We start from the raw sequence: 225,482 nt of genomic DNA, 5'->3' as shown, positions 1-225,482 counted from the left end.
TTCACCCTGGCGCTTCGGCGACGCCTGGCCAAGTCCGCGGGCCTGACCCTCACCGCGCTCAAAGACGCGCTCGTGATCTCCTTCGCCAAAGTCGCCGAATACCAGCGGCGCGGAGTCGTCCACTTCCACGCCGTCGTGCGCCTCGACGGACCCGACGGGCCTGCCTCGACCCCTCCCGGCTGGGCCACCTTCAACGCCCTGGACGACGCCGTCGACCACGCCGCGAGCGCTGTTCAGGTCTCCTCGCCCGAGGCAGAAGGACTGCTATCCCGCTCGTTCCGGTGGGGCCGTCAGCTCGACGTCCGCCCGATCAACGCATCGGGCGAACTCACCGACCGGGCCGTTGCGGGCTATGTCGCCAAGTACGCCACCAAGGCCGCCGAATGCGTGGGCACCTTGGATCGCCGCATCACCAGTGCCGACGACCTCAACGCCCTACCCGTGCGGGAGCACGCACGGCGGCTGATCGCCGAGTGCCTGCGCCTGGACGGTTTCGAGGAGTTGGCGGACCTGCGGTTGGGCCAGTGGGCTCACATGCTCGGCTTCCGCGGCCACTTCTCCACCAAAAGCCGCCGCTACTCCACCACCCTCGGCGCCCTCCGAACCGCCCGCGCCGAACACCAGCAGCGGCAGGCCGAAGAGCTCACCACCGGACGGCTGCCCCTCTTCGAAGAGGACACCGTCCTCGTCATCTCCCACTGGAGCTACGCCGGACAAGGCCACACCCCAGGAGAGCTTTTCCTGTCGGCCGCGCTCACCGGCCAGACGCTCCCGCAATCCCTGCACCCGACTGGAAGGAGCACAACGTGAACCGCACCTCGGAACTCGTCCTCTACCGGGTTTCTGACGTCACGGCGCGGCTGCGGCTGAGCCGGACCGTCGTCTACGAACTCCTGCGCTCGGGACGGCTGCGCTCCGTCAAACAGGGACGAACCCGCCTCATCCCCGAAAGCGCCATCCGCGAGTACATCGCCCTCCTGGAAAAGGAAGCTGCCTGATGAGCAAACGTCGCGCACGTGGTGACGGCGGTCTGCACTGGGACGAATCCCGGCAACGATGGATAGCCACGGTCACCACCGGCTACACCCCCGCCGGAAAGCGCATCGTCCGCAAAGCCAGCGGTAGGACCAAGACAGAAGCCAAGCAGAAGCTCAAAGAGACGCTTCGGGACCACGAAGACGGCCTGGTCATCGCACCGACCAATTACACGGTCGCCGACGCCGTCAATGACTGGCTCCGATACGGCCTCGTCGGCCGGAGCAGCCAGACCGTGGAGACCTGCACTCTCCACGCCAGAACCCACGTCATCCCCGGCCTCGGCGCGCGCAAGCTCCGAGACCTCTCTGCCGAAGACGTCGAACGCTGGCTGGAGCGAAAAGCGGAGACCTACAGCACCCGCACCCTCCAAGCGTTCTATTCCGTCCTCAACCGGGCGGTGAAGCGGGCCATGGCACGCGACAAGGTGAAGCGGAACGTCGTGGCCCTCTGCACGGTGCCGGAAGGACGCTCGGGCCGTCCCTCGAAAGCGCTGACCTTCGAGCAGGCCGCGGCCGTCCTGGACGCCTCCGAGCACACGCCCATGTACGCCTACCTCGTCCTGTCCATCCTGATCGGCGCCAGAACCGAAGAACTCCGCGCGCTCACCTGGTCCCACGTCGACCTCGACGGAAGGCCAGCAGCGGCAGGCCTCCCCGAACAGCCTCCCTCGATCCAGGTGTGGCGCTCAGTACGGGAAGGCGGCGACACCAAGACCAGGAAGTCACGTCGAACCCTCGCCCTCCCCGACCGCTGCGTCCAGGCCCTCAAGGCCCACCGCACCCGCCAGGAGGTCACCAAGAAAGCCGCGGGCAACGAGTGGCAGCACCTCGATCTCGTCTTCTGCACCCGCACCGGAACCGAACTCGACTCCCACAACGTCCGCCGCTCCTGCCGGAAGGTCTTCGACAAAGCCGGCCTCGTCGGCTCCGAGTGGACGCCCCGTGAGATGCGGCACAGCTTCGTCTCTCTGCTCTCCGACGGCGGCATGCCCCTGGAGCAGATCGCCCGCCTCTGCGGCCACGCCGGAACGACGGTCACCGAAGCCGTCTACCGCCACCAGATCCGCCCAGTGATCCTCGAGGGCGCCGAGACCATGGACCGCCTGTTCGCCCGAGCCCCGTAGTCACTCAGTCAGTCACCCAGCACACCAAAAAGGCCACTTCCGAAGATCGGAAGTGGCCTTTGACCTGGGTGGAGATGAGGGGATTCGAACCCCTGACCCCTTCGATGCGAACGAAGTGCGCTACCGGACTGCGCTACATCCCCGAGGAACGGGTCAACCTTAGCAAACTTTGGGGGGTGTTCGTGCAGGGCGGTGGGTCAGTCGCCGACGGCTCGGGGGGTGTCGTCTTCGGTGGCGTACTGGTCGAAGACTTCCTGGGGTGGGGTGAAGGTGATGATCTCGGCGGTGGGGAGGGGCTCTTCTTCGAGGGTGAGGGGGGCGGGGGTGGTTTCGCGGGTGGCGCGGCGGGCTTCGAGGGCCTCGAGGCGGCGGGCCTGGTCGATCTTGCTGGCGGTGCGGAGGAGTGCCAGGTGGCCGAGGAGGAGGGCGGTGGGGGGGAGGGGGATCCACCAGGGGGAGGCGGTGAGGGCCGCGGTGATGATCGCCGTCAGGGTCAAGAGGGTGAGGGCGGCGGTGCGGCGGCGGCGGCGGGCGATGATCGCGGCGCGGCGGATGGAGGGGGCGGGGCGGTGCGAGGACAAAGGAGGGGGGAAGCCTGCGCGGGGAGGGCCGAAGTCCTCGGTTTCGGGGGTGTGGTCGACGGTGGCGGCGTCGTCGAAATCGTACTCGTCGGACTCCGACTCGGGGATGGAGCGGCGGGGGATGAGACGGGTGAGACCGGTGGAGGCCGGGGTTTCGGGCTCGCGGCGGAGCCACATGGGGACGAGGACGACCGCCCAGACAGCGACTATCGCCAGGTACAGGAGGGTGCTGCTCATCTACGTCCCTCCCGCGTCGGCCTGTGGTGAGCACGTTCGGGAGCCGGACGGCTCCGGGACGAATACATGCTCACGTCCGAGCACGGTAGGACGCACTGTCTTCGCTTGACGAGCATACGGGGCGGTGTGTCGTGAGATCTCTGTAGCTATGACCCGTTGTTGGGCGAAGTTTTCTTGATCATTAAACGGGTCGGGGGGTTAGGTGTCAGTGGCGGGCGCTACGGGCGCGCCAGCGGGCGCGGAGGCCGTCGGGGACGTCCTCGGCGGTGAGGGCGTAGCAGATGTGGTCGCGCCAGGCGCCGTCGATGTGCAGGTGGCGGCGGCGCGTGCCCTCGTCCCGGAAGCCGAGTTTCTCCACGACGCGGCGGGAGGCGGCGTTCTCGGGGCGGATGGACGCCTCGACGCGGTGGAGGCCCACGTTGAAGAAGCAGTGGTCGACGGCCAGCGCCACCGCGGTGGGGATCACACCCCGGCCGGCGTAGTCGCGGTCGATCCAGTAGCCGAGCTGGGCGTTGCGCGCCGAGCCCCAGACGATGGCGCCGATGGTCAGCTGCCCGGCGAACCGGCCGTCATAAGTGACGACCCACGGCAGCGCCAGACCGCTGCGGGCCTCCTTCCGCATGGCGTGGACCATGCTCAGGTACGGGCCCAGGCCGGTTCGGAACAGCGGTGTCTCGGGGTTCGTCGGTTCCCACGGGCGCAGCCATTCGGCGTTGCGGACGCGGACGTCACGCCAGGTGGCGGCGTCCCGCATCCGGATGGGGCGAAGACCGACCGGCCCCTCGTTCAGAGTGACCGGCCACCCTCTCATGCGTTCCACGCCTCCATGATTGCCTGCCGGAGCCGTCACACGCCATCCGGGACCCGCGGGTGGTCTCCGCCGCGTATCTGCGAGACGGCGTGTTCCAGGATCGGCCCGAGGACGGACATTCCGTCCCGCACTCCCCCGGTGGACCCGGGAAGGTTGACGATCAGGGTGTCTCCTGCGAGCCCGGCGAGCCCCCGGGAGAGGATCGCCGTCTTCACCGTCCCGATCCGGCGGATGGCCTCGGCGATGCCCGGGACCTCGCGGTCCATCACCTGGCGTGTCATCTCTGGCGTCCTGTCGGTCGGGGTGAGGCCCGTCCCCCCGGACGTCACGACGACGTCGTAGCCGTCCGTCACGGCTTCCTTCAGGAGGTCCAGGACGGCTTCGCCGTCGGGGACGACGCGCGGCCCGTCCACCTGGCAGCCCCATTCGCGCAGCAGTTCGGCCAGCACCGGCCCCGAACGGTCCTCGTAGACGCCGCTCGCGGCCCTGGTAGAGACGGTCACCGCCAGGGCGCGCATGCTCATGTGTCCTCCCCGGGACGGGTCCAGTTTCCGGTCTTGCCCCCGGTCTTCTCCACTACCCGCACATCGGTGATGACAGCCGCGGGATCGACGGCTTTGACCATGTCGATCAGCGCCAGTGCGGCAACGGTGACCGAAGTGAGGGCTTCCATCTCGATTCCGGTGCGGTCGGCTGTCTTGGTGGTGGCGGTGATCTCGACTCCGTCGTCGACGATCGAGAGGTCCACCTTGACCCCGTGCAGGGCGATCGGGTGGCACATCGGCACGAGGTCGGGTGTCTTCTTGGCGCCCATGATCCCCGCGATCCGCGCGACGGACAGCGCGTCGCCCTTGGGCACCGCCCCGTCGCGCAGGGCCGTCACGCACTCGCCGCTGAGACGGACGAATCCGCGTGCGGTGGCGGTGCGGGCGGTGACTTCTTTCGCGGACACGTCGACCATCCGTGCCGCGCCGGACTCATCCAGGTGCGAGAACTTCACGAGGGCAGCCTAAGGACCGTGACGGACGCGCCTTGCGGCACCTCCGTCACGTCCGGCGGGACGACGATCAGACCGTTCGCCTCGGCGAGCGCGGCCATCTGGTGGGAGCCCTGCGCCGAAGCGGGACGCACCGTGTAGGAGCCGTCCGCGAACGTCAGTTCGGCGCGCAGGTAGTGCTCGAGTCCTTCCGGCGACGTCAAGGCGGTCTCGCAGCGCGCCGTCACACCGGGCAGGCCCTCGGGTTCGAGCCCTTGCAGGTATCGCAGGGCCGGCCGTACGAACACCTGGAAGGAGACGTACGCGCTCACCGGGTTGCCGGGAAGGGTGAAGATCGGGCAGCGCCCGTCCAGGAGGCCGAAGCCCTGGGGTTTGCCCGGCCGCATCGCGACCTTGTGGAAGTCGACTTCCCCGCCGCCGGAGAACGCCGCCTTCACCACGTCGTAGACGCCCATGGACACGCCACCGGTGGTGATGATGGCGTCAGCGCGGGCCAGTTCCTCCTGGAGGGCCTTCCGAACGAGTTTCGGGTCGTCGCCAAGGAAGGACTGCCGGAGCGGCTCACCGCCCGCCTCACGGACGGCGGCGGCCAGCATGAAGCTGTTGGAGTCCCAGATCTGCCCGTACTCCAGCGCCTCGCCGGGATCCTTCAGCTCGTCGCCGGTGGAGAGCACGACGACCCGGGGCCGGGGCCGCACCGGCAGATGTGAGCACCCGACCGCGGCGGCCATGCCGAGCTGGGCGGCGCCCAGCCGGGTACCGGAGGAGAGGACGACGGCGCCGGCGCGCACGTCCTCCCCCGCCCCGCGGATGTAGTTGCCCGCCGGGGCGCCCCGGTCGATCCGGACGGTCCGCGCTCCCCCGTCCGTCCACTCGACGGGGATCACGGTGTCGGCTCCGGGGGGCAGCGGCGCCCCGGTCATGATCCGGGCGGCGTGGCCGGGCTCGATCCCGGCCCGTCCGGGGGCCCCCGCCGGGACATCGCCCACGACGGGCAGCACGGCCGGCAGGGTCTCCAGGTCGGCGGCGCGGACGGCGTAGCCGTCCATCGCCGAGTTGTCGAACGGCGGAAGGTCCACGGGTGCGGTGACCGGCTCGGCGAGCACCGTTCCGGCCGCCTCCAGAAGGGGCAGCCGCACCGGGTTCAGCGGGGTGAGCCGGGAGAGGATCTCGGAGAGATGCTCGGAGACGGTTCTCATGCACCCATGTATTTCACGAACCGTTCTTTTCCACGAACTCCTTCAGCCAGTCGCGGAACTCGGCGCCCAGGTCCTCGCGCTCGCTGGCGAACTGCACGACGGTGCGCAGGTAGTCCAGCTTGTCGCCGGTGTCGAAACGCTGGCCGCGGAACAGCACGCCCCGCACTCCGCCGCCGTGCTCGGCCGGCATCGTCGCCAGGGTGCGCAGCGCGTCGGTCAGCTGGATCTCGTTCCCGCGGCCAGGCGGGGTCTTCTCCAGCACCTCGAAGACGGCCGGGTCGAGCACGTAGCGGCCGATGATGATCCAGTTGCTGGGCGCGTCCTCGACGGCCGGCTTCTCGATCAGGTCGGTGACCTCGACGACGTCGGCCTCTGTGGACGGGCTGATGGCGGCGCAACCGAACTTGGAGATCTGGTCGGGCTCGACCTCCATGAGCGCGATGACGCTGCCGCCGTACTGCTGGCGCACCTCGATCATGCGCTTGAGCAGCAGGTCGCGCGAGCCGATCAGGTCGTCGCCGAGCAGGACCGCGAAGGGCTCGTCGCCGACGTGCTGGGCCGCGCAGCTCACGGCGTGGCCGAGTCCCTTGGGCTCGCCCTGGCGGACGTAGTGGATCTGCGCGAGTTCGGCCGACTCCTGGATCGAAGCGAGACGGGCGTCGTCGCCCTTGTTGCGCAGTGCTTCCTCGAGCTCGTAAGCGCGGTCGAAGTGGTCCTCGATGGAGCGCTTCGATCGCCCCGTGATCATCAGGACGTCGGAGAGACCGGCGGAGACGGCCTCCTCCACGACATACTGGATCGCGGGCTTGTCGACGATCGGCAGCATTTCCTTGGGCGTCGCCTTGGTGGCGGGCAGGAAGCGCGTCCCGAGCCCAGCCGCGGGAACTACTGCCTTGGTTACGGGTGAGATGTCGGCCATAGGAAAAACCCTAGTCAACTCCGAGGAGTCTCGGGTGCAGGAAGACGTTAAGCCCTCGTTGCGAACCCATATACGGCAAGCAAGGCGAGGGATGACAGATGCGGAGCTATCCGGAGCAAGTTCCGCGATACGGGATGTTCTACTGAGCCTCCCGGAGCTTGAGATGGCATCGTCAATCGCAGCATACGTCTCAAGAGGTAACGAACCCGGCACACGGAGTCTGCTGTTCGCCCTCTGGAAGCGCGGCTCTTATGTGCTTCTACCCAGATTGTTGCCGGATTGCGACCTCGATTGGGCTTCCTACGAGGGACCCGATTCCCTCACCGAATCCCCCCGGGGCCTGCTGGAACCCACCGAGCCGTCCCGCGGCGTCGAGGCGATCAGGGCGGCCGACGTCGTCCTCGTGCCCGCGCTGGCCGTCGACAGGCGGGGCTACCGGCTCGGACAGGGCGGCGGCTCCTACGACCGGGCGCTGGCCCGGGTCGGCCCCGCCATCCTCACCATCGGCGTGGTCTACGACGACGAGTTCGTACCGGAACTGCCCGCCGAACCCCACGACCTGCCCGTCCGGGCGGTGGTCACCCCCTCGGGGTTCCACAGGCTGCCCGCGGCGGGTTCATAGACTCATACCGTGTGGAAGATCGCGGCGCTGATGCCGCTGCCTCCGGAAGTCATCGAGCTGGTGTTCGCCCCGCTGAAAGGCCGCGCGGACGTCATCCTGCCCGCCACCCGCGACCGGGCCGGACAGCACGCCGCGCTGGCCGAGGCCGACCTCGCGGTCGGCGACTTCACCGGCGAGCTGCCCATGGACGCGGCGGCCGTCGCCGCCGCCCCCCGGCTCGCCTTCCTCCAGCAGCCGCAGGTCGGCGTCGACACCTGCGACCTGGACGCGCTGACGGCCGCCGGCGTCGTCGTCGCCAACACCGCGGGCGCCAACACCCGGTCCGTCGCCGAATGGGCGGTCGGCGCCGCCTTCGCCCTGTGCAGGAGGCTCGCCTGGGTCGACCGGCGCATGCGGGAGGGCGGCTGGCCCCAGCTCGACATCGGCGGACGCGAACTGCACGCCCAGCGCGTCGGGATCCTCGGATACGGAGCGATCGGGGCGCAGGCCGCCGGGCTTTTCCACGCCCTCGGCTGCCGGGTCTCCTACTGGAGCCGGACGCCCAAGGACGGCGCCGTCGGCGAGTACCTCGCGCTGGACGACCTGCTGTCCACCAGCGACGTCCTGGTGGTGACCGTCGCACTCACCCCGGAGACGGAGGGGCTGGTCGGACCCGAGCGGCTCGCGCTGCTCCCGCCGAACGCGCTTCTGGTCAACGTGGCGCGCGGCGGGATCGTCCCGGACGAGGCGGTGCTGGCCGCGCTGGACTCGGGCCGCCTCGCCGGGGCCGCCCTGGACGTCTTCGAAGGGGAGCCGCTGCCGCCCGGCCACCCCCTGCGCTCGCACGAGCAGGTGCTGCTGTCCCCGCACACCGCGGGCGCCAGCGCGCAGGCCCAGATGAACGTGATCGGGCAGGTGATGGCGAACCTCACAGCGGTGCTCGACGGAAGGCCGGTCGAGCACGTCGTCAACGGTCTGCCGCCGCTGGTCCACCGAAGGTGAGGAAGCCCGAGGACACCGGGTGGTCACGGCCGAACCGATCCGTTCGGGATAATCGTCCCCGGAGGTGATCGATTGCAACTGGAAGCGTGGCTTGCGCTCAGTGCGGCGATGGTCCTGGTGGCGATCGTGGCGGTCCGGCTGTCCTACCGGCTCGGGCTGCCGAGCCTCCTCGCCTATCTCGGCCTCGGCCTGCTGCTGGGAGAGGCCGGCTTCGGCATCCAGTTCGACAACGCGGAACTCGCCAAGACCCTCGGCTGGCTCGCCCTGATGATCATCCTGATCGAGGGCGGCCTGAGCACCAACTGGCGGCACGTCAAAGGCAGCGTCCCGGTCGCGCTCTCCCTGGCCGTCGTCGGCACGTCCCTCAGCATCGCGATCGTCGGCGGGGCCGCCCACTACCTCCTGGGCACCGACTGGCAGCTCGCCCTGCTGCTCGGCGCGATCCTCGCGCCCACCGACTCCGCGGCGATCTTCTCCGTCCTGCGGCGGCTGCCCCTGCCCAACCGGCTCGCCGGGATGCTGGAAGCCGAATCCGGATTCAACGACGCGCCCGTCGTCATCCTCGTGCTGGCCCTCAGCGGAAGCCACCACACCAGCGGCAACCTGGAGCTGTTCGGCACCATCGCCTACGAGCTGGCCGTCGGCGCCGTCGTCGGCCTGGCCATCAGCTGGGGCGGCGCCTGGGTGCTGCGGCAGGTGGCGCTCCCGGCGTCCGGCCTGTACCCGCTGGCGGTGATGTCCCTGGCCGTCGGCGCCTACGGCGGCGCGATCCTGCTGCACGCGTCCGGGTTCATGGCCTGCTACCTGGCCGGCCTGGTGCTGGGCAACGCCCGTCTGCCGCACCGGCCCGCCACCCTCGGGTTCGCCGAGGGCATCGCCTGGCTGTCGCAGATCGGGCTGTTCATCATGCTCGGGCTGCTGGCCGACCCCGCCGACCTGCCGGGGCAGCTCGTCTACGGGCTGGTCGCCGGGCTCATCCTGTCGTTCGTGGCCCGGCCGCTCTCCGTGCTCATCGCCACCACCGGGTTCGGGGTGAGCATGCGGGAACGGGCCTTCCTGTCCTGGGCCGGGCTGCGCGGCGCGGTGCCGATCATCCTGGCCACCGTGCCGATGACCGAGAACCTGCCCGGCTCCGACCAGCTGTTCGCCGCCGTCTTCGTGCTCGTGGTCATCTTCACCGTGATCCAGGGGCCGACACTGCCGTGGTTCGCGCAGAAACTGAAGATCACCGAGGAGGGCGGGGCGACCGAGCTGGGTGTGGAGGCCGCGCCGCTGGAGGAGCTCAAGGCCGACCTGCTGCAGATCAAGATCCCGGAGAACTCGCGGCTGGCCGGAGTGGAGATCTTCGAGCTGCGGCTGCCGTCCGGCGCCCAGATCACCCTGGTGCTCCGCGAGATCGTCGGGGCCGGGAAACTCGTGGAGAAGAAGAGCTTCGTGCCGTCGCCCACGACCGTCCTGCAGTCCGGGGACGAGTTGCTGGTGGTCACCACCGCGGCCGACCGCGAGACGGCCGAGCGGCGACTGCGGGCCGTGAGCAGGCAGGGCAAGCTGGCGGGCTGGTTCGGAGAGGTCGGGGACTAGACGTACTATTGGCAGTCGGCTATGCCGAGTGCCAATAGTGTTGAGAAGGAGGGGCCAGTGCCCACGTACCAGTATGCGTGCACCGCCTGTGGTGAGGGCCTGGAAGTCGTTCAGAAGTTCAGCGACGACGCGCTGACCGAATGCCCTGCCTGCGGCGGAGCGCTGCGCAAGGTCTTCTCCGCGGTGGGCATCGTCTTCAAGGGCTCCGGGTTCTACCGCAACGACAGCCGGGGCTCCGGCAAGTCGACCACTCCGGTGACCACCTCGTCCTCGGAGAAGAAGTCCGACAGCTCCGGGTCCAGCGCGTCGGAGTCGTCCTCTTCCTCGACTTCCTCGTCCTCGACCGCTTCGAGCTCTTCGTCCTCTTCGACCCCCTCGACGAGCACCTCCACCGCCGCGGCCTCCTGACGGGCCTCGCGGGCTCCGGCCGGTCATCCACAGGCCGGAGCGCGGAGTCGTGGCCCGGCGGTTAACGTCGGGCCATGAGAACACAGCTCCTCCGCCACCGCCGCCCCTTGGCCGTCCTCTGCGCCCTCGTGGCGGTGTCACTGGTCCGCCTGCCGCAGACGTCTCCGTCCGGTGGCCACGTTCTGGTGGCCGCCCGCGACCTGACCGGCGGCACCCGCCTAGCGCCCCAGGACGTCCAGGCGGTTCGGCTGCACCCGCCGCCCTCCGGCGCCATCTCCCGTCTTCCGGACGGCGCCGTGCTCGCGGCCCCGGTGCGCCGGGGCGAACCGCTGACCGACCTCCGGCTCCTGGGCCCCGCCCTCCTGGACGCCCACGCCCCTGGTCTGGTGGCGGCTCCCGTCCGGGTCCCGGACGCCGCGCTGGCCACCCTGGTCCGTCCCGGTGACAGGGTGGACGTCCTCGCCGTCCCCGACGCGTCCCTCCCGGCGTCCGGGCCCCCCGCCCCCTTGGCCACCGCGGTTCCCGTCCTGGCCGTTCCCCCGCCCGACGGCTCCTCCGGCGCCCTCTTACTCCTGGCCGTCACCCGGCCCGAGGCCGCGGCCCTGGCCGGAGCGCCCCACCTGACCCTCAGCCTCCACCCGCCGGCTTCCTCCTGAGACTTCGAGAACCCCGCCGCGGCAGGAGCGCTACTCGCGCTCGGACTCGGTGCCGAACTCCCAGTGCCAGGGTTCGAAGGGGCTGACATAGGCCCAGGAGGGGTGGAACCAGCCGTACCTGGTGGAGTTGGCGCGAAGCCAGTTGAACTGGACGGTGCCCTGGCTCTGGATGCCGCCGCACAGGTCGAGGGCCTGGCCCAGGCCGTGGTTACTGCGGCCGGGAATGGCGGCGAAGCCGGGCCGCTGGTAGTAGATGCGTCTCTGCTCGGCCAGGTCGCGGTAGGCGTCGCGGACGCACATGTCCTTGCCGAAGTTCTTCTTGTAGGCGGCGTTGAGCTTGTAGAAGGCCAGGGCGGCGTCCGCGCGGAGCATGAAGCCGCTCTGCGGCAGCTTGCACAGGTACTTGCTGGGGATCAGTCCGTTGGGGAACTGGGCCGCCTCCTCGGCCAGCGCGGTGTCGCAGGTGAGGGTGAGCCTGGTGTCGCGGTCCAAGTCGAGGTTCTTCAGCATCTTTTTCAGCTGGTTGGTCAGCTGGTTGATGCGGTTGAAGAGCACCTTCTTCTGCTTGGCGATCTTCGCCTGGTCGATCGCCGTGCTGGACTGCAGGTCCTGGGCCTGATTCGCCAGGGTCTCCCGCCGCTCCCGCAGCTCCTTGGCGGTCTTGAGCAGCCCGTTGTCGTTGTTGGCGAGGAACGTCACGTCGGCCGAGCCGCGCAGCGCCTCCTGGGGCCCTGCCATACCGAACAGCGACAGGGTTCCCGACGCCGTCGGCGCCTGGTAGGCGGAGTTCGCCAGCTCCGCCAGCGGGCCGCGCATCTTCTCGAACTCGGCGTCGGCCATCGCCAGCTGTTCCAGTGTCTCCCGCAGCCGCTTCTTCGACTGCCTGAGCTTGGTCTGCTGGTCCTTCCAGGACTTGTCGAGCTCCTGCAGCTCGTCCCGGGCCTCACCGGCCTTCTTGCGCAGCTGCTCGACCTCTTCGACCCCAGGCGCCAGGGCCGCGACCTCCGGAGGGACACCCGTCACCACGAGCGACACCGTCATCAGGAGCACCGCGGCCAGCTTCGCTGACCGGGGGGTCGGCACGTGCGGTCCTCCGAGGCGTACAGGAACAGGGCAGCGCTCGAACGGTACTACACCTGACTCAATGTCCCATCCCGCTTATCACTCTCAACCACCAAAGAACACCCGAAGCAACACCAAAAACGATCATTCAACTACACAAGGCCACAGATCATCGGCCATCCGGCTGCCACGCGACCCCCAAGGAGCCACCAAGCCCCCGGCGTTCGGAGCCGGACAGAGGCGTTCGTCCTTCGCGATCGCCGCACCGGTGAAGCCCCGCGCCACCTGACCGCCGCCCACCTGACCGCCGCCCGCCTGACCGCCGCCCGAAATCAGCGGCCCGGAGTCCGGAGCCCGGCGAAATGACTCTGTTTTCTGAAGTGAGCGTGGCGCGCAGAGCGGGTCCGGCCTCGCGGAAACCCCGCCTGCGCCGCCGAACAATTTTGACAAGCGTCCCTGACATTGGATCAGGTGATCCGATCAAGCTGTCCTGCCATTCGTACACAGCCGATGACAGGTCTCTTCGCGGTGGCGGAGAGGGCGCCGACGGCGTCGGCGGAGGGCCGGACCGCGTGGTGCGGAAGGTTCGGACGGCACCGCGGCGAGCGTGCGGACGACGGGACGAAGAGGACCCCGGCGGCGGAGGGCGCCATCTGGAAGGCGTCAACGCGCCGGAAGCGGTAATCTAACGGGGTCGCGGAGCCGAAGCACCGGGACGGCGTCGCGGAGCGTTCGCGGGATGGTCACCGCGGAGGGGACGCGACGGATCCGGTTCCAGTAGGCTTTCGGCGGTGAGGCCCCGTAGCTCAGGGGATAGAGCAACGGTTTCCTAAACCGTGTGTCGGAGGTTCGAATCCTCTCGGGGCCGCAGATGGAAGGCCGGTCGTGGATCCACGACCGGCCTTCTTCGCGTCCGGGGCCGTCCGGGACCGTCCGGGGGTCAGGGGATCAGACGGACCAGATCCGCGATGAGCTCGGCGGAGCGTTCGGGGGTGCGGGCGGCCACGCAGAGGTACTCCATCGCCTGGAGGTGGACGTCCACCTCTTCACGCTTCTCATGGTGGGTGGAGCCGGCCAGGGACTGGACGTAGACGATGTCGCCCAGTTCGGGCTGGGGGAAGCGCAGGAGGCTGAAGCCGCCGGACTGGGCGGGGTGCTCCCCCGCCGAGAAGGGCAGGACCTGGAGGGTCACGCCTTTCAGGGTGAGCAGGTGCTGCAGTTGGCGGCGGTGGATCCCCGGGTCGCCGACGGTGCGGTGCAGGACCGCCTCGTCCAGGACCGCCCACAGGCGGGGGCCGCCGGGCCGGAAGAAGGCGCGCTGGCGGCGCAGGGTGATCGCGACGCGGCGGTCGAGCTCCTCGGGGGTGGCCCGGGGGTGGGCCGACGCCAGGAGCGCCCGGGCGTACTCCTCGGTCTGCAGCAGTTCGGGGACGAACTGGACGCAGTAGGAGCGCAGCCGGGACGCCGCCTCCTCCAGACCCAGGTAGGTGGCGAGCCAGGCCGGGAGCAGGTCGTTGTAGGCCTGCCACCAGCCGGGACGGTTGGCCGCGGCCGCCAGCTTCATGATCTCGGTGACCTGGACGTCGTCGGTGACGCCGTACAGGGCCAGGAGGTCCTTGATGTCACGGGATTTGGAGCCGACGCGGCCCAGCTCCAGACGGCTGATCTTGGATTCGGAGCCCCGGATGGCGTAGCCGGCCTCGGCGCGCGAGATGCCCCGGGCCTCTCTCAGCCTGCGCAACTGGGAGCCCAGTTGCATCCGGCCGGTCATCGAGCCGGAACTCATCGGTATCAGCGTCCTCCCACCATTGCACGTGCAGCTGCACGAGCCAGGTAAGCGTAGCGAACGGAGTGTGATCGAGTCCACGGAACCCATATTCGTCCGCCATTCGTTATCAAGAGGAAGCCCTGCACTGACTGCAGCGGTTTGACTGCTAAGTCACCCACTTCAGGGTTTTACCACCAGTTTGTAGGAAACAACTGGATCCCATGCTGAACTGGATTTGACTCCTGCCCCGAACGGCCGGAAGACGGTGAGGAGGAGGCCGATGACCACCCTGGAGAAGGCGAAGACCTCTGAGCGCTACGAGCGCGAGGTCCTGCCGTTGGCCGACCCGCTCTACGCCAGCGCCGTCCGGATGACGCGCAACAGCGCCGACGCCGAGGATCTCGTCCAGGAGACCCTGACCAAGGCGTACGTGAACTTCCACCAGTTCCAGGAGGGCACGAACCTCAAGGCCTGGCTGCACCGCATCCTCACCAACAACTTCATCAACGCCTACCGCAAGAGGCAGCGCGAGCCGCAGCGCACCGGCTCCGACGAGCTGGAGGAGTGGCAGCTGGCGCAGACCGAGTCGGCCGTCGCCGGCCTGCGGTCGGCCGAGCACGAAGCCCTGGACCACATCCCCGACGACGACGTCGTGGCCGCCCTGCGCGCCCTTCCCGAGGACTTCCGCAACGCCGTCTACCTCGCGGACGTCGAGGGCTACGCCTACAAGGAGATCGCCGAGATGATGGGCACCCCCATCGGCACGGTGATGTCCCGTCTGCACCGCGGGCGCAAGCAGCTGCGCGAGGCGCTCGCCGGCCACCGGCCGCGGGTTCCGGCGGCCCGCGCGGCATGACCTGTTCCTGGACGAGCCCACCATCACGAAAGTGACAGGTGGGCCTCTTCGTAAGATTTTAAGACCTGCCCCTTTATGACCGTTTTACCCATAGGATCCTCCTCACGATCTCGTGAGAAGAGAGGCTCCGGCCTGCCATCGCCGGGGCCTCTCTCCACGTTCCGAGGAGGAACACATGCGCCGTCGCGCCCTGGTCATGGCCACGGTGACGATGCTCTCCCTGGCGGCCCTCACCCCCGCCTCGGCGGCCCTTCCCAGCGAGTCGGCCCAGCAGGACCCGACCCAGCGGATCGCCGCGCAGAACATCAAGTGGAAGCAGTGCTTCCAGAAGAGCCCCGACCCGGCCTATCCGGAGTACGCGCGCCTGGAGTGCGCCAAGATCAAGGCTCCGCTGGACTGGAAGAAGCCGAACGGCAAGAAGATCACCCTGGCGATCAGCCGCCTCAAGGCGCGCCAGCAGGCCAAGGGCGTGGTGTTCACCAACCCCGGCGGCCCCGGTGGCGGAGGAGTGCTCCTCCCGCTGACCTTCATCAACGCCGAGCGCAACCAGCTGCTCGACACCATGGACATCATCGGCATCGACGTCCGCGGCACCGGCTACAGCACCCAGGCCTCCTGCAAGGACGTCTACGGCCCGTACCTGGAGGTCCGCAACCGCAGCGCGGCCAACACCAAGCGCCTGCTCGCCCTGGGCAAGAAGTACGCCAAGGCCTGCCAGAGCGGCAACAACAAGCTCCCCTCCAAGTACGTGACGACCGCACAGACCGTCTACGACCTGGAATGGATCCGCCGCAACCTCAAGACCTCCAACGGCAAGAAGGTCAAGAAGATCCACTGGATCGGCTACTCCGCCGGAACCTGGCTCGGCGCCTACTACGCCCGCAAGTGGCCCAAGTCCACCGGACGCTTCGTCCTCGACTCCGTCGTCAACTTCGCCTCCACCTGGCGGGTCTCCGACGACGCCCAGCCGAAGGCCTTCCAGAAGCGGTTCGGGCAGTTCGCCCGCTGGGCCGCCGGGTACAACGCCGTCTTCGGGCTCGGGGCCTCGCAGCAGGCCGTCATCGGCCGGTACGAGCGGATCCGCGCCGCCATCGCCAAGAAGGGCCGGATCGAGCTCACCTACGACAACGGCACCGTCGAGTACTTCTACCCCGGCACGCTCGACAGCTACATCGCCTCGTCGCTCTACTCCAAGACGAGCTTCCCGGGCCTGGCTCAGGACCTGAACTTCCTGAGCGCGCTCACCCTCGACGCGCAGGCCCGCGCCCGGGCCAAGCGCCTCTCGCGGGCCCAGGACCCCGCCGCGGGAGAGACCCCGACCTACATCAACATCACCTGCAACGACACCGCGTTCGGCCGCAGCCCGGCCAAGCACGCCGCCTTCACCAAGAAGAACGGCGCCCGCTACCCGCTGGCCGGTTACGCCCAGATCACCAACCCCTGCGTGCACTGGAAGCGGGCCTCCGGCCAGCTCAAGCTGCCCCGTCCCGCCGGAGGCGGCCTGCCCAAGCTGCTCCTGGTCCAGTCCGTGGGCGACCCGGCCACCGCCTACGGCGAGGCCGTCAACGCGCGCAAGGCGTACAAGAACTCGCGTCTGATCACCGTCAGGAACGAGGGCGACCACGCCATCTACGCCTCCGGCAACCCCTGCGTGGACAAGGTCGTCGAGCGCTACCTGATCAACGGCGTCTTCCCCAAGCGGGACGGCTCCTGCCAGGGAACGCCGCTTCCCGTCATCATCGCGGCCGAAGGACGCGCCCCCCGGCAGCAGGCCAACCCCCTGGAACTGCTGCAGGAGCTCGACCAGCTGGTCGGCAGGAACTGACCGTTCCTCATTCCGAGAGGGCCCTTCGGGGCCCTCTCTTCCTTTTCCCGAAGGACGTGTACATGCGCCGTCGCGCCTTGGCCATGGCAACGGTGACGATGCTCCCCCTCGCCGCTTTCACCCCCGCCTCTGCAGCTCTTCCCGGCGAACAGGACCGACGGGGTCCGACGCAGCGGATCGCCGCCCAGAGCATCGGATGGAAGCCATGCCATAAGAGGCACCGGGACACGAATCGCCCTCAGTACCGGCGGCTGGAGTGTGCCACGCTCAAGGCCCCGCTTGACTGGAAGAAGCCCAGCGGCAAGAAGATCACCCTGGCGATCAGCCGCCTCAAGGCGCGCAAACAGGTCAAGGGCGTGCTGTTCACCAACCCCGGCGGCCCCGGTGCGGCAGGCTGGACGCTTCCCCTCATCTTCATCGACACGGACCGCGCCCGGCTGCTCGACCACATGGACATCATCGGCATCGACATCCGGGGCACCGGCTACAGCACTCAGGCGTCCTGCAAGGACGCCTATGGCGGAACCTACGACTCGCGCGACCGCAGCCGATCCAACATCCGTGCGATGCTCTTCTGGGCGCAGGAACAGGCGAAAGGCTGCCAGAAATACGGCGGTAAGAAGCTCCCCTCCAAGTACGTGACGACCGCACAGACCGTCTACGACCTGGAATGGATCCGCCGCAACCTCAAAGCCTCCGACGGCAGGAAGGTCAAGAAGGTCCACTGGGTCGGCTACTCCGGAGGCACCTGGATCGGCGCCTACTACGCCCGCAAGTGGCCCAAATCCACCGGACGCTTCGTCCTCGACGGCGTCGTCGACTTCAGTGGTTCCTGGCAGTCCTTCTTCGACACCCAACCCAAGGCATTCCAGGCTCGGTTCGAGGCGTTCGCCCGCTGGGCCGCCCAGTACGACGACGCGTACGGGCTGGGCGGGTCCCAGAAGGCGGTCCTCGCGACCTACGAGAGGGTCCGCGCGGTCGCCGCCAAGAAGTACGGGATCGAGGTCACACGCCCCGACGGCAGAATCGAGAGCTTCAGCGCCGACCAGATCGACTACACCATCATCTCGGCGCTGTACTCGAAGTACCTCTTCGCCGACCTGGCGCTCACCTTGAAGGACCTCGTCTCCGCCGCGACCGGCGACGCCTCCCGGAAACCGCTGGCGGGGAGAGCTGCCCAAAACCCCTACGCGGGGGAAACCCCTACTTTCTACAACCTCACCTGCAACGACACCCCGAACACGCGGAACCCCAGGGAACTCGTCAAGTTCTCCGGACAGTCGGGCAAGAAGTACCCCCTGGCGGGTTACAGCCGGCTCATGGACCCCTGCGCGTACTGGAAGAAGGTCCCCGGCGGACTCAAGCTGTCCCGTCCCGTCGGCGGCGGGCTGCCCCGGGTGCTCATGGTCCACTCGATGGGCGACCCCGCCACGCCCTATATCGGCGCTGTCAAGGCACACAAGGCGTATCAGAACTCCCGCCTGGTCACCGTCGCCGACGAGGGCGACCACGGCATCTACGCGGGCGACAATCCCTGCGTCAACGACATCGTCGAGAACTACCTGATCGACGGCGTGTACCCCCGGCGGGACGTGACCTGTCAGGGAACCGCGGCCTCCGTTCCGCGGGTGGCCGACCGTGCCGCCGACCGGCCGGTCAACCCGCTCCTGCGCGCCTGGGAGCTCTCCGCGTCGGGGCGCGGCTGACCAGTGAAAGACAACCGTGAATCAACGCAAACCAACGCGAACCCACCGGGGATCACTCTCATCTCATAGCTGAACCCTCCCCCGCCGCTTCACCAGGAAGGGGCTCCGGCCACCCGCCGGGAGCCTTCCCGCCTTTCAGGAGGAACACATGCGGCGTCCTGCCCTGGCCCTGGCCTCGGTGACGATGCTCTCCCTCGCGGCGTTCGTCCCAGGGGCGTCGGCTCTCCCCTCGCAAGAGCCGCCCCTGCGGATCGCCGCTCAGGACATCAAGTGGAAGCGGTGCTTCAAGACCAGCCCCGACCCGGCCTTCCCCGAGTACACACGCCTGGAGTGCGCCAAGATCAAGGCTCCGCTCGACTGGAAGAAGCCGAACGGCAAGAAGATCACCCTGGCGATCAGCCGCCTCAAGGCGCGCAAGAAGCCCCAGGGCGTGATCTTCACCAATCCCGGCGGGCCCGGCGGCGCCGGGCGGACGCTGCCGCTGTCGCTCATCAGCGCCGGCCGTGACCGCGTGCTCGACACCATGGACGTCATCGGCGTCGACGTGCGCGGCACCGGAGGCGGCACCAAGGCCCGCTGCAAGACGGACCCGCCGGTGCCGACCAACACGCGGGACCTCAGCGCCGGGAACGCCAAGGCCATGCTCACCTGGTCCAAGAGGATGGCGGACTCCTGCCGGAACGGCGGCGGCCCGCTCCCCGCCGAGTACGTGACGACCGCGCAGACCGTCCACGACCTGGAATGGATCCGCCGCAACCTCGAGACCTCCGACGGCAAGAAGGTCAAGAAGATCCACTGGATCGGCTACTCCAACGGGACCTGGCTCGGCGCGCACTACGCCAAGAGATGGCCCAAGTCCACCGGACGCTTCGTCCTGGACTCCGCGGTCGACTACACCGGCACCTGGCAGAAGTGGACCGACTCCCAGCCCAAGGGCTTCTGGGACCGGTTCCGCCAGTTCGCCCGCTGGGCCGCCGGGAACAACGGGCAGTTCGGCCTGGGCGCATCCGAGAAGGCCGTGCTCAACACCTATGAGGAGATCCGGGCGGTCATCGCCAAGGAGGGCTACGTCAAGCTCACCTACGACGACGGCAGCACCCAGGACCTCTACCCCATAGATTTCGACCAGATCATCTGGCAGTCGCTCTACAGCAAGTACTCCTTCATCGAGACGGCCGGCCTCATGAGCGCCCTGACCGCTCTGACGGACGGCGGCCAGGCCCGGGCGCGCACGCTTCCCAAGGCGCTGAACGCACGGCCCGCAGCCGCCATCTACGGGGAGGGGGCTGTGTTCTACGACGTCACCTGCGGCGACATGAAGTACTCCCGCACGCCGAAGCAGCAGTCCTCCGCCGCCGCGAAGCTCGGCAAGAAGTACCCGCTGATCGGCTACGACCTGGCCCTGAACCCGTGCCCGTACTGGAAGCAGGCCTCCGGGCGGCTCAAGCTCGCCCGGCCCGCCGGCAACGACCTGCCCGGGATGCTCCTGGTCCAGTCCGTGTACGACCCGGCCACCCCCTACGGGCCCGCTCTCAAGGTCCACAAGCGTTACGCGAACTCCCGCATGGTCACCGTCAGGAACGAGGGAGACCACGCCCTCTACGCCGGTGACAACCCCTGCGTGGACACCATCGTCGAGCAGTGGCTGGTCGACGGGGTCCTCCCCAAGGCCGACCGCACCTGCCAGGGCACTCCGATCCCCGACCCGGCCGTCGCCGCCCGCACCGCCGGTGACGGACCCGTGAACCCCGTCCTGCTCGCCCGTGAGCTCGCCGAGCGGCTGCCCGGCTGATCCGCTTCCCGAGACGAGAAAGGGGGCCCGCGCGACGGGCCCCCTTTCTCAACGGATAAGGATCAGTAGGACTTGCCGAAGATCACGCGCTTGCCGTAGTCCGAGGGCTCACCGCACCGCACGCAGACGCCGGAGTCGGCCTCGCCCGCCGCCGGGATGCAGCGCGGGGTGGCCGCCGTCTCGGCCTTGATCTCGTCCTCGCAGGCCGTGCGGCCGCAGTGCAGGGCCAGAGCCCACCCCTGGGCCACCTGGGCCGTGAAGTCCTCCCAGGAGTCCACGGGACGGGTGTGGGAGTCGCGGAACTCCTCGGCGCGGCGCAGCAGGAACGCCTGGAAGTCGTCCAGGATGCCGGGGACGCGGGCGGCGACCTCGCCGAACGGGATCGTCTCCTTGCCCTGGCCCTCCTCGGTCGGCAGGCGCCGGGCGAGGGTGACGACGCCGTTGTCGATGTCGCGCATGCCCAGCTCCAGCCGGATCGGGACGCCGCGCATCTCCCAGTCGTTGAACTTGAAGCCCGGAGAGAGCTGGGGCCGCTTGTCGTCGACGTGGACGCGCACGCCCGCCGCCTTCAGCTCGGCGGCGACCTCGTGCGCCTTGGCCGCGGTGGTCTCGGCCTGCTCCTTGCGGCCGAGGGGGACGATCACGACCTGGTAGGGGGCCAGCCTCGGCGGCAGCACCAGGCCCTTGTCGTCGCCGTGCGTCATGATCACGCCGCCGATCATGCGGGTGCTCATGCCCCAGGACGTGGTGTGCGCCAGGACGAGCTCCCCGTCGGCGTCCTGGTAGTCGATCTCGAACGCCTTGGCGAAGTTGGTGCCGAGGTAGTGCGACGTACCGGCCTGCAGGGCGCGGCCGTCCCGCATCATGCCCTCGATCGTGTACGTGCGCACCGCGCCCGCGAACCGCTCGCCCGGGGTCTTCTCGCCCGGGACGACGGGCATGGCCGCGAGGTCCCGTGCGACCTTCTCGTAGGCGTCCAGCGCCCAGAGGGTCTCGCGCATGGCGTCTTCCTCGTCGACGTGCGCGGTGTGGCCCTCCTGCCAGAGGAACTCGGTGGTGCGCAGGAACATGCGCGGACGCATCTCCCAGCGCACGACGTTGGCCCACTGGTTGAGCAGCAGCGGAAGGTCGCGGTGTGAGTCGATCCACTTGGCCATGTACTCGCCGATGACCGTCTCGGAGGTCGGCCGGACGACCAGCGGCTCCTCGAGCTCCTTGCCGCCGGCGTGGGTGACCACGGCCAGCTCCGGCGAGAAGCCCTCGACGTGCTCGGCCTCGCGCTTGAGGTAGGACTCCGGGATGAACATCGGGAAGCAGGCGTTCTCGTGCCCGGCCTCCTTGATCCTGGCGTCCAGGTCGGCCTGGATCAGCTCCCAGACCCGGTACCCGTAGGGCCGGATCACCATGGTGCCGCGCACCGGCCCGCGGTCGACGAGCTGCGCCTTGATGACGACCTCGTTGTACCAGGCGGAGAAATCTTCAGACTGAGGAGTTACACCTTCTCGACTCACGCGCCAAAGGCTACCGTCCGAGAGGATGCCGAGGCGGCCCAGCGGGCATGACCGTTCCGGTGAGTGGTTTCATGTGCCCGGGCGGTTCGGGTTTCCCGCCCCTTCCCCGATAAACCTACCTACACAGTAGGATATGAACCGGGGGCGAGCTTCAGAAGAGAGATCGATTAGGAACGGATCACATGTCGACGAATGTCCCATGCGCGGCTGTACCTGCAATAGGCTCAGCGCCATGAGTCACCCGGAACGGCCCGGAAGCGGCCCGGCCGGCAGTCTCACCGTACCCCCCGCACCCCAAGGGAAGTCCGGCGAGTCACTGGCTGCCTTCGCCGCTCGTCACGGCCTGACCCAGAGTTCCGCCCGACCCGCGCTCGGGCAGTACATCAGAAAAGTCTGGGACCGTCGGCATTTCATCTGGACGTTCGCCTCCTCCAAGCGGGCGGCGATGTACACCTCGTCCAAGCTGGGCCAGATCTGGCAGGTCCTCACCCCGCTGCTCAACGCGGGCGTCTACTTCGTGATCTTCGGGCTGCTGCTGGAGCTGCACAAGGGCATCCACGACTACGTGCCCTGGCTGATCACCGGGGTCTTCGTCTTCACCTTCACCCAGCGCTCGCTCACCACGAGCGCCAAGGCGGTCGGCGGGCACCTGCCGCTGGTGAGGGCGCTGCACTTCCCCCGGGCCACCCTGCCGCTGGCCTACACCGCGGTGGAGCTGCAGCAGCTGCTGATCTCCCTGGTCGTACTGGTGTTCCTGGTACTGGCATGCGGGGTCGCCCCCGCCGCCACCTGGCTGCTCCTGGTGCCGGTGATCGTGCTCCAGTTGCTGTTCAACGTCGGGCTGAGCATGATCGTGGCCCGGCTCGGCGCGTTCACCCGGGACATCACCCAGCTCCTGCCGTTCGTGCTGCGCACCTGGCTCTACGTCTCCGGCGTGATCTTCCCGGTCGCCAGCCTGGCCAACCGGTCCGAGACCGTGCGGGACAACCCGTGGATCCTGGGCCTGCTGGAGGCCAACCCGGGCTTCGTCTACGTCGAGCTCGCGCGGCAGGCCATGATCCCCTCGTACGTGGCGCAGAAGAACCCCCAGGTCGCGATGAACGATCCCGGACTGCTCTGGCTGTACGCCGTCGCCTGGGCGCTCATTCTCTGCGTCGGCGGCTTCTACTGGTTCTACCGGGCAGAGGAGAGGTACGGACGTGGCTGAGATCCAGGAGCAGGCCCGTCCCGTGGCGCCGCCCCCCGTCGTCATCGACTACACCCGCCAGCCCATCGTGGTCGTCGACGACCTCCACATCATCTACAAGGTGTACGGGGCGGCCAGGGAGAAGGGCTCGGGCGCGACCGCGCTGGCCCGCGTCCTGCGCCGCAAGGACCGGCCGCAGACCACCACGGTCCACGCGGTCAAGGGCGTGTCGTTCGTCGCCTACAAGGGTGACGCCATCGGTGTCATCGGCACCAACGGCTCGGGCAAGTCCACCCTGCTGAAGGCGATCGCCGGCCTGCTGCCCCCGGCCTCCGGCAGTGTCTACACCGACGGGCAGCCCTCCCTGCTGGGCGTCGGCGCCGCGCTGATGAAGGACCTCACCGGCGAGCGCAACATCATCCTCGGGTGCCTGGCCATGGGCATGAGCCCCGAGGAGGTCAAGGCCAAGTACCAGAGCATCGTGCAGTTCGCGGGCCTGCGGAAGGGCTTCATCAAGTACCCGATGAGCACCTACTCCTCGGGCATGGGGGCCCGGCTGCGCTTCGCGATCGCCTCGGCCCGCACCCACGACGTGCTGCTCATCGACGAGGCCCTGGCCACCGGCGACGCCAAGTTCCGGCGCCGCAGCAAGGCCAAGATCGAACAGCTGCGCAGGGACGCCGGCGCGGTCTTCCTCGTCGCCCACCAGCTCGACGTGGTCGAGGAGACCTGCAACCGGGTCCTGTGGCTGGACGACGGCAGGCTCGTCATGGACGGCGACCCGAAGGAAGTGATCGCCGCGTACAACGAGGCGATCAACAAGTGAGTCATTAGAGTGGCCTCCATCACCGGTCGGTCGATGGAGGCCTTTTCTATGCCCGCACCTCTTCCGTACGACTTCCTTCCGCAGGTCCCCTCGTTCACCCTGACCAGCGAGGACGTGACCGACGGCGGCACGCTCTCGCAGGCCCAGGTGTTCGACGGCTGGGGCCACGCCGGACGGAACGTCTCACCACACCTGGCCTGGTCGGGATTCCCGCCCGAGACCCAGAGCTTCGCCGTCACCGTCTACGACCCCGACGCGCCCACCGGCAGCGGATTCTGGCACTGGCTGCTGTGGGACGTCCCGGCGCACGTGACGGAGCTCCCGTCGGGGATCGGCGCCGACGACCCGATCGGCGTCCAGGGCCGCAACGACTACGGCGACAACGCCTTCGGCGGGGCCGGCCCGCCGCCCGGCCCGCCCCACCGCTACGTGTTCGCCGTCCACGCCCTGGACGTCCCGTCTCTCGGAGTGACGCCCGACGCCCCCGCCGCGCAGGTCGGATTCAACATCACCGCCCACACCCTGGCCCGCGCCTACCTGGTCGCCTCCTACGGCGTCTGAGCACGACCCGGCCGGAGTTCACGGGCGCCCGTCCTGACCCGATGCGGTCAGCTGTCCACCCCAGGGCGCGCGCCCGTGAACCTTCCTCTTCCGACCCGGCTGCAAGGTGACGAAACAGGTCACCACACCATGCACCGCGCCGCTATCAATCCGCTATCGGCCGCCGTCCCGGCCCTGCCAAGGCGGGGCGGGACGCGGGTCAAAAACCGGGAAACCCGCCTGGTGTCGCGTGTGGTCGACATCACCACAGGTGACGTTCAGTGCGTGAAGAACAAGAAGATCCTCATCGCCTCCATCGCCGCCGCGATCGTCGCCGGCCTGGGCGTCGCCGTCGCCGTGATCCTGACGCGCGGCGACGCGGTGCGGTACGGGACCCAGACCGCGATGCTCAAGGCCCTTCCCGCCGCGGCCAAGGCCGAGCTGGATGCGCGCGGCAAGCGGCTGGCGCAGCCGCTGGTCTGCCAGAGTATGCCGGAGGCCACCCGGGACAAGCTGCTGGTGCGCTGTACCGGAACCACCGTCGACAAGCAGCCCGTCCAGGTGTTCGGGGCCACGCTGCCCACGCTCAAGACCGAGTACTACACGATCCTGGTGGCCGGTGAGCCCCTGGTGAAGAACGCCGGTTGCCTCGGGACAGACTGCAAGGACGGTTAGCCGTCGGAAGAAGGAGGCCCGTTGCTGCCGGTGGTGCTGGACTGCATGGGGGGCGACCACGCGCCACGGGAGGCGGTGGCGGGCGCGGTCAGCGCGGTCCGCGACCACGACGTCCCGCTCATCCTGGTCGGACCGGCCCGGCGGCTGCGGACCCTGCTCGCCGAGCACGACGCGGCGGGGAAGATCCCCATCGTGCACACCGACCAGGCGCTGGAGATGGGCGAGGGGGCGCTGGCGTCCTGGCGCAAGCCCCGCTCCACGGTGGCGATCGCGTGCGAGCTGATCAAGCACGGCAAGGCCGGGGCGATGGTCTCGGCGGGATCGACCGCGGGCGTGGTCGCCACCTCGGCGGTGCGGTTGAAGGGCCAGCACGGCATCATGCGCCCGGCGATCGCCGTCACCCTGCCGACCCTGCCGCTGCCGACGGTCCTGCTCGACGCCGGCGCCACCGCCGACGCCAAACCCGAGATGCTGCTGCAGTTCGCGATGCTCGGCACCGCCTACGCCCAGATCCTGCTGGGCGTCCCCCGCCCCCGGGTGGGGCTGCTGAGCATCGGCTCGGAGCCCGGCAAGGGCAACAAGCTGGTGAAGAAGGCGCACGAGCTGCTCACCGCGTCCTCGCTGGAGTTCGTCGGCAACCTCGAGGGCCACGACCTGCTGCGCGGCCGGGCCGAGGTGATCGTCACCGACGGGTTCACGGGCAATGTCGCCCTGAAGACGATCGAGGGCACCCTGCGGGTCGCCGCCGCCGAGCTGCGCCAGGCGCTGACGGCCAGCCGCACCGCCAAGCTCGGCGCGGCCCTGCAGCGCAGGGAGCTGGGCGCGCTGGCGGAGCGCTTCGACAGCGAGACCTACGGGGGCGGGGTGCTGCTGGGGCTGAACGGCGCCGTGGTCATCGCGCACGGCGCGTCCCGGGCGCGGGGGGTCTCCGCGGCCTGCAAGCTCGCCTACGACCTGTCCAAGGGCAAGCTGGTCGACCGGGTGAAGGAGCAGCTGGGCGCCTCGTCCAAACCGTCGATCTTCGCCCGCAGGCCCCATGTGGAGCCTCCGGGGGGCGGCACCGCCGGCTGAGCCGCGCAGGAGGCGTACGGGCGTGCCGGGCGCCGCGGAGGAGCCGGGGTGTGGATAACGAGTCGAGCAGCGTCTGGGCGCCCGATAACCTTGGTTCATGTCCGATCCACAACTCGTGCTCGCCGCTCGGGTCCAGGCCGCGATCGTCGCCGCTTTCGGCGCCGAGTTCGCCGCCACCGACCCGGTGATCCGGCCGTCCCAGTTCGCCGACCTGCAGGCCAACGTGGCCCTGCCCCTGTCGAAGAAACTGGGCCGACGACCGCGGGACGTGGCCGAGGAACTGGTGGCCGAACTGGACGTCGAGGGCATCTGCGCCAAGGTCGAGGTGTCCGGGCCCGGCTTCCTCAACCTCACCCTGTCGGACGAGTGGATCGCCAGGCAGGCCTCCTGCCTGCTGTCCGGCGAGGTCCGGGTGGGCGGGCCGGTCACCGACCGGCCGCTGACCATCCCGGTCGACTACTCGGCGCCCAACGTCGCCAAGGAGATGCACGTCGGCCACCTGCGCACCACCGTGGTGGGCGACGCCTTCGCCCGCACCGCGGAGTTCCGCGGCCACGACGTGATCCGGCAGAACCACATCGGCGACTGGGGCACCCCCTTCGGCATGCTCATCGAGCACCTGCTGGAGATCGGCGAGGAGGAGGCCCAGCGGGAGCTGACCGACGACCCGAACGCCTTCTACCAGGCGGCCCGGGCCAAGTTCGAGGCCAGTGAGAAGGGCGAGGGGCACGGCGACTTCGCCACCCGGGCCCGCAGGCGGGTGGTCTCGCTGCAGTCCGGCGACGCCGAGACGCTGGCCATCTGGCGGCGCCTGGTCGACCTGTCCAAGCTGTACTTCAACAAGATCTACAGCGAGCTGGGCGTGACGCTCACCGACGCCGACCTGGCCGGTGAGAGCAAGTACAACGACATGCTCGCCGACGTCTGCGACGAACTCCAGGAAAAGGGCCTGGCGGTGATCGACGACGGCGCGCTGTGCGTCTTCCTCGAGGGCTACACCGGCCGCGAGGGCAAGCCGCTGCCCCTGATCATCCGCAAGAGCGACGGCGGCTACGGCTACGCCACCACCGACCTGGCCGCGCTGCGGTACAGGGCGCTGACCCTGCGCGCCGACCGGGTGGTCTACGTGGTCGGCATCCCGCAGTCGCTGCACTTCAAGATGATCTACGAGACCGCGCGGAAGGCCGGCTGGCTGGAGCACACCGAGCCGTTCCACGCGGGCATCGGCAACGTGCTGGGCACCGACGGCAGGATCCTGCGCACCCGCTCCGGCAAGCCGATCAGGCTGGCCTCGCTGATCGACGAGGCCGTCGAGCGGGCCGAGAAGATCATCGAGGACCGCGGCTACGACGCCGGGACCAGGGCCGAGATCGCGCGGGCCGTGGGCGTCGGCGCGATCAAGTACGCCGACCTGTCCGTGGCCCGCGACAGCGAGTACGTCTTCGATCTCGACCGCATGGTCGCGCTCAACGGGAACACCGGCCCGTACCTGCAGTACGCCGCGGCCCGGATCAGGTCGATCTTCCGGATGGCCGGCGCCGACCCCGGGGCGGCCGCCGGTCCGATCCGCATCACCCATCCGGCGGAGCGCGCCCTGGTGCTGAAGCTGCTGAGCTTCGGCGCCGCGATCGACGCGCTGATCGAGGACGTGACCCCGCACAAGCTGGCCTCCTACCTCTACGAGGTGGCCGACGCCCTCACCGGGTTCTACGAGAACTGCCCGGTGGTCAAGGGCCCGGACGGACCGGTGCCCGAGGAGGTCCGCGCTCCCCGGCTGGCGATCTGCGCGCTGGCGCTGAACACACTGGTCACCGGGCTGGGCCTGCTGGGCATCGGCGTTCCCGAACGGATGTGAGCCGCCCCGCCCCGCGGCGCCGCCGGTCCACCTCACGGTGACCGTCCGGCGACGGACCGTTCCCCGATCACCGGTGAGATCCGGGGGACAGGCCTTAGAATCACCTGGACCCCCCAGACGCTGCAGGCGACCTGGGGGGTGTGGTGTTCGAAGGCTGGTCCATCAGGACCCGGCTGACCGTGATCGCCACCTCGGTCATGTTCGTCCTGTGCCTGGGCACCTCGGTCCTGGCCCTGGTCGCGATCCGCAGCCAGGCGATCGACTACCAGGTCGAACGCACCACCACCGCGGCGCTGAAGATCGTGCGCGACGTCAAGCGCGACACCCTGCCCCAGCAGATCCCGCAGACCGGCGAGCTCGCCTGGTTGGACGGCGTCCAGGTGATCGACGCGCGGGGCCGGACCGTCGCCGGGACGCAGAACCTGGGCTCCACCTCCCGGATCTCCACGCTGACCCCGCCCGAGGACAACACCCGGGCCGCGCAGATCGACTGCTCGCTGCCGGTGTTCCCCGCCTGCGAGATCATCGTCGTGTTCCGGGTCTACGAGCCGGAAGGCGACTGGTTCGTCTACGCCTTCGCCCCCGACATCCCCTGGTACGTCGACGCACGGTTCCTGTCCCTGCTGCTCCTGGCCTGCATGCTGCTCATCGGCCTCACCTCGGTCGGCACCGCCCGTACCGTCTCCCGCGCCCTCAAACCCGTCAACGACATCCGCAGGGAGGCCATGCGGATCGCTCTGAAGACCGCCGGCGACGACTCCAGGCGCCGTATCGCGCTGCCCCGGCACGGCGACGAGCTGCGAGCCCTGGCCATCTCGGCCAACGAGGCGCTCGACCGGTTGGACGAGTCCCTGCGCAAGGAGCGGGAGTTCACCTCCAACGCCTCACACGACCTGCGTTCCCCGATCACCGCGATGCGCGCCGAGCTGGACGCGGCCATGATGTACCCGGACGAGACCGACTGGCCCGTCACCGCGGAGAAGCTGTCGGGCAGCCTGGACCGGCTCCAGGCCCTGGTGGACGACCTGCTCGAACTCGCCCGGCTGGACGCGGGCCAGGTGCCGCGGAGCAAGCGGCTGGATCTGGCCGAGCTGGTGCGGGCGGAGATCCTGCGGCGGCCGGAGGATTCCCGGATCACGGTCGAGGCCGAGCCCGCCGAGGTGTTCTGCCATCCCCTGCACCTGAGCCGGCTGTTCAACAACCTGCTCGACAACGCGGAACGGCACGCCGAGAAGGTCATCGACGTGCGGGTCGGAGCCGAGGGGGACCGGGCCGTCCTGGAGGTCTACAACGACGGCGACACCATTCCGCCCCGCATGCGGGAGGCGGTCTTCGACCGGTTCACCCGGCTGGACGCCTCCCGCAGCAAGGACACCGGCGGCACCGGGCTGGGGCTGGCGATCGTCCGGGAGATCGCCAACGCCCACCGGGGCGACGTCCGGGTGGGCGACAGCGAGACGGGCGCCAGGTTCATCGTCCGCCTCCCCCTCGCCCGTTGAGCCTCTTCGCGGGTTTGCGCACGTAGACGGGGGTGCCGACCTTGGCGTACCGGTAGACCTTCTTCGCCAGGTGCATGGGGATGCGGACGCAGCCGTGGGAGGCTCTGCGGCTGGGGACGCTCGGCGAGCCGTGCAGGGCGACGCCCCCGCGGAAGAAGGCCGGGTAGTACATGGCGCCCAGCCGTCCGGTGTGCCAGCCCTTGATCCTTCGGGTGACCCGGAAGTTCCCCACCGGGGTGCGGGCGAAGCCGCACAGCCCGTGGTCGCAGTAGAAGGTGTTGGCGCCGGTGGAGACGTGGGTGACCAGCACCGGCCGGTGGCGCTTCCACACGACGAGCAGCTGGCGGCGGAGGTCGATCTCGACCCTGCGGCCCGGCGCCCTGCGGACCAGCGGCCGGATCCGGACCGGGGCGAACAACGCGTTCCGGGTCCGCTCGCCCACGGTCGTGGCGGGCCTGAGCCCGTTGACCTTCTGGAACGTCCAGACCGCCGCCCTGGTCTCGTCGCCGTAGTAGCCGTTGACGGGCCCGGGCGAGTACCCCCACCGCCTCAGGTGCTCCTGCAGGATCTGGACGTCCTGGTTGTAGTCCTTGTAGCGGACGGTGCGGGTGAGGGCGGGCAGCAGTTCGTCCTTCGCCGCGGCGGAGACTGGTGGATTCGCCCTGGCGGGGCCGGGCAGGAGGGTCAGCAGTACGGTCACCGGAGCGGCGGCGGCGAAGGTGAGGCGCATGGTTGCGCACGGTAGTCCTCCGCACGCCGGACGGCCCGCCGTGACCTGCGGGATCGGCGAACGATTACCCGGCCCAGGGGCATTGATCGACATGGCCGGGCCCCTTCCCCCTGGAATCGGGGAAGGGGCCCGGGCCTCGGCGGGTCAAAGCCGGCTGAACAGGCCGGCCAGCCCCGACTTGTGCTCCGACTCCTCGCCGCCGCGGGACGAGCCGGTCTCGGATCGCTGTTCTTCCTCCCTTGGCTGTTCGAGGGCGGCGGGCTCGGTGCCCCGCTCGGCGGGCCTGCGCACCGTAGGGGTCGCGGCGGTGGGCTCGGCCGCGGCCGTCTTCCTGGTGGTGCGGGTCGTACCCGTCGTCTTGCGGGCGGCCGGCTTGGCCGCCGCCCGGCCGGTGGTGCCCGTCGCCCGGGCGCTCGTGGCACGGGTGCCCGTCGCCCGAGTGCCCGTCGCCCGGGTGCCCGCGGCACGGGTGCCGGTCGCCCGGGTGGTCCCGGTGCTCTTGGCCCGGGTGGTCGTGGTGGTCCTGCCGGCTGCCGGCTTGCGGGCGGCGCTGGTGCGTCCGCTCGCGGTGGTCCTGGCCGTGGTGCCGGTGGCCCGGCGGGTGGCGGGCTTGCGGGCCGTGGTCCCGGTGGACGTGCGGCTCGCCGCGGTGCGCCGGGTGGCCGGCTTGGCCTCGGCCGCCGGCTGCTTCACCGTCTTGAGCGCCTTGGCCGCGTCCGACATCGCCTTGGCCGCGGTCGCCATCGACTTGGTCGCGTTCTTCATCGCGGTCATCGCCGCGTTCATGGACTTGGCGGAGGTCCCCGCCTTGGTGGCGGCCGCGGTCATCTTGGTGGTGGCGGTCGTCATCTTGGTCGCCGCCGAGTTGACCTTGGTCGCCGCCGCCGCCGGAGTGGTGCCCTTCGCCGCGGTCCGAGTGGTCGTGGCACGTGTGGTCGTGCCGGTGGCCCCCGTGGTGCGTTTGGTCGCGCCGGTCCGCGACGCCGTCGTCCGGGCGGCGGTGCGGGACGCGGGCTTGGTCGTGGTGGTCTTGCGCGCGGCCGGACGGGTCTTCGACGCCGCCGTCCGCGAGGTGACCCGGGACGCGGTCGTGGCCGCGGCGCTGGTCCGCTTGGCGGGCTTCCGCTTGGCGGACGAACCCTTCGCGGTGGTCGTGGACTTCCTGCCGGTCGTCTTCTTGGCGGCCGGTGTGCGGGTCGTCGCGGTACTACGGCGAGTGGCCGCACGCGTTGTCGTTTTGGTAGGCACTGATCCATCCCCCCGTAGTGATCAGCTACGGGGGGAGATATTCCACACTTACCTTCTTGCTACACCCATCTTGACGATAACCCTTTACGCACTGTTACACACCGATGGGGTGCCACACGGTTTTCGTCTCCAGCAGTGCCGTCATCCGAACCGTTCCCGGGTCCGCGGACCAGTCGGTTCCCAGGCCGCGCAGCACACGCTTCAGATTCCCCGCAGCCGCTTCCTCACAGGCGTTCGCGAGTTCCTCGGACGCGCCCGCGAGGTCGATCGCGTTGACGTCCATATGGCCCGCCAGCCACGGTGCGAGTTCCACACGCGGCCCGGTGAGGACATTGACGACTCCTGACGGCAGATCGGAGGTCGCCAGCACTTCGGCGAAGGTGATGGCCACCAGTGGGGAGTCGGCGACGACCACCGCGGTGTTGCCGGTGACGATGGCCGGGGCCAGCACCGACACCAGTCCGAGCAGAGGCGTCCCGGACGGCGCGAGCACTCCCACCACCCCGGTCGGCTCGGGTGTCGAGACGTTGAGGAACGGTCCGGCGACGGGATTGACCGAACCTGCCACCTGGGCGATTTTGTCGGCCCATCCGGCGTACCAGACCCACCGGTCGACCGCCGCGTCCACTTCGGTTTCCGCGTCCTCCCGGGAAAGGCCTGTGTCGCGCAGTTCCTCGACGAACTGCCGCCTTCTTCCCTCCAGCATTTCCGCGATCCGGTAGAGGATCTGACCGCGGTTGTAAGGAGTCCTGCCGGACCAGCCGCCGAACGCCTTACGCGCGGCGACGACGGCGTCCCGCACATCCTTGCGGGACGCGTGGGAGGCGTTGGCGAGGAATTCGCCCCTGCTGTCGTTCACGACGTAGGACCTGCCGGACTCCGAACGCGGGAAGGCCCCGCCGATGAAAAGCTTGTAGGTCTTGCGCACCCGGAGCCGCGCCGGGGCCTCGGCGGCGTCCTTCTTCTTAGCGGACAAGGTAGGCCTCCAGACCCTGACGGCCGCCCTCGCGGCCGAAACCCGACTCCTTGTAGCCGCCGAACGGCGAAGCCGGATCGAACTGGTTGAACGTGTTGGCCCACACCACGCCCGCGCGCAGCCTCTGGGCCATGGACAGGATGCGGGAGCCCTTCTCCGTCCACACTCCCGCGGACAGCCCGTAGGGCGTGTTGTTCGCCTTCTCGACGGCCTCGGCGGGGGTGCGGAACGTGAGCACCGACACCACCGGGCCGAAGATCTCCTCCCGGGCGATGCGGTGGCTCTGCGCCACCTCGGTGAAGATCGTGGGCGCGAACCAGAAGCCGCGCTCGGGCAGTTCGCACTCCAGCGACCAGCGTTCGGCGCCCTCGGCCTCGCCCGAGGCGACCAGTTCGCCGATGGTGGCCAGCTGGACGGCGGAGTTGATAGCCCCGACGTCGGTGTTCTTGTCCAGCGGGTCGCCGACCCGCAGCGTCGCCATCCGCTCCTTCAGCCGGGTCATCAGCTCCTCGGCGACCGACTCCTGCACCAGCAGCCGCGAGCCCGCGCAGCACACCTGCCCCTGGTTGAAGAAAATGGAGTTGACGACGCCCTCGACCGCCTGGTCCAGCGGGGCGTCGTCGAAGACGATGTTGGCGCCCTTGCCGCCCAGTTCCAGGCCGAGGCGTTTGCCGGTGCCCGCGACGGCGCGGGCGATGCGCTTTCCGACCTCGGTGGAGCCGGTGAAGGCGATCTTGTCGATGCCCGGGTGCTCCACCAGCAGCCGCCCGGTCTCCGGGCCGCCGGTCACGATGTTGACCACGCCGGGGGGCAGTTCGGCCTGGCGGCAGATGTCGGCGAACGCCAGCGCGGTCAGCGGGGTGGTCTCGGCGGGCTTGAGCACCACGGTATTGCCGCAGGCCAGTGCCGGGGCGATCTTCCAGGCCAGCATGAGCAGCGGGAAGTTCCACGGGATGATCTGGCCGGCGACGCCGATCGGGGTGGTGCCGTACCCGGCGTACTCCAGCTTGTCGGCCCAGCCCGCGTAGTGGAAGAAGTGCGCGGCGACCTGGGGCAGGTCGAAGTCACGGGTCTCCCGGATGGGCTTGCCGTTGTCGACGGACTCCAGGACTGCCAGCTCCCGTGAGCGCTCCTGGATGATCCTGGCGATCCGGTAGAGGTACTTGGCGCGCTCGCGGCCCGGCATCGGGCCCCAGACCTTCTCGAACGCCGTGCGGGCGGCGTCCACGGCCAGGTCGACCTCCTCGGCCCCGGCCTCGGAGACCTCGGCGAGCACCTCCTCGGTGGCCGGGTCGATCGTCGGGAACGTCTGCTTGGCGGAGACGAACTCCCCGTCGATGAACAGGCCGTAGGACTCCTCGATCCGGACGACGCTCCGGGACTCGGGTGCCGGTGCGTACTCGAACAGCTCGTCGCTCATCATCATCCAGTCAGTCCAGCGTGAAGTAGTCGGGGCCGGAGTAGACGCCGGTGGCGAGCTTCTCCCGCTGCATGAGCAGGTCGTTGAGCAGGCTGGAGGCGCCGATGCGGAACCAGTGCGGGTCCAGCCAGTCCGGACCCGCGACCTCGTTCACCTGGACCAGCAGCTTGATCGCGTCCTTGGTGGTACGTATGCCGCCCGCCGGCTTCACCCCGACCATGCGTCCGTGCCGCTCCCGGAAGTCCCGGACGGCCTGCAGCATGAGCAGGACGACCGGCGCGGTGGCGGCGGGCTGGATCTTGCCGGTGGAGGTCTTGATGAAGTCGGCTCCGGCCAGCATCGCCAGCCAGGACGCCCGGCGCACGTTGTCGTAGGTGGCCAGCTCGCCGGTCTCCAGGATCACCTTGAGGTGGGCGGAGCCGCAGGCCTGCTTGACCGCGACGATCTCGTCGTGGACCTTGGCGTAGTCCCCGGCCAGGAACGCCCCCCGGTCGATGACCATGTCGATCTCGCTCGCCCCGTCGGCGACGGCCTGGCGGGTGTCCTCCAGCTTGACCGCGAGCGGGGCGCGTCCGGACGGGAAGGCCGTCGCCACCGAGGCCACGCCGACGCCGGAGCCGCGCAGCTCGTCCACCGCCACCTTGACCAGGTCGGGGTAGACGCAGACCGCGGCGACCGCGGGCGCGCCGGGCGCGGTCCGCACCGCTTTGGTGCACATCGCCCGGACCTTGCCGGGGGTGTCGGACCCCTCCAGGGTGGTCAGGTCGACCATGGAGATCGCCAGGTCGATCGCCCTGGCCTTGCTCTCGTTCTTGATCGACCGGGTGCCCAGCCGGGCCGCACGCGCCTCGACGCCGACCTGGTCGACCCCGGGCAATCCGTGCAGGATTCCCCGCAGCTCGTTCGTAGGTGTCACCGACAAAGCATCCGTCATGGCATGCGCACCTACCAAACGCATCCCCTGAACTGGGACATAGCGACAACCCACCGGGGGCCGAGCCGTCACCCTTTGTCCGTTTCACCAAACTTCCCGCCCTTGCTCGATCAAGCGTGGAGCGGGCACATTGGAAGGACAGGACGACGCTTCGACGAGGAGGCGCGGACATGTTCGAGGAAGCCCAGTACTTCTCGCCCGTCGACGAGGACGAGCACGGCAGGGTGACGGTGAGTCTGGCCCGGGACCACCCCGGCTTCGCCGACCCGGTCTACCGGGAGCGGCGCAATCTGATCGCGGAGCTGGCCGTCGGGCACGGGCGCGGCGACCCCGTCCCCGAGGTCGCCTACACCGAGGAGGAGCAGGAGGTGTGGCGGCTGGTCTCGGCGGAGCTGGCGGCCAAGCACCGGCGTCACGCGGCCCGCGAGTTCCTGGACGCCAAGGAGCGCCTGGGACTCCCGGCCGACAGGGTCCCGCAGCTGCAGGAGGTCTCCGAGATGCTGCGCCCCCTGACCGGCTTCCGCTATCTGCCCGCCGCCGGGCTGGTGCCGCTGCGGGAGTTCTACGGCTCCCTGTCCGACGGCTACTTCCACTCCACCCAGTACCTGCGGCACCACAGCATGCCGCTCTACACCCCTGAGCCCGACGTCATCCACGAGGTCATCGGCCACGCCAACGCCCTGGCCTCCGACCGGTTCGCCGCCCTGTACCGGGCGGCGGGGCGGGCGGCCCGGCGGGTGGAGGGCAGGCAGGCCCTGGAGTTCGTCTCCAGGATCTTCTGGTTCACCCTGGAGTTCGGGGTGCTGCTGGAGGACGGCGAGCCCAAGGCCTACGGGGCCGGCATCCTCTCCTCCTACGGGGAGATCGAGGAGTTCCGCTCCATGGACATCCGCCCGCTGGACGTCCATGCGATGGGCCTCACCGACTACGACATCACCAAGTACCAGACCCGCCTGTTCCTCGCCGAGTCCCTGGGGCAGCTGGAGGACGTCGTGGGCGGTTTCTGGGAGGCGTGCGACGACGACTCGATCGCGGCCCTGAGCGTCTGAGCCGCGGGCCCGCGAACACGAAGACGGGGTTCACGCCGTCTGGGACACGGCGTGAACCCCGTCTTCGCCTACCGGGCCGGGAGTAATGACCTCACCACCCGGAGAAGACCCGACTTGCTCTTGGTCTCCTGAGAACGTCCGGAGTCCTCCGTGCGTTCCTGCTCCTCCCGGTCGGCCTCCTCCTGGAACCGCGAGACCCGGTCCTTCATGACCGCTCTGGTGAAATCGTGGTGCAGCATGGTGTCCTCGGCTTTCCTCGACGCCGCTTCCGACACCTTCAATCTCGCGCTAAGACCCCGGCCGGCGCATGAGGCAGATGCCTTATTCACCCCGCGGATCGCCTGGTCGTGCGGCCTAAGACGGGGGCGGAGGGACTAAGAAGGGTCGCTCAGGCCCGTTCGGCGGACAGCAGGCCGAGCCTGCGGGCCTCCGCCGCGGCCTCGGTGCGGGAGGCCACGCCGAGCTTTCCGAGGATGTTGCTGACGTGGACGCTGGCGGTCTTCGCCGAGATGAACAGCGCCTCGGCGATCTCCCTGTTGGAGCCGCCGCGGCTGAGCTGTTCGAGCACTTCCAGCTCCCGGGCGGTGAGCCCGTGGGACGGCGAGCCGCGCTCCCCGGCGCCCAGCCTCCGGATCAGGTCCCTCGCCGCCTCCTCCAGCGGGGCCGCGCCCAGCTCCCGCGCCAAGGTCACCACCTCGGTCAGCCTGGCCGCCGCCCGCTTGCGCTCGCCCGCCGCCGCGTCGTGCTCGGCGGCCCGGTGGAGCGCCTGCGCCCGGGGGTAGGGCTGGCGGACGTCCGCCCAGGCGGCGACGACGTCGTCCCAGCGGGGGTCTTCTCCGGTGATGCGGGCGGTCTCGGCCCGGAAGGTCAGCGCCCAGGCCCGCTGGACCGGCCCGCGGGCGGCGAGCCCCTCCACCCGGGCGGCCAGGGGCTCCAGTTCCGCCGCCGTGGTGCACGCAGCCGCCCCGATCGCCAGGACGGGCCAGGCGTAACGGCTGTCGTCGGGACGGTTCGTTCCGATCAGCACGGGTTCCAGCGCGCTCAGCGCCGCCTTGCGGTCCCCCTCCATGAGCCGGAGCCCGGCTTCCAGCCGCAGCACCGGATAGTGCTCATGGATCCGCTGGTCCACTTTCCAGCGGCTGAACTTGTAGGCCACCTCCAGCCCGCGTTCGGCGGGCTCCCGGTCCCCCCGCGCCAGTCCGATCTCGCCGCGCTGCAGCACCAGGCAGGCCCGGTGGGCCCGTGGCGGGTCGGCCTCCAGCGCCGACTCGATCACCCGCTCCGCCTCGTCCCAGCGGCCCAGGGAGTGCAGTGACTCGGCGAGGTTGATGCTGAGGAACGACCCCTGGATCCGGAAGAGCCCGATCTCCTTGGCCCGCTCGATCCCCCGCGCGGCCACCTCCACGGCCTCGTCGTGCCGCCCGGCGCCCTCCAGGAAGTGGGACCGGTTGATCGCGGCGCGCACCAGCTGCTGGTCCGCGCCGATCTCCGCGGCGATCCGCTCCGCCTGGTCCTGCAGCTTCCACGCCAGCTGTTCGTCGCCGCCGAGTTCGTACTTGTCCTCATCGAGCAGGCAGGCCAGGGTCAGCAGCACGTGCGCCTCCGACCGCCGGTCGCCCGCGGCCCGCGCGGCCTCCAGCGCCTCCTCCACCGCGTCCCTGGCCTCCTCGGTCCCCGAGCCGAGGAACAGGTGCTGCGCCAGCGACGCCATCACCTGGGCCCGCTCGACGGATGGCGGCTCGGCCGGCACCAGCCTGGCCGCCTGCTTCAGGTCCTCCAGCCAGCCCTGACGGCCCAGCCGGTGGTACATCCGGCCGCGCTGGTCCAGCAGCCACGCCCGCCGGAGCGGATCGTCGGTCTCCCGCAGCGCCGCGGAGGCCAGTTTGATGCCGCGTTCGCTGTCCCCCGCCCACTCCGCGGCGCAGACCGCCAGCCGCAGCACCTCCGTCCGGGAGGAGCCGATCTTCTTCTCCGCTTCCGGCACCCGCTCCCACAGCTCCAGGACGCGTTCGAGCATCCGCAGCTCCTCGGCGTAGGCGGCGGCGCGGTCGGCCTCCTGCCCGGCCCTCCAAGCGCTGATCAGCGCCCACTCCACGTTGTGCGCCGCGTACCAGTGGTGGGCCAGCTCGGCGGCGGCCCTGCCGGGTGGCACCAGCGTGGCGTCGTCCTCCAGGGCTTCGGCGTACCGGGTGTGCAGCCGGGTGTGCTCGCCTGGCAGCAGGTCGTCGTGGATGGCCTCGCGGATCAGCGCGTGCCGGAACCGGTATCCCTCGCCTTCGACCACCAGGATGTTCCCGGCCACCGCGGGCCGCAGGTCGCGGGTGAGGCCCCGCTCGTCCAGGCCGCTGACGGCGGCCAGCAGCCGGTGCTCGATCCGGGCGCCGCCCGCACTGGCCACCCGCAGCAGCTCCCTGGTCTCCTCCGGCAGCCTTTCGACGCCCGCCAGCAGCAGGTCGCGCAGCGACTCGGGGATCTCGCAGGCGATGCTTCCGTCGGCGTCCATCAGCGCCTCGACGAACAGCGGGTTGCCCTCACTGCGGGTGAAGAACTCCTCGACGCGTCCTCCGCCCGGCTCGGTGCCGCGCAGCCGGGTCATCAGCTCGCCGACCTCGTGCCGGGCCAGCCTGCCCACCTCGTGCCTGGCGACCCGTTCCAGCCTGTCCAGCTCGGCCAGCAGCGGGCGCAGCGGATGCCCCCGGTGCAGCTCGTCGGACCGGTAGGTGACGACGATCATCAGCTCGGCCACCGCGCCGAGGTTGCGGACGAGGAACGCCAGCAGGTCGCGGCTGGAGCGGTCGGCCCAGTGCGCGTCCTCGACCACCAGCACGACGGGGCCCTGCCCGGCCAGCCGGTCCAGCAGGGTCAGCACCAGCTCGAACAACCGGGCCTGGTGGTGTCCGGAACCGTCGCCGTCCGGTTCGCCGAACTCCGGCAGCAGCCGGGCCAGTCCCTCCGTCCGCCCGCCGACCAGCGCGGCCACCCCGTCGGCACCCAGTTCCCGGACGAGCTGCCGCAGCACGGCGGTGAACGGTGCGAACGGGAACCCGTCGACGCCCAGCTCCAGGCAGCCGCCCAGCAGCAGCCGCGCGCCCTGGGCCCGGGCCCTGGCGGCGAACTCCGTCACCAGCCGGGTCTTGCCGATGCCGGCCTCGCCGCCCAGCAGCACCGCCCGCGCCGAGCCAGAACGCACCCGGGCGAACGCGCCGTCCAGCGCGCCGAGCTCGGCCTCCCGCCCGACCAGTACCGGGCTCACACCGCCCATTCCCACGTTCACGCCCCCCAGGATGCCAGCCGAATCAGACATTTCTCCCGATGGTCCTCGCGGTCCGGCCGCGCCCTCACAACCCCAGCCTCCGCGCGACCGCCGCGGCCTCGCCCCGGGAGGAGACCCCGAGCTTGCCCAGGATGTTGCTCACGTGCACGCTGACCGTCTTGGCCGAGATGGACAGCGACCGTGCTATCTCCCGGTTGGCCCGGCCCTCGGACAGCTCCCGCAGGACCTCGACCTCCCGCGCGGTCAGCCCGCGCACCGCCGTCGCGCCGCCCAGCCGGGAACGCACCTCCTCGATCCCTGCCAGCAGCGGAGCCGCGTCCAGGTCCGCGGCCAGCCTCCGGGCCCGCTCCAGCCGCCCGGCCGCGAGCCTCCGGTCCTCCGGAGCCGCGCGCAGCAGGGCGTAGGCCTCCCGGTAGGGCTGGCCGATCTCCCGCCAGGCCTCGGCCACCTCCCCCCAGGACGGGCCGAAACCCGTGATCGGAGCGCACTCGGCCTCGAAGGCGAGCCGCTGCGCGGCCATGACCGGCCCCAGCACGTCCAGTCCCTCGGCCTGCTTCAGATAGGGCGCCGACTCCGCCTCGTCCCGGCAGGCACGCGCCACCAGCATCAGCACCGGCCAGGCATAACGCGCGCCGTCCGCCATCTCCCCCGGCTCCAGCAGCGGTTCGGCCGCCTCCAGCGCCCGTCCCGGTTCTCCCTGTGCCAGCCGCAGGGCGACCTCCAGGCGGAGCACCGCGAAGAGGTCCTCGGCTCGGCGCACCGGGCCCCGCCGGACCACCGACCGGGCGAAGCCCAGATCGGCCTCCGCCCGCTCCAGGTCGCCCCGCGCCACATGGATCTCCCCCGCCAACGCGCGCAGGCTGCCCAGGTGCCGGTTGAGCGGAAGCCGCTCGGTCACGTTCTCGATGATCCGCAGCGCCTCGTCCCAGCGGCCCAGGGAGACCAGCGGCTCGGCGGCGTTGTAGGCGAGGATGGTGCCCATGATGCGGCCGAGCCCGCGAGCGAAGGCCTCCTCCTGCCCAGCTCGGGCGACCCGGTGGGCCTCCTCGTGCCGCCCCTCACCCTCCAGCACGTGCGAGATGGTCAGCTTGTGCCGGAGCACCTCGTTGTAGTCCTCACAACGCTCCAGCAGCGGCTCGACCTCGTCTAGTAGCGCGAACCGCTCGTCGTCCGCCAGCCCCTCGCCCAGAGACAGGGTCATCAGCGCGCTGGCCTGCGCGGTCGCGTCGTCCGCCAGGCGGGACACCCGCACCGCGTCCAGCGCCGCCTTCCGCGTCTCCGCCATGGTGTCGGGGATCTTGTGCAGGTACTTGGCGAGAGCCGCCAGCGCTCTGGCCCGGGCCGCGGTCGGCGGATGCTCGGGCAGCAGCGCGACCGCGTCCCGCAGGTCCTGCACTCCCTCGGCGCGGTGCAGGTGCAACCGCATCCGGCCCCGGCAGCTGAGCAGCCCCGTCCGCGCCGCAGGGTCCGCCACGTGCTCCAGCGCGGCCGACGCCAGTTCGATCCCCCGATCGAGCTCACCCGCCAGTTCCGCGGCGGTCACCGCCCGTAGCAGGACCTCGCCCCGGTCGAGCCCCGAGGGCACCCGCCCGGACAGTTCCAGCACCCGTTCGGACAGCGCGAGCGCCTCGGCGTACGCCGCCGACTTCATGGCCTCTCCCGAGGCGGCCCACGCGCTCTCCAGTGCGCGAGGGAGGTCCCGCGCGGCGTACCAGTGGTGGGCCAGCCCGGCCGTGGCCCGTCCCGGCGGCACCAGCCACGGCTGCTCCTCCAGGGTCCGGGCGTAGGCCAGGTGCAGCCGCCTCAGCTCCCCCGGCAGCAGGTCCTCCCGGACCGCCTCGCAGATCAGCGCGTGCCGGAAGGCATAGCCCTCGCCGTCCACCGCCAGGACGTTCGCCGCGACGGCGGGGCGCAACGCGTCGTCGAGCGCGGCGCCGTCGAGCCCTGTCACGGCCTCCAGCAGCCCCTCATCCGGGTACTGTCCGCCCACCGCCGCGACCCGCAGCACATGCTGCGACGTGTCGGGCAGCCGCCGTACCCCGGCCAGCACCAGGTCGCGCAGCGACTCCGGCAGCTCCGCCGTCTCCTCCCCTGCCAGCGCCTCAACGAACAGCGGATTGCCCTCGCTGCGCCGGAACACCTCCCGTGCGCGGCCGGCGTCGGCCCGCTCGCCGAGCATCTGCGCCGTCTCCGCCGGAGTGAGCCTGCGCAGCTCCAGCCGTTCCACCCGGTCCACCCGGTCGAGCTCGGCCAGCAGCGGACGCAGCGGATGGTCGCGGTGCAGCGCCTCGCTGCGGTAGGTGACGAGCACCAGTACCGAGCCGGCCAGGTTGCGGATGAGGAAGTCCAGCAGGTCGCGGCTGGAGCGGTCGGCCCAGTGCGCGTCCTCGATCACCAGGACCAGGGGTTCGCGCTCCGCCAGCCGGTCCAGCAGGCTCAGCACCAGCTCGAACAGCAGGGCGCGCGCCTCGTCCACGGGGGACTCGTCGGGATCGCCGAGCTCCGGCAGCAGCCGGGACAGGCCCCTGGCGCCGGGCAGCAGCTCCCCGACTCCGTCCGCCCCGAACTCCCGCACCAGCCCGCGCAGCGCGGCGGTGAAGGGAGCGAACGGCAGCAGCTCGGCCGACAGCTCCACGCAGCCGCCGGTCAGCACCCGGGCGGCACCGCGGCCCGCGGTGAACTCACGGACCAGCCGGGTCTTGCCGATACCCGCCTCGCCGCCCACCAGCACGGCCCCGGGCAGCCGTCCGAACGCCTCGTGCAGGCGTGTCAGCTCCTCGGTCCGGCCGATCAGCGGTAGGGCGGGGGGCATATGTCCAGCATGACAGGAGACCCGGGTTCCGCCCAGCGATTATCGCCGTCAGCGATCACGCCGGACAGCCGGACCCGGTGGCCGGAGGACCCTCTCCGCCCTCCCGCCACCGGGCCGTCGGACCACACGGGAATTTGTGGCTGGCCGGGACGCGCCCTGCTCGGGGTGCACCCGCCCGCTGGGGCGGAGAGGCGAGAGGACGTTTCCGCGGCCGTCCTCATTCTCTGCCCGGAGGCACCCGTCACATGGGGAGACTTCCCGATACGCCGACCTGAATTTTCAGCGCCCGGACTTCCGGGGAAGGCTATCCGGGCACACGCGCGACGGCGAAGACCGTCTGGCCGAACGGCGGGCGGAAGAGCTTCTCCAGGAACCGGGTGGTCGGGATGACGGTCCGGTCGTAGATCTTCACCAGCCGGGGGTCGGGGTAGCCCACGCCGCCCCGCCGCACCGCCGCCCACCAGGCGATGCCGCCCAGGAAGTTGATGGGCTTGAGCACCTCGGCCTCCAGGCCCGCCGCGGCGATGGTGGCGCCCAGCGTCTTGGGGGTGTAGCGGGTGACATGGCCGACCTTGCGGTCGAAGTCCCCGTAGAGCTGCATGTAGCCGGGCACCCAGATGACGATGCGGCCGCCGGGCTCGACCACTGCGGCCAGGTCCCTGAGCGCCTGCGCGTCCTCGGCGATGTGCTCCAGGACGTTCATCATGACGACGGTGTCGACCTTCTGCCGGATCCCCACCTTCGCGGGCAGCGCCAGCGACAGGACCTCGACGTCGGGGTCCTCGGCGTAGCGCTTGCGCAGCTGCTCGACGCAGTACGGGTCGTTGTCGCTGACGGCCAGGTAGTCCAGCCTGCCCGCGAACTGCTCGGAGAAGTGCCCGAGCCCGGAGCCGATCTCCAGCAGCGAACGGCCGACGTGCGGCGCCACCATGTCGTACTCGTACTTGCGGTAGTTGCGCGCCTCGTCGCCGCCGAGGTGGTTCTCCAGGGCGCCCTCGCCGGCCGCGGGCTGGACCGGCTGGAAGTTCTCAGACATGGGTTCCACTCGTGCTCGGTTCCGGGAATCGGGGCGAGTTTACCGGCTGGTACCCCCTCCTGGCGGAAGTCCGGTATCTCAACTCAGTACAGCGACCCGGGCGATCCGCTCCGCGGCCTCGCGCAGCCGCCCTCCCGCGCCCCGCACGCGGGTCAGCCGTTCCGCCCGGCAGGAGACGGCCAGCGCGCCGGTCAGCCCGCGCGTCTCGTCCGCCACCGGGACCGCGACGCAGGCCGTGCCGAGCGTGTACTCCTCGCGGTCCAGCCAGAGGCCGTCGCGCCCGGCCAGTCCCCGGTCCAGCGTCCTGCGGTCGGTGATGGTATGCGGGGTGAGGTCGAGCATCGGGTGGCGGGCCAGATGCTCGCGCCTTCCGGCCTCGTCGAGCTGGCCCAGGAGGCACTTGCCGATGGCGGTGGCGTGCGCGGCCTCGTTGAAGCCGACATACAGGTCCACGCGGCGCTCCCGCGGCCCGTCGACGACGTCGACCAGGCTGATCTCGCCCTCCCGGTGGACCGCGAAGTAGGCGGCGACGCCCAGCTCGTCCCGCAGCGAGGCCAGGACGGGACGGACCCGGGCCAGCGTCACCTGGGTGCGGCCCCGCGCGTACAGGCCTTCGAGCCGACCGCCGATCACCCAGCAGCCGTCGGGCAGCTTGGTGGCGTAACCCTCGTGGGCCAGTGTCCGCAGCAGGTGGTAGGTCGTGGCCAGCGGCAGCCCCGCGGCCCGCGCGAGTTGTTTGGCCGGCGCGCCCGACGGGTGCGCCGCCACCGTTTCCATGAGGTGCAGCGCACGTCGCACCGAGGCGATCAACGTCGGTTCACGCGTGCCTTCCATCACAGAAAGCGAACACTGCCTGTGAAGTCAGGTCAAGCCGTTTCCGCAATTCTCTAGACGGACGGTTCGTCCAGCGCGGTCGTCAGGGGCGGAATGGGGAGCCGCTTCTTGGGACGGCCTGACGGCCTCCTCACGGCGGCCTCCGGTTCCGGGGCGGGAGCCTCCTGCGGTTCCGGGGTGCTCTGGGAGGACTGTTCGGGGTGCTGGACGTCGTCGCTCGTCGGCATGGCCATGACCCTAGCCACGTCTTTTCCAGCTTCCGGTGAAGCCAGGGGCATGCTTCGCCAAGCTCCGCGAGGACGCGGAGGATTCCAGGAGGAAGCGGCGAGGGCCGCGACGGAATCCGCCGCGGCCCTCGTCTGCTCTGACAGCGCCCTCCTCGCGGAGAGGCCCGCCGTACTTAGAGGCGCTCGATGATGGTGGCGTTGGCCTGGCCGCCGCCCTCGCACATCGTCTGCAGGCCGTAGCGGCCGCCGGTGCGCTCCAGCTCGTGCAGCAGCTTGGCCATCAGGATGCCGCCGGTCGCGCCCAGCGGGTGGCCCAGGGCGATGGCGCCGCCGTTCGGGTTGACCTTGGCCGGGTCGGCGCCCAGGTCCTTCTGCCAGCCGAGGACGACCGGGGCGAAGGCCTCGTTGATCTCGGTGACGTCGATGTCGTCCATCTTGAGGCCGGACCTCTTGAGGGCCTTCTCGGTCGCCGGGATCGGGCCGGTCAGCATGTAGACCGGGTCGGAGCCGGCCAGGGCCAGCGTGTGGATCCGTGCGCGCGGGGTCAGGTTGTGCGTGCGCACCGCTTCTTCGGAGGCGATGAGCAGCGCGGACGCGCCGACCGCGATCTGGGAGGAGACGGCCGCGGTGATCCGGCCGCCCTCGCGCAGCGGCTTGAGACCCGCCATCTTCTCGAGGGTGGTGTCGGGGCGGGCGCACTCGTCGCGCTCGACGCCGTTCAGCGGCGCGATCTCGCGGTCGAAGTAGCCGGCCTCGATGGCCTTGCCCGCGCGGATGTTGGACTCCAGGGCGAACGCCTCGAGGTCCTCGCGGCTCAGGCCCCACTTCTCGGCCATGAGCTCGGCGCCGCGGAACTGGGAGATCTCCTGCATGCCGTAGCGCTCGGCCCAGCCGTCGCCGTAGGGCATGCCGGCCTTGGGGCCCTCGGCGCCGAACGGCACGTTCGAGCCCATCGGCACGGCGGCCATGTTCTCGACGCCGGCCGCGACGACGAGGTCCTGGGTGCCGGACAGCACACCCTGGGCGGCGAAGTGCACGGCCTGCTGGGAGGAGCCGCACTGGCGGTCGATGGTGACGCCGGGCACGCTCTCGGGCAGGCCCGCGGACAGCCACGCGGTGCGGGCCACGTCCAGGGCCTGCATGCCGGCCTGCGAGACACAGCCCATGATCACGTCTTCGACGGCGGCCGGGTCGATCCCGGTGCGCTCGACGAGGGCCTTCAGAACGTGCGCGCCGAGGTCGGCGGAGTGAGCTCCGGCCAGGCCGCCCTTCCTGCTTCCGACGGGGGTACGGACCGCGCCGACGATGTACGCCTCGGCCACAACGCCTCCAAAGAATCTAGGGGTGGGGTTCCGTCCCATTAAACCGAATGGGGTTCGGTTGTCCTGAGCTTACCCCTCGGTACACGACAACCCAAGAGTGACCCTGCACACTCAACCGGAAAAATACCCGAGCCGACGTCCAGCCCCGGCCGCGGACCCGCGAGAGCCGCTCCGCGGCCGGGCACCGAGCCGAGAACGTCTAAGGTGACGTCATGGACGGGATCGTCACGCTCGTACTGCTCGCGCTCCTCGCCGCCTTCTGCATCCGGTGGGCGGCCGTACGCCTCCGCTTCCCCGCGCCCACGACCAGCGCGGTCGTCATCGTCTTCGTGATAGTGGTCCTGGCGTTGTGGGGCCAGTCGATGAATTGATTCCCCGGGCGGTGAACCATCCGGGCCCCGCGGTCGTCTCATCTGATTGACCACTGCGAGGGGAGGTAGTGCCGTGCCGAGCGCCGTGGGCACCCTCTCCACCTTCCTCACCAGGCTCGCCGACTTCGCCGAGCCCCGCCCCCACGACGAGGCGCTGGACCTGTGCTACGGGCCCAGCCCGCTGGCCTCGGCGCTCACCCCGCGGGTGGGGCGGCTCACCTCCGTCGACCTGGGCGCCGGGCCCGGGCCCGGCCCGGTCGCGCTCCCCTACCGCGACGCCGAGTTCTCGCTGGTCACCGCGCGGTTCACCCTGCTGCGCATGACGGACCCGGCCGCCGCGCTCCGGGAGATGTTGCGGGTCTGCCGCTCCTCCGGGCGGATCGTCCTGGCCGAGCTCGCCCGCACCAACTGCTCCAGCGACCACCGGGACGCCCTGGAACGCGTGCGGGATCCCAGTTTCCGGTCCACCCCGCCGATCGGCGACCTCATCGCGATGGTCGAGTCCGCCGGCGCCCGCATCACCCGGCTCGACCTGCTCACCGTGGAGCGCCCCGCCGAGCCGTGGCTGGCCGCCGCCCGCGACCCGCGGATCGCCGAGCGGCTGCGCGAGGTGTTGCTCGCCGAGGTCGACGGCGGCCCGAAGACCGGCGCCAAGCCCCGCGTCATCGGGGGCGAGCTGTGGTTCACCCAGACCTGGGCGCATCTGGCCGCGGTCCCCGTCCGGGACGCGCGGGCCCGCGGGTAGCCCGCCGCCTCAGGTGAGGGGCAGTTCGAACCAGACGGCCTTGCCGTCGGGCGTGGGACGCGAGCCCCAACGGGCCGCGATCTGGTCGACCAGGTACAGGCCGCGGCCGCCCTCGTCGGTCTCCCCCGCGTTGCGGATGCGGGGCAGCCGCAGGTCCGGGTCGAAGACCTCCACCCACAACGCGCCGGCGCCCTTGCGCAGCCGCAGCCGGAACTCCTGCTTCACCGGCTCGGGACGGCCCAGGCCCGCGCCCAGGTCCCAGTCGTCCTCGTCGAAGGAGAGCTCCGGCGCGCCCACCAGCGCGCGTTTCTGCGCCGGGACGTTGGTGGCGTGCAGCACCACGTTGGTGACGATCTCGGAGACCAGCAGGCAGGCCATCTCGGCCTCGTCCTCGTGCAGGCCCCAGGCCGCGAAGGTCTCGGCGGCCAGCCTGCGCGCCTCCGACACCATGATCGGTTCGCTGGGGAAGGTGCGCTCCTCGACCGGGAGCTCCTCCGGCGCGGTGCGGATGACGACCAGGGCCACGTCGTCGTCGATGTCGCCGGGCACCGCGGAGAACACCGTGTTGGCCACCGTCTCCACGTCACTGCGGGCGACCCGGCCGACGGCCTCGGCGATCAGGAGGCGGGACTGCTCGCTGCTGTAGTAGGTGCCGTCCTCCTTGGGACGGCGCTCCACCAGGCCGTCGGTGTACAGCACCAGGGTGCTGCCCGGGGGCAGGGTGACCGTGGCCTCGTTGTAGATGATGTCGCCGCCCAGGCCGGGAGAGCGCACGCCCAGCATCGCCCCGGCCGCGGAGTGGAAGTCCAGCTCGCCCACCCGGCCGTCGAGGACGAGCATCGGAGGGCTGTGCCCGGCGTTGGAGAAGGTCAGCTCCCGCGACCAGGCGTCGTAGACGAAGTAGGTGCAGGAGACCAGGGACGGGCGGGGCGCGTCCGCGGAACTCATGGTGCGCACCCATTCGTCCAGCTTGCGCATGATGTCGGCGGGAGACTTGTCGTCCTGGGCGAAGGCGCGCAGCGCGGCGCGCAACTGGCCCATCACCGCGGCGGCCCGGGCGCCGCGGCCCTCCACGTCACCGATGACGATGCCGACCCGGCCCGCCGACAGCGGGATCACGTCGTACCAGTCGCCGCCGACCTGGGTCTGGATGCCGTGGCCGTGGGACTCCAGCGGCTTGGCGGGCTCGTAGCGCCAGGCGATCTGCAGCCCGTCCAGCTTGGGGGGGCGCTCGCCCGGCAGCAGATGGCGCTGGAAGGCCAGGGCCGTCTGGCGCTCCTCCTCGAAGAGCATGGCGTTGTCGATGGACAGCGCCACCCGGCCGGCGATCGCGCCGACGAGGTCGCGGTCGAAGCCGTCGTAGTGCGGGTCGGCGCGGCGGCCCAGATGGGACAGGCCGAGACTCATCACGCCCAGCACCTCGCCGCGCGCCACCAGCGGGGCGGAGATCATCGAGGTGAGGCCCAGTTCGCCGTCGAGGCCGGTGGCCAGGTCGACCAGCACCGCGTCGCGGCGGCTCATCGCCTTGGCCGCGTGGTGGTCGGGCGGGTAGGCCACCTGCTCGTCGACCTCGGGCCAGGTGCCGGGCGGCGGCGTCCAGTCGCCGGCGTGCCGGGAGACCCGCCGCACCAGCCTGTCGGAGGAGGCGAGATCGATGAAGACGTGGTCGGCGAACTGCGGGACCAGGGTGTCGGCCACCGCCCGCAGCGTGACCTCCAGCTCCAGGGAGCCGGCCAGCCGGGTGCCGATGCGGTCGAGCAGCCCGTACCTGTCCTGGTCGCGCTGGTTGCTGCGCAGCGCCTCCCGGGCCAGGATCGCCACCCCGTCGATGGCGCCGGACGGGTGGCGCAGCGGGACGGCCTGGGCGCGGGTGTAGATGGTGCTGCCGTCCTCCCGCAGGTTGCAGAAGGTGCCCTCCCAGACGCCGCCCTTCAGGACGTGCCGGGCCAGCTCGGTGGCCTGCTCGTGGTCCTCCTCGGCGATGCCCAGGGACAACACGCTCTGGCCTATGTACTCGCTTCCGGCGAAGCCGAACAGCTTCTTGGCGAAGGCGTTGATATGGATGATGTTGCTGAAGCGGTCACAGACGATGACCGCCATCTCCATCTGGCCGAGCACGGCCTCGGGCGCCAACTCGGGCTCGAAGGGGGGTTCGCCCCACTGCTTCATCCCCTCACCTCCGGCACCCGTTCGACGGCGAACGCGGCGCCCGCGGGCGGGAGGGAGCGGAGATCGTCGGCCAAGATCTCAGAGTTTCGCGACGAAGACGTGCTCGGCGATACGTCGTGGAAGTTCTGTCTCAGGGCCGTCCCCGGAGTCCTCACTGGTCACTCGCACACCATCGTCGCCAACCGCGAGCGTCACCTCGCGTCCGGGCTGAATCCCGACCTGCTTGAGTTTAAGCATAAGGTCATGATCGCTCTGGATCTGTTCGCTGATCCGCCGGATCACCGCGGGTTGTCCGTCCCGGGTGGCAACCGTCGTCATCGCGGTCAGGCTCTCGTCGTCCGCGGCCTGCTCCTCGCCGCCGTGGCCGCCGAGCTCCTCCAGACCGGGGATCGGGTTGCCGTGCGGGCAGTTCGTGGGGTTGTCCAGCAGCACCAGCAGCCGCCGCTCCACCGCCTCGGACATGACGTGCTCCCACCGGCAGGCCTCGGAGTGAACGTCCTCCCACGGCAGGCCGATGACGTTCACGAGCAGGCATTCGGCGAGACGGTGCTTGCGCATCACCCGCACCGCCAGGTCCCGTCCGGATCTGGTCAGTGCCAGGTGGCGGTCTCCCTCGACCCGCAGAAGGCCGTCGCGTTCCATGCGGGCGACCGTCTGGCTGACGGTAGGCCCGCTCTGGGAGAGTCGTTCGGCGATGCGCGCGCGCAGCGGAACGATCCCCTCCTCTTCCAGCTCGAACACCGTGCGGAGATACATCTCCGTGGTGTCGATCAGGCCGTGTGAGGTCAAGGTTCCTCCAGTCTCTGCGTCAGAGTTTACGTCTTCGGCCGCCCTCCAGATGCCCGGATGCCGGAGCCCGGTCAAGCGTTTTGCGGGTACGTCGTATTCCACTCAACTACAAAGGGCCGCCCCTCGGGGCGGCCCTTGTGACATTCGTTACAGGCTCTGGCTGCCCGCCACGTCCGCGAGGGGACGGGAACCGGGGCCGGTGTAGCGGGCGCTCGGGCGCACCAGGCGCCCGGTGCGCTTCTGCTCCAGGATGTGGGCGGCCCAGCCGGCGGTGCGGCCGCAGGTGAACATCGCGGGCATCATCGCGGTCGGGACCTCGGCGAAGTCCAGGATGACGGCCGCCCAGAACTCGACGTTCGTCTCGATCGGACGGTCGGGGCGGCGCGCGCGCAGCTCCTCCAGCGCGGCGTCCTCCAGCGCCTTGGCCGCCTCGTACCGGGTGGCGCCCAGCTCCTTGGCGGTGCGGCGCAGCACTCGGGCGCGCGGGTCCTCGGCCCGGTAGACGCGGTGGCCGAAGCCCATGAGCCGCTCCCCGCCGTCGAGGATGTCGGTGACGACCTTGCGGGCGTCGCCGAGCTGCTCGACCCGCTCGATCATCGGCAGGACGCGGGCCGGGGCTCCGCCGTGCAGCGGGCCGGACATCGCGCCGATCGCGCCGGAGATGGACGCGGCGACGTCCGCGCCGGTGGAGGCGATCACCCGTCCGGTGAAGGTGGAGGCGTTCATGCCGTGCTCGGCCGCCGAGACCCAGTAGGCGTCGATCGCCCGCACGTGCCGGGGGTCGGGCTCGCCCCGCCAGCGGATCATGAACTGCTCGGTGACGGTCCGGCCCTCGTCGACCCGCGACTGCGGCACGGCCGGGAGGCTCAGGCCGCGGGCGCTCTGCGCGGCGAAGGAGAGCGCCTGCGCGGAGACGCGGGCGAGGTCGGCGCGGGCCTCCTCGTCCGAGATGTCCAGCAGCGGGCGCATGCCGTAGACGGTGGCCAGAGTCGGCAGCGAGGCCTGCACGTCCACCCTGACGTCACCGGAGCGCACCGGCAGGAGGTGGGGTTCGGCGGGGGCCAGGCCCGGGTCGAACGAGTCGTCCACCAGCAGGCCCCACACCCGGTCGAAGGAGACCTCGCCGACGAGCTCCTCGATGTCCACGCCTCGGTAGCGGAGGGCACCGCCCTCCTTGTCGGGCTCGGCGATCTCGGTCTCGAACGCGACGACTCCCTCGAGCCCCGGCTTGAACTCAGACATACGGCCTGCCTTTCGGTTCCCCTGCGGTCGGTCGCCATGCATTGAACCGTGCTCGATTACCCACCAGTATCCCAGGGGGGTCACTTGGGTTCCAGGGGCAGGTGAAAAGCTTGACCACTGTGGATCGCCTTCCAACTGACCCAGCAGCCCTGAGAATCTCATACGAGAGGGGGGCGCTCACCGAGGAGTCCGCGCCCTCCGAGCCTCTGGCCCTGTTCACCGACTGGTTCGCGGACGCGGTGAACGCGGGGCTGCCCGACCCCAACGCCATGGTCCTGGCCACCGCCTCGGCGGACGGACAGCCGCGGGCCCGCACCGTTCTCCTCAAGGGGTTCAAGGAGGACGGTTTTCAGTTCTTCACCAACCACGCCTCGCGCAAGGGCCGGGACCTGGCGGAGAACCCCTGGGCGAGCCTGCTCTTCCTCTGGCATCCGCTGCAGCGGCAAGTGATCGTCATGGGCCGGGTCGAGAGGCTGCCCGAGGAGGAGTCCGCCGCCTACTTCCGCTCCCGTCCCTACGGCTCCCAGATCGGCGCCTGGGCGTCCCGGCAGTCCTCGGTGGTCTCCGGCCGGGAGGAGCTGGAGGACCGCTTCTCAAAATTGACCCTAAAATGGCCAGAACCGGACAGCGTCCCGGTGCCCGACTTCTGGGGCGGCTACCGGGTGATCCCCGACTCGGTGGAGTTCTGGCAGGGCCGGCCCGACCGGCTGCACGACCGGCTGCGCTACACCCGGGAGACCGGACCCCCGGACCACTGGCTACGGGAGCGCCTCGCCCCATGAGCAAACGACTGCTGCTCGACACCACACCCCTGCGCAACCCCGCCTACCGGCGGCTGTGGATCGGGCACGGCGTCTCCTTCACCGGCTTCCAGATCACCTCGGTGGCCGTGCCCGTGCAGGTCTACCAGATGACCGGGTCCTCCTTCTGGGTCGGCGTCCTGGGCGTGGTCAACCTGGTGCCGCTGATCGTCTTCGGCCTGTGGGGCGGCGCCGTCGCCGACCACATGGACCGGCGCAGGCTGCTGTTCCTCTCCTCGCTGCTGACCTGGATCGCCACCCTCGGCCTCCTCGCCCAGGCCGTCCTCGGCCTGGAGCTGCTCTGGCTGCTCATGGCCGTGGTGGCGCTGCAGTCCACCGGCTTCGCTATCTCCTCGCCGACCCGCGGCGCGATCGTGCCCCGGCTGTTCAGCGTCGAGGAGATCCCCGCCGCCAACAACCTCAGCTACACCTTCAGCCAGGCCGCCACCCTCGGCGGGCCGCTGCTGGCCGGGCTGATCCTCACCCGCTGGGACTACTCCTGGGCCTACGCCCTCGACGCGGTCCTGTTCACCGTCATGCTCTGGGCCGCCTTCAAACTGCCGTCGATCCCCCCGGTCGGCGGCCCCGAGGAGGTCCGCGGCGCACCCGGCCTGCGCTCCGTCCTGGACGGGCTGCGCTTCCTGTGGACCCAGCCGGTCCTGATGATGTCGTTCGTGGTCGACATCATCGCCATGGGCGTCGCGATGCCCCGCGCCCTCTTCCCCGAACTGGCCGACACCCGGTTCGGCGGCGAGTCCGCGGTCGGCTGGCTGTTCGCCGCGATCGGCATCGGCGCGGTCCTGGGAGGGCTGTTCTCCGGCTGGATCGGCCGGGTCAGGCGGCAGGGCCTGGCCCTGATCGTCTCGATCGTCCTGTGGGGCCTGGCGGTGGCCCTGGCCGGGCTGCAGCACTCGCTGTGGGCCGCGGTGGCGCTGCTGGCCCTGGGCGGCGCGGCCGACCTGGTCTCGGCGGTCTTCCGGACCACGATCCTGCAGACCTACGCGCCGGACGAGATGCGCGGCCGGATCCAGGGCGTGTTCACCGTGGTCGTCGCCGGCGGGCCGCGGCTGGGCGACCTGCGCGCCGGGATCACGGCCGTGGCCTTCGGCGCGGGCACCGCCTGGGTGCTCGGCGGCCTGGCCTGCGCGGTCCTCGTCGTCCTGGCGGGCCTGGCCTCCCCCGCCCTGCTGCGCTACCGGCCCGGCGTCCCACATCCCGGACCGGAGGAACGATCTTCCGAGCAGGTCACGTAGGCTTTCCCAATGTGAGCGACATCGTCATCCCCGCAGAGATCAAGCCCGCCGACGGCCGCTTCGGCTGCGGCCCGTCCAAGGTCCGCCCCGAGCAGCTGCAGGCGCTGTACGACTCCGGCAGCACCTACATGGGCACCTCGCACCGGCAGAAGCCGGTGAAGTCGCTGTTCGGCAGGATCCGCTCCGGGCTGGGCGACCTGTTCCAGCTGCCCTCCGGATACGAGGTCCTGATCAGCAACGGCGGCACCACCGCCTTCTGGGACGCCGCCGCCTTCGGCCTGGTGCGCCAGAAGTCCCAGCACGTCACCTTCGGCGAGTTCTCCTCGAAGTTCGCCAAGGTCGTCTCCGGCGCCCCGTGGCTGGACGAGCCGACCAAGGTCTCCAGCGACCCGGGCACCCACCCGGTGCCGGTCGCCGAGGAGGGCGTGGACGTCTACGCGCTCACCCACAACGAGACCTCCACCGGCGTCGCGATGCCGATCAAGCGTGTCGTCGAGGACGACTCGCTGGTCATGGTGGACGCCACCTCCGGCGCGGGCGGCCTGCCGGTCGACGTCTCCGAGACCGACGTGTACTACTTCGCGCCGCAGAAGTGCTTCGCCGCCGACGGCGGCCTGTGGGTCGCCCTGGTCTCGCCCAAGGCCCTCGCCCGGATCGACGAGATCGCCTCCTCGGGCCGCTACATCCCCGAGTTCTTCAACCTCACGACCGTGGTGGACAACTCCTCCAAGGACCAGACGTACAACACCCCCGCCGTGGCCACCGCGCTGCTCTTCGCCGAGCAGATCGAGTGGATGAACAAGAACGGCGGCCTGGCCTGGACCACCTCGCGCACCGCCGACTCCGCCTCCCGGCTGTACGGCTGGGCCGAGAAGTCCCAGGTCGCCGCCCCGTTCGTGGCCGACCCGGCGCAGCGCTCCCAGGTCGTCGGCACGATCGACTTCGCCGAGGGCGTCGACGCCGCCGCGATCGCCAAGGTGCTGCGCGCCAACGGCATCGTCGACACCGAGCCCTACCGCAAGCTGGGCCGCAACCAGCTGCGCATCGGCATGTTCCCGGCGATCGACCCGGCCGACGTCGAGGCGCTCACCACCTGCGTCGACTACGTGGTCGAACGCCTGAACGGGTGAGAGGCGCCACCTCCGGCCCCGGCATGGGCAGTCCGGACCCCGCAATAGGCTCATGAACGTGTACCGTCCCACCCGCTGGCTGCTGCCGACGATCCTGATCCTGCTCGTAGTGGCCGTGATCGTGGGAACGCTGCTGCAGTGAGCCAGATGACCTCACTGGTGCTCGCCGCCGTCCTCCCCCTGGGGGGCGGCGGCGACGCTCAGGTGGCCTTCACCCTCCAGGACAGCTCGATCACCGAGTCGTCCGGGCTGGCCGCCTCCTCGAGGCATCCCGGGATCGTCTACACCCACAACGACTCCGACGGGGCCCCGCAGATCTTCGCGGTGGACTCCTCGGGCCGCACGAAGGCCGTCTTCACCATCGCCGGGGCCACCGCCCGGGACTGGGAGGGCATCGCCCCGGGCCGTGACGAGGCGGGACGGCCCGCCCTCTACATCGCCGACATCGGCGACAACCTCAAGGGCGCCTGGCCGTACGTGACCGTCTACCGGGTCCGCGAACCGGACCGGATGAAGTCCCGGACGCTCCAGGCCACCGCCTTCCGCTTCACCTACTCCGACGGTGCCCGCGACGCCGAGTCGATCCTCATCGACCCCAGGGACAACCGGCTCTACGTCGCCTCCAAGGCGTTCGGGGCCGGGCGGCTCTACCGGGCGCCCCGCAAGCTCAGCTCCGCCCGCACGAACGTCCTGAGACCGGTCGGCTCCGCGCACTCCTTCGCCACCGACGGCGCCTACGCGCCGGACGGCAGCTCCTTCGTCATCCGCGGTTACTTCTCCGCGACGCTCTACCGAGCCCCGGACGAGCAGATCACCCTGATGTCCCTGCCCTCGCAGGAGCAGGGCGAGGCGATCACCTACACCCCCGACGGGCGCGCCCTCCTCATCAGTTCCGAGGGCGAGGACCGCCGGGTCTGGCGGGTGCCGCTCCCCGAGGAGGCGCTGCCCGCCCCCGCGCCGGGGAAGTCCTCGCCGGCGTCCGGCGAGCCGCCGGACAACGAACCGGATAACGAATCGGAAAGCCCCGGAACTAACCGGGGGCTCGGATTGTTCGTCGTCGTGGGTGCGGTGGTGGCGGCGGTCGCCTACAGCCGCAGACGAAAGTGAGTGGAGCGTGTCACTATTCCTCCTGTGGACCACGAGCTCGTCGGCCTGAGGGCTGAGGGCCGACGCCCGCCGGGCGGCGCGCCCTTCTCCCTGCTGGCCCTCGCCTTTGCGTTCGTCCCGTTGAGCCCGCCCTGGCTGTGGGCTGCCCTCGTCCTCGGCTTCGCCGCGCTGCCCCTGATCGTCCCCGGCCCCCGGCCCGGCCCGTCCTGGCGGCTGTCGCCGGACGGCCTGGAGCTGGTCGACCGGAACGGCCGCGTCCTGCAGGGTTACTCCCCCGGCCGCATACAGGAGCTGTCGATCAGCGCCGACGAACTGGTGCTGACCGTCCACCACAAGTTCGGCACCACCCAGCTGGGGACGCTGCCGGAGATGGGGTTCGAGCCGCACGCGTTCTTCGTGACCGCGCGTCGGCTCGGCCTGGGCATCAGGGTGGTCGACGGCGACTTCGCGCCCGACCCCGACGAGGAGCAGGACTACCTGGACGTCGAGGCGTCCCTCATGGCCGCGGTCGTGGAGCCCGCCGAGACCAGGGGCGAGCCGGTCGTCCTCGCCTCCCGGGTCCGGCGTTCGGCGCGGTTGCGGCTGGTGCTGCTGGGCGCCGCCGCGGTCGTGCCCGCCTGGCTGATGGTGGTGCTGGCCGCGGTGCAGGGCACCCCCACTCCGGCCTCGCGGTTCGGCGCCGGGCTGTGGGCGCTGGCCGGATCCGTCGTGCTGCTGGCGGTCCGGCGCAGGCTGCGCCGGACCGCCCCGGTGCGCTGGACGATCTCCGCCGAGGCGGTGCAGGGGCTGCCCGCCTCCTCGATCGGGGCGATCCTGCTGGGCCCCGGGCCCGAACTCGACGCGATGACCGGGGAGCCGGACTACGCCCCGCTGACGGCCGTGGTCTTCGACCACCGGCTGCGGGTGCTGCGGTACCTGCACGCCCGGGGCGTCGACGAGTTCCAGCTGGCGCACACCCTCGACGAGCACGGCTACAAGGTGATCTCGACCGCGCCCGCCTCGCCCAAGCCGTCGGAGTACGGCCTGGAGGGGCTGCCGGAGATCTTCTCCCAGGTGCCGGGGGGACGGCTCGTCGTCGGCGAGGACGGCCTGGGCTGGGCCGACATGGCCGGGGACGTCATGCTCAAGATGCCCGCCGACCGGATCGGCGTCATCGAGCTGCTGACCGTCGACGGCCACGCCTGGCTGCGGGTGTACGACAACGAGGGCGAGGAGTTCCTGACCGCCCCGCTCAAGGCGCTGCGCATCGCCCGCACGGACCTGCGGGAGAAGGCCCGCAACGCGGGTCTCCCGGTGACGGACGCCGAGTACGAGGCCTATCTGAGCGCGGCCTTCCACGGCGCGGTCTCCACCCTCGCCGCCGAGGACCCGGTGCCGCCGCCCGTCCCCGAGGCGGGGCCCGGCGCCCTGCTGGACGCCACCGCGCGCTCGCGCCTGTGGGGGTACGGGGTCACGTCGGCGATCTGCCTGCTGGTGGCGATGACCGCGGCCTGGCTGTTCACCGGGTTCGGCGCGGTGCTCGCCTGGTCGGTGCCGGGCGGGCTGCTGGCCGGGCTGGCCGGGTCCTGGCTGCATGACCGCAACCGCTCCCAGCTGCGGGTGTCGGCGCACGGCATCGCCTCGGTGACCCGGCTGGGCCGGACCGACTGGAGCCTGCGCCGGGAGACCGTCGGGGGGGTCGGCATCGACCACTCGGCCGAGGGGGTCCCCCGGCTGGTGGTGTGGAGCCCCGGCGGGCGGGTGCTGCGCCGGGTGACGTTCGCGCCCGACCTGTCCGAGCTGCGCAGGGCCTGCGAGAAGTACGGGCTGCCCTGGGGGCCGCCGGACCGCGGCGGCTCCGCCGCGCCTCCGGAGATCTGACCCGGCCGGTCAGCGCTCCCGCAGGGGCCAGTTCGCCAGGGACTCGTAGCGAAGGCCGCGGCGCCCGCCGCCCGGGTGGCTGAGGACGAGGTGGATCTCCCCCGCCGTCCAGGGGGCTCCCGCGAAACCGGACAGCCGTTCGGCGAGCGGGCGCAGGTCGCGCGGGACACGGGAGCGGGCCAGGGTCAGGTGCGCGTGGTAGGCGCGGTACCTGTCCACCTCCGCCCCTGCCGCCTCCCCCGCCTCCGCGACGGCTCCGGCCAGCCCGGAGAGGGCCTGCAGGTCCCCTTCGATCCCCGCCCACAACACCCGGGACCGGGATCCTCCCCGCGGGAAGGCGCCCGCGCCGGAGAAGGCCAGTTCCAGGGCGGGGCGGTCCGCCGCGCGTTCCAGCCCCGGCAGGAGCAGCCGGTGGCCGACCTCGTCGACCTCCCCGTAGAAGGCGAGCGTCACATGCCACAGATCGCGGCTCATCCAGCGCAGGCCGGGCCAGGAGGCCCTGACCTCGGCCAGCTCCTCGGCCAGCTCGTCCAGGGCCTCCTCGGACGGAATGAGAGCCGCGAAGAGCCTCATCTCATGCCCGTTCGATGATCCGGCCGTGGGCGTTGAGGACATGGCCCAGCAGCGCGGGCGGGCGGGTGCCCGCGCCGTCGGGGAGCACCTCGGGGGTGAGGATCCAGTCGCCGCCGACCCAGGCGTCCGACAGCACCCCCTCGCCGGACGGCAGGGTGTGGCCCGACTGCTTGATCCGCAGCGCCCGCACCGAGTCGTCCGTGGGGGTCTCGGTCTCCACGCAGATCACCGGGACGCCCAGCCGCGGTCCGTCCTCGACCAGCCGCATCAGCCGGTCGCCGTGCTCCTCCAGGGCCGCGCCCACGTCGAAGACCACCAGCAGCCGGACGGGGGGCACGCCTGGCAGCAGAGCCGAGTCGTCGCCGCCGACCGCCCGCAGGTCGATGAGGTCGATCAGCCGACTCAGGCGGTGGGCAGCCTCCCGGCCGGCGGCGACCCCGCCGCCGCACAGCAGGTTGACCGTGGCGGGCGGCAGCCCGTGCAGCCAGCCCGCGCCCGACAGGCCGGTGGGGTCGACGACGTCCAGCCCGCAGACGCCCGGGGGCACCGCGGCGAAGAACCGGGTGACCAGGGACCAGGCGAAGGCCACCGGATCGTGCGGGGTCAGGCCCCGGTTGATCCAGACCATGCGCCGCCAGGGCATGCGCAGGACGAGCGGGATCCGGAGGGTGGTGATCTCCTCGGCGTTGAGGTGGCCCAGCAGCAGGCCCTCGCCGAGCTCCTCGCCCGGCTCCCAGGTCAGCCAGGCGGGGCTGTCGAAGGACGACAGCTCGGCGCCCGCCACGCCCTCGTGCGCGGCCAGCTCCCCCGCCAGCTGGGTCATGTCGGTGGTCAGCCGCTCGGTCGCGGCCTGCATGAGCTGCTGGGAGCGTCCCGGGGCGGCACGGCCGCCGATCTCGTCCTCCCTGATCACCAGGGCGTGGTCCATCGACGCCCGGTAGGCGGCGAGCGACCGGCTGGCGTCCTCCCAGACCAGCCAGGCCCGGTCGGTGAACGGCACTCGCCCGGCGTCCGGTCCGCGGCCGGGCGTCTCGGCGGGCGGCGGCGGAGCCTGCGGGGGCACGGCGGAGCCGCCCTGGGGCCGCGCTCCGTAGAGAGGGGACGGCCCGTCCGGCTCCGGCTGGACCCGGGGCGGGGCCGGCGGAGGAGGGCCGGGGTCGTCCACCTGGACGCCGTGCGCGGTGACCAGGGCCGCGAGCCCGGCCGCGTACCCCTGGCCGACGGCCCTGACCTTCCAGGAGTCCTGGCGCCGGTACAGCTCCAGGGCGATCAGGGCGGTCTCGTCGGCCAGCCGGTCGATGGTGAAGCTGTGGTCCCCGACCCGCACCGTCGGCGGCGGGACCGTCGACAGCGGCGCGTGGTCGGCGAGGCTGAGCGCGACCAGGACGGCGTGGACGTCGGAGGGGACGGCCGGCAGGTGGATCTCCAGCGCGTCCTGCGACCAGCGCACGCCGGGCCCCTCGGGGGCGTTGTAGAAGACCAGGTCGGCGTCCGAGCGCACCCGCAGGTCCCGGCCGACGAGCAGCGCGCTCAGATCGACCGGGGCCGCGCAGGAGCAGGTGACGGTGAGCCCGGCGGCGCTCAGCGGGGCGTTGGCCCCCCGGATGAGCTCGGCCACGGATCAGGCGTGGGCCGCGATCGCCGGAAGCATGTCCTGGAACGTCCGGCCCATGCTGGGCTCGCCGATGGCGCCGAGCTTCCACTCCTGGCCGTGCCGGTAGAGCCGGGCCATCACCATGCCGGTGTGCGCGCCGCCGCCGGTGAGGGTGTAGCGGGCCAGTTCCTGGTTGGTGCTCTCGTCCACCAGCCGGCAGAAGGCGTTCTGCACCTCGTTGAACGTCTGGCCCTGGAAGGAGCTGACCGTGAAGACCAGGGAGGTGACGTGGACCGGCACCCGGCTCAGGTCCACGATGATCGACTCGTCGTCGCCGTCTCCGGCGCCGGTGAGGTTGTCGCCGGTGTGCCGGACCGAGCCGTCCCGGCTGGTCAGCTGGCCGAAGTAGACGACGTCGGCGACCTGGTGGTCGGCGAAGAGCACCACCGAGGCGTCGAGGTCGATGTCCTGCTCGCGGGAGCCGAAGAAGCTCTTCTTCTTGACCGCGTCCCAGCCGAGGCCCATCCGGACCACGGCGAGCCCTCCACCGCCGGGCTTCTGCAGCGAGATCCGCTGCCCCTTCTGCAACGAAACAGTCACGACGTCGCCCCTCCACGTTCGGTTGTCCGAGTATCCAGCTTTGCAGCAGGGCCGCAGGTTGTCATCTGACATGAGCCTATGCCGAAGACACGACGGTTTCGCGGCGTATCCGGGGATAAGCGATCACGGCACCGGCGGTCAGGACCGCCACCGCCCCGCCCAGGACGATCGAGGACCTGGCCCCGAACGTCTCGGCGAGCCGGCCGACGATCGGCGAGGCGATCGGGTTGGTGCCCATGAACACCAGCATGTACAGGGCCATCACCCGGCCCCGCATCTCCCCCGAGACGCCCAGCTGCATGGTGGAGTTGGCGGCCGTGGTGAAGGTCATCAGCGCCAGCCCGGTCGGGACCAGCATGACCAGGAAGGCCGGCCAGGTCGGCATCAGCCCTACCAGGATCTCGAACACGCCGAAGACCAGCACCGCGCCGTACAGCAGCCGCCTGCTGGGCGCGACCCGGCGGGCCGCCAGCAGCGCGCCGCTCATCGAGCCCAGCGCCAGCAGGGTACTGGCCAGGCCGAACTCCGAGGCGCCCCTGCCGAAGACCTCGGTGGCCACCAGCGAGGTCGTGATCTGGAAGTTCATCGAGAAGCCGGCCACCAGCGCGACCGTGACCAGCACGGTGACCAGGTCCGGACGGCTCCGGATGTAACGCAGCCCTTCCCGCAGCTGGCCCTTCTTGCGGGGGACGGGCGGCAGCACGTGCAGCTCGTCCTCGCGCATCAGCCACAGGCCGAGGATCACCGCGCCGAACGAGGCGGCGTTGATCAGGAAGACCGGTCCGGTGCCGACCAGGGCGATCAGCACGCCCGCGACGGCGGGGCCGATCATCCGGGCGCCGTTGAAGGTGGCGCTGTTCAACGCGATGGCGTTCGGCAGGTCGTCCTTGCCGACCATCTCGACGACGAAGGTCTGCCGCGCCGGGTTGTCGAGCACCGTCGCCATGCCCAGGACGAACGCCAGGAGGTACACGTGCCAGACCTGGGCGCCGCCGGTGACGGCCAGCACACCCAGGACCAGCGCGGGCAGGCCGAGGCCGAGCTGACTGATCATGAGCAGCTTCCGCCGGGGGTAGCGGTCGACGATCACCCCTCCCCACAGCCCGAACAGCAGCATCGGCAGGAACTGCAGGCCGGTGGTGATGCCCAGGGCCGTCCCGCTGCCGTGGGTCAGCTGCAACACCAGCCAGTCCTGGGCGATGCGCTGCATCCAGGTGCCGACGTTGGAGATCACCTGGCCGGACATGAAGAGGCGGTAGTTGCGGTTCCGCAGGCTGCGGAACATGCCGCCCCTCAGCTTCTGCTGAGCCGCTCCAGGATCGGCACCGCCCGTTCCAGCACGGCCCTCTCCTCCTCGCTCAGCGCCGCCACCCGCAGCGCCAGCCAGGCCTCCTTGCGCCTTCTGTGCTCGTCCAGCAGCGCACGGCCCGCCTCGGTCGCGGCGAGGACCACCTGCCGCCGGTCGGTCGCATGGGGCCGCCGGGCGACCAGCCTCGCCGCCTCGAGCGCCGCGACCGTCCTGGTCATGGAGGGCGGTTTGACGTGCTCGTGCTCGGCCAGTTCGCTCGGCGTCATCTCGCCGTGCCGCTCCAGCACCGCCAGCGCCGAGAACTGCGTGACCGACAGGTCGCCTCCCACCTGGGCCCGCAGCCTGCGCGACAGCCGGGCCACCGCGATCCGCAACTCCTCGGCCAGGCCGGAGCCCGTCGTCCTCGTGGTCTCGTTCATCATCACATTCGTTAGCAAGAGTCATTACCCTTGCTAACGACCTTCCCGGATCGTCTATTCCCGCATCGCCCAGCAGCCCCGCACCCTATACCGGCGAGGGGTATCCCCCGCGGCCGTGACCGGTCGCGGGACGCCGATAGTGTGGCCGACATGCCGACACATCCCCGCCGGCCCCAACCGGAACCGCTGAAGACCAACGACGTGCACACGGCGATCGCGGGCACCGTCGTCTGGACGGTGGCGCTGCTGGTGCTGCTGGTGATCGGGCTGCCCGAGGACCAGCGCTGGTGGCTGTGGGTGTGCATGACGGGCGCGGCCATCGGGGTCTTCGCCTGCTGGTTCATCCCCCGCATGCAACGGACGCGGGCCGCCGAGGAGGCCCGGGCCGTCGAGGGCGCGCGGACCGCGGAGGAGACGCCGGCCACGCGGGAGGCGCGGTCCGGCCGGGAGGGCGGGGACGGGACGGGCGGCCGTCCGCCGCTCAGCTGAGATCGGCCTCGGCCAGCAGCAGGGCAGCCGATTCCGGCGCGGTCAGCAGCGCCGCCAAGGACTGCCGGTCGGCCCACCGGCCCAGCTCCCAGGCGATGGCGCGGGCCAGACCCTCCGGACCCGACGCGTGCGGGCGTCCGTCGTACCACCACGGCACCTCGCGGCCGTGCACGACCAGCCTCTCGTGGTGCAGGTAGCTCTCCGGAGCCTCGGGGAACAGCTCGCGGACGATCTCGGGCACCTCGCGCTCGACGCCCGGGGAGTCCGGCCCGCCCGGCACCTCGTCCGAGGCCAGCGGCAGCTCCAGCAGTTCGGCCAGGGCCTCGGCGCGGGCGTGCGGCAGCAGCACCAGCGGCTGGTCGGCCAGCAGCGGCAGCGCGTACGGGACGTCCACCACGATGGCGTCCTCGGCCGGGACGACCTCGACCGAGCCCCCGGCCACCGCGCGCACCTCGTCCGGAGGCAGGAGGTCGGGGGCGTGCGACAGCCAGGTCCACAACTCCCTGAGCTGGTCGCGCCGCACCGGCCGCCCCGGATCGGCCAGCCGGTCCAGCAGCTCGTCCGGCGGGACGTCGGCGAGCGTCCGCCGGACGCCCAGCGCCCCGGCGAACTCCGGGTCCAGGAACCGCGGCGCCGGGTCGTACAGGCCCTCCAGCAGCGGGTCGGCGTCATGGGCGCGGCGCACCCCGCCGAGGACCTCGTGACGGGCGAGCCACCAGGAGGTGTAGGAGGGGACCCGGGTGCCGTCCATCAGCGACAGCGGCTCGACGACCGCCTCGCGGTAGGGCGGGCGGGCCAGCAGCGGCAGCGCCGCCTCCCAGTCCTGGACCAGCTCCAGGTCCCGGACGGCCACCAGCTCCGGCAGGTACCCCGAGGGGACGTCCCAGTCCTCGACGCCGTCCAGGCCGAGCTCGTCCAGGGTCTCGGGGTCGTTCAGATCGACGTCCGCGACGCGCAGGAGCGCGAAGCCCCGCAGCACCCCGGCGTTCTCCAGCGCCACGGCCCCGTACCGCTCGACCAGCCCCGGATCCACGATCCCGAAAGGCGAGTCCTCCCCCATCACCCGGCGCAGCGGGGAGTCCTCGAACAATAGCTCGCCCGCCGGGTACGGCTCGCCGTCCTCACCGGGCAGCGCCAGCTCGGCCAGCCAGGGCTCGGCGGGGCCCGACAGCGCGCCGGTCAGCGTCAGCACCGCGTCGGCGATCGCGGCGCGCTCCTCAGGGTCGTCCAGGTCGAGGGAGCCCTCGACCGCGGCCCGTACCGCCGGGTCGGCGAGCACCTGGCGGGGGCCGGCCTCCACCGCCCCGAGCCGGACCAGCAGCGGGTGGTCGGCGTCCGGGTCGGCGATCCGCAGGCCCAGCACGGCCGCCCGTCCCGGCTCCGGCAGGTCCCGGGCCAGCAGCACCCCGCGCGGCCCGCGGACCAGCCGTCCGTCGGCCAGCGGCACCGGCAGCGCGCCCAGCTCCCCGGCGTCCACCCCGCCCAGCGCGTCGTAGACCCCCCGCCACCAGGCGGGTTCGCGGTCCAGCCCCGCGAGCGCGTCCACCACGTCCGCGGGGGACATGCGCCGCACGCCCAGCGCCCGCATCGCGCGGTGCCCGGCGGGCCAGGCGGCGGGCAGCAGGCCGGGGACCACCCCGCTCAACATCTCCACCAGCGGGGCGGGGCCGTCCACCGCCACCGCGTCCCGGCCCCTGACCCCGGCCCCCGCGTCCTCGGCGAGCGGCAGCAGCGGGGCCTCGGGCAGGCGCCGGAGCACGGCCCGGCGCAGCGCCCCGTCCAGCACCCCCGCCGGGACCGGGCTCGGCACCAGGTCGAGCAGGCCGGTGTCCCCGGCTCCGGCGAGCAGTTCCAGATAGGCCTCGGCGGCCCGGTCCACCAGGAAGTCCGTCAGCGCGCCCGGCTCCGCCCTCCTGCGGTCGGAGGCGAGCGGAAGGCTCGCGATCAGCAGGGCCGGGAAGTCCAGCGGCTCGGCGGTCGGCGTGGGCGCGTACAGCACCTCACCGCCGGCCGGCGGGGCGTCCAGCGGGCCGCGCGGTTCGGCCCGCACCGCCCAGCGCACCGACCAGAACGGGCGTCCCCGCTCCTCGGCGGGCCGGTCGGCCAGCAGTTCCCCGGGGATCTCGCCGTGGGCCTCGGCCGTCCGCCAGCGGGAGACCGTCTCCCGTTCCTCCCCCGGCGGGCCGTCCTCGGTCTCGGTGACGGTGACGGTGACGGTCTCGGGGGTGGGGCGCGCGGCCCGCAGCAGGCGGGTCCGCCCGTCCACGGTGACGGTGAGGGTCGCCAGGGCGGGCAGCGCGAGCAGGAGCGGAGCCCCCAGCTCGGCGAGCTGACCGCGCAGCGACCGCTCGGCCGCCTCGTCGCGGAGCGGGAGGGTGACCCGGGTCGTGAAGCCCTCCGGCGGGACGTCCTCGGCGGGGAAGGGCAGCCGCAGGACCGGGACGTGACCGTGCCGCGCCGCCAGTTCCCCGGCCAGGGCGGGAATTCCCTCGACCAGGGCGCGGGTGCGCTCCGCCGACCAGGCGACGGCCCCCGTGAGGGAGGCGACGGACGGTTCGTCGCTCACCGAGACGACCGCGGTGAACCCCACCCCGAAACGGCCCGCCGAGTCGGCTCCGCGCTTGGTGGAGGCGCGCAGCGACGACAGGGACTCCACGCCCTCGGCGGTGAGCGGCGCCCCGGTGTTCGCGGCCGTCAGCGTCCCGTCCCGCAGGACCAGCCGCAGATGCCCGGGCACCCCGGCCCGCTGGGCGGCGTCGGCGGCGTTCTGCGCCAGCTCGACCAGGACCCGGTCGCGGTAGCCGCCGAGCGCGTAGTCCTCCTCGGCGTTGGCGTCCTCCCGGAAGCGCGCGGGCGAGGACGTCCAGGTTTCCAGGACCCGGGCCCTCAGCCCGGCGGTGCCGAAGGGATCCTCCATGGTCAGCTGTGGCCGAGGGCTTCCTCGTCGGACACCTCGTCCTCGGGCGGCTCGGGGCCCTCCGCGACGCCGGACATCTGGTAGAGGGCCAGCTCGTCCAGGATCAGCGGCGGGGCCTCGGCCGCCGAGGGCACCACGACGGCCTCGGAGTGGGCGCCGCAGCCGTGGTCGGCCGAGACGGCGCGGCCGTCGTCGGGCGCGTGCTCGTTGGCGCAGACCCCGAAGAGCCGGCGCAGGCCGCCGGCGAGCGGAACGTAGAAACCGCAGGTGCTGCACTGGGCGGGAGCGGCCACGGCGATCGGGGCGTGCGGGCCGGCGGTGCCCTCGTACCAGCGTTCGGCGGCCTGGTCCCGGCCCTCGAACGACAACACTCTGGCCCGGCCCAGGCCGAGCTCCCACTGGGCCTGCTCGTCGAGGTCCTCCTCGGGCTGGGCGAAGCCGGGCGCCAACCGCGCGTCGTCGGGCGCGGTGGGCAGCAGGTCGCCGGGGCCCAGGTCGCCGGGGCGCAGCCGGTCGAGCCACGGCACCCATTCGGGCGGCAGGACCGCTTCCTCACCGGGGAGCAGGGCCGTCTCGGAGACGGTGACGACCTTGGCGCGCGCCGCGCGGGCCACCGTGACGGCCCAGCGCCAGCCCCGGTAACCGAAGTCGGTGCAGGCGAAGAAGTGGGTCACCACCCGGTCGCCTTCGACGGCGTACCCGAGGTGCTCGCCCACTTCGGAGGGCCTTGCCGTCTCCTTCGCGGCCTCCAGCGCCAGGTCGACGGCTTCGACGCAGGCCGGGTCCGCGACGGAGCGGCCGCGGCGGGCTGGGGCGGAACGGAGTGACGTCACAGACCGATTGTCACCCATGCCGGGGCATGACCGTGCACCCCTCCCCGTCCCGCGTGGCCTCCGGACCGTCTCCGGCCACTCCCGGAACCCTGTTTCGGCTGCTGCTGAACGGTGGTTCCGGACCAAACTTAAAGAGAGGCCAACTTCCCGGGCCGTTCCTTGAAATGACGGCCGTGATGGCGGGATCCGACCCGGATCCGGCCCCTCGCGGGCGTCCGCCGGGCCATCGGCGGACGATAAGGAGTATGCCGTTTTGCCGTAAGGCATTAGCCTTGTACGGATCACAGAACACGCAGCCAGACAGAGGTCCGCCGTGCCCAGTGGCAAGGTCAAGTGGTACGACACCGACAAAGGTTTCGGTTTTCTCACCCGCGATGACGGGGGTGAGGTTTTCGTGCATTCCTCCGCACTTCCCGCCGGAACGAAAACCCTGAAACAGGGCCAACGGGTCGAGTTCGGGGTGGTCGAAGGCCGCCGCGGCCAGCAGGCCCTGTCCGTCAGGGTGGTCGACACCCCGCCCTCGGTGGAGAAGACCATCGCCAAGGCCAAGCGCAAGCGGCCCGACGACATGGTCCTCATCACCGAGGATCTGATCAAGCTCCTCGACCACGTCTCGGAGACCTACCGGCGCGGAAAACACCCGTCAGGTTCCGAAGCACGCAAGATCGCAACCGTTCTGCGCGCCGTCGCCGACGACATCGACGCATGACCTGCCCTAGGCTTCTGGGGGAGGATCACATCAATGAGCAGAACGACGCGCGAACGGATCGTGGCCGAAGCGCTGCGCCTGTTCGCCGACCGCGGTTACGCCGCGACGTCGGTGGCCGAGATCGAGGCCGCCGCCGGGCTGTCCCCCGGCGCCGGCGGCCTCTACCGCCACTTCCCGTCCAAGCAGGAAGTGCTGGCCGCCGCCGTGCGCGAGCGCATCGAGCGCACCCGCGACCAGGTCAACACGGTCCTCGCCGAGTCCGAGCAGCTCAAGAGCAAGCCGCTCGACCTGCGGCTGCGGATGACCTGCCACGCCGGCATCGCCAAGATGCGCGAGGAGCAGGACCTCATCCGGGTGCTCTTCCGCGACCTCGACCAGTTCCCCCAACTGGTCGCCGACATGCGGGACGGCGTGGTCAACCCCCTGTACGAGAGCATCGCGACCTGGCTGGCCACCCAGCCCGAGTTCAAGGGCAAGGACGAGGACTGGCAGGCGATCGCGGCGATCCTCGGCGGTTCGGTGGTCAACTACTGGCTGGCCAGCGAGTCGCTGTACCAGACCCCGGTCAAGACCGACGAGAAACGTTTCGCAGCCGCCTGGGCCCGGCTGGCCCTGGGACTGCTGAACCAGAACTAGCGGGCCTGCTTGGACAGTTACGGGGACTGGCTCCGCGGGCGCACCGACGAACAGTTGCGCGCCCTGGTCTCCGCACGGCCCGAACTGATCACTCCCGTCCCCGCCGACCTGGCCGCCCTGGCCGCCCGCGCCGTCACCCCCGCGGCGGTCAACCGCGCGCTGGACCGGCTGGACCGCGCGGCCCTGGCCGTCCTCGAAGCCGTCATCGTCCTGCCCTCCCCCACCCTCACCTCGCTGAGGAAGGCGCTGGGAGCGCGGTGCGCCGAAGCCGTGGAGCGGCTGCGGGACCAGGGCCTGGTGTGGCCGGGCCCCGCCCGCACCCTGCGGGTCGCCCCCGGAGTCCGGGCGGCGATCACCCACCCGGCCGGGCTCGGGCCGCCCGCCCGGGAGGCCCTGGCGGCCCTGCCCCTGGACAGGCTGCTGGAGCTCGCCGAGGACCTGGGCGTCTCCACCGCCTTCGCCAGCGCCTCCGGGCTCGCCGAGGCCCTCGCCGGAGTACTGGCCGATCCCGGCCCCCTCGTCCGGGACGCCGGGCCCGAGGCCGGTGCGGCGCTGGAGCACCTGACCTGGGGGCCTCCCACCGGCCGGATCGAGAACGCGCGACGGCCGGTGCGCCTGGCCGAGGCGCGCAGCCCCGTCGAGCGCCTGCTGGCCCGGGGCCTGCTGATCGCCACGGACGACCGGACGGTGACCCTGCCCCGCGAGGTCGGGCTGCACCTGCGCCAGGGCGCGCTCTTCTGCGAGGACGTGGTCACCCCGCCGGCGCCGTCCGGGACCACCCGGTCCCGGAGGCTGACCGACCAGATCGCCTCGGGGCAGGCCTTCACCCTCCTGCGGCTGACCGAGGACCTGCTGGAGCACTGGGGGGTGAACCCGCCGCCGGTGCTGCGCTCCGGCGGCCTGGGCGTCCGCGAGCTCAAGGCCGCCGCGGCCCTGCTCGACCTGACCGAACGCGACACCGCGCTGGTCGTCGAGACGGCCTACGCGGCGGGCCTGCTCGCCCGCGACGCCGTGTCCTCGCAGTGGCTGCCCACCCGCACCTACGACCTGTGGCTGCTGCGCGACGCGGCCGCCCGCTGGACCGACCTGGCCTACGCCTGGCTGGGGACCGACCGGGTGCCCGGCCTGATCGGCGAACGCGACGCCAGGGACAAGACGATCAACGCCCTGTCCGACGAGCCCGTCCGGCCCTCCGCCCCGTGGATCAGGCGCGAGACGCTGGAGGTGCTGGAGGCGCTCCCCGAGGGGCTCGCGCCCGCCGAGGAGTCGGTGCTGCGGGCGCTGGCCTGGCGGCACCCCCGGCGCACGGGCGGCCTGCACGACCGGATCGTCTCGTGGACCCTGCACGAGGCGGCCTTTCTCGGGGTCACCGGGTTCGGCGCCGCGGCGTCCTACGCCGGAGCGCTCCTGGCCGGGGAGGACCTCGCCGAGACTCTCGGCGCGCTGCTGCCCGAGCCCGTCGACCAGGTGATGCTCCAGGCCGACCTGACGGCGGTCGCGCCCGGCCCGCTCGTGCCCGACCTGGCGCGGGAACTGGCGCTGGCCGCCGACGTGGAGTCCAAGGGCGGGGCGACCGTCTACCGGTTCACCCCCGAGTCCGTGCGGCGGGCGCTGGACGCCGGGCGCACCGTCTCGGACCTGCTCGATCTGCTCGCGCGGCACAGCAGCACCCCCGTCCCGCAGCCGCTGGCCTACCTGGTCGAGGACGTCGGGCGCCGGCACGGCCGGCTCCGGATCGGCACCGCCCTGTCGTACGTCCGCTGCGACGACCCGGCGGCCCTGGACGAGATCCTCGCCGACCGCCGCGCCGCGACCCTGCGCCTGTACCGGCTGGCTCCGACGGTGCTGGCCTCCCGCCTGTCCCGCCAGGAGCTGCTGGAGGCGCTGCGTTCCGTCGGCTTCTCCCCCGTCCCCGAATCGGCCGAGGGCGGGCTGGTGGTCACCCGGCTGGACGCCCGGCGCGCCGAGCCCGCGGCTCGGCCGCCCGCCGAGCATGAGCAGCTCGTGGACGAGCAGGTCGCCGCCGCGGCGATCCGGGCGCTGCGCGCGGGCGAGGAGGCGGCCTCGGTCGGCGCGCCCACCGGGGAGCTTCCGCGCACCCCGTCGGTGTCCATGATCGAGGAGCTGCGCGCCGCCATCGGCACCCGGCTGTGGATCGGCTACCTGGACCAGCAGGGCCAGGCCTCCAGCCGGATCGTCGAACCGGTGCGGGTGGACGGCGGCTACCTGACGGCGTATGACCAGACCAGGGCTTCCATCCAGCGTTTCGTGCTGCACCGCATCACCGGCATACGGAAAATCTGAACCCATCGATACTCTGCACAGTCCTACAGGTATGGACGAGAAGGTCTCCCCGTGAGCTATCCCCCGCAAGACCCCTACGGCTACGGCTACGGCATCCCCGGCCACCCGAACCAGTACGGGAACCAGTACGGGCCGTTCATCCCGCCGCCCGCTCCGGCGAGCAACGGCGCCGCCGTGGCCGCGCTGGTCGCCAACATCCTGCTCACCATCACCTGCTGCGGTCTGCTGGCCGTTCCGGGCATCGTCACCGCCGCGATGGCGGTGGGCCGGGTCAACACCGACCCGGTCTCCGCCAAGAACCTCACCATGTGGAGCTGGGTGATCTTCGGCGCCGCCGTCCTCGTGGGAATCGTACTGCTGGTCCTCTTCTTCGCCATGGGCATCTCCGGCTCCTTCGAGGAGTCCACCACCGGCGGCGACGGCATCACCGTCTGATCCCGGCACGGAATCCCACCCGCACCGGCGCGCAGGAACACCGGCACCCTCTCCGGTGTTGCAGACTCGATGCCTATGAATGATGGTCCGTTGATCGTGCAGTCGGACAAGACGCTGCTGCTGGAAGTCGATCATGAGCGGGCGGGTGATTGCCGTCGGGCCATCGCGCCCTTCTGCGAACTGGAGCGGGCGCCCGAGCACGTCCACACCTACCGGGTGACGCCGCTGGCGCTGTGGAACGCGCGGGCGGCCGGGCACGACGCCGAGCAGGTCGTCGACGCGCTGATCGAGTACTCGCGCTACCCGGTGCCGCACGCCCTGCTGGTGGACGTCGCCGACACCATGGGGCGGTACGGGCGGCTGCGGCTGGAGAAGCACCCCGCCCACGGGCTGGTCATGATCTCGACCGACCGGGCCGTGCTGGAGGAGGTGCTGCGGTCCAAGAAGATCAAGCCGCTGCTCGGCGACCGGGTCTCCGAGGACACCGTGGTCGTGCACCCGTCCGAGCGGGGCACCCTCAAGCAGGCGCTGCTCAAGCTGGGCTGGCCCGCCGAGGACCTCGCCGGGTACGTGGACGGCGAGGCCCACCCGATCGACCTGAACGAGACGGGCTGGTCGCTGCGGCCCTACCAGAAGGACGCCGCCGAGGCGTTCTGGCAGGGCGGTTCCGGGGTCGTGGTGCTGCCCTGCGGGGCCGGCAAGACGACGGTCGGCGCGGCGGCCATGGCGCACGCGCGGGCGACCACGCTGATCCTGGTCACCAACACCGTCAGCGTCCACCAGTGGAAGCAGGAGCTGATCCGCCGCACCAGCCTCACCGAGGACGAGATCGGCGAGTACTCGGGCGCCAAGAAGGAGATCCGCCCGGTCACCATCGCCACCTACCAGATCATGACGTCCCGGCGTAAGGGCGCCTACGGGCACCTGGAGTTGTTCGACGCCCGCGACTGGGGCCTGGTGATCTACGACGAGGTGCATCTGCTGCCCGCGCCGATCTTCCGGATGACCGCCGACCTGCAGGCCCGCCGCCGCCTCGGCCTGACCGCCACCCTGGTGCGCGAGGACGGCCGGGAGGGCGACGTCTTCTCCCTCATCGGACCCAAGCGCTACGACGCGCCCTGGAAGGAGATGGAGAACCAGGGCTGGATCGCCCCCGCCGACTGCGTCGAGGTGCGGGTGACCCTGACCGACTCCGAGCGGCTGGCCTACGCCACGGCCGAGCCCGAGGAGCGCTACCGGTTCTGTGCCACGACCGAGACCAAGACCCGGATCGTGGAACGGCTGGTGGAGCGGCACCGGGGCGAGCAGACCCTCGTCATCGGCCAGTACATCGACCAGCTCGACGAGCTGAGCGAACGCCTCGGCGCCCCGGTGATCAAGGGCGAGACCAAGATCAAGGAGCGGGAGCGGCTGTTCGACGGATTCCGCAGCGGCGAGATCAAGTGCCTGGTCGTCTCCAAGGTCGCGAACTTCTCCATCGACCTGCCCGAGGCGTCCGTGGCGATCCAGGTCTCCGGCTCCTTCGGCTCCCGCCAGGAGGAGGCCCAGCGCCTGGGCCGCGTCCTGCGCCCCAAGGCCGACGGCGGCAGCGCCCGCTTCTACAGCGTCGTCGCCCGCGACACCCTCGACCAGGACTTCGCCGCCCACCGTCAGCGCTTCCTGGCCGAACAGGGCTACGCCTACCGCATCGTCGACGCCGACGACGTCTGACCTTCGGCCGGCCGGTCCCTGAAGGTCTTCCGGTAGGCCAGGGGCGCCACGCCCAGCGTCGCGTGCAGGTGCTGGCGCAGGGAGACGGCGTGGCCGAAGCCGCTGCGGCGGGCGACCTCGTCCACCGGGAGGTCGGTGGCCTCCAGGAGGCGGCGGGCGTGCTCGACGCGCTGGAGGTTGAGCCATTTGGCGGGGCTGAGACCGGTCTCCTCCCGGAATCTGCGGGTGAACGTGCGGGGGCTCATCGCGGCGTGCGCGGCCAGGTCGGCCAGGGTGGTCGGCTCGGCCAGCCGGGTCAGCGCCCAGGCGCGGGTCGGGGCGGTGCCGCCGCCTCCCTGTTCGGGGACGGGCCGTTCGATGAACTGGGCCTGGCCGCCCTCCCTGTGGGGGGCGGCCACGCAGCGCCGGGCCGCCCGGTTGGCGACCTCGCTTCCGTGGTCCCTGCGGATGACGTGGAGGCACAGGTCGATGCCCGCGGCCACTCCAGCGGACGTGAGGACGTCGCCGTCGTCGACGAACAGCACGTCCGGGTCCAGCCGGACGGACGGGAAGAGCCGCGAGAACCGCTCGGCGTGACGCCAGTGCGTCGCGGCCGGGCGGCCGTCCAGGAGGCCCGCTGCGGCCAGCACGAAGGCTCCCGTACAGATCGATACCAACCGGGCCGAAGTGGCCCTCAGCGCCTCTCGTACGTCCTCCTGGAGGCTTCCGTCCTTCAGTGGCGCGCCGCCGAGGATGCCGGGGACGACGATCGTGTCGGCCGTCTCCAGCAGCGACAGGCCGTGGTCCGGCTGGACGCCGTAGCCCGCCCGGCACCGCACGGGCCCGCCCGCGGGACTGCAGGTGAGCACCTCGTAGTCGGCGGGCGGTTCGGCCACCGGGAAGACATGGCCGGGGATCCCGAAGTCGAGCGGGGCGAAGTCGTCCAGGACCAGGACGGCGATCCGGTGCGTCATGCCCGCTACCGTAATGGCTGAAATCTTTCGGTAGTTGGCTTTCCAGCCACTCGCCGCAACCCCTCCGGTCTCTCGAGAATTCAGGCATGAAGCTGCACAGGGCATGGATCGTGGCGGGCGTCGCGCTGGTCGCGATCATGGGCGCCGCGGGCTTCCGGGCCACACCGGGCGTCATGATCAATCCGCTCCGCGAGGAGTTCGGCTGGTCCACCGGCACGATCTCGCTGGCCGTCTCGGTGAACCTGCTCCTGTACGGGCTGACCGCGCCGTTCGCCGCCGCCCTGATGGACCGGTTCGGCATGCGCCGGGTCGTCGCGGCGGCGCTGGCGCTGATCGCGGCGGGCAGCGGCCTCACCGTCTGGATGAGCGCGAGCTGGCAGCTGGTCGCGTTGTGGGGCGTCCTGGTCGGCCTGGGCACCGGCTCGATGGCGCTGGTCTTCGCCGCCACCCTCACCAGCCGGTGGTTCGTCCGGCACCGGAGCCTGGTCATGGGCGTGCTGACGGCGAGCGGCGCGACCGGGCAGCTGGTCTTCCTGCCGCTCCTGGCCTACCTGGCCGAGCACCAGAGCTGGCGCTTCGCCTCCGTGACGGTCGCGGCGGCCGCGCTGGCCGTCGTCCCCCTGGTGTGGTTCCTGCTCCGCGACACCCCCGAGGAGGCCGGGCTGACCGCCCTGGGCGCGGACGGCCCCAGGGAGCACCCCCACCAGCCCGACGCCGCCCGGCGCGCCCTGCGGACGCTGCGCGAGGCGTCCGGCAGCCGCGGTTTCTGGTACCTGGTGCTGGGCTTCTTCGTCTGCGGGGCCAGCACCAACGGCCTGGTCGGCACCCACTTCATCCCGGCCGCCCACGACCACGGCATGAGCGAGCCGGCCGCCGCGGGCCTGCTCGCGGTGATCGGGGTGTTCGACGTCGCGGGCACCGTCCTGAGCGGCTGGCTCAGCGACCGGGTCGACCCGGGCAAGCTGCTGGTGGCCTACTACGGTCTGCGCGGCATGTCCCTGCTGGTGCTGCCGCAGCTGTTCGCCGCCACGGCCGAGCCGGCCATGCTGCTGTTCATCGTCTTCTACGGCCTCGACTGGGTGGCCACGGTCCCGCCGACCGTGGCGCTGTGCCAGCGGCTGTTCGGCCAGGACGGCTCGATCGTGTTCGGCTGGGTCTTCGCCTCCCACATGATCGGGGCCGCCTTCGCCTCCGTCGCCGCCGGGCTCCTGCGGGACGAGCTGGGGAACTACGACGTGGCCTGGTACGGAGCCGGGATCCTGTGCATCGCCGCGGCGTTCGTGTCCGCCGGCCTCCGCACCAGGCCTCCGCTCAGAAGATCCCCTGTCCCGGCGTGAGGATCTTCGACGGGTCGTAGGTCCGCTTGGCCGCGCTGAACGCCGGCCAGGCCCCGCCGAAGTGCCGCCGCCAGTCGTCCCGGCTGAGCGGGAGCGTCCCGATCGGGTACCAGCCGCCTCCGGCGGCGCGCACCCGCTCGTAGAACGCGCGGTTGGCCGCCGTCATGGTGGCGGCGTCGGCCGCGCCCGGCGAGGAGGTGCGCAGCAGCGAGAACAGGAACGCGTGCTTCTCGTCCGGCAACCGCAGCAGCGGGGCCTTCACCTTGGCCGTGGGGATCGGGTAGAGCAGGATGACCGCGCTCATCCCGATCAGGTCGGGGGTCAGCTCGGGCAGCGCCCCGGTCACCAGCTCGTCCGTCCTGGAGCCCGGCAGGACGCTGTCGAGCCAGGGGTGCGGCCGGGCCCACTCGCCGAGCTGGATGAGGATCTCGACGACCGGGGCGATGCGGTTGAGGAAGTCGAAGTACGTCAGGTCGTCGATGGTCACCGAGGCGTGGCCGAGGTCGCCGATGAGCGCGGCGTCGTCCTCGGGGGTCGCGTCGAACGCCACGGCCTCCATCATGAACGTCCAGGAGCCGTCCTCCTGACGGGCGAGTTGGCCCTCCAGGTAGCCGAACCTGCCCTCGTCCACCATGCGCCGCTGTGCGGCGGTGAGCGCCTCGACGGTCGGGTAGTACAGGTTGTACCGCCGGACGGTCGAGGGCGCGTCGATGAGCCTGACCGTGGCCCGGACGATGACGCCGACCTGGCCGAGGCCGCTGCGCACGGCGTCGAACAGGTCGCGCCGGACGGTCGGCGAGCAGGTCACCAGGTCGCCCTTGCCGGTCACCACCTGCAGTTCCAGCACGTTGTCGACCTGCGCTCCGTGGTGGCCGATCGCGCCGCCGAGCCCGCCGGCCGAGAGGGTGCCGCCGATGGAGAGGCCCAGGTAGTCGGCGAGGACCGGCGGGGTCTTCCCCCGGGCGAGCGCGGCCTGGACCAGCGCGAGCCAGGTGGCGCCCGCTCCGGCGACGGCCCGGTCCGCCCGGATCTCCAGGGAGTCCAGCGGGCCGAGGTCGATGACCAGCCCGCCCTCCACCTGGGACTGCCCGTTGGTGCTGTGCCCCTGGCCGCGTCCGGCCACCTGGATGCCGTGGCGGCGGCAGTACCTCATCATGGCGACGACGTCCTGGACCGATCCCGGTTCCAGGACCGCCCGGGGTCGTCTGCTGACGATGTGGCCGAAGTCGTCGGCCATCGCGTCGAGGGCCGCGTTGTCGAGCCGGAGCCGCCCGTCCAGCGGCGGCAGCCGGTCGAAGGGGCCTTCGGCGTGGGCCGCGGTGACCCAGGACCGGGTCACGGGGTCGAGGCCGAGGACGAGCGCGCCCGCCATCAGCCCGGTGATGACGGAGCGGCGACCGGGTTCCCGCACGGTGGTACCTCCTGAAGATCCGTTCAGACGACCTGAAAGGATCTTTGCAAGAATCTCACTACGGAATGTCCTAGATTGTAAATCTGCGCCACTCCGACCGGCCGTCTCCACGGCCACTGGACCACCGGAGGAACGGGAGTATGCACGCAGCCCGGGAAGACCGCCAAGCGGCGGCCTTCGATCACATCGGCGCCCGTTACGACGAGGCGTTCCCCCACAAAGACGGGCAGATCTCCGCCGGAGAGTGGCTGCTCGGCCGACTCTCCCCCGGCTCCGCCGTGCTGGACCTCGGCTGCGGCACCGGCCTGCCGACCGCGGCCCAGCTGGCCGGAGCCGGTCACCTCGTCACCGGCCTCGACCTGTCCGCCGAGATGGTCCGCCTCGCCCGGTCGAACGTCCCCGAGGCCTCCTTCCGGCAGGGCGACCTGCGGGACGCCGAAGGCGAATACGACGCCGTCGTCGCGTTCTTCGTCCTGCTGATGCTGCCGCTGCGCGAGTTCCCCGACGCCCTCGCCCGCGTCCACCGCGCCCTGCGGCCCGGCGGGCTGTTCTGCCTGTCGATGGTCGAGGCCGACCTCGACGACGTCCCGATCGCCTTCCTCGGCCAGGAGGTGCGGGTCTCCTGCCTCCTGCGGGACGAACTGCGCGCCGTCGTGGAGGAGGCCGGGTTCGCCGTCGAGGAGGAGCACGTGCTCAGCTACGCGCCCTCCACGACCCAGGCCGTCCCCGAAGTCCAGCTGTTCCTCAACTGCCGCCGCCCATGACCGTCACCGCCGAAGGGCTGCGCGAACGGCTGGCCTACCTGGGCGAGGCCGCCACCAGGATCGGGACCAGGCTCGACCCCGGGGCCAGCGCCCGCGCGCTGGCCTCCGCCATGGTGCCGCGGCTCGCCGACACCGTCACCGTCTACCTGCTGGAAGGCCTGTTCACCGGCCAGCGCCTGGACGGCTCCGACGAGCTGCGCCTGGTGACCGGCCCCAGACAGCCCGAAGACCTCGCCCGCGAGGTCATGCGGCTCGACGCCCCCCTCCAGGACGGCACGCTGCTGGCCCTCCCGATGAAGGTGCGCGGCCGGACCCTCGGGGCGGCCCTGCTGGAACGCGAACGCCGGCCGCACGACGGCATCGACGTGATGATGGCCGAGCAGCTCGCAGGGCAGGCCGCGCTCGCCGCCGACAACGCCCACCGCTACCGGGTCGAGGCGACCACCGCCGACACCCTCCAGCGCAGCATGCTCCCCACCTCGCTGCCCCGGTTCGCCGGAATCGAGCTGACCCACCGGTACCTGCCCGCCAGCGACCACGCCCGGGTCGGCGGCGACTGGTTCGACGCGATCGCGCTGCCCGGCAGCCGCGTCGCGCTGGTCGTCGGCGACGTCATGGGCCACGGCATGCGCTCGGCGGCGATCATGGGCCAGCTCCGCACGTCCGTGCAGACCCTCGCCGCCCTGGACCTGCCGCCCGACCAGGTGCTCCGCCAGCTCGACGGGCTCGCCCAGGGGCTCGGCGAGAACCACCTGGCCACCTGCCTGTACGCGGTCTACGACCCGGTGGCCCGGCGGGTCACGTTCGCCAACGCCGGGCACCTGCCGCCCGTCCTCGTCCACCGCGCGGGGCACGCCGAGCTGCTGCCCGTCCCCGAAGGGGTGCCGATCGGCGTGGGCGGAGTCGCCTTCGAGCCGATCGAGTTCCCGGTGCGGGACGGCGACCGGCTGGTGCTGTGCACCGACGGTCTGGTCGAGGTGCGCGGCCGCGACCTCATGGACGGGCTGTCGGAGCTGTGCTCCGTCCTCGGCGCCCGGCGGCTGCCCCTGGAAGCCCAGTGCGAGGAGGTGCTGCGCGTCCTGCCGCGAGGCGGCCAGCAGGACGACGACGTCGCGCTGCTCATGGCCGACCTGCAGGGCATCCCCGCCGCCCGCGTCGCCCGCTGGATGCTGCAGCCGCGGCGCACCACCCCGGGCAAGGTGCGGCGGCTGATCCGCGCCACCCTCGCCTCCTGGGGGCTGTCGGAGCACAGCGAGCTGGCCGAGCTGCTCGCCACCGAGCTGGTGACCAACGCCGTCCGCTACGCCACCCGCCCCATCGAGCTGCGGCTGCTGCACACCGAGGGCCTGCTGGTGGAGGTCAGCGACGACGAGCACGCGCTGCCGGTGCTGCGCGACGCCGACGCCGACGACGAGGACGGCCGCGGCATGCAGCTGGTCTCCCGGCTGGCCTGCCACTGGGGCGCGACCCGCACCTCCACCGGCAAGGTCGTCTGGTTCCGGCTGACCGTCCAGCCGGACGGGCCTTAGACGCGGACGGTCGTCACCGGAAGGGACGAGTCGGCCGGGATGTCCAGGCGGGAGTCCTCCACCCCGGAGGCGACCAGCTCGGCGCCGAGCGCGGCGACCATCGCGCCGTTGTCGGTGCACAGGCCGGGGCGGGGCACCCGCAGCCGGATCCCCGCCTTGTCACAGCGCTGCTTGGCCATCTCCCGGAGCCGGGAGTTGGCGGCGACCCCGCCGCCGATCTGGAGGTGGTCGACGTCGTGGGCCTTGCAGACCGCGATGGCCTTGCGGGTGAGGACGTCCACGACCGCCTCCTGGAACGAGGCGGCCACGTCCGCGATCGGGACGGGCTCTCCCGCGCGCTCCCGGCCCTCCACCCACCGGGCGACCGCCGACTTCAGGCCGGAGAAGGAGAAGTCGTAGGTCCCGTCGTCCAGCTTGCCCCGGGGGAAGGCGATCGCCGCGTGGTCGCCCGTCTTGGCGGTCCGGTCGATGATCGGGCCGCCGGGGAAACCCAGGTCCAGCACCCGGGCCACCTTGTCGAACGCCTCTCCCGCGGCGTCGTCCACGGTCGAGCCCAGAGAGCGGACGTCGGTGGCGACGTCGGGCACCAGCAGCAGCGACGAGTGGCCGCCGGAGACCAGCAGCGACACGCACGGCTTGGGCAGCGGCCCGTGCTCCAGCTGATCGACGGCCACGTGCGCGGCCAGGTGGTTCACGCCGTACAGGGGCTTGCCGAGGGCGAACGCGTAAGCCTTGGCCGCGGCGACCCCGACCATCAGCGTGCCGGCCAGGCCGGGGCCCGCGGTGACCGCGATCGCGTCCAGGTCGTCCAGGGTCACGCCCGCGGTCTTCAGCGCCCGGTCGACCGTCGGGGTCATCGCCTCCAGATGGGCGCGGGAGGCCACCTCGGGCACCACCCCGCCGAACCTGGCGTGCAGTTCGACGCTGGAGGCGACGGTGTCGGCGAGCAGGGTGTGGCCCTGGACGATGCCGACCCCGGTCTCGTCGCAGGAGGTCTCGATGCCCAGCACCAGAGGTTCGCTCACTGCTTGTCCCTCCTCATGACGATCGCGTCCGCACCGGACGGCTGGTAGTAGCGTTTGCGGACGCCTATCCGGACGAACCCGAACTTCTCGTAGAGCCGCAGCGCCGGTTCGTTGTCGGCGCGGACCTCCAGGAACACCGCGCGGCAGCCGCGGCGCCCCGCCTCCTCCAGCAGCTCGGTCAGCAGCACCGCGCCCAGGCCTTTGCCCTGGTGGGCGAGGCGGATCCCGATCGTCTGGATGTCCCCCTCGTCGGCCGCGGCGGCCAGCCCGCCGTAACCGATGATCTCGCCGTCCCGCTCCATCACCACGTAGTGCCGGGTGCGGGGCTGGTCGGCCAGCTCGCCCAGGAGCATGCCCTCGGTCCAGGCCTCGTCGGCGAAGAGCTCGTGCTCGATCTCCATCGCGGCGGGGAGGTCGGCCGCGGTCATCTGCCGGATCACTGGGCCGCCCGCTTCCTCGGACCGATCTCCTGGGCGTCGGGGCGGCGCAGGTAGAGCGGTTCGGGCGGCAGCAGGGGCAGCCCGGGACGGCCCGAGAGACGGATGATCGCGATCTCGGCGATCGCCGCGGCGGACGGCATCAGCGGCTCGCCGGGCTCGCCCAGGACCGCCGGGTACAGCGCGGCGCCCTCGCCGTGGACGGGCAGGCCGGGCTCGGCGGCGTCGGAGGGCGGGCCGACGGCCGGCTCGGTGAGGCGGCTGGTGTAGGAGTCGTACCTGGCCCAGTAGACCTCTTTGCGCCGGGCGTCGGTGGCGACGACGAACGGATCGCTCCGCCCGGTGGCCCAGGCGATGGCGTCCAGGGTGCAGACCCCGTGCACCGGGATCTTCAGCGCGTCGCCCAGCGCGTGCGCGGTGGCCAGGCCCACCCGCAGCCCGGTGTAGGGGCCGGGGCCGACGCCCACCGCGATCGCCCTCAGCTCGCCGGGAGAGACCCCGGCCTCCGCCAGGACCTGGGAGATCGAGGGGGTCAGGACCTCGGCGTGGCGCTGCCTGCCCACCCCGTGCACGCTGCTGCGGGCATAGACGGTGTCACCGGGCAGCCACTCGTAGAGGGAGACGGTGACCGCCGAGGTCGCGGTGTCGAAAGCCAGAACCAGCACAACCGCCAAGCGTAGCCGTCAGGCGGCCTGGTTGCGTACCGCCTCCGCCGCCGCCTTGGCCACCTCGCGGGCGCCGTCCAGGCACATGTCCTCGCTGAGCGGGGTGTCCTCCTTGGCGCTGCCCCCGTAGCTCACCGTGAGCAGCACGTTGCCCACCTGGACGTTGACGATCCCCTGGCCCTGGAACTTCTCCGCGATGAACAGCTCGTAGGCCTGCTCGCCGATGCCCTCGACGTTCTGGAAGCGCTTCAGCCTCTGGCCGGAGAGCAGGCCCTCGCCCCCCTCGTCGGCCGTGGCCTCCTCCTGGAACGTGGACACCGCCTGCTTGATCGGCGTGGAGCCGGTGATGCCGCGCACCTCGATGGCCAGTTCCCGGGGGTGGGAGGCGCCCAGCTCACCCCAGCTGCACTTGGAGTAGTCGTCGGCCTCGGTGCCCTCGTGCGGGCGCGCGGTGGTGTCGGGGACCAGCCGGGCGGCGGTCTCCGGCTTCACCAGGTCGCAGGCGGCGGGCACGACCTCGAACGGGGTGAAGGTCGTCTTGGGCCTGGCCGCGGCGCTCTGCTGACTGCGCGCCGGCTCGATCCGCTCCTCTGGCGAACCACCCGCGTTGCGCAGGATGAAGAGCCCCGCGACCGCGCAGACCGCGAGCACCGCGGTCAGCGCCCCGGCCAGGAGGATCGCCATGCTCCTTTCGGAACCGCTGGATCTGCGTCTTTGACCGCCCATGGAGGACTCCCATTCCCGTTACCGAGATATCAGGGGAAGTAACTCGTTACTGCGGTGAAGAGGTTACGACATCTAAATGCAACTTAGGGAGTACCTAGCGGTAGCTTCCGCACCAGAAGAACCGCCTTTTTTCATCCTGGAACGCTCCCGGACCATCTCCCCCCCACTCCGGTGACCGTCACCTCACGCTCCTCACCCGAACCCACCCGCTCCAGCCGGACCTCCAGCCGGTCCTCCGCGAGCTCCTCGACCAGACCCTCGCCCCACTCGACGATGGTGACCGCGTCCTCCAGCGAGGCGTCCAGGTCGAGATCGTCCACCTCGGCCAGACCGCCCAGGCGGTAGGCGTCCACGTGCACCAGCGGCGGTCCCCCGGACAACGACGGATGCACCCTCGCGATCACGAAGGTCGGCGAGGTGATCGGGCCCCGCACGCCCAGCCCCGCGCCGATGCCCTGCGTCAGGGTGGTCTTGCCCGCCCCCAGGCCGCCCGACAGGACGACCAGGTCCCCGGCCCGCAGCCGCCCGGCCAGTTCCCTGCCGAAACGATGCATCTCCTCGGCCGTCTCGATGCGCACTAGCCCTCCTTCCTTCCCCGCCCGCCCGCGGCCCGCTCCACCAGCCGCCGCAGCGCCGCGGTCACCCGGTCCGGATGCTCCAGCGGGAGCAGGTGCCCGGCCTCCTCGATCCCGACGAACTCCACGTCGTCCAGCAGATCCGCGATCAGCTCGCCGTGGACCTTCGGCGTGAGCACGTCGGCTCCCCCCGACATGACCAGGACCGGGACCTTCGTCAGGATCTCCAGCGACGCGCGCTTGTCATGGCGCATGAGCGACGGGTAGAACTCGGCGATCACGTCGATGGGCGTGGCGCGGATCATCTGCTCCACGAAGTCCACGATGGTAGGGCTGATCCTCCTGTCCGCGAAGCCCATCCGGCGGATCACGAAGAACGCCACGTCGGCGCCGACCTCCCGGGCGGGGTCCACGATCTGCTTGCGGCGGCCCAGCCCGCTGACCACGCGCGGCGCGAACGGGCGCACCATCTTGGCCAGCAGCAGCGGGAAACCGAGCGTCATCTCGTGGACGTCGCCGGTGGAGGTGTTGACCAGGCCGACGCCGACGACACCGGAGCCGAACAGACCGGGTTCCCGGTCGGCCAACGCCATGATCGACATCCCGCCCATGGAATGGCCGACCAGGACCACCGGCTCGTCCGGACGGACCGTGGCGCGCAGCACCGCGGCCAGGTCCGCGCCGGTCTGGTCGATGGTGGCGTTGCCCGGCTTGCTGCGCCCCGAGGCCCCGTGGCTGCGCTGGTCCCAGAAGACCTTGCGGAACCCCTTCAGATCGCGTCGCTGGAAGTGCCAGGTGTCCTGGGTCAGGCAGTAGCCGTGGCAGAAGACGAGCGTCGGCCGCCCGGGGACCCGCTCCGCCGGCTCGTCGACCTCCACGTACAGCGGCAGGCCGTCGTCGGCCAGGACCGTCATCGGCTCGCCGCACCGGACCCCGAAGGGCTCTCCCGCGTACGGGTCCGGCTGTAGCCGGACCCGGCCGACCGCCACCCGGCGCGCCGCGACCGCCGCTCCGACGCCCGCCGCGCCCAGCGCCGCGACCGCGCCCGCGATACCTAGCCTGCGTCTGTTCCCGACGTCCAACCGAGCCTCCGGGGGGTTCAGTCCAGATGAATACGCGGCACCCTGCCGCCGATCCTCGTCACGATCTCGTAGGAGATGGTCCCGGTCGCCTCGGCCCAGTCCTGGGCGGTGGGCTCGCCCCTGTCGCCGGGGCCGAAGAGGACCACCTCGTCTCCCTCACGGACCTCGTCGTCGCCGAGGTCGACGACGAACTGGTCCATGCACACCCGGCCCGCTATCCGGCGCCGGGCCCCGCCCACGAGGAGTTCCAGAACGTTGGAGCCGTTGCGCGGCACTCCGTCGGCGTAACCGGCCGGGACCAGCGCCACGTTCGTGTCCTTCGACGTGGTGTAGAGGTGCCCGTAGGACACCCCGCTGCCCGCCGCCGCCCGCTTGGTGAAAGCGATCTCCGACGTCACCGTCATGGCGGGGCGCAGCCCCGGATCGGGCAGGCCCGGCGCGGGGGACAGCCCGTAGATCGCGATCCCGGGCCGCACCAGGTCCCAGCGGGTGTCCGGGAGGTACAGCGCCGCCGCCGAGTTCGCCAGGTGCCGCACCTCGGGCCGCACCCCGGCCCGTTCGGCCAGCTCCACCGCCTCGCGGAAGACCTTGATCTGCCGCCCGACCGACGGGTGCTCCGGTTCGTCCGCGCACGCCATGTGCGACCAGATCCCGACGATCTCCACCTCGCCGGAGGCCTGCGCCTTGAGCGCCAGGTCCACCAGCCCGGGCCAGTCCGCCGTGGTGGCCCCGCCCCTGGTCATGCCGGTGTCGACCGCCAGATGGACCCGTGCCGCCCGTCCGGCGCGGCCCGCCGCCGCGGCCACCTCCTCCAGCAGCCGGGGCCCGCCGACCCCCAACTCCACTCCCCGCGCGACCGCCCGCTCGTACTCGTCACCCCGGGTGCACACCATCGCCATGACGGGAACGTCGATCCCCGCCTCCCGCAGCGCCAGCGCCTCCTCGACGTAGGCCACCCCGAGCCGCCCGGCCCCGCCCGCGAGCGCCGCCCCCGCCGCGGCCACCGCCCCGTGCCCGTAGCCGTCGGCCTTCACCATGGCCATCACCTCGGCTCCGCCCGCCGCCTCTCGGATCAGCCGCACGTTCTCACGGATCGCCGACAGCTCCACCAGCGCACGCGTCGGATACCTCATGGTCCCCCAGTCTGCCTCACCTCCGCCCCTCCCCCGGCCTCCCTCCCAGCTCACACCGCTTTTCCCTTCGAAATCACACCGGTGCAAAGCCTTCGTGACGCACCGGAAAAGAACCCGTCCCCGAATCCTGATCAGGCGACGCCGACCCGTCCATGATCCAGCGGTCCGGGGACCGGAGGTCCGCGGATCCAGCGCCGCGTTCACCCGGCGGCGGACCCGCGGCTCGGAAAACGGCGGCGCAGGCCCGGAAGCCGCGGATCCGGGCGCTCGCATGCCGGCCGGGCGGAGAGGGTCAGGGGAGGTGGCGGAGGGCGGCGGGGAGGGCGGTGAGGACGTCGAAGGCGGTGATGGGGGCCGCGGACAGGGCGGGGTCGGGGGCGGCGGCCAGGCGGGCGGCGAGGCCGTGGAGGTGGGCGCCGTGGGCGGCGGCCTCGGCCGCGGGCAGGCCGGTGGCGAGGAGGGCTCCGATCAGGCCGGAGAGGACGTCGCCCGTGCCGGCGGTGGCCAGCCAGGGGGTGCCGGTGAGGTTCGCCAGGACCGGGTGGACGCCGGGGGAGGCGACCAGGGTGGTGGAGCCCTTGAGGAGGACGGTGACGCCCAGCTCGTCCACGGCCCGACGGAGGTGGGCCAGGCGGCGGGCCTCGACGTCGGAGCGGTCGGCGCCGAGGAGACGGGCCAGTTCGCCGGCGTGCGGGGTCAGGACGGTGGGGGCGGCCCGGTCCAGAAGCCCCCGGCGGAGGGCGGACGGCATCTCGGCCAGCACGTTCAGTCCGTCGGCGTCGACCAGCACGGGCACGTCGGACCGCAGGGCGGCGTGGACCAGGCCGCGGGCGCGGGAGTCCACGCCCAGGCCGGGGCCGACCACCCAGGCCTGCACGCGGCCCACCGGCTCCAGGCTCGGCTCTTCTGACGGCAGGGCCGACGGCAAGGACGTGGTGACCGCCTCCGGCCAGCGCCGGCGCACCAGCTCGACGACCGGCGCGGACGAGGCGAAGCGCACCATGCCCGCGCCGCCGTGCAGGGCGCCTCCGACCGCCAGCACGGCGGCCCCGGTGAACTGGCTGCCGCCGGCCAGGATGCCGACCACTCCCCTGCGGTACTTGTCGCTCTCCGGCAGGGGGCGCGGCAGCCGCACATCGGCGGTGGCGAAGGCGACCACGTCGGGTTCGGGCAGATCGAGGCCGATGTCGACCAGTTCGACGACCCCGGCGTGCGCGGCTCCCGGATCGATGAGCAGGCCGGGTTTGAGCGTGCCGAAGGTCACCGTCACGTCCGCGCGGACCGCCTCGCCCTCGACCTCTCCGGTGTCGGCGTCCACGCCGCTCGGCACGTCGCAGGCCACCACCGCCGCGTCCTCGGGCAGAGCGCGGACGAGCGCGGCGTAGAGCCCGCGCAGCGCGCCCCGCCCGCCGATCCCGGTCAGCCCGTCGATCACCAGGTCGGTGCCGGCGAACGCCGCGGCCGCCCCGCCGTCCGTGGAAGTCGGCTCTTGCAGACGAGCGGAGGACAGCACCCGGCCGCCCGCCTCGCGCAGGGCGGCCAGCCCCTCCTCGTGGGCCCGGGGCGAGGCCAGTGCCGCGGTGACCCGCGCTCCCCTGCGAGCCAGCCGGGCGCCCGCGTAGAGCGCGTCGCCCCCGTTGTCGCCGCTGCCGACCAGCAGCAGCACCCTCGTCCCGTAGACCCGGTCCAGCAGCCGGGCGCAGACCGAGGCCAGCCCCGCCGCGGCCCGCTGCATCAGCGCGCCCTCCGGCAGCCGGGCCATCAGCTCCGCCTCGGCGGCGCGGACCTTCTCCACCGAATGCGCGTGCCTCATGACGCCTCCGCGATGACGACGGCGGTGGCGATGCCGCCGTCATGGCTGAGCGACACGTGCCAGGAGGTGATCCCCAGCGGTGCCGCGAACTCGGCGATCGTGCCCCTGACGTGCAGGGTGGGACGTCCCGACGGCTCCTTGCGGATCTCCGCGTCGGTCCAGCGCAGTCCGGGCGGCGCCCCCAGCGCCTTGGCCAGCGCCTCCTTGGCGGCGAAGCGGGCCGCCAGCGACAACACGGGGAGCCCGCGCTCCTCCTCGGTGAACAGGCGTTCCCTCAGCTGCGGCGTCCGCTCCAGCGAAGCCTCGAACCGGGCCACGTCCACCACGTCGATGCCCACTCCAACGATCACTCCTCGATCGTACGGGAACTCTCGCCACGCCTCCGGCCCTCTGTGGACGACCGGCCCGCCGCGCCCCGGAGGCCCGCCCTTCACGAGGGCCGGACGCGGGCCCTCGGGCGGTCAGGCCACGCGTACTCCCCGCGGCAGGTGCGCCGCGGGGGCCCGCAGCCGTCTCGCGGTGATCGCCAGGGAGCCCGCGGCCAGGAGCAGGTTGGCCGCCAGGCCGTACGGCCAGACGGCGGGCGCGTCCTCCAGCCGCTTCTCGTAAGCCTTGTACGACTCGCCGGTCTTCTGTTCCCCCACCCGTGCCTGGCGGACTTCCTCGCCGATCGGGCCGAGCGGGTCGTCTTCGGGCCGGGAGGCGTAGTAGCACCCTTTCTCTGTGGGCTGCTCGTCGGGCGAGGGGAGGAGCCGGCTCCCCTCATCGCAGACGAGCCTGCGCGGGATGGCCGGAGCGGCGTCCGCCAGGATGACGAACGGGTTGGGCGCGAGGATCCACCAGGTGTACTCGGTGTGCTCCTTCTTCACGGAGTATGTCCCTTTTAGGTCGGATTCGTGGTACTCCGTGGTGGTGACGAGCGGCAGCGTCAGCACGAACAGGACGAGCGTCCCGAACATCAGCGCGAAGACCGCCAGATACGACAGCAGCGCCGACGTCACGCTCCGGACGACCAGGGCCGACAGAGCCTGGGAGAAGGCGCAGACGACCCCGATCAGCAGCGCCGTCACCAGGACGCAGACGATTCCGCGCACCGGGCTCACGTCGCCTTCCAGGACGGGCCAGGCGATGAACGGCAGGGCCAGGGACAGCACCGCCAGACCGACGGCCCAGGCCGCCAGGAGCTTGCCCGAGGCGATCTCCAGCGGGGTCAGCCGGGTGGTCTGCAGCGGCGCCAGCAGGCCCCGCTCCCGATCCCCGTTGATCGACTGGGCCGTCAGCGCCGGGCTGATCAGCATCATGAGCAGCAGGACGAAGAACAGCAGCACCCCGAACATCACGATGCCGTCCTCGTCCGCGTCCTCCGAGCCCAGATTGACGCGCAACAGCAGGCTGAACAGGGCAAGGACCGCGAACCACACCCCGAACAGGACCTTCCAGCGCCCGGTCCGGAGCCGCGTGCGGAACTCCAGACGCGCCACCAGGAGCGTTCCCCGAACCGTCATGTGCGGTCCTCCGTCATCGCGAGATAGACCGATTCGAGCGCGCCCCCGACCGGCGCGTAGGAGACGACGCGGACCCCCGCGCCCACCAGCTCGGCCAGCAGCACGGCCGCTTCGCGCTCGGTGAGCGGCCCGACGTCCAAGCCGGACGCCCCCGGTACCGTCCGGCAGGGCACCTCCCTGGCGTCCAGCGCCGCGGTGAGGGGCTCCTCCTCCAGGGCGCGCACCCGCCACAGCCCTTGGGCCTCGGCTGTGAGCTTCGTGATCTCGTGCTCACCCGCCGTGGCCCCCTGGTCCACCAGGACGACCCGGTCGGCGATCTCCTCCAGCTCGCTCAGGATGTGGCTGGAGATCAGCACGGCCGCGCCTTCGGCGGCCAAGGAGCGCAGCAGGTCCCGCAGCTCTATCCGGGAGCGCGGGTCCAGCCCGGAGGCGGGTTCGTCCAGGAGCAACACCTTCGGCCGGTGAACCAGCGCCCGCGCGAGCCCCAGCCGCTGCTTCTGCCCCCGGGAGAGCACGTGGACGGGCTGGCGGGACATCTCCAGCAGGTGCACCTGCTGGAGCAGCTCGACGACCCGCCCGGAACCCTCCGCGGGCGACAGCCCGTAGGCGTCCGCGAAGAACTCCAGGTACTCGGCGACGGTCAGCTGGTCGTACGCCCCGAACGTGTCGGGCATCCATCCCAGCGACATCCGGGCCCGCTCGGGGTCCGTCCGCAGGTCGCAGCCGGCCACCCTGATCTCCCCGGAGTCGGGCGCGAGCAGGGTGGCGAGGATCAGAAGCAGGGTCGTCTTGCCCGCTCCGTTGGCTCCCACCAGCGCCGTCACCTGACCGTACGGAACGGTCAGGTCGAGCCCGCGCAGCGCCTGCACGGGCCCGAACGCGCGCGTCACGCCGCGCGCGTACACACCTGCTTCGTCTTCCACCGACCCGCCTCCCGCCCTCTCGTCTTGATCAGACGGAGAGGGCGGGCGGCTGGTTCGCGGTGTTCTATTCGACCGTGACGGATTTGGCCAGGTTTCGCGGCTGGTCCACGTCGTGACCCTTGGCCGTGGCCAGCTCGCAGGAGAACACCTGCAGCGGCACGGTGGCCACCAGCGGCTGCAGCAGCGTCGGCACGGCCGGCACCTCGATCAGCGTGTCGGAGTAGGGCACCACGGTGTCGTCCCCCTCCTCGGCGATCACGATGGTCCGCGCCCCGCGCGCCCGGATCTCCTGGATGTTGGAGACGATCTTGTCGTGCAGCACGTCCCTGGCGCGGGGCGGCACCACCACGATGACCGGCAGCCCCTCCTCGATCAGCGCGATCGGCCCGTGCTTCAGCTCGCCCGCCGCGAACCCCTCGGCGTGCATGTAGGCCAGCTCCTTGAGCTTCAGCGCGCCCTCCAGCGCGACCGGGAAGCCCACATGGCGGCCCAGGAACAGCACGGACCTCTCGCCCGCCAGGGAGCGGGCCAGCTCGCGCACCGGCTCCATGGTCTCCAGGACCTTCTCCACCTTCTCCGGCATGGTCGCCAGCAGCTGGACCATGGCGAAGACCTCGTCGCCCCACTTGGTGCCGCGCACCTGGGCGATGTAGAGGGCGATCAGGTAGACGGCCACCAGCTGGGTGAGGAACGTCTTGGTCGCCGCCACGCCCACCTCGGGGCCGGCGTGGGTGTAGAGCACGCCGTCGCACTCGCGCGGCATCGTCGAGCCGTTGACGTTGCAGATGCACAACACGCGGGCCTTCTGCTCGCGGGCGTGCCGGACGGCCATCAGCGTGTCCATGGACTCGCCGGACTGGGAGATCGCGATCACCAGGGTGGAGCGGGTGAGGATCGGGTCCCGGTAGCGGAACTCGCTGGCCACCTCCACCTCGCAGGGCAGCCCGGCCCAGTGCTCGATGGCGTACTTGGCGATCAGGCCCGCGTGGTAGGACGTGCCGCAGGCGATGATGATGATCTTGTCGATCTCGCGGAGCTGCTGGTCGGTGATGTGCATCTCGTCCAGGTGGAGCCGCCCGTCGGCGCCGATGCGGCCCAGCAGCGTGTCGGCGACCGCCTTCGGCTGCTCGGCGATCTCCTTGAGCATGAAGTAGTCGTAGCCGCCCTTCTCGGCGGCCGAGACGTCCCAGTCGACGTGGTACTCGTGCACCTCGGCGGGGCGGCCCTCGTAGTCGGTGACCCTCACGCCGTCGCGGCGCAGCTCCACCACCTGGTCCTGGCCCAGCTCGATGGCGTCGCGGGTGTGTTCGATGAACGCGGCCACGTCCGAGGCGAGGAAGTTCTCCCCGTCGCCCTTGCCGACGACCAGCGGGGAGTTGCGGCGGGCGCCGACGACGACTTCCGGGTCCTGGGCGTCGACCGCCACCAGGGTGTAGGCGCCCTCCAGCCGGCGGCAGACCCGGCGCATCGCCTCGGGCAGGTCCCGCCCGGCGCCGACCTCCTCCTCCAGGAGGTGGGCGACGACCTCGGTGTCGGTCTCGGAGCCGAAACCGTGCCCGTTCTCCAGCAGACCGGCCTTCAGCTCGGCGAAGTTCTCGATGATCCCGTTGTGGATCACCGCGATCCGGCCGCCGCAGTCCACGTGCGGGTGCGCGTTGGAGTCGTTGGGCGCGCCGTGGGTGGCCCACCGGGTATGCCCCAGCCCGATGGTGGAGGCCGGAGGCGGCTCCTCCTCCAGCGCCTTGCGCAGATTGATCAGCTTCCCGGCCTTCTTGGCGGTGGCGAGCTTCCCGTCCACCACCAGAGCCAGCCCCGCCGAGTCGTACCCCCGGTACTCCAGCCGGGCCAGGCCGTCCACCACGACCTGCTGCGCCTGCTTCCCGCCGACGTAACCCACGATTCCGCACATGGCGGCCAGACTATCTGGTACAGGGGTGCCGCCGACCTGTGCCTCCTCACCCTCTGGTTACCCTCGTCTTCCATGAGCACGCCCTGGGAGCCCACTCCCAGCCCCTACGTCGAGTTCTCCCGCGACACCTGGAAGCAGTTGAGGGCCAACACCCCCCTGACCCTCGCCGAAGCGGATCTCGACGCTCTGCGGGGGCTGGGCGATCCGCTCAGCATCGACGAGGTGGAGGACGTCTACCTGCCGCTGACCCGGCTGCTGAACCTCTTCTTCACCGGTGACAGCGGCCTGCGCGACACCCTCAGCACCTTCCTGAACGAGTCGGTGCGCCCCACTCCGTTCATCATCGGGGTGGCGGGCAGCGTGGCCGTCGGCAAGTCCACCGTGGCCCGCCTGCTCCAGGCCGTCCTGGCCCGCTGGCCCGAACACCCGCGGGTGGAGCTGGTCACCACCGACAACTTCCTCTACCCCAACGCCGAGCTGGTCCGCCGCGACCTGATGAACCGCAAGGGCTTCCCCGAGTCCTACGACCGCCGCGCCCTGCTGCGCTTCATCTCCCGGATCAAGGCCGGCGCCAGGGAGCAGACGATCCCGATCTACTCCCACCTGGAGTACGACATCCTGAAGGGGGAGCGGCAGACCGTCCGCACCCCCGACATCCTCATCCTGGAGGGCATCAACGTCCTCCAGGTGCCTCCCACCGGCTCGCTGTCGGTCTCCGACTACTTCGACTTCTCCATCTACGTCGACGCCAAGGTCGAGCACATCCGCCGCTGGTACCTGGAACGCTTCCTGGCCCTGCGCAAGACCCGCTTCTCGGACCCCCGCTCCTACTTCCACGACCAGGCCCGCTCCCAGACGGACGACGAGGCCATCGACTTCGCCCGCCACATCTGGTACGAGGTCAACGAGCGCAACCTCCACGAGAACATCCTCCCCACCCGCGCCCGCGCCACCCTCGTCCTCCACAAGGCCCCCGACCACTCCATCCAGCGCATCCGCCTCCGCCGGATCTGACCGGCCCGGACGGGCCTTCGGCGGGGACGTCAGTCGGACGAGGCGAGGGTGAGGGTGCGGAGGCGGGCGGTGGCCAGGGTCAGCGCGCCGACGGTGACCAGGATCAGCAGGACCGCGGAGACCGGCAGGCTCACCGCGGCGTTGACGGTGGTGCTGGAGGTCAGGCGATCGATGATCGCCAGGGACCAGTGCTGGACGGACAGGACCTGGGTGCCGGGGGCGAAGGTGCCGATGAGGCCCTCCCACACCAGGGCGTAGATCAGGCCGATGGTGACGGCCTGGCGGCTGACGACGGCCAGTGCGACGAAGACCGCGCCGTAGGCGACGCCGCCGGCCAGGACGCCGACGGCGAACGCGGCGGGCAGGTCGGAGCCCGGGCCCAGCATGATCGCGCCGCCCAGCCAGACCGGCAGGACCGTGAAGGCCAAGATCAGGACGATCGCGCAGAGGTACTTGGTGATGATCACCGAGGCGCGTGAGATCGGCTTGGTCAGGATGTACATGATCTGGCCGTCGTCGATCTCGGGCCCGATGACCCCGGTCCCGGCGATGAGTGCCACCAGCGGCAGCAGGACGGCCAGGCCGAACGTCCACAGGACGGCCGAGGCCGAGTCCAGGCTGTCGTCGCCGAGCGCCCGCAGGGCCACCGAGAACAGCAGGAGGACGGCGGGCAGGAAGAACAGGAGCAGCGCGCGCCTGCGTCCCAGCATGCCGCGGAACGTGATGTAAGCGATGGTCGTGTTCACTTTCCCACCAGGTAGCTGAAGACGCTTTCCAGGGACTCGTCGGACGGGGAGACCTCCCACAGCCGGATCTCCGCCTTCTTCGCCAGCTGGGGGACCAGCCGGGTGAAGCGCGCGAAGTCGGCGGTCTCCACCTCCAGCCCCTGGTCGGTCAGGCGGACCGCGCGGGCCGAGCCGTCGGCGATGATCGCCGCGGCCAGGGCGCGGTCGTCGGAGGAGCGGATCGCGAAGAGGTGCGGCCGGTCGGTCATCAGCCGCCGGATCTCCCGGAAGTCACCCGAGGCCGCGTGCCGGCCGGCGACGATCACCTCGATGTGGGTGGCCAGCCGTTCGACCTCCTCCAGGATGTGGGAGCTGAACAAGATGGTGCGCCCCTCGGCTGCCATCTCCCTGATCAGGTCCATCAACTGCAGCCGCTGGCGCGGGTCCATGCCGTTGAACGGCTCGTCCAGCAGCAGCACGGCCGGGTCGTGGACCAGCGCGGACGCCATCTTGATCCGCTGCTTCATGCCCTTGGAGTAGGTGCCGATGGGACGCGCCGCCGCGTAGTCCATCTCGACGCGCCCGATGGCCCGGCGCGCCGCCGCCTCCGGGTCCGGCAGCCTGTGCAGCTTGGCCATCGAGACGATGAACTGCTCACCGGTCAGGAAGTCGTAGGCGCTCTCCCGTTCGGGGACCAGGCCGATGTGCCGGTACACCGACGGGTTGCGCCAGATCGGCTCCCCGTCCAGCGTCAGCCCCCCCGAGGAGGGCTCCAGGAACCCGCCCATCATGTGGATCAGCGTGGACTTGCCCGCGCCGTTCGGGCCCAGCAGCCCCGTGACGCCGGGGCCGATCGTCATCGTGACGCCGTTGACGGCCACCACGTTGCCGTACCAGCGGGAGACGTCCTCGATCTGGATGGCGCTCATCACGCACCCGCCTTCCGGAACCGTCGCGTCAGCAGGGCCAGGGAGCCGCCGATCACGGCCAGGCACCCCAGCAGGAACACCGGGCCGGACCCGGCGGGCGGCACGCTGTCGCCGCGGACGCCGATGTCGGCGCCCAGCAGCCGGGCCTGCACGCCGTCGACCAACCTGAACGGGGTGAGCAGGTTGGCCCACCCGGCCAGGTCGTAGTCGCCGTTCCCCAGGCTCACCACCTGGATGATCAGCACGACCACGTTGGAGATCAGGTAGACGGCCATGACCGCCGCGACCCCGAAGCCCCTCCGGGGGGTGAAGGCCGCGATGAGCAGAGCGAACGACGAGAGCACCAGCGCGAGCAGCAGGCAGCCGACGAGCGCGGCGAGGTAGTAGCCGGTCTGGTCCACCACCGACGGCACGCCCTTGGAGCCGTGCTCGATCATCGTCCCGCGCATCGTCAGGAAGCCCAGGTGCAGCAGCGTCACGGGGACGGCCACGAGCAGCAGCAGCGCGGTGACGAAGGCCGCGAACTTGGCCAGGACGAAGTCCCACGCCCCGACCGGCCGGGAGAAGTACAGCGGGACGGTGCGGAACCGCTGGTCCCGGGAGGCGATCACCGGCGCCTGCGTCGCGAGGAAGATCGCGATGATCATCTGCAGGTAGAACGCGTACATCGAGTAGTCGATCAGCGCCTCGGGCGTCCTGGCGAACGACAGGATCGCGATGTCCCCCGCCGCGGGGAGGAGCATGAACGCCACCATCATCATGGGCAGGATCTTGGCCCGCGGGCCCCTGCCGAGCCCGAAGACGGACCGCAGGTTGTACTGGTAGAGGGCGCGCACCGTGTGGGCGCGGCCAAGGCGCGGACCGTCGTAGTGCCGGTAGCCGATGTCGTGGATGGCGGTGCTCACCGGAACACCTCCTCGATGTGGTGGCGGGCCTGTTCCAGGCGGACGAGTGCGAGGCCCAGGTCGGCGACCCCGTCGCGGATCCGGTCGTAGGTCTCCTCCCCGGCGAGGTCGACGACGAGGTGACGCCCGTCCGGGCGGACGGAGACGCCCTGCTCGGCCAGGCGCCTCGCGAGCGCCTCCCGGCCCTCCTCCACCTCGACGAGCAGCCGGCCGCTGGCCTCGGTGTAGGCCGAGACGGACTTGGAGCTCAGCAGCTTCCCCCCGTCGATGATCACGACGTTGTCGCAGATCCGCTCCAGCTCGCCGAGCAGGTGGGAGGTGACCAGCACGCTGATCCCGAACTCCGCGCCGATCCGCCGGATCAGCGCGAGCATCTCGTCGCGTCCCCGCGGATCCAGGCCGTTGGTGGGCTCGTCGAGGAAGACCAGCCGGGGGTCGTGGACGAGCGCCTGCGCGAGCTTGACCTTCTGCCTCATGCCGGTCGAGTAGCCGCCCATCGGCCGGTACCGCTCCTCGTGGAGGCCCACGTGGCGCAGCACGTCCGCGGCGCGCTCCCGGGCCGCCGTGGCGGGCAGCCCCGACACCCTCGCCAGGTGGACGACGAACTCCGTCGCCGAGACGTCGGGGGGAAGGCAGTCGTACTCGGGCATGAACCCGACCTGCTCCCTGATCCGCGCGCCGCCCGTGGCGATGTCGTGCCCGAGCACCTCGGCCCGGCCGGCGGTCGGTGGGAGCAGCCCGAGCAGGATCTTGATGAGGGTGGACTTACCCGCGCCGTTGGCGCCGACGAGTCCGGTGACACCGGGCTCGACGGTGAAGCTCAACGCGTCCAGCGCGGTCACCCCGGGGAACCTCATGGTGAGGTCCCGGGTGGCGATGATCGGCATGACGCACAGGCTAGAAGCCCCGCATGCCTGAGTCATCCCCCGTGAGAGCGACGTCCGGTCCTCTTCAGGAGGAGCCTGGTGCCGCACCATTGCACGAGCAGTGTCGCCGTCCCGGCAATGATCATGCCCAGGATGTTGACCAGCAGCTGCAGGACCGAGCCCCGGATCTCCGACTCGTGCCCCAGCGCCAGCGCCACCGCCAGGTTGCCCGCGGCGGGGACGGTGGTCACCGAGATGAACACGCCCACCAGGCTGGAGGACTTGTCCGACGTCAGGGACAGCACCCCGGCCGCGCCCGCCAGCACCGCCACGATGAACGACCAGCGGTCCGGCGAGTAGACGAAGCCGGTCAGCGGCCGCTCCTTGGGCAGCTCCGAGACGTCCACGATGCCCAGCAGGTCGCCGGCCCAGGCGCAGGCGAAGGTCACCGCGACTGCGGCGGCGAAGCCGACCACCAGGATCCCCGCCGCCCTGCCGACCTCGGTCCAGCGGCGGAAGAGCAGCCCGCTGGAGATCGCGGCGATCGGCCCGAACTCCGGTCCGAGCACCATCGCGCCGACGATGAGGATCGGCGAGTCCAGCAACGCGGCGATCCCGGCCAGCTGGGTGGCGAGGATGAGGAAGGCGAAGAACGTCCAGGTCGGCCGGGTGCTCTCGGAGAGCCCGCGGTGCAGGTGGTCCCAGATCACCGCGTCGTCGCCGTGCCCGGGGGCGCGCCGCCTGGCCTCCTCCGCGGACTCCGAGATCGTCAGCTCCACCTGGTCCATGGAGATCGAGCCGTCCGCGCCCAGGCCGAGCCGTTTGAGGTCCTCGATGACCCCGTCCGCGGCCTCCCGTGCCACGTCGCACAGCACGAGATCGCCGGCGGGGTCCTTGGCGGCTCCGGGCAGCACGACGAGATTGGTGACGCCGGGGTTGTCGGTGAGGCCTGCGACGACCTCGCCGGTCCGGCCGTCCGGCACGATCGACCTCAGATGGATCATGCCGCCATGGTGGCGGATCGGGGGACGCCGTGGCAGTCTCTCCCGATAATCTAAAATCCCCATAATCTCGACACACCACAAGAAAACGTAGGAGCGGTGATGTTTCGGCCCCTCGCCCTGGCTGCCAGCGCCGTCCTCCTGCTCGGCGGCTGCAGCGTCGAACTCGGCACCGACTCCCCCGACCCCTCCTCCTCCCGCACCCCCGGCACCTCCGGCACCGACTCCAAGGGCGCGCTCGAAGACCTCGGCTCACTGAAGATCGAGGACGAGCGGAACGCGTCGAGCTACGACCGCAGGGCGTTCGGCACCCCGTGGAAGGACGTCGACGGCAACGGCTGCGACACCCGCAACGACATCCTCGCGCGCGACCTCGTCTCGGTGACGAAGAAGGACGACGGCTGCATCGTCCTCACCGGCACCCTGGAAGACGACCCCTACAGCGACGAGAAGGTCTCCTTCACCCGCACCAGGCCCTCGCAGGTCCAGATCGACCACATCTACCCCCTCGCCCTGGCCTGGCGGCTGGGCGCGGACGGGTGGTCCGCGGACCGGCGCGCGGAGTTCGCCAACGACCCCCTCAACCTGCTGGCCGTCTCGGGACGGCCCAACCAGCAGAAGGGGGACTCGGGACCGGGTGAGTGGAAACCCCCGGCCGACTACCAGTGCACCTACGCGGGCATGTTCGTCACGGTCGCCAAGAAGTACGGGCTGCCGGTGACCAAGGCCGACCACACCGCCCTCGGCGGCTTCCTGAAGACCTGCTGACCGCGATCCGTTCAGCAGACGGCCGCGCTTCTGCCGATCCGGCACCATGGATCGTTCCCATGGCACTCGTCGTCGACGCATCCCTTGATGGCGAGGCTGAGCAGCGACAACAGCATCCTGACGTCGCTGTCCCCGTCCAGCCGGAGCCGGACGGACCTGTCGTCGAGCCACGCCCTGCCCGACTCACCGAGCACCGGGCTCAGCCGGGCGACGCTCTTCTCGCCCAGCAGCAGCTCGGCCTCGTCGCCCCCGTGCAGGTGCACCACCTGGCACCCGGCGGACACCAGGGCCGCGCCGCGGCCGCAATCCGCTTTTTGGACCGTGACATTCGGCCACGTGCGAGTAAGCGTCAACACTCGTTGGGAAAAGGGACCTGCCGCGTTCACGCCGACGTCCATAAGCCTATAGTCACCCGATCCACCGCCTTTCGGGAACCTTCAGGTCTCGAATCGTTACGCAGGGATTTCATCGGAGAGAATGCCGAGCATGGAAGCCGAAGTTGAACGAGAAAAGGTCAGGACAGAACGGGCGATAGGGGCGCGCGCGATAGGTGCGGAGGCGGCCGGCCTGCGCGTCGGGCTCGGCGCCGCGCTCGGCTCGGCCGCGCTCGGGTCGCTGGCCGTCGGAGCCGTCGCCCTGGGGGCGCTGGCCATCGGCAGGCTCGCCGTCAAGAAGGCGCTCGTCGAGCACCTTCAGGCGGGCACCGTGGAGATAGCCCACCTGAAGGTCGGAAAGCTCGACATCACCTCCTGAGCCGGGTCAGCCGAGCTCCGCGGGCAACGGCCCGTGGTGCAGGACGGTCAGCGAGGTGACCGCTCGGGTCAGCACCACGTACAGCCGGGCCAGGCCGCGCTCCTCGGCGGCCACGATCTCCGCGGGCTCCGCGACCACGACATGGTCGTATTCGAGGCCCTTGGCGAGGGTCGCGGGAACGAGGTGGACACGTTCTCCCGCGACCCCTTCGGGCGTGAGGACGGCATGGTCCACGCCATTGTCCTCCAGCGTCCTCGCCAGCTCCTCGAGCCGCTCGTCGGCGACGATGACGGCGATGGAACCGTCCCTCGCCTGCACCTCCAGAACGGCGGTGACGGCGGCGTCGTGCACATCCCGCACCCTGCGCACCGAAAGCGCTCCCGCCCCGCCGCGCAACGACCGAGGGACGGCCAGCCCCGGCGCGACGGACGGCAGCAGCCGCACCGCGTAGTCCAGTACCTCCCGGGGCACCCGGAAGCCGAGGGTCAGCTCGGTGACCTCGCCCTCCTGCCCCAGGTAGGCCAGGACCTGCCGCCACGTGCGGGCCGCCCAGGGCGTCGTGCCCTGCGCCAGGTCCCCTAGGACCGTCGCCGAACCGGTCGCGCAGCGCCGCCCCAGCGCGCGCAACTGCATCGGCGAGAGGTCCTGCGCCTCGTCCACGACGAGATGCCCGAGCGAGCCGGTGCGCTCGATGAGGTCCGCGAGCTCGTCCAGCAGCGCGAGGTCGGCCGAGGTCCACTTGGCCGAACGCGGCGAACGCGGCGCCTTCGCCCAGAGCAGCAACGTCTGCTCCTCCTCGTCCAGCAACCCGCGAGCCGCCTGCGCGAGGAACTCCGCGTCACTGAACAGCTTGTGCAGGACCTGCTGCGGCGTCATCTTCGGCCACACCTGCTCGACCATCGCCTTGACGGCCTTGGACCGTGCGACGGCGTCGTGGACACGGTCGTCCGGCGCCTCTCCGCGCTGCTCCATCTGCACCAGCACACGGTGCGCGAGCCGCTGTGTGAGGGTGTGGCGCCCGGCGCCGTAACGCGTCGTCCCGCGCAGAGAGGAGACCAGCTCCCTGATCTCGTGGTCGGGAATGCGGTAACGCGAACCGCCCTTCACGAACAGCAGACCCGTCTCCGGTTTGCAGAGGAACATCCACAATGCGTTTCTCAGCACCTCGGCAAGGCGTATATCGCCCTTCAAAGCGGCGACGGGAAGCGGTTCCGTCGCCGTCGGAGCCCCGAGAAGGTCGTCGACGGTCGCCTGGTCCACCCGTACCTCCCCGAGCGCGGGCAGCACACTGGCGATATAGGAGAGAAACGCCCGGTTGGGCCCGACGATGAGCACCCCGGAGCGGCTCAGCCGCTCCCGGTGGACGAACAGGAGATAAGCCGCCCGGTGCAGCCCCACCGCGGTCTTCCCGGTGCCCGGAGCCCCCTGGACGCACACCGTGTCCGACAGCTCCGCCCGCACGAGGACGTCCTGCTCCGGCTGGATCGTCGCGACGATGTCGCGCATCGGGCCGGTGCGCGGCCTCTCGATCTCCTCGGTCAGCAGCCGGGACGGCCCGAGCTCCCGCCCGTCCAGCGGCTCGTCCTCGAACCCGGTCAGCTCCCCGCGGTCGAACCCGAACCGCCGGCGCCGCGCCACCCCCATCGGATCCCGCGGACCCGCCTGGTAGAACGCCCGCGACACCGGCGCCCGCCAGTCCAGGACGAGCGCCAGCCCCTCCTCGTCGTGCACGTGCCGCCGCCCGACGTAGACCGCCTCCGGCAGGTCCGCGCCCGCATCGGACGCGTGGTCGAGCCGGCCGAAGAACAGCGGCGTGTCCGGGTGGTCGGCGAGCGCCCTGATCCGCTGGTCCAGCAACGACTCCAGCACCTGCCGGGACACCCAGTCGCCCGCCGCGTCGGCCGACAACGACTCCGCGTGCTCGCGCATCCTGCGGAGGGCCTCACGCGCCTCCTTCAGATGGGCGCGCTCCGCCTCCAGCGTCTCGAACGTCTCCGGTACGTCGGCTCCCCCGGGCATGCTTCGGCTCTCCTTCGAAAGATGGGCGAACCCACCAGCTTAGCGAAGCCGCGCACCGCCCCGGAAACGAATATCCGCGTTCCCTGAGAAGCCCCTACAGATGCGTGCGGACGACGTCCGCCAGCCGCTCCGCGATGTCGTGGGCCTGGTCCTCGGCCGCGGCCTCGACCATCACCCGGACCATCGGCTCGGTGCCCGACGGACGGATCAGCACCCGACCCGAGGCCCCCAGCTCCTGCTCCGCCGCCCGGATCGCCGCCCTCAGCTCCTCGGACGTCTTGGCCCTGGCCTTGTCCACCCCGCGCACGTTGATGAGCACCTGCGGCAGCCGGGTCATGCACTTGGCCAGCTCGTCCAGCGGACGGCCGCGCCGGGCCACCGCTCCCAGCAGGTGCAGCCCGGTCAGCAGGCCGTCCCCGGTGGTGCCGTGCTCCAGCATGATCACATGGCCGGACTGCTCGCCGCCGAAGCCGTACCCGCCCTCGCGCATCGCCTCCAGGACGTAGCGGTCGCCGACCGCCGTCTCCAGGATCCTCAGCCCGTGGCCCTGCAGCGCCAGCTTGAAGCCCAGGTTCGACATGACCGTCGCGACGACCGTCCCGGCCGGCAGCCGTCCCGCCTCGTGCAGCTCCAGCGCCAGGATCGCCATGATCTGGTCGCCGTCCACGACCTCGCCGCCGGAGGTGACCGCCAGACAGCGGTCGGCGTCACCGTCGAAGGCCAGGCCCAGGACCGCGCCGTGCTTCAGCACCGCCTCGCGCAGCGGGTCCAGATGGGTGGAGCCCACCCCGTCGTTGATGTTGAGCCCGTCCGGCGCGGTACCGATCTCCAGGACCTCCGCCCCCGCCCGGCGCAGCAGGTCGGGGGCCAGCTCAGCCGCCGCCCCGTGCGCGCAGTCGACCACCACGCGCATCCCCGACAGGGGGACGTCCAGCGTGGACAGCAGGTGGTCGGCGTACCTGGAGATCTCACCGTGCGCCTCGAAGACCCGGCCGACACCCGCTCCGGTCGGCGCGTCCCACTCCTCACCGAGCTTGGCCTCGATGCGGTCCTCGATCTCGTCGGGGAGTTTGTAGCCGCTGCGGTCGAAGAACTTGATGCCGTTGTCGGGGGCCGGGTTGTGGGAGGCCGACAGCATGACGCCCAGGTCCGCGCCCAGCTCCCGGGTCAGGTAGGCCACCGCGGGGGTCGGCAGCACGCCCAGCCGCAGCACGTCGACGCCCGCGCCGGCCAGGCCCGCGACGACGGCCGCCTCCAGGAACTCGCCCGAGGCCCGCGGATCCCGGCCCACCACCGCGACCGGGCGGTGGCCCTCGAACGCCCCGGCGTCACCCAGCACCCGGGCGGCGGCCATGGACAGCTCCATCGCCAGGCGCGCGGTGAGGTCCCGGTTCGCCAGGCCCCGTACGCCATCAGTTCCGAACAAACGACCCACGACAGACCACTTTCATACTCGGGGGAACGCCAAACGGCGGACACCACTCCCATGGTGTCCGCCGCCTGGTCAAGCAAGCCGGAGGATCAACGCTTGCTGTACTGCGGAGCCTTACGGGCCTTCTTGAGACCGGCCTTCTTGCGTTCCTTGGCCCGCGGGTCACGGGTGAGGAAGCCGGCCTTCTTCAGGGCGGGGCGGTTGTCCGGGTCGGAGATCTGCAGCGCCCGGGAGATCCCCATGCGCAGGGCGCCGGCCTGACCGGTCACACCGCCGCCGTTGATGCGGGCGATGACGTCCCACTGGCCCTCGAGGCCGAGCGTGACGAAGGGCTCGTTGACGAGCTGCTGGTGCACCTTGTTCGGGAAGTAGCCCTCGAGGGTGCGGCCGTTGACCGTCCAGTTTCCGGAGCCGGGGACGATGCGCACGCGGGCGATCGCCTCCTTGCGGCGGCCGGTCGCCGACGCCGGGCCGGTCGCGGCCGGCACCCGCACGACGTTCTCTTCTTCCACCGCGGACTCGGTGGTGTACTCGGACGGGACGTCCTCGTAGGAGACGTTGTCGTCGAACGTCTCGGTGGTCTCAGCCACGATTCTCCTTGTGTGGTCTTCTAACCGGGGCGGCGGACCCTGACTCGAGCTCCCAGGGCGCCCCAGCGGCCTCTTTTTGGACGGTGGAGCCGGCACAGAGGCCAGATCTACTGGGCGACCTGCGTGATCTCGAACGGCACCGGCTGCTGGGCGGTGTGCGGGTGGTTCGGGCCCGCGTAGACCTTCACCTTGCCGAACATCGCGCGACCGAGCTTGTTCTTCGGCAGCATGCCCTTGATCGCCTTCTCGACGGCCCGCTCGGGGTGCTTCTCGAGCAGGTCCTTGTAGGCGACGGCGCGCAGACCACCCGGGTAACCCGAGTGACGGTAGGCCTTCTTCTGCTCGAGCTTCTTACCGCTGAGCGAGACCTTGTCGGCGTTGATGATGATGACGAAGTCACCGGTGTCAACGTGGGGAGCGTAGATCGGCTTGTGCTTGCCCCGAAGCAGGATCGCGACCTGGCTGGCAAGGCGACCCAGCACGACATCGGTCGCGTCGATGACGTGCCACTGACGCTGCACGTCAGCGGGCTTAGGGGTGTACGTGCGCACGGCGTAAGCCTTCGTTTCTGTCGACTGTTGGGATCGGCCCTTCGGATGATCCGGACCGGGTGCCGGTGTGCATGCCTGACTGGCAACCCGACACATACAAAGGAGCAGGATACCCAAGCTCTGGAGCATGGGCAAAGTAGCACCCGCATATCACCGCTCCGTCCGGGTGTCTCCGGATACGGTACGGGCAGCTACGGGCGCCGATCCTGCCTCTGACAGTATGCCTTCAGTATGCCCGATGGCTCTCCCCCTGTGGGCCGAATGAGCTGCACGGAGACTCCATCCATGTCATGGTGGGACGAACTCGGGCCGAAGGGCACCTCGAAACGACCGATAGGCTCCGCAACATGGGTTATCCGGGTGACAACGACCAGCCGCCGTGGGACAGCACTCCGCCGGAGACCGACCCCTGGTCCCGGCACCCGTTGAGTGCGCCGGTCCCGCAGCAGCCGTCCGAGGACCAGGAGGCCGCCTCGTGGCACGGCACGGAGTCCGGCCCCACGGGCTGGGCCGCCGAGCCGCAGCAGGGCCAGTCCGGCTCCTGGCTGGAGAGCGCCGCGGCGCCGCCGCAGCCCCCCGCCGCACCCGAGTGGGCGGAATCACAGCCCTCGTGGAACGACGACCCGCTCTCGGCGCCGCCCCCCTTCAGCGGGCAGGGCACCGGAGCCCACTCCGCCTTCCCCGAGACCTCCGCCGGGCAGTCCGGCTGGCCGGAGGGCCCGCTGGACGGCCCCAGCGGCCCGCTGGCCACCTCTTGGGACGACTCCGCCCAGCAGTCTTACGAGCCTTCCAACGGCACCCACGCGCTGCCCCTCTACGACTCCTCCCAGGCCTACGACCCGCACGAGCCCCAGGACGTCCCGCAGCCCTCCGCGGGCACCTTCGACGCTCCCAGCGGAGCTCTTTCCGCGCAGCCCTACGAGGCTCCTGGCGGAACCCAAGCGTTCCCTCCCTATGACCCGCCGGCCTATGAGCCTCCCTCCTATGAAGCGCCCGAGGGCGCCCTGGCGTCACAGCCCTTCACCGGAGCGCAGTCGCTCTCCCCCCAGCCGGCCTGGCAGGACCAGCAGCCTTATGAGCAGCCCTACGAGCAGCCTTACGGCCAGTCCTTCGACCAGCCTTACGAGCAGCCCCAGTCCTTCGAGCAGCGGCCTTACGAACAGCAGCAGCCCTACGGCGACCTCAGCGGCCCTCAGCCGATGCCCCCGCTGGGCCAGCCGGGCCAGCCTCCCCACGACGGTTACACCGGCCCGCAGCAGGCCGCCTCGTGGCCGCAGGGCGGTGACGGCTTCGGGCCGGGCGAGCAGTGGCCGGCCGAAGGCGCTCCCGGTTTCGGGGACGAGGGCAAGGGCAAGGCGAACCGCAAGCCCCTGATCTTCGGCGGCGTCCTGGTCGTCGCGGTCGCGCTGGTCGCCGGATTCGTGCTGCTCAACGGCAAGAAGGAGAACGGGGAGAACGCGGCGAACTCGTCGGACGTCCCGGCGGCGAAGACCACCCCGAGCCAGAACGGCGACCCCGCGGCGTCCGCGCAGCCGAGCGAGCCCGCCGCCGGGGGCGGCCTGCTGGAGAGCCGCAAGACCGACCCCCGGCCGCTGACCCTGGGCGAGGTCTTCCGCAAGAAGCGCTTCACCGAGAAGGGCATCACCTATGTGATGACCATCCGCAAGAAGTCCTCCTGCAAGGACGCGGTCAGCGGCACGGCGCTGCGGTCGGCGCTGGCCAAGGGCAAGTGCACCCAGTTCCTGCGCGCCACCTTCACCACCGCGGGCGGCAAGATGATCGGGACGGTCGGCGTGGCCAACCTCTCCACCGCCTCGGCCGCCTCCAAGGCCGCCAAGGCCGCGACGGCGAAGGACGCCTACGTGGTCGCGCTTCCGGCCAAGGGCGTCACCAGCAAGATCGGGCAGGGCGACGCCCTGGGCGCGGCCTGGACCCGCGGCCACTACCTGATCATGACCTGGGTGCAGCTGCCGGACGGCAAGGCCATCCCCGCCAAGCACAAGAAGGCGGCGCAGACGTTCGCGCAGAGCACGGTCGTGGGCAGCAACCTCGGCCCCGCCCTGAACATTCGCGACGAGACAGGTAAACCCGGACGCTGAATTCCTTGGCGGCGGCTCCAGATCTCTACTGGTTTGACTACGCTGTACGTCCATGTCCGGTCCTGACGACGGCCCGCCCGGCGCCGAGGCCACCGACACCACGTCGGTTCCCTCCGCTCCGCCGAGCATCGGCCAACGCACCGACCAGCCCGCCACGGCCACCGCCCCAGGCGGCCCGCCGGTGCAGGGCCCGCCCAGCGCACCCTGGTGGAGCTCGGCCGCCCCGAGGGGCGCCGAGACCGAGCCTCCGGGTGTCCTGGTGGCGGGTCCCGGCGTGCCCTCGGTCGACACCCGCCGCGCGGTCCCGCCCACCCTGCGCCCCGGCGCGAACGACGGCGGTGGCGGCTCGGACGCCACCGCCACCGTCACCGACCTCTCCTGGGAGGATCCTTCCGCCGTGGCCTTCACCCCACCGACGCAGGACGCCACCCGGACCGTGACCGACCTGCAGGCCCCCGCCGCGCACGACCAGGCCCAGGCGGAGCAGCGGCTGCTGGACTCCCCCGCGTCCTGGGTCCCGCCCGCCGGGGACGGGGCCGCGGCCCGGCCCGGCGGAGGGAACCCCGGCCAGACCATCGTCGACCTGGCGGCCCGCCCCCCGGTGGCTCCCGTGCCCCCCGCGGACCACCAGTCCCCCTCCACGGCCCTCGAACCGCTGCCCGCACCTCCGCCGCCCAGGCGCAAGCGCACGCTGCTGTACGTCGCGCTGGCGCTCGTGCCCGCCCTCGCCGTCGCCGGCGCCGCCTACGTGCTGCTCACCGGAGAGGACGCGGGGAAGGACTCCAAGCCCGAGGGCACCCCGATGGCGGCCCAGACCTCTGCCCCGCCCCCTCAGCCCTCGACCTCCGCTCCGACGCCCGGCCCCTCGGCCGGACCCGCCGCCCCGTCCGTGGACAGCGCCAAGACCGACCCCGAGCCGCTGACCATGGGCGAGATCTTCCCGATCAAGAAGCTCCGGCTGGACGGGCGCGACTTCGTCATGGACCGCAAGTCGCTCAACCTGCGCTGCGACTACGCCGCCAACGGCGCCATGGCCAGGATCCTGGTGAAGCAGAAGTGCCAGGGCCTGGTCCGCGCGACGTACGTCACCGGCAACAAGAAGATCGGCGTCACCGTCGGCGTCGTGGCCATGCCGGTCAAGAAGGTCGCGCTCGCCGTCCAGAAGGCGGGTACCCCTGCACGCAAGGGCAACTGGTTCGTGGCGCTGCCCGGCAAGAACTCCAAGGCGATCACCAAGACCGGCGGCCACACCGCCCTGGACACCTACGGGCGCTACGTCCTGTACGCCTACGCGCAGTACCTGGACGGCACCAAGCCCGCCAAGCAGCCCAAGGAGCTCTCCGCGGCGGCCCGTTCCTTCCTCGCCTACGTCAACGAGCCCCTCAAGAAGCGCTAGGCGAGGGGACCACGGGCAGCGCCGGCTGGGCGAGCGTCCGGACCCTGCGGGTCTCCAGCGCCCGGCCGGCCAGTTCGTGGTCCGCGGGATAGACGACCTCTACCAGGATCAGCCCGTGCGCCGGGGCCACCTTCACCGCCGAGTCCCGCATCCCGGCCAGCAGCACCTCACGCGGCCACTCCACCGGGCGGCGGCCGTCGCCGACCGACAGCACCGCTCCGACGAGCGCCCGGACCATCGAGTGGCAGAACGCGTCGGCCTCGACCGTCGCCACCGCCAGCCGCTCCTCCCGGCGCTCCCACTCGTACCTCAGCAGCCTGCGGATCGTGGTGGCGCCCTCGCGCTTACGGCAGTACGCGGCGAAGTCGTGCTCGCCGACCAGCAGCGCCGACGCTTCGTTCATCCGACCGACGTCCAGCGGGCGCGGATGCCAGACCGTGTCCCGGCGGCGCAGCGGCGCCACACCCGTCGGCTCGTCGCTGACGCGGTACTCGTAGCGCCTGCGCAGCGCCGAGAACCGGGCGTCGAAGCCCTCCGGGGCCAGGGCCACCTCGCGCACCCGCACGTCCGGCGGGAGCACGGCGGCCAGCCGGCGCGACATCGCCCTGCTGATCTGCTGGTAGGCCGGAGCCGGGACCACCACGTGCGCGACCTGCCCCGTCGCGTGCACCCCGGAGTCCGTGCGGCCCGCGACGGTCAGGACGGGCGGCGGGTCCAGCCGCATGATCCGGGCCAGCGCGTCCTCGACGACCCCCTGGACGGTGCGCTGCTCGGGCTGGCGCGCCCAGCCCGCGAAGTCCGCTCCGTCATAGCTGATGTCCAGCCGGAGTCTCACCAACGACGTCATGTGACAGCTTCCCGTCCCCACGTGAGAAGAACAGCGACCCAAAGAGGAGTGCTCGAAAGAGCAATGCCTGCGGGAACAGTGTCCCAAAGGCGAACGGGCCCGACGTCCTCCGGAGAGGACGACGGGCCCGAATCGAGGCGGTGCCTTTACTCGGCGGCCTTGGTCTCGGCGGCCTCGGAGGTCTCGGCGGACTCCGTGGTCTCCGCGGGCTCGGCCTTCGGCTCCTCAGCGGTCTTGCGGACCGTCACTCCGGAGACCTGCTCGGCGACGAGCTCGATCACGGCCATCGGCGCGTTGTCACCCTTGCGGGGGCCGATCTTGGTGATCCGGGTGTAGCCACCCGGGCGCTCGGCGAAGTGCGGGCCGATCTCGGCGAACAGCTTGTGCACCACACCCTTGTCGCGGATGGTCTGCAGCACCAGGCGACGGTTGGCGATGTCGCCCTTCTTCGCCTTGGTGATCAGCTTCTCGGCCACCGGGCGCAGGCGGCGGGCCTTGGCCTCGGTGGTGGTGATGCGGCCGTGCTCGAAGAGCTGGGTGGCGAGGTTCGCCAGGATCAGCTTCTCGTGGGCCGGGCTGCCGCCGAGGCGGGCGCCCTTGGCGGGCTTGGGCATGGCTCTTCCTTCCTGCCCCAGCCGTATCAGGTACTGGGGTCAGCTTGAATGAATCAGTACTGCGGGATCTCTCAGTACTGCTCGGTCTCGGCGAACGACTCGTCGTCCCCGTCGCCGTAGGCGTCGGCGGCGGCGGTCGGGTCGAAACCGGGAGGGGAGTCCTTGAGGGACAGCCCCATGTCGTGCAGCTTCTGCTTGACCTCTTCGATGGACTTGGCACCGAAGTTGCGGATGTCCAGCAGGTCCTGCTCGGAGCGGGCGACGAGCTCGCCCACGGAGTGGATGCCCTCGCGCTTGAGGCAGTTGTAGGAGCGGACCGTGAGGTTCAGCTCCTCGATCGGCAGGGCCAGATCGGCGGCCAGCGCGGCGTCCGTCGGGGACGGGCCCATGTCGATGCCCTCGGCCTCGACGTTCAGCTCGCGGGCGAGGCCGAACAGCTCCACCAGGGTCTTGCCGGCGGACGCGACGGCGTCGCGCGGCAGCATGCAGTGCTTGGTCTCGACGTCCAGGATCAGACGGTCGAAGTCGGTGCGCTGCTCGACACGGGTCGCCTCGACCTTGTAGGTGACCTTGAGCACCGGGGAGTAGATGGAGTCGATCGGGATCCGGCCGATCTCCTGGCCCGGCTGCTTGTTCTGGGTCGCCGAGACGTAACCGCGGCCGCGCTCGACCGTCAGCTCCATCTCCAGCTTCGCCTTGCTGTTCAGCGTGGCGATCTTCAGGTCGGGGTTGTGCACCTCGACCCCGGCCGGCGGCGCGATGTCCGCGGCGGTGACGTCACCCGGGCCCTGCTTGCGCAGGTACATGACCACCGGCTCGTCGTGCTCGGAGGAGACGACCAGCTGCTTGAGGTTCAGGATGATGTCGGTCAGGTCCTCCTTGACGCCCGGCACGGTGGAGAACTCGTGCAGGACGCCCTCGACGCGGATGCTGGTGACCGCGGCGCCGGGGATGGAGGACAGGAGCGTGCGGCGGAGCGAGTTACCGATGGTGTAGCCGAAGCCCGGCTCCAGCGGCTCGATGACGAACCGGCTGCGGTACTCGTCCACCTGCTCTTCGGTGAGCGAGGGACGCTGTGCGATGAGCATGTGATGCTCGCTTTCTGTCGGGCCGACCGCTATTTGACGGCCATGACATAACGGACATACCCCCGAAGAGGCCGGAAGCCTCTTCGGGGGCTGCAGAGCTCTTACTTGGAGTAGAGCTCGACGATCAGCTGTTCCTGGACCTGCGTGTCGATCTGCTGACGGACGGGCAGGGTGTGCACCAGGATGCGCATCTTGTCGGAGACGACCTCGATCCAGCCCGGGACCTGGTGGGCCTCGGACTCGGCGCGGGCCACCACGAACGGGGTGAGCTCGGTGGACTTGCCGCGCACCTCGATGATGTCCTTCTCGGACACGAGGAACGACGGGATGTTCACCCGCTTGCCGTTCACCAGGATGTGGTTGTGGCGGATCGCCTGACGGGCGGCGTCACGGGACTTGGCGAAGCCGGCCCGGTAGACGACGTTGTCGAGGCGGCGCTCGAGCAGCGAGAGCAGGTTCTCACCCGTCTTGCCGGCCTTGCGGTTGGCCTCTTCGTAGTAGTTGCGGAACTGCTTCTCGAGCACACCGTAGATACGGCGGGTCTTCTGCTTCTCCCGCAGCTGGAGCTGGTACTCGGACTCCTTGGTCCGACCGCGGCCGTGCTCACCCGGAGGGTAGGGCCGGCTCTCGATCGGGCACTTGGCGCCCAGGCACTTGCTGCCCTTGAGGAACAGCTTGGTCTTCTCGCGACGGCAGAGCTTGCAGTCGGGACCGGTGTAACGAGCCATGTGTCTTTATCTCCTCGGCCTCAGACCCGGCGCCTCTTGGGCGGGCGGCAGCCGTTGTGCGGAACGGGGGTCACGTCCTGGATCGAGCCCACCTCGAGGCCGGTCGCCTGAAGCGAACGGATGGCGGTCTCGCGGCCCGAGCCCGGGCCCTTCACGAAGACGTCGACCTTGCGCATGCCGTGCTCCATGGCGCGGCGGGCGGCGCTCTCGGCGGCCTGCTGCGCGGCGTACGGGGTGGACTTGCGAGAGCCCTTGAAACCCACGTGGCCGGAGGAGGCCCAGGCGATCACGTTCCCGTTCGGGTCGGTGATGGAGACGATGGTGTTGTTGAACGTGCTCTTGATGTGGGCGTGCCCGTGAGCGACGTTCTTCTTTTCCTTGCGGCGCAGCTTCTTGGGCGCGCCCTGGCGGCTCTTAGGAGGCATTGCTCTTCTTTACTCCAGAGGTCATCGGACCGGTGGCGGGCGGGACGTGAGATCCCGGCCGGTCTACTTCTTGCCGGCCTTCTTCTTGCCGGCCACGGTCTTCTTCTTGCCCTTGCGGGTACGCGCGTTGGTCTGCGTGCGCTGACCGTGCACGGGAAGACCCTTGCGGTGCCGGATGCCCTGGTAGCACCCGATCTCGATCTTGCGGCGGATGTCCGCCTGCACCTCGCGGCGCAGGTCGCCCTCGATCTTGAAGTTGGCGTCGATGTAGTCGCGCAGCGGGATCAGCTCGGCGTCGGTGAGCTGGTGCACCCACATGTTGCCGTCGACCCCGGTGGCCTTGAGGGTCTCAAGGGCACGGGTGCGGCCGATGCCGAAGATGTAGGTCAGCGCGACCTCGATGCGCTTCTCGCGCGGGAGGTCGACACCAAGGAGACGTGCCATGTCGGGCAGTGTCCTTTCGATCGGCGGAGGTCCTACCTGCCGCGGCCCCGTCCCTGCCCAGGTCGGGCCCCGGCCTCCGACCGGGGGTCACTCGCCCGTATCCGTGCTGTGCGCTCGGACGTGGCGAACTGCGGCATGTTGTCAGTTGTGGCGGTGTGAACCGTGAAAAACGAGCCTCAGCCCTGACGCTGCTTGTGGCGCGGGTCCTGGCAGATCACCATGACGCGGCCGTGCCGGCGGATGACGCGGCACTTGGAGCAGATCTTCTTGACACTCGGCTTGACCTTCACTGGGTCTCCTAGCTGTTGAGCAGGGTCATCCCCGCCTGCCAGAGCGGGAAAGGCAACCCCAGTCGGCGATTCGTTTACTTGTACCGGTAGACGATCCGTCCCCGAGTCAGGTCGTAGGGAGAGAGCTCCACCACGACCCTGTCGTCCGGCAGGATCCGGATGTAGTGCATCCGCATCTTGCCGCTGATGTGCGCGAGGACCTTGTGCCCGTTGTCGAGTTCCACCTTGAACATCGCGTTCGGTAGGGACTCGATGACAACGCCCTCGATCTCGATGGCGCCTTCCTTCTTGGCCATGGCCTCCGCGCTTCGCTGATCGGTTTCGTCTGCCTCCCTGAAAACCCGCACCCCGACACCGTTCACGACGATGCCGGGAGAAGAGGCCTCTCAGGGCGTCCAGCCGCGTCCTGCGCCGTACGGCGGGACGTGATGGGATACGCCACAGCCACACGAAACATGTTCATGTCGCTTCGCTTCACGCGAGCATGGCGATCCGACACTGGACCGAATGACGAGTCTACGCGACGACCCCACCGATTGCGAAATCAGACGGGTACGGAGTGACGCCGCGCGACCGCCACCACCCTTACCGGCTTTCACACCACGCTCGGGCGTTGTACGTTTCAACCATGGCGGCTTATGACTTCGAACTGGTCCTCAGCAGACCAGTGTTCGAGCATGAGCTCGATCCATTGTTCGAACGGACCCAAGGATACGTCACCGTCGCCTGTGTGAGGTCCGCCGCCGAGGTGACCGGGCCCGGCCAGGCCAGGTGCCACTGGGACGCCCCCTCCCTGGCCGCGGCGATGATCGAGGTCATCGTCCGGGTGGAGACGGCGGTCCCCGGCGTCGTCATCCGGCGGGCCGAGGCCGATCCGCTGCTGGCCCTCAGGGAGATCGCCGAGCGGGTGGGCCGCACCTTCGAGTCGGTCCGGATGGCGAGCACCGGCCAGCGCGGCCCCGGAGGCTTCCCCCCGCCCGAGACCCACCGGCTGTGGCGCTGGTCCCGGGTCGCGGCCTGGTACGGGATCGCCGACCACGTCCTGGAGGAGGCGGGCCCCACCACCCGGGCCGTCAACGGCTGGCTCGCCCTGCGCGAGGTCGTCCCGGAGCTGGCGCCCGATCCGCGGGCCCTGGTCGCCGCGCTCACCCGTGCGGTCCGCGCCACCGCTTGACCGCGAGGCGCCTTCGCCGCCCTCAGCCGTCGTGCGAGCCGGGTGTCCCGAACAGGGTCTTCGCCAGCAGTACCGCGCCCCAGGGCCCGGCCACCCACAGGAACCAGGGGAAGAGCAGCTCGCCGTTGGCCAAGCAGACGATCAGCCAGACGGACAGGGTGACCATGTTGACCGTGCCCCAGGCGGCCCAACTGGCCCGCAGGCTCTGGCTCGGGCGCTGCAGCTCCCCCGGGACCCGCACCGCGGGAACAGAGTCCTTGGCCGCCGGAAGCGGCAGGTCGTAGAGGTCCTGGGCCGGGAGGTCGGCGGTGAGCTGTTGCAGTCCGCCCATGGTCCTGGTCTCGTAGACCGCATCCAGGCGCTCGTTCAGCTCTTCCTGGGTGAGGCGCCCCTGGGCGTAGTTCTCCCGCAGGATCTCCGCATACTGGTCACGGTCGCGGTCGGACGCCCGCATCTCAGGGTTTTGCGGCATCCGTACTCCCCCTAGGCGAAATGTTTGCTACTAGAGCAATTGTGCGATGCGTTCCTGCCAGCCCTCAAGTGCCGTCAGCACCTGGGGGCCCTCCGGAGTGATCGCGACCGTGTGCTCAAAGTGCGCCGAGGGCGCGCCGTCGACCGTGACGACGGTCCAGCCGTCCTCGAGTTCGTGGGTACCCGGCTCACCGAGGTTGATCATCGGCTCGATCGCGAACACCATGCCCGGACCCAGCTTCAGCCCGCCGCCGCGGCGGCCCACGTTGGGGATGAAGGGCTCCATGTGCATCTCGGTGCCGATGCCGTGCCCGCCGTAGCCCTCCACGATGCCGTAGCGGCCCTGAGAGCGAACGTAGGACTGCACCGCGTGCCCGATGTCCCCGAGGTTACCCCCGGCCTTGCAGGCGGCCATACCCCGCCACAGGGACTCTTCGGTGACCTCCAGCAGCTTCGCCACGTCCGGCGCCGCCTCGCCCACCGGGACGGTGACGGCGGCGTCCCCGTGCCAGCCGTCCACGATCGCACCGCAGTCGATCGAGACGATGTCGCCTTCCTCCAGGACCCGGTCGTCCCTGGGGATGCAGTGGACGATCTCCTCGTTGACCGAGGTGCACAGAGTGGCCGGGAAGGGGGTGATCGGTCCTGGTACGCCGATGAAGGATGGGATGCCGCCGTTGCCGCGGATGTTGTCCTCGGCCAGCCGGTCCAGGTCCTTGGTCGTGACACCCGGCTTGACCGCCGCCGCCACCAGCGCCAAGGTCTCGCCGACCAGCCGGCCGGCGACCCGCATGAGCTCGATCTGCTCAGGCGACTTCACCTGGATGCGCATCCGCCTTCTGAACACCCGTCCCCCCTACTGCCTGTCTTGTCCTACTACGGACGGAGCGCGGCGAGGGCACGCGCGGTGACCTCTTCCACCGTTCCGGCGGCTTCGATCCCCACGAGGATGCCCTCTTTCTCGTAGAACTCCACGAGAGGCTCGGTCTGTTCCTTGTAGACCTCGAGACGGTGCCGGACGACTTCTTCCTTGTCGTCGTCCCGCTGGAAGAGCTGACCGCCGCAGTCATCGCACACGTCGTCCCGGCCCTCGTCGAAGTCGACGTGCCAGATACGGCCGCACTGGCCGCAGGTACGGCGGCCGGAAAGGCGGCGGACGACCTCTTCCTCGTCCACCACCAGTTCAAGGACCTTGTCCAGGCCCTGGCCGGTCTCGGCCAGGATCTCGCGCAGCGTCTCCGCCTGGGGGACGTTGCGCGGGAAGCCGTCGAGCAGGAAGCCGCCCGCGGCGTCCGGCTGCGCGATCCGGTCCCGGACCATGGCGACCGTGACCTCGTCCGGTACCAGGTCGCCCTTGTCCATGTACTGCTTGGCGAGGACGCCGAGCTCGGTTCCGCCGCTCACGTTGGCGCGGAAGATGTCACCTGTCGAGATTTTCGGGATCGACAGATGGGATGCGATGAACTGGGCCTGAGTTCCCTTGCCCGCTCCCGGGGGGCCCACCAGCACGATGCGCACTAGCGGAGGAATCCTTCGTAGCTACGCTGCTGGAGCTGCGATTCGATCTGCTTCACGGTGTCCAACCCAACGCCGACGATGATCAGGATGCTGGTGCCACCGAAGGGGAAGTCGTTCGCGGCGTCGATGAGCGCGAACGCCACCATCGGGATGAGGGCGACCAGTCCCAGGTAGAGCGCGCCAGGAGCGGTGATACGGGTGAGCACGTAGTCGAGGTACTCAGCCGTGGGCCGCCCCGGACGGATACCGGGGATGAAACCACCGTACTTCTTCATGTTGTCGGCGACTTCAGTGGGGTTGAAGGTGATGGCCACATAGAAGTAGGTGAAGAAGATGATCAGCCCGAAGGTGACGGCCATGTTGACCGGGTTGTCCTGCTGCATGTACTTGAGCACGTACTTCGCGAGGAACTCGTTGTTCGGCCAGAGCTGGCCCGCCAGCTGCGGCAGGTAGAGCAGCGAAGAGGCGAAGATCACAGGAATGATGCCGGCCTGGTTGACCTTCAGCGGGATGTAGGTCGAGGTCCCGCCGTACATCCGGCGGCCGACCATCCGCTTGGCGTACTGCACCGGGATGCGCCGCTGGGCCTGCTCGACGAACACGACCGAGGCGACGATCGCCAGACCCACCAGGATCACGATCGTGAAGATGAAGCCGCCCTTGGTGCGGAAGATGTTCGCGAACTGCTGCGGGAACGTCGCGACGACCTGCGTGAAGATCAGGATCGACATGCCGTTGCCGATGCCCCGGTCGGTGATGAGCTCGCCCAGCCACATGATCACGGCGGTGCCGGAGGTCATCACGATCACCATCGTGATGACGGTGAACACATCGGTGTTGTAGAGCAGGTCCCCGGAGCTCTGGTCCTGGAACAGGTTGCCGGTGGCGGCCATGGCCACGATGCCGGTCGACTGCAGGATCGCCAGTCCGATGGTCAGGTACCGGGTGTACTGCGTGATCTTCGTGGTGCCGGCCTGGCCCTCCTTCTTGAGAGCCTCCAGGCGTGGGATCACCACGGTGAGCAGTTGGAGGATGATGCTCGCGGTGATGTAGGGCATGATGCCCAGCGCGAACACCGACAGCTTCAGCAGCGCGCCACCGCTGAACAGGTTGATCAGGGAGTACAGGTTCTTGTTGCTCCCGCTCTCGGCCGCGTCCAGAGCGGCCTTGACCGCGCCGACGTCCACTCCCGGGGTCGGGAGCAGCGACCCGATGCGGAAGATGAGGATCACAAAGAGCGTGAAGAGTATCTTCTTGCGCAGGTCGGGCGTCTTAAATGCCCTAGCGACAGCGGTGAGCACCATTCCTCCTGCGCGTTTCTACCTGGTCAGACACCATGGACCGAAGCCTTACGATGACGTGGCTCACAGTCGGAGCCCGTCGAATGCTAACAGCAGACGAAGCCGGGGCTGACCCTCCAACGTTGGACGGCCAGCCCCGGTTCCGCATGAATCAGACCTGCTCGACGGACCCGCCGGCAGCGATGATCTTCTCCTGGGCGGATCCGGAGAAGGCGTTGACCTTCACCTGGACCGCCACGGAGATCTCACCGGAGCCGAGGATCTTGACCGGACGGCCGGAGCGCACCGCGCCCTTGGCCGCCAGGTCCTCAGCGGTGACCTCGCCACCCGAGGGGTAGAGCTCGGCCAGCTTGTCCAGGTTGACCACCTGGAACTCGACCCGGTTCGGGTTCTTGAAGCCCTTGAGCTTCGGAACCCTGCGGATCAGCGGCATCTGGCCGCCCTCGAAGCCGACCGGCACGGTGTTACGGGCCTTGGTGCCCTTGGTACCGCGACCGGCGGTCTTGCCCTTGGACGCCTCGCCCCGACCCTTGCGGGTCTTCTTCTTGTTGGCGCCCGGAGCCGGCTTGAGGTCATGGACCTTCAGAGCCTCGCTCATGATTCGACCTCCTCCACCTTCACCAGGTGGGCAACGGTGCGGATCAGGCCGACGACCTCGGGCTTGTCCTCGCGAACGACGCTCTGGCCGATCTTCTTGAGGCCCAGGGTCCGCAGCGAGTCCCGCTGGTTCTGCTTCTCGCTGATCACGGACTTGATCTGCGTGATCTTCAGCTGGGTCATGACGTCACCTCGACCTTCGCGGCCTCCAGGCCGGCGGCACGGGCCCGCAGCATGGCGGCGGGGGCGACGTCCTCGATCGGCAGGCCGCGCTTGGCCGCGATCTCCTCCGGACGCTTCAGCTGCTTGAGCGCCGTCACCGTCGCGTGGACGATGTTGATGGCGTTCGAGGAGCCGAGCGACTTGGACAGGACGTCGTGGACACCGGCGCACTCCAGGACGGCGCGCACCGGGCCACCGGCGATGACACCGGTACCGGGGCTGGCCGGCTTGAGCAGCACGACGCCCGCGGCGGCCTCGCCCTGGGTGAGGTGCGGGATGGTGCCCTGGATCCTGGGGACCTTGAAGAAGTTCTTCTTGGCCTCTTCCACGCCCTTGGCGATCGCGGCCGGAACTTCCTTCGCCTTGCCGTAGCCGACGCCGACGGTGCCGTTGCCGTCACCGACGATCACGAGGGCGGTGAAGCTGAAGCGACGACCACCCTTCACGACCTTGGCGACGCGGTTGATCGCGACGACGCGCTCGATGTACGACGTGCCCTTGTCGGCGCCACCGCGGCGGTCATCACGACGTCCGTCACGGCCGCCCTGACGACGCTCGCCGCCCTGGCCGCCTCCGCGACTGGGAGCAGCTGCCATTAGTGGTTCCTCTTCTCAGACGTAATCGTGGGGGTCACAGTGCGAGACCCCCCTCACGAGCGCCGTCCGCGACGGCGGCGACGCGGCCGTGGTACTTGTTGCCCGCGCGGTCGAAGACGACGGCCTCGACGCCGGCGGCCTTGGCGCGCTCGGCGACCAGCTTGCCGACCTCACGCGACTTGGCGGTCTTGTCGCCCTCGGCGGCGCGCAGCGCGGCCTCCATGGTCGAGGCGGACGCGACCGTCTTGCCGACGGTGTCGTCCACGACCTGGACGAAGACGTGCTTGGTGGAACGGGTCACGATGAGCCGCGGGCGCGTAGCCGTGCCGACGACCTTCTTGCGGACCCGAAGGTGACGGCGCTTGCGGGAGGAGGCCCGCTTGCTCGTTCCCTTCCGGAACAGGCCCTTGGTGCCAGCCATGACTACTTACCAGCCTTTCCGACCTTGCGGCGGATCTGCTCACCCTGGTACCGCACACCCTTGCCCTTGTACGGGTCGGGCTTGCGCAGCTTGCGGATGTTCGCAGAGATCTCGCCGACCTGCTGCTTGTCGATGCCCTCGACCTTGAACAGGGTCGGCTTCTCCACCGTGAAGGTGATGCCTTCGGGGGCCTTCACCAGGATCGGGTGGCTGTAGCCGAGGGAGAACTCGAGGTCCCTGCCCTTGGCCACGACGCGGTAACCGACGCCCTGGATCTCGAGGGTCTTGACGTAACCCTGGGTCACCCCGACGATCATGTTGAAGATCAAGGTGCGGCTCAGGCCGTGCAGGCCGCGAACCGTGTTGATGTCATTGGGACGGGTGACCGTGATCACACCGTCGCTGAGCTCGGCCTTGATCGGCTCGGCGATCTTGTGCTCGAGAGTGCCCTTCGGGCCCTTGACCGTGACCAGCTGGCCATCGATCTTGACCTCGACTCCGCCGGGAACGGAGATCGGCAGACGTCCAATACGTGACATGTCTGATTCTCCTTCCGTTACCAGACGTAGGCGAGGACTTCGCCGCCCACGCCGCGCTTGCCGGCCTGCTTGTCGGTCATGAGGCCGGAGGACGTCGAGATGATCGCGACGCCCAGTCCGCCCAGGACCTTCGGCAGGTTGTCCTTCTTCGCGTAGACCCGGAGACCGGGCTTGGAAACGCGCTTGATGCCGGCGATGGAGCGCTCGCGGGTCGGCCCGAACTTCAGGTCGATCACGAGCTTCTTGCCGACTTCGGCATCCTCGACGTGCCACCCCGAGATGTAGCCCTCCTGCTGGAGGATCTCGGAGATGTGCGCCTTGATCTTCGAGTACGGCATCGCCACGGTGTCGTGGTATGCCGAGTTCGCGTTACGCAGACGCGTGAGCATGTCTGCGATCGGGTCGGTCATCGTCATGGCCTGCTGGCCCTCCCTCACTGCGGTTTCCAGCTGCCCCGGCCCACCCCTCGGGGGGGCATCGGGACCCTACGGACCTACAGCGTGGTCATGGGCGCCATCTGAGAATCGGGCGCCCGGTCTGTTGTACGTACGGTACGCGATCCGCACCGCGACCGCCGAATCGGCGGCCGCCATGCGTGATCTGCGTGTTCTTCCTACCAGCTCGACTTGGTGATGCCGGGCAGCTCGCCCCGGTGCGCCATCTCCCGGAAGCAGACACGGCACAGGCCGAACTTGCGGTAGACGGAGTGCGGCCGGCCGCAGCGGGAGCAGCGGGTGTAGCCGCGCACCTTGAACTTCGGCTTGCGAGCAGCCTTGGCGATCAGAGCGGTCTTCGCCATTCTCAGGCCTCCTTGAACGGGAAGCCGAGGAGCTTCAGGAGCGCCCGGCCCTCTTCGTCATTCGTGGCGGTCGTCACGACGGTGATGTCCATGCCGCGCTGCCGGTCGACCTTGTCGACGTCGACCTCGTGGAACATGACCTGCTCGGTCAGACCGAAGGTGTAGTTGCCGTTGCCGTCGAACTGCTTGGGCGACAGGCCGCGGAAGTCACGGATCCGCGGCAGCGCCAGGCTCAGCAGCCGGTCCAGGAACTCCCACATGCGGTCGCCGCGCAGCGTGACGTGCGCGCCGATCGGCATGCCCTCGCGCAGCTTGAACTGCGCGATGGACTTCTTGGCCCGGGCCACGGCCGGCTTCTGGCCGGTGATGGCGGTCAGGTCCTTGACGGCACCCTCGATCAGCTTGGCGTCGCGGGCGGCCTCGCCCACACCCATGTTCACCACGATCTTGGTCAGACCGGGGATCTGCATCACGTTGGCGTAACCGAACTGCTCCTGCATGGCAGTCCGGATCTCCTCGCGGTACCGCAGCTTGAGCCGCGGCTGCGGGATCTCGACGGAAGTCTCGGTCATAGTCAGATCTCCTTGCCGGTGCGACGCGAGATCCGGACCTTCTTGCCGTCTTCGTCGATGCGGTAGCCCACGCGAGTCGGCTTGCCGTCCTCGACCAGGGCGACGTTGCTGACGTGCAGCGGCGCCTCGACGGTGACGATCCCGCCGCCCTTGCCCTGGGCGTCCACCTTGGTGTTCTTCTTGATGAGGTTGGCACCCTCGACCGTGACGCGATCGCGCTTCAGGTCGACGGCGATGACCTTGCCGGTGGCGCCCTTGGACTTACCGGCGATGATGACGACCTCGTCGCCCTTGCGAATCTTCATTACAGCACCTCCGGCGCGAGCGAGACGATGCGCATGAACTTCTTGTCGCGCAGCTCGCGGCCGACCGGGCCGAAGATACGGGTGCCCCGCGGGTCCCCGCCGTCCTTGATGAGCACGGCCGCGTTCTCGTCGAAACGAATGTAGGAGCCGTCGGGACGACGGACCTCCTTACGCGTACGGACGACGACGGCCTTGACCACGTCGCCCTTCTTCACACCGGCCGCGGGAAGGGCGTCCTTCACCGTGGCGACGATGATGTCGCCGATGCCCGCATAGCGCCGACCAGAGCCACCGAGAACACGGATGCAAAGGATCTCCTTTGCACCGGTGTTGTCGGCGACCTTGAGTCGCGACTCCTGCTGGATCACTTCTAACTCCTGTGGGTTCTCACCGGTTCTCCACCCAGGGGTGGAGCCTGGTGGATTTGCCCCCGGGCCTGGCCCGAGGGGGAGTGCGGGGGGCGGAACATCACCCCCCGCAGTCTCCAGTTCTTGTGGCCGGTTTTACTTGGCCTTCTCGAGGATCTCGACGACGCGCCAGCGCTTGGTGGCCGACAGCGGACGGGTCTCCATCAGGCGGACCCGGTCGCCGACGCCGCACGCGTTGGCCTCGTCGTGAGCCTTGTACTTGGTGGTACGGCGGATGATCTTGCCGTACAGCCGGTGCTTGACGCGGTCCTCGACGGCGACGACGACGGTCTTGTCCATCTTGTCGCTGACGACCAGGCCCTCGCGGACCTTCCGGTTGCCCCGCACCTCGGTGCTCTCGGTGGTCTCGCTCACTTCTCGCCCTCCTCGGCAACGGTGACGATGCCGAGCTCGCGCTCCCGCATCACGGTGTAGATGCGGGCGATCTCACGCTTGACCGTCCGCAGCCGCCCGTGGTTCTCCAGCTGACCGGTAGCCGCCTGGAACCGGAGGTTGAACAGCTCCTCCTTGAATTCCTTCAGCTTGGTCACCAGCTCGTCCTCGGGCTGGGTGCGCAGGTCGTCGACGGTCTTGCTCGCCATTACTCGCCCACCTCCCTCTTCACGATCCGGCACTTCATGGGCAGCTTGTGGATGGCGCGGGTGAGCGCCTCACGAGCGATCTCTTCGTTCGGGTAGGACAGCTCGAACATGACCCGGCCGGGCTTGACGTTCGCGATCCACCACTCGGGCGAACCCTTACCGGAACCCATGCGGGTCTCGGCGGGCTTCTTGGTCAGCGGGCGGTCCGGGAAGATGTTGATCCACACCTTGCCACCACGCTTGATGTGACGGGTCATGGCGATACGAGCGGACTCGATCTGCCGGTTGGTCACGTAGTGACCCTCGACAGCCTGGATGCCGTACTCGCCAAAGGTCACCTTCGTACCGCCCTTGGCCATTCCCCGGCGCTTCGGGTGGTGCTGCTTACGGTGCTTGACCCTGCGAGGGATCAGCATGGAATTCAGCTCCCCTCAGGCGCCTGGGTCGCCTCGGGGGCGGCCGGCGCGGTGTTCTCTGCGTTCTGCTGACGGGGGGCGCGCTCGCCACCGCCGCGGCGGGCACCGCCGCGGGCCGGACGCTCGCCACCCCTGCCGCGGCGGTCGCCACCGCGGCGCTCGCCGCCGGCACCGGCGCCGGCGCGCTGGGCGGCGGCCCGCTGCTCGCGCTCGGCGCGGGTCGCGGCGGCGTCACCCTTGTAGATCCAGACCTTCACGCCGATACGGCCGAAGGTGGTCCGGGCCTCGTAGAAGCCGTAGTCGATGTCCGCGCGCAGGGTGTGCAGCGGCACCTGGCCCTCGCGGTAGAACTCCGACCGGGACATCTCGGCGCCGCCCAGACGACCGGAGCACTGGACCTTGATGCCCTTGGCGCCGGACTTCATCGTGGACTGGATCGCCTTGCGCATGGCGCGACGGAACGCGACACGGCTGGACAGCTGCTCGGCCACGCCCTGGGCGACCAGCTGCGCGTCCATCTCGGGGTTCTTGACCTCGAGGATGTTCAGCTGGACCTGCTTGCCGGTCAGCTTCTCCAGGTCGCCGCGGATGCGGTCGGCCTCCGCGCCGCGGCGGCCGATGACGATGCCCGGCCGGGCGGTGTGGATGTCGACGCGGACGCGGTCACGGGTGCGCTCGATCTCCACCTTGGAGATGCCCGCCCGGTCCATGCCCTTGGTGAGCATGCGCCGGATCGCGACGTCTTCCTTGATGTAGTCCTTGTAGAGCTTGTCGGCGTACCAACGGCTCTTGAAGTCGGTCGTGATGCCCAGGCGGAACCCGTGCGGGTTGATCTTCTGCCCCACTACCGGGCCCTCCTTGTCTTCTTGACCGGCGCGCCGTCCTCGACGGATTCGAGAACCACGGTGATGTGGCTGGTGCGCTTGTTGATGCGGTACGCACGACCCTGGGCACGCGGACGGAACCGCTTCAGGGTCGGGCCCTCGTCAACCCAGGTGCGGGCCACGACGAGCGTGTCCTGCGGCAGGTTGAAGTTGTGGGTGGCGTTGGCGATGGCGCTGTCGAGCACCTTGCCGACCGGCTCGCTGGCTGCCTGGGGGGCGAAGCGCAGCACAGCCTGAGCCTCCGCGGCCGGCAGGCCACGAATGAGGTCCACCACACGGCGGGCCTTCCTGGGCGTGACGCGGATGAACCGCGCCTGGGCCCTGGCTTCCATGACTGTTCCTCTCATCTGATTGCTGCGCTCAGCCTCGGCGGCTGCGGCGGTCTTCCTTGACGTGGCTGCGGAACGTGCGGGTGAGCGCGAACTCGCCCAGCTTGTGCCCGACCATCGCCTCGCTGATGAACACCGGGACGTGCTTGCGGCCGTCGTGCACGGCGATCGTGTGACCGATCATCTCCGGCACGATCATGGAGCGCCGCGACCACGTCTTGATGACGTTGTGGGTCCCCTTCTCGTTCTGGACTTCCACCTTTTTCATCAGGTGGTCGTCCACGAAGGGCCCCTTCTTCAGGCTACGTGGCATGACGACTCCTACCGCTTCTTGTTGCTGCGACGACGGACGATCAGCTTGTCGCTGGGCTTGCCGGGCTTACGGGTCCGGCCTTCCTTCTGGCCCCACGGGCTGACCGGGTGGCGTCCACCGGAGGTCTTGCCCTCACCACCACCGTGCGGGTGGTCGATCGGGTTCATGGCCACACCACGGACGGTCGGGCGCTTGCCCTTCCACCGCATACGGCCGGCCTTGCCCCAGTTGATGTTGGACTGCTCGGCGTTGCCGACCTCGCCCACCGTCGCGCGGCACCGGACGTCGACCTTGCGCATTTCGCCGGACGGCATGCGCAGCGTGGCGTACATGCCCTCCTTGGCCAGCAGCTGCGCGCCGGAACCGGCGGAGCGGGCCAGCTTGGCGCCGCCGCCCGGACGCAGCTCGATCGCGTGCACCACGGTACCGGCCGGGATGTTGCGCAGCGGGAGGCAGTTGCCGGGCTTGATGTCGGCGCCGGCGCCGTTCTCCACCGCGTCACCCTGCCGCAGGCCCTGCGGGGCCAGGATGTAGCGCTTCTCACCGTCCGCGTAGTGCAGCAGCGCGATGCGCGCGGTCCGGTTGGGGTCGTACTCGATGTGCGCGACCTTGGCGGGAACGCCGTCCTTGTCCGCCCGACGGAAGTCGATGAGGCGGTAGGCGCGCTTGTGCCCGCCACCCTGGTGGCGGGTGGTGATGCGGCCGTGGTTGTTACGGCCGCCCTTCTTGGGGAGCGGTCGCAGCAGCGACTTCTCCGGCTCGCTGCGCGTGACCTCGACGAAGTCGGCCACGCTGGAGCCACGACGACCCGGAGTCGTCGGCTTGTACTTACGGATGCCCATCTTTTTCGTTCATCCCATCCAGTTCGGTGCCAGAGCCCTTAGGCCTGCGGCCCGAAAATGTCGATCCGCTCGCCCTCCGCCAGGCTGACGATGGCGCGCTTGGTGTCCTTGCGCTTGCCGTAGCCGTAGCGGGTCCGCTTGCGCTTGCCCGGCCGGTTGATCGTGTTCACGCCGACGACCTTGACGCCGAAGACCTGCTCCACCGCCTGGCGGATCTGGACTTTGTCAGCGCTGGGGTCGACGAGGAACGTGTACTTGCCCTCGTCCAGCAGCCCGTAGGACTTCTCGGACACGACCGGCGCGAGAAGAATGTCCCGAGGGTCGTAGATCCTGCTCACTTCGCACTCCCCTTGGCGTGGGCGAGGAACTCCTCGTAGCCCTTCTCGGTGAACACGACGTCGTCATTGACCATGACGTCGTAGGTGTTCAGCTGGTCGGCGACGATGACGTGCACGCTCGGCTCGTTGCGCAGCGACTTCCAGGTCAGGTCGTCCTCGCGGTCCAGGACCAGCAGGACGCGGGTGGCCTGAGTGACCTCGCGCAGCGCCTTGACCGCGGTCTTGGTCCGGGGGGTGTCCCCCTCGACCAGGGCGCCGACGACGTGGACCTGGCCGGCACGGGCCCGGTCGCTCAGCGCGCCGCGCAGCGCGGCCGCCTTCATCTTCTTCGGGGTCTTCTGGGCGTAGTCACGCGGCTGCGGGCCGTGGACGGTGCCACCGCCGGCGAACTGCGGCGCGCGGGTCGAGCCCTGACGAGCGCGGCCGGTGCCCTTCTGCCGGTACGGCTTCTTGCCGCCACCACGGACCTCGCCACGGGTCTTGGTCTTGTGCGTGCCCTGGCGGGCGGCCGCGAGCTGGGCCACCACGACCTGGTGGATCAGCGGGACGTTGACCTTGGCCTCGAAGATCTCGGGTGCCAGTTCGACGTTGACCTTCGTCATGACTGGGCCTCCATCTTCTTCACAGCGTTACGGACCAGGACCAGGCCGCCGTTCGGGCCGGGGACCGCACCCTTGATCAGGATGAGGTTCTTCTCGGCGTCCACGGAGTGCACGGTGAGGTTCTGGATGGTCTTGCGCGCCGAGCCCATGCGGCCGGCCATGCGCAGGCCCTTGAAGACGCGACCGGGAGTCGCGCAGCCGCCGATGGAGCCGGGCGAGCGGTGCTTGCGCTGCACGCCGTGTCCGGCGCCCAGACCGGCGAAGCCGTGACGCTTCATGACACCGGCGAAGCCCTTGCCCTTGCTGGTGCCGGTCACGTCGATCTTCTGGCCCGCCTCGAAGGTCGAGGCCAGGACCTCCTGACCGGGCGTGTACTCGGCGGCATCATCGGTGCGCAGCTCGACGAGGTAGCGGCGCGGCGTGACGCCGGCCTTCTCGAAGTGCCCCGCAAGCGGCTTGTTGACCTTACGCGGGTCGATCTGCCCGAAGCCGAGCTGCACGGCGTTGTAGCCGTCCTTCTCGGTCGAGCGGACCTGCGTGACGACGTTCGGTCCGGCGAGGACGACGGTCACCGGAACGATCCGGCCCTCATCGTCGTAGACCTGGGTCATCCCGAGCTTCTCGCCCAGGACGCCCTTCCTGTTGGTGCTCATGTGATGTCGATCCTCAGAGCTTGATCTCGATGTCCACGCCCGCGGGGAGGTCGAGCCGCATCAGCGAGTCAACCGTCTTGGGGGTGGGGTCGATGATGTCGATCAGCCGCTTGTGCGTGCGCATCTCGAAGTGCTCGCGGCTGTCCTTGTACTTGTGCGGCGAGCGGATGACGCAGTACACGTTCTTCTCGGTCGGCAGCGGTACCGGGCCGGCGACCTTGGCGCCCGTCCGCGTCACCGTCTCAACGATCTTCTTCGCCGAGCTGTCAATGACCTCGTGGTCGTAGGCCTTGAGCCGGATGCGGATCTTCTGTCCCGCCATGGTGCCCTCGGTATCCTTTGCTGCTCAAGCGAGGAGTGTGGACTCCCCGCTTATACCTCCCGCTCTCGCGAGAGGCGGGCTGACGTGTCAAAGCGAGTGCTCGCGCACTCGCACGTGCCCCTGCCGTGGGGCAAGGTTCAATGATATGCAACCGCGGGGGTACCTTCCGCCGGAACGGGGCACTCCCCCGCGGTCACATATGTGGTGCTGCTTACTTGATGATCTTGGTGACGCGACCCGCGCCGACCGTCCGGCCACCCTCACGGATGGCGAACTTCAGACCCTCTTCCATGGCGACCGGCTGGATGAGCTCGACGCGCATCTCGGTGTTGTCGCCCGGCATGACCATCTCGACACCCTCGGGGAGGTTGACGACACCGGTCACGTCGGTGGTGCGGAAGTAGAACTGCGGGCGGTAGTTGTTGAAGAACGGGGTGTGGCGGCCGCCCTCGTCCTTGCCCAGGATGTAGACCTGGGCCTCGAACTCGGTGTGCGGGGTGTTGGTGCCCGGCTTGATGACACACTGGCCGCGCTCGACGTCCTCGCGCTTGATGCCGCGCAGCAGGAGGCCGACGTTGTCGCCCGCCTGGCCCTGGTCGAGGAGCTTGCGGAACATCTCCACACCGGTGACGGTGGTGGAGGTGCTCTTCTCCTTGATGCCGATGATGTCGACGACCTCGTTGACGTTGACGACACCGCGCTCGATACGGCCGGTGACGACGGTGCCACGACCGGTGATCGAGAAGACGTCCTCGATCGGCATCAGGAACGGCTTGTCGGTCTCACGCTCGGGCTGCGGGACGTTCTCGTCCACGGCCTTCATGAGCTCGAGGATGGACTGGGCCCACTTCTCGTCGCCCTGCAGCGCCTGGTAGGCCGAGACGCGCACGACCGGCAGGTCGTCGCCCGGGAACTCCTGGCTGCTCAGCAGCTCGCGGACCTCGAGCTCGACGAGCTCCAGGATCTCCTCGTCGTCGACCATGTCGCACTTGTTCAGGGCGACGACGATGTAGGGCACGCCGACCTGGCGGGCCAGGAGCACGTGCTCCCGGGTCTGCGGCATCGGGCCGTCGGTGGCGGCCACGACCAGGATCGCGCCGTCCATCTGGGCGGCACCGGTGATCATGTTCTTGACGTAGTCCGCGTGGCCCGGGCAGTCCACGTGGGCGTAGTGCCGCGACTCGGTCTGGTACTCGACGTGCGCGATCGAGATGGTGATACCGCGCTCGCGCTCCTCGGGAGCCTTGTCGATGTCCTCGAACGGCGTGAACGGGTTGACGTCCGGGTAGGCGTCGTGCAGCACCTTGGTGATCGCCGCGGTAAGGGTGGTCTTACCGTGGTCGATGTGACCGATGGTGCCGATGTTTACGTGCGGCTTCGTCCGCTCGAACTTGGCCTTCGCCACGAGGTTCTCCTCAGTGATTCTGACGTACGTATTGACAGTTGGCTATGTGGTGCCGGAGCCCGGAGCTACTCGCCCTTGGCCTTGGCGATGATCTCCTGCGCGACGTTCGAGGGAACCTCCGCGTAGGAATCGAACTGCTGGGTGAAAACAGCCCGGCCCTGGGTCTTGCTGCGCAGGTCACCCACGTAGCCGAACATCTCGGAGAGGGGCACGAGCGCCTTGACGACCCGGGCGCCGTAAGCCTCGTCCATGGCCTGGATCTGGCCGCGACGGCTGTTGAGGTCGCCGATCACGTCGCCCATGTTCTCCTCGGGCGTGGTGACCTCGACCGCCATCATCGGCTCGAGCAGCGTCGGGGCGGCCCTGCGAGCAGCCTCCTTGAACGCCATCGAACCGGCGACCTTGAACGCCATTTCCGAGGAGTCCACCTCGTGGTAGGCGCCGTCGAGGAGGGTGACCTTCACACCCACCATCGGGAAGCCCGCGAGGACACCGAACTCGGCGGCCTCCTGGCAACCCGCGTCCACCGACGGGATGTACTCCCGCGGGATGCGGCCACCGGTGACCTTGTTCTCGAACTCGTAGCCGTCGCTGCCGCCGCCGATCGGCTCCAGCGTGATGATCACGCGGCCGAACTGGCCGGAGCCACCCGTCTGCTTCTTGTGGGTGTACTCGACCTTCTCGACCTTCTTGGTGATCGACTCACGGTAGGCGACCTGCGGGCGACCCACGTTGGCGTCGACCTTGAACTCGCGCTTCATCCGGTCGACCAGGATCTCCAGGTGGAGCTCGCCCATGCCGGAGATGATCGTCTGACCGGTCTCCTCGTCCGTGCGGACCTGGAAGGACGGGTCCTCCTCGGCCAGCCGCTGGATCGCGGTGCCCAGCTTCTGCTGGTCGGCCTTGGTCTTGGGCTCGACGGCCACGTGGATGACCGGCGCGGGGAAGGTCATCGACTCCAGGACGACGGGGTTCTTGTCGTCGCAGAGCGTCTCACCGGTGGTGGTCTGCTTGAGACCCATGACGGCGACGATGTCGCCGGCGCCCACGCGGTCGATCTCCTCGCGCTTGTTGGCGTGCATCCGGTAGATCTTGCCGATCCGCTCCTTCTTGTCCCGAACGGAGTTCAGGACGGACGAGCCGGACTCGAGCACGCCGGAGTAGACGCGGACGAAGGTCAGCTTGCCCAGGTGCGGGTCGGACATGATCTTGAAGGCCAGGCCGGAGAAGGGCTCGTCCTCGCTCGGCTTGCGAGCGATGACGGTCTCCTCGTCGCCCATCTTGTGGCCCTCGATCGCCTCGATGTCCAGCGGCGACGGCAGGTAGCGCACGATGGCGTCCAGCAGCGGCTGCACACCCTTGTTCTTGAAGGCGGTGCCGCAGAACACGGGGGTGAGCTTGGCCGCGAGGGTCGCCCGGCGGACGCCCTCCCGGATCTGCTCGACGCCGGGGGTCTCGCCCTCGAGGTACAGCTCCATGATCTCGTCGTCGTTCTCGGCGAGAGTCTCGATGAGCTGAGCCTGCGCGGCCTCGGCCTCTTCGAGCATGTCGGCCGGGACGTCGACCTCGCTGTACATCTCGCCCAGCTTGGCCTCGGCGTTCCAGACCAGGGCCTTCAGCTTCACCAGGTCGATGACGCCCTGGAAGTCCGCCTCGGCGCCGATCGGCAACTGCATGACCAGCGGAACCGCGTTGAGGCGGTTGACGATCATGTCGACGCAGCGCTGGAAGTTGGCGCCGGTGCGGTCCAGCTTGTTGACGAAGCAGATGCGCGGAACGCCGTAGCGGTCGGCCTGACGCCACACGGTCTCGGACTGCGGCTCGACACCGGCCACACCGTCGAAGACGGTCACGGCGCCGTCGAGGACGCGCAGCGAGCGCTCCACCTCGACGGTGAAGTCGACGTGGCCGGGGGTGTCGATGATGTTGATGGTGTGCTGGACCTCGTCGACCGGCCACTTGCAGGTCACGGCGGCGGAGGTGATGGTGATGCCCCGCTCCTGCTCCTGCTCCATCCAGTCGGTGGTGGCAGCGCCGTCGTGGACCTCGCCGATCTTGTAGCTCATCCCCGTGTAGTAGAGGATGCGCTCAGTCGTCGTGGTCTTGCCGGCGTCGATGTGGGCCATGATCCCGATGTTGCGGACCTTGGAAAGGTCCACACCGGTCTTAGCAGCCATGGTGCTCGCGTCCTTGCTCTCGTGGGTTCAGCCGGCCGCTGCTACCAGCGGTAGTGGGCGAAGGCCTTGTTGGACTCGGCCATCTTGTGGGTGTCCTCGCGCTTCTTGACCGAGGCGCCGAGCCCGTTCGAGGCGTCGAGCAGCTCGTTCATCAGACGCTCGGTCATGGTCTTCTCGCGGCGGGCGCGGGAGTAGGTGACCAGCCAGCGCAGCGCCAGGGTGGTGCTCCGGGCCGGGCGGACCTCGACCGGGACCTGGTAGGTGGCGCCACCGACACGACGGGACTTGACCTCGATGGTCGGCTTGACGTTGTCGAGAGCGCGCTTGAGCGTGACGACCGGGTCGTTGCCGGTCTTCTCGCGGCAGCCTTCGAGCGCGTTGTAGACGATGCGCTCGGCGATGGAGCGCTTGCCGTCCAGCAGGATCTTGTTGATCAGGCTGGTGACCAGCGGGGAGTTGTACACCGGGTCAGCGACCAGTACGCGCTTGCCCGCAGGGCCCTTACGCGGCATTAGCTCTTCTCCTTCTTCGCGCCGTAGCGGCTGCGCGCCTGCTTGCGGTTGCGGACGCCCTGGGTGTCCAGCGAACCGCGGATGATCTTGTAGCGAACACCGGGCAGGTCCTTAACACGACCGCCGCGCACGAGCACGATGGAGTGCTCCTGCAGGTTGTGTCCGACACCGGGGATGTAGGCGGTGACCTCGATGCCACTGGTCAGGCGGACACGGGCGACCTTGCGCAGAGCCGAGTTCGGCTTCTTGGGCGTCGTCGTGTAAACGCGCGTGCAGACGCCGCGGCGCTGGGGGCTCCCCTTCAGCGCGGGCGTCTTGGTCTTGGTCACCTTGTCCTGCCGGCCCTTTCGGACCAACTGCTGGATTGTGGGCACCGCTTCTCCGTCTTCCTTCGTCGTACCGGGCCCGGTCTCCGCGACCGGGTGAGCGTGCTCTGTCCACGCTCTGTTTTGTATGCGCGAGTCACACCCGGAATTTCTCGTCCGCGCATAACCCTGATCAGCCACGCTTACACGCCTCTGACCTGCAGGTTTGCTTGTCTCACCGACCCCCGTGGTCGGGCGTGTCGCGCCGTCCGTGACCCGTCCGGCTCCCATAGCGGAGCCGAGCCGAGCCGGGGGAGTGATCTACGCCGCTTCCCGGCTGCCTCCGGCCGCCTTTCAAGCGCACGCACGCGAGCCCGCGCAGTGCGGGCACGAAGAGAAAGAGTACCTACCCCTGCACCCGAGGTCAAAGCGAATGAGCCATTACCGGCCGGAAGGCCTGCGGCGCAACCTTCGCGAGCCGGGTTCCGCGACTCCGGTCCACCGGAAGCGGCCCGCGCACGGCCCATACGAAGTGAAGAACGTGGGTCTTTGTAGTGAAAGTTCCCTGTTGTCCGGGAAAAGAGAAGGGACCCGTATGTCATGGAGATCATACGGGTCCCACGCGGCTCCGCCGCCCGCACCCCCGACGCCGGGCGTGTCGGGCCCGGACCGTCAGAGGAAGAAGGCGCCCACGATCACGAGGATCGCGACCAGGGCGACCAGGCCGAGCCAGATCCAGATCTTGTTGGAGCCGCCCTCCGCGGCCGCTTCCTGCTGAGGCTGCCCGTACTGCTCGGGGGCCTGCCCGTACTGCTCGGGGGCCTGCCCGTACTGCTGCTGCCCGTAGGCCTGCTGGCCGTAGGGCTGCTGCGCCTGCCCGTACTGCTGCTGCTCCTGAGGCTGCTGCTGGCCGTAGGGCTGGGCCTGCCCGTAGGCCTGCTGCCCGTAGGCCTGCTGCTGAGGCTGCCCGTACTGCTCGGGGGCCTGCCCGTACTGCTGCTGCCCGTAGGCCTGCTGGCCGGGCTGGCCGTAGGGCTGCTGCGCCTGCCCGTACTGCTGCTCCTGGGACTGCTGCCGGCCGTACTGGTCCTGAGGCGGCTGCTGGCCGTACTGGCCGGGAGTGAACGCCTGGGTGGCGTCGTCGTCCTGCTGCTGAGGCTGGGCCTGGGGCTGCTGAGGCTGGGCCTGGGGCTGCTGCCAGTCTCGGGCGTCGAAGTCCAACCTGGTCTCGCCGCCCACCTGGCCGGCCGCCGGCGAGCCCTGCTGGGGCTGCCCATAGGACGGGGCCTCGGGCTCGGCGGGCTTGTTGGTCACCAGCGGGATGTCGCCGGGGAAGGGCTGCTGCTGGACGAAGACCGTCGGCGCGGCCTCCTCCACCTGGGGTGGCTGCGGCTGCTGCTGCGGCGGGGAGAACGCCGCGGGCGAGGCCTGGGGAGGAGCGTGGTGCCGCCCCGCGAGGTCGGGACGGGCGACCGGGGCCGTGCCCCACGGGTCCTCGTTCTCGGCGGGCTCCTTCACCGTCTCGTAGGGCGACGGGGCACTCGCGGCGGGCTGCTGCTCGGCGGGGTAGGGCTGCTGGGGCGCGGGCGGCTGGAACTGCTGCTGCGGAGGCGGGAAGCCCGGGGTCTCCTGGACCGGGGCGAAGCCGCCGGTGTCACCGGAGCGGTAGGGCGCGGTCTGCTCGGGGGCCGGAGGCTGGAACGCGCCCGGGTAGGCCGGGGGCTGCGGCGGCGCGAAGGCGCCGGGGGCCTGCGGCGGGGCGAACGCGCCGGGCTGCTCGGCCGGAGGCTGCTGGTAGCCGGCCGGCGGCGCGAAGGGCTGCTGCTCGGCGGGCTGCTGGTAGCTCGGCTGAGGTGCCTGCGGCTGCTGCCAGGAGGGCTGCTCCAGGGGCTGCGGCGGCGGCACGGGCGGCAGGGACGGCGCGGGCTCGGCCGGGACCTGCGGCGGCTGGGCCGGAGGCTGCTGGGGCCGCAGTTGCGGGGCCCCGAAGACCACGGTCCGCTCTCCCGCGGGCCGGGTGGGTGGGTCGATCCGATCGGGAACGGCGGGCTGGTCGGCCGACGCCGGCTCTTCTGGCAACGGCCGCTGCGGGCCGTTCTGCTCGGTCATCGGTAGGCTCCTTACAGCACCGAGTCCTTGTGTTTTCCCTGAGCCGCGCCTATATCACGCGACCAGTCACAGACTGCCTTCTGAGTCTGCGTACGGCAAATCCTTCATGGTGAGATCAAGGAAATTTCCCCCCGCAACGGGCACCGGAAGAACAGAAAAACCTCGGAAGTAGGCTGCCTCCATGACGCGATCATTGGTGATCAAAGTAACTGCGGGAGCGGAGGCCCCCGAGCGCACCAACCAGGCCCTCACCGTCGCGGCCGCCGCCGTCGCCAGCGGAGTCCCCGTCTCGCTGTGGCTGACCGGGGAGGCCGCCTGGTTCTCGGTGCCGGGAAAGGCGGAGGAGTTCCCCGACCTCCCCCACGCCACCCCGGTCCCCGACCTGCTGCAGGTGATCCTGGCCGCGGGCCAGGTCACCCTGTGCACCCAGTGCGCGTCCCGGCGCGGGCTCACCGAGGCCGACCTCATCGAGGGCGTGCGCATCGCGGGCGCCTCCGCCTTCGTCGAGGAGATCACCCGGGACGGCGCGCAGGCCCTCGTCTATTGATCCTCGTCCCGCTCCGATCGGGGGGCCCGGGTCTCCACATGCACCGCTGCCTCTTCGGCGGGGCGTTCCTCCGGGAGCCGCTCGCCGGTACGGGTCTCCTGCTCCATCCACCGGCTGATGCCCATCTCGCCCCGGTCCTCGACGGTGAAGTTCAGGTCCCTCGGCGGATCCTCCTCGTAGGAACGCACCAGTTCGTCCTGGAACTCCTGCTCGTCGTCGCCCATCTGCGGATCGTGATCCGGGATGCGTTCGTGCCTGTCGGGCATGTGCAGTCCTCCCCGTGTGCTGGACCGTTCACTGAGATCAACGTCCGGACGGTTCCACTATGTGCCCGGCTTGACCGAGAACATGCCGAATCTGGAGACCCCAGGCGGAACAGGGGAAACGAAGAGCCGCACGGAGACCTCCGTGCGGCTCTTCGAACGCCTCGACCGCAGTCGCGTCAGCCCGGCAGGACGGCGCGCAGCCGCTCCTCGCGCAGCTTCCCGGACCAGGTGTCGTCCACCGGCTCCAGCCGCCGCCCGACCGCCCAGCCGAGCAGCAGGTCGGCCAGCGCGGGGTTGCGGACCAGGGCCGGGCCGTGCATGTAGGTGCCCATGACCTTCCCGCTGTAGGCGCCCTCGAAGCCGTCGCCGTTGCCGACGCCCACCGCGACCCGGGCCAGCGGCTTGACGCCCGCACCGAGGCGGGTGACGCCCTGGTGGTTCTCGAACCCGGTGATCATCGGGACGCCCAGCGCGGGGTCGACCTCGCCGGCCAGCTCGCCGACCGCGCGGACCTCGCCCCGGCCGCTGCGGATGTCGAGCAGGCCCACCCCCGGGACGGGCTGGCCCTCCTCGCCGCCGAACTCGTGGCCGAGCAGCTGGTAGCCGGCGCACACCGCGAACACGGAGGCGCCGTACTCGACGGCCTTGTGCAGCCCACCGTCGACACGCAGCCGCTGGGCGGCCAGGATCTGCGGCCGGTCCTCGCCGCCGCCGAGCAGGTAGATGTCGCCGTCCACCGGCACCGATTCGTCGGAGTGCACGTTGACCGTGCGGGTGGGGATGCCGCGCAGCCTGGCCCGCCGCTCCAGGACGATGCAGTTGCCGCGGTCCCCGTAGGTGCTGAGCAGGTCGGGGTAGACCCAGACGATCTTGATGGAGTCAGAGGGCACGGCCGTACCTCGTTCGGATGTTCTGGAAGGCGGTGTAGTTGGCGATCACGTCCAGCTTGCCGGGCGGGACCGCCATGACGGCCTGCTCGATGTCGTCGACCACGCGGAAGTCGACCTCGGCGGCCTCCAGCCGGGCGGCGAGGTCGAGCCTGCGCTCGCCGGTCGCCCAGACCGGGCGGCCCTTGAGCACCCGGTAGTCGACGTCCCACAGCCAGGAGGTGTCGCGCCCGTCGGGGCCCTGGGCGTTGATCGACAGCGCGACCGGGCCGGGGGCCGGCTCCAGCACGTCGAAGGCCTCCAGCCAGCCGGCCGGGTTCTTGGCCAGCAGCAGCCGGATGTCGCGGCCCTCGTGCTGGACGGTGGTGTAGCGGCCGGCCACCGAGGCGACCTTGCCCAGCAGCGGCAGCGCCTGCTCGGGCGCGATGCCGAACAGGGAGACGACGGCCAGCGACATCGCGCCGTTGGAGCGGTTGGCCCGGCCCGGGAGCTGCAGGTCGAGATCATAGGTGCGGCCGCCGGGGGCGGTCACCCGGTTGCCGTGCAGGATCCAGTCGGGCTTGGGGCGGGCGAAGGGGCACTGGCGGCAGGCCCAGTGGCTGCCCTCGCGGTCCAGCGGGCCGCCGCACTCGGGGCAGCACCAGGAGTCCTCTTTCCAGTGCTGGCCGACCGCGACCCAGGTGACCTGCTTGGCGGTGGAGGCGCCCCAGGTGACCAGGGGGTCGTCGCAGTTGGCCACGACATGGGTGTCGACGCCTTCCAACGCCTTGCGCCACTTGCCCGCCAGCTGCCAGATCTCACCGGCGCGGTCCATCTGGTCGCGGCTGAGGTTCATCAGCAGGACGACGTTGGCGCCGGTCTCCTTCAGGACCAGAGGCACGTACTTCTCGTCGCACTCCAGCACGCCGTAACGGGCGTCGGGGGCGGCGGCCAGCGCGCTGACGTGGCCGGTGGGCATGTTCGCGCCGAAGGCGTTGGTGGCGACCTCGCCGAGCCCGCTCATCGCGCTGGCGATCAGCCGGGTGGTGGTCGTCTTGCCGTTCGTGGCGCTCACCAGCACCAGCTTGCGGTCGGCGGCGAGCCTCGTCAGCAGGTCGGGGTCGAGCTTGAGCCCGATCTTCCCCCCGATCACCGATCCGTCGCCACGCCCGGCCAGTCGCGACATCTTGGACGCCGTGCGGCCCAGCGCGACCGCCAGCTGCGACCGCAGCGGAAGATCACTCATGGAATCTCTTTCCCTAAAGCCTGACTGCACTCGACTCTAATGGGTGGCCCGGTCATTACGGTGTTGATCCCGACCGAACCATCGGCCAAGCTACGTTCCGCTGTGCCACGCCTACAAAACGTATCAATGTGATGAAGACCGCATTATCTGGGATGGCCCAGCTAGACAAGCACCCCAAATGCCACTTGTACCGAGGAATCTTCCTTGCGCCCCTACCCAGCGGAGCGACAAGGCAGAATCACCGGAGAACTTTGCGAGAAGGGTAAGCGCCATGCAGTGTCCGTCCTGCGCCACGCCGGCGTCCGAAGGGCAATCGCACTGCGCCCGTTGCCACGCCCCTCTGTCGGCGCTCGCCGGCGCGTACGCCGCGCCCACGAGCAGCACCGAGAAGACGATCATGTTCGACCGGGCGCCGTGGCAGCCGGCCGAGGAACCGACGGGCGCCTGGTCCTCCGCCGAGCCCGCCGAGCCCGCCGGCCCCGCCCAGGCGCCCGAGGCCCTCGTCCCCGAGCCCTTCGCCCCGCAGGCGCCCGCCCCCGAAAACCCGGCGCCGGCCGCGCCCCGGCCCGGAGAGGCCACCGAGTGGTGGACCCCGGCCATGGACACCCCCTCGGGCCCCACTCCGCTGCCGCAGCAGCAGGCCTGGTCGCAGCCGGCCGCCCCCGAGGCGCCCTCCGTGCCGGCCGTGCCCGACTCCTGGTTCGCGGGGCCGGCCCAGGAGCAGGCGCCGAACGGATCCGGGTCGGGCGGCTTCCCGCAGGTGCAGACCGGGCCGTTCGCCCCCGTGTTCGACGACGCACGGCAGGAGCAGCCCGCGGAGCCCGTTCCCCCCGTCGCCTTCCCCGCCGACTCCACGTTCGCGGCCATGGGCCCGTCCGAGCCCGGCCCCGTCCGGCCCGGGGAGTACGACCCGGGCATGCCGTACGCGCACCCCGGCGCCCCGGTGTCTGAGCCCCCGTACGCCCAGTCCAACGGGCTCGCGTCCGTACCTCCCTACGACCTGCCCAACGCGCCGGTCTCCGAGCCTCCGTACGTCCAGCCGGAACACGCTCAGCCCGGCGGGCTCGCCTCGGAGCTCTCGTACGCGCAGCCCGAGTACGTCCAGGTCGAGTACGCGCAGCCCAACGGGCTCGCCTCGGAGCCGCCCTACGCGCAGCCGCAGGGGCTCGCCTCGGAGCCGCCCTACCTGGCTCAGCAGCCCGGCGGACACGCGTACGGCCGGCCTCAGCAGGGCTTCTCCACCGTTCCCTCGCCTGGAGCGATGGGCGGCGGGTTCGGGCAGCAGTCCGCCTGGGACGCGCCCCGCGAGGAGAAGCCCCTGTGGGACCCCGACGGGCCGCTGCCGATGACGCAGTCGCACCGCGTCCCGTCCGCGAACGGCGGCGCCAAGAACAAGCCGCTCGTCATCGGGGTCGCCGCGCTGGTCGTCGTCGCCCTGGTCTGCGTCCTCTTCGTGTTCCTCAACGGAGGGGACGACGTGAAGGACGAGACCGGCCCGTCGCAGACACCCGTCGCACAGGTGCCCGCCGGGAACAAGCCGGCGGACTCCGCCGCGGTGAAGCAGGCCAGGAAGGTGCAGGCCCTGCTGAACACCAGCGCCAAGAGTCGGGTCGCGCTGAGCAACGCGCTGGTGAAGGCCCGCAGCTGCGCCGACATCCCCGCCTCCGTCGCCACCATGCAGCAGGTCGCCCAGCAGCGGCAGGCGCAGTGGAAGCGGGCGCAGCGGCTGAACATCCCCGCGCTGCCCCAGGCCGTGAAGCTGCGCAACGCCCTCGCGCGTTCCATCAAGCTCTCGCTCGACGTCGACCTGGCGTACCTGGCCTGGGCCCGCAGCAACCAGGGCTGCAAGGGCAAGACCCCGCTCAAGGGCGCGAACTACAAGCGCGGCGACTCGCTCTCGGCGGAGGCGTCCCGCTCCAAGAGCCGCTTCCTGGAGATGTGGAACCAGATCGCCCCGCAGTACGGCCTGGCGAAGCGGCAGAGCTTCTGAGGAGTCCCGCGGGCCTCGCCGGACGTGCTGGGCGGGGCCGCGAGCCGTGACCACGGTAATGTGTGGGGCGAATAACGTCCTGGCTGCAAGTTTCCCCCGACTCGAGGCCGCCGATGCAGTGTCCCGAATGCCGTAGTGAGACTCCCGGTTCGCTAGGCCGGTGCACCCGCTGCGATGCCGTGCTCCCGCAGGCCGACGAGGTCTCCCCGTGGAGCTCCCCGCCCTCGGGCGGTGAGCCCTGGCCGCCGGAGCCCTGGCAGCCCGAGCCCGTCCGGCAGGGCTGGCGCGCCGGGTCGCCGCAGGACGACCGTCCGTGGGAGGTCCAGGACGAGGATCGGCCGTGGGCAGAACAGCCGCAGGAGCGGCCCTGGGGCGAGCAGCGCCCGTGGGCGGAGCAGCCCGGCGAAAGGCCCTGGGGCGAGCAGCCCGGCGGGCGGCCGTGGGACGAGCGGCAGCAGCGCCCCTGGGCTGAGCAGCCCGGCGAGGCACGGCCCTGGGACGCCGAGCCCGGACAACAACAGCAGCAGCAGTGGGGCGGCGGACAGCAGCAGCCCTGGAACGCCGCGCCGGAACAGCGGTCGCCTCACCGCGGCGACGGCGAACAGTGGCTGCCCGACGAGGCGCCGCGCTGGCGGGGGCCGCTGATCGCCGGTCTGGTCGCCGCGCTGCTGACCGCCACGCTCGTCGTCGGCTATGTCTTCTGGACGAAGGACGACGACTCGGACAAGTCCTTCTCCCAGCCGAGCACGTCCCAGAACAGCGAGTCCAAGACGGAGAAGGACTCCCCGGACAGCGAGGCACCCGACGCCGCGGGCGACCCCCAGGCCGAGGCCGAGGCGGTCGACACCGTGCTGAGCGACATGTCGGCCAGCCGCAAGAAGCTGGCGAACATCACCTACACGTGCGCCAACAAGTCCAAGGACATCTCCGCCTTCGAGACCGTCATCGAGGAGCGTGAAGGGCAGCTTTCCGACGTGAACGGGCTGTCGTTCGGCTCGCTGGAGAACGGCGAAGAGGTGAAGAACGCCCTGATCGACGCGCTTCAGGCGTCCATCGACTCCAACCAGGAGGCCCTCACCTGGCTGAAGGACGAGGACGGCTGCGACAAGGACGCCGCCGCGCGCCTGAAGGAGGTCACCGACAAGGCGACCGACACCAAGCGGACGTTCCTCGACCTGTGGAACCCGATCGCCACCGAGCGGGGCCTGCAGACCTGGACCCGCGAGAACATCTGATCCGTTCTCCTCCACCGGAGCACCCGGTCGCGTGGAGACCGCGGAGACTGTGGAAAACCCGGATCCGCCCGCGGACGGCGGCATGATGAGGTGGTGATGACCTCGCACGGGCCCTGGTTCCGGATCGAGGCGATCCCTGCGGCGCAGCGGGTCTCCTCGGCAGAGTGGGATTTCGTGACGGTGCTGCCCGCGGTGCTGTCCGCCGCGCAGCAGCGGCGTCCGTTCGTCGTGGGCTGGCTGTCCAGGGGCGGCGGGGCTCCGCTGGAGCTGGTCACGAACGCGGGTTCGGGTGACGGTTCGCTGCTGTTCCCCAACGGGGCGCGGGGCGGGGTGTGCGGCGACGACTGGCTGCGCGCGGCGGCGCGCATGGTGTGGAAACGGTGTCCGGGCCGCCAGGCGCCGCCCCTCGCCGGGGCGGGCCAGGAGCACTCCTCGCTGTTCGAGTCGATGCTGACGACCCTGCTGGGACGGCCGTTCGGCTGGTTGATGACGGCCGAACCGTGTCCCGAGCCCGCACTGGACGCCGAGCTGCGCGAGCTGCGGCACGAGCTGCGCATGTTGCGGCGCGATGAGCAGAACGACGCCGGGCGGGTCGAGCGGCGGCTGGCGGAGCTCGACGCCTACCGCGAGGCGGGGCTGTGGAACGTCCGGGTGCTGGCGGGTGCGGCGAACCCCGCCGAGCTGGAGCAGGTCGCGCCGGTCCTGGTGGGCTCGATGGAGCTGGGCCACCATCCGTACCGGCTGCGCACCGGGCGGGGCTTCGGCTCGCTCGCCGAGACGCTCGGCGGCGCCGAGGAGGGTTTCCCGTTCGTCTCCTCCGCGGGGGTGCTGGCCGCGCTGGCGGGGCTGCCGCGGCGCGAGGTTCCGGGAGTGCGGGTGCTGGACTCCGGGTTCTTCGACGTCACCTCCGAGACCCCGCCGGGAGGGCTGGAGCTCGGCTCCGTCCTCGACGGGCAGGACCGCGTGGTCGGGCGCTTCACGGTGCCGCTGGAGACGCTGAACCGGCACGCGTTCGTGACGGGGGCGACGGGTTCCGGCAAGTCGCAGACGGTCCGGCACCTGCTGGAGCAGCTCACGTCCGCGGGGATCCCGTGGCTGGCGATCGAGCCGGCCAAGGCGGAGTACGCGGCGATGGCGGGGCGGATCGACGCGCCGGTGACGGTGGTCAACCCGTCGGATCCGTCGGCGGTGCCGCTGTCCGTCAATCCGCTGGCGCCCGAGCCCGGCTATCCCGTCCAGGCGCACATCGACATGATCCGGGCACTGTTCCAGGCGGCCTTCGACGCCGAGGAGCCGTTCCCGCAGATCATCGCGCAGGCGCTGCAGCGGGTGTACGAGGCGTGCGGCTGGGACGTGGTGACCGGCGGCGGCAGGCCCGGGGCGCGGGTGCCCCCCGCCGTCCCCACCCTGGAGCAGCTCCAGCAGGCCGCGATGGAGGTCATCGACGACGTCGGCTACGGCAGGGAGCTGATGTCGGACGTGAAGGGCTTCGTCGACGTGCGGCTGCGGTCGTTGCGCATCGGCTCGGCCGGCCGGTTCTTCGAGGGCGGACACGACGCCGACATAGGCGGGCTGCTGCGCGAGAACGTCGTTCTGGCGATCGAGGACGTCGCCAACGACGAGGACAAGGCGTTCCTCATGGGGACGCTCATCATCCGGGTGGTGGAGCATCTGCGGATGCGGGCCCGCACGGGCCGCACCCGGGGCCTGCAGCACGTCATCGTCATCGAGGAGGCGCACCGGCTGCTGCGCCACCGCGAAGGCTCCTCGGCGCACGCGGTCGAGCTGTTCGCCGGGATGCTCGCCGAGATCCGCGCCTACGGCGAGGGCATCGTGGTGGCCGAGCAGATCCCGGTGAAGCTCATCCCCGACGTGGTCAAGAACACCGCGTTGAAGGTCGTCCACCGGCTCCCCGCGTACGACGACCGGCATGTGGTGGGTTCGGCGATGAACCTCGACCCCGACCAGTCCCGTGAGGTGGTGTCGCTGCGCCCCGGGGTCGCGGCGGTCTTCGCCGACGGGATGGACCGGCCGCTGCGCGTCCGCGTGCCCTGGGGCGAGGACCGCGAGGAGGCCCGGCCGGGCCCGCCGCCGCCCGTCGCGGGCCGCCGTTCGGTGGCGTGCGGAACCGAGTGCCGGTCCCGCCGCGCCTGCACGCTGAGCGAGCTGCGCAAGGCCGACCTCCTGGCCTCCGACGCCGAGCTCTCCTGGCTGCGCCTGTGGGCCGACGTCCTGGTGCTGGCGCATCTGACCGACCGCCCGCCGCCCGCCGTCCCGCCCGACCTGGCCCGCGCCTGGCAGCGGCTGGCCCCCCGCACCCGCGAGTGCATGCTCGCCACCGTCCTGGACCGCTCGGTGGGCCGCCGCGCGCTGGCGCTGCGCACCGACTTCGACCCGTCCGCCCTGACGTCCGCGGCCGCCGGGGCCGCCGCCCGGCTCCTGGCCGCCTCCTCGGCGGGGGACACGGAGACGGCTCCGGCCTCACCCGGCCAGGCCTTCGTGATCCCCCAGCTGCGCTGGCTGCACGAGATGGACAAGCTCTTCCCGCTGGACGCCCCGGACCCCGATCCCCGCGACCCCGCGCCCCCGCTGGACTACGTCCTGCCCGGACTCCGCGGCGAGTCCGCCGATACCAGGCTCGGCCGGCGTCTCCGCGCTCTTCGCCGCCATCCCCTGTCCCCCGCGCTCCCTGCCAACCGCCCCATAGCCCGCGACGCCCTCCTCGGCACTCCGCCCGACCCCTACGAGGCCGACCTCGACCACGTCTCCGTCGGCCTTCCTCCCGGCGACCGGCTCCACCACCTCTCCACCACCCTCCGGGCGCCGTGGTTGGAGTCCGTCCTCACCTGGCCCGACCGCTTCATCGCCCAGGCCCCCGACTCCTCCGGATCCCCCGAATCCGAAGACTCCAGCGATTCCGGGGACCGCAGTTCCTGAAGGCACGGCCGCCGCGGACCGCCGTTCCCCTCACGACGGGTCGGTCGTCTCCGACGGCCGGTCGTCGGCCGGGAGCTCGACGCTGCCGCGGGGTTCCCCGTCGTCCTCGCCTCTGGTGAGGGGGTGGGCGGTGGGGAGGGTCATGATGCCCGGGTTGGCGTCCACCAGATAGGTGGTGTTGGCGTGGGTGAAGACCATCGCGGTGGGCGGGAGGTCCTGGAGCTGGCGGCGTTCGGGGCGCAGCTCGCGGGTGCGCTGGGGGGCGGCGGCTCCGGCGACGGTGCCGGGCCAGGGGCCGGTGGAGATGGCGTCGATCAGCGCGGGGCGGACGGGCCGGGGGCTGGTGAGGGGTGCGGTGAGGGCGTGCTCGCCCATGGCGCGGCGCGCGTAGGCGACGGTGCTGGAATAGGGGGCCGTGGGCTCCTCCGGTGTGGCCTTCTCGGTGGCCTCGGCCAGGAGCAGGTGGGGTTCGGCGCCGAGGTAGTCCGCCGCCGCCGCCGCGTCGGAGGCGTTGCCCAGGCGCATGAAGCCGACGGCGCTGTTGCCCCGGCCCAGGCGTTCCCGCACGTGCCCGGGGATCGTGCGGTACATGAGGACCAGGCCGGTGCCGGTGGTCTCGCAGGCGTCGGCCAGCCGGTCCAGCACGTCGCCGCGGAGCTTCTCCGCCCCGCACAGGAACAGGGTCCGGCCCCACGGCCGGTGGGCGGGGGTCTGGCGGAGCAGGTGGGTGAGCGCGGTCGTGACGTACGTGGCGAGGATCTTGTTGGTGAGCACGCCGGCCCTGCGGTCCAGGGAGATGACGCGCAGCGGGGCCGGCGGCAGGTGCACCGCGTCGGTGCCGAGGCCCTCCAGTTTGCGCAGCTGCGACTCCAGCGTCCAGGCGCGTTCCAGCACGACCTTGTCGGCGGCGCCGCGTCCGAAGAGGGTGGTGATCCGGTCGAGCTGCTCCTCGGTGAGCAGTCCCGCCTTCAGGTCGTCCCTCGGGTCTCCGACCTGGGCGAGGGCTCGCAGCGCCGCGGTGATCTGGGCGATGCGCGGGGTCCCGCCGAGCACCGCGATGAGCCGCTCCAGGATGGAGTTGTCGATCGAGGTGTCCCGCACCGACGACTCGGCCTCGGTGGCGCCGACCACCAGCGACAGCACGTCGGCCAGGGCGGACGGGCCGAGCCTCGTGCCGAGGTCGAGGCGTTCGAGGTCGGCTGGCAGCACCCATACCAGCGGGTCCTCGCCGGGGAGCTGCAGCAGGTCGCGGGCGACCGCGCCCTCGGACAGGTCGAGCACGGTGACCTGGGAGCCGGCCTCCAGCTGGGCGGCGCCCATCATGGTGACGGCCGCGGCCCAGCCCGCCAGGGTGCCGCCGGCGATGTCGACCCGGTCGACGCCGGGCGGGACCGTCACCGGGTGCCATTCCGGTTGGTTCTCGTAGGCGGTGCGGGCCGCCTCCCACTGCCGCCGGGCGAGCGCGTAGTTGTCCTCGGCCTCGGCCCTGCGCTGTTCGAGCCGGGCCTGGGCGTGTTCGCGGCGCTGCCGGTCGGCGCGTCTGCGGATGCGCATGGCCTGCTCGCCCTGCCAGATCGCCCAGCCGGTGATGCCGATGATGCTGAGGCAGGCCAGCAGCCCGACCAGCGCGAACGCCCACTGCAGCAGGTCCCCGAATCCCAGGACGAGGAACAGCAGTCCGCCGATCCCCGCTCCGGCGGCGGTGTACTTCAGCGGGCGGTTGCGCAGGGTCTCGCCCTGGTACTGCTCGGCTTCCTCCAGCCAGGTAGGGGCGTTCCGGGCATACGGGTACGGGGGGCGCGGCTCCGGACCCGGATCCGGGTGCGCCTGGTCGTAACGCCAGCCGACGTAGACCCGGTCCATCACCGTGTCGTCCGCCTCGCCACGTGACTCAAGGTCAGCGCCCTCTGCTCCCCTGTTGTTCTCTTACCTGACCAGCGTAAGAAGGTTGCCGTCTCCCTGCCCCAAGTTCAAGGCACATGTCACCACCATCATCACCAAGTATGACAAGACCCCAGAAACACCCCTTCAGCGACGAACCTCTGCACCGTCCTGGCCTCATCCGGTCGTCGGCCGGAATCAGAGCTGGATGGGCACGGGGGCACCCGTCCAGCGCGGCTCGACGGTCAGGTCGGGGCGGCCGAAACGCACCTGCGCGGAGGCCGCCGTCACCCCCGGCAGCCTGGCGACGATGCCGCTCATCTGCGGAACCGGCACCGTCGAGGGGTCGGCGAACCCGATGACGATCGTCGACTGCTCCAGATGGGAGCCGTCCGGCAGTGGCATGACGGACGTCGTCGCGACCATGCCCGCGGAGCAGACCACCACGGCGCGTCCCGGCCGGCTGCGCAGCTCCTCGGTGAAATGCCCGCGGTCCCAGCGCAGGCCGGCGGGTTCGTTGCGTCCCCAGCCGGTCGGCGGATAGCCCAGAACCGCCTGGCAGACCTGGGCGAGCACCCCGGCGAGCGGCTCCCCCGACGACACGCGGTCCTCCAGGGTGAGGAACAGCTGGCCTCCGGTGGCGGCTTCCGACTTGACCGTGAACCCCGGAGCGTGCCCCTGTGCCCGGGGGTCGGGGCTGAAGCACTCGCCGTCCCACCTCAGATGATGGCCGGTGAGCCCGTCGTAGAAGACGTCGCCATCCGCGACGACCCAGCGGTCGTCCGGCCCGACCAGCGCGAGGCTGAGCGGCAGCGTCAACCGCGAGGTCGGCGGCGTCACCACCTGCAGCGCCCTGCCCTCCGGCGCCATCCAGGCGAGCAGCGGCACCACGGCCCGGTCCTGTAGCAGGACGGACGCCTTGGCGGTGAGGACGTCGGCGATGCTCATCTGCTGCTCCAGACCACGCCGCTGAACCGCCCGGCCAGCTCCGAGGCGAGCTCGCGCGCGACGGCGGCCGCCTCCTCGAGGTCCGCCGCGGCCCGGACGTCGATCCACCACACCGGCGGGTCCGCCCGCACTCCCAGCAGCCGCTCGACCTCGCCCTGCGCCTCCACCGGCACCGGGCTCTCGACGGTCAGCACCAGCCTTCCCTCGTCGTCGAAGACCTGCACCGGCCAGCCCGCCCCGTTCACCCGGAACACGCTCCCGCAGGCCTCCGCCACCCCCGCGACGTCGGGTTCCCTTCTCCCCAGAACCACCAAGTCCTTGGACACCCGACGCCCCCTCCCCGATCCGGCAGCGCGCCGATCCTAGTCCCACAACTCTCACAACTCACCACTAAACTCGCTTCCACCACTTCTGGGGGAAGGACCGCGGTGCCTGACTGGCAGCTCTCCACGCTCCGCTCTCTCGGCCTGCCCTCCCGCGGCCTGGCCGGCGGCTCACCCCCCGCCCCGGCTCCGGCTCCCGCAGACCCTCTGACCTCTCCGGTCGCCCCCGTTCCCTTCACCACCCGCCGCGACCGCCCCTCCTCCGTGGTGACCGCGGCCGCCCGCCCCCAGCCCGGCCCGGAGTCCCCCGCAGCGCAGAGCGTGCCCGTCCCACCGTCCCCTCTCGATCCACTCCCCCTCCAGGAGCCCGGTACAGGACCCGCGTACGGCAGCGTCCCCGCTCCGACCGCGCCGCCTTCCCCCTCCACGCCCGACGCCTACCTGGGCCAGAGCGGCCTGGCCGCACCCGTATACGGCGACGCGCCCGTCCCCGGCACTCCACACGCCCCCGCGGCGGCCGTTTCTCCCGCCGAGGTGGTCTTCTCCGCAGGTATCCACCCGGAACAGGGCGGAGCCGCAGCAGCCGTGTACGGCGACGCGCCCGTCTCCGACACGCCGCATGTGCCTGAAGAGGCCTACGGGGCTCATGCGGGCGCAGGACAGCAGGGAGGCGTGCCCACGGAGGGAGTCGCGTGGGCTCAGGGGGCGGACTCGTCCGTGGATCCGGTCGCGGGTGAGCTGGTGCGGCGGATGCGGCACGGGGATCCGCTGGCACGGCGGGTGGGGCGCGGGATGCGGCGGGCCGTGGGTGCGCGGGCCGCGCAGGTGGTGCGGGAGCAGGAGGCCGCGGCCGGGATCCTGGGGCAGGTGGTCAGCTCCTGCCGGAGGATCGCCGTCACCAGCCTGCGGGGCGGAGCCGGCAAGACGACGGTGACGGCGCTGGTCGCGCGGACGATCGCCGCGCACCGGGGAGACCGGACGCTCGTCCTGGACGCCGACCCGAGCCTCGGCTCGCTGCCGCTGCGGCTGGGCGTGAACGCCGAACGCACCTACCGGGGGCTGACGACGCTGCCGAACTGGGAGGCGGCGCAGTCCTACCTGACGCAGGCCGGCGAACGCCTGTGGGTGGCGTCCGCGTCGTCCTCCCGCGCCCTGACGACCGAGCTGAGCCTCGCGGAATTCCAGACCGCGCAGGGCGAGTTCAGCCGCTACTTCGGCATCAGCCTGGTCGACTGCGGTCCCGGCCTGACCTCGGACCTGCACCAGGGCATCCTGGCCTCGTCCCACGCCCAGATCCTCGTCGCCCCCGCGACCGTCGACGGCGCCCTCAGCACCCGCAGCGCCCTGGACTGGTTCCTGCGCGGCACGCACGCCCACCTGCTCCAGCGCACCCTCGTCGTCATGGTCACCCACACCCCGCACGTCGACGGCGACCTGAACCGCTCCCGCGCCCTCCTGGCCGCCGAAGGCGTCCCCGTCATCCACCTCCCCTACGACCGGCACCTGGCCGCCGGCACCGCCGTGGACCCCTCACTCCTGGCCGAGGCCTCCCAGGCCACCGCCGTCCACCTGGCCACCGCCGCCTTCACCCGCGCCACCGTCTGACGGCCGCGGCTCCCGCGGGCTCCACCGCCCCGGTCAGGAGGGTCGAGCGTCGCTCCTGCGTCTTCTACGGAAGACGAGGAACCCGGAGATGCCCCCGGCGAGGGTGAGGACGCCGGCGCCGAGGAGCCAGGGGCCGTAGATCTCCCAGTCGCTGGACGTGCGCCGCTTGACGTTCGGGTCACCGCCCACGACGAATTCCGGAGGGTTCTCCTGGGCTTCCTTCTCCTCGGCCTTCTGCCGCAGCCGGGCGTCCAGGCGGTCGTAGACCGGGTTGGCGAAGCCGGCGGGGACGGTGGCGTCGATGGCCAGGTCGGGGCGGACGAGCCCGTAGCCGGTGTAGTCGTCGCGGCCCGGGGTGTGGACGTCCTGGGCGGTGTAGAGGAGGCGGGAGACGATCTGGCGGGCGCTCTCGTCGGGGTGCGCGGCGCGGATCAGGGCGATGGCCGCGGTGGTGAGGGCAGCGGCGGAGCTGGTACCGCCGTCTCCCTTGTACAGGGAACCGGAGTCATGCAAGGAGACCATCTGTTCGGAGGGCGCGGCGACCGCCACGTAATCCTGATGGACCGCCTTCTTGCGGGGAGTCAGCTGTTCGGACAGGCCTCCCACCGCGAGGTAACCGGGGCAGAAGGCCGGGTCCTGCGGCACGTTCTTCCCGGACTCGTTGTTGCCCGCGGCCGCCACCAGCACCACGTCCCGCTCCGCCGCGTATGCGGCCGCTTCCAGAGCGTGCTCATCGCAGTCGACGTCGGGCGTGTTCAGCACGATGGCGAAGCGTGAGAGCGACAGGTTGACGACATCCGCGCCTTGGTCGATCGCGGTCTTTATGAGGTCCTTGAGGCCGGCGGTGGTGTTCTTCCTGATCGAGACGACCCTGGCATCCGGTGCCACCCCCATGTAGCCGCTTTCCCCACCCTGCGCCGCGATCAAGCCGAGCATGGAGGTCCCGTGGCTTTCACTCGCCCATTCCTTCTTGGTGGGGTCCACCTCACCGGGAGTACGGCCATGGCGGATGTCGCCTCCGGCGAACTCCGGGAGCTTGAGATTCGGCTTACCGTCGACGAGCGCCACGGTGACACCACGTCCTGTGCTCCGCTTCCACGCCTTCTGGACACCCATCGGGGCGAACCACCACTGGTCGCCGTGTGGTTTCGGAACAGCCCGAGCGGGGCCGGCGCCGGCCACGAGGGACAGCGCCAGCCCCGTCACGCAAATGCCGCGGAGCATGTCAGCCGATCACCGCAGGGGGGACGTCGGCGTCCCCGCCCCAGACTTCCTCGTCCTCAGAAAGCCAGGTGGTGCGAGTGTGCTCTTCGCCATCTCCGCCCGCGCCGCCGCCGCGCGCCCCGCCGATCGGCATACCCGCCTGACCTCGGGCCGCCATCTGCTGGGCCGCGTTGCGCGCCAGCGCGGACTCTCCGTTCGCGGCGCCGATGACGCCTCTGCCGGGACCGCCGGGGCTCTGCGGCAGGCCGGTCCGGGGGGTGCTGAGCCCCGACGGCCCCCTGGTGGTGGGGCCACCGCCGGGTCCGGTGAGTCCGGGGTAACCACCGGGGCCGTACGGCGAGGGCCCGGCGGGCTGGCTCGGCAGCCCGTTGCCCGGCCCCGTGGGATTCAGGTTGAAGGGGTTCTGGCCGGTTCCCGGTCCCGGATTCGGCCCGGTTCCGGCCAGGTCCGTGTCGTTCCCGATGACGTTCACGCCGGAACCGCCGGGGCCGTTGGGAGTGGTTCCACCCGGTCCCGACGGAATCTCGGGATTCCCCGGACCGCCCGGCATCTTGGGACCGCCCGAGTCCGGATAGCTCGGACCACCGGGCCCGGTGCCTCCCGGATTCCCGCCGTACGGATCGTCGTCGTACTGCTCGGGCGCCCACGAACCGTAGTCGCCGTTCGGGCCGTTCCCCCCGTCGTAGGGTCCGTAAGGAGAGGACGCGACCGGGTTTCCCGGCCAGTTCTCTTCCTGTTTTCTAGGCGAGGAGTCCACCACCGGGAGCGTGACGACGAGCTGGCTGGGGAGTCCGTTGTTGGCCTCCGTCACCCGGTCGTTCATCCGGTCGAGGAGTTCGCGGGCTCGTTCGTCGTCGGAGTCGGTGCGGACGAACCCGTCCGTCATGTCCTGGGCGCTGTCCTTGTAGAAGGGCAGGATCGTGGTGCCCAGCCACTGGTAGGTGTTCCCGGCCTCGGTCGTGTTGGCGCTGATCGTGGTGGCGGCGTTGTGCAGCTTGGCCATCGCGTCGAGGGCGCTGTCGGCGGGCTTGCCGCGCCAGATCCCGGCGATGGCCTCGGCGTGCGCGACGAGGTTGGCCGCGTGCTCGTCGAAGCGGGCCGCCATCTTCAGGTAGAGCTCGCCGGTCTGCGTCACGTTCGCGATGTCCACCGCGCTGATGATGGACTTGACCTGCTCCATGTCGACGCTCGCCGGCGTCGGCGCGGGAGAGCCGGCCTGCACGGCCTGGGGCCGGTGAAGCTTGACCTCATCGCCCATGCGTTTCCCCTTCCTAGACGCCGAGCCCGCGGAAGTAGGCCGCGATCTCTTCTTCGGTGTTCTGGTAGTTCGCGCTGGTGCCGCGCAGCCCGTTGATCACGCCCAGGTAGGCGAAGCGCAGCCTGACCATGGCGTCGAGCAGAGCGTTGTGCGTCCGTGCCGACGACGTCTTGAGCGTCCCGGCGGCCGAGGAGATACCGAGGTCCGCGGCGGGGATCTTGTTGGCCGACGCGAAGCTCTCGATGTCCGCTTCCAGCTTCTTGAGGTCGTCGCCGAGCTTCTTCGCGATGCCGTTGAGACGCTCGCGCTCGACGTCGATGTCACCGGTGGCCCGCGGCGACGTCCAGGTGGACTTGGGACCGCTGCTGCCGGTGTGCCGGCTCAGGTCGTTCGCGACGCCCGAGCCGTTCGGGTGGTATTGCTCGCCCAAGGTACTGACCCCGTATGACTAGTGAGCGGCAGAGCGCCGCCCCCGGCGGGGGCGGCGCCTGTCGAGTTCGTCAGCCCCAAATACGCCGGTTGGCGCTTTCGGTGTCCTGGTAGTTCTGGTTCGCGTTGCCGATGGCGGAGCTCATCGCGGTGATGCTGTTCGCGACGTCCTGGCAGGCCTGGTCCCAGATGCGCTTGGCTTCCCAGTAGGCCTGGACCGCGTCGCCTTCCCACTCCGCGAGGTTGGACTCGAGGTACTTCTCGAGGTTGTCGAGCCTGTTGTCCAGTTCGCCGTGGATCTTCCGGAAGGCTTCCACGCCGTCGGCGAGAGACTGGAAGTTGACCCTGGTGTAGTCGGTGGGCGCCACGTCAGTTCCCCTAGTTGTTGAGCAAGGTGTTCAGACGCTGGATGTCGGCCTGCGTCTGCTCTTCGTTGGCCTCGTAGCGGATCCGGTTGTCCACGAGCTTCTTGTGGATCTCGTCCAGCTGGTCGAGCGTCTTGAGGAAGGCCTTGTCGAACTGGGCGAAGACCTGGTTGAAGGCGAAGGAGGCGTTGCCTTCCCACCCGGCCATCATCGTTCCCTTTTGGGAGTTGAGCCTGTTCTGCATGCCCTTGATGTCGCCGGCCGCGTCTTCGATCTGCGAGGCAGCCTGGGCCATTTTGGCCCTATCAGCACCCGAAGTGGGAGCCACCCGTCACCTCCGTAATTGCAGTTGAATTTCCGATTCGCAAAGCGTGATCACCCTACGCACCTCCGCCTCCTCCTGCCAGTTGACCCCAGAAAACCCCAAGGTCGCGTTATCTAACTGTTATTTCTGATGTCACGGCAAGGAGATATGAAGCGTCATGAAACCTGCTGGACCGCGGCACGGCCGTCCAGGGCGGGGCCCGGCGGCATGAGCTGCATCAGATGGGACAGGACGGGACGTGCCTGGGACTGCTCGTAACCGAGTTTGGCGAGGTCCTCCTGGGTGGGGACGGGGAACTTCCGGCCGTCCTCCGTGATCAGGACATGGGCCGTGGGTGCCTCGTTCTGGACGACCGCGGCCAGGACACCCGTGCCGGGGCTCATGATGACCTGGTCCAGGCGGTCCTTGCGGACGCCCACCGCGGCCGGGTCGGCGATGGCGGGCAGGGTGGCTCCGAGGGTCAACCGCGCCGAGCGCTTCCCGGGATCGGCGTAGTCGGCGCACAGCGGCCGCGAGCCGTCGTAGGCCTCGATGCGGGGAAGCTCGGTCGGCAGGTCGGTCTCGGGGAGCCTCGCGGTCTGGGCGCGGTTGGCGACCGCGCGGGAGATGCGGAGGGTCGCGGGAGCACCCGGGCTGTTCTCCAGCAGCCAGGCCTCGGTCTTCGTCAGCGGGGCCAGACCCTCGCGCAGCAGCACGAACCACTGCTCAGGGGAGACCCCCGAGGCCTCGACGAAGTAGGTCTGGCCGATCCGCGCCTTGCCTCCGGAGGGAGACGCGCGGCGAACGCTGTATCCGGGGATGTCGGGAGCCTGGAACCGCGGGCCGGGGATCATCCCGTTCAGCCACACCGGGGGGACCTGGAGCGGCTGGTAGTCGGAGGCGAGGGGGCGCAGGAACGCCTTGGGCAGCTCCATCTTGACGCCGTCCACGACCAGCCAGTAGGCGCCGCTCGAAAGGACGACGACGCCCGTGCCGGCGGCCATGGGCGTGCCTCCCAGGTCCCGCCCGACGGCCAGGGAGGCGGCGGGTTTGCGCAGGCCGTTGTGCGGGACCATGCTGACGCAGACCGTCCAGGGGGCGCTGACGAGCGACGACGGCAGGGCGTCCGGCGCGCCGGGGATGCCGATCAGCGGACCATGCTGGAACTTCGACAGCGATTTGGTGGCGACCGTGCGGACCTTCACCTGTCCGCCCTGGACGGCCAGCCGCGCCGAGGCGTAGTTGACCGCCGTGCACAGCCTGTCCTTCTGCATCTGGCACATGACGTACTTGGCGCCGGTGCCCTTGGCGATGAGGACCGTCTGCTCGTCCATGTTGCGGATCGAGCCGTCCTTGGTGATGAGTCCGGCGATGCCCCATCCGGCGACGAGCAGCACTCCCACCATCAGTCCGCTGAACAGGCCGATGCCGATACGGCGCAGCGGGCGGTCGGCGTTGTCGGGTTCGGCCAGCAGCAGGGCCTGGCCCGCGCGCATGGTCATCAGGCGGTGCGCCTGGACGAGGTCCTTGCGGGTCAGCATCAGCCCACCGACGCGGCCATGCCGCGCACCTTGTCCAGCAGCCCGACCACGCCGAAGGCCAGCGGGATCAGGCTGACGATCAGCGCGAGGTCGAAGATGTCGAGCATCCGCGCCCACACCGGGGAGGGGCGGGCGCCGGGCAGCCACAGCCCGATGCCGATCACCGCGGCGGCCGTCACGACCAGCGGGGCCAGCGCCGCGCCGGTGAAGACCGCGGGGTCCAGTCCGGCGCTGAGGGTGGCGACCAGCAGTGCGAGCCCGGCCAGGCCGGGGACGATCAGCCACAGCCGCTGGCCGCGTCCGCCGAAGACCCGGGCGCGCAGCAGCAGCGCCAGCGCGACGACCGCGGCCATGGTCGGCGGGGACCAGCCGTCGCCGAACAGCAGCAGGGTCATCGCGACGGCGGCGGTCAGCCCGATCCCGGCGTTGACCCCGGTGACGATCCGGTCGGCGACGGCGGTCCGGCTGAGCACCGCCTGGCCGTCCACCATCAGGCTGTCGGCGCGCAGGTCCTCGGCGCTGGTGGGGACGGGCGGCAGCGTCACCCGCGACAGCCGGAAGGCCAGGGCGGGGGTGAGCGGGGTGAGCGCCAGCGTGGGGGCGATGACGATCGCGGCGACGCCCGCGCCGGTGAGGTCGGGGAAGCCCAGGCCGATGCCGCCGGCCAGCACGCCGATCAGCCCTGCCAGGGCGTATCCGGCGAACACTGACAGGCCGTCGCTCACCGCGAAGCCGGCCAGGACCGCGACCAGCAGCAGGACGGCGCTGCCCGCCAGCAGCTGGGCGGCGCCGAGTCCGGATCCCGGGCTCAGGAAGCCGGCCAGGAACCCGTACAGGAGAGCGAGGTGGCCGAGCACACCGCCCGCGCCCGCGTCTCCCCCGGCGCGGGACGCCGCGGCCGCCCCGCCCAGGAGCAGAACGGTGACCGCTCCGGCGAGGTAGGGGGCCCACGAGCCGCCCTGGGTCACGGTGAGGTACGCGCCGAGGACCAGGATGAACGCGCCCGCGCCCAGGCCGGTGATCCTGGTCAGTTCGGGTCTCCACCGGTCCGGCCGTTCCCTGACGGCGGTGGCGATGACGTCGGGGACGTCGTCGAAGGCCGGTTCGGGGAGCGGCGCCATCTGCGGCCGGAGGTAGAGCACTTCTCCGTCCTGGACTCCGGCGTGCTGGGGCGTCATTCCGAGGTCGAACGGCGCCTCGTCCAGCCGTTGCAGTACCCATCCGCCGTGTGCCAGTCCGGAATTGGCCAGATCGGGGCCGGAATTACGGATCAGGACCGGAAGTAGCGAGCCGAACGGTACGTCGGCAGGCAGGGACAGGTCGATACGGCGGGCAGGACCGGCGACGGTGATCCTGCACAGCTCCACCAGATTCCTCCAGTCACAGGGGCTTCATTAAGATCACGGGTCTCTAGGATGACCGTTCATACCAAAGGTGGACGACGAGGGGGAAGTTACAGCGATGGGCACCAAGCTGGTCCGCCGTGGCGAACGTCGCAAACCGCCTCAAATGCCACGAGGGGAAATCCTTCTGGAATCTCCCCCGGAAATACCTGAGCAGGTATCCGACGGCGGACGCCAGGCGCTGATGTACCTGCCGATGATGGCCGGTTCCGGCGCGATGGTGTTCATGGTCGCCCAGCCCGGATCCAGCCCCCTCACCTGGGTGGCCAGCGGCCTGTTCGCCGTCTCCATGATGGGCATGATGCTGGGCCAGATGGGCCGGGGCAGCGGCGAGCGCAAGACGAAGCTCAACGCCGAGCGCCGCGACTACCTGCGCTACCTCGGCCAGGTCAGATCCCGGGTGCGCACCGCCGCCAAGGAGCAGCGGGACGCGCTGGAATGGGGCAGCCCCGACCCGTCGGCGCTGCCCACCGTGGTGATGAGCGACCGCCTGTGGGAACGCCGCCCCAACGACGACGACTTCGTCAACGTCCGCATCGCCCGCGGCCCGCAACGGCTCGCCCTGGAGCTCATCCCCCCGGACAGCAAGCCCGTCGAGGACCTGGAGCCGATGACGGCCGGCGCGCTCGGCCGGTTCACCCGCACCCACTCCACCGTCCCCGACCTGCCCGTCGCGGTGGCGCTGCGGTCCTTCGCCCGGGTCGTGCCCGGCGGAGACGACCACACCGCCCGCGGCCTGACCCGCTCGATGCTCCTGCACCTGGCCGCCTTCCACACCCCCGACGACGTCCGGATCTCCGTCTGCGCCTCCCCCGACCGGCTCGCCGCCTGGGACTGGGCGAAGTGGCTCCCCCACGCGCTGCACCCCACCGAGCTGGACGCCGCGGGCCCCGCCCGGCTCATCACCACGAACCTGGCGGACCTCGAGAAACTGCTGGAGATCCAGAACCGTCCCCGGTTCAGCCGCGGCCTGTCCCTGGAGGACCTGCCCTACCACGTGGTCGTCCTCGACGGCGGCGGCGTGCCCTACGACACCCAGCTGGCCGAGGGCATCGAGGGCGTGACGGTCTTCGACCTGGACGAGGCGCTCCCGCCGATCAGCGACGACCTGACGCTGCGGCTGCGGGTCGCGCCCCGGCAGATGGCGATGCTCACCCGCGACCACACCGGCAGGGAGACGCCCACCCGCATCGGCGTCCCCGACCAGGTGTCCGTCCCGCAGGCCGAGGCGCTCGCCCGGCAGCTCACGCCGCTGCGCGCCAGCGCCGCCGAGGAGGTCGCCGAGGACGCGCTGGCCAGCTCGACCACGCTGACCCAGCTGTTCGGCGTCGCCGACCCCTACCGGGTGGACCTCGCCTCGGCCTGGCGCCCGCGCCCCCCGCGCAGCAGGCTGCGCGTCCCGGTCGGGGTCGACCCGTCCGGGCGCCCCGTCGAACTCGACATCAAGGAGGCCGCGCAGGGCGGTTTCGGCCCGCACGGCCTGTGCATCGGCGCGACCGGCGCCGGCAAGTCGGAGTTCCTGCGCACCCTGGTGCTGGGCCTGGCGATGACGCACTCCTCCGAAGTGCTGAACTTCGTGCTCGTCGACTTCAAAGGCGGCGCGACGTTCCTCGGCATGGACAAGCTGCACCACGTGTCGGCCGTCATCACCAACCTCGAAGACGAACTCCCCCTCGTCGACCGCATGTACGACGCGCTGCACGGCGAGATGGTCCGGCGGCAGGAGCTCCTGCGCGCGGCGGGCAACTACGCCTCGTTGCGCGACTACGAGAAGGCACGGGAACAGGGCGCGGACCTGAAGCCGCTGCCCACCCTCTTCCTCGTTCTGGACGAGTTCAGCGAACTGCTGTCGGCCAAACCGGAGTTCGCCGAACTCTTCGTGATGATCGGGCGCCTCGGCCGTTCGCTGGGCGTCCACCTGCTGCTGGCGTCGCAGCGGCTGGAAGAGGGAAAGCTGCGCGGCCTCGACACGCACCTGTCGTACCGGATCGGCCTGCGTACGTTCTCGGCGATGGAATCGCGGGTCGTGCTGGGCGTCCCCGACGCCTACGAACTGCCCCAGGCTCCCGGCCACGGCTACCTGAAGGTCGGCACCGAGCAGATGACGCGGTTCCGCGCGGCGTATGTGTCGGGTCCCGTCTCCGAGGAGGTCTCGGCCTCCCCCGGCGCGTCCGGGTCCTCCGGCCAGGTGCGCCGCATCGTCCCCTACACCGCCTCCTACGTTCCCCTCGTGGAGGAGGAGCGCCAGGAGGCCCCCCGGACGGAGGACCGCAAGGAGTCCCAGGAGACCCTGTTCGACGTCATCGTCAAGCAGATGAACGGGCTCGGACCGGCCCCCCACCAGATCTGGTTGCCGCCGCTGGCCGAACCGCCCACCCTGGACGGGCTCGTCCCGAGGGAGAGCAGGCACCCGCTGCACGCCGCCGTCGGTATCGTCGACCGGCCCTTCGACCAGCGCCGCGACCCGTTCTGGCTGGACCTGTCCGGCGCCGCGGGCCATGTCGGCATCGCCGGAGCACCGCGCAGCGGCAAGTCCACCGCGCTGCGCACGCTCATCTGCTCGCTGGCGCTCCAGCACACACCCCGTGAAGTGCAGTTCTACTGCCTGGACTTCGGCGGCGGCTCCCTCGCCCAGCTCGCAGGGCTCCCTCACGTCGGCGGCGTCGCCTCCCGCCTGGACGCCGACCGGGTCCGCCGCACCGTCGCCGAGGTCACCACCCTCCTGGAGCAGCGCGAGCGGCGTTTCGCCGAGCTCGGCGTCGACTCCATGGACTCCTACCGCCGCAGACGCGCCGCCGGCGAGTTCGCCGACGACCCGTTCGGCGACGTCTTCCTCGTCGTGGACGGCTGGCTCACCCTCCGCCAGGACTATGAAGCGCTGGAAGAGGTGATCACCGAACTGGCGTCACGCGGACTCGGCTACGGCATCCACGTCGTCGCCGCCACCCACAAGTGGTCGGAGTTCCGGATGTCGATCCGCGACCTCTTCGGCACCCGCCTGGAACTGCGCCTCGGCGACCCCTACGAGTCCGAGGTCGACCGCAAGCTCGCCGCGAACGTCCCCGAGAACGCGCCGGGACGGGGACTGACCCGCGAAGGGCTGCACTTCCTGACCGCGCTGCCCCGCGTGGACGGAGTGCGGAACGCCGACGACCTGTCCGAGGGCGTCACCGGCCTCGTCGACCGGGTCTCGGCCTCCTGGACGGGGGCCGCCGCGCCGAAGGTCCGCCTGCTGCCCTCCCTGCTGGCGGTCACCGAGCTGCCCGCCGACACCGGACGGAAGATCCCCATCGGGATCGACGAGGACTCCCTGTCGCCCGTCCTGCTCGACTTCACCAGCGACCCGCACTTCCTGGTCTTCGGCGACACCGAATGCGGCAAGTCCAACCTGATGCGCCTCATCGTGGAGGGCCTGACCAGCCGGTTCACCCCCCAGGAGGCCAGGCTGATCTTCCTGGACTACCGGCGTTCGATGCTGGAGGAGGCCGCCACCGAGCACCAGATCGGCTACGCGGCCTCCTCGACGGCGGCCGAGCCGCTGCTCAAGGGCATCCACGGCGCGCTGATCAACCGGCTTCCCCCGCCCGACCTGACCCCCACCCAGCTCAGGGAGCGCTCCTGGTGGTCGGGCGCCGACCTGTTCGTGGTCATCGACGACTACGAGCTGGTCGCCACCTCCAGCAACCCGCTGAGCCCGATCGTGGAACTGCTGCCCCAGGCCCGCGACATCGGCCTGCACCTGATCCTCGCCCGCGCGGGCGGCGGCGCGGGCCGCGCCATGTACGACCCGGTCGTGCAGCGCGTCCGCGAGATGAACTCCCCCGGCCTCATCATGTCGGGCAGCAGGGACGAGGGCGCGCTGCTGGGCAACGTCCGCCCCGAGGCCCTTCCGCCCGGCCGGGGACGGCTGGTCGACCGGCGCGCGGGCGTCAGGCTGATCCAGACCGCCTACCGGGCGGACTGACCTCCGGGAGCCCAGCGGCGACGGCGGCCGTGCGGCATCGTCGTTCCGACGGCGAGCGCCACGGCCGCCGTCCCCAGCGCGGCGCCCATGACGCCCAGCGCGATGTTCTCGGGCCGCCGGTCCTCCTCCGGCGCCGCGGGGATCTGCACGGCCTGCGGGCCCGCGGTCACCGGGACCGCGGGGATCTGGGCGCTGACGGCCTGCAACGGGTTGACCATCCCGTACCCGCTGCCGAGCCCCCTGCTGCCGTCCGCGGTCGCCTCGATCCTCCGGACGACCTGCGGGGCGGTCAGTCCGGGATGCGCCGCCCGCACCAGCGCGGCCACCCCGGAGACGAACGGCGCGGCGTAGCTGGTGCCCTCGTAGGTGAACGACCATCCCGAGCGGGGCCACGTACTGGTGACCCCGACTCCGGGCGCCACGACCGAGACCCTCGTCGCGACGTCGGAGAACGCCGTCACGTTGCCCGTGCTGTCCACCGCCCCCACCGAGAGGACCCCCTCGTACTGCGCGGGGTAGGCGGGTCTGGCCGTACCGGTGTTCTTCGGGTCGACGTTCCCCGCCGCGGCGACGACCACCACGTCGTTCTTCAGCGCGTACGCGACGGCCTGGCGCAGCGGCTTGCTGTCCGTCGGCGTCTGCGCGGAGACGTTGATGACCCGCGCCTTCTGCCTGACGGCCTTGACGATCCCCCGGGCGAGCAGCAGATCGGAGTTGTTCTCGGCGTCCTCGGCCACTTTGACCGACAGGATCCGCGCGCCCGGAGCGACCCCCACGAACGGGGCCTTCGGCGTCTGACGGGCCGCGATGATCCCCGCGATCCCCGTGCCGTGCGCCGCGCAGTCGTCGTTCCCGGACCCGGTGAGGTCCACGGCCCCCGCCGCCTGGCCTTTCAGCTGCGGGTTCCCGAAGTCCACCCCGCTGTCCACGACGGCCACCACGACCCCGCGCCCGCTCGTCAGCCGATGCGCCGCCTTCAGGTTGAGCACCTGCTGCGCCCAGGGCTCCCCGCCCATCTCCTGCTTGCCGGGATCGACATCACATCTCTGCGGTGCCGCCGCGTGCGCGGGAACCGGACATAGCGCAACCATCAGAATCGCCGCGGCCGCCGCTGCGGCCCGGCTCGCACCGGATCTCATTCGAACTTGTTCAACCGTTCGATACTGGTGGCGCGCCAGACGCCGTTCACCTCTTTCATGGTCATCCGCCAGATGATCCCGTAGACCTCACCGGATCCGACTTCGGGAGTCTTGACCGTCTTGGTGCTCAGCAGCAGCGTCGGCGCGGAGGAGGGGGCGGGGACGGTCTGGACGGCGGTGTCCAGGATCGTGCCGTGGAAGGTCATCCCCGGGACGGCCTGGCTCTGCCAGGCGGGCAGATCCTCGGTGAGCGCCTTGTCGGTCAGGCATCCCCGGACGGTGCTCGCGTGGAGAGACTTGTCCTCATATGTGAACGTCAGGTACTTGCCCAGGCAGTCGGACGCCGCCTGCGCCAGCGCCTGGCCGGACGACCCTGGCCAGAGCGCTCCCGGATCCTTGACCGGCTCCTGGTCCTCGCCCACGTTCGAGACGTCGCCGACCAGCCAGCTCCCGCCTTCCTTGACCAGCCGTACCCGCGCTTTGACGGGCTCCTCGATCGGGCCGTACTCCGCGGTCGTCTTGCGTTCTCCGGAGACCAGAGCCTCGATCCGGTCGCTGGAGGCGGAGATCACGCCGGCCGAGGAGAGCTGGAGGACCGCCGCCTGTTTGTCCAGCTTGGCGTTTTTGAGGTTCTCCGGCGGCCAATACGTCTGGGTCCACTGCTGGAGGAAGGACGACTGGACGGGCAGGTCACGGTCGGCGAAGGAAGCCGGCTTCCGGTAGTCGTAGCTGTAGAGCGCCGACACGGTGGGCAGCGCGTCGTTCACGGCCTTGGCCGCGTCCTTCGGCACGGCGAGCGAACCGCTCTCCTCCCCGGGGGGAAGCGCGTCGAAGGTGCCCGGATTCCGGGTCGCGGGGGCCTCCTCCGCCAGCAGATCCCTGCCGAAATAACCGCCCAGGCCGACGACCAGGGCGACCGCCGCGACCGAGGAGGCCGGGACGATCCAGCGGTTACGGCCCGTCTGAGGCCGTCCGGTCGGCGGTGCGGACGGAAACGGCGGAGGGGTGTGCCCCGACTGCTGGACTCCCGGGTAGGCGCCCGGCTGCAGCGGAGCCGCCACCGAAGCTGTGAAGCCCTGCTGCTGCGGGGAGCCGGGAGTGGTCACCCAAGTCGCGCCCGAAGGCTGCTGCGCCGGGGGCGAGGTCCGGCCCGGCGGCAGCGTCCCGCCCTGCGACAGCGTCCCGCCCTGCGGGTGCGGCGGCTGCGTCGCACGCAGACCGGTGAAGGTCCGCCCCGAGGAGGGCAGGAAGTCCGGCGTCCACACCGAGCTGATCTGGGTGTGCGCCTCCTGCTCGGCCGCGACGCCCATCAGTTCGGTGAGGATCTGCTCTCCCGTGGGGCGCCGGGACGGGTCCGGGTCGAGCGCCGCCTCCACCAGGGGCAGCAGATCGCCGGGGACGCCCGAAAGGTCGTGTGCACCCTGCTGTGCCCGGACGGCCAGCACCATCATGTTGCCGGTGCCGTACGGATGCCTTCCCGTCGCGGCATACGCGACGAGGCTGCCCCAGGCGAAGATGTCTCCGGCGGTGGACACCTTGCCCTCGAAGAGCTGCTCCGGCGCGATCCAGCCGGGGCTGCCGACGACCACGCCCGTGGCGGTGTGCTGGCTCGCCGAGTCCGTCGCCCTGGCGATGCCGAAGTCGATGACGCGCGGCCCGTCCTCGGCCAGGAGCACGTTGTGCGGTTTGAGGTCGCGGTGGACCAGCCGCGCGGTGTGGATGGCCAGCAGCGCCGTGCCGATGCCGATGACCAGGCCGCGCAGCTGCGCCGCGGGGAACGCCCCGTGCTTCTCGACGTACTCCTTCAGGGAGACGCCCTGGACGAACTCGGTGACCAGGAACGGCATGCCCTCCTGCTCGCCGTACGCCAGCACCGCGGCGGTGCAGAACGACGCGACCCGCCTGGCGTTCGCGACCTCCGTCTCGAACCTCGCACGGTATCCGGGGTCCGCCGCGAACTCCCGGCGGATCACCTTGATGGCGACCTGCCGTCCGTCCGGGCCGAGCCCCAGGTAGACGACGCCCATGCCGCCGGCGCCGAGCCGGCCGAGCGTGCGGTATCCCCCGAGAACGCGGGGGTCCTCGGGAAGCAGCGGATCGATGTTCGGTTCGGTCACGGGCGCAGAATGCTCACAATGTCTTGGGCGGCGGCCTTCGCCTCGGCGAGGACCTTGTCTTCGGGCAGGGGGACCGTGTCGGGAGTGTAATCCGCCCCCAGGTAGGAGATCTCGAGGACCACGTTCCCCACGCGCATCAACAGCTGGGCCTCGCCGCTCAGGTCGGAGGTCCCCGTTTGCGCCACGGCCTGGTCACCCAGCCCGGTCAGCGCCTCCACCGGGCCGTACCGGGTACCGGCCAGATCACCGTTCGCCTGGCCGTCCAGCCGATTCTTTGCGGCCTCGAACCAGTCCTTGCCTCGGGAGACGCCGGTCCCGTACAGGAATACCACCTGGAGTTTCCTCGGCGAGGAACCGTCTTTGGGGTAATCCCAGGCGCACTCGCCGTAAGTGCCGTCCTTCCCCGAGTAGTACCCGTCGTCCAGTCTCCGCGTCATCTCGCCGCGGGGCACCAGCCGGCCGAGCGTCTCCTGCTTCAGCAGGGCGCAGGGGTCGACGGGCTTGTCCAGAACGTCCTTCTTCCAGGAAGGAGCGATGGGAGCGACCGCGGCGTCCTCCTGCCGGTCGGGCTCCGAGACCGCGGGCTGCCCGGTGCACAGGTCGGTACAGGATTTGATGCCCGCCGCGATCTGCGCGGCGACCGCCTCGGCCCCCTCCCGCACGGCGGCTTCCGCTATGGGGGTGCGTTTGCTTTCGTCCACTTTCCCGTTCGGGAGCAGCATTCCGTCAGTCGGATGGTCGTCGCCCTCGTATCCGATCTCGGCGGTCAGGTTGCCGACACGGACGAAAGCCACTCCGACCTGGATGTTGTAGTGGGCCAGCATCGAACTGACGAAGGCCTCGTCACCGATCTGCGGGGCCGTGACGGCTCCGTGCTTATCGCCGAAATCGTCCGTCTTGTTCGCGTGTTCCCCGGCCACGCCCCTCTGGTACTCCATGAACCAGCCGGCCTCGCCGACCGCGTCCCTGCTGTCCGAGGCCACGTGCAGCCGCAGTTTCACCTCGAGATTCCGGGAGATCTGCTTCTCCGACCCGCCCTGGAACTTGCTCTCCCAGGCGCAGCTCGCGAAGGCCCCCTCCGCGCCGGGCCCGTCGTCGGACTCGGCGGAGGAGAACCGGGTGAAGGGCACCAGCTCGGCGATCGTGTCCTGGGAGACCCAGCCGCACGGGCTGGTCACCTTCGTGTACGGGCCGGTCACTCCCGGAGAGCCGGACGGGGTGGGAACCGCGCTCTCCTTCGCGGCGGGCGGCGACACGGCCGGCACGTCCGGCACGTCCGGCACGTCCGAGCCGCCCGACGCCAAGGCGATCACCGCTCCCAGCACCAGCACCAAGCCGAGCGCTCCCGCACCCAGCATCAGCGCCTTCCGGTTCGTCCGCTGTGGCCGGTCCTGCGGCGCGGATTCCGGCTCCTGCGTCACTTGTTCATCCCTCCAGCACGAATCCGGTGCCCGCTCACGGGCGCAGGATGTTCAGAACGTCCTGGGCGACGGCCTTCGCCTCGGCGACGGCGGTGTCCGCGGAGACCGGGACCATCGGGTTGACGCCGTCCCCGCCGGAGAACTCGACTTCGACGAGCACGTTGCCGACCCTCGCGATGAGAAGCGCCTGACCCAGCGGCGTCGTGGTGACGGCCGACTGCACGTAGGCGTCGTCCCCCACCCCGGTCAGCTGCTCCACCGGGCCGTACTGGATGCCGATCGTGTCGGTCTTGTTCGCCCGCCCGTCGGCGTCCTTCTTCTGAAGCCTGAAGGACTGCTTGCCTCCGTCGAGGTTCGTGCGGTACCGCAGCCCCACCCTGATCTTCCGCATCGGGGAATCCGGTGAGCTGTCAGAGGACCAGATGCAGGTGGCGTTGCTCTGGTCCTTGCCGGAGGTGTAGCCCTGCTCGGCGATCCGCTGCATCCCCGCGTTGGGGATCAACCGGCCCAGCGTCTCCGGCTTCACCAGCGCGCACGGGTCGACCAGGCCCTTCAGCACGCCCTTGGACCACGACGGCTTCGCCTCCTGGACCGGCGCGTCCTCCGGGCCGGTCTGCGGGGCGGCCGGGGCGCCGGTGCACTGGTCGGTGCAGGCCTTGATACCCGCCGCGACCTGTGTGGCGGCCTCTTCGACACCCTGGCGGGCCGTCGCCTCCGGCAGCGGGGTGTCCTTGCTGTCGTCCAGGAAGTTCTTCGTCGGGTGGTCGTAGCCGTTGTAGGTGACCTTGACGAGGTAGTTCCCGGCGCGGAACACGGTCTCGCCGTACTGGACGTTCCGTTTCGACAGGCGCGAGTGGGTGAACGCCTCGTCGCCGATCTGCGGGACCGTCACGGCCCCGTGCTTGTCACCGAGGTCGTCGGTCTTGTTCTCGTCCTCCTTGACCACCCCGAGCTCGTACTTCAGGTCGTCGGCGGCCTCGGCGACGGCGTCCTTGTACTGCGAGGAGGTGCGCAGCCGCAGCAGCACCTTGAGGCTGCGCTCGATCTGCTCGGCCGAGCCCTTCTGGTACTTGCTCTCCCACGTGCAGGAGGCGTAGGCGTTGTCCTCGCTCGCACCGTCCTTCGAGGTGGCCGAGTTCGACTCGGTGAACGGCACCAGCTTGGCGACGGTGTCCTTGGACACCCAGCCGCACGGGCTGGTCACCTTGGTGTACGGGCCGGTCGCCGCAGGCGAGGCGGGTGCGCTCGGGAACTCGCCGAGGTCGGGGCGGTCGGAGAAGGACGGCATCGGGGGCGGCCCGGTGACCTGCTCCTCCGAGCCGCCGGAGGTAAGGGCGAACACCAGGCCGATCAGCAGCACCACGCCGAGCGCGCCGCCGCCGATCGCCAGCACTTTCTTGTTCGGACCGGAACCCGGCTGCTGCGGAGGAAGTCCGGGACCGCCGGGGAAGCCCGGTCCACCGGATCCAGGGGGGAAGCCGGGTCCACCAGGCCCGCCGGGGAAACCCGGACCGCCCGGACCGCCGGGGCCGAACTGCCCCGGCGGCATGCCGTACTGGGGAGCGCCCTGCGGAGGCGGGCCCGGCTGGCCCGGCTGAGGCTGGCCCGGCTGAGGCGGTTGGGCCTGACCGAACTGCGGTGAGGGATCCGGTTCCCGGTTCATCCGTCGCTCCCCGTGAATGCGAAAAGAACGCGGCTGACCCTACTGGGCGAGAGAAGAGTGGTCCAAAGGGACAAAACATACAAAAGTGGCGAATTGCCACATAATTCGCGACGCAATCATCGAAAGCCGCAGGTGGACCGCCGTGCTCGCAGTCCACTTACAGACCGTGGTCAGCTCCAGATGAGCACGCCGGTGACCTCGGCCCCGATGTGCTGGGCGGCGGTGCTCGCGACGTTGCCCGCGTCCTTCTTGGCGAGATCGCTGCGGTAGGCCATGGAGAAGACGATCAGATTGCCCTGATCGTAGACCCGGCTCCAGGTGGAGACCCGCTTGTTCCCGATGGAGCGCGCGCCGCTGCCCTTGTCCGGGTTGATGAGATAAGGGTACGCCTCGGACTTCTTCACGGCCGAGACCGCCGCGGCGTTCTTCAGCGGCATGACGATGACGGTGACGACGGCCTTCTTCTTGGAGTCACTGTAGACGGCACCCTTGAAGTCTCCGATGCACGGGTACTTGGCGAGCGTCCGCTTCAGGTCGGTCGGCGCGGCCTTGGAACACGGCCCGGACGCGTCGCCGACCCGGCGGAACGTCGTCCCGTAGGCGGTCTTCATCGTCGCCTTCAGCACGTTGCCCGGCACCTGCCTCACGGTCTTCGCCGGAGCCGAGGTGGTGGGGGGCGGCGAAACGCTGGGCGGCGCGGAGAACGTCGGCACGTCCAGGGTCGGCACGTCCACCGAGACCGACGGGACGGCGATCGTGCGCCGCTTCTTCTCGGCCTTGCCCATCACCTTGATGGCGGCGAAGGCGCCGGCGCCGACCACCAGGACCAGGACCGCCGCGATGAAGGGCAGCGGGTTCATGCCCTTGCGCGGTTGGTGCAGCGCGCCGGGCTGCATCGGATAGCCCGGCTGGCCGAACTGCCCGGGCTGGCCCTGCGGCATGAACGGCGGCGGTGTCCCCTGACCGGCGAAGGGCTGCTGGCCGGGGATCTGCCCGCCCGGTTGCGACGGGACGAACGGGGGCGGAGTTCCCGCCCCGGGCTGCATCAGCGGCGTGCCCAGGTTGGTGTGGTCGGAGTACTCCGGCTGCTGCGGAGGCTGCTGCTGCGCGAACGGGTCGTAGTGACCCGGCTGAGCCCCCTCGTTCTGGGGATCGGGTCCCTGCTGCGGCGAAGGCGGCGGCGTCCAGTTAGCCATGAAAAGTGACTTTACCTTGCGCCTCTGACACCTCTATCGGGAAGCAAGAAATCAAACAAAAAGGACCCTGTGGGGTAAACCACAGGGTCCTTTCCGATGCAACCAGGTCTTAGATCGAGACCTGGAGGCCGGAGACCTCGCCGGTCTTGGCGGTCACCGAGCTGTCCACGCTGACCCCGCCGGGGGCCAGGACGCGGACGGTCCAGTCGCCGTCGGCGGCGAAGAAGCGGAACACGCCCTCCTCGCTGGTGACGACCTCGGCGGTGAACTCCCCGGTGGAGTCGAGCAGGCGGGCGTAGGCACCGGAGACCGGGTCGCCGTCACGCACGACGGTGCCCTGGATGACGGCCTCGTTGTCGAGGTCGACGGTCGCCGGAAGGTGAGCGGTCTGGGCCGGGGCGGCGCATCCCTGGGACATGGTTGTTCTCCCTTGAGGTCGGTCGTACCGGTCTGTGGATTACCTGGGCGCGCCGAGCTCGATCGGCACGCCGACCAGCGAGCCGTACTCGGTCCAGGAGCCGTCGTAGTTCTTGACGTCGGGCAGGCCCAGCAGCTCGCGCAGGGCGAACCAGGTGTGCGAGGAGCGCTCGCCGATACGGCAGTAGGCGATGATCGGCTGGTCCAGGTTCACCCCGGCCTCGCTGTAGAGCTTGCGCAGGTCCTCGTCGGACTTGAAGGTGCCGTCGTCGTTCGCGGCCTTCGACCACGGGATGCTGCGGGCGGTCGGCACGTGGCCGGCGCGCTGCGCCTGCTCCTGCGGCAGGTGGGCCGGGGCCAGCAGCTTGCCGGTGAACTCGTCGGGCGAGCGCACGTCGATGAGGCCCTTGGTGCCGATCGCGTCCACGACCTCGTCGCGGAAGGCGCGGATCGACAGGTCCTGCTCCTTGGCCCGGTAGTCGGTCGCCGGCCGGGTCGGGACGTCGGTCACCAGCTCGCGGGAGTCCAGCTCCCACTTCTTGCGGCCGCCGTCGAGCAGCTTGACGTTCTCGTGCCCGTACAGCTTGAAGTACCAGTACGCGTAGGCCGCGAACCAGTTGTTGTTGCCGCCGTAGAGGATGACGGCGTCGTCGTTGGCGATGCCCTTGCGGGACAGGAGCTGCTCGAAGCCCACCCGGTCGACGAAGTCGCGGCGGACCGGATCCTGCAGCTCGGTCTTCCAGTCGATCTTGACCGCGCCACGGATGTGGCCCTTGTCGTAGGCGGAGACGTCCTCGTCCACCTCGACCAGCACCACGCCGGGGGCGTCGAGGTTGGCCTCGACCCAGGCGGCGTCCACCAGGACGTCACTGCGGCTCATTTACGGAACCTCCTCGGAAGGGTTCTTCGGGATGACACGCTTGATGATCAGAAACATCTCGCAGCCGAGGCAGAACCCGAACACGGCGTTCAGGAAGGCGGCCCCGAGTGCGAAGGCGGTGGCCGCTATCCCCAGCCACCCGAGCCCCAGGCTGTATCCGGCCACGCCCACCAGCGCGAACACGAGACCGACCCCTTGCGCGAAACGCGGCGGGGCTTCGTCTTCGAGTTCTGCCGGCGGGCTCAAGCGCGGTCGTACCAGGCGTGCGTAGAGCAGCCCGTACGGATGGTGGCGCAGCCCGAAGAAGACTCCGATCGCGAACACCATGGCCTGAGCAGCGAGCAGTATCCAGCTCCCGGTGAGCAGTACCGCCACCAAGACGATCGAGGTGATGGCAGCGACGAGCCGCTGCCCTCGCGGGTCGACTTTCATGTGGAGAAACGCTCCCTTACGGGGCGGAGGTGCGGACGCCTGACAGGTGCGGGGGAAGAATCCCCGCGACAGCGGCTACGGCTGTTCTCAGGCCATGCGACAGAGCGCGGTCGAAACGCGGCAGTAGTCGACTGCCCGTCGCTTCGTCAGCATCTGCTCTGTCCAGTAACGCACGGAGACGATGCTACGGCCCTTCTCGTGAGCTGTCACCCCCGTCTCGCCTACCGAGACGGCCCGCATGATCACGTTTGGTCAGGGGCGGGCCCCCCGACCGCGGGTCAGAGCCCGGGAAGCCGCCCCAGCGCGGCGATGACATCGGCCTTCCTGGGCTGTCCGGCGGCGCGTTGCACGATCCGCCCCGAGGCGTCGAGCACCAGGACGGTGGGGGTCTTGAGGATGTTCAGCTCGCGGACGAGCTCAAGCCGCGACTCGGCGTCGATCTCCACGTGCCGGACCCCCTCCACCATCTCCGCCACCTCGGCGAGGATGCGCTTGGTGGCCCGGCAGGGCGCGCAGAAGGCACTGGAGAACTGGACGAGCGTCGCCCGCTCGCCCAGCTCGAAGTCCCACTCCCCGCGCACGTCCTGCTCCTTCAGCCGTCCCGTCCTGCGCTGCCAGACCAGCCCGAACAACGTGGCCAGGCCCAGGGTGACGAGAACGGCTATCAATCCGGTGGTCATGGGCCGAAACCTACGCCACGGCCCGCCGGGGTCAGCCCGTGGTCTGCGGGGTGACCCCGCTGAGGTCGACGTTCTCGGCCGTCCCGGTGATCCGCAGGCCGGTGTCCACGGGCTCGACCGCGGTGATCCGCGAGCCCATCGGCAGGCCGGTGACGGGCACCGTGTAGGTCAGGTCGCGTTTCACCAGGTCGAGGGGCACCTGGATCCCGGAGGCCCGGACGGTCTTCGGGGTGACCACGATGCCCTTGGCGGTGGGCTCGAGGGAGACCGCCACGCCGACCTGGGCGCTGACGCCGAGGAACGCGAAGGTGCCTTCCAGGAGCATGTCGTCACCGTCGCGTGACACTTTCTGCACCCCCTTGTCGGCGACCCCCTTCTGCAGGACGCCGTACGGGATGACGGCGGAGGCGGTGGCCGTCTTCGCGCGGACGTTGCTCTGGTCGCCGTTCAGCAGCTCCGAGAGCGGGGCGTTCAGGGAGTCCAGCCGGATCCGCACGTCCTGGACGGTGACTCCCTGCTGGGTGTAGTCGCCGATCACGACGTCGATCCGCTGGTAGTTCCCGCCGGCCGCCTGGGTGAGGAACGGGAAGCCGCCGATCTCCACCGACGGCTGCTCCTGCAGCCGGTACTGCGCCGCGACCTGGCGGGCCACCTCCGTCTCCGCGCGGGTCTCGCCGAAGCGGTCGGCGCCGATCAGCCCCGCCACGGCCAGCACGAGCAGGACGATCAGGAATTTACGCATGGCACCCCTAACTGTTCAGAGTGTGAGACGAACGACCTACCCGGCAAAGTTCGCGATGTGAGATCAGCCACCCGCGAACGGAGGCAATACTTCCACCACCGCGCCGTCCGTCAGCTCCACCCCGTCATATGGGCGGGCCCCCACCGGCCGCCCGTCGACCAGGAACGAGCTGCGCGCCAGGACCCTCCCGAATTCCTCGCCCCTGGCCATCCTGGCGTTCTCAAGGGCTTCGGCGAGCGTGTCGGCCCGGTACGGCTCCTCCGGGACCCCCGCCGCGGCCTTCGCCGCGGCCCAGTATCTGATCATTCCCTCGGCCATTGCCCCAGGATCTCATTCATGTATCGCCCGTAATGAATCAGTCGGGCGGCCGTTGCCCCTTTCAGCCTCTCGTATAAGCTTCTAGCGAAGGATCCGGGCGATGAGGCCCCCGGGTCCTTGACGTCTTTAAGGGGACGTGTCACCCCGGAAGGGCAAGAGAGGGAGGCGGCCGTTGAGCAGCTTGTTGTTGCTCACCAACGCGCTGGAACCGTCAGATGAGGTTCTTCCTGCGTTGGGTTTGCTCTTGCACTCGATTCGCGTCGCACCGGCGGAGGCATCCGCCCTGATCGACGCACCCCCAGCCGACGCGATTCTCGTCGACGCGCGCCGCGACCTGGTGCAGGCCAAGAGCCTGTGCCGGCTGCTGCGCACCACCGGCCTGGACTGCCCTCTGCTGGCCGTCGTCACCGAGGGCGGCCTCGCCGCGCTCACCCCCGAGTGGGGTCTGGACGACGTCCTGCTGCAGGCTTCCGGACCGGCGGAGGTCGAGGCCCGGCTCCGGCTCGCGATCGGCCGTTCGGCGACCGGCGAGACCGAGGACCAGCCCGGCGAGATCCGCAGCGGCGACCTGACCATCGACGAAGCCACCTACACCGCCCGGTTGCGCGGCCGGGTGCTCGATCTCACCTTCAAGGAGTTCGAGCTGCTGAAGTACCTCGCGCAGCACCCGGGACGGGTCTTCACCCGCGCCCAGCTGCTGCAGGAGGTCTGGGGCTACGACTACTTCGGCGGCACCCGCACCGTGGACGTCCACGTGCGGCGCCTGCGGGCCAAGCTCGGCGCCGAGTACGAGTCGCTCATCGGCACCGTGCGCAACGTCGGCTACCGGTTCGTTCCCGACCACCGGCCCGGCGACCAGGAAGAGGCGCTGGCCGCGCGGCCGTAGCCGCGCCCTCGCGGGCCTGGAACGTTCCTACCTCCTGGTAGGAACACCCGTGTCCGGAAAGCAGCCCCCACGCGACGAGGCGCAGGGGCTGTTTCCCGTCTCTCCGGTCCGGTCCGGTCCGGGGTCGCCCCCGGACCAGGACGTCAGCCGAGCTTGATCCGGCCGGTCGCCGGAGGCGCCACGGGCGAGTTGGCGCCGAGGTAGGCGGTGAAGGCGTCCAGGTCGATCGGGCCGCTCCACAGGTCCGTGCCCTGGGTGAAGACGGAGAAGCCGTCGCCGCCGCCCACCAGGAAGTTGTTGGCGGCGACCCGGTAGGTGCCGGTCGCGGAGACCGGCTCGCCGTCGATCTCGATCCCCGACACCCTGTCCCCGAACGGGTTGGCCGCCGTCACGGTGTAGGTCAGCGACGCCGACGGCTGGAGCACCGCCGTGCGCGCCGCCGTCCACTGCTGCTCCAGCAGGGCGTCGAGCTGGGCGCCGGTCAGGGTCACCACCTGCATGAGGTTGTTGAACGGCTGGACCGCGAACGCCTCGCCGTAGGTCACCACGCCGTCGGGCGCGTACGGCAGGTCCGCCCGCACCCCGCCCGGGTTCATCAGCGCGATCCGCGCGCCGCCCTCGCCCTTGGTGGCGGCCAGCTGGGCGTCGGCGATCAGGTCGCCCAGCGGCGTCTCGCCGGTCGCGGTCGCCTTCCGGTCCAGGTCCGCGGTGATCTCGCCGACCTTCTTGTTCGCGACCTCCGCGACCCGGTCCTTCCAGGTCTGGACGAACTGCCCGGTCTCGTCGTCCGGATCGATGTCACGGGTGACGACCTGGTTGTCGATCTTCACCGAGGAGCGGACGACGTCCTTGGACCTCTTGTCGATCCGCAGGTCCACCTGGGAGATGACCCGGCCGAAGGATCCGCCCTGGCTGTAGAGCCGGGTGGCGCCCGAGGGGTCCTTCACCTCGCAGACGTAGGCCTGGTGGGAGTGCCCGGACAGGACCAGGTCGATCTCCGGGTCCACCTTAGTGGCGATCTCGGTGCCCGAACCCGCGCTGCCATCGGGGTCGGCGGCGGTGCTGCAGACGTCCGGGGACCTGCCCGCGGTGACGTTGTCGCCCTCGTGGACCAGCAGGACCTGGGACTCCACGCCCAGCAGCTTCAGCAGCTGCGAGCCGAACTTCGCGGACTTGACGACGCTCTCGAACTTCAGGCCCTTGATGCCGGAGGCGGTCACGATCGTCGGGGTCGCCTCGGTGACGGCGCCGATGAACCCGATCCGCTGGCCGTTGATCCTCCTGACCGCGATCGGCGGCACGGCCGGAACCCCGTGGCTCTTCAGCAGCGCGGCGAGCTTCTTGCGCGGCACCTGCCGGAGGATCTCGTTGCCGGGCAGGTCGGGGATCTTCTTCCCGTCCTCCAGCAGCACGTTCGCGCCCAGGTAGGCGAACTCCGTGCCCTTCCAGGGGCCGGCCGGCGAGTCGCCGTCGACCGGGTGGGAGCCGCCCTTGAGGAGGCGCTTGAGCTCGTCGTACCCCTCGTCGAACTCGTGGTTGCCCACCGACGAGGCGGTGATCCCCAGGTTCCCGAGGAACTCGAGGCTCGGCTCGTCGTGGTAGGCGGCCGAGATCAAAGGCGTAGCGCCGATCAGGTCGCCCTGGGCGACCTTCAGCGTGTTCTCGTCGGTCATCCGCTTCATCCAGGCGGCGACGTAGGCGGCGCCGCCCGCGGCCACGGTCTGGCCGTTCTCGTCGACGAAGCGACCGGAGGAGCCGGTGGGCGGCTCGAGGTTCCCGTGGAAGTCGTTGAGGGCGAGCAGTCGGACGGGGACGCTCTTCCCCTTGTCCGAGGGCGCGGCCGTCACTCCGGGCGCCGCCACCGCGAGCATCGCGGTGGTCAGCGCTCCGGCGAGCACGACCTTCGTACCTTTACGCGGCATTCGCTCATCCTTGGCAGATCTGAAGAGGGGCAGGAGGATCCATCCGGACCCTAGGGACAGAAGATCGACACTGTCACTTGGAGATACGTGAGAACCTCGGCCTCACGATCTCCCCCGTCTTGTGATCTCCTACCATTGACCGGCCGCATAGGCTGGGGATCTATGGTCGCCGTGCACGAGTTGTCCCCCGAACAGTCAGCCGCCGTTCTCGAACTGGCCTCCCGCGCCGCCGAGCACGACACGGTGGCCCCCCTCTCCGAGCAGACGCTGCTCGACGTCAGGCACGGCGGAGGTGAACACCATCTCCACCAGGTGGACGGACTGCTCGCGGGTTACGCCTACACCGACGGCGAGTCCGCCGAGGTCGTGGTGGACCCCGGCCTCCGCCGCCGGGGCGTCGGCAGGATCCTGGTCTCCGCCCTGCTGGCCGGGAACGAGCGGGTCAAGATCTGGGCGCACGGCGACCTGCCCGGCGCCCCGCAGCTGGCCGCGGGCCTGGGCCTCGCCCCGGTGCGCACCCTGCTCCAGATGCGCCGTCCGCTGAACGACCCGCTGCCCGTCCTGCGGATCCACGCCGGCTTCACCCTGCGCACCTTCGAGCCGAAGGACGCCGAGGCGTGGCTGGGCCTCAACCGCCTGACCTTCGCCGAGCACCCCGAGCAGGGCCAGTGGACGATGGAGGACCTCCGCCAGCGCATGGCCGAGCCCTGGTTCGACCCGAAGGGCTTCTTCCTCGCCTGCAAGGGCGACCGGGTGGTCGGCTTCCACTGGACCAAGGTCCATCCCGAGGGCCTCGGCGAGGTCTACGTCGTCGGCGTCGACCCGTCCGTCCAGGGCGTCGGCCTGGGGCGCACCCTGACCCTGGCGGGGCTGCACCACCTGAAGTCCCTGGGCCTGGAGACCGTGCTGCTCTACGTCGACGCCGGCAACACCTCCGCCGTGCGCCTGTACGAGTCCCTCGGCTTCACCCACCACCGGGCCGACGTCATGTACAGCCGTCCCTGAAAGGGCTGCGGCCGCTTCCGAATGGGCCGGGTGTGACCTCGTTAACCTGACGGCCACACCCCGTCGAGGTATTTTTCCGAGACACGATCATCCCTGTTCATCCTTCGTTCACCTGGACCGCTCCGAGTCGTTCACCTGGGCTTCCTACCTTCGGATGCAGACGGTGGCCCCACCTCCCTGACCTAGCACGGGGTTCACCGCACTGATCAGGAGGAACACCCCGTGAAGAACGGCATCCGACTCTCCGCCCTCGGTGGCGTCATTCTCGCCGGCGCCCTCGCGCTGTCGGCTTGCGGCTCCGACGACAACACCGACGGCGCCAACGACGCGACCGCGAACAAGGGCGACTGCGTCGAGGCCACCGTCAACGCCGCCGGCTCCAGCGCGCAGAAGAACGCGATGGACGAGTGGATCAAGGGTTACACGGCCAACTGCGCCGGCGCGACCCTGAACTACAACCCCAGCGGTTCGGGCGCGGGCATCGAGGCCTTCAGCTCCGGCCAGGCGGCCTTCGCGGGTTCGGACTCCGCGCTCAAGCCCGACGAGATCGACGCGGCCAAGCAGCGCTGCAAGGGCGGCAACCCGCTGAACCTGCCGATGGTCGTCGGCCCGGTCGCGGTCGCCTACAACCTGGAGGGCGTGGACGGCCTGCAGCTGTCCCCGACCACCCTGGCGAACATCTTCGCCGGCAAGATCACCACCTGGAACGACCCGGCGATCGCCAAGGACAACCCGGGCGCCAAGCTCCCCGGCGACAAGATCACCACGGTCCACCGCGCCGACGAGTCGGGCACCACCGACAACTTCACCAAGTACCTCACCGCCGTGGCCCCCGACGTGTGGAAGTTCGAGGGCGGCAAGCTGTGGACCGCCCCCGGCGGCCAGGGCGGCACCAAGTCCGACGGCGTCACCACCCTGATCAAGCAGTCCAAGGGCTCCATCGGCTACATCGAGATGTCCTACGCCGAGAACGCCGGGCTGTCCACCGCCAAGATCCAGAACGGCGCCGGCGAGTACACCGAGCTGAACGCCGACACCGCCTCCAAGACCCTGGCGGGCGCCGAGATCGTCGGCACCGGCAACGACCTCGCCATGGAGATCGACTACAACACCAAGACCGCGGGCGCCTACCCGATCGTCCTGGTCACCTACGAGATCGCCTGCGAGACCGGCCTGGAGGGCGACGAGGGCAAGTTCGTCAAGTCCTTCCTGACCTACACCGCCTCCGAGCAGGGCCAGAACGCCCTCAAGAACCTCGGCTACGCCCCCCTGCCGACCGAGGTCGCCACCAAGGTCCGCGCCTCCGTCGCCGCCATCAAGTAAAGAACCGAGACCGGCGCTGAACAGCGAGGACCACCCGCGCCCCGTCGTCCGACCGGACGGCGGGGCCACGCCCGGTTCCGGGCTTCACGCAAGAGATCCCGAAGGAGGGGCTGGGGTGACCAGCATCGACGAAGTCCGGGCGCGGACCGTCGGGGCGCAGCGGCAGAGGCGTGCGTTGAGCACCGGTCGGCGGGGCGACCGGATCTTCAGCACGGCGGCCCTGGGCTCCGGGGTCTTCGTCCTGGTGATCATGGCGGCGATCGCCGCGTTCCTGGTCTGGAAGGCCATCCCGGCACTTCAGGCCAACGAGGGGAACTTCTTCACCGACACCGAGTGGAACGCCAACGGCGACCCGCCGCGGTTCGGCGTGGCGCAGCTGGCCTTCGGTACGGTCATGTCGTCCGCGCTGGCGCTGCTCATGGCGACGCCGGTGGCGATCGGCATCGCCCTGTTCATCGCGTTCTACGCCCCGCGCAAGCTCGCCGAGGGCCTGGGGTTCGTGGTGGACCTGCTCGCCGCGGTGCCCAGCATCATCTACGGCCTGTGGGGCCTGCACTTCCTGGTGGTCAACTCCGAGGGAGTGGTGGGGTTCCTCAACGGGGCGCTCGGCTGGATCCCGCTGTTCGCGGGCGACAACATCGGCGGGCAGTCCCTCTTCATCGGCTCGGTGGTCCTGGCGATCATGATCCTGCCGATCATCTCCTCCATCACCCGCGAGGTCTTCCTCCAGGTGCCCACCTCGCACATCGAGGCCGCGCAGGCCCTGGGCGCCACCCGCTGGGAGACCATCAAGCTGTCGGTGCTGCCCTACGGCAGGTCCGGCATGATCAGCGCCATGATGCTCGGCCTGGGCCGGGCGCTGGGCGAGACCGTCGCGATCGCCCTGGTGCTGTCCACGGTCGCGGGCATCAACTGGCACATCCTGGAGCCGGGCGGCAACACCTTCGCCGCCAACATCGTCCGCACCTTCGGCGAGTCCGGGGCGACCGGCCGCAGCGCCCTGATCGCCTCCGGCCTGGTGCTCTTCGTCATCACGATGGTGGTCAACATGGCGGCCCGCGCGATCGTGGCCCGGCGTAAGGAGTTCGTGTGAGCGCCCCGACCCTGAAGACACGGCACGGCGGCACCGGCAGCGCGGCGATCCCCGAGACCTCGGGCGTCCGCAAGCTCAAGGACAACATCGTCCTCGTCGCGGTGTACACCGCCTTCGCCCTGGCGATCATCCCGCTGGCGAGCGTCCTGTTCAAGATCGTCAGCGAGGGCGCGACGGTCATCAGCGGCGACTTCTTCCTCAAGTCGATGAACGGCGTCGGCGGACGGGACGCGGGCGGCGGCATCTACCACTCCCTGATCGGCACCCTGGAGCAGGTGGCCCTGGCCAGCCTGATGTCGATCCCGATCGCGGTGCTGACCGCCGTCTACCTGGTGGAGTACGGCCAGGGCAACCGGCTCTCGAAGATCATCAGCTTCTTCGTGGACGTCATGACGGGCATCCCGTCCATCGTGGCCGGTCTTTTCGTCCTCGCCTTCTGGATCCTGGTGCTGGGCTTCGAGGTCTCCGGTTTCGCCGGCGCGCTGGCCCTGGCCGTCCTGATGATCCCGACGGTGGTGCGCTCGGCCGAGGAGATGCTCAAGCTGGTCCCCAACGACCTGCGCGAGGCCTCCTACGCCCTGGGCGTGCCGCGCTGGCGGACGATCACCAAGGTGGTGCTGCCCACCGCGTTCACCGGCATCATCACCGGCATCATGCTGGCCGTCGCCCGCGTCATGGGCGAGACGGCCCCGCTGCTGCTGACCATCTGGGTGACCAAGGTCATCAACTTCAACCCGTTCGAGGGCGCGCAGTCCTCGCTGCCCACCTACATCTGGGAGCAGGCGGGCGACCCCAACCAGGTGGCCGTCGACCGGGCCTGGGGCGCGGCCCTCGCCCTGATCTTCATCATCATGGTCCTCAACTTCGGCGCCAGGCTCCTGGCCCGCAGGACCTCGATCCGGTAAGAGAAGAACGGAGCAACAACAGCAATGGCGAAGCGGATCGAGGTTTCCAGCCTCAACGCCTACTACGGCGGCTTCCTGGCCGTCGAGAACGTCTCCATGACGATCGCGCCCCGCTCGGTCACCGCCTTCATCGGCCCGTCCGGCTGCGGCAAGTCCACCTTCCTGCGCACCCTCAACCGCATGCACGAGGTCATCCCGGGCGCCCGGGTCGAGGGCAGGGTCATGCTGGACGACCAGGACCTCTACGGGGAGAGGGTCGACCCGGTGGCGGTCCGCCGCGTGGTCGGCATGGTCTTCCAGCGGCCCAACCCCTTCCCCACGATGTCCATCTACGACAACGTGGCGGCCGGACTCAAGCTCAACGGGGTCAAGCGCAAGGGCGAGCTCGACGGGATCGTCGAGTCCTCGCTGCGGGGCGCCAACCTCTGGAACGAGGTGAAGGACCGGCTGGACAAGCCCGGCGCGGGCCTGTCGGGCGGTCAGCAGCAGCGGCTGTGCATCGCCCGGGCGATCGCGGTGCAGCCGCAGGTGCTGCTGATGGACGAGCCGTGCTCGGCGCTCGACCCCATCTCCACCCTGGCGATCGAGGACCTCATCGCCCAGCTCAAGTCGCAGTACACGATCGTCATCGTGACGCACAACATGCAGCAGGCGGCCCGCGTGTCCGACCGCACCGCCTTCTTCAACATCGCGGGCACCGGCAAGCCCGGCAAGCTCATCGAGCTGGACGAGACCTCGAAGATCTTCACCAACCCCACGGAGAAGGCGACCGAGGACTACATCACCGGCCGTTTCGGCTGACCCGTACCGGCGAACCCGTACCGGCGAAGACACAGGGCTTCCACCCCGCTGGGGGTGGGGGCCCTGTCGCCGTCTGCGCGGCGTGTCTCATAAGGTGCTCATCGCCTGTCCCGTGGGCGCGTTGACCAGCGAAAACTCTGTTCTGGAGGGGTGTACGCGAGTTGATCAACGGCAACCATCAGGAGAGGAGGTGATGACTCGCCGAAGAAAATCAGGTGAAAGTTCGTCATACGGTTGAACTACACCTACGATCGCTGCGGATAGTTCCCGCACTAGGAGAGAAACGTGCGATTGCGTCTCACGCCGCGTGAAGACGGCTTCTACGACTTGTTCGCGGACTCCGCGAACAACCTCGTCACCGGAGCCCAACTGCTCGTGGAACTCATCAGCGACGGCTCAGACCGGGAGGCCGTAGCGGAGAAGATGCGCGCCTGCGAACACGCGGGTGACGAATGCACTCACGCGATCATGCACCGGCTCAACGAGAGCTTCATCACCCCGTTCGACCGCGAGGACATCTACGACCTGGCGGCCCGCCTCGACGACGTGATGGACCACATGGAGGAGGCCGCCGACCTGGTCGTCCTCTACAAGATCAAGACTTTGCCGCAGGACGTCGTCCGCCAGGTGGAGATTCTGGAACGTGCCGCTGAGCTGACCTCCGAGGCGATGCCCCGGCTCAAGTCGATGCGCGAGCTCAACGAGTACTGGATCGAGATCAACCGGCTGGAGAACCAGGGCGACCGGATCTACCGCAAGCTCCTGGCCCACCTCTTCGGCGGCGAGTACGAACCCCTCGAGGTGATGAAGCTCAAAGAGGTCATCGACCGCCTGGAGGACGCGGCCGACGCGTTCGAGCAGGTCGCCAACACCATCGAGACCATCGCGGTCAAGGAATCATGACCGGGGAGGACCCGCAGAAACTGATCGACGCGGTACAGGTCGATCATGATCTGGAAAAGCCTCAGCAGAAGCAGAGCCGGCTGAGCACCTACGTCTCGGCGGGCGGCGGGCTCGTCGCCCTCGTGGCCGGCACCGTCACCATCCTGGTACTGGGCCCCTCCGTCGAGACCTTCGCCCTGGTGGCCGTCGTCGGCATCGCCCTGGGCTTCGACTACACCAACGGCTTCCACGACGCGGCCAACGCCATCGCCACCTCGGTGTCCACCCGGGCACTGACACCGAGGGCGGCACTGCTGATGGCCGCCATCATGAACCTGCTCGGCGCGTTCGTCGGCGTCGGAGTCGCCAAGACGATCGCCGACATCCTTCCGGACCTGCAAGGGCTCAGCGGCCTGGGCGTGGTGTTCGCCGCGCTGGCCGGAGCCATCATCTGGAACCTGATCACCTGGTGGTTCGGGCTCCCCTCCTCCTCGTCCCACGCGCTGATCGGGGGGCTGGTCGGTGCGGGCGTGGCCGCGGCCACCACGGTCGGCTGGGACAAGGTGCTGGAGAAGGTCGTCATCCCGATGATCGTCTCGCCGTTCGCGGGCTTCGCGCTGGGATACCTCTTCATGGTGATCATCCTGTGGCTGTTCCGGCGGGCCAAGCCCGCCCGGGTCAGCCGGGGCTTCCGCATCGCGCAGTCCGCCTCGGCCGCCGCCATGGCGTTCGGGCACGGCCTGCAGGACGCGCAGAAGACCATGGGCGTGATCGTGCTGGCCCTGGTCGCCACCGGGCACCAGGCCCACGCCGACCACGTGCCGGTCTGGGTGATCTTCGTCAGCGCGTCCGCGCTGTCGCTGGGCACCTACGCCGGCGGCTGGCGCATCATGCGCACACTGGGCCGACGGGTCATCGAACTCGACCCGCCGAAGGGGTTCGCGGCCGAGGCCACCGCCTCGTCCATCCTCTACGTCGCGGCCATCGGCTTCCACGCCCCGATCTCCACCACCCACGTGATCTCCTCGGCGATCATGGGTGTGGGCGCGACCAAGCGGCTGTCGGCGGTGCGCTGGGGGGTGGCGGGCAACATCCTCATGGCGTGGGTGCTGACGCTGCCGGCGGCCGGACTGATGGCGGCCCTGGTCTTCACGCTGCTCAGGCTCCTGGGAGTCTGACCGCCGCGCGCCTCGAACGAAGAAGCCCGTCCGGTTCCTCCCGGGCGGGCTTCGGCACGTTCGGACCCGGCACGGTCAGTCGTAGACCGGCTCGGGGCACACTCCCAGCACGATGTCGATCTCGGCCTCGGTGAGCTGCCGCTCCGCGGTCGCGACCGCGCTCAGCAGCTCCGCGTACAGTTCGATCTCCCCGAGTGCCACGTCGTCATGCAGACGTCGATCGAGCTCCGAAAGGCGCATCGCGTCCACCTCCGTTCATCCGGCCCACACCCGCGTACAGGCTACTGGCCGGTCGCAAAGGTTCCCATGACCCAAGCGGGCTACCCGAGGACTATTCACGTTGCACCGCCGGTAGTCAGATCGAGACCCGGAACCGCGGCCCGGAAGAACCCCCTCTCAGCCCTCCGGGTCTGCCCTCAGCGTCTGGTCGAGCCGCTCCGGCCCGCCCCTCAGCGTCTGGTTGAGCTCGCCCAGGATGCGCTCCAGCCCGGATTCCGGCAGGTCGCGGACGGTCAGCCGCGCCGCGGTCATGGCGTCCGCGCCGACCAGCCCGGCCAGTCTCCGGGCCTGGCGCGCCACGGTCTCGTCGAACCACTGGTGGACGGTCCGCCCGTAGGAGAAGGCCTCGTCCTCCCTGGCCCGGGCGATCCGGGTCATCAGCTCGACCCTCAGCTCCTCCTCGACCACGTACAGCTTGGCCTCGGCGAGCCGGGCGAACAGCTGCACCAGCTCCCGGTCGGTCGGCGGCGCGAAGTCCAGTTTCAGGAAGGTCGCCTCGATGTCGGGGTTGGCGCGCAGGAACCCGCCGAGGTCGCGGCCGGCCAGGACCAGCTGGTAGGGGTTCTCCCGGAAGCCACGGAACAGTTCGGCGACCGCCTCGGGGGTGAGGTTCTCGGCCTGCTGCACCAGCAGCACCCCTCCCGCGGCCTGCTGCACCATCGCGGCGGTGCGCAGTTCCGTCTCCAGCCCGTCGCGGCCCAGCAGGTGCTCGGGGCGGCACTGGATGAGATGCCCGGACGGCAGGACGCCCAGCGAACCGAAGATGCCGCCGATGATCCCGGCGACGGTGGCCTTGCCCGTCCCCGGCGGCCCCTCGAAGACCAGGTTGACCGGTTCGTCGGCCTCGGCGGCCAGCCGGTCCACCTCGGCCTTGACCTCCTCCAGGCCGATCATCTGGTGCAGGGTGTCCAGGTAGCCGTCCACGTCCCCGGCGGGCCGCAGCGCGGGCTCGATCGTCTCGGGGACGCCCGCGAAGTCCGGCGCCTGGAGCACGACCCTGTCCCTGGCCCCGCCGCCCCGGCCCAGCGCGCGCTGGTAGGCCCGCTCCAGATAGGCCTCGACGAGCCGGGCCCCGGTCAGGTCGCCGGGGCCGCGCAGCCGGATGAGGTCCTCCCGCGCCACGTCCCAGGCGACCGTGTCCAGCGACGCCCGCCGCTCGTCGGCGAGCACCCGCAGCAGGGTGGTGCGCTCCTCGACGTCCCGCAACTCCGGCAGGCGGAAGACCCGGAACGTGCGCTCCAGCTCCGGGTACTCCTGGGCGAAGTGCCGGAACGAGCGCGGGTCGCAGGTCGCGATCATCGGGGTGCCGGCCCTGGCCCGCACCGTGCGCAGCGTCCGCAGGAAGACCCGGGGGTCCTGGGCGTCCATCACCGCGGCGTCCAGCCGTTCCAGCAGCAGGACCGGCCCGTCCTGGTCGAAGAGCGTCGCCAGCCGCTCCAGCGCCAGGCCGCGCAGTTCCTCGGCGTCGGTGATGCGCAGCCGGCCGTCGCCGACGATCTCCGCGACCATCCGGGCGAACCGGCGCTGCCCGGTGTGCGGGGCGCCCACCAGCAGCACCGAGACCGCGGCCGGACCCGACGGGCCGGCGGGGCCTGCGGCTCCCGCGCCGTCGAGCATGGTGGCCGGCGGGACCGCGGGCCGGGCGCCGCCCTGGTCGAGCATCGTCGCGTGCGGGTCCACGGGCCGTCCGGCACCCTGGTCGAGCATCGTCGCGTGCGGATCCACGGGCCGTCCGGCACCCTGATCCAGCATGGTGGCGTGCGGATCAAAACCCTGGCCCTGGCCCTGGCCCTGGTCGAGCATCGTGGCCCCCGGGTCGAACGGCGCGGGTCCCCCCGGCGCGTCCAGCATCGTGGCCGAGGCTTCGAGCAGGGCCGCCGCGTTCTGGTCGAGCATCGTCGCGGGAGGCTGCCCGGGCTGGACGGGCTGGACGGGCAGCCCGGCCAGCTGGGTGGCGGCGAAGGCGATGCCGGGGACGGGCAGCGCGTCGAGGAAGGCCGCGGCGTCGTCCTCCGGCCCGTACACGAACGTGACGCCGCGCCGGGTGACCGTCGGCACCTCGCCGGGCGCCTGCGCGGGCGGGGCGATGTCGTCGACGGGCCGGGCGGGCAGCGGAGCGTGGTCCAGGAAGTCGCCGACCATCGTCTCGGACATGATCCGGGTGCCGTTCTCGGGCACCGGCGGCCGCCGGTCGGCGGGCCCGCCCGAGGGCGAGGGCATCGGCGGCTGGCTGGGCCCGTCGGGCCGGTCGAAGCCCAGCGGGCCGGTGGAGCGCACGTCCTCCTGTGCTCCGCCGCCCAACAGCCGCCCGCCGAACCTGCGGGCCCTGTCCCAGGCCTTGCCGAACGCCTTGCCCGCCTGCTCGGCCAGCTCGTCCGCGGTGGGGCCGCGCTGGGCCGCGGGACGCCTCCCGCCGGTCTGGTGGGGCGCGCCCTGGAGGCCGAACGCCGCCGCCTGCTCCCCCTGCGCCGCGGGCTCGGCGGGTCGCTCGCCCTGGCCGGGCACGATGAGCTGCCCGTCCGGACCGAACTCCGCGCGGGCGGTGTGCTGGTGCGGCGGCTGCGTGGCCCATGGCTGCCCCTGTACGGGAGGCTGCCGCCCTTCGGGGCCCGGCGGAACGGGCTGGGCTCCCCACGGCTGCGCGGGAGGCTGTGCCGCCTCCTGGCCGGGCGGGACGGGCGGCGGCTGCTGCGCGCCCCACTGCTGTTGGGGCGGGGGTTGCGCACCCCACTGCTGGGGCGGGGGCGGCGGCGCGGCGGGGGTGGTGGCGGTGGCCCGCTCCAGCCCGATCAGCTCGGCCAGCACCGCGACCGGCGAGGGGAAGCCGCGCGGCCGGGCCGGGATACCGCCGCCGAGCCGGCACCAGCCCAGCGCCACGGCGAAGAGGGTGGCCAGCAGCTCTTCGCGGTTGCCCGCGGTGCCGTCGCGCAGCTGCTGCGGCAGCCTCTGGTCGATCGGCCAGAACCGGCGGCGCAGCGGGTGGCCCGGCTGCGCGATCATCGCCTGGACGGTGAAGCGGATCTCCGGGTCGAGCCAGCGGGTGACCTCGGTGACCAGGTCGTGGCGGACGATCGCCAGGTCGGCGGCGAGCATCGAGGCGGCGATCAGCCTGGGCTCCACGAACGTGGGGTCGCCCGGCTCGCCCGCGGCCGGCACCAGGCACCGGGCCAGGTCGTAGAAGAGGTGACGGAAGCCGTCGCCCGGCGAGCTCTCGGCGCGCAGGCCGGGGCTGAGGTTCGGCGGGCAGCGGGTGATCCACAGCTGGGCGACCGCCGCGTCGCCGTGCGGCAGCGCGCCGTAGTCCTGCTGCGGGTCCGACAGCGTGACGTTGAGGATGGCCAGCAGCGCGTCGGCGCGGGCGGTGAACCGGGGCTCGTCGCGCAGCGCCGAGGCCGTCGCCCACATGGTGCGCAGGATGACGACGGCCGCCTGGACGTTGTGCGCGCGCAGCCTTTCGGCGTACAGGGAGACGAGCTCCTCCAACGTCGGCGGGGTCAGCCAGCGCGGCCCCTCGATGCGGGGCAGCGAGGCGGTGCGGTAGGGCTCCCACAGGGCGAGGAGGTCGGCGTCGCGCTGGGCGTCGAAGACGGGGGCCGAAGCGCACCAGAGCATGACTCCCCAGCAGGCCGCCACGGTGTTGGGGACGTCGGGGGAGAAGTCGGCGAGCCAGCGCGGGGTGTTCTCGGCGGGCCTGGGGAAGTCGGCCGCGGGCAGCGCCGCCGCGGACTCCACGGTGGCCCTGACCCGCGCGGTCAGCTGCGACAGGTCGGCGCCGAAGAACGGCAGCGCGGCGGGCGCGGTGACGTCGAAGTCGGGGCCGAGCGGGATGACGTGCGGGGGCAGCCCGGACTCGGGGCCCGCGGTCTTGCCCGACCGCCGGACGGACGTGGCGTACGGCGGCGGGCACAGGTACCACTGGGTGTCGCCCGGGTGCTTGCGGTACCAGCGTGCCCAGGCCCCGAAGAGCCACCGGGTGGCGTCGGGCAGCTCTATGACGCGGCCCGCGACGGCGTGCTCGCGCTGCTCGGCCCTCGCGGTGGGCCACCAGCTCGCGGAGACCACCGCCTTGATCTCGCGCTCCGCGGCGCTGAACAGATCTTCTCGCCGCGAATCATTCGGTCCCCATGCCACCCGGACATCGTAATTGACCGGCTTGTTCAGTGGTCCGGCTGTTTTCGGAAAGCCGGACCGTTGATCATTTCCACTCGGCCCGGCTGTGCTGTTTCGCCTTCTCCACGTACACGCTGGAGGTGAATTCCAGGCCGGCGAAGTCGTCGTCGTTCAGTTCCCGCATCACCTTGGCCGGGGCGCCCGCGACCAGGACCCCGGAGGGGAACTTCTTGCCGGGGGTGACCAGCGCGCCCGCCGCCACCAGGGTGCGCGCCCCGATCCGCGCGCCGTTGAGCACGATCGCGCCGATGCCGATGAGCGCGCCGGTCTCGATGTGCGCGCCGTGGACCATCGCCTTGTGCCCGAGGGAGACCCTGTCCTCCAGGACCGCGGGGAATCCCGGGTCGGAGTGCATGCAGGACAGGTCCTGGATGTTGCACTCGTCCCCGACGACGACCTCCTCGGCGTCGGCCCGCAGGACCGAGCCGTACCAGACGCTGGAGTCGCGGCCGAGGGTGACCTTGCCGACCACCACGGCGCCCGGGGCGATCCATGCGGTGGGGTGAACTTTAGGCTGGTATGCGCCGAGTGCGCCCAAGAACGTCATGGACCGTATTCTGTCTCTTCGAAGCGGAGGTGTCCCTACCGGACCCGCCCCGGACCGAGGCGGATCCCGTCCTCTCCCCGGTACCCGCAGGAAGGAAGTCTCCGCCTGACATGACCGGAAGACCCGCCTATGCGGGTGAGAGCACGTGGTGGACGGCGGCCAATTCTCGCGAGAACCGTCGTTCCGGTTGCGCGAGCAGGCCGGACCGGACCAGAGTCGGGTCTGACGTCCCGCAATCAGGGGTCCACCCCAGCCCCTTCTGAAACATCAGCAGCCCCCCGGTCACGGGGCCGACCCCCTTAGGCACCATGAGCAACGAAGCAGAGATCCTTCCCAATCTCCTCAAAGAAGAACAGTTCGAGATCGTGATGCGCGGTTACAACCGCCGTCAGGTCGACGAAATGATCATTCGCTACCAGAACCAGATCCGGGACCTCGAGGCCCGGCTGCAGCGGGCCCTGGACGACGTGGAGCGCACCCGCCGGGAGATGGTCGAGGTGCGCGAGGCGCGCCGCCCCACCGGGGACGATCTCAGCGAGCGGCTCCGCCAGATCATCAACCTGGCCGAGGACGAGGCCAAGGAGAAGGTCGCCGAGGCCGAGCGCACCGGGCAGCAGATCCGGGGCGACGCCGAGCGCGAGTCCAAGCGCATCATCGACGACGCCAGGGGCCAGGCCGAGCGCGACGTCGCCGCCGCCCAGGAGAAGGCCGCCCAGGTGCTCAACGCGGCCAAGAACGAGTCCGAGAAGGTGCTGACCGCCGCCAAGCACGAGGCCGAGCAGACCGTGACCGGGGCGCGGCTGGAGGCCGAGCGCACCCTCACCCAGGCCGAGCGCCGCGCCACCGTCATCAACGAGGACGCCACCGAACGCCTGGACCACGTCACCAAGAACCACTCCAACGCGCTGCAGCGGCTCACCGAGATCAGCCACACCCTCAGCGCCCTGCTCCGCGCCGAGAACGAGGCGGGCCCGCTGGAGAAGATGGTCGAGGACGCGGCCGGCAAGCCCCCGGTGCGCAAGCACGCCCGCCAGGCCCCCGGAAGCACCCCCGCCCCCGCGGTGGCCGCCTCGAGCGTGTCCTCCTCGTCCTCGGCGCCCTCGGTGCCGGCCTCCGCCGCGCCGTCGTCCTCGGTGTCCTCGGCCGCCTCGGTGTCCTCGGTGGCCTCGACTCCGTCGGTGCCCTCCACTCCGTCGGTGCCCTCGGCCCCGTCGTCCTCCTCGGCCTCCCTGTCCGCCTCCAGCGGCGTGTCCGGGGCGGCTGGAGCCTCCGGCGAGCCGGTCAAGCCGGTGAAGCCGCTGAGCACCGCCCCGTCCTCCGTCTACGGCGCCGACGACGACCCCATCCCGACCCAGATCCCGGCCCCGGTCGCCCCGTCCGACCCGAAGATCTGACGTTCTCCCGCGAAGGCGGCCTCCCCCCGGGAGGCCGCTTTCGTCATGCGCTCTCCAGGTACCTCAGCACCGCCAGCACCCTTCGGTGGTCGTCTCCGGAGGGCGGAAGCCCCAGCTTGGCGAAGATGTTCGCGACGTGTTTCTCGATCGCCCGCCCCGAGACGACGAAACGGCGGGCGATGGCGTCGTTCGTCCGTCCCTCCGCCATCAGCGCCAGCACCTCCCGCTCCCGCGGGGTCAGCCCGTCCAGGGCCCCGCGGGAGCCGCCGAGCAGGTGCGACAGCACCTCGGGGTCGAGGGCCGTCCCTCCCCCCGCCACCCGCCGCAGGGCGTCCACGAAGTCGTCCAGGTCGGCCACCCGCTCTTTGAGCAGGTATCCGACGCCCGCCGCGGACTCCGCCAGGAGGTCCTTCACGTACCGGGTCTCGACGTACTGCGAGAACAGCAGGATCCCGACGTCCGGGTGTTCGCGCCTCAGCTCCAGGGCGGCACGCAACCCCTCGTCGGTGTGGGTGGGCGGCATCCGGATGTCGACGACCACGACGTCGGGGGCGTGCTCGGCCACGGCCCGCTTCAGCTCCCCGGCGTCCGCGACCGCGGCCACGACGGTGAGCCCGCGTGCCTCCAGCAGCCGGGCGAGGCCCTCCCTGAGGATGACGGCGTCATCGGCGATCACCACACGCATGTTCCCCCCGCTCATCGGTTCGCGGGCAATTCAACCGTGATCCTCGTGGGCCCGCCCGCGGGGCTGTGGACGAGCAGCCGCCCGTCGACCGCCCCGACCCTTTCCCGCAGACCTGACAGTCCCGAACCCGGCAGCGCCGTCGCGCCGCCCCTGCCGTCGTCCTCCACCTCGACGCGCAGCAGGCCGCCGTCCAGAACGGCGCTGACCCGCGCCTCGTCGGCGCCGCTGTGCCTGACCGCGTTGGTGAGCAGCTCCGCCACGCAGAAGTAGGCGATCGTCTCGACCGCCGCCCTCAGCCTCGGCACCTCCACCCGCAGCTCCGTGCGGAGCGGAACGGTGTCGGCGAGCGCGGCCAGCGCGGCTTCCAAGCCCTGGTCCAGCACCGGCGGATGGAGGCCCCGGACCAGCTCGCGCAGTTCCCGCACCGCCTGGGAGGCCGTGTCCTGCGCCTGGGCCGCGAGTTGCCGGGCGGGGCCTTCGGGGACCGTCTCCTTCAGCAAGGTCAGCTGCATGATGAGGGAGACCATCCGGGCCTGTGCCCCGTCGTGCAGATCGCGTTCGATCCGCCGGAGCACGGCCGCGGACTCGTCGACGACCAGGGCGCGGCTCTCTTCGAGGTCCCGGATGCGCGCGGCGGGGCGGTGCGGGCCGAGCAGCCAGCGCATCAGCAGCCGGTTCGGCAGCAGCGCGAGGCGGACGGCCCTCGGCGCGAGCCACAGCAGCGCCAGCCCCGCCAGCGAGACGAGGAACGGGCGGGGGAAGGGCTCCAGCGAGTATCCGGCGATCGACCAGCCTTCCCGCGTCTGGTTCCAGCCGAGTGCCCGCTGAAGCGGGTGGGTCAGGGCCACCGCCCCCCAGCACCAGGTGAAGACGACCGTGGCCGCCTGGAGCAGCGCCTGGGGCGGCTGGAGAAGGTAGAAGGCGACGGCCCGCCACCCGTGGGGGTCGGTGAGCAGGGACTGCACCCTGCCGTAGAAGCCCGGCAGATCCCTCGGAGGCGGAGGCTCCTCTATCCGCTCTCCCAGCAGGGCGGCGGCGAGCCCGCGCTGTACTCCGCCGAGCCTCCTCGCTCCGAGGAGGCCCGCCGCCAGGAGGGGTACGCCGATCGCCGTGACGGACAAGAACGTGCCGAGGGTCAGGAAGCCCACCACGAAGGCCGGGCCGAAGACCGCGAACACCACGGTGGAGAGAACGAAGAGGAGCTCTCTTCCCGCCCGTCCGCACCTCACCCGGAGGATCTTCCCAGAATCCTGCTCTGCACGGCGACGACGCCGGCGACCACCCAGGGCATGAGGAACAGGAAGGCCACCCCGCCCAGGGCGTGGACGGCCCAGGCGCCCAGGAGCGTGGGCCCGCCCCAGGCGTTCTCCAGCGAGCCGTCGAAGCCGAGCAGCGGGCGGAGCGGGTATCCCAGGTTCATGGGCACGACCGACCAGCCGTAGAGGACGGCCGGCGACGCGGCCAGGTCGAACGGCAGGCCCGCAAGACCCCTCAGCCTCCGGGCCGGCATCTCGCCGCCGAGCAGCCGGCCGCCCAGCCTCTGTCTCAGGCGTCCTCCGTCCACGAGGGAGACCAGGGTGAGCGGGGCGGAGAGGAAGACGTACAGGGTGCGCAGCCAGGGAGCCGGGCTGAAGGGGAGTTTGTCTTTCATACCGTCGATGCTGCCGGGAAAGGCTTTGCTCATCGATCGTGCGACCACGGAAACCGGTGGTTCGGTTCACCCCACCCCGTGCGGCTACCAGTCGCGGCGGCGGCCCGCCTTGGTCTCGGCGCGGCGCTTCTTGTTCTGCAGGCGGCGTTCGATCATTCCCCTGGAGGGTTTGGTCGGGCGGCGTTTGCGCGGGGGCGGGGCGATGGCCTCGCGCAGCATGACGGCCAGGCGCTCGCAGGCGGCGTCCCGGTTGCGCAGCTGTGAGCGGTATTCCTCGGCCCGGATCGTGATGACGCCGGCCACCAGCCGGTTGCCGAGGTTCGCCAGGGCCCGCTCCTTCAGCAGGGGCGGCAGGGAGGGCGAGTTCGCCAGGTCGAAGGACAGCTCGGCGGCCGTCGCGCTGGTGTTGACGTGCTGTCCGCCGGGCCCGGAGGAGCGGGAGAAACGCCAGCGGAGCTCGGCCTCGGGGATGGCGACCGAGCCGTTGATCGGGATCGGACCGGTCACAGGCATACCCCCATTATCAACAAGGACCCGCCCCGAGTCGTTTCCTTTTTTCCACACCACGTGACGTAGGTCATATCCAGCGTATGCAAGTGCTTACTTACACTGGACGCCATGACGTCCAGTGTGAACCCGGGTTGTTCCAGGACGACGACATCATCCGGAGGATCACTCGCGAGGGCATTCTCATCGCCTCGGGCGGGGCGGCCTCCATCCTCCAGACCTCGCACCCGGCGGTGGGACAGGGCGTCTACGACCACAGCTACACGTTCCAGAACCCGCTCGGGCGGCTTCAGAACACCATGGAGTGGCTGTACGCGGTCCAGTTCGGCACCCGCGAGGAAGCCGAAATGATCAGCATGTTCGCGCGGAGGATGCACGACACCGTCAACGGGCCCGGCTACGACGCCCAGGACGTCGAACCCCAGGTGTGGGTGGGTGCCACCCTCTTCGACGTGGCTGTGCGCTTCTACCAGGCGATCTTCGGCCGCCTCAGCCGCAACCAGATCGAGGAGTTCTACCAGCAGACGCGCGTCTACGCGCAGCTGATGGGCGCCCCCGCCGACGCCCAGCCCCAGAACGTCGAGGAGTTCTACGTCTACTACCGCAAGCAGATCGAGTCGTTCGAGCTCACCGAGGCCTCCAAGCAGGTCGCCCACCAGGTGCTGCATCCGAAGCTCCCGCCGCACCTGCAGCCGGGGCTGGCCGCGATCCGGCTGCTCACCGCGGGGCTGATGCCCGAGGAGCTGCGCGCCCAGTACGGCTGGGAATGGAACGCGGCACGGGAGCGGCGCTTCCTGATGCTGGTGAACGCGCTGCGCATCGTCTATCCGAAGCTGCCGCTGTCGCTGCGGACGATGCCGCGCCAGTTCTACAGCCGCAACATCCGCAAGAAGATCGAGAAGGCCAGGGGACGCGGCGCCCGGCTCTCCGTCCAGTCCTCCTGAGAAAGGAGGCGCCGGGCCCCGTGAGGTCCACCCCCCAGCGCCCTCAGGGGCCCGGCGCGGCTCTCGCCGTCAGAGTCCGACCGACGACAGAGTCGTCAGAGCCCGACCGACGACAGAGTCGTCAGAGCCCGACCGACGACAGAGTCGTCAGAGCCCGACCGACGACAGAGTCGTCAGAGCCCGACCGACGACAGAGTCGTCAGAGTCCGACCGACGACAGAGTCGTCAACGCCTGACCGGCGGGTTCCCAGAACGCTCCAGGATGTCGTCGGCGACTTCCTTGACCTTGTCGACGGGGATCGCGAACCCGACTCCGATGCTGCCGGTCTCCTCGCCGGTGGTGGCGATGGCGGTGTTGATGCCGACCAGCCGGCCCCGGGTGTCGACCAGCGCTCCCCCGGAGTTGCCGGGGTTGATCGCCGCGTCGGTCTGGATCGTGTCGCGGATGGTCGTGCCGTCGGTCTCGGCGATGGTGCGGCCCAGCGCGCTGACGATGCCGGCGGTCACCGAGCCGTCCAGGCCGAGCGGGCTGCCCATGGCGATCACGGTGTCGCCGACCGAGAGGGAACCGCTGTCTCCCAGGTCCGCCGTCTTCCCGCCGCTCACGTCACGGGCCTTGATCACCGCGAGGTCGTTCTCCGTGCTGGTGCCGACCACCTCGGCCCGGGCGGTGCCGCCGTCGCTGAACTTGACGGTGATCCCGTCCGCGCCCTCGACCACGTGCGCGTTGGTGACGATCACGCCGTCGGAGCCGATCATCACTCCCGAGCCGTTGACCTGGCTGCCGGGCGCGGTCGCGGTGAGGGAGACGACCGAGGGCTGGACGGCGGCGGCGATGGCCGGGATCGAGCGGCTCCGCGACGCCCCGTACACCGAGACGGGACCGGCCGCGGCGGACCGCTCCTGGGTGAGCACCAGCGCGCTCACCGCCCCCGCGGCCCCGCCGGCCAGTGCCAGCGAGGCCGCGGCGGCGAAGGCCGCGAGCTTCTGCCGGACCGTCAGGAGGCCACGGGACCGCTCCGTCCGCGGTGGGCGAGGAGCCTGCTCCTCTTGCTGCCACCACTGCGGAACGCCCTGCTGCGCCTCCATAGAATCCCCCCAGATTCCCCGTCTTGAACAGCCCGGCCCACTCGTGACCGATACAAGAGACAATGCTGGGAAAACGTGAGGAATTCCTTAACCGGCCCTGGCCGAAGGCAGAGAATCCCAGGTGAGAACGGCCGGAGGCCGTATCCCGTCGGGGATACGGCCTCCGGTGAAGAGGGAGAAGATCTACTCTCCGCTCCAGTTGGGCTTGCGCTTCTGGGCGAAGGCCGCGGGGCCCTCCTGCGCGTCCTTGGAGACGAAGACCGGGCCGGAGATCTCGTTCTGCTTGGCCCACATCTCCTCGGGAGACCACTGCGCGGACTCCACGATGATCTTCTTGGTCGCGGCCAGCGCCAGCGGGGCGTTCTCCGCGATCTTCGCGGCCAGCTCCTTGGCGGCCTCCAGAGCCTTGCCGGGCTCGGCGATCCGGTTGACCAGACCGTAGGCGGCCAGCTGCTCCGCGCCGTAGAAGTCACCGGTGAGGGACATCTCCATGGCGATGTGGAACGGGATGCGCTTGGGCAGGCGCATCAGGCCGCCGGCCGCCGCCACCAGGCCGCGCTTGGGCTCGGGGAGCCCGAACTTGGCCTCGGACGAGGCGACGATCATGTCCGTGGCCAGCGCGATCTCGCAGCCGCCCGCCAGGGCGTAGCCCTCGACGGCGGCGATCAGCGGGGTCGCCGGGGGCTTCTCGACGATGCCCGCGAAGCCGCGGCCCTCGACGAAGGGCATCTCGCCCTTGAGGAAGCCCTTGAGGTCCATGCCGGAGCAGAAGGTGCCGCCGGCGCCGGTGATGATGCCGACCGCCAGGTCCTTGCGGCTGTCGAGCACGTCCAGCGCCGCCGCGACGCCCTTGGCCACGTCCGCGTTGATCGCGTTCTTGGCCTCGGGCCGGTTGATCGTGATGACGAGAACGCCGCCATCTTCCTCAGTCAGAACTGCGTCGCTCATGATGACCTACTTCGGCTGGAAGCGGATGCCGCCGTCGAAACGGACGACTTCGCCGTTCATGTAGTCGTTCTCGATGAGAGAACGGACCAAGTGGGCGAACTCCGCCGCGGTGCCCATGCGCTTGGGGAAGGGCACCGGCGCGGCCAGCGTGGCCTTGAACGCCTCGGCGGCCTCGCCCTCGCCGTAGATCGGGGTGTCGATGATGCCCGGGCAGACGGTGTTGACCCGGATGCCGACGGCGGCGAGGTCACGCGCGGCGGGCAGGTTCATGCCGACGATGCCGCCCTTGGAGGCGGAGTAGGCGACCTGGCCGGTCTGGCCCTCGAGGGCGGCGACGGACGCGGTGTTGATGACCACGCCGCGCAGGCCGTCCTTGTCCACCGGCTCGGTGGCCGCGATGGCGGCGGCGCCCAGGCGCATGAGGTTGAAGGTGCCGATCAGGTTGATCTTGATGACCTTCTCGAAGGTGTCCAGCGGGTGCGGGACGTTGCCCTTGCCCACGGTCCGGGTGGCCCAGCCGATGCCGGCGCTGTTGATGACGATGCGCAGCGGCGCACCGGAGTCGACGGCGGCCTGGACCGCGGCCTGGACCTCGGTCTCGTTCGAGACATCGGTCTTGACGAAGATGCCGCCGAGTTCGTCGGCGAGCGCCTTGCCCTTGGCCTCGTTCAGGTCGGCGATGACGACCTTGACACCCTTCGCGGCCAGATCCCGGGCGCAGGCCTCGCCGAGGCCACTCGCACCACCGGAGATGACAGCGGATGCTCCGTTCAGTTCCATAAGCGACACCTTACTAGAGGAAACCGAATGCCGTTCGGCCGATGTTACCCACCGGTCAGAACGAAGAATAGCCACCCCCCCTCTCCTCCCCGCGAACCGCCCTCCCAACCGCGGGACTCAGGGCGCGGGAGGCGTGGGAACCTTCGCGAAACAAGTGGCCGCCGGATCCTCCAGAGAACACCAGCCAGGACGCTTGACCGGAACGTAGCCGGACGGGACACCCCGGCGCGCGATGACGGAACGGTAGGTCGCGACACCGTCCGTGGGGACGCGGCGCAGCTCGCGGTCCTTCTTCACGTCGACCGTGTAGAGGCCGAACCTGGCCCGGTAGGAGCCCCACTCGTAGTTGTCGGTGAGGGACCAGTAGTTGAAGCCCATCACCTTCACCCCGTCCGCCATGGCCCGCTGCACCCAGTACAGGTGGTCCCTGAGGTGCTGGGAGCGGGTGTAGCCGTCCTTGCGGGGCTTGCCGTCGTCCGTGGGCATGCCGGCCTCGACGATGTAGACGGGCAGCTTCGGCAGACGCCGCTGGTAGTTCCTCAGGACGTAGTAGATGCCTTCGGGCTCGGCCTCCACGTCCCAGAACCGGCCCGTGGACGCATGGATGGCGGTGAGGTTCTCGGCGTTGACCCCGTAGTAGTAGTCGACGCCGATGAAGTCGAGCTTGTCCGTCACCTCGTTGAAGACGGCCGCGTCGAAGAGGCCGTTGAGGACCGAACCGTAGGCCACGTTGGTGGAGACCTTCGCTCCCGGATGGATCCGGTGGATCAGGTCGTAGGCCGCGCGGTGCGCGCGGATCAGATGCCTGCTCATCACGGGCACCTGCGAGACCGGCAGGCTCCCTTCGGTGACCTCGTGGAAGATGTACTGGCTCGCCTCGTTGAAGGTGATCCACAGGGTGTCTCCGCCGCCGTAGCGCTTGACGACGAAGCGGACGAACCGCAGCCAGTCCCGGACGGTGCGCTCCTTCTTCCAGGCTCCCCGGTCGTGCACCCAGCCGGGGTGGACCCAGTGGTTCAGCGTGATCATCGGCCGCATACCGTGCGCGCGGACGCGCCGGAAGAGGTCGTCGTAGTAACGGATCTCACGCCAGTCGTACTCGCCCTCGCGCGGCTCGATCCGCGCCCACTCGACGGACGTGCGGAACACGTCGACGCCGAGCTTCGAGGCGAGCCTCAGGTCCTGGGGATACCTGTGTCTGAAGTCGACGGAGTTCCCGTACGCCTCGTGCCCGCGGGCGTACCTCTTCCAGTTGCTGTCGGGCGCGTGCCCCTCGGACTGGAATCCGGAAGTGGCCACCCCCCACAGGAATCCAGGTGGAAACCTCCCGGCTCCGGTGGAGGCGTCCGCGGGAACCGCGACGAGCAACGAGACGAACAGCGCGACGAGGGAAACGAAGGTCCGGCCCACGAGATGGCTCCTTCCGGTGTCCGGAAGGTACGCCGATCTATCCTCGAGTACCACCGTTACGTCCGGTTGCGGCCCCATGCCTCCGCTTCCCGCGGGGTACACCACCCACGTGGACCTGACGCCAGGCGGCAAGGTGGATCTGCGAGGCCGCGCCCTCGGCCCCGAGGAGTGGGCGGCGATCCGCGCCGCCGCCACGGCGCCGGACGGCACGATCCGGCTGGGACGCTGCTGGTTCGAGGACACGGCGATCGAAGGGTTGTCCTTCCACGGCGTCGTCTTCGAAGGAGACGTCTCCTTCGACCGGGCCGGATTCGGTAAGGGCGTGGCCTTCTACCGGGCGGTCTTCGAAGGCAACGTGTCCTTCCGCGAGACGGTCTTCGTCGGGAACGCCTCCTTCCACGAGGCTGTTTTCCGCGGGCACGCCGACTTCTCCGGGGCCCGGTTCGGCGGGGACGCGCTGTTCGGCCACGCGGTCTGGCACCGTGACGCGGACTTCACCGAGGCCGTCTTCCAGAGCGTCGCCGATTTCGACCGCGCCGCCTTCGGGAACGACGCTTTGTTCCGCGACGTCTGTTTCCGCTCGGTGGTCTCCCTACGGCACGCCGAGGTCTCGCGACACCTGCTGCTGAGCCGCGCGCTCTTCCACGACCACGCGTGGATCGGCCCTCTCACGGCGGGCGGCCGGGTCGGGATGGACGCCACGCGATCCTGGCGCCGGCTGCGGGTCTCCGCCCGGGCCCCGGCCGTCACGGCGCGGCGCGCGGCGCTGAACCAGGCCCAGCTCAAGATGCCCGCCGACCTGTCGCGGACCGCCGTCCGGGAGCTCCTTCTGGACGGCGTCGATCCGGACCTCTGCGACTTCGCCGGGGCCCGGATCGACGCGCTGACCGTGCGGGGCGGCCCGGCCGCCGAGGAGCCGCGACGGGCGCGTCGCCCGCTGCTCGCCGCCGCGGGCGCGCTGGCGCTGGTGGTCGTCATCCTCGCGGTGTCCCTGTCGCTACGGCATTTCGACCACACGCCCGCGCATCTGGCTCATCTGCGTCCGTGACTCACCTGCGGAAGGCGTCCACTCCCCGCTTGGCCAGCCAAGAGGCGTAGACGGCCAGGCCGACCAGCCCGACCCTGCGGGTCTGCGGAACGGCGATGGCCGCGCCGAGCGCCAGTTCGGTGACGCCGTTGCGCTGCACCCAGTCGCCGGTGTTCTCGGGGAACAGCGGCCCGGTGATCAGCTCGAACGGTTTGGGGGCGACGAGGTGGGCCAGCCCGGTGACGGCGAGCACGATTCCAGCGTTCCGCAGATCAGCCATATCTCTTCCTTTCGCGAGGAAACCCACCTTATTGGACGCACCGTCTCACCGGGAGTCGAGGGTCCTCTGGATCGCGGCCAGCCGGTCGGCCAGCAGCCCCAGCGCGCCCACCGCACGGATGACCGGATCGTCCTCCGAGCCGCCGAGGGCCAGCGTGCGCAGGTAGCCGGCCTTCACCTCGTTCCAGCGTTCCTTCTGCTCGTCGGTGAGCGTGCCGCGCAGCTCCGCCAGCTTCAGCAGGTTGGCCTCCGCCCCGCTGGTGAGCGTCTGCGCCTCGCCCAGGTAGTGGTCGTCGATCACCGCCTCCAGCTCATCGTCGTTCATCACCGGGACGACCTTCTCGGCCAGCTTGTTCATGTTGCGGTAGCTGCCCTGCAGGAGGAACGGAGGCTCGGTGCGGCTCCCGTCGGACTGCGCGGCCGAGGCGATGTACGCCTGGTTGTTGGCCAGGACGACCTGCTGGACGCGCAGCAGCTTGCGCAGGACGGACACGATCTGGTCCAGCTCCACCCGCGCGTACGGGTGCGAGAGCTGGTCCGGCCGCACGTCCTCGTCGCCGGAGGCCATGCGGACGAGCAGCTCCACGTCCTTCCTGTCGCGGGTCGACAGCGGGGCCAGGACCGGGTTGGAGGTGAGGGAGTTCTCGATGTAGCTGAGCGCGAACAGGCTCTCCCTGCCGGACAGGACGTCGCCGAGGTTCCACACGTCCGCGCGGTTGGCGAGCATGTCGGGGATGCGGAAACGCTGCCCGGACTCGGTGTACGGGTTGCCCGCCATGCAGATCGCGAAGCGCTTGCCACGCATGTCGTAGGTCTTGGTGCGCCCGTTCCAGACGCCCTCGATACGGCGCTGCGCGTCGCACAGGGAGATGAACTTCTGCAGCAGCTCCGGCGAGGTGTGCTGGATGTCGTCCAGGTAGAGCAGGACGTTGCCGCCCATCTCCAGCGCGAAGTTGATCTTCTCGACCTCCTGGCGCGACGTCGCGTCGGGCGCCTCGGCCGGGTCGAGCGAGGTCACCTGATGACCCAGCGAGGGGCCGTTGACCTTCACGAACACCAGGCCGAGCCGCGACGCGACGTACTCCATGAGCGTCGTCTTGCCGTAGCCGGGCGGGGAGATGAGCAGCAGCATGCCCATCTGGTCGGTGCGCTTGGCGTCCCCGGCCGCGCCGAGCTGCTTGGCGAGGTTGTCTCCGATCAGCGGCAGGTAGACCTCGTCCAGCAGCCGGTTGCGGACGAACGCCGACATCACCTTGGGCTGGAACTCGTGGAGACGCAGCCGCGTACGCTCCTTCTCCACCAGCTCGTTACGCCGCTTCTGGTAGGCGCGGAAACCCGGCACCCACTCCTTGTCGAACCTCCCGACACGCGCCAGCAGCTCGTCCAAGCGGATCTCCATCCGCCTTTCCGCGATGCGTGGGTGAACCCCGAGCAGTCCTTCCGCGACGCCCCGGATCGACGCCGAGGAGTCCTGACGTTCCAGAGACGGGCACAGTTCCAGCGCCACGGCCTCGGCCAGGTCGTCGTCCGGCAGCCCCTGGGCGGCGGCGTAGGCGGCCAGCCAGGCCGAGACGAGCTGGATGCGCTCCCGCAGCCCGCTCAGACCGCGCAGGTCCTGGTCGTAGTCGCCGCGGCGCGGACCCAGGGCACGGCGGAAGCCGTCCACCAGATCCCGGGCGGTCCTACTCGTGACGAAGCCGGGCGAGGCCAGTTCCTCGACTAGGTACTCCCCCGCCAGCGCCGCGTCATCGCCGTGCCCGAAAGCCGCGATGGACTCGGAGAGCTCACAGGACAGCGCGGTCAGAGCCGGAGTAGTGCCGAAGAGCTCCCGGGCGCGCGACAGCGAGGCCGCCCGCGTACGCCAGGCGCTACGGCTCTGCTCATCGGTACCGTGCGTCCAGAAGATCTGGGCCGTGGCACGCGCGGAAGACGGGTAGCGCAGCAGCCCCGCACCTTCACGCAGGCGGACGAGCACCTCCAGGATCACGGCGGCATCGTGGTCGTGCACACCCCGCTCGTAGCCCTCGTCGTAACGCTCGGCCGCGGCCTTCTGCACGGCCTCCGCCAGGCCGTCGGTCGTCCGGACCTCGTCCAGGAGGGTGGCCGCCAGGTACTCCGCCCGGTACACGTCCCGGTTCTCCGAGACGAGCGAATGCGACCAGTACGGGCGCGTGGACTCGAACTCCGGGTCCAGGACGGGGCTGCGGTAGTCGGTGCCCGTGACGGTGAACGCCAGCCGGTCCTCGAACGGGACAAGGGTCAGCTCGGCGGGCTGGGTGTTGACCGCGAACCTGTGGCGTCCCAGCTTGATGGTGTCGCCGTCGAAGAGGTCCAGCCTGTCGCGCAGGGCCCGTCCGGCCTCCTGGCGCGCGGTCTTGACCCGGCCTTCCAGTTCCTCGGCCCGGACCTGGTCGCCGAGCTCACGCAGCTCGTCGGCGGTGGCGCGGAGCTTGGCGACCATCGGGTCGGTCGCGAAGTAGGTGTTGACCTCGTCCAAGGACGACAGGCCCGCCACCCGCCGCGCCACACCGCCCAGGATCCGGTCGGCGGACGCCACGAGCCGGTCCGCGCGGCGCGTCCACTCGTCCAGGAGCGCCTGCTTGCGCGAGGAGAACGCCTCGTAGACGTCCTCTCTCTTGACCTCCAGCTCGGCGAGGTGGTCGTCGAACTCCGCGAACCGTGACTCCAGCGACTCCAGCTGGAGCAGCAGCTTGCCGAGCTGCTCGTCGCACTGCTCGGGGGTGCCCGCCGCCGCCAGCGCGGCGGTGATGGCCTGGCCGAGCAGCGCGAACTCGGCGGCGAACGCGGCCCTGCCCTCGGCCGAGAGCAGCTCCCGGCGGCGGCCGTCCAGGGTGGCGCGGGCCCGGTTGACCCCGCCGAGCACCTCGCCGATCCGGGTGAGGATCCCGGTGCGGACGGTCGCGTCGCCGATGTCGAGCGAGCCGACGATCTCGGTGACGGTCTCCAGCGCGGCGGCCTGCTCGGCGAGCTTGTCCTTCACCGGCTCGGCCTCGGCCACCTTGCGGATCTGCGACGCCTCTTCGACCAGTGCCTCGACCGTGGTCCGGTAGCCGTCGAAGGCGTCCGGGCGGCCCAGGAAGGCCACCGCGCGTTGGGCGGCCGCCTCCAGGTCCCCGGTGAGCCCCTCGGCGAGCGCGTCGAGCCGCTCCAGGTCGGCGTAACGCATCTCCCGCAACGTCACCAGGTGCCCCTGGTGGGCGCGGAGGGCGGCCAGCTGGCGCACCCACTCGTCCGCCGAGGCCGGCATCTCGCCGCGTACCCGGCGCACCAGCGCGGTGATCTCGGTGGCCGCCTTCTCGACGGCCTCCGCCGCCTGCGCGGTGAGCGTCTGGACGGACTCGAACTCGTCCAGCACCTGCCCGGCGGTGTTCCGGACTGCCGCCAGAGGTTCGGCCAGGCCGTGCTCACCCAGCCAGTGGTAGTGGTCGAAGGCTCTGCTGCAAGCCGCCATCAGCGCCTCGAACACCGGCACGGAAGGAGCCATCTCGCCGACCATGCGCGACACCGAAAGGCAGTCCGAGATACCCCGTACCAGGTCGGCGTTGCCGATCTTCTCCAGCGGCCCGGTGCCCGCCGGGGCGCTCTCCTCGGACTTGAACGGCGTCTGCCACACCTGCATCGGGTGCGAGCGGGTCGGCTCGTCGGAGTCGGCGCGGAAGACGATCAGCGTGCCGTCGTCGAAGAGCGAGTAGCCGTGGCAGCCGAGCGGCGTCGCGACCTCTTTGCGGATCACGTTGTACGGCAGCAGCAGCCAGCGGCCTTCCGCACGCGCGTGGAAGACGTACATGACGTCTTCGCCGTTGCCGGAGCGGATGACCCGCTCGTACTCCAGGTCGTCGGTGACGGTGTCGAAGGTCTTGGCGGTGCCCGTCTCCAGGTAGTAGCCGCCGGGGAAGATGATCCCGTGGTCCTCCGGCAGCCGCCGGCACGCCTGCCCGATGCCGTCCAGCCGCAGCACTTCCCTGGTGCGTGTGTTGAAGACCAGGTGGCGGACGACCGTCTCGTTGTAAGGGCGGATCCGCAGCAGGATCAGAGCCCCCACCCGGGCGTAGGAGATGTCGGCGTCCGCGAGCGACTGCAGCGGCTCGTCGACGGGCTCGCTGTAGACGCCCTCGCCGGTCTCCGTGTTGTTCTCGATCTTGACGGTGAGGTCGCCGCCGACGGTCTCGACGAACACCTCCCCCTCGATCGACACGTGCGGGTGCTCGCCCAGGACGTGGTCGGCGCGGGTCGTCTTGGTCCACTCGAAGTCGAACGGCGGGGGGAACACATGGTCCCTCTCGCCCCGGTTGTCGAGGTAGCTCCCGTCGGCGGCCCAGCGCAGGACCCGCTGGTCCGTGCCCGTCTGGAAGACCGCCAGCAGCTTGCCGTCCACGACCCGCAGCTGCATGAGGCGGGCGTCCCGGTAGTACCGGTACAGGTCCCCGAAATCCTTGACGAACGCCGGGTCCTCCAAGAACGGCGCGGTCTCGTCCGTGAAGCTGAACGTGTCCCCGTCATGGACGAACCGGTGCGCCGAGAACACGTCCGAGACCGTCGTCTCCGGCTTCATGCCGATGAAGACGTTGTAGCCGAACAGCATCAGCCCGCCGAACGCGACGGCGTCACGCGGCACGCAGTTGTTGGCGGTCCGGATCCGCTCGGTGCCCACGAGCCGGAGCTCCGAGCCGCCGAACACCTCCAGGCGGGAGGCGTTCAGCGACTCGGCGCGCTCCTTGAGCTCGGCGGCCTGCGCCGTCAGCCGGGACCTCAGTACCTCGTAGGTCCCGGCGTCCAGCTCACTCACTTGGCGGCCTTCCCGTTGACCCGCTCGAGGACGTCGCCGACCAGCCCGGTGACCAGCTCGCCGGTCAGCGGGGCGTTCTCGACGACGGCGTCCATGCTCTTGCCGAGCGCGATCGAGCCGACGAGCTTGTCGAAGAAGACGCTGTCGCCGCCGACGATGTTGATGTCGGCGTTCTCCAGGCCCTTGGACACGACGCTCGCCTGGGCCTGCGCGATGTCGCGCTGGATCTCCAGGCCGGCCATGCGCACGTCCCGCTCGGCCTCCAGGGTGAGGCGGAACTCCTCGTGGCCGCGACTGGCCTCGGTGAGCGCGGCCATCGCGGCGGCCTTCTCGGTGAGGCCCTCGGCCTCGCCCTTGAGCTTCTCGCGCAGCGCGTCCGCGCCGGCCAGCGCCTTCTCGCGCTCGGCGACCGCCTCGGCGCGGCCGAGCTGCTCGGTCGCCTCGGCCAGCGCCAGGCCCTTCTCGCGCTCGGCGACCGCCTCGGCGCGGCCCTGCTTCTCGAACGCCTCGGCTTCCGCCAGGGCCTTCTCCCGCAGCACGGCGGCCTCGGCGCGGCCCTGCTTCTCGACGGCCTCGGCGTCCCGCTCGCGGACCTGGACGTCGGCCAGGCCCTTGGCGGCGGCCTCGGCCTGCTTGCCCTCGGCGAGGCGGATCATGGCGCGGGCCTCGAGGTCGGCCGCCTGCTGGCGGGACTCGGCCAGGATCAGCGCCTCGCGGGCCTTGAAGGCCGCGGCCTGCTCGGCGGCCTCGGCGGCCTTGATGTCCTTGACGAGGTTCTCCTGGGCCTCGGCCTCGGCCGCGATGATGGCGGCCTGGCGCATGCGCTCGGCCTCCTCCACGACCTGGAGGCGCTTGATGTTCTCCTCCTGCTCGACCACGGTCTTCTCGACCGCGACGCGCTCGCGGACGACCTCGGCGATGTCGCGCTTCTCGGCCTCGACCTCCTTGTCCTTGGAGATCTTGGACAGTTCGGTGGCCCGGTCCCGGGCGATCACCTCGAGCTGGCGGTCCTTCTCGATGCGCTCGGCCTCGATGGCCATCACCCGGCGCTTGTTGAGCTCGGCGACGGCGATCTCCCGCGCCTTGTTCTCCTCCTGGATGCCCAGCTGCTCCTCGGTGCGCAGCTCGGCGGCCTGTGCCCGCAGCCGCTCCTCGGCCACGACCCGCGCGGTCTCGGCCTCCTCACGGGCCCTGACCGTCTCGATCTCGCGCTTCTGCCGGATCTCCGCGTCGGCCTGGCGCCGCTCCAGCTCCAGGATGGCCTCCCGGGCGTCCACGTCCTGCCGGGTGATCTCCTTCTCCTCGCTGCGCTGGAACTCGTTGGTGCGCACGTGCTCGATCGCGGTGAGCTCGGTGATCTTCCGGATGCCCTGGGCGTCAAGGATGTTGCGGCTGTCGAGCTGGCCGACCGGAGTCTGCTCCAGGTAGTCGATGGCCGCGTCCTCGAGGCTGTAGCCGTTGAGGTCGGTGCCGATGACCGCGATGATCTGGTCGCGGAACTCGTTGCGCTTGGTGTAGAGGTCGACGAAGTCGAGCTGCTTGCCGACGGTCTTCAGCGCCTCGGAGAACTTGGCGCTGAACAGCTCCTGCAGGGTGTCCTGGGACGAGGCACGGGCGGTGCCGATCGCCTGGGCGACCTTCACGACGTCCTCGACGGTCTTGTTCACCCGGACGAAGAACGTGATGCGGATGTCGGCGCGGATGTTGTCCTGGCAGATCAGCCCTTCACGCCCGGTGCGCGCGATCTCGATGGTCTTCACCGAGATGTCCATGAACTCGGCCTTGTGCAGGACCGGGAGGACGACCGCCCCGGTGAAGGTCACGTCGACCCTCTTGACCTTCGAGATGATCAGGGCCCTGCCCTGCTCGACCTTGCGGAACAGCCGGCTGATGACGAAGACGACGCCGATGACGATGAGGAGGACGACTCCTATCAGCACCAGCAGGCCGGTCGATACTGCATCCAATTCAAAGGCCCTTCCTGTGGGGGTCGAGCGCGGCGTCGTAGGGCATCACCCAGAAGAACTCGCCGTCCGCGTCGTAGTCGAAGATCAAGGCGGTGCCGCCGGCGACGAACTCGTCGTCGCCCTGCCTGCGCACCTGGACCAGAGCCGAGGAGCCGTCCTCGGAGTGCACCTCGGCCTGTCCGAAGTGCTCGGTGACGGTGCCGGTCCTGATCACGCACATCCGGCCGATGAAGTCGTGGCGCGAGGGCACCTTCGGCTCGGGCAGCACGTACCGCAGGGGATTGATCAGCAGCCGGGTGGCCAGCCAGCCCCCGGCCAGCGCGGCGGGCACCACCAGCAGGTCCAGCGGACCGCCGTCCCAGGGCAGTTCGTCCAGGAACGCATAGCCCGACAGGCACAGGAACCAGGTGAACGCGACGAACAGCGAGATCACGAAGGACGAGGGGATGCCGCGCAGTCCCAGCGCGCCGAGCAGGTCGGTGTCGGTCTCCAGCAGGTCGAGTCCCACGATCGCCAGCACCCAGTAGCACACGACCAGCACCAGGAGCACGGTGAAGACCACGGTCGGCGGGGCCAGCACGATGTCGAGGAACTCGTTCACGCCCCCTCAGACGCGAACCCAGTCAATCCGGTTCATTTCTATTCGAGCTCGGTGACCTGGCCCTGCTCCACGTGAAGCCTGCGGGTGGTGTGCACGGCCTCCAGCATCCGCCGGTCGTGGGTGACCAGAAGCAGCGTGCCCGGGTAGTGCGCGAGCGCCGACTCCAGCTGCTCGATCGCGGGAAGGTCCAGGTGGTTGGTGGGTTCGTCCAGGACGAGCAGGTTCACCCCGCGCGACTGGAGCAGGGCCAGGGCCGCCCTGGTGCGCTCCCCCGGCGACAGGGTGACGGCCGGGCGCACGACGTGCGAGGCCTTGAGGCCGAACTTGGCCAGCAACGTCCGGACGTCCTCGGGTGTCAGCTCGGGGAGGTGGCGCTGGAAGGCGTCCAGCAGCGGCTCGTCCGACTCGAAGAGCCGCCTGGCCTGGTCCACCTCGCCCACGACCACGCCGGGACCGAGGTGGACGGTGCCCTCGACGGGCTCCAGACGGCCCAGGAGCGCGGCGAGCAGCGTGGACTTGCCCGCCCCGTTGGGCCCGGTGATGGCGACCTTCTCCGCCCAGCCGATCTCCAGGTTCACCGGGCCGAGCGTGAAGTCGCCGAGCCGCACCACGACCTCGCGCATCGTCGCCGTGACGGCGCCCGACCGGGGGGCCGCGGCGATCTCCATGCGCAACTCCCACTCCTTGCGGGGCTCGGGGACCTCCTCCAGCCGCTCGAGCGCGCGTTCCGTCTGACGGGCTTTGGCCGCCTGCTTCTCGCTCGTCTCCCCGCGGAAATTCGCGACGAACTTGTCGTTGTCGGTGGCCTTGCGCCGGGCGTTCCTGACGCCCTTGTCCATCCACGCCCGCTGGGTGCGCGCCCGCTCCTTGAGCGCGCCGACCTTGCCGGCGTACTCCTCGTACTCGGCGCGGGCGTGCTGCCGGGCGATCTCCCGCTCGGCCAGGTAGGACTCGTAGCCGCCGCCGTAGACGTTGACCTGCTGCTGCGGCAGGTCCAGCTCGACGATCCGGTCGACCGTGCGGGCCAGGAACTCCCGGTCGTGGCTGACCAGGACGGTCGCCGCGCGCAGGCCCGTGACGAAGCGCTCCAGCCTGGCCAGGCCGTCCAGGTCGAGGTTGTTGGTGGGCTCGTCCAGCAGGAAGACGTCGTAGCGGCTGAGCAGCAGGCTCGCCAGGCCCGCGCGGGCCGCCTGCCCTCCCGACAGCGAGGTCATCTCCTGGTCGAGGCCGACCTCCAGACCCAGGTCGGCGGCGACCTCCTCGGCCCGCTCCTCCAGGTCCGCGCCGCCCAGCGCCAGCCAGCGCTCCAGCGCGGCCGAGTACTCCTCGTCCGCGCCGTGCGCTCCCGCGCCGAGCCGCTCGGTGGCCGTGTCGAACGCCAGCTGCGCCTGCGCCACACCCGTGCGGCGGGCCAGGAACTCCCCGACGGTCTCGCCCGGACGCCGCTCCGGCTCCTGCGGCAGGTAGCCGACCACCGCGTCGGCGGGGCTGACCTGGACGCTGCCCTCCTCGGGGGCGAGCAGCCCGGCCAGGACCTTCAGAAAGGTGGACTTGCCCGCGCCGTTCGGGCCGACCAGGCCGATCACGTCACCGGGCGCGATCACCAGTCCGAGCCCCTCGAACAACGCCCGGTCCCCGTAGCCCGCCGCCAGGTCCTTCACTACGATCGTCGCGCTCACCCCCGTACGCTACCCGCGTGCGCCCTCCACCTCCCACTCGTTCTCCTCGTCCTCCCGCCTGGCGATGGCCCGGATCTCCCGCGAGGTGCTCCGCGAGTGGGCGATCGCTTTGGCCAGCTCCTCCTCGGCGTCCTCGCCCCGCTGGGCCTGCTCCAGCGCGCGCAGCACCTTGAACAGGCTGGAGCCGAGCCGGTCGCGCAGGTGCAGCCCGAACCGGGCGCGCTCCTTGGCGACGTTGACGGCCGCCAGGTGGGTGCGGGCCTCGCGCAGTTCCTCGGCCAGCCGGGGCAGCAGCAGCGCGGCGAAGATCAGCATCTGCCCGTAGACGTCGGTGAGGAAGGCGATCAGCAAGGGCACCACCGCGCCCGGCGACCAGAACGGGTCGGGCAGCGGGCCCGCCGCCGTCCCGGCCGCCGCGCACAGGAGGCCCAGCGCCAGACCCGTCCGGCCCGGCAGGAAGAAGAGGATCGCGCCGCCGGCCACGAACGTCTCGCTCCACAACGTCCAGCCGAGCGGTTCTGGAAGGATCGAAAGGGCGGCCAGCACGACCAGCCCCGCGGCCACCGGGGGCCTGCGGGCGGCGCCCAGCCACAGCAGCAGCCCGTAGACCGCCGCGTCGAACCCCAAGGTGACCAGTACCTGGACGGTGTCGAACTGCCGCCATGTCCCCGGATACAGGTAGGTGAGGGCCGACATGCACAGGCTCATGGTGAGCAGGGGCGCAAGCCTGTCCCAGTGGGGTGCGCGGCGTCCCCGCCGCCGTCCGGGCAGGGTGGCGGTGAGCGTGAACTCACCGTCCTTCAGATGGGCGGCGACACCTCCTTTCAGGGGCGCGAGCCTCGCCTGGAGCCCTTTCAGACCCGACCCCGGAGGCCGCGGGGAGAGCACCGCGCCGTCGTTGACGATCCGCACGCCCGTCGCCGAGGCCTCGATACGGCAGGTGCCGGCCTTGCTGTGGCGCAGGACGTTGGTGACCCCTTCACGCAGCACGTAGGCGAGGGCTTCGTCCGCCTCGCCCACCGGGATGTCTTTGACATCGACCTTCGCGTCCACCCCTGCCCATTCCAGGGCCTCTTTCGCGGAGGCGGCCTCCGCGGCCAGCGAGGTGATCGGCGTCCCGTCCGCCACCGTCCGCACCGAGGCCAGCGCCTGCTCGACCAGCTCGTGCGCCGTCCGCAGCTCATCCTCCGCGTTCCCCCGGCGAAGGGCCCGCAACGCCACTTCCAGACGGATGACGATGACCGTCAGGCTGAACCCCAGGAGGTCGTGGACGTCCCGCCGTACCCGCCCCCGCTCGTCCTGCACGATCGCCTCGGAGGCCTCCCGGCGGGTGGTGTGGACGCGATGCATGACCCGGGCCAGCCTCGACACCACGTACACCTGGACGCCCACCCCGATGTTGTTCAGCAGCCAGTAGGCGACGTGCTCCTCCCTGCCCCGCCCGAACGCGTTCCCCGGCCAGAAGAAGAAGTCCACGCAGACGGACACCGCGAAGAGCGCGACGACCGCCCCCCACCGCCACCGCCCCCGGAACAGCAGCAGCGTGCTGGCCATCGGATAGCCGGTGTTGGTCTGGAGGTGCATCGGCGTGAGCACGGGACCGAAGCACAGCAGCAGATCGAGCCCGTACAACCACCACCGGCGCCGCCTCCGCAGTTCCGTGAACCGCGGCAGCGAGACGAACACCTGCAGCACCGACGCGAGGAGGAGCGCCGTGCCCCAGACGAGGAAGGGCCACCCTGTCTCCCCGAGCCCCCGCTTGGAGAACATCAGGTTCCCCAGCACCCCGAGCACCGCCAGGAAGGCAAGGTTGAGCAGCACGAGCCGTTCGGCCGTCCGCACCCTGCCCATCCGCCCTCCTCAGAGGGCCCGATCTTAAACGCGTCCCCTGGGAAGGGTCATTCTTTATTCCGCGTCCTCCCTGCGGCCTCCGCCTCGGGGAGGCCCAAGGGGTGTTCAGTCCTGACGGCACCGCCAGGCTGCGGGGGTGTGACCGGGACGCGGGCGTATGTCCTGCCCGGTCGTCTGGGACCGAGTCCCGGACGGCGGGGAGGAAGTCCCTGGCTTACGGGACTGAGGAGATGGGAGGCTCTGCGCCGAGTGGACCGGGTGATGATCGTCCGATCATCTGATCATGGGGGCTGACATGTTCGTCAAGGGTGCTCGTCTCGTCGTCGTGGGCGCGGTCGCCGCCGCGGGGATCGCGGCCGCCTCGCCCGCCGAGGCCAAGGCCACCCGATGCGTGCTCGGGAAATGGTCGCTGACCTCGTACACGTCGGTGGCCCGGGGAAAGCTCCAAGGCGAGTCGTTCAATCACACGACCCACGGGCTGGAAAGAACGAAGCTGACGATCACCAAGACGTCGATCTCGTACAACTTCGACCAGTCCATGCGCGCTGACACCAGAGGAACGTCGAGCGCGAAGCCCTGGCAGGAGTGGGCCGAATACGGAGGGAAGCTCAACGTCAAGGCGACGGTGAAGGGGTCCACGAAGGGGTCGGTGAAGGTGAAACGGAAGACCGCCACCGGAGGCGGCTGGTACGTGCAGACCATCTTCATCCAGTCGCAGAAGATCGACCTCGGCCCCTGGAACCTCGCCAAGGAGCACAAGGAGGGCGCATGGAACGAGGTCACGCCGTTCTCCTCGTCGTTCACCTGCAAGGGCAAAACGCTCAGGATGGAGTCCAAGGCGGGAATCAACGGGAGCTCCACCAAGGTCACCCGGATCTTCACCCGGATCTGAGGGCCATCGCTGCTGCCGGGCGCCGAGCGGAATGATCCGGCCTCGCGGAATCCGCCTCCGGAACAGGAATGCACGCCGTCAACCGGACCCTCCTTCCGGGCGGATCGACGTGACGGCGTCCGGGGCCGTCCAGTCGACGCGCCACGGGGAGAGGCGGGGGAACCACAGCTGGTCCGACCAGAAGCCGCCCTGCAGCCCGGCTCTCCGCGCGAGGTCCTGGAGCTCGCGGGTCTCCGACGGAGGAGCACCGCCCTCGTATATCTCGTAGAGGTGCAGGCGCCAGTTGCTGAGCGCGCTGCTGCACACCTCGGCGTCCCCGTGCTCGACGGCCCACTCGACCGCCAGGGCCGACTGGTGCTTCATGCTCTCGAGCGCCTGGTGCCGGTCCGTGGCCAGCGACGCCAGGTAGGCGCCGAGGAGCGCGTAGCACGCCGAGTCCCTGCCGCCGATCTGGCCGCTCTCGAGGCAGTGCACCCACAGCTCGGATTCCGGCGGCGTCCTGCCCGTCCAGAGCGCGTGCGCCTCCCCGTGCCGCTTCTGGGAGACCAGCGCGTACAGCAGGCCGAGGGCGTGCTTGGCGACGAGGAACGCGTCGACCCGGCCCGACGCGTGGAAGCCGGCGAGCGCCGCCCGGTGTTTCTCCTCCGCTTCGTCCGGCCTGTTCTCCCAGAGCAGGGCGTCGATCTTCTCGCCGCGCCGGCAGGCCGCGTCGAACTCGCTCTCCGGCGGGGTCTCCGGCTCCTTCGGCGCGGCGTCGAGACCGAAACGCTCCTTCAGGAACATGTAGATCTTGAAGTCGGCGGCGTACCGGGGGTCGAGGTAGACGACGTGCTCCTCGTCCCCCGCCCAGATCTCGACGGGGCCGTGCCCGTATCCGGCGCGTCCCGCCGCCCAGTGGGCGCGGTCGATCCGCTCCGGGTCGACGGGCAGGTGCCTGCGGAGGAACTCCAGGTCGGCGCCCGTGTAGGGCGGCGGGCTGTCGAAGTACGACGGGTGGGACTCCTTCATCTTCCGCAACCCGGCCCGGCCCCGTTCCGCGGTGTCGGGATCGCCGCTTTCGGCGGCCCGCCGGAAGAGCTCCTCGGCCTCGCCGAGCCGTCCCTGCTCCAACTCCAGGTTCCCCAGGTTGATCAGCGCCTTACGGCCGTGCTCGTGGTGACCGCTTTCGACCGCCCGCCGGTACAGCTCCCGCGCCGTCTCCGTCTCGCCCTGCCTTCTCTCGAACGCCGCGCGGTTGAACAACGCCTGCGGCGCGTGGTCGGGATGCCCGCTGTCGATCGCCTTCTGGAACGCGGCGCGCGCCTCGCCGGGCCGCCCGTCCATCGCTTCGAGCACCGCCAGGTTGCCCCAGGCCTTCGGGCCCACCTCGGCGTCCCCGGAGGCCGCGGCCAGCTCGAACGCCGCCCGCGCCTCGATCGTCCGGCCGAGGTTCCGTTCGAGCGCCCCCAGCAGGAACGCCGCCTCGGCCGCCTCCCGGCCCGTCTCCCGGATGACGGAGCCCCGGTACACCTCGCGAGCCCGCTCAGGCTCCCTGACGGCGTCTTCCGGAGTCACGGCGACCACCTCTCACCAGCACGGAACATCCTCCGGGATCTTCCTATCACCGCCGGATGCCCGCCATTTCGGTTGTCCACAGCCTGTCCCAGGATCCCGTCCGCCCTCTCTGGGCTACCGTGGTGTCCGGCTCCTGACCGACCCGGCGAGAAGGACGGCGCCATGACGGCCGAACAGATCCACCAGGCCGACCCGGACGACCACGACGTCATCCACCGCGCCGGTGAGGCCGTCGCCGTCGTCGTCCCCATGGACGAATACCTCCGCCTGCGCGCCCTCGCCCGCCTCGGCCTGCCCGCTCGGTGATCCGCCGCACCGTCCTGTACGAGGAAGCCGTCGTCGTGGCCATGTCCCGCTACCTCGACGACCACCCCGGCCTCACCCAGGCCATGAACGCCATCGACGGCCTGGCCGACCAGGCGAGTGCGACGGCGACCGCAACCGAAACGATCAGGGCGGGAGCCGGAAACCGGCTCCCGCCCTGATCAGGTGGTGGGTCGCGTGGGATTCGAACCCACAACCTACGGATTAAAAGTCAATTCGAGGAATTGCCGGACACTGATGGATAGCGCCAGCGGCGCGCGTTTGCGCTGGTAGACGCGCTAACCGGTTGCCGGATGGTGCCGGACTCGATCGCGACCGCCGGTCGGGTACGGAACGCGCGGCCTCCCATGGGCCTCCCCGGCCTCCCATGGGGGGCCGCAGTCTTTGACGGTTCAGACCTCAGCGTCGTCGTCTTCGACGTCGGGGTCGACGAGCTCATCGAAGGTCACCTTGATGGGCCTGGCCTTGCCCAGCTTGCTCGCGCTGGCAGGGGGCTGCAGCGCCCGGACGGGGACGAGGTAGACACGGACGCCCGACACTGTGACGAAGGGGAATCCTGTCTTGCTCTCGCTCTCGTTCGGGAGGTCGAGCACGCGGCCGGTCAGGTTGATGATGACCAGGTAGGCGAAGGACTTTCCGTGGTCCATCGCGTACTGGACCGCCTGGTGCAGTCCCTTGCCGAGCTCCCGCCGGCCGCGGTCCTTCATGTCCAGCAGCTTGACCTCGCCGACGAACGGATCATCGCCGTCGAGACCGAAGAGAACGTCCGACGTGCCGGCAGGTGACTGGGCCTGGGAGTAGGGCATGTTGATGCCCTCGTTGAAGAGGAACTTCCGTAGGTCGCGGTCGTAGACCTCTTCCATCTTCTGCGTGTCGGCTGTCGCCTCCGCGTGGAGCCGCTCACGCTCGAACCACTCGACCCGGCGGACATAGCGTTCCAGCACGTAGATCGTGTTGCTTGCCGAGTTGATTCGATCGAGCCAGTACTGGAACAACGGCTTGAGCACGCGGTCGGCGAAGTCTCGCCATCGGTGGGTGAGGTTGCGCTCGACACTGACACCGTTAGTCCATCCAAGGGTGAACTTCGAGGGGTCGTTGGCTGTCTTGTCCTGTTCGAGGGCGTGTTCGATCCATTTCCAGATCAGGGTGGCCCGGCCACCTTCGGTTTTGCTCGTCCAGTAGAAGGTGCGGTTGGTGCGCAGCAGGTTGATGAACGCCTCGACATCCAGGTCTTCCTCTGCGGTCGCGGCTTCTTCGAGGATGCCTTGCAGCAGGGGCTGCTGAGATGCCCACGCATGGAACATGCCGAGCTCTACGCCGACATCGGCGTAGTCAGCTCGTTCCAGCCGGTGGTATCGCTCGGCGAGGTATTCAGGAAGGTTGAGCCCGTGGTTCATGCATTGCCCCTCGTGGTTCGCGGGTGGCTCCGGGGTCCGGTACCCGTCCCGCCTGACATAGGTCGCGCTTGCCTCCCCGGCGATGACTGCGCCGTCTGCCCCCAGCGTGTCTTCAGCGTCGCCCGCGCTATCAGCCTGCGGGAGGACCGGAGCATTCTCACAGTCGCTAACGACATTTCTGTCGGTCGATGTCTCTAGTGCTTCACGACCCGGACACGATGTTCTGCTTCCGGGCGGTGTGTCATGGTTCGGGCTCTACTTTCGCGGCATGGACGTCGAGAAGGTGGCTGCCCATGAGGGCGAGCAGGAGCGGGGCGAGGAAGCAGCTGGCGTTCGTCCTCGCTGGAGATGGCCAGCGACTGTTGGCAGAGTGGTCGGTATCGGCCTGGTCGTGGTCTTCGCTGTGATCGGTGTCGTTGCTACCGGGTACGTGGTGTGGAACGGGTTTCCCCAGGGCAAGGACCGGCAAGCGGAGGCGTGTGCGGATGACCTCCGGGCCGCGAAGTCCTTCCAGCAGCGGGTATTGAAGATCAAGGATGCGCGGTCTCCGGAAGCGGAGTATCAAGGGCGGCTGTGGGCTCGGGTCATCGCTGGTGCGCCGGAATGCTTCAACCCGGGGGATGTAGCCGCGGCTCGGGAGTACCTCGATCGGGGTTAGGTTGCGGCGGTGTGACGGTCTGGCGACGGCCTGGTCATCCTGCCCCTCGCTCGAGCGGGTCCTGCGTCCAATGGAGCTCCGCCCCGGCGGGATGGAGCCGTCCCGTGCTCCGTGTATCAGGGCTCCTGGCCGATCCGTGCAAGTTCGTCCGCGCATGCTTTCCCGAAGGGCGTCAGAGTCCAGAGCACGGCGGCACCGCCCCCGTATCTACCGTGGCCTTCGTCGTACACCATCCCGAGACTGTTAAGCCGGGCGGTCAACGCAGTGACAGTCGTAGCGAGGCCGGGGTCATGTTCGGCAATCTGCTTGTCGGACCAGCTGTAGTGGAGTTCCTCGAAGTCCTTATCGAAGTGCTGGGGTGCTTTGGTCAGAAGGATCGCCAGAACGCGGAAGTGAGGTACATCGAGCTGACCAAGAGCATCGATAACGAGGAGGCTCTGGTCGACAGCAGCGTCGTCAGCAGCGAGGGCGCCGGTGACGAAGGCGCGGGCGAGGGCTTGGAGACGGGTCTCGTTGGTGCTGCTGACTGCAGCGTTGACGGCTCGGGCGAGAAGCTCGAGTTTAAGATCGTCGTACGTGATCTGCTGAAGGAGCTCTTCAGCGGTCAGGTTCTCGTCGGCAACGGCGAAGTCGAAGAAGCGCTGGAGTCTCTCTGAGCGGCGTACAGCCCTGGTCCTGAGGGCGTAGCTGAGTTCCTCCCCAAGCGGGCCGACTATCCCTCCAATCGCCGTCGCGACGTCGGCAGGAAATCCTGCTTGGACGAGGCCTACGGCAGCGATGCTGTTCGCGGCGTTACCAGCCATCCGGTCAAGTGCGGGGCCCTTACGGGACTCAGACTCATTGGGCATCCCAGCATCATGGCCGTGACGGTGCTGTCGTGCCGGTGAAACGGGTGGGCGTCTCGTACGACTGGTTGAGAGAAAGAACTGTGACTCTCCAGACTTGGGCTGAGTAGCGAGTGAGTCACCCGCTGTTGACGCGAGGGTCGTAGTACTCCACCTGTACGCGCTGCTCCCAGTGGCCGGGTCCGTCCATGGTCTCGCCGGTCGGCTTGTCACAGTGGCAGGACCACGGGTCTGCGTCGTCGGCCTCGAGGGGTGGCCAGAACTTGAACAGCACTTCCTGGGTCTTGGGCTCTTCCCTCCCTGTCGGCCAGTGTTCGATGTGCAGTCGCACGTCTTGACCGGGGCGGATCAACGGAGGAAGGGTGAGTGGCGTGCATGAGCCGGTGGCAGTGATGGCGATGGCCTGGGCTCGGTAGGCGCCGACACCTTCAACGGTGAACGTCGCGAAGAGGCTTTGGTGGTGTGCGTCGCCCTCTACATCCGCCTACAGGGGCGCGATCGGCTTGGGTGCCAGCTCGGTGTGATGCCGGTCCGTTTCGATCTGCCTCAGGTTCTTTGCTTCGTCCGCTGAGTCGCGGGCGGCTTTTGCGGACTTGCTGGCGTAGACGAGTGCCCATACGGCGACGCCGAGCGATCCGGTGCTGACGATCAGGGCTGCGGTTGCGATCTGGTCTGCTGTATCCGCTGGGGAACGGTAGCGACCTGGTGTGTGGTGATGCTCGGCTTACGACGCTTTCCGCTCGGTTCCCTGAGGCGTGCTCCTTGGACCAGGCGGCTGGGCTGCTTGGGCCGCGGCCAAAGGTCGGTGCGGAAGGTCCTGCAGTTATAACTGCGCGCTACAACCAATCAACAATGGGCGGCCTGTCCGCACTGTTGCGGGGCGAGAGTGCGCGCTCCCGCAATCAAATAAAAATGAGTGGTCGGGTCCGGCGTCACGACGCTCTGCGCGCGGTCGTCTTGGGCCCGTTGGCCTTCGCCCGGGTGACTCCGGCTCGAGCAGCAGCGCGGGCTTCTTCTGCGGCTGTGCGGGCCGGTGGCTGCGCATGTGGCGTGTCCGGCTCGAGGCAGGTCGGTTCGGGTGCACCGGGGCGTGTCGGGGCCTGTGAGGGCCGCTGAGCCGCTGCCGGTTCTGGTCCCTCACCTTCTCCTCGCCGACAATCCTGATCTTCCTTCGGCTCGAGCGGCGGGGGGACTTCCACCTCAGCGAGTGACGGGGGGCAACCCTCATCACTCTCTTGATGAACTCCTGTAACGCACTCTCTTACGTACTCGGTGTCAGCCGCTGATACGGCAGGTGTCAGCGGTTGATACGCAGGAGTGTCAGCGGTTGATACATCGCCGGTCAGCGGTTGATACACAGCTGCCTCGCCGGGGGCGTCCGTGTGTGTCAGCGGTTGATACGTTCCGGCCTCTTCCTGCTCGCCCCCATGTATCAGCGGTTGATACGCAGCGGCGGGCTTGCCGTTCTTCGGCGTCCCCCCGTGCTCGACGCACGGCCCTTCGCCTGGGGTGGTGGTCCCTCGGCCAGCGCGGCGCGTACACCATCCGCCCGTCTTCGTCGGCTGCCCGCACTGGGCAGGACCCTCCGTGGTCGGAGCGAGGCAGTCCCGGTCAGGCCAGGCCAGGGCGTATCCCTGGCTCTTGGACGGGCTGGGGGCCTTCACCAGCCACCCGTCGGCCTCGAGCTTGGCGAGCGCACCGCGGACGGTGTTGATGCTCAGCTCGAGGTCGCCGACCAGGGAACGCAGCGACGGCCAGGCGACCTTCTTGGGCTTGCCGATGCTGTGCACGTAGTAGCGCTGGGCGACGTTCGTTGCGGAGTCGCCCAGGGTGCGCGCCTTGTAGACGAGCAGGACCCACAGCAGGCCGCGGTCGAGGCCGAGCTGGTCGGGGGTGAAGTACGGTCGCGCCCAGTCGGGCAGCGGCGCGGTGTCGATAGGGCGCCCGCGTGCGGACACGCCGGACGTGTTCTCAGACATGGGAAACCACCGGGTCGAATAACCGTGGAAATAGCGCAGAGGCGCGTAATTAAGTAATTAAGTCGGCCAGCGTTCCGGACAGCGGGCGCTGGCCGGGCTGCTAGCTCTCGGGCTTCTGCTGCACTTCTGCGGCCCGCTTGCGGGCTGATCCGGTGGGGGCACCGGTCTCGATCTGCTTCACGCGGGTGAAGTGGATCCCGATGGCTTCGCCGATCTTCCGGTAGCTCATGCCGACGGCTCTGAGTGCCTGGATGTCCTCGCGGCGGAGGCGGGCGAGGGTGCTGTTCGCCGTGTGGATGAGGTCGAGAGCCTCGGTGACAACGCGGGCGCGGACCTGCGGGTCTTCGATCTCGGTGATGGCGTCGATGGCCTTCTGCATGTCCTCGACGCGCTCATCCACACGCCAATCGTAGGGGATGCCCCAACGGTCTTCCATGAGTGCCGCTTGCATGACGTAGAGCTTACCTCTACTGTAGAGGAAGGCGCAACACGTTAGACAGCTTCGCTTCCCGCCCGCTAGGGCCTGGAGCGCGTTTGCATAGTTAGATGCACTAGCGACTTGCCGGATGGTGCCGGACTCCACCGCCACCGCCGGTGGTGTACGCAACGCGCGGCCTCCCATAGACCTCCCAAGGCCCACGGGAGGCCAGCGCTTCTGCCCCTAGGAGCTGAACGACAGTGACCATGCCCGTCTCCTGATCATGTCGGAGGGCTTCTCGCCTTCGCCGTCGTCGGCAACGGGCTAGGCATGGGCTTGCAGGGCGGCGTGGAAGGGGGCGATGCCGTGCGGGATGTGGCCGCCGTCTACGCGGACTTCGTGGGCCAAGGCGTGACAATGGATTCCAAGCCGGGCAGGACGGTGACGGGCTCGCTCACAGCGTCCCCAGCACCCGGGATGCACATTTCCGTAAGTCCCGCCCCCAGCCCCCGCCCGTGATGCCCAGAGCTGTCACGGGCTCGCCTCGGCCGAGCGAAAGCCCTGAAGCGCTTCAGTAGCCGTTGAGCCAATCGCTGGAAATCCGATCACGGACCCGGCCGAGAGCCTCTTCGGTACAGGCTCTCGCCAGCAAGGTCATGCGCCCGCCCTCGCGGAGAAGCAGGTCCTGACCAGCGAGCCAGCGGATTCCAGGCTTCTCGTCGATCGGGTACTCCGAGAACGGGAGAAGCGTGTAGTGCCCCTCCAACTCCTCGACCCCTTCTTCGTCAAGATCCGCGACGAACAACCTCACGAACAGCGCCATGCAGCGCATGGGAGACGCTCTCTGGGCTTGATCAACCAGGCGAGTGCAACGGCGACCGCAACCGAAACGATCAGGGCAGGAGCCGGATCCGGCTCCTGCCCTAATCAGGGTGGTGGGTCGCGTGGGACTCGAACCCACAACCTACGGATTAAAAGTCCGGAGCTCTGCCATTGAGCTAGCGACCCATCGTGCATCATACCGATCTCAACCCGGTTGGCCGCATCCGATATTCGGGGTTGGCCGGGACGGGGCCGGGTAGGGCCGCAGCATCGGGGGTTCGGCTTCGGGGGGAGCGTTCGGGGTGCGTGCGCGGGTTGCCGGGTTGATGGAGCGGGCTCGGCGGGATCTGGCCGAGCTGGTGGCGATGCGGTCGGTGGCCGATCCTCGGCTTTTTCCCGCCGAGGAGTGCCTGAGGGCGGCTCAGTGGACGGCGGACGCGTTCACGGGGGCCGGGGTGCCCTGCAAGCTGTACGAGACGCCCGACGGGAGCCAGGCCGTGATCGGGCACCGGCCGGGGCCTGAAGGGGCCCCTACCGTGCTGTTGTACTCGCATTACGATGTGCAGCCGCCCGGAGAGGGGTGGCGGTCGCCTCCCTGGGAGCTGACGGAACGCGACGGGCGCTGGTACGGGCGGGGTGCCGCCGACTGCAAGGGCAACATCGTCATGCATCTGACGGCGTTGCGGGCGGCGGAGCCCGGCGTCGGGGTGAAGGTCGTCATCGAGGGGTCCGAGGAGCAGGGCACCGGCGGGCTGGAGCGGCTTCTCGACCGGAACCCGGAGCTCTTCCAGGCCGATGCGATCGTGATCGGTGACACCGGGAACCTCGCCGTCGGCGTCCCGGCGTTCACCACGTGCCTGCGCGGGCAGGCCAACGTGATCGTCACGGTCACGACCATGAAGGGCGCCCTGCACTCGGGCGTGTACGGGGGTGCCGCCCCTGACGCGCTCGCCGCGCTCGTCCACATGCTGGGGACCCTGCGGGACGCGGCGGGCAACACCACCGTCCAGGGCCTGCCGGGCGACCAGCGCTGGGACGGCGCCCAGTACCCCATCGACCAGTTCCGCAAGGACGCCGGGATCCTCGACGACGTCGCCGTCACGGGCACCGGGACGATCGCCGACATGTTGTGGGCCAGGCCCGCCCTGACCGTCCTGGGCATCGACTGCCCGCCCGTCGCCGGCTCCGTCGCCGCCGTCCAGCCCTCGGCGCGGGCCCGGCTCAACCTGCGCGTCCCGCCCGGCATCGACCCGCAGGAGGCCTGCGAGGCGCTGACCGCCCATCTGAAGGCCGTCGCCCCCTGGCACGCCCAGGTCGAGGTCGCGCCGCAGTCCCTGGGCCGCCCGTTCCTCGCCCGCACCGACGGCCCCGCCTACTCCGCGATGACCGCGGCCCTCACCGAGGCGTACGGCAGGAAGGTCGCCGCCCAGGGCCAGGGCGGTTCGATCCCGCTGTGCGGGGCGCTCCAGAGCCGCTTCCCCGAAGCCGAGATCATGCTTCTGGGCGTCGAGGAGCCCCGGGCCCTCATCCACGCGGCCGACGAGAGCGTCGACCCGTCCGAGATAGAGAACCTCGCCTTCGCCGAGGCGATCTTCCTGCGGGGCCGCCGCTGAACGCGAACGGGCGCGGACCGTCCGGCCCGCGCCCGCCCGATCGCGGTTCTCAGTTGGCGTGCAGCATCTCGTTCAGCCCGCCCCAGGTGCCCGAGCGCGGGATCGCCTCCACCGCGCCCGACTGGGAGTTGCGGCGGAACAGCAGGTTGTTCGCCCCGGACAGGTCCAGCGCCTTGACGATCGAGCCGTCGGGCAGCGTGACGCGCGTCCCCGCGGTCACGTACAGGCCCGCCTCGACGATGCAGTCGTCGCCGAGGGAGATCCCGACCCCGGCGTTGGCGCCCAGCAGGCACCGCTCGCCCAGCGAGATGACCTGCTTGCCGCCGCCGGACAGCGTGCCCATGATCGACGCGCCGCCGCCGATGTCGCTGCCGTCGCCGACGACGACACCCGCGCTGATCCGCCCCTCGACCATGGACGAGCCGAGCGTCCCGGCGTTGAAGTTGACGAACCCCTCGTGCATGACGGTCGTCCCGGACGCCAGGTGGGCGCCGAGGCGGACCCTGTCGGCGTCGGCGATCCGCACCCCGGTCGGGGTGACGTAGTCGGTCATGCGCGGGAACTTGTCGATGCCGTAGACGGCCAGCTGGCCGCCTTCGACCCGCACGGCCAGCCGGGCCGCGTCCAGCCCGTCGATCGGGGTGGGGCCGATGGACGTCCAGGCGACGTTGGCCAGCAGCCCGAAGATCCCGTCCAGGTTCAGCCCGTGCGGCTTGACGAGCCTCGTGCTCAGCAGGTGCAGCCGCAGGTACGCGTCGTGCGCGTCGGCGGGCTTGTCGTCCAGGGAGGCGATGGTCGTCCGGACCGCGACGACCTTCACGCCCCGCCGCGCGTCGTTCCGCACGGCCCCGGCCAGCTCACCCGCGGCGTCCCCCTCCAGGACGACGGTCCCGGCCGGGCCCGGCTCCGCGGCGAGTTCGGGAGCGGGGAACCACGTGTCCAGCACGGTGCCGTCTTCGGCAATGGTCGCAAGGCCGACGGCTACCGCGCCGGAAACAGTCTCAGTGCTCACAGCCACAGATTAGTCAAGATCACCATCGGCTCAGAACGGGCCCCGCCTCCACGGGCCCCAGATCGCGAAGGTCATGCCCGCCGCGGACTGGACGTTGACGAACAGGGTGTGGCCGTCCGGGCTGAACGTGGCGCCGGCGAACTCCGCTCCGGGGTCGGCCTTGATCGGCTTGAGCTGGGCGAAGGGGAAGACCTGGCCTTTCCTGGTGAGGCCCCGGACGAAGTTCCGTCCGTCGCCGTCCTCGCAGAGCACCAGGGAGCCCCGAGGACTGTGGGTGATGTTGTCGGGGAGGTCGAGCCGGGACCGCGAGGTGGACTCGGTGATCAGCTTGAGGCGGTCGCTGCGGGTGTCGTACGCCCACACCTGGCCGCGCCCGTCTCCGAACCCGGAAGGCCCCTTCTTGGTGACCTTGGCGCCACCCTGGGTGGAGACGAAGTACACGACGCCCTTGTGGAAGATCGCGCCTTCCAGCCGGGCGAACTGTGCTCCGCCCTTGGCGTGTCCCTGCTTCGCCACGTACTGGATGGCCTCGTCGTTGGACGGCCTGCCGGTGAACGTCGGGTTCGGGTCGTCGATGTCCACCCACGTGACGTCGTAGGCGGTTCCGGCTTTCTGGTGCTTGTAGAGCTTCGCTCGCGGCTTCTTCTTGACGGCGAGCATCTGCAGGCGGCCTCCGTCCAGGATGCGTCCCGCACTCAGCGGGCTGCGCGGAGGCAGGTAGCGGTAGAAGCCCGACGCGTGGTTGAAGTCGTCTTCGGTGAGGTAGACGGCCCCCGTCTTGGGGTCGCATACGGCCGCCTCGTGCGCGAACCGGCCTGCGGAGAGGATCGGTTCTCCGATCCCGACTTCGAAGATGTAGCCGTGCTTCTCCTTCAGCAGGGAGTTGTCGGCTCCGGTGTGGTCGTTGCCGACGTCCGGGCCGTTGACGGTCTCCTCGCAGGTGACCCAGCGCCCCCAGGGCATCGCTCCCCCGGAGCAGTTGCCCATGGTCCCGTTCAGGCTGACCGCGCCGGCGAGCACTTTCCCGTAGTTGGTGACGCGCAGCGTGCACGTGCCTCCGCCGGCCATCGGGTCGTACGCCTTGTCCTTGTCCCCGAACGCTCCCACGGGCCCGAACACCTCGTGGTTGCGCACCAGGACGGCCTGGCCCTTCACCGTCTTGAAGGCCGCCATCCCGTCGTGTTTGCCGGGCGTGACATGCCCGTCGCTGAGCCGGGATCCCGTCGCGTTGAACGACCGGTACCTGAACCCGGCCGGAAGCAGCAGCCGCACCCTGCCGTCACGCAGGTCCTCGACCGCCCGCAACTTTCCGTACCCGCTCGCCTTGCCGCCGGCGTAAGCCGCGACGCCGTCGAACGGCGTCACCATCCCGGCAAGACCGAGCGCCCCCAAGAACGCACGTCTCTCCATGCTCATTGGACGCCCGATTCCCGACAAAGGTTTTCAATGGGGCAAATCACACTTTGCCGTCGACCGGATGTCAGCACGCCGGACGTTTGGACTTTCCGGGATCTTCCCTAGGGCCTCCCCTGCCCGTTCGCGGGGATGAATCCGGCATGCGCGTTCATCTCGCCACCGTGCTCGGCTTGGTCCTGACGATGCCGGTCGTCATCCCCGCGGAGGCCGCGGCTCCGCGGAAGCCCACCGTCGTCCTGGTGCACGGGGCCTTCGGTGACGCCTCGGGGTGGAGTTCCACGATCCGAGGACTGAAGAAGGCCGGCTATCCGGTGCTCGCGCCGGCCAACCCGCTACGAGAACTGGCCGGAGACGCGGCTTATGTGAGCAGTGTCCTGCGCACGGTCAAGGGCCCGGTCGTGCTCGTCGGACACTCCTACGGCGGAATGGTCATCTCCAACGCGGCGGTCGGCCACCCGAACGTCAAGGCGCTGGTCTACATCGCGGCGCTCATGCCGAAGAAGGGGGAGAGCGCCGCGGCGCTGGACGCCAGGTACCCGGGCGCCACGGCGTCCAGGTCGCTCATCAGGCGTCCCATCCCGGGCGGCGGCGTGGACTTCTACCTCGATCCCGCCGCGTTCCGCTCCGCGCTGGGCGCCGACCTCCCGCGATCCGTGACGAGCGTGATGGCGGTGACCCAGCGTCCGATCACGGCCGCCGCCCTGCGCGCGCCGAGCCGCGCCTCGGCCTGGACCTCGATCCCGTCCTGGTACCTGGTCACCGGCCGGGACAAGGCGGTCCCTCCCAGGATGCAGCGCTTCATGGCCGGGCGTGCGCGCGCCCGCGTCTTCACCGCGCCGAAGGCGTCCCATCTCGTCTTCCGCTCCCGGCCGGCCCTGACCGTCTCGGTCATCGAGGCCGCCGCGAAGGCCGCCACCTGAGAACGACGGACGCCGCATTTCTGGAACCAATGGCAACTTCCGTACGTCTCATCAGGCATGACCGGCTACCAGCCCGAGCGCCTGTCCCAGGACCGGATCGAAGCCATCCTCCACTCGGTCATCAGCCAGCACGTGGCGATGGGCTGGCGGCTGGAGTCGAGGTTCGGCAACCAGGTCGTGTTCGTGCGCGGCGGCCAGACCAACCACGCCGCCCACGCGCTCATCACCTTCCTGCTGTGCGGCCTGTGGCTGCCGATCTGGATCGTCCTGGCGGTCGTCGAGCAGGAGAAGCGGACCGTCCTGTCCGTGGACGAGCAGGGCCGCCTCTCCCAGGGCGGCGGCATCCCGTACCCGGGTTTCGCGCCTCCCCCCGTGAACCGGTTCAACGGCAACGCGCAGGCCATCGCGATCGCGAACATGCGCCGCCAGCTGCGCCGGCAGGCCCGCGAGCACGCCCGCGACGTGGTGCTCGCCCGCGACCTGCGCATCGGCCGTCCGGACCTGCCGCGCCACTACGACGACGGCGGCCTCATCGACGTCAACCACGTCCCGGCCCCGGTCCTGACCGCCATCACCGGCGTCACTCCGGAGCTCGCCGAGCACATCGTGCAGGTCAGGTCGCAGGTCATCGGTTTCAGTTCCGCCGAGGAACTCGCCGCGGTCGCCGCGCTGCCGCCGCACCTCACCCCGGAGATCCGGGAGTACGGCATCTTCCTCCCCTGAATCCCGGGGAACGGGCGTCCCGTTTTCTCACCTCTCGGCGTCTCCCCGCGAGAGGCACGCCCTGTTATGGTGCTGAAGTTTGTTGCTGTGGCAAATGACCGCTGGATGGCTTATGCCCCTGCCTGACGACTATCCGCTTCCGCGGATCGGCACACTGCACATGCCGAGAGTCGACGCATCGGTACCGCGAGCCTTCGTCGAGGTGACGGCGCCGCAGGGACTACTGCGCGGTCTGGCCGTCCGCATCTCCTCCCCTCTCCTGCCCAAAGCCGTGTTCGCTCTGCCTCGTCCTCTACGAAAACGGGATCGGTGATGAAGCGACACCCGCTGATCTGGCTGTCGGGCGCACAGCCCGCGATTCTGGAGCGGACGCCCGGAGACCGGGCCAAGTACCAGGGCATCGGCGGAGCCGTGCTGACCACGGCGACACTCGCCGGGGTGTCGATGTTCTTCGCGCTGCAGATGGCGCTGCGGGCGCCCTGGTACGCGGCGCTGCCGATCTCGCTCGTGTGGTTCCTGGCCATCCTCAACCTGGACCGCTGGCTGGTCGTGTCGATCCAGCGCGGGAACCGGGCCTGGCTGGTGGCGCTGCCCCGGCTGCTGATGGCGCTGCTGTTCGGGTTCATCATCTCCACGCCGCTGGTGCTGCGGATCTTCCAGCCCGAGATCGAGACGGAGATCAACAAGATCCGGCAGGAGCAGACCGAGCGGTTCCAGGGCGACCTCACCGGCGGCGAGGTCGGGCGGAAGATCGACGCGCTGGAGAAGCAGGAGACCGCGCTGCTCCAGACGATCGCCAGTGGCGGCACCGTCGTGAACCCCGAGGAGGACGCGCAGATCGTCGCGCTCCGGGAGCGGCTGAAGCCGTTGGAGAAGAAGCGGGACGAGAACGCCGACGCCGCGACGTGCGAACTGACGGGCGACAAGTGCCAGAACGGGAGCCGCAAGTCCGGTGCGGGCCCGCGTTACGAGAACTTCCGGGCCAAGCAGCGCGAGGCCGAACGGGAGATCCGGGAGATCGACCGGCAGATCAAGGACCGCCGTGACGAGCTCGCTTCGGCCTCCAAGACGAGCCGAGAGCAGACGCTCCGAGAGGCCAACGAGGCGCTCCCCGGCGTCCAGACGCAGCTGAAGAACCTGCGGAAGATCCAGTCGGACGAGCAGGCGGCCTTCGAGCAGGCCAACGAGGGGAACACCGGCCTTCTGGTGCGCCTGGACGCGCTCAACCGCGCCTCGACCGGTGATTTCACACTCGGCCTCTGGCGCATTCTGCTGTTCTTGCTCTTCACCGTCATCGAATGCCTGCCGATTTTCGTGAAGGTCCTGCAGCTGTACGGGCCGCCGAACACCTACGAACAGCTCGCCGAAGAGCACGCCAAACGCAGCGTCACGTCCGGGAAAATCCAGGCTGAGACGCACGAACAGGCGCTGGAATTGCAGCAGACGTCACAGCTGAGCCAATCCCGTGCGGTGGTGGAGGCACGCGAAGAAGCCGCGCGGAAACTCGGGGCGATGACGGCGGAGGCCGAACTGCGCGTGGCCGCCGCGATCCTCGCCGCGTGGGAGGAACGCGAGATAGCCCGCATCCCCCAGAACCTCGACGAATACGTGACGTCCACGCACGACCCCGTCATCACGCCCGCCTCGTCCACCGCCGAGCCCGCCGTGACACCTCCGCTCTTCGGCCCGAACGCGCCGGGCGTCATGCCGTACTACGCGCCGGCCTTCGACGAGGAGGCCCGCCGCCGCGCCGACGCCGAAGGCGGTCAGCGGTAGGCCGGGATACCGGTGATCGCCTCACCGAGGACGAGCGTGTGGATCTCCTCCGTGCCCTCGTAGGTCAGGACGGACTCCAGGTTGTTGGCGTGCCGGATCACCGGGTACTCCAGCGTGACGCCGTTCGCGCCGAGGATCGTCCGGGCCGAGCGGGCCACGTCCAGGGCGGCCCGGACGTTGGCGAGCTTGCCGAAGGAGACCTGCTGGGAGGTGACCTTCCCGGCGTCCTTCAACCGCCCGATGTGCAGAGCCGTCAGCCCCGCCTGCCCGAGGGCCACCTCCATGCGCGCGAGCTTCTCCTGAGTGAGCTGGAAGCCCGCGATCGGCCTGCCGAACTGCTCGCGGGACCCGGCGTACTCGACGGCGGCCTCGTAGCACGCGCGTCCCGCGCCGACGGCGCCGAAGATGATGCCGAAACGCGCCTCCGAGAGGCAGCCGAGCGGTGCTTTGAGCCCTCTGGCCTCGGGCAGGATCGCGTCCGCCGGCAGCCGTACCTCGTCGAACGCCAGCTCGGACGTGACGGAGGCGCGCAGCGAGAGCTTCTTCTTGATGTCCGTGCGGGTGACCCCGCGGGTGCCCGCCGGGACGAGGAAGCCGTTGATCCCCTCCTCGGTGCGCGCCCAGACGACCGCGACGTCCGCCACCGACCCATTGGTGATCCACATCTTGGCGCCGTTGAGGATCCAATCCTGCCCGTCACGCCGCGCGTACGTCCTCATCGATCCCGGGTCGGAGCCGTGGTCGGGCTCGGTGAGCCCGAAGCAGCCGATGAGGTCGCCCGCCGCCATGCCCGGGAGCCAGCGCTGCTTCTGCTCTTCCGAGCCGTACTTGTGGATCGCCGCCATCGCCAGGGACCCCTGGACGGAGACGAAGCTGCGCAGCCCGCTGTCGGCGGCCTCCAGCTCCCGGCACGCGATCCCGTACGAGACGGCGTTCGTCCCCGCGCACCCGTAGCCCTTCAGGTGCATGCCGAAGAGCCCCAGCTTGCCCAGTTCCCGCGCGAGGTCCCGGACGGGCAGCGCCCCGCTCTCGAACCAGTCGGCCACGTAGGGGTCGACGAAGTCGGAGCGGAAGGCCCTGACGGTGTCGCGGACCATCCGTTCCTCGTCGGAGAGCTGATCGTCGAGCCGTAGAACGTCCATCCCGAGCCTCCCTCTGGTTACCGCCGCTAATTTACTCAGGGGTCGAACTCAGGGCGTTCTCAGGGCCGCTCCCCGATGTGGATAAGGCCCTCGAGGGGGCACTCTTAACCCATGACCGCCACACTGCACCGCAAGATGGACAACAAGATGCTCGCCGGTGTCTGCTCCGCGATCGCCGCGCAGACCAACCTCGACCTCAACATCGTCCGCCTGGCCGTCGCCGGCGTCTCCGTCATCGGCGGGATCATCGGCATCGGCCTGGCCGTCCCCCTCCTGTACGTCCTCGCCTGGATCCTGATCCCGGCCGACGACTCCGACCAGTCCCCCGCCCAGCGCTGGTTCAACAAGCCCGAGGTCAAGGACGCCATCGACAAGGCCTCGGACGCCCTCAAGAAGAAGCCGTGACCCTCCCGGCGGCCTCCCGCACACGCACGGGAGGCCGCGGTCAGAGCCGGGTCGACAACGTCTGCGTGTGGAGCACCGCGTTCTCCATGTCCCGCAGCCTCACCGTGAGCTCCTCCGTCTCGCAGTCGATCTCCACCTCGCCGAAGAACTGGGCGCCGTCAGCGGGACCGGCGCCGGGGCGGGGAGCGCCCTTGATGAACACCGTGCTCGGCCCGAACGTCGAGTCGAACCTGGTGGGCCGGAAGGTCCCCGAGTTGAGGGGGCCCGCGACGAACTCCCAGAAGGGCGCGAAGTCCTTGAAGGCGGCCTGCGCGGGGTCGTAGTAGATGGCCGCCGCGTAATGCACCTCCGCGGTGAGGAAGACGATGCCCGTCACGCCGTGCAGCCAGGCGTCGCGCAGGATCGCGGCGAACTCCCGTTCACGGCCGAGCGGCTGGCCCTCGTCCCGGTTGCCGACACCGTCCTGGTCCGTGCCCTTGGCGCCCGTCAGGCCGAGCGGAATGCTGTTGGCGACGACCTTCCAGACGGCCTTGGAGCCGCGCAGCTCCCGGATGAGCCAGCGCGTCTGGTCGTCCCCGAGGATGCCGGGACCGTACGTCTCCAGGTTGGGGGTGTTCCTGTTGCGGTACGACCGCATGTCCAGCACGAAGACGTCCAGCAGCGGACCGTAGGAGACCTTCCGGTAGATGGTCGACGCGGAGCTGATCGGCACGTACTCCCGGACGGCACGGCGTGCCCGCTCCGCCAGTACGCGCACGTTCTTCTCGGTGTAACGCGAGTCGTGGATGATCTGTTCGGGGTACCAGTTGTTGCGTACTTCGTGGTCGTCCCAGTCGTAGAGCATCGGTACGCGGGAGTTGAACGCGCGCAGGTTGGCGTCCATGAGGTTGTAGCGGAACTGGCCGCGGTACTCGGCGAGCGTCTCGGCGACCTTCGCCTTCTCCCAGGTCATCACATTCCGCCAGACAGTGCCGTCGGGCAGCGTGACGGTCTCCTTCAACGGGCTGTCCGCGTAGGCCCAGTCGCCGCTGCACAGGAAGAAGTCCGGCTCCACCGCCGCCATCGCGTTGAAGATGCGGTAGCCGCCGAACGCCTCGTTGATGCCCCAGCCCTGGCCCGCCAGATCACCGCCCCAGACGAACCGGATGCCTTTCCTCTCCCCCGGAGCCGTGGGGAAGGAGCCGAGTCCGGGAGCCGAAAGCACGCGGCCGTCGTCCAGCCTGACCCGGTAATGGATCCGTTCACCCTGCGGGAGTCCGTCGAGCCGTACGCGTCCCGTCAGGTCCGTCTCAGGGGTCAGCCAGGGGCCCGCCACCGTCCGGTGGTCCTTGAGGTCCGGGCGGATGCCGTAGTCGACCAGCATTTGGGACGGGACGTCCCCCCGCACCCACACCACGGCCCGGCCGCCGCCGACCTCGCCGCTCTGCACCCCATGGGTGATCACGGGCCGGCGCCGGGCCGGCGCGGCTGACGCCGGGCCGCCCGCCAGAGCGAGGGCTCCGCCCGCCAGCAGGCCCGTCCGCAGGAGGTCACGTCGGTCAAGGGTCATCGGCATGCTCCAGGCTCGAGGTCACGAACAAGATCGCGCCCTGGAGGGCCGCGCTCAACGTGACAAGCGGAGGAAGGAGAAGGCTTTGACCTAGGCCTCCCGCCCGGAGGACGGGCGGGAGGCCGTGACGCGGACTCAGGCGGTCAGCGTCTTGGTGTAGAGAACCTTGTTGTTCAGGTCGCGCAGACGCACGGTGAACGCCTTCGTGTGCCCGTCGATCTCCACCTCACCGAAGAACTGGGCGCCTTCCGCGGGGCTGGCGTTGACGCGAGGGCCCGTCTTCACGAACTCCAGGGTGGGGCCGAACGTCCCGTCAAGGGTGTTCGGACCGAACGTCCCGGCGTTGAACGGACCCGCGACGAACTCCCAGAACGGCGCGAAGTCCTTGAAGGACGCCTTCGCGGGGTCGTAGTAGTGGGCGGCCGTGTAGTGGACGTCCGCGGTGAGGAAGACGATGCCCGTCACGTTGTGCCGGTACGCCTCACGCAGGACCGACGCGATCTCACGTTCACGGCCCAGAGGCAGGCCTCCGTCCTTGTTGGCCACACCCTCCTGGTTGGCGCCGTCGGGCACGATCAAGCCGATCGGAAGGTCGTTGGCGATGACCTTCCAGGTCGCCTTGGAGGCGCGCAGCTCACGCGTCAGCCAACGGGTCTGCTCCTCGCCGAGCAGCCCGGGGCCGTCCGTCTCCAGGTTCGTGGTGTTCTTGTTCTTGAAAGACCGCATGTCCAGCACGAAGACGTCCAACAGCGGGCCGTAGGAGACCTTCCGGTAGAGCGTCTGCTGCGGGTCGATCGGCAGGTATTCATGCGCGGCACGGCTGGCGCGGGCCGCCAGCACGTCGATGTTCTTCTCGGTGTAGCGGGCGTCTTCGATGATCTGGCCGGGGTACCAGTTGTTGCGGACCTCGTGGTCGTCCCACTGGTAGACGATCGGCACGCGGGAGTTGAACGCGCGCAGGTTGGCGTCCATGAGGTTGTAGCGGAACTGGCCGCGGTACTCGGCGAGCGTCTCGGCGACCTTCGCCTTCTCCTCGATCATCACGTTCTTCCAGACGGTGCCGTCCGGAAGCGCGACGGACTCGACGAGCGGGCCGTCGGAGTAGACCCAGTCGCCGCTGCACAGGAAGAAGTCCGGCTCCACCGCCGCCATCGCGTTGAAGATGCGGTAGCCGCCGAACGCCTCGTTGATGCCCCAGCCCTGGCCCGCCAGGTCACCGCCCCAGACGAACCGCACGTCCTGGCCGCGCTGCGGGGTGGTGCGGAACGAACCGGTCTCCGGGGCGGACAACGTGCGCCCGTCGTCCAGCCTGACCCGGTAGTGGACCTCCCGTCCGGGAGGCAGACCCCGCAGTCGCACCCGTCCGGCGAGGTCGGTGTCGGGGGTCAGCCAGGGGCCGCGGACCGTCCGGTGGCCCCGGAAGTCGGGCCGGGTGCTGTAGTCCACCAGCATCCGGGACGCCCGGTCCGCCCGCGCCCACACCAGGGCCCGCCCGCCGGCGACCTCGCCTGTCTGCACGCCGTGGGTGATCGCGGGCCGGTTTCTGGCGAACGCGGGGGAGGCGAGGCCCGCGGGCAGCGCGAGGGCGCCGCCCGCCAGCAGCCCGGCCCGCAGGACGTCACGTCGGTCGAGGGTCATTGGCACGCTCCAATATTCGAAGTTCCGCCGCGATCGTGCTCGTCGGAGGAATCCTCGCCATGAAGCGGAAGGAAACAGCGCACGACCTCAGAGCGAGGCTTTGACCCGGCTCTGCCGCGCCGGTGCGGACACCGCCGCCACCACCTGGCCGCGGACCTGCGTCCACGCCATCGCCGCCGCCGTCGCGGCGGCCAGCCCCGCGGCGCCCGCCAGCGCCACCACCTTCTCCGGCCCGATCACCTGGGCGAGCGCGCCGCCCGCCAGGATGCCCAGGCCCTGGCCCGCCAGGATGCCCGACTGGACCAGCCCGAACGCCTGCCCCCTGCCGACTGCGGGGACCGCGGCGACGAAAGCGGTGTTGGCGGCCAACTGGTAGGCACTGCCGCACCCGGCCAGCGCCCACAGCAGCACCGTCACCTCGAACGGCGGCGCCAGCGCGCAGCCGACCAGCGGCGCGCACGACAACATCGACATCCAGCCCATCGCCCGGATCCGGCTGGACGGCCGGACGAACCGGGAGAAGACAAAACTGCCGACGACCATCCCCGTCGGCATCGCGGCCATGAGGACGCCCACGTACAGCGCGTCCTTCCCGTACGTCGCGGCGTACGGCGCCGCCAGGCCCTCGGGGATCGTGTAGAAGGAGCACAACCAGGCGAAACCCACCAGGCTCCGCAGCCCCGGATCACCGAAGACGAGCACCGCGCCCTCCTTGGTGCCGCGCCAGAGGCGGAGCCGCTCATGCGCGCGTTCCGGCGCGGGCCGCCTCCGTATGCCCGTCAGGACCAGCGCCGACAGCAGGAAGGTCAACGCGTTGAGGGCCAGCGCCTCCCGCGTCCCGACGACCGCCACCAGCGCGCCGCCCGCGACGAAACCGAGCATCTGGGTGGCCTGGTGGGTCATGTTGTTGACCGCCGCGCCCAGCACGTACCTGTCGCCGCTCAGGACGTCGGGCAGCAGCGCCGCACGGGCCGCGGTGAACGGCGCGCCCAGCAGCACCGTCAGGAAGATCAGGACGCACAGGCCCGCGAACGGCGTCTCCCTCAGCGCCATCAGGCCCATGAGGAGCATCCGCAGGAGATCACAGACGATCATCACCCGGCGGCGCGGGAAGTGGTCGGCGAGACCGCTGAGCACCGGGCCGCCCAGGATCGGCGGCAGATACGTCAGCGCGTAGGCCAGACCCGTCAGCAGCGCGCTCTGCGTCCTGTCGTAGACCAGGACGGCCAGAGCCACCTGGGCGAATTGATCACCCACCGAGCTGAGCGTCTGAGCGGACCACAGGCGGCGGAACTCCACGACGGCGAACACCTCGCGGTACGTCGCCTGCCTTTCCGGCGGCCGTCTGTGCCTACCCATACCCCGCTCTCTAAGGGCGTTTGAGTCTCGACTGACCCCCTCATCAAATCACGTAGCGTTGCAGAGCGTTGACCGAACGTACTTTTCTGCGAGTCACCATCCGAGTTCGTGAAGACGCCGGTCGTCGATCCCGAAGTGGTGCGCGATCTCATGGACGACCGTCACGGCGATTTCTTCTCGCAGATGGTCTATATCCTCACAGAAAGCGAGATGTTCCTCACGGTAGATCTCGATCCGGTCGGGCAGGACTCCTGCGTACCAGTCGCCGCGCTCGGTCAGGGGGATACCGGTGTAGAGGCCCAGCAGCCCCTCCTCGGGGGCACTGTCCACCACCACGACCACGACGTTCTTCATCAACCTCGTCAACTCCGGAGGAATCGTGTCCAGTGCCTCCGACACCAGCTCCTCGAACCCGGCCGCGGAAATCTCGATCATGAAACGCCTCCTCCACCGCCTCTTCAACCGCCGGACCGCCCGCTGGAGTTCCCTCGTCCTCATCGGCGTGGCCGGCGCCCTGGCCGGGCTGCTGCTCGGCGGCCGCATCCAGACCCCCGTCGGCCCCGCGGACGCGTCCCTGTCGTTCTCCCTGTCGTGGAGCGGCGGCACCGTCGTGGACGTCCCGCCGCTCGGCTCCCTGCGGCTCGACTCCCACCGCGGGCCGGTCGTCCTCAACGCGCAGATCAGCCAGCTGCGCCCGTCCGCCACCGAGACCTTCATCAACGACCCGAACGCCATCGACGCGCTCTCCAAGACGATCACCGACCAGCTCCGGCACGGCCTCATCTGGATGGCGGTCCGCGGCGCCCTCACCGGCTTCGCCCTCGCGTTCCTCGTGGCCCTGCTCGCCTACCGCGCCTGGCGTCCCGCCCTCGCCGCCCTGACCGCGTCCGCCGTGACGCTGTCGGCCTTCGGCGTCACCGCCTGGCTGACCTTCCGCCCGTCCTCCGTCGCCGAACCCCGCTACACGGGCCTCCTCGCCAACGCGCCCCAGCTCGTCGGCGACGTCCAGACCGTCGTGCGACGCTTCGACGAATACCGCGGCATGCTCGCCAAACTCGTCGGGAACGTCTCCGAGCTGTACGCCACCACCAGCACCCTGCCGATCTACGAACCCGACCCGTCGACGCTGCGCGTCCTCCACGTCTCCGACATCCACCTCAACCCCATCGCCTGGGACGTGATCCGCTCCATCACCACCCAGTTCAAGGCCGAGGTCATCATCGACAGCGGCGACCTCACCGACCACGGCTCCCGGGCCGAGGACCGCTTCGCCGACAACATCGAGACCCTCGGCGATGTCCCCTACGTCTTCATCCGCGGCAACCACGACTCCCCCGGCACCCAGAAGGCCGTGGCGAAGAACAAGAACGCGATCGTCCTCGACAACACCACCCAGACCGTCAAGGGCCTCCGCATCTACGGCGCCGGCGACCCCCGCTTCACCCCCGACAAGACCACCGAAGACGACTCCATGTCCCCCGAAGCCCTCCACGCCGAGGGCGAGAAACTCGCGACCCCCCTCCGCGGCGTCCCCGAACCCCCGCACCTGGCCGTCATCCACGACGGCAACCAGGCCAAGGCCTTCGACGGCACCACCCCCCTCGTCCTCTCCGGCCACTCCCACCGCCGCGCCACCGAACTCCTCCCCCACGGCACCCGCCTCTTCGTCCAGGGCAGCACCGGCGGCGCCGGCCTCCGCTCCCTGGAACACGAGAACCCCACCAAAATCGAACTGAGCCTCCTCTACTTCAACCGCGAGACCCAGACCCTCCAGGCCTGGGACGACTTCACCCTCGGCGGCCTGGGCGAACAATCCGTCCAGGTCGAACGCCACCTCGTCTCCACCCCGCCCACCTCCGCCACCCCCGCCTCCCCGACCCCCACTCTCACCACACCCACCCCTCCCGCCC

Annotated in this window: 216 protein-coding genes and 3 tRNA genes (1 of these 219 running past the window's edge); 70 read left to right on the top strand and 149 right to left on the bottom strand. The window is 70.2% G+C overall.

Annotated features, from left to right (window positions below):
• The 3 genes in view from ABGB12_RS27885 to ABGB12_RS27875 are tightly spaced (each overlapping or abutting the next) and all read left to right on the top strand, a layout consistent with a single transcriptional unit that may run on beyond the window.
• A protein-coding gene (locus ABGB12_RS27885) for a replication initiator (protein ID WP_347682433.1) crosses the window boundary here: on the top strand, window positions 1-810 show its 3' portion. 594 nt of this gene lie to the left of the window's left edge; the window shows 810 of its 1,404 coding nt (coding positions 595-1,404); the start codon falls outside the window, past its left edge; it ends in the stop codon at window positions 808-810.
• Complete coding sequence (locus ABGB12_RS27880) at window positions 807-998, top strand: helix-turn-helix domain-containing protein (RefSeq protein WP_347682432.1); 192 nt, start codon at window positions 807-809, stop codon at window positions 996-998. Before ABGB12_RS27885 ends, ABGB12_RS27880 begins: the two co-directional genes overlap by 4 nt.
• Window positions 998-2,161 (top strand): site-specific integrase, encoded by a 1,164-nt coding sequence (locus ABGB12_RS27875; protein ID WP_347682431.1) that lies wholly within the window; start codon window positions 998-1,000, stop codon window positions 2,159-2,161. Before ABGB12_RS27880 ends, ABGB12_RS27875 begins: the two co-directional genes overlap by 1 nt.
• Window positions 2,162-2,230: 69 nt before the next feature.
• On the opposite strand, the gene ABGB12_RS27870 is transcribed toward ABGB12_RS27875, so the two are convergent.
• The 7 genes from ABGB12_RS27870 to galU all read right to left on the bottom strand — a co-directional run bounded on the left by ABGB12_RS27870 (window position 2,231) and on the right by galU (window position 6,905).
• Window positions 2,231-2,304: transfer RNA gene (locus tag ABGB12_RS27870), tRNA-Ala, on the bottom strand.
• 54 nt (window positions 2,305-2,358) lie between these two features.
• Window positions 2,359-2,979, bottom strand: coding sequence for a hypothetical protein (locus ABGB12_RS27865; protein ID WP_347682430.1), 621 nt, complete (start codon window positions 2,977-2,979; stop codon window positions 2,359-2,361).
• Between the two features lie 205 nt (window positions 2,980-3,184).
• On the bottom strand, window positions 3,185-3,790 hold the full coding sequence (locus ABGB12_RS27860) for a GNAT family protein (RefSeq protein ID WP_347682459.1): 606 nt from the start codon (window positions 3,788-3,790) through the stop codon (window positions 3,185-3,187).
• A 35-nt stretch (window positions 3,791-3,825) separates the two neighbouring features.
• Window positions 3,826-4,314, bottom strand: coding sequence for a MogA/MoaB family molybdenum cofactor biosynthesis protein (locus ABGB12_RS27855; protein WP_347682429.1), 489 nt, complete (start codon window positions 4,312-4,314; stop codon window positions 3,826-3,828).
• Entirely contained in the window at window positions 4,311-4,790 is a 480-nt protein-coding gene (moaC, locus tag ABGB12_RS27850; RefSeq protein WP_347682428.1) for a cyclic pyranopterin monophosphate synthase MoaC, read from the bottom strand. Before moaC ends, ABGB12_RS27855 begins: the two co-directional genes overlap by 4 nt.
• Window positions 4,787-5,986: a gephyrin-like molybdotransferase Glp gene (gene glp, locus ABGB12_RS27845; protein ID WP_347682427.1), complete on the bottom strand. Its 1,200-nt coding sequence runs from the start codon at window positions 5,984-5,986 to the stop codon at window positions 4,787-4,789. The genes moaC and glp overlap by 4 nt, the downstream gene beginning before the upstream one ends.
• 13 nt (window positions 5,987-5,999) lie before the next feature.
• Window positions 6,000-6,905 (bottom strand): UTP--glucose-1-phosphate uridylyltransferase GalU, encoded by a 906-nt coding sequence (galU, locus tag ABGB12_RS27840; protein ID WP_347682426.1) that lies wholly within the window; start codon window positions 6,903-6,905, stop codon window positions 6,000-6,002.
• Between galU and ABGB12_RS27835 the strand changes: the two genes are divergently transcribed.
• The 5 genes from ABGB12_RS27835 (at window position 6,895) to ABGB12_RS27815 (ending at window position 11,153) form a co-directional block, all read left to right on the top strand.
• A complete protein-coding gene (locus ABGB12_RS27835) occupies window positions 6,895-7,527 on the top strand; it encodes a 5-formyltetrahydrofolate cyclo-ligase (RefSeq protein ID WP_347682458.1) in 633 nt (210 codons plus the stop codon). The genes galU and ABGB12_RS27835 overlap by 11 nt on opposite strands.
• A 9-nt stretch (window positions 7,528-7,536) precedes the next feature.
• On the top strand, window positions 7,537-8,508 hold the full coding sequence (locus tag ABGB12_RS27830; RefSeq protein WP_347682425.1) for an NAD(P)-dependent oxidoreductase: 972 nt from the start codon (window positions 7,537-7,539) through the stop codon (window positions 8,506-8,508).
• Between the two features lie 72 nt (window positions 8,509-8,580).
• Window positions 8,581-10,089 (top strand): potassium/proton antiporter, encoded by a 1,509-nt coding sequence (locus ABGB12_RS27825; protein WP_347682424.1) that lies wholly within the window; start codon window positions 8,581-8,583, stop codon window positions 10,087-10,089.
• 57 nt (window positions 10,090-10,146) lie between these two features.
• Entirely contained in the window at window positions 10,147-10,497 is a 351-nt protein-coding gene (locus tag ABGB12_RS27820; protein WP_347682423.1) for an FmdB family zinc ribbon protein, read from the top strand.
• 74 nt (window positions 10,498-10,571) lie between these two features.
• Window positions 10,572-11,153: an SAF domain-containing protein gene (locus tag ABGB12_RS27815; protein ID WP_347682422.1), complete on the top strand. Its 582-nt coding sequence runs from the start codon at window positions 10,572-10,574 to the stop codon at window positions 11,151-11,153.
• A 30-nt stretch (window positions 11,154-11,183) separates the two neighbouring features.
• On the opposite strand, the gene ABGB12_RS27810 is transcribed toward ABGB12_RS27815, so the two are convergent.
• Complete coding sequence (locus tag ABGB12_RS27810) at window positions 11,184-12,236, bottom strand: D-alanyl-D-alanine carboxypeptidase family protein (RefSeq protein WP_347682421.1); 1,053 nt, start codon at window positions 12,234-12,236, stop codon at window positions 11,184-11,186.
• Between the two features lie 774 nt (window positions 12,237-13,010).
• On the opposite strand from ABGB12_RS27810, the gene ABGB12_RS27805 reads away from it, so the two are divergent.
• Window positions 13,011-13,083 (top strand) — tRNA-Arg (locus ABGB12_RS27805).
• A gap of 72 nt (window positions 13,084-13,155) precedes the next feature.
• Here ABGB12_RS27805 and ABGB12_RS27800 read toward each other — a convergent pair.
• Window positions 13,156-14,001 carry a helix-turn-helix transcriptional regulator gene (locus ABGB12_RS27800; protein WP_347682420.1) on the bottom strand — a complete coding sequence of 282 codons (846 nt, stop codon included), beginning with the start codon at window positions 13,999-14,001 and terminating at the stop codon, window positions 13,156-13,158.
• A gap of 262 nt (window positions 14,002-14,263) precedes the next feature.
• Here ABGB12_RS27800 and ABGB12_RS27795 point away from each other — a divergent pair, with 262 nt between their 5' ends.
• The 4 genes from ABGB12_RS27795 (at window position 14,264) to ABGB12_RS27780 (ending at window position 20,162) form a co-directional block, all read left to right on the top strand.
• Window positions 14,264-14,839: a sigma-70 family RNA polymerase sigma factor gene (locus ABGB12_RS27795; RefSeq protein WP_347682419.1), complete on the top strand. Its 576-nt coding sequence runs from the start codon at window positions 14,264-14,266 to the stop codon at window positions 14,837-14,839.
• Window positions 14,840-15,014: 175 nt separating this feature from the next.
• Window positions 15,015-16,664 carry an alpha/beta hydrolase gene (locus ABGB12_RS27790; protein WP_347682418.1) on the top strand — a complete coding sequence of 550 codons (1,650 nt, stop codon included), beginning with the start codon at window positions 15,015-15,017 and terminating at the stop codon, window positions 16,662-16,664.
• A gap of 62 nt (window positions 16,665-16,726) precedes the next feature.
• Complete coding sequence (locus tag ABGB12_RS27785) at window positions 16,727-18,370, top strand: alpha/beta hydrolase (RefSeq protein ID WP_347682417.1); 1,644 nt, start codon at window positions 16,727-16,729, stop codon at window positions 18,368-18,370.
• Window positions 18,371-18,518: 148 nt separating this feature from the next.
• Complete coding sequence (locus ABGB12_RS27780) at window positions 18,519-20,162, top strand: alpha/beta hydrolase (protein ID WP_347682416.1); 1,644 nt, start codon at window positions 18,519-18,521, stop codon at window positions 20,160-20,162.
• A gap of 62 nt (window positions 20,163-20,224) precedes the next feature.
• Here ABGB12_RS27780 and proS read toward each other — a convergent pair whose 3' ends face one another.
• Window positions 20,225-21,673 carry a proline--tRNA ligase gene (gene proS / locus ABGB12_RS27775; RefSeq protein WP_347682415.1) on the bottom strand — a complete coding sequence of 483 codons (1,449 nt, stop codon included), beginning with the start codon at window positions 21,671-21,673 and terminating at the stop codon, window positions 20,225-20,227.
• 232 nt (window positions 21,674-21,905) lie between these two features.
• On the opposite strand from proS, the gene ABGB12_RS27770 reads away from it, so the two are divergent.
• The 7 genes from ABGB12_RS27770 to ABGB12_RS27740 all read left to right on the top strand — a co-directional run bounded on the left by ABGB12_RS27770 (window position 21,906) and on the right by ABGB12_RS27740 (window position 29,325).
• Window positions 21,906-22,880 carry an ABC transporter permease gene (locus ABGB12_RS27770; protein ID WP_347682414.1) on the top strand — a complete coding sequence of 325 codons (975 nt, stop codon included), beginning with the start codon at window positions 21,906-21,908 and terminating at the stop codon, window positions 22,878-22,880.
• 1 nt (window position 22,881) lies between these two features.
• Window positions 22,882-23,685 (top strand): ABC transporter ATP-binding protein, encoded by an 804-nt coding sequence (locus ABGB12_RS27765; protein WP_347682457.1) that lies wholly within the window; start codon window positions 22,882-22,884, stop codon window positions 23,683-23,685.
• Between the two features lie 48 nt (window positions 23,686-23,733).
• Complete coding sequence (locus ABGB12_RS27760) at window positions 23,734-24,246, top strand: YbhB/YbcL family Raf kinase inhibitor-like protein (RefSeq protein ID WP_347682413.1); 513 nt, start codon at window positions 23,734-23,736, stop codon at window positions 24,244-24,246.
• 264 nt (window positions 24,247-24,510) lie between these two features.
• A complete protein-coding gene (locus ABGB12_RS27755) occupies window positions 24,511-24,900 on the top strand; it encodes a hypothetical protein (protein ID WP_347682412.1) in 390 nt (129 codons plus the stop codon).
• A gap of 21 nt (window positions 24,901-24,921) precedes the next feature.
• The gene (gene plsX, locus ABGB12_RS27750) at window positions 24,922-25,971 is read left to right on the top strand and encodes a phosphate acyltransferase PlsX (protein WP_347682411.1); all 1,050 of its coding nucleotides are present in this window, start codon (window positions 24,922-24,924) and stop codon (window positions 25,969-25,971) included.
• 97 nt (window positions 25,972-26,068) lie between these two features.
• Window positions 26,069-27,826, top strand: coding sequence for an arginine--tRNA ligase (argS, locus tag ABGB12_RS27745; protein ID WP_347682410.1), 1,758 nt, complete (start codon window positions 26,069-26,071; stop codon window positions 27,824-27,826).
• A gap of 143 nt (window positions 27,827-27,969) precedes the next feature.
• Window positions 27,970-29,325 (top strand): HAMP domain-containing sensor histidine kinase, encoded by a 1,356-nt coding sequence (locus tag ABGB12_RS27740; protein ID WP_347682409.1) that lies wholly within the window; start codon window positions 27,970-27,972, stop codon window positions 29,323-29,325.
• Here ABGB12_RS27740 and ABGB12_RS27735 read toward each other — a convergent pair.
• From ABGB12_RS27735 to deoC, 5 genes are all read right to left on the bottom strand, one after another.
• Entirely contained in the window at window positions 29,297-30,055 is a 759-nt protein-coding gene (locus ABGB12_RS27735; RefSeq protein WP_347682408.1) for a L,D-transpeptidase family protein, read from the bottom strand. The two genes, ABGB12_RS27740 and ABGB12_RS27735, sit on opposite strands and share 29 nt — an antisense overlap.
• 144 nt (window positions 30,056-30,199) lie before the next feature.
• Window positions 30,200-31,303, bottom strand: coding sequence for a hypothetical protein (locus ABGB12_RS27730; protein ID WP_347682407.1), 1,104 nt, complete (start codon window positions 31,301-31,303; stop codon window positions 30,200-30,202).
• Window positions 31,304-31,397: 94 nt separating this feature from the next.
• The gene (locus ABGB12_RS27725) at window positions 31,398-32,279 is read right to left on the bottom strand and encodes an aldehyde dehydrogenase family protein (RefSeq protein WP_347682406.1); all 882 of its coding nucleotides are present in this window, start codon (window positions 32,277-32,279) and stop codon (window positions 31,398-31,400) included.
• Window positions 32,269-33,699 (bottom strand): aldehyde dehydrogenase family protein, encoded by a 1,431-nt coding sequence (locus ABGB12_RS27720; RefSeq protein WP_347682405.1) that lies wholly within the window; start codon window positions 33,697-33,699, stop codon window positions 32,269-32,271. The genes ABGB12_RS27725 and ABGB12_RS27720 overlap by 11 nt, the downstream gene beginning before the upstream one ends.
• A gap of 10 nt (window positions 33,700-33,709) precedes the next feature.
• Window positions 33,710-34,633, bottom strand: coding sequence for a deoxyribose-phosphate aldolase (gene deoC, locus ABGB12_RS27715; protein WP_347682404.1), 924 nt, complete (start codon window positions 34,631-34,633; stop codon window positions 33,710-33,712).
• A 170-nt stretch (window positions 34,634-34,803) separates the two neighbouring features.
• Here deoC and ABGB12_RS27710 point away from each other — a divergent pair, with 170 nt between their 5' ends.
• Window positions 34,804-35,682 (top strand): phenylalanine 4-monooxygenase, encoded by an 879-nt coding sequence (locus ABGB12_RS27710; RefSeq protein WP_347682403.1) that lies wholly within the window; start codon window positions 34,804-34,806, stop codon window positions 35,680-35,682.
• A 388-nt stretch (window positions 35,683-36,070) separates the two neighbouring features.
• On the opposite strand, the gene ABGB12_RS27705 is transcribed toward ABGB12_RS27710, so the two are convergent.
• The 6 genes from ABGB12_RS27705 to ABGB12_RS27680 all read right to left on the bottom strand — a co-directional run bounded on the left by ABGB12_RS27705 (window position 36,071) and on the right by ABGB12_RS27680 (window position 45,187).
• Window positions 36,071-38,956 carry an AAA family ATPase gene (locus ABGB12_RS27705; RefSeq protein WP_347682402.1) on the bottom strand — a complete coding sequence of 962 codons (2,886 nt, stop codon included), beginning with the start codon at window positions 38,954-38,956 and terminating at the stop codon, window positions 36,071-36,073.
• Between the two features lie 64 nt (window positions 38,957-39,020).
• Window positions 39,021-41,768, bottom strand: a complete 2,748-nt coding sequence (locus ABGB12_RS27700; RefSeq protein WP_347682401.1) for an AAA family ATPase — start codon at window positions 41,766-41,768, stop codon at window positions 39,021-39,023.
• A gap of 304 nt (window positions 41,769-42,072) precedes the next feature.
• Window positions 42,073-42,804 (bottom strand): methyltransferase, encoded by a 732-nt coding sequence (locus ABGB12_RS27695; protein WP_347682400.1) that lies wholly within the window; start codon window positions 42,802-42,804, stop codon window positions 42,073-42,075.
• A 78-nt stretch (window positions 42,805-42,882) separates the two neighbouring features.
• On the bottom strand, window positions 42,883-43,638 hold the full coding sequence (locus ABGB12_RS27690; protein WP_347682399.1) for an IclR family transcriptional regulator: 756 nt from the start codon (window positions 43,636-43,638) through the stop codon (window positions 42,883-42,885).
• A gap of 53 nt (window positions 43,639-43,691) precedes the next feature.
• On the bottom strand, window positions 43,692-43,865 hold the full coding sequence (locus tag ABGB12_RS27685; RefSeq protein ID WP_347682398.1) for a hypothetical protein: 174 nt from the start codon (window positions 43,863-43,865) through the stop codon (window positions 43,692-43,694).
• A 173-nt stretch (window positions 43,866-44,038) separates the two neighbouring features.
• A complete protein-coding gene (locus tag ABGB12_RS27680; RefSeq protein WP_347682397.1) occupies window positions 44,039-45,187 on the bottom strand; it encodes an acetyl-CoA C-acetyltransferase in 1,149 nt (382 codons plus the stop codon).
• 212 nt (window positions 45,188-45,399) lie between these two features.
• Between ABGB12_RS27680 and ABGB12_RS27675 the strand changes: the two genes are divergently transcribed.
• Together ABGB12_RS27675 and ABGB12_RS27670 are read left to right on the top strand one after the other, a co-directional pair.
• Complete coding sequence (locus ABGB12_RS27675) at window positions 45,400-45,558, top strand: hypothetical protein (protein WP_347682396.1); 159 nt, start codon at window positions 45,400-45,402, stop codon at window positions 45,556-45,558.
• Window positions 45,559-45,631: 73 nt separating this feature from the next.
• Window positions 45,632-46,303: a methyltransferase domain-containing protein gene (locus tag ABGB12_RS27670; protein WP_347682395.1), complete on the top strand. Its 672-nt coding sequence runs from the start codon at window positions 45,632-45,634 to the stop codon at window positions 46,301-46,303.
• Between the two features lie 9 nt (window positions 46,304-46,312).
• Here the strand turns inward: ABGB12_RS27670 and ABGB12_RS27665 are convergent, their stop codons facing one another.
• From ABGB12_RS27665 to ABGB12_RS27655, 3 genes are all read right to left on the bottom strand, one after another.
• Complete coding sequence (locus ABGB12_RS27665; RefSeq protein WP_347682394.1) at window positions 46,313-48,472, bottom strand: SpoIIE family protein phosphatase; 2,160 nt, start codon at window positions 48,470-48,472, stop codon at window positions 46,313-46,315.
• 78 nt (window positions 48,473-48,550) lie between these two features.
• On the bottom strand, window positions 48,551-49,261 hold the full coding sequence (locus ABGB12_RS27660; protein WP_347682393.1) for a metal-dependent transcriptional regulator: 711 nt from the start codon (window positions 49,259-49,261) through the stop codon (window positions 48,551-48,553).
• A 147-nt stretch (window positions 49,262-49,408) separates the two neighbouring features.
• Window positions 49,409-50,503, bottom strand: coding sequence for a citrate synthase 2 (locus ABGB12_RS27655; protein WP_347682392.1), 1,095 nt, complete (start codon window positions 50,501-50,503; stop codon window positions 49,409-49,411).
• A gap of 119 nt (window positions 50,504-50,622) precedes the next feature.
• On the opposite strand from ABGB12_RS27655, the gene pdxH reads away from it, so the two are divergent.
• The 5 genes from pdxH to ABGB12_RS27630 all read left to right on the top strand — a co-directional run bounded on the left by pdxH (window position 50,623) and on the right by ABGB12_RS27630 (window position 56,653).
• On the top strand, window positions 50,623-51,285 hold the full coding sequence (gene pdxH / locus ABGB12_RS27650; RefSeq protein WP_347682456.1) for a pyridoxamine 5'-phosphate oxidase: 663 nt from the start codon (window positions 50,623-50,625) through the stop codon (window positions 51,283-51,285).
• The gene (locus tag ABGB12_RS27645) at window positions 51,282-52,556 is read left to right on the top strand and encodes an MFS transporter (protein ID WP_347682391.1); all 1,275 of its coding nucleotides are present in this window, start codon (window positions 51,282-51,284) and stop codon (window positions 52,554-52,556) included. The genes pdxH and ABGB12_RS27645 overlap by 4 nt, the downstream gene beginning before the upstream one ends.
• Before the next feature lie 11 nt (window positions 52,557-52,567).
• Window positions 52,568-53,686 (top strand): phosphoserine transaminase, encoded by a 1,119-nt coding sequence (gene serC / locus ABGB12_RS27640; RefSeq protein ID WP_347682390.1) that lies wholly within the window; start codon window positions 52,568-52,570, stop codon window positions 53,684-53,686.
• A 138-nt stretch (window positions 53,687-53,824) separates the two neighbouring features.
• Complete coding sequence (locus ABGB12_RS27635; RefSeq protein ID WP_347682389.1) at window positions 53,825-54,793, top strand: hypothetical protein; 969 nt, start codon at window positions 53,825-53,827, stop codon at window positions 54,791-54,793.
• A 24-nt stretch (window positions 54,794-54,817) separates the two neighbouring features.
• Complete coding sequence (locus ABGB12_RS27630; protein WP_347682388.1) at window positions 54,818-56,653, top strand: hypothetical protein; 1,836 nt, start codon at window positions 54,818-54,820, stop codon at window positions 56,651-56,653.
• Window positions 56,654-56,662: 9 nt separating this feature from the next.
• Here ABGB12_RS27630 and thpR read toward each other — a convergent pair whose 3' ends face one another.
• From thpR to ABGB12_RS27605, 5 genes are all read right to left on the bottom strand, one after another.
• Window positions 56,663-57,226, bottom strand: a complete 564-nt coding sequence (gene thpR / locus ABGB12_RS27625; protein ID WP_347682387.1) for an RNA 2',3'-cyclic phosphodiesterase — start codon at window positions 57,224-57,226, stop codon at window positions 56,663-56,665.
• 1 nt (window position 57,227) lies between these two features.
• Entirely contained in the window at window positions 57,228-58,844 is a 1,617-nt protein-coding gene (locus ABGB12_RS27620; RefSeq protein ID WP_347682386.1) for a TerD family protein, read from the bottom strand.
• Between the two features lie 3 nt (window positions 58,845-58,847).
• Window positions 58,848-59,420, bottom strand: a complete 573-nt coding sequence (locus tag ABGB12_RS27615) for a TerD family protein (protein WP_347682385.1) — start codon at window positions 59,418-59,420, stop codon at window positions 58,848-58,850.
• A gap of 76 nt (window positions 59,421-59,496) precedes the next feature.
• On the bottom strand, window positions 59,497-60,705 hold the full coding sequence (locus tag ABGB12_RS27610) for an MFS transporter (RefSeq protein ID WP_347682384.1): 1,209 nt from the start codon (window positions 60,703-60,705) through the stop codon (window positions 59,497-59,499).
• 8 nt (window positions 60,706-60,713) lie between these two features.
• Entirely contained in the window at window positions 60,714-61,148 is a 435-nt protein-coding gene (locus ABGB12_RS27605) for a MarR family transcriptional regulator (RefSeq protein ID WP_347682383.1), read from the bottom strand.
• Between the two features lie 150 nt (window positions 61,149-61,298).
• On the opposite strand from ABGB12_RS27605, the gene ABGB12_RS27600 reads away from it, so the two are divergent.
• On the top strand, window positions 61,299-61,637 hold the full coding sequence (locus ABGB12_RS27600; RefSeq protein WP_347682382.1) for a DUF2530 domain-containing protein: 339 nt from the start codon (window positions 61,299-61,301) through the stop codon (window positions 61,635-61,637).
• Here ABGB12_RS27600 and ABGB12_RS27595 read toward each other — a convergent pair.
• Entirely contained in the window at window positions 61,630-64,554 is a 2,925-nt protein-coding gene (locus tag ABGB12_RS27595) for a hypothetical protein (RefSeq protein WP_347682381.1), read from the bottom strand. The two genes, ABGB12_RS27600 and ABGB12_RS27595, sit on opposite strands and share 8 nt — an antisense overlap.
• 2 nt (window positions 64,555-64,556) lie before the next feature.
• Window positions 64,557-65,387: a DUF3027 domain-containing protein gene (locus ABGB12_RS27590; RefSeq protein WP_347682380.1), complete on the bottom strand. Its 831-nt coding sequence runs from the start codon at window positions 65,385-65,387 to the stop codon at window positions 64,557-64,559.
• A 313-nt stretch (window positions 65,388-65,700) separates the two neighbouring features.
• Between ABGB12_RS27590 and ABGB12_RS27585 the strand changes: the two genes are divergently transcribed.
• The 5 genes from ABGB12_RS27585 to ABGB12_RS27565 all read left to right on the top strand — a co-directional run bounded on the left by ABGB12_RS27585 (window position 65,701) and on the right by ABGB12_RS27565 (window position 71,181).
• Window positions 65,701-66,096: a cold-shock protein gene (locus ABGB12_RS27585; RefSeq protein WP_347682379.1), complete on the top strand. Its 396-nt coding sequence runs from the start codon at window positions 65,701-65,703 to the stop codon at window positions 66,094-66,096.
• Between the two features lie 33 nt (window positions 66,097-66,129).
• Window positions 66,130-66,732, top strand: coding sequence for a helix-turn-helix domain-containing protein (locus ABGB12_RS27580; RefSeq protein ID WP_347682378.1), 603 nt, complete (start codon window positions 66,130-66,132; stop codon window positions 66,730-66,732).
• Between the two features lie 9 nt (window positions 66,733-66,741).
• On the top strand, window positions 66,742-69,036 hold the full coding sequence (locus ABGB12_RS27575; protein WP_347682377.1) for a helicase-associated domain-containing protein: 2,295 nt from the start codon (window positions 66,742-66,744) through the stop codon (window positions 69,034-69,036).
• Between the two features lie 51 nt (window positions 69,037-69,087).
• A complete protein-coding gene (locus ABGB12_RS27570) occupies window positions 69,088-69,471 on the top strand; it encodes a hypothetical protein (protein ID WP_347682376.1) in 384 nt (127 codons plus the stop codon).
• Between the two features lie 75 nt (window positions 69,472-69,546).
• Entirely contained in the window at window positions 69,547-71,181 is a 1,635-nt protein-coding gene (locus ABGB12_RS27565) for a DNA repair helicase XPB (RefSeq protein WP_347682375.1), read from the top strand.
• Here the strand turns inward: ABGB12_RS27565 and ABGB12_RS27560 are convergent.
• A complete protein-coding gene (locus tag ABGB12_RS27560) occupies window positions 71,151-72,134 on the bottom strand; it encodes a helix-turn-helix domain-containing protein (RefSeq protein WP_347682374.1) in 984 nt (327 codons plus the stop codon). The genes ABGB12_RS27565 and ABGB12_RS27560 overlap by 31 nt on opposite strands.
• 86 nt (window positions 72,135-72,220) lie before the next feature.
• Between ABGB12_RS27560 and ABGB12_RS27555 the strand changes: the two genes are divergently transcribed.
• Window positions 72,221-73,471 (top strand): MFS transporter, encoded by a 1,251-nt coding sequence (locus tag ABGB12_RS27555; RefSeq protein WP_347682373.1) that lies wholly within the window; start codon window positions 72,221-72,223, stop codon window positions 73,469-73,471.
• Here the strand turns inward: ABGB12_RS27555 and ABGB12_RS27550 are convergent.
• Window positions 73,446-74,882: an FAD-binding protein gene (locus ABGB12_RS27550; protein WP_347682372.1), complete on the bottom strand. Its 1,437-nt coding sequence runs from the start codon at window positions 74,880-74,882 to the stop codon at window positions 73,446-73,448. The two genes, ABGB12_RS27555 and ABGB12_RS27550, sit on opposite strands and share 26 nt — an antisense overlap.
• A gap of 140 nt (window positions 74,883-75,022) precedes the next feature.
• Here ABGB12_RS27550 and ABGB12_RS27545 point away from each other — a divergent pair, with 140 nt between their 5' ends.
• Both ABGB12_RS27545 and ABGB12_RS27540 read left to right on the top strand, forming a co-directional pair.
• Window positions 75,023-75,646: a class I SAM-dependent methyltransferase gene (locus ABGB12_RS27545; RefSeq protein WP_347682371.1), complete on the top strand. Its 624-nt coding sequence runs from the start codon at window positions 75,023-75,025 to the stop codon at window positions 75,644-75,646.
• On the top strand, window positions 75,643-77,175 hold the full coding sequence (locus ABGB12_RS27540) for an ATP-binding SpoIIE family protein phosphatase (protein ID WP_347682370.1): 1,533 nt from the start codon (window positions 75,643-75,645) through the stop codon (window positions 77,173-77,175). Before ABGB12_RS27545 ends, ABGB12_RS27540 begins: the two co-directional genes overlap by 4 nt.
• Here the strand turns inward: ABGB12_RS27540 and tsaD are convergent.
• The 12 genes from tsaD to glmS form a co-directional block, all read right to left on the bottom strand.
• The gene (gene tsaD / locus ABGB12_RS27535; protein WP_347682369.1) at window positions 77,172-78,200 is read right to left on the bottom strand and encodes a tRNA (adenosine(37)-N6)-threonylcarbamoyltransferase complex transferase subunit TsaD; all 1,029 of its coding nucleotides are present in this window, start codon (window positions 78,198-78,200) and stop codon (window positions 77,172-77,174) included. The genes ABGB12_RS27540 and tsaD overlap by 4 nt on opposite strands.
• Window positions 78,197-78,628 (bottom strand): ribosomal protein S18-alanine N-acetyltransferase, encoded by a 432-nt coding sequence (rimI, locus tag ABGB12_RS27530; protein WP_347682455.1) that lies wholly within the window; start codon window positions 78,626-78,628, stop codon window positions 78,197-78,199. Before rimI ends, tsaD begins: the two co-directional genes overlap by 4 nt.
• A gap of 8 nt (window positions 78,629-78,636) precedes the next feature.
• A complete protein-coding gene (tsaB, locus tag ABGB12_RS27525; protein WP_347682368.1) occupies window positions 78,637-79,302 on the bottom strand; it encodes a tRNA (adenosine(37)-N6)-threonylcarbamoyltransferase complex dimerization subunit type 1 TsaB in 666 nt (221 codons plus the stop codon).
• 18 nt (window positions 79,303-79,320) lie between these two features.
• On the bottom strand, window positions 79,321-79,986 hold the full coding sequence (locus tag ABGB12_RS27520; RefSeq protein ID WP_347682367.1) for a hypothetical protein: 666 nt from the start codon (window positions 79,984-79,986) through the stop codon (window positions 79,321-79,323).
• Window positions 79,987-80,159: 173 nt separating this feature from the next.
• Window positions 80,160-80,606, bottom strand: coding sequence for a tRNA (adenosine(37)-N6)-threonylcarbamoyltransferase complex ATPase subunit type 1 TsaE (gene tsaE / locus ABGB12_RS27515; RefSeq protein ID WP_347682366.1), 447 nt, complete (start codon window positions 80,604-80,606; stop codon window positions 80,160-80,162).
• Complete coding sequence (locus ABGB12_RS27510) at window positions 80,606-81,685, bottom strand: alpha/beta hydrolase (RefSeq protein ID WP_347682365.1); 1,080 nt, start codon at window positions 81,683-81,685, stop codon at window positions 80,606-80,608. Before ABGB12_RS27510 ends, tsaE begins: the two co-directional genes overlap by 1 nt.
• A 17-nt stretch (window positions 81,686-81,702) precedes the next feature.
• The gene (gene alr / locus ABGB12_RS27505; RefSeq protein ID WP_347682364.1) at window positions 81,703-82,818 is read right to left on the bottom strand and encodes an alanine racemase; all 1,116 of its coding nucleotides are present in this window, start codon (window positions 82,816-82,818) and stop codon (window positions 81,703-81,705) included.
• A 292-nt stretch (window positions 82,819-83,110) separates the two neighbouring features.
• Window positions 83,111-84,631, bottom strand: coding sequence for an NAD(P)H-hydrate dehydratase (locus ABGB12_RS27500; RefSeq protein ID WP_347682363.1), 1,521 nt, complete (start codon window positions 84,629-84,631; stop codon window positions 83,111-83,113).
• Entirely contained in the window at window positions 84,628-84,981 is a 354-nt protein-coding gene (locus tag ABGB12_RS27495) for a holo-ACP synthase (RefSeq protein WP_347682362.1), read from the bottom strand. Before ABGB12_RS27495 ends, ABGB12_RS27500 begins: the two co-directional genes overlap by 4 nt.
• A gap of 111 nt (window positions 84,982-85,092) precedes the next feature.
• Window positions 85,093-86,136 (bottom strand): ABC transporter permease, encoded by a 1,044-nt coding sequence (locus tag ABGB12_RS27490; RefSeq protein ID WP_347682361.1) that lies wholly within the window; start codon window positions 86,134-86,136, stop codon window positions 85,093-85,095.
• The gene (locus tag ABGB12_RS27485) at window positions 86,133-87,059 is read right to left on the bottom strand and encodes an ABC transporter ATP-binding protein (protein ID WP_347682360.1); all 927 of its coding nucleotides are present in this window, start codon (window positions 87,057-87,059) and stop codon (window positions 86,133-86,135) included. The genes ABGB12_RS27490 and ABGB12_RS27485 overlap by 4 nt, the downstream gene beginning before the upstream one ends.
• A 64-nt stretch (window positions 87,060-87,123) precedes the next feature.
• Complete coding sequence (gene glmS, locus ABGB12_RS27480) at window positions 87,124-88,968, bottom strand: glutamine--fructose-6-phosphate transaminase (isomerizing) (protein ID WP_347682359.1); 1,845 nt, start codon at window positions 88,966-88,968, stop codon at window positions 87,124-87,126.
• A gap of 72 nt (window positions 88,969-89,040) precedes the next feature.
• Here glmS and coaA point away from each other — a divergent pair, with 72 nt between their 5' ends.
• The gene (gene coaA, locus ABGB12_RS27475; RefSeq protein ID WP_347682358.1) at window positions 89,041-89,982 is read left to right on the top strand and encodes a type I pantothenate kinase; all 942 of its coding nucleotides are present in this window, start codon (window positions 89,041-89,043) and stop codon (window positions 89,980-89,982) included.
• Between the two features lie 29 nt (window positions 89,983-90,011).
• Here coaA and ABGB12_RS27470 read toward each other — a convergent pair whose 3' ends face one another.
• Genes ABGB12_RS27470 through ABGB12_RS27450 form a run of 5 tightly spaced genes read right to left on the bottom strand, consistent with a single transcriptional unit; the run spans window position 90,012 to window position 94,411 of the window.
• On the bottom strand, window positions 90,012-90,728 hold the full coding sequence (locus ABGB12_RS27470; protein ID WP_347682357.1) for an ABC transporter permease: 717 nt from the start codon (window positions 90,726-90,728) through the stop codon (window positions 90,012-90,014).
• A complete protein-coding gene (locus ABGB12_RS27465; protein WP_347682356.1) occupies window positions 90,725-91,636 on the bottom strand; it encodes an ABC transporter ATP-binding protein in 912 nt (303 codons plus the stop codon). Before ABGB12_RS27465 ends, ABGB12_RS27470 begins: the two co-directional genes overlap by 4 nt.
• Window positions 91,636-92,541 (bottom strand): ABC transporter permease, encoded by a 906-nt coding sequence (locus ABGB12_RS27460; protein WP_347682355.1) that lies wholly within the window; start codon window positions 92,539-92,541, stop codon window positions 91,636-91,638. Before ABGB12_RS27460 ends, ABGB12_RS27465 begins: the two co-directional genes overlap by 1 nt.
• Window positions 92,538-93,428, bottom strand: coding sequence for an ABC transporter ATP-binding protein (locus tag ABGB12_RS27455; RefSeq protein WP_347682354.1), 891 nt, complete (start codon window positions 93,426-93,428; stop codon window positions 92,538-92,540). Before ABGB12_RS27455 ends, ABGB12_RS27460 begins: the two co-directional genes overlap by 4 nt.
• Window positions 93,429-93,460: 32 nt before the next feature.
• Window positions 93,461-94,411, bottom strand: coding sequence for a DUF389 domain-containing protein (locus ABGB12_RS27450; protein WP_347682353.1), 951 nt, complete (start codon window positions 94,409-94,411; stop codon window positions 93,461-93,463).
• 99 nt (window positions 94,412-94,510) lie between these two features.
• Between ABGB12_RS27450 and ABGB12_RS27445 the strand changes: the two genes are divergently transcribed.
• Window positions 94,511-95,176: an HNH endonuclease family protein gene (locus ABGB12_RS27445; RefSeq protein WP_347682352.1), complete on the top strand. Its 666-nt coding sequence runs from the start codon at window positions 94,511-94,513 to the stop codon at window positions 95,174-95,176.
• A gap of 11 nt (window positions 95,177-95,187) precedes the next feature.
• Here ABGB12_RS27445 and ABGB12_RS27440 read toward each other — a convergent pair whose 3' ends face one another.
• A complete protein-coding gene (locus ABGB12_RS27440) occupies window positions 95,188-95,574 on the bottom strand; it encodes a luciferase family protein (RefSeq protein ID WP_347682351.1) in 387 nt (128 codons plus the stop codon).
• 88 nt (window positions 95,575-95,662) lie between these two features.
• Between ABGB12_RS27440 and ABGB12_RS27435 the strand changes: the two genes are divergently transcribed.
• Entirely contained in the window at window positions 95,663-95,929 is a 267-nt protein-coding gene (locus tag ABGB12_RS27435) for a hypothetical protein (protein ID WP_347682350.1), read from the top strand.
• 6 nt (window positions 95,930-95,935) lie between these two features.
• Here ABGB12_RS27435 and ABGB12_RS27430 read toward each other — a convergent pair whose 3' ends face one another.
• From ABGB12_RS27430 to rplM, 4 genes are all read right to left on the bottom strand, one after another.
• Window positions 95,936-97,948, bottom strand: a complete 2,013-nt coding sequence (locus ABGB12_RS27430; RefSeq protein WP_347682349.1) for an AAA family ATPase — start codon at window positions 97,946-97,948, stop codon at window positions 95,936-95,938.
• A gap of 94 nt (window positions 97,949-98,042) precedes the next feature.
• A complete protein-coding gene (glmM, locus tag ABGB12_RS27425) occupies window positions 98,043-99,383 on the bottom strand; it encodes a phosphoglucosamine mutase (protein WP_347682348.1) in 1,341 nt (446 codons plus the stop codon).
• Window positions 99,384-99,469: 86 nt separating this feature from the next.
• Entirely contained in the window at window positions 99,470-99,970 is a 501-nt protein-coding gene (rpsI, locus tag ABGB12_RS27420; RefSeq protein ID WP_347682347.1) for a 30S ribosomal protein S9, read from the bottom strand.
• A 107-nt stretch (window positions 99,971-100,077) separates the two neighbouring features.
• Window positions 100,078-100,521, bottom strand: a complete 444-nt coding sequence (rplM, locus tag ABGB12_RS27415) for a 50S ribosomal protein L13 (protein WP_347682346.1) — start codon at window positions 100,519-100,521, stop codon at window positions 100,078-100,080.
• Window positions 100,522-100,868: 347 nt separating this feature from the next.
• Between rplM and ABGB12_RS27410 the strand changes: the two genes are divergently transcribed.
• The gene (locus ABGB12_RS27410; RefSeq protein WP_347682345.1) at window positions 100,869-102,620 is read left to right on the top strand and encodes a hypothetical protein; all 1,752 of its coding nucleotides are present in this window, start codon (window positions 100,869-100,871) and stop codon (window positions 102,618-102,620) included.
• A 52-nt stretch (window positions 102,621-102,672) separates the two neighbouring features.
• A complete protein-coding gene (locus ABGB12_RS27405) occupies window positions 102,673-104,016 on the top strand; it encodes a hypothetical protein (protein WP_347682344.1) in 1,344 nt (447 codons plus the stop codon).
• Here ABGB12_RS27405 and truA read toward each other — a convergent pair.
• From truA to infA, 8 genes are all read right to left on the bottom strand, one after another.
• On the bottom strand, window positions 104,003-104,863 hold the full coding sequence (gene truA / locus ABGB12_RS27400; protein WP_347682343.1) for a tRNA pseudouridine(38-40) synthase TruA: 861 nt from the start codon (window positions 104,861-104,863) through the stop codon (window positions 104,003-104,005). The genes ABGB12_RS27405 and truA overlap by 14 nt on opposite strands.
• 146 nt (window positions 104,864-105,009) lie before the next feature.
• Entirely contained in the window at window positions 105,010-105,477 is a 468-nt protein-coding gene (rplQ, locus tag ABGB12_RS27395) for a 50S ribosomal protein L17 (protein ID WP_347682342.1), read from the bottom strand.
• 71 nt (window positions 105,478-105,548) lie between these two features.
• On the bottom strand, window positions 105,549-106,565 hold the full coding sequence (locus tag ABGB12_RS27390) for a DNA-directed RNA polymerase subunit alpha (protein ID WP_347682341.1): 1,017 nt from the start codon (window positions 106,563-106,565) through the stop codon (window positions 105,549-105,551).
• Between the two features lie 101 nt (window positions 106,566-106,666).
• Window positions 106,667-107,293, bottom strand: coding sequence for a 30S ribosomal protein S4 (gene rpsD / locus ABGB12_RS27385; protein WP_347682340.1), 627 nt, complete (start codon window positions 107,291-107,293; stop codon window positions 106,667-106,669).
• A 20-nt stretch (window positions 107,294-107,313) separates the two neighbouring features.
• Window positions 107,314-107,718, bottom strand: a complete 405-nt coding sequence (gene rpsK / locus ABGB12_RS27380; protein ID WP_123670007.1) for a 30S ribosomal protein S11 — start codon at window positions 107,716-107,718, stop codon at window positions 107,314-107,316.
• 63 nt (window positions 107,719-107,781) lie between these two features.
• Complete coding sequence (gene rpsM, locus ABGB12_RS27375; RefSeq protein ID WP_347682339.1) at window positions 107,782-108,162, bottom strand: 30S ribosomal protein S13; 381 nt, start codon at window positions 108,160-108,162, stop codon at window positions 107,782-107,784.
• Window positions 108,163-108,338: 176 nt separating this feature from the next.
• Window positions 108,339-108,452: a 50S ribosomal protein L36 gene (gene rpmJ, locus ABGB12_RS27370; RefSeq protein ID WP_106402415.1), complete on the bottom strand. Its 114-nt coding sequence runs from the start codon at window positions 108,450-108,452 to the stop codon at window positions 108,339-108,341.
• 74 nt (window positions 108,453-108,526) lie between these two features.
• The gene (gene infA, locus ABGB12_RS27365; protein WP_106402414.1) at window positions 108,527-108,748 is read right to left on the bottom strand and encodes a translation initiation factor IF-1; all 222 of its coding nucleotides are present in this window, start codon (window positions 108,746-108,748) and stop codon (window positions 108,527-108,529) included.
• 332 nt (window positions 108,749-109,080) lie between these two features.
• Here infA and ABGB12_RS27360 point away from each other — a divergent pair, with 332 nt between their 5' ends.
• Complete coding sequence (locus ABGB12_RS27360) at window positions 109,081-109,626, top strand: hypothetical protein (protein ID WP_347682338.1); 546 nt, start codon at window positions 109,081-109,083, stop codon at window positions 109,624-109,626.
• Between the two features lie 22 nt (window positions 109,627-109,648).
• Here the strand turns inward: ABGB12_RS27360 and ABGB12_RS27355 are convergent, their stop codons facing one another.
• The 30 genes from ABGB12_RS27355 to ABGB12_RS27210 form a co-directional block, all read right to left on the bottom strand.
• The gene (locus tag ABGB12_RS27355; protein WP_347682337.1) at window positions 109,649-110,098 is read right to left on the bottom strand and encodes a DUF1707 domain-containing protein; all 450 of its coding nucleotides are present in this window, start codon (window positions 110,096-110,098) and stop codon (window positions 109,649-109,651) included.
• A 30-nt stretch (window positions 110,099-110,128) separates the two neighbouring features.
• A complete protein-coding gene (gene map / locus ABGB12_RS27350) occupies window positions 110,129-110,944 on the bottom strand; it encodes a type I methionyl aminopeptidase (protein ID WP_347682336.1) in 816 nt (271 codons plus the stop codon).
• Window positions 110,945-110,973: 29 nt separating this feature from the next.
• Window positions 110,974-111,615: an adenylate kinase gene (locus tag ABGB12_RS27345; protein WP_347682335.1), complete on the bottom strand. Its 642-nt coding sequence runs from the start codon at window positions 111,613-111,615 to the stop codon at window positions 110,974-110,976.
• Entirely contained in the window at window positions 111,615-112,916 is a 1,302-nt protein-coding gene (gene secY, locus ABGB12_RS27340) for a preprotein translocase subunit SecY (RefSeq protein WP_347682334.1), read from the bottom strand. Before secY ends, ABGB12_RS27345 begins: the two co-directional genes overlap by 1 nt.
• Before the next feature lie 151 nt (window positions 112,917-113,067).
• Window positions 113,068-113,514 carry a 50S ribosomal protein L15 gene (gene rplO, locus ABGB12_RS27335; protein ID WP_347682333.1) on the bottom strand — a complete coding sequence of 149 codons (447 nt, stop codon included), beginning with the start codon at window positions 113,512-113,514 and terminating at the stop codon, window positions 113,068-113,070.
• On the bottom strand, window positions 113,511-113,696 hold the full coding sequence (gene rpmD, locus ABGB12_RS27330; protein ID WP_347682332.1) for a 50S ribosomal protein L30: 186 nt from the start codon (window positions 113,694-113,696) through the stop codon (window positions 113,511-113,513). The genes rplO and rpmD overlap by 4 nt, the downstream gene beginning before the upstream one ends.
• Window positions 113,693-114,331 (bottom strand): 30S ribosomal protein S5, encoded by a 639-nt coding sequence (rpsE, locus tag ABGB12_RS27325; protein ID WP_347682331.1) that lies wholly within the window; start codon window positions 114,329-114,331, stop codon window positions 113,693-113,695. The genes rpmD and rpsE overlap by 4 nt, the downstream gene beginning before the upstream one ends.
• Before the next feature lie 34 nt (window positions 114,332-114,365).
• Complete coding sequence (rplR, locus tag ABGB12_RS27320; RefSeq protein ID WP_347682330.1) at window positions 114,366-114,752, bottom strand: 50S ribosomal protein L18; 387 nt, start codon at window positions 114,750-114,752, stop codon at window positions 114,366-114,368.
• A 2-nt stretch (window positions 114,753-114,754) separates the two neighbouring features.
• Window positions 114,755-115,291, bottom strand: coding sequence for a 50S ribosomal protein L6 (gene rplF / locus ABGB12_RS27315; RefSeq protein WP_347682329.1), 537 nt, complete (start codon window positions 115,289-115,291; stop codon window positions 114,755-114,757).
• Between the two features lie 17 nt (window positions 115,292-115,308).
• Window positions 115,309-115,707 (bottom strand): 30S ribosomal protein S8, encoded by a 399-nt coding sequence (gene rpsH, locus ABGB12_RS27310; RefSeq protein WP_347682328.1) that lies wholly within the window; start codon window positions 115,705-115,707, stop codon window positions 115,309-115,311.
• Between the two features lie 197 nt (window positions 115,708-115,904).
• Window positions 115,905-116,090 (bottom strand): type Z 30S ribosomal protein S14, encoded by a 186-nt coding sequence (locus ABGB12_RS27305; protein WP_106402403.1) that lies wholly within the window; start codon window positions 116,088-116,090, stop codon window positions 115,905-115,907.
• Between the two features lie 2 nt (window positions 116,091-116,092).
• Window positions 116,093-116,662 carry a 50S ribosomal protein L5 gene (gene rplE, locus ABGB12_RS27300; RefSeq protein WP_347682327.1) on the bottom strand — a complete coding sequence of 190 codons (570 nt, stop codon included), beginning with the start codon at window positions 116,660-116,662 and terminating at the stop codon, window positions 116,093-116,095.
• A gap of 2 nt (window positions 116,663-116,664) precedes the next feature.
• The gene (rplX, locus tag ABGB12_RS27295) at window positions 116,665-116,967 is read right to left on the bottom strand and encodes a 50S ribosomal protein L24 (RefSeq protein WP_347682326.1); all 303 of its coding nucleotides are present in this window, start codon (window positions 116,965-116,967) and stop codon (window positions 116,665-116,667) included.
• A complete protein-coding gene (gene rplN / locus ABGB12_RS27290) occupies window positions 116,967-117,335 on the bottom strand; it encodes a 50S ribosomal protein L14 (RefSeq protein WP_106402400.1) in 369 nt (122 codons plus the stop codon). Before rplN ends, rplX begins: the two co-directional genes overlap by 1 nt.
• A 135-nt stretch (window positions 117,336-117,470) precedes the next feature.
• Window positions 117,471-117,749 carry a 30S ribosomal protein S17 gene (rpsQ, locus tag ABGB12_RS27285; RefSeq protein WP_106402399.1) on the bottom strand — a complete coding sequence of 93 codons (279 nt, stop codon included), beginning with the start codon at window positions 117,747-117,749 and terminating at the stop codon, window positions 117,471-117,473.
• On the bottom strand, window positions 117,746-117,976 hold the full coding sequence (gene rpmC / locus ABGB12_RS27280; RefSeq protein WP_347682325.1) for a 50S ribosomal protein L29: 231 nt from the start codon (window positions 117,974-117,976) through the stop codon (window positions 117,746-117,748). The genes rpsQ and rpmC overlap by 4 nt, the downstream gene beginning before the upstream one ends.
• The gene (rplP, locus tag ABGB12_RS27275; RefSeq protein WP_106402397.1) at window positions 117,976-118,392 is read right to left on the bottom strand and encodes a 50S ribosomal protein L16; all 417 of its coding nucleotides are present in this window, start codon (window positions 118,390-118,392) and stop codon (window positions 117,976-117,978) included. Before rplP ends, rpmC begins: the two co-directional genes overlap by 1 nt.
• Window positions 118,393-118,397: 5 nt before the next feature.
• The gene (rpsC, locus tag ABGB12_RS27270; RefSeq protein WP_347682324.1) at window positions 118,398-119,237 is read right to left on the bottom strand and encodes a 30S ribosomal protein S3; all 840 of its coding nucleotides are present in this window, start codon (window positions 119,235-119,237) and stop codon (window positions 118,398-118,400) included.
• The gene (gene rplV, locus ABGB12_RS27265) at window positions 119,237-119,608 is read right to left on the bottom strand and encodes a 50S ribosomal protein L22 (RefSeq protein WP_347682323.1); all 372 of its coding nucleotides are present in this window, start codon (window positions 119,606-119,608) and stop codon (window positions 119,237-119,239) included. Before rplV ends, rpsC begins: the two co-directional genes overlap by 1 nt.
• Window positions 119,609-119,636: 28 nt before the next feature.
• Window positions 119,637-119,918, bottom strand: a complete 282-nt coding sequence (rpsS, locus tag ABGB12_RS27260; RefSeq protein ID WP_347682322.1) for a 30S ribosomal protein S19 — start codon at window positions 119,916-119,918, stop codon at window positions 119,637-119,639.
• A gap of 8 nt (window positions 119,919-119,926) precedes the next feature.
• Window positions 119,927-120,760: a 50S ribosomal protein L2 gene (rplB, locus tag ABGB12_RS27255; protein ID WP_347682321.1), complete on the bottom strand. Its 834-nt coding sequence runs from the start codon at window positions 120,758-120,760 to the stop codon at window positions 119,927-119,929.
• A gap of 38 nt (window positions 120,761-120,798) precedes the next feature.
• A complete protein-coding gene (gene rplW / locus ABGB12_RS27250) occupies window positions 120,799-121,098 on the bottom strand; it encodes a 50S ribosomal protein L23 (protein ID WP_347682320.1) in 300 nt (99 codons plus the stop codon).
• Entirely contained in the window at window positions 121,095-121,700 is a 606-nt protein-coding gene (gene rplD, locus ABGB12_RS27245) for a 50S ribosomal protein L4 (RefSeq protein WP_347682319.1), read from the bottom strand. The genes rplW and rplD overlap by 4 nt, the downstream gene beginning before the upstream one ends.
• Entirely contained in the window at window positions 121,697-122,353 is a 657-nt protein-coding gene (gene rplC / locus ABGB12_RS27240; RefSeq protein WP_347682318.1) for a 50S ribosomal protein L3, read from the bottom strand. Before rplC ends, rplD begins: the two co-directional genes overlap by 4 nt.
• Before the next feature lie 13 nt (window positions 122,354-122,366).
• Window positions 122,367-122,675 carry a 30S ribosomal protein S10 gene (gene rpsJ / locus ABGB12_RS27235; RefSeq protein WP_012854632.1) on the bottom strand — a complete coding sequence of 103 codons (309 nt, stop codon included), beginning with the start codon at window positions 122,673-122,675 and terminating at the stop codon, window positions 122,367-122,369.
• Between the two features lie 211 nt (window positions 122,676-122,886).
• Window positions 122,887-124,080, bottom strand: coding sequence for an elongation factor Tu (gene tuf, locus ABGB12_RS27230; protein ID WP_347682317.1), 1,194 nt, complete (start codon window positions 124,078-124,080; stop codon window positions 122,887-122,889).
• A 65-nt stretch (window positions 124,081-124,145) separates the two neighbouring features.
• A complete protein-coding gene (gene fusA, locus ABGB12_RS27225) occupies window positions 124,146-126,257 on the bottom strand; it encodes an elongation factor G (RefSeq protein WP_347682316.1) in 2,112 nt (703 codons plus the stop codon).
• Between the two features lie 41 nt (window positions 126,258-126,298).
• Window positions 126,299-126,769 carry a 30S ribosomal protein S7 gene (rpsG, locus tag ABGB12_RS27220; protein ID WP_347682315.1) on the bottom strand — a complete coding sequence of 157 codons (471 nt, stop codon included), beginning with the start codon at window positions 126,767-126,769 and terminating at the stop codon, window positions 126,299-126,301.
• Entirely contained in the window at window positions 126,769-127,143 is a 375-nt protein-coding gene (rpsL, locus tag ABGB12_RS27215) for a 30S ribosomal protein S12 (protein WP_344451848.1), read from the bottom strand. The genes rpsG and rpsL overlap by 1 nt, the downstream gene beginning before the upstream one ends.
• A gap of 603 nt (window positions 127,144-127,746) precedes the next feature.
• Window positions 127,747-129,183 carry a hypothetical protein gene (locus ABGB12_RS27210; RefSeq protein ID WP_347682314.1) on the bottom strand — a complete coding sequence of 479 codons (1,437 nt, stop codon included), beginning with the start codon at window positions 129,181-129,183 and terminating at the stop codon, window positions 127,747-127,749.
• Window positions 129,184-129,364: 181 nt separating this feature from the next.
• Here ABGB12_RS27210 and ABGB12_RS27205 point away from each other — a divergent pair, with 181 nt between their 5' ends.
• Complete coding sequence (locus ABGB12_RS27205) at window positions 129,365-129,730, top strand: DsrE family protein (RefSeq protein ID WP_347682313.1); 366 nt, start codon at window positions 129,365-129,367, stop codon at window positions 129,728-129,730.
• Here ABGB12_RS27205 and ABGB12_RS27200 read toward each other — a convergent pair.
• The 3 genes from ABGB12_RS27200 to ABGB12_RS27190 all read right to left on the bottom strand — a co-directional run bounded on the left by ABGB12_RS27200 (window position 129,724) and on the right by ABGB12_RS27190 (window position 132,108).
• Window positions 129,724-129,996: a hypothetical protein gene (locus tag ABGB12_RS27200; RefSeq protein WP_347682312.1), complete on the bottom strand. Its 273-nt coding sequence runs from the start codon at window positions 129,994-129,996 to the stop codon at window positions 129,724-129,726. The genes ABGB12_RS27205 and ABGB12_RS27200 overlap by 7 nt on opposite strands.
• Window positions 129,997-130,172: 176 nt before the next feature.
• Window positions 130,173-130,886 (bottom strand): glutamine amidotransferase, encoded by a 714-nt coding sequence (locus tag ABGB12_RS27195; protein ID WP_347682311.1) that lies wholly within the window; start codon window positions 130,884-130,886, stop codon window positions 130,173-130,175.
• Window positions 130,876-132,108 (bottom strand): MurT ligase domain-containing protein, encoded by a 1,233-nt coding sequence (locus ABGB12_RS27190; protein ID WP_347682310.1) that lies wholly within the window; start codon window positions 132,106-132,108, stop codon window positions 130,876-130,878. The genes ABGB12_RS27195 and ABGB12_RS27190 overlap by 11 nt, the downstream gene beginning before the upstream one ends.
• 271 nt (window positions 132,109-132,379) lie before the next feature.
• Here ABGB12_RS27190 and ABGB12_RS27185 point away from each other — a divergent pair, with 271 nt between their 5' ends.
• From ABGB12_RS27185 to ABGB12_RS27175, 3 genes are all read left to right on the top strand, one after another.
• The gene (locus tag ABGB12_RS27185) at window positions 132,380-134,098 is read left to right on the top strand and encodes a hypothetical protein (RefSeq protein WP_347682309.1); all 1,719 of its coding nucleotides are present in this window, start codon (window positions 132,380-132,382) and stop codon (window positions 134,096-134,098) included.
• Window positions 134,099-134,277: 179 nt separating this feature from the next.
• Entirely contained in the window at window positions 134,278-135,333 is a 1,056-nt protein-coding gene (locus ABGB12_RS27180) for a hypothetical protein (RefSeq protein WP_347682308.1), read from the top strand.
• A 96-nt stretch (window positions 135,334-135,429) separates the two neighbouring features.
• Window positions 135,430-138,270: an ATP-binding protein gene (locus tag ABGB12_RS27175; protein ID WP_347682307.1), complete on the top strand. Its 2,841-nt coding sequence runs from the start codon at window positions 135,430-135,432 to the stop codon at window positions 138,268-138,270.
• A 30-nt stretch (window positions 138,271-138,300) separates the two neighbouring features.
• Here ABGB12_RS27175 and ABGB12_RS27170 read toward each other — a convergent pair whose 3' ends face one another.
• The 3 genes from ABGB12_RS27170 to ABGB12_RS27160 form a co-directional block, all read right to left on the bottom strand.
• Window positions 138,301-140,133, bottom strand: a complete 1,833-nt coding sequence (locus ABGB12_RS27170; RefSeq protein ID WP_347682306.1) for a hypothetical protein — start codon at window positions 140,131-140,133, stop codon at window positions 138,301-138,303.
• 216 nt (window positions 140,134-140,349) lie between these two features.
• A complete protein-coding gene (locus ABGB12_RS27165; RefSeq protein WP_347682305.1) occupies window positions 140,350-141,099 on the bottom strand; it encodes a DUF6177 family protein in 750 nt (249 codons plus the stop codon).
• A complete protein-coding gene (locus tag ABGB12_RS27160; protein WP_347682304.1) occupies window positions 141,096-141,425 on the bottom strand; it encodes a hypothetical protein in 330 nt (109 codons plus the stop codon). Before ABGB12_RS27160 ends, ABGB12_RS27165 begins: the two co-directional genes overlap by 4 nt.
• Before the next feature lie 102 nt (window positions 141,426-141,527).
• Between ABGB12_RS27160 and ABGB12_RS27155 the strand changes: the two genes are divergently transcribed.
• Entirely contained in the window at window positions 141,528-143,027 is a 1,500-nt protein-coding gene (locus ABGB12_RS27155) for a MinD/ParA family protein (RefSeq protein WP_347682303.1), read from the top strand.
• Window positions 143,028-143,060: 33 nt separating this feature from the next.
• On the opposite strand, the gene ABGB12_RS27150 is transcribed toward ABGB12_RS27155, so the two are convergent.
• The 7 genes from ABGB12_RS27150 to eccD form a co-directional block, all read right to left on the bottom strand.
• The gene (locus tag ABGB12_RS27150) at window positions 143,061-144,143 is read right to left on the bottom strand and encodes a S8 family serine peptidase (protein WP_347682454.1); all 1,083 of its coding nucleotides are present in this window, start codon (window positions 144,141-144,143) and stop codon (window positions 143,061-143,063) included.
• Between the two features lie 109 nt (window positions 144,144-144,252).
• Window positions 144,253-145,509 carry a hypothetical protein gene (locus ABGB12_RS27145; protein WP_347682302.1) on the bottom strand — a complete coding sequence of 419 codons (1,257 nt, stop codon included), beginning with the start codon at window positions 145,507-145,509 and terminating at the stop codon, window positions 144,253-144,255.
• A 13-nt stretch (window positions 145,510-145,522) separates the two neighbouring features.
• A complete protein-coding gene (locus tag ABGB12_RS27140; RefSeq protein ID WP_347682301.1) occupies window positions 145,523-145,939 on the bottom strand; it encodes a hypothetical protein in 417 nt (138 codons plus the stop codon).
• A gap of 70 nt (window positions 145,940-146,009) precedes the next feature.
• Window positions 146,010-146,306, bottom strand: a complete 297-nt coding sequence (locus tag ABGB12_RS27135; protein WP_347682300.1) for a WXG100 family type VII secretion target — start codon at window positions 146,304-146,306, stop codon at window positions 146,010-146,012.
• A gap of 10 nt (window positions 146,307-146,316) precedes the next feature.
• Window positions 146,317-146,598 carry a WXG100 family type VII secretion target gene (locus ABGB12_RS27130; RefSeq protein WP_347682299.1) on the bottom strand — a complete coding sequence of 94 codons (282 nt, stop codon included), beginning with the start codon at window positions 146,596-146,598 and terminating at the stop codon, window positions 146,317-146,319.
• A 185-nt stretch (window positions 146,599-146,783) separates the two neighbouring features.
• Window positions 146,784-148,148 carry a type VII secretion protein EccB gene (gene eccB / locus ABGB12_RS27125; protein ID WP_347682298.1) on the bottom strand — a complete coding sequence of 455 codons (1,365 nt, stop codon included), beginning with the start codon at window positions 148,146-148,148 and terminating at the stop codon, window positions 146,784-146,786.
• Window positions 148,148-149,515 (bottom strand): type VII secretion integral membrane protein EccD, encoded by a 1,368-nt coding sequence (eccD, locus tag ABGB12_RS27120; RefSeq protein WP_347682297.1) that lies wholly within the window; start codon window positions 149,513-149,515, stop codon window positions 148,148-148,150. The genes eccB and eccD overlap by 1 nt, the downstream gene beginning before the upstream one ends.
• 94 nt (window positions 149,516-149,609) lie before the next feature.
• Here eccD and eccCa point away from each other — a divergent pair, with 94 nt between their 5' ends.
• The gene (gene eccCa, locus ABGB12_RS27115) at window positions 149,610-153,515 is read left to right on the top strand and encodes a type VII secretion protein EccCa (RefSeq protein ID WP_347682296.1); all 3,906 of its coding nucleotides are present in this window, start codon (window positions 149,610-149,612) and stop codon (window positions 153,513-153,515) included.
• Here the strand turns inward: eccCa and mycP are convergent.
• From mycP to ABGB12_RS27060, 11 genes are all read right to left on the bottom strand, one after another.
• Complete coding sequence (mycP, locus tag ABGB12_RS27110) at window positions 153,500-154,531, bottom strand: type VII secretion-associated serine protease mycosin (protein WP_347682295.1); 1,032 nt, start codon at window positions 154,529-154,531, stop codon at window positions 153,500-153,502. The genes eccCa and mycP overlap by 16 nt on opposite strands.
• Window positions 154,532-154,650: 119 nt before the next feature.
• Window positions 154,651-156,771, bottom strand: coding sequence for a protein kinase (locus ABGB12_RS27105; RefSeq protein ID WP_347682294.1), 2,121 nt, complete (start codon window positions 156,769-156,771; stop codon window positions 154,651-154,653).
• The gene (locus tag ABGB12_RS27100) at window positions 156,768-158,192 is read right to left on the bottom strand and encodes a hypothetical protein (protein WP_347682293.1); all 1,425 of its coding nucleotides are present in this window, start codon (window positions 158,190-158,192) and stop codon (window positions 156,768-156,770) included. Before ABGB12_RS27100 ends, ABGB12_RS27105 begins: the two co-directional genes overlap by 4 nt.
• Before the next feature lie 34 nt (window positions 158,193-158,226).
• Window positions 158,227-159,585, bottom strand: coding sequence for a hypothetical protein (locus ABGB12_RS27095; protein ID WP_347682292.1), 1,359 nt, complete (start codon window positions 159,583-159,585; stop codon window positions 158,227-158,229).
• 440 nt (window positions 159,586-160,025) lie between these two features.
• Entirely contained in the window at window positions 160,026-161,051 is a 1,026-nt protein-coding gene (locus ABGB12_RS27090) for a hypothetical protein (RefSeq protein ID WP_347682291.1), read from the bottom strand.
• A 109-nt stretch (window positions 161,052-161,160) separates the two neighbouring features.
• Complete coding sequence (locus ABGB12_RS27085) at window positions 161,161-161,469, bottom strand: DUF1416 domain-containing protein (protein WP_347682290.1); 309 nt, start codon at window positions 161,467-161,469, stop codon at window positions 161,161-161,163.
• Between the two features lie 39 nt (window positions 161,470-161,508).
• The gene (locus ABGB12_RS27080; protein WP_347682289.1) at window positions 161,509-162,348 is read right to left on the bottom strand and encodes a sulfurtransferase; all 840 of its coding nucleotides are present in this window, start codon (window positions 162,346-162,348) and stop codon (window positions 161,509-161,511) included.
• Window positions 162,349-162,780, bottom strand: a complete 432-nt coding sequence (locus ABGB12_RS27075; RefSeq protein WP_347682288.1) for a DUF4395 domain-containing protein — start codon at window positions 162,778-162,780, stop codon at window positions 162,349-162,351.
• Between the two features lie 278 nt (window positions 162,781-163,058).
• Window positions 163,059-163,460 (bottom strand): thioredoxin family protein, encoded by a 402-nt coding sequence (locus tag ABGB12_RS27070; protein WP_347682287.1) that lies wholly within the window; start codon window positions 163,458-163,460, stop codon window positions 163,059-163,061.
• Window positions 163,461-163,491: 31 nt separating this feature from the next.
• Window positions 163,492-164,202, bottom strand: coding sequence for a DUF2993 domain-containing protein (locus ABGB12_RS27065; protein WP_347682286.1), 711 nt, complete (start codon window positions 164,200-164,202; stop codon window positions 163,492-163,494).
• Between the two features lie 63 nt (window positions 164,203-164,265).
• Window positions 164,266-164,520 (bottom strand): MoaD/ThiS family protein, encoded by a 255-nt coding sequence (locus tag ABGB12_RS27060; protein ID WP_347682285.1) that lies wholly within the window; start codon window positions 164,518-164,520, stop codon window positions 164,266-164,268.
• A 172-nt stretch (window positions 164,521-164,692) separates the two neighbouring features.
• On the opposite strand from ABGB12_RS27060, the gene ABGB12_RS27055 reads away from it, so the two are divergent.
• Complete coding sequence (locus tag ABGB12_RS27055; protein WP_347682284.1) at window positions 164,693-165,406, top strand: response regulator transcription factor; 714 nt, start codon at window positions 164,693-164,695, stop codon at window positions 165,404-165,406.
• A gap of 143 nt (window positions 165,407-165,549) precedes the next feature.
• Here ABGB12_RS27055 and ABGB12_RS27050 read toward each other — a convergent pair whose 3' ends face one another.
• A complete protein-coding gene (locus ABGB12_RS27050) occupies window positions 165,550-167,328 on the bottom strand; it encodes a bifunctional UDP-sugar hydrolase/5'-nucleotidase (protein WP_347682283.1) in 1,779 nt (592 codons plus the stop codon).
• A 162-nt stretch (window positions 167,329-167,490) separates the two neighbouring features.
• Here ABGB12_RS27050 and mshD point away from each other — a divergent pair, with 162 nt between their 5' ends.
• The 7 genes from mshD (at window position 167,491) to ABGB12_RS27015 (ending at window position 174,515) form a co-directional block, all read left to right on the top strand.
• Complete coding sequence (gene mshD / locus ABGB12_RS27045) at window positions 167,491-168,333, top strand: mycothiol synthase (protein WP_347682282.1); 843 nt, start codon at window positions 167,491-167,493, stop codon at window positions 168,331-168,333.
• Window positions 168,334-168,555: 222 nt separating this feature from the next.
• A complete protein-coding gene (gene pstS / locus ABGB12_RS27040) occupies window positions 168,556-169,656 on the top strand; it encodes a phosphate ABC transporter substrate-binding protein PstS (protein WP_347682281.1) in 1,101 nt (366 codons plus the stop codon).
• A gap of 115 nt (window positions 169,657-169,771) precedes the next feature.
• A complete protein-coding gene (gene pstC / locus ABGB12_RS27035; RefSeq protein ID WP_347682280.1) occupies window positions 169,772-170,749 on the top strand; it encodes a phosphate ABC transporter permease subunit PstC in 978 nt (325 codons plus the stop codon).
• Window positions 170,746-171,654, top strand: a complete 909-nt coding sequence (gene pstA, locus ABGB12_RS27030) for a phosphate ABC transporter permease PstA (protein ID WP_347682279.1) — start codon at window positions 170,746-170,748, stop codon at window positions 171,652-171,654. Before pstC ends, pstA begins: the two co-directional genes overlap by 4 nt.
• A gap of 24 nt (window positions 171,655-171,678) precedes the next feature.
• Window positions 171,679-172,455, top strand: coding sequence for a phosphate ABC transporter ATP-binding protein PstB (gene pstB / locus ABGB12_RS27025; protein ID WP_347682278.1), 777 nt, complete (start codon window positions 171,679-171,681; stop codon window positions 172,453-172,455).
• 285 nt (window positions 172,456-172,740) lie between these two features.
• Window positions 172,741-173,358 (top strand): DUF47 family protein, encoded by a 618-nt coding sequence (locus ABGB12_RS27020; protein ID WP_347682277.1) that lies wholly within the window; start codon window positions 172,741-172,743, stop codon window positions 173,356-173,358.
• Window positions 173,355-174,515 carry an inorganic phosphate transporter gene (locus tag ABGB12_RS27015; RefSeq protein WP_347682276.1) on the top strand — a complete coding sequence of 387 codons (1,161 nt, stop codon included), beginning with the start codon at window positions 173,355-173,357 and terminating at the stop codon, window positions 174,513-174,515. The genes ABGB12_RS27020 and ABGB12_RS27015 overlap by 4 nt, the downstream gene beginning before the upstream one ends.
• A 75-nt stretch (window positions 174,516-174,590) precedes the next feature.
• On the opposite strand, the gene ABGB12_RS27010 is transcribed toward ABGB12_RS27015, so the two are convergent.
• From ABGB12_RS27010 to ABGB12_RS27000, 3 genes are all read right to left on the bottom strand, one after another.
• Complete coding sequence (locus ABGB12_RS27010; RefSeq protein ID WP_347682275.1) at window positions 174,591-174,755, bottom strand: hypothetical protein; 165 nt, start codon at window positions 174,753-174,755, stop codon at window positions 174,591-174,593.
• A 156-nt stretch (window positions 174,756-174,911) separates the two neighbouring features.
• Entirely contained in the window at window positions 174,912-178,925 is a 4,014-nt protein-coding gene (locus ABGB12_RS27005) for a hypothetical protein (protein ID WP_347682274.1), read from the bottom strand.
• Between the two features lie 64 nt (window positions 178,926-178,989).
• Window positions 178,990-179,511 (bottom strand): gamma carbonic anhydrase family protein, encoded by a 522-nt coding sequence (locus ABGB12_RS27000; RefSeq protein WP_347682273.1) that lies wholly within the window; start codon window positions 179,509-179,511, stop codon window positions 178,990-178,992.
• Between the two features lie 308 nt (window positions 179,512-179,819).
• Here ABGB12_RS27000 and ABGB12_RS26995 point away from each other — a divergent pair, with 308 nt between their 5' ends.
• Window positions 179,820-180,905 carry a hypothetical protein gene (locus tag ABGB12_RS26995; RefSeq protein WP_347682272.1) on the top strand — a complete coding sequence of 362 codons (1,086 nt, stop codon included), beginning with the start codon at window positions 179,820-179,822 and terminating at the stop codon, window positions 180,903-180,905.
• A gap of 43 nt (window positions 180,906-180,948) precedes the next feature.
• Here ABGB12_RS26995 and ABGB12_RS26990 read toward each other — a convergent pair whose 3' ends face one another.
• The 4 genes from ABGB12_RS26990 to arfB form a co-directional block, all read right to left on the bottom strand.
• Window positions 180,949-181,590: a response regulator transcription factor gene (locus ABGB12_RS26990; protein ID WP_347682271.1), complete on the bottom strand. Its 642-nt coding sequence runs from the start codon at window positions 181,588-181,590 to the stop codon at window positions 180,949-180,951.
• Window positions 181,591-181,601: 11 nt separating this feature from the next.
• On the bottom strand, window positions 181,602-182,819 hold the full coding sequence (locus ABGB12_RS26985) for a sensor domain-containing protein (protein WP_347682270.1): 1,218 nt from the start codon (window positions 182,817-182,819) through the stop codon (window positions 181,602-181,604).
• Entirely contained in the window at window positions 182,816-183,241 is a 426-nt protein-coding gene (locus ABGB12_RS26980) for a hypothetical protein (RefSeq protein WP_347682269.1), read from the bottom strand. The genes ABGB12_RS26985 and ABGB12_RS26980 overlap by 4 nt, the downstream gene beginning before the upstream one ends.
• Before the next feature lie 84 nt (window positions 183,242-183,325).
• Complete coding sequence (arfB, locus tag ABGB12_RS26975) at window positions 183,326-183,754, bottom strand: alternative ribosome rescue aminoacyl-tRNA hydrolase ArfB (RefSeq protein WP_347682268.1); 429 nt, start codon at window positions 183,752-183,754, stop codon at window positions 183,326-183,328.
• An 83-nt stretch (window positions 183,755-183,837) separates the two neighbouring features.
• On the opposite strand from arfB, the gene ABGB12_RS26970 reads away from it, so the two are divergent.
• The gene (locus tag ABGB12_RS26970) at window positions 183,838-184,692 is read left to right on the top strand and encodes an oxygenase MpaB family protein (RefSeq protein WP_347682267.1); all 855 of its coding nucleotides are present in this window, start codon (window positions 183,838-183,840) and stop codon (window positions 184,690-184,692) included.
• Between the two features lie 225 nt (window positions 184,693-184,917).
• On the opposite strand, the gene ABGB12_RS26965 is transcribed toward ABGB12_RS26970, so the two are convergent.
• The 4 genes from ABGB12_RS26965 to ABGB12_RS26950 form a co-directional block, all read right to left on the bottom strand.
• Window positions 184,918-185,781 carry a trypsin-like peptidase domain-containing protein gene (locus ABGB12_RS26965; protein ID WP_347682266.1) on the bottom strand — a complete coding sequence of 288 codons (864 nt, stop codon included), beginning with the start codon at window positions 185,779-185,781 and terminating at the stop codon, window positions 184,918-184,920.
• 183 nt (window positions 185,782-185,964) lie between these two features.
• Window positions 185,965-186,729 carry a crotonase/enoyl-CoA hydratase family protein gene (locus ABGB12_RS26960; protein ID WP_347682265.1) on the bottom strand — a complete coding sequence of 255 codons (765 nt, stop codon included), beginning with the start codon at window positions 186,727-186,729 and terminating at the stop codon, window positions 185,965-185,967.
• Window positions 186,730-186,735: 6 nt separating this feature from the next.
• The gene (locus ABGB12_RS26955; protein WP_347682264.1) at window positions 186,736-187,509 is read right to left on the bottom strand and encodes an SDR family oxidoreductase; all 774 of its coding nucleotides are present in this window, start codon (window positions 187,507-187,509) and stop codon (window positions 186,736-186,738) included.
• A 117-nt stretch (window positions 187,510-187,626) separates the two neighbouring features.
• The gene (locus ABGB12_RS26950) at window positions 187,627-188,919 is read right to left on the bottom strand and encodes a family 1 glycosylhydrolase (RefSeq protein WP_347682263.1); all 1,293 of its coding nucleotides are present in this window, start codon (window positions 188,917-188,919) and stop codon (window positions 187,627-187,629) included.
• 109 nt (window positions 188,920-189,028) lie between these two features.
• Here ABGB12_RS26950 and ABGB12_RS26945 point away from each other — a divergent pair, with 109 nt between their 5' ends.
• Complete coding sequence (locus ABGB12_RS26945; protein ID WP_347682262.1) at window positions 189,029-189,967, top strand: pentapeptide repeat-containing protein; 939 nt, start codon at window positions 189,029-189,031, stop codon at window positions 189,965-189,967.
• Between the two features lies 1 nt (window position 189,968).
• On the opposite strand, the gene ABGB12_RS26940 is transcribed toward ABGB12_RS26945, so the two are convergent.
• From ABGB12_RS26940 to ABGB12_RS26915, 6 genes are read right to left on the bottom strand one after another with little or no spacing between them, the layout of a single operon-like run.
• Window positions 189,969-190,226, bottom strand: a complete 258-nt coding sequence (locus ABGB12_RS26940; RefSeq protein WP_347682261.1) for a hypothetical protein — start codon at window positions 190,224-190,226, stop codon at window positions 189,969-189,971.
• A 45-nt stretch (window positions 190,227-190,271) separates the two neighbouring features.
• A complete protein-coding gene (locus ABGB12_RS26935) occupies window positions 190,272-195,032 on the bottom strand; it encodes a DNA repair ATPase (protein WP_347682260.1) in 4,761 nt (1,586 codons plus the stop codon).
• Window positions 195,029-196,999 carry a flotillin family protein gene (locus ABGB12_RS26930; protein ID WP_347682259.1) on the bottom strand — a complete coding sequence of 657 codons (1,971 nt, stop codon included), beginning with the start codon at window positions 196,997-196,999 and terminating at the stop codon, window positions 195,029-195,031. Before ABGB12_RS26930 ends, ABGB12_RS26935 begins: the two co-directional genes overlap by 4 nt.
• 1 nt (window position 197,000) lies before the next feature.
• Window positions 197,001-197,600, bottom strand: a complete 600-nt coding sequence (locus ABGB12_RS26925) for a hypothetical protein (protein WP_347682258.1) — start codon at window positions 197,598-197,600, stop codon at window positions 197,001-197,003.
• 38 nt (window positions 197,601-197,638) lie between these two features.
• On the bottom strand, window positions 197,639-199,279 hold the full coding sequence (gene abc-f, locus ABGB12_RS26920; protein ID WP_347682257.1) for a ribosomal protection-like ABC-F family protein: 1,641 nt from the start codon (window positions 199,277-199,279) through the stop codon (window positions 197,639-197,641).
• Window positions 199,280-199,288: 9 nt separating this feature from the next.
• The gene (locus ABGB12_RS26915) at window positions 199,289-201,130 is read right to left on the bottom strand and encodes a histidine kinase (protein WP_347682256.1); all 1,842 of its coding nucleotides are present in this window, start codon (window positions 201,128-201,130) and stop codon (window positions 199,289-199,291) included.
• Window positions 201,131-201,413: 283 nt separating this feature from the next.
• On the opposite strand from ABGB12_RS26915, the gene ABGB12_RS26910 reads away from it, so the two are divergent.
• Window positions 201,414-202,022, top strand: coding sequence for a hypothetical protein (locus ABGB12_RS26910; protein ID WP_347682255.1), 609 nt, complete (start codon window positions 201,414-201,416; stop codon window positions 202,020-202,022).
• A 78-nt stretch (window positions 202,023-202,100) separates the two neighbouring features.
• Here the strand turns inward: ABGB12_RS26910 and ABGB12_RS26905 are convergent, their stop codons facing one another.
• Entirely contained in the window at window positions 202,101-203,576 is a 1,476-nt protein-coding gene (locus ABGB12_RS26905; RefSeq protein ID WP_347682254.1) for a tetratricopeptide repeat protein, read from the bottom strand.
• 162 nt (window positions 203,577-203,738) lie between these two features.
• On the opposite strand from ABGB12_RS26905, the gene ABGB12_RS26900 reads away from it, so the two are divergent.
• Window positions 203,739-203,882: a hypothetical protein gene (locus tag ABGB12_RS26900; protein ID WP_347682253.1), complete on the top strand. Its 144-nt coding sequence runs from the start codon at window positions 203,739-203,741 to the stop codon at window positions 203,880-203,882.
• Window positions 203,879-204,061 (top strand): hypothetical protein, encoded by a 183-nt coding sequence (locus tag ABGB12_RS26895; RefSeq protein ID WP_347682252.1) that lies wholly within the window; start codon window positions 203,879-203,881, stop codon window positions 204,059-204,061. Before ABGB12_RS26900 ends, ABGB12_RS26895 begins: the two co-directional genes overlap by 4 nt.
• Before the next feature lie 231 nt (window positions 204,062-204,292).
• Here the strand turns inward: ABGB12_RS26895 and ABGB12_RS26890 are convergent, their stop codons facing one another.
• Window positions 204,293-205,297 carry a hypothetical protein gene (locus ABGB12_RS26890; protein WP_347682251.1) on the bottom strand — a complete coding sequence of 335 codons (1,005 nt, stop codon included), beginning with the start codon at window positions 205,295-205,297 and terminating at the stop codon, window positions 204,293-204,295.
• 268 nt (window positions 205,298-205,565) lie between these two features.
• Here ABGB12_RS26890 and ABGB12_RS26885 point away from each other — a divergent pair, with 268 nt between their 5' ends.
• Entirely contained in the window at window positions 205,566-205,955 is a 390-nt protein-coding gene (locus ABGB12_RS26885; protein WP_347682250.1) for a hypothetical protein, read from the top strand.
• A 116-nt stretch (window positions 205,956-206,071) separates the two neighbouring features.
• Here the strand turns inward: ABGB12_RS26885 and ABGB12_RS26880 are convergent, their stop codons facing one another.
• From ABGB12_RS26880 to ABGB12_RS26860, 5 genes are all read right to left on the bottom strand, one after another.
• Window positions 206,072-206,803 carry a hypothetical protein gene (locus ABGB12_RS26880; RefSeq protein ID WP_347682249.1) on the bottom strand — a complete coding sequence of 244 codons (732 nt, stop codon included), beginning with the start codon at window positions 206,801-206,803 and terminating at the stop codon, window positions 206,072-206,074.
• Window positions 206,804-206,918: 115 nt separating this feature from the next.
• Window positions 206,919-207,131, bottom strand: a complete 213-nt coding sequence (locus ABGB12_RS26875) for a hypothetical protein (RefSeq protein WP_347682248.1) — start codon at window positions 207,129-207,131, stop codon at window positions 206,919-206,921.
• Window positions 207,132-208,879: 1,748 nt separating this feature from the next.
• Entirely contained in the window at window positions 208,880-209,179 is a 300-nt protein-coding gene (locus ABGB12_RS26870) for a hypothetical protein (RefSeq protein WP_347682247.1), read from the bottom strand.
• Between the two features lie 589 nt (window positions 209,180-209,768).
• On the bottom strand, window positions 209,769-210,020 hold the full coding sequence (locus tag ABGB12_RS26865; RefSeq protein WP_347682246.1) for a hypothetical protein: 252 nt from the start codon (window positions 210,018-210,020) through the stop codon (window positions 209,769-209,771).
• 110 nt (window positions 210,021-210,130) lie between these two features.
• Window positions 210,131-210,205 (bottom strand) — tRNA-Lys (locus ABGB12_RS26860).
• Between the two features lie 116 nt (window positions 210,206-210,321).
• On the opposite strand from ABGB12_RS26860, the gene ABGB12_RS26855 reads away from it, so the two are divergent.
• On the top strand, window positions 210,322-211,632 hold the full coding sequence (locus ABGB12_RS26855) for a dipeptidase (RefSeq protein ID WP_347682245.1): 1,311 nt from the start codon (window positions 210,322-210,324) through the stop codon (window positions 211,630-211,632).
• A gap of 49 nt (window positions 211,633-211,681) precedes the next feature.
• On the opposite strand, the gene dapD is transcribed toward ABGB12_RS26855, so the two are convergent.
• Window positions 211,682-212,644: a 2,3,4,5-tetrahydropyridine-2,6-dicarboxylate N-succinyltransferase gene (gene dapD / locus ABGB12_RS26850; protein WP_347682244.1), complete on the bottom strand. Its 963-nt coding sequence runs from the start codon at window positions 212,642-212,644 to the stop codon at window positions 211,682-211,684.
• A 30-nt stretch (window positions 212,645-212,674) separates the two neighbouring features.
• Window positions 212,675-214,054 (bottom strand): alkaline phosphatase PhoX, encoded by a 1,380-nt coding sequence (locus ABGB12_RS26845; RefSeq protein ID WP_347682243.1) that lies wholly within the window; start codon window positions 214,052-214,054, stop codon window positions 212,675-212,677.
• A 146-nt stretch (window positions 214,055-214,200) separates the two neighbouring features.
• Between ABGB12_RS26845 and ABGB12_RS26840 the strand changes: the two genes are divergently transcribed.
• The 3 genes from ABGB12_RS26840 to ABGB12_RS26830 all read left to right on the top strand — a co-directional run bounded on the left by ABGB12_RS26840 (window position 214,201) and on the right by ABGB12_RS26830 (window position 217,479).
• Complete coding sequence (locus ABGB12_RS26840; RefSeq protein WP_347682242.1) at window positions 214,201-214,980, top strand: alpha/beta hydrolase; 780 nt, start codon at window positions 214,201-214,203, stop codon at window positions 214,978-214,980.
• 57 nt (window positions 214,981-215,037) lie between these two features.
• Complete coding sequence (locus ABGB12_RS26835) at window positions 215,038-215,703, top strand: helix-hairpin-helix domain-containing protein (RefSeq protein WP_347682241.1); 666 nt, start codon at window positions 215,038-215,040, stop codon at window positions 215,701-215,703.
• A 312-nt stretch (window positions 215,704-216,015) separates the two neighbouring features.
• Window positions 216,016-217,479: a DUF4407 domain-containing protein gene (locus ABGB12_RS26830; protein WP_347682240.1), complete on the top strand. Its 1,464-nt coding sequence runs from the start codon at window positions 216,016-216,018 to the stop codon at window positions 217,477-217,479.
• On the opposite strand, the gene ABGB12_RS26825 is transcribed toward ABGB12_RS26830, so the two are convergent.
• Complete coding sequence (locus ABGB12_RS26825) at window positions 217,470-218,621, bottom strand: acyl-CoA dehydrogenase family protein (protein WP_347682239.1); 1,152 nt, start codon at window positions 218,619-218,621, stop codon at window positions 217,470-217,472. The genes ABGB12_RS26830 and ABGB12_RS26825 overlap by 10 nt on opposite strands.
• Window positions 218,622-218,732: 111 nt before the next feature.
• Here ABGB12_RS26825 and ABGB12_RS26820 point away from each other — a divergent pair, with 111 nt between their 5' ends.
• Window positions 218,733-219,026 carry a PspC domain-containing protein gene (locus ABGB12_RS26820; protein ID WP_347682238.1) on the top strand — a complete coding sequence of 98 codons (294 nt, stop codon included), beginning with the start codon at window positions 218,733-218,735 and terminating at the stop codon, window positions 219,024-219,026.
• A 40-nt stretch (window positions 219,027-219,066) separates the two neighbouring features.
• Here ABGB12_RS26820 and ABGB12_RS26815 read toward each other — a convergent pair whose 3' ends face one another.
• From ABGB12_RS26815 to ABGB12_RS26800, 4 genes are all read right to left on the bottom strand, one after another.
• Window positions 219,067-220,575: an alkaline phosphatase D family protein gene (locus ABGB12_RS26815; protein ID WP_347682237.1), complete on the bottom strand. Its 1,509-nt coding sequence runs from the start codon at window positions 220,573-220,575 to the stop codon at window positions 219,067-219,069.
• 135 nt (window positions 220,576-220,710) lie between these two features.
• Window positions 220,711-222,213: an alkaline phosphatase D family protein gene (locus tag ABGB12_RS26810; protein ID WP_347682236.1), complete on the bottom strand. Its 1,503-nt coding sequence runs from the start codon at window positions 222,211-222,213 to the stop codon at window positions 220,711-220,713.
• Window positions 222,214-222,300: 87 nt separating this feature from the next.
• Entirely contained in the window at window positions 222,301-223,572 is a 1,272-nt protein-coding gene (locus ABGB12_RS26805) for an MFS transporter (protein WP_347682235.1), read from the bottom strand.
• Between the two features lie 93 nt (window positions 223,573-223,665).
• Window positions 223,666-224,007: a metallopeptidase family protein gene (locus tag ABGB12_RS26800; protein WP_347682234.1), complete on the bottom strand. Its 342-nt coding sequence runs from the start codon at window positions 224,005-224,007 to the stop codon at window positions 223,666-223,668.
• On the opposite strand from ABGB12_RS26800, the gene ABGB12_RS26795 reads away from it, so the two are divergent.
• Window positions 224,006-225,482 (top strand): metallophosphoesterase (locus tag ABGB12_RS26795; RefSeq protein WP_347682233.1); only part of this gene is annotated, 1,477 nt, incomplete at its 3' end. The two genes, ABGB12_RS26800 and ABGB12_RS26795, sit on opposite strands and share 2 nt — an antisense overlap.

The sequence above is a fragment of the Actinocorallia sp. B10E7 genome, assembly GCF_039871655.1.
Classification (GTDB): Bacteria; Actinomycetota; Actinomycetes; order Streptosporangiales; family Streptosporangiaceae; genus Actinocorallia.
Note: the sequence above shows the minus strand (reverse complement) of the source record. Positions and strands in the feature narration are given on the sequence as shown.

What these genes read in the sequence shown, in the direction of transcription:
- mshD (WP_347682282.1), top strand. Translation starts at nt 167,491, where the DNA reads ATGGTCGCCGTGCACGAGTTGTCCCCCGAACAGTCAGCCGCCGTTCTC.
- ABGB12_RS27720 (WP_347682405.1), bottom strand. Translation starts at nt 33,699, where the DNA reads ATGAGCGACGAGCTGTTCGAGTACGCACCGGCACCCGAGTCCCGGAGC.
- ABGB12_RS26830 (WP_347682240.1), top strand. Translation starts at nt 216,016, where the DNA reads ATGAAGCGACACCCGCTGATCTGGCTGTCGGGCGCACAGCCCGCGATT.
- ABGB12_RS27060 (WP_347682285.1), bottom strand. Translation starts at nt 164,520, where the DNA reads ATGGCCGAGGGAATGATCAGATACTGGGCCGCGGCGAAGGCCGCGGCG.
- ABGB12_RS27065 (WP_347682286.1), bottom strand. Translation starts at nt 164,202, where the DNA reads ATGCGTAAATTCCTGATCGTCCTGCTCGTGCTGGCCGTGGCGGGGCTG.
- ABGB12_RS27355 (WP_347682337.1), bottom strand. Translation starts at nt 110,098, where the DNA reads ATGCCGCAAAACCCTGAGATGCGGGCGTCCGACCGCGACCGTGACCAG.
- rpsJ (WP_012854632.1), bottom strand. Translation starts at nt 122,675, where the DNA reads ATGGCGGGACAGAAGATCCGCATCCGGCTCAAGGCCTACGACCACGAG.
- ABGB12_RS27050 (WP_347682283.1), bottom strand. Translation starts at nt 167,328, where the DNA reads ATGCCGCGTAAAGGTACGAAGGTCGTGCTCGCCGGAGCGCTGACCACC.
- rplB (WP_347682321.1), bottom strand. Translation starts at nt 120,760, where the DNA reads ATGGGCATCCGTAAGTACAAGCCGACGACTCCGGGTCGTCGTGGCTCC.
- ABGB12_RS26890 (WP_347682251.1), bottom strand. Translation starts at nt 205,297, where the DNA reads ATGAACCACGGGCTCAACCTTCCTGAATACCTCGCCGAGCGATACCAC.
- ABGB12_RS26800 (WP_347682234.1), bottom strand. Translation starts at nt 224,007, where the DNA reads ATGATCGAGATTTCCGCGGCCGGGTTCGAGGAGCTGGTGTCGGAGGCA.
- ABGB12_RS27150 (WP_347682454.1), bottom strand. Translation starts at nt 144,143, where the DNA reads ATGGGTGTCCAGAAGGCGTGGAAGCGGAGCACAGGACGTGGTGTCACC.
- ABGB12_RS26805 (WP_347682235.1), bottom strand. Translation starts at nt 223,572, where the DNA reads ATGGGTAGGCACAGACGGCCGCCGGAAAGGCAGGCGACGTACCGCGAG.
- deoC (WP_347682404.1), bottom strand. Translation starts at nt 34,633, where the DNA reads ATGACGGATGCTTTGTCGGTGACACCTACGAACGAGCTGCGGGGAATC.
- galU (WP_347682426.1), bottom strand. Translation starts at nt 6,905, where the DNA reads ATGGCCGACATCTCACCCGTAACCAAGGCAGTAGTTCCCGCGGCTGGG.
- ABGB12_RS27185 (WP_347682309.1), top strand. Translation starts at nt 132,380, where the DNA reads ATGCAGTGTCCGTCCTGCGCCACGCCGGCGTCCGAAGGGCAATCGCAC.
- arfB (WP_347682268.1), bottom strand. Translation starts at nt 183,754, where the DNA reads ATGCCTGTGACCGGTCCGATCCCGATCAACGGCTCGGTCGCCATCCCC.
- ABGB12_RS26810 (WP_347682236.1), bottom strand. Translation starts at nt 222,213, where the DNA reads ATGACCCTCGACCGACGTGACGTCCTGCGGGCCGGGCTGCTGGCGGGC.
- ABGB12_RS27190 (WP_347682310.1), bottom strand. Translation starts at nt 132,108, where the DNA reads ATGAGTGATCTTCCGCTGCGGTCGCAGCTGGCGGTCGCGCTGGGCCGC.
- infA (WP_106402414.1), bottom strand. Translation starts at nt 108,748, where the DNA reads ATGGCCAAGAAGGAAGGCGCCATCGAGATCGAGGGCGTTGTCATCGAG.
- ABGB12_RS27555 (WP_347682373.1), top strand. Translation starts at nt 72,221, where the DNA reads ATGAAGCTGCACAGGGCATGGATCGTGGCGGGCGTCGCGCTGGTCGCG.
- eccCa (WP_347682296.1), top strand. Translation starts at nt 149,610, where the DNA reads ATGGGCACCAAGCTGGTCCGCCGTGGCGAACGTCGCAAACCGCCTCAA.
- ABGB12_RS27405 (WP_347682344.1), top strand. Translation starts at nt 102,673, where the DNA reads ATGTCCGGTCCTGACGACGGCCCGCCCGGCGCCGAGGCCACCGACACC.
- ABGB12_RS27645 (WP_347682391.1), top strand. Translation starts at nt 51,282, where the DNA reads ATGAGCAAACGACTGCTGCTCGACACCACACCCCTGCGCAACCCCGCC.
- ABGB12_RS27390 (WP_347682341.1), bottom strand. Translation starts at nt 106,565, where the DNA reads ATGCTCATCGCACAGCGTCCCTCGCTCACCGAAGAGCAGGTGGACGAG.
- ABGB12_RS27305 (WP_106402403.1), bottom strand. Translation starts at nt 116,090, where the DNA reads ATGGCGAAGACCGCTCTGATCGCCAAGGCTGCTCGCAAGCCGAAGTTC.
- ABGB12_RS27785 (WP_347682417.1), top strand. Translation starts at nt 16,727, where the DNA reads ATGCGCCGTCGCGCCTTGGCCATGGCAACGGTGACGATGCTCCCCCTC.
- rpsM (WP_347682339.1), bottom strand. Translation starts at nt 108,162, where the DNA reads ATGGCACGTCTCCTTGGTGTCGACCTCCCGCGCGAGAAGCGCATCGAG.
- ABGB12_RS27145 (WP_347682302.1), bottom strand. Translation starts at nt 145,509, where the DNA reads ATGGGCGATGAGGTCAAGCTTCACCGGCCCCAGGCCGTGCAGGCCGGC.
- ABGB12_RS26815 (WP_347682237.1), bottom strand. Translation starts at nt 220,575, where the DNA reads ATGACCCTTGACCGACGTGACCTCCTGCGGACGGGCCTGCTGGCGGGC.
- ABGB12_RS27770 (WP_347682414.1), top strand. Translation starts at nt 21,906, where the DNA reads ATGAGTCACCCGGAACGGCCCGGAAGCGGCCCGGCCGGCAGTCTCACC.
- rpsK (WP_123670007.1), bottom strand. Translation starts at nt 107,718, where the DNA reads ATGCCTCCTAAGAGCCGCCAGGGCGCGCCCAAGAAGCTGCGCCGCAAG.
- ABGB12_RS27875 (WP_347682431.1), top strand. Translation starts at nt 998, where the DNA reads ATGAGCAAACGTCGCGCACGTGGTGACGGCGGTCTGCACTGGGACGAA.
- rimI (WP_347682455.1), bottom strand. Translation starts at nt 78,628, where the DNA reads ATGACCGCGGCCGACCTCCCCGCCGCGATGGAGATCGAGCACGAGCTC.
- ABGB12_RS27735 (WP_347682408.1), bottom strand. Translation starts at nt 30,055, where the DNA reads ATGCGCCTCACCTTCGCCGCCGCCGCTCCGGTGACCGTACTGCTGACC.
- coaA (WP_347682358.1), top strand. Translation starts at nt 89,041, where the DNA reads ATGAGCACGCCCTGGGAGCCCACTCCCAGCCCCTACGTCGAGTTCTCC.
- ABGB12_RS27655 (WP_347682392.1), bottom strand. Translation starts at nt 50,503, where the DNA reads ATGTCTGAGTTCAAGCCGGGGCTCGAGGGAGTCGTCGCGTTCGAGACC.
- ABGB12_RS27795 (WP_347682419.1), top strand. Translation starts at nt 14,264, where the DNA reads ATGACCACCCTGGAGAAGGCGAAGACCTCTGAGCGCTACGAGCGCGAG.
- ABGB12_RS27815 (WP_347682422.1), top strand. Translation starts at nt 10,572, where the DNA reads ATGAGAACACAGCTCCTCCGCCACCGCCGCCCCTTGGCCGTCCTCTGC.
- ABGB12_RS27855 (WP_347682429.1), bottom strand. Translation starts at nt 4,314, where the DNA reads ATGAGCATGCGCGCCCTGGCGGTGACCGTCTCTACCAGGGCCGCGAGC.
- ABGB12_RS27070 (WP_347682287.1), bottom strand. Translation starts at nt 163,460, where the DNA reads ATGACCACCGGATTGATAGCCGTTCTCGTCACCCTGGGCCTGGCCACG.
- ABGB12_RS27560 (WP_347682374.1), bottom strand. Translation starts at nt 72,134, where the DNA reads ATGACGCACCGGATCGCCGTCCTGGTCCTGGACGACTTCGCCCCGCTC.
- ABGB12_RS27075 (WP_347682288.1), bottom strand. Translation starts at nt 162,780, where the DNA reads ATGAAAGTCGACCCGCGAGGGCAGCGGCTCGTCGCTGCCATCACCTCG.
- ABGB12_RS27675 (WP_347682396.1), top strand. Translation starts at nt 45,400, where the DNA reads ATGGACGGGATCGTCACGCTCGTACTGCTCGCGCTCCTCGCCGCCTTC.
- ABGB12_RS26835 (WP_347682241.1), top strand. Translation starts at nt 215,038, where the DNA reads ATGACCGGCTACCAGCCCGAGCGCCTGTCCCAGGACCGGATCGAAGCC.
- ABGB12_RS27435 (WP_347682350.1), top strand. Translation starts at nt 95,663, where the DNA reads ATGGAAGCCGAAGTTGAACGAGAAAAGGTCAGGACAGAACGGGCGATA.
- ABGB12_RS27540 (WP_347682370.1), top strand. Translation starts at nt 75,643, where the DNA reads ATGACCGTCACCGCCGAAGGGCTGCGCGAACGGCTGGCCTACCTGGGC.
- ABGB12_RS26820 (WP_347682238.1), top strand. Translation starts at nt 218,733, where the DNA reads ATGACCGCCACACTGCACCGCAAGATGGACAACAAGATGCTCGCCGGT.
- ABGB12_RS27605 (WP_347682383.1), bottom strand. Translation starts at nt 61,148, where the DNA reads ATGAACGAGACCACGAGGACGACGGGCTCCGGCCTGGCCGAGGAGTTG.
- ABGB12_RS27090 (WP_347682291.1), bottom strand. Translation starts at nt 161,051, where the DNA reads ATGGCTAACTGGACGCCGCCGCCTTCGCCGCAGCAGGGACCCGATCCC.
- ABGB12_RS26900 (WP_347682253.1), top strand. Translation starts at nt 203,739, where the DNA reads ATGACGGCCGAACAGATCCACCAGGCCGACCCGGACGACCACGACGTC.
- ABGB12_RS27010 (WP_347682275.1), bottom strand. Translation starts at nt 174,755, where the DNA reads ATGCGCCTTTCGGAGCTCGATCGACGTCTGCATGACGACGTGGCACTC.
- rplP (WP_106402397.1), bottom strand. Translation starts at nt 118,392, where the DNA reads ATGCTGATCCCTCGCAGGGTCAAGCACCGTAAGCAGCACCACCCGAAG.
- ABGB12_RS26825 (WP_347682239.1), bottom strand. Translation starts at nt 218,621, where the DNA reads ATGGACGTTCTACGGCTCGACGATCAGCTCTCCGACGAGGAACGGATG.
- ABGB12_RS27595 (WP_347682381.1), bottom strand. Translation starts at nt 64,554, where the DNA reads ATGGAGGATCCCTTCGGCACCGCCGGGCTGAGGGCCCGGGTCCTGGAA.
- ABGB12_RS26910 (WP_347682255.1), top strand. Translation starts at nt 201,414, where the DNA reads ATGGGGGCTGACATGTTCGTCAAGGGTGCTCGTCTCGTCGTCGTGGGC.
- ABGB12_RS26990 (WP_347682271.1), bottom strand. Translation starts at nt 181,590, where the DNA reads ATGCGTGTGGTGATCGCCGATGACGCCGTCATCCTCAGGGAGGGCCTC.
- fusA (WP_347682316.1), bottom strand. Translation starts at nt 126,257, where the DNA reads ATGGCTGCTAAGACCGGTGTGGACCTTTCCAAGGTCCGCAACATCGGG.
- rplC (WP_347682318.1), bottom strand. Translation starts at nt 122,353, where the DNA reads ATGAGCACCAACAGGAAGGGCGTCCTGGGCGAGAAGCTCGGGATGACC.
- rplQ (WP_347682342.1), bottom strand. Translation starts at nt 105,477, where the DNA reads ATGCCCAAGCCCGCCAAGGGCGCCCGCCTCGGCGGCAGCCCGGCCCAC.
- mycP (WP_347682295.1), bottom strand. Translation starts at nt 154,531, where the DNA reads ATGGGCGGGGAGCCCTGGGCGCAGCAGGTGCTCAACCTGAAGGCGGCG.
- ABGB12_RS26915 (WP_347682256.1), bottom strand. Translation starts at nt 201,130, where the DNA reads ATGGGCAGGGTGCGGACGGCCGAACGGCTCGTGCTGCTCAACCTTGCC.
- rplE (WP_347682327.1), bottom strand. Translation starts at nt 116,662, where the DNA reads ATGACCGAGACTTCCGTCGAGATCCCGCAGCCGCGGCTCAAGCTGCGG.
- ABGB12_RS26865 (WP_347682246.1), bottom strand. Translation starts at nt 210,020, where the DNA reads ATGGCGCTGTTCGTGAGGTTGTTCGTCGCGGATCTTGACGAAGAAGGG.
- ABGB12_RS27860 (WP_347682459.1), bottom strand. Translation starts at nt 3,790, where the DNA reads ATGAGAGGGTGGCCGGTCACTCTGAACGAGGGGCCGGTCGGTCTTCGC.
- ABGB12_RS26960 (WP_347682265.1), bottom strand. Translation starts at nt 186,729, where the DNA reads ATGAGCGACGCAGTTCTGACTGAGGAAGATGGCGGCGTTCTCGTCATC.
- rpsS (WP_347682322.1), bottom strand. Translation starts at nt 119,918, where the DNA reads ATGCCACGTAGCCTGAAGAAGGGGCCCTTCGTGGACGACCACCTGATG.
- ABGB12_RS26880 (WP_347682249.1), bottom strand. Translation starts at nt 206,803, where the DNA reads ATGCCCAATGAGTCTGAGTCCCGTAAGGGCCCCGCACTTGACCGGATG.
- ABGB12_RS27455 (WP_347682354.1), bottom strand. Translation starts at nt 93,428, where the DNA reads ATGCCGATCATCGCCACCCGGGACCTCACCATGAGGTTCCCCGGGGTG.
- ABGB12_RS27440 (WP_347682351.1), bottom strand. Translation starts at nt 95,574, where the DNA reads ATGGACGTCGGCGTGAACGCGGCAGGTCCCTTTTCCCAACGAGTGTTG.
- rplD (WP_347682319.1), bottom strand. Translation starts at nt 121,700, where the DNA reads ATGACGAAGGTCAACGTCGAACTGGCACCCGAGATCTTCGAGGCCAAG.
- ABGB12_RS26995 (WP_347682272.1), top strand. Translation starts at nt 179,820, where the DNA reads ATGAGCAACGAAGCAGAGATCCTTCCCAATCTCCTCAAAGAAGAACAG.
- ABGB12_RS27710 (WP_347682403.1), top strand. Translation starts at nt 34,804, where the DNA reads ATGTTCGAGGAAGCCCAGTACTTCTCGCCCGTCGACGAGGACGAGCAC.
- ABGB12_RS27430 (WP_347682349.1), bottom strand. Translation starts at nt 97,948, where the DNA reads ATGCCCGGGGGAGCCGACGTACCGGAGACGTTCGAGACGCTGGAGGCG.
- ABGB12_RS26980 (WP_347682269.1), bottom strand. Translation starts at nt 183,241, where the DNA reads ATGAAAGACAAACTCCCCTTCAGCCCGGCTCCCTGGCTGCGCACCCTG.
- ABGB12_RS27665 (WP_347682394.1), bottom strand. Translation starts at nt 48,472, where the DNA reads ATGAAGCAGTGGGGCGAACCCCCCTTCGAGCCCGAGTTGGCGCCCGAG.
- rpmC (WP_347682325.1), bottom strand. Translation starts at nt 117,976, where the DNA reads ATGGCGAGCAAGACCGTCGACGACCTGCGCACCCAGCCCGAGGACGAG.
- ABGB12_RS27205 (WP_347682313.1), top strand. Translation starts at nt 129,365, where the DNA reads ATGACGCGATCATTGGTGATCAAAGTAACTGCGGGAGCGGAGGCCCCC.
- glp (WP_347682427.1), bottom strand. Translation starts at nt 5,986, where the DNA reads ATGAGAACCGTCTCCGAGCATCTCTCCGAGATCCTCTCCCGGCTCACC.
- ABGB12_RS27865 (WP_347682430.1), bottom strand. Translation starts at nt 2,979, where the DNA reads ATGAGCAGCACCCTCCTGTACCTGGCGATAGTCGCTGTCTGGGCGGTC.
- ABGB12_RS27760 (WP_347682413.1), top strand. Translation starts at nt 23,734, where the DNA reads ATGCCCGCACCTCTTCCGTACGACTTCCTTCCGCAGGTCCCCTCGTTC.
- rplX (WP_347682326.1), bottom strand. Translation starts at nt 116,967, where the DNA reads ATGAAGATTCGCAAGGGCGACGAGGTCGTCATCATCGCCGGTAAGTCC.
- ABGB12_RS27690 (WP_347682399.1), bottom strand. Translation starts at nt 43,638, where the DNA reads ATGGAAGGCACGCGTGAACCGACGTTGATCGCCTCGGTGCGACGTGCG.
- ABGB12_RS27445 (WP_347682352.1), top strand. Translation starts at nt 94,511, where the DNA reads ATGTTTCGGCCCCTCGCCCTGGCTGCCAGCGCCGTCCTCCTGCTCGGC.
- ABGB12_RS27080 (WP_347682289.1), bottom strand. Translation starts at nt 162,348, where the DNA reads ATGAGCCGCAGTGACGTCCTGGTGGACGCCGCCTGGGTCGAGGCCAAC.
- ABGB12_RS27170 (WP_347682306.1), bottom strand. Translation starts at nt 140,133, where the DNA reads ATGGACCGGGTCTACGTCGGCTGGCGTTACGACCAGGCGCACCCGGAT.
- ABGB12_RS27835 (WP_347682458.1), top strand. Translation starts at nt 6,895, where the DNA reads ATGTCGGCCATAGGAAAAACCCTAGTCAACTCCGAGGAGTCTCGGGTG.
- ABGB12_RS27600 (WP_347682382.1), top strand. Translation starts at nt 61,299, where the DNA reads ATGCCGACACATCCCCGCCGGCCCCAACCGGAACCGCTGAAGACCAAC.
- ABGB12_RS27000 (WP_347682273.1), bottom strand. Translation starts at nt 179,511, where the DNA reads ATGACGTTCTTGGGCGCACTCGGCGCATACCAGCCTAAAGTTCACCCC.
- ABGB12_RS27520 (WP_347682367.1), bottom strand. Translation starts at nt 79,986, where the DNA reads ATGGCGATCCTCCTGGCCGGGGCGCTGACCGCGGTGCTCGCGGTCTGC.
- ABGB12_RS27360 (WP_347682338.1), top strand. Translation starts at nt 109,081, where the DNA reads ATGGCGGCTTATGACTTCGAACTGGTCCTCAGCAGACCAGTGTTCGAG.
- rpsE (WP_347682331.1), bottom strand. Translation starts at nt 114,331, where the DNA reads ATGGCAGCTGCTCCCAGTCGCGGAGGCGGCCAGGGCGGCGAGCGTCGT.
- pstB (WP_347682278.1), top strand. Translation starts at nt 171,679, where the DNA reads ATGGCGAAGCGGATCGAGGTTTCCAGCCTCAACGCCTACTACGGCGGC.
- ABGB12_RS26840 (WP_347682242.1), top strand. Translation starts at nt 214,201, where the DNA reads ATGCGCGTTCATCTCGCCACCGTGCTCGGCTTGGTCCTGACGATGCCG.
- ABGB12_RS26845 (WP_347682243.1), bottom strand. Translation starts at nt 214,054, where the DNA reads ATGGAGAGACGTGCGTTCTTGGGGGCGCTCGGTCTTGCCGGGATGGTG.
- ABGB12_RS26885 (WP_347682250.1), top strand. Translation starts at nt 205,566, where the DNA reads ATGGACGTCGAGAAGGTGGCTGCCCATGAGGGCGAGCAGGAGCGGGGC.
- alr (WP_347682364.1), bottom strand. Translation starts at nt 82,818, where the DNA reads ATGAGGTATCCGACGCGTGCGCTGGTGGAGCTGTCGGCGATCCGTGAG.
- ABGB12_RS27695 (WP_347682400.1), bottom strand. Translation starts at nt 42,804, where the DNA reads ATGTCTGAGAACTTCCAGCCGGTCCAGCCCGCGGCCGGCGAGGGCGCC.
- ABGB12_RS26965 (WP_347682266.1), bottom strand. Translation starts at nt 185,781, where the DNA reads ATGGAGGCGCAGCAGGGCGTTCCGCAGTGGTGGCAGCAAGAGGAGCAG.
- ABGB12_RS27580 (WP_347682378.1), top strand. Translation starts at nt 66,130, where the DNA reads ATGAGCAGAACGACGCGCGAACGGATCGTGGCCGAAGCGCTGCGCCTG.
- ABGB12_RS27165 (WP_347682305.1), bottom strand. Translation starts at nt 141,099, where the DNA reads ATGAGCATCGCCGACGTCCTCACCGCCAAGGCGTCCGTCCTGCTACAG.
- ABGB12_RS26940 (WP_347682261.1), bottom strand. Translation starts at nt 190,226, where the DNA reads ATGGCTGATCTGCGGAACGCTGGAATCGTGCTCGCCGTCACCGGGCTG.
- ABGB12_RS27450 (WP_347682353.1), bottom strand. Translation starts at nt 94,411, where the DNA reads ATGATCCATCTGAGGTCGATCGTGCCGGACGGCCGGACCGGCGAGGTC.
- eccB (WP_347682298.1), bottom strand. Translation starts at nt 148,148, where the DNA reads ATGCTGACCCGCAAGGACCTCGTCCAGGCGCACCGCCTGATGACCATG.
- argS (WP_347682410.1), top strand. Translation starts at nt 26,069, where the DNA reads ATGTCCGATCCACAACTCGTGCTCGCCGCTCGGGTCCAGGCCGCGATC.
- rpmD (WP_347682332.1), bottom strand. Translation starts at nt 113,696, where the DNA reads ATGACCCAGCTGAAGATCACGCAGATCAAGTCCGTGATCAGCGAGAAG.
- ABGB12_RS27085 (WP_347682290.1), bottom strand. Translation starts at nt 161,469, where the DNA reads ATGTCCCAGGGATGCGCCGCCCCGGCCCAGACCGCTCACCTTCCGGCG.
- ABGB12_RS27780 (WP_347682416.1), top strand. Translation starts at nt 18,519, where the DNA reads ATGCGGCGTCCTGCCCTGGCCCTGGCCTCGGTGACGATGCTCTCCCTC.
- ABGB12_RS27790 (WP_347682418.1), top strand. Translation starts at nt 15,015, where the DNA reads ATGCGCCGTCGCGCCCTGGTCATGGCCACGGTGACGATGCTCTCCCTG.
- ABGB12_RS27015 (WP_347682276.1), top strand. Translation starts at nt 173,355, where the DNA reads ATGACCGGGGAGGACCCGCAGAAACTGATCGACGCGGTACAGGTCGAT.
- ABGB12_RS27490 (WP_347682361.1), bottom strand. Translation starts at nt 86,136, where the DNA reads ATGACGGTTCGGGGAACGCTCCTGGTGGCGCGTCTGGAGTTCCGCACG.
- ABGB12_RS27465 (WP_347682356.1), bottom strand. Translation starts at nt 91,636, where the DNA reads ATGAGCGCCATCCAGATCGAGGACGTCTCCCGCTGGTACGGCAACGTG.
- rplO (WP_347682333.1), bottom strand. Translation starts at nt 113,514, where the DNA reads ATGAGCGAGGCTCTGAAGGTCCATGACCTCAAGCCGGCTCCGGGCGCC.
- ABGB12_RS27700 (WP_347682401.1), bottom strand. Translation starts at nt 41,768, where the DNA reads ATGCCCCCCGCCCTACCGCTGATCGGCCGGACCGAGGAGCTGACACGC.
- glmS (WP_347682359.1), bottom strand. Translation starts at nt 88,968, where the DNA reads ATGTGCGGAATCGTGGGTTACGTCGGCGGGAAGCAGGCGCAGCAGGTC.
- ABGB12_RS27175 (WP_347682307.1), top strand. Translation starts at nt 135,430, where the DNA reads ATGACCTCGCACGGGCCCTGGTTCCGGATCGAGGCGATCCCTGCGGCG.
- ABGB12_RS27410 (WP_347682345.1), top strand. Translation starts at nt 100,869, where the DNA reads ATGGGTTATCCGGGTGACAACGACCAGCCGCCGTGGGACAGCACTCCG.
- ABGB12_RS27500 (WP_347682363.1), bottom strand. Translation starts at nt 84,631, where the DNA reads ATGAGGCACGCGCATTCGGTGGAGAAGGTCCGCGCCGCCGAGGCGGAG.
- thpR (WP_347682387.1), bottom strand. Translation starts at nt 57,226, where the DNA reads ATGAGGCTCTTCGCGGCTCTCATTCCGTCCGAGGAGGCCCTGGACGAG.
- rpsH (WP_347682328.1), bottom strand. Translation starts at nt 115,707, where the DNA reads ATGACGATGACCGACCCGATCGCAGACATGCTCACGCGTCTGCGTAAC.
- ABGB12_RS27210 (WP_347682314.1), bottom strand. Translation starts at nt 129,183, where the DNA reads ATGACCGAGCAGAACGGCCCGCAGCGGCCGTTGCCAGAAGAGCCGGCG.
- rplF (WP_347682329.1), bottom strand. Translation starts at nt 115,291, where the DNA reads ATGTCACGTATTGGACGTCTGCCGATCTCCGTTCCCGGCGGAGTCGAG.
- rplV (WP_347682323.1), bottom strand. Translation starts at nt 119,608, where the DNA reads ATGGAAGCCAGGGCCCAGGCGCGGTTCATCCGCGTCACGCCCAGGAAG.
- truA (WP_347682343.1), bottom strand. Translation starts at nt 104,863, where the DNA reads ATGACGTCGTTGGTGAGACTCCGGCTGGACATCAGCTATGACGGAGCG.
- rpsD (WP_347682340.1), bottom strand. Translation starts at nt 107,293, where the DNA reads ATGGCTCGTTACACCGGTCCCGACTGCAAGCTCTGCCGTCGCGAGAAG.
- ABGB12_RS27800 (WP_347682420.1), bottom strand. Translation starts at nt 14,001, where the DNA reads ATGAGTTCCGGCTCGATGACCGGCCGGATGCAACTGGGCTCCCAGTTG.
- rpsG (WP_347682315.1), bottom strand. Translation starts at nt 126,769, where the DNA reads ATGCCGCGTAAGGGCCCTGCGGGCAAGCGCGTACTGGTCGCTGACCCG.
- rplR (WP_347682330.1), bottom strand. Translation starts at nt 114,752, where the DNA reads ATGGCTGGCACCAAGGGCCTGTTCCGGAAGGGAACGAGCAAGCGGGCC.
- ABGB12_RS27565 (WP_347682375.1), top strand. Translation starts at nt 69,547, where the DNA reads ATGAATGATGGTCCGTTGATCGTGCAGTCGGACAAGACGCTGCTGCTG.
- ABGB12_RS27200 (WP_347682312.1), bottom strand. Translation starts at nt 129,996, where the DNA reads ATGCCCGACAGGCACGAACGCATCCCGGATCACGATCCGCAGATGGGC.
- ABGB12_RS27610 (WP_347682384.1), bottom strand. Translation starts at nt 60,705, where the DNA reads ATGTTCCGCAGCCTGCGGAACCGCAACTACCGCCTCTTCATGTCCGGC.
- ABGB12_RS26955 (WP_347682264.1), bottom strand. Translation starts at nt 187,509, where the DNA reads ATGGAACTGAACGGAGCATCCGCTGTCATCTCCGGTGGTGCGAGTGGC.
- ABGB12_RS27685 (WP_347682398.1), bottom strand. Translation starts at nt 43,865, where the DNA reads ATGCCGACGAGCGACGACGTCCAGCACCCCGAACAGTCCTCCCAGAGC.
- ABGB12_RS27545 (WP_347682371.1), top strand. Translation starts at nt 75,023, where the DNA reads ATGCACGCAGCCCGGGAAGACCGCCAAGCGGCGGCCTTCGATCACATC.
- ABGB12_RS27130 (WP_347682299.1), bottom strand. Translation starts at nt 146,598, where the DNA reads ATGGCCCAGGCTGCCTCGCAGATCGAAGACGCGGCCGGCGACATCAAG.